The sequence below is a fragment of the Streptomyces sp. HNM0575 genome (assembly GCF_012726265.1).
In the GTDB taxonomy this organism is placed as follows: Bacteria; Actinomycetota; Actinomycetes; order Streptomycetales; family Streptomycetaceae; genus Streptomyces.
Genome location: NZ_JAASAG010000002.1, coordinates 516631 through 747316, shown reverse-complemented (window position 1 = coordinate 747316; position 230686 = coordinate 516631). Strand labels below are relative to the sequence as shown.

Genomic DNA, 230686 nt, shown 5'->3' with positions numbered 1-230686 from the left:
CCGCGGGGCGCCGTTACGTGTTCGACGCTTGGGCGGGGAGCACGTACACTCACACGTCGTCGGTTCCCGGTCCCGTCCTCCGGCACGCACACCGAGCAGTCGTTGCGATGGGGTAAGTTGGGGAATCACAAAGGGTCGTAGCTCAATTGGAAGAGCACTGGTCTCCAAAACCAGCGGTTGGGGGTTCGAGTCCCTCCGGCCCTGCTCCACACACCGTCCAAGCGGCGTGTGAGTGCTTGCGTACGTACTGAAATGCACCGCTGTGCGGCCGGGCCGGACGCCGCATGGCATCGACCCGGATCAGGTGAGGACGAGTGACGGAGATCACGGATACCACCCAGGTCCCAGAGCCCGGCGGATCGTCGGAGGGCAAGCCCCGTCGCGGGGGCAAGCGCGCGAAGAAGGGCCCCCTGGGCCGTCTCGGACTCTTCTACCGGCAGATCATCGCCGAGCTCCGCAAGGTCGTCTGGCCCACCCGGCACCAGCTTTCGACGTACACCTCCGTGGTGATCGTCTTCGTCGTCATCATGATTGGCCTCGTGACCGTGATTGATTACGGGTTCACCCAGGCCATCAAGTACGTTTTCGGCTGAGCCCGCGAAGGCCACGCCCGCGGCGCTTCCCGTATGTTCGAACCCATGAAGCCAGGAAGAAGCAGCCACCGTGTCTGATCCGAACCTGAACGATGCCGTCGAGCCCGGTGAGGGCGACGACACCGCACGCGACATCGTCGAGGCTGCGGACGACGACGCGGACCAGGCGGAGGCGGCGGACACCGCCGCCGGTGAGCCGGCTGAAGAGGCCGCGCTGCACGTCGAGTCGGACGAGATCGCGGAGACCGCCGAGGACGCCGCCGCGCAGGAGGCAGGAGAAGGAGAGGAAGCGGAGGCCGAGGTCGAGGACCCGGTCGCCGCCCTCCGTGACGAGCTGCGCCTCCTCCCCGGCGAGTGGTATGTGATCCACACCTACGCGGGCTACGAGAACCGCGTGAAGACGAACCTCGAGCAGCGCGCCGTCTCCCTGAACGTGGAGGACTTCATCTTCCAGGCCGAGGTGCCCCAGGAAGAGGTCGTCCAGATCAAGAACGGCGACCGCCGCACCGTCCGGCAGAACAAGCTCCCGGGCTACGTCCTCGTACGCATGGATCTGACGAACGAGTCCTGGGGCGTCGTCCGCAACACCCCGGGCGTCACGGGCTTCGTCGGCAATGCCTACGACCCGTACCCGCTGACCCTCGACGAGATCGTCAAGATGCTCGCCCCGGAGGCCGAGGAGAAGGCCGCCAAGGCCGCGGTCGCCGAGGAGGAGGGCAAGCCGGCGGGCGGCCCCGGCCGCAAGGTCGAGGTCCAGGTGCTGGACTTCGAGGTCGGCGACTCCGTCACCGTCACCGACGGCCCGTTCGCCACGCTCCAGGCGACGATCAACGAGATCAACGCCGACTCCAAGAAGGTCAAGGGCCTCGTCGAGATCTTCGGCCGCGAGACCCCGGTCGAGCTGAGCTTCGACCAGATCCAGAAGAACTGACGAAGACCGACCTTCCCTGTCTCGGCTTCCGGCCGCTCGGCGCTTCCTTCGCGGGGCGTCTGAGCTGCCGGTTTCAAGGCGCACCACGGTACGGGCTATCGTGGTGCGGTATGCCTTCATCCGCTCGAAGGGTGGAGGCCGAATCACCTCTCACTAAGGACCCGGAGAGAGCATGCCTCCCAAGAAGAAGAAGGTCGCGGGGCTGATCAAGCTCCAGATCCAGGCCGGCGCCGCCAACCCGGCACCGCCCGTCGGCCCGGCGCTCGGTCAGCACGGCGTCAACATCATGGAGTTCTGCAAGGCCTACAACGCGGCGACCGAGTCGCAGCGCGGCTGGGTCATCCCCGTGGAGATCACGGTCTACGAGGACCGCTCCTTCACCTTCATCACCAAGACGCCCCCGGCGTCGAAGATGATCCTGAAGGCCGCGGGCGTGGACAAGGGCTCCGGCACCCCGCACACCACCAAGGTCGCGAAGATCACGCGTGACCAGGTGCGCGAGATCGCCACGACGAAGATGCCCGACCTGAACGCCAACGACCTGGACCAGGCCGAGAAGATCATCGCCGGCACCGCCCGTTCCATGGGTGTCACCGTCGAGGGCTGACCGCCCCGCCGCCGTGGAAGGGCCCGCGCAGGCCCGTACCACGACTCCGTAACCGCCGTGCGGGGCGACCGCACGACGCCACTGTCAGGAGCAGAAAGTGAAGCGCAGCAAGGCATTCCGCAGCGCGGACTCCAAGATCGACCGGGAGCGTCTGTACGCACCGCTCGAGGCCGTCCGTCTCGCCAAGGAGACCTCCACCAAGAAGTTCGACGCGACCGTCGAGGTCGCCCTGCGGCTGGGCGTCGACCCCCGCAAGGCCGACCAGATGGTCCGCGGCACCGTGAACCTGCCGCACGGCACCGGCAAGACCGCCCGGGTCCTGGTCTTCGCGACCGGTGACCGTGCAGCAGCCGCGGAGGCCGCGGGCGCCGACATCGTCGGCGCCGACGAGCTGATCGAGGAGGTCGCCGGCGGCCGTCTGGACTTCGACGCCGTCGTCGCCACCCCGGACCTGATGGGCAAGGTCGGCCGCCTCGGCCGCGTGCTCGGTCCGCGCGGTCTGATGCCGAACCCGAAGACCGGTACGGTCACGCCCGACGTCACCAAGGCCGTCGGCGACATCAAGGGCGGCAAGATCGAGTTCCGCGTCGACAAGCACTCCAATCTCCACTTCATCATCGGCAAGGCGTCCTTCGACGACACGCAGCTCGTCGAGAACTACGCCGCGGCGCTGGAGGAGGTCCAGCGTCTGAAGCCGTCGGCGGCCAAGGGCCGTTACGTGAAGAAGACGTCCATCACCACCACGATGGGCCCCGGGATCCCTGTCGACCCCAACCGCACCCGCAACCTCCTCGTCGAGGAGGACCCCGCCGCCGTCTGAGCGCTCCGCTCGGGCCCGCGGGCCGCGACATGAAGCCGGGCCCGTCCTCGCGAGGACGGGCCCGGCTTTGCGTTGCATGAGGCGGGCATGTCCGGGATAGGGTCCTCCGCGTACATCTCAACAAATGGAAATTCAGGGGGAATCAGATGCGCCATGCCCGAATCGCCATGACTGCGGCCGGAGTTGTGATCGCCGCGGCCGGGCTCACCGCATGCGGCGGCAACTCCGGGGGCAGCGACTCCGGCGGCGGCTCGAAGGACGAGCAGGGCCTGTCGCCCGCGCAGGTGGCGATCACCGAGCTGGAGCAGGCTTCGAGGACGACGGAGCAGAAGAAGACCGCGAAGGTCGAGGGCGACCAGACGCAGGGCACTCCGCAGGGCAAGGTCTCGACGAAGACCGAGGGCGTCGTCGACTGGTCCGGTGGCGGCACCACCGCGGAGATGACCGTCACGCAGCAGGGTTCCGGCTCCGCCGCCCTGCCGACGAGCGGCAAGCCCATGGACGCGCGCTACACCGAGGACGCGATGTACGTGAACCTCGGTGACCGGTTCGCCTCGACCGCGGGCAAGGGCAAGCACTGGATGAAGTACGACTACGACAAGCTGGCCGAGCAGGCCGGCCCGTCGGGCGCTCTCATCAAGGACCAGATGCAGAACAACAACCCGGCCCGGTCGGTCGATCTGCTGCTGGCGAGCGGCAAGGTGAAGAAGGCCGGCTCCGAGACCGTCAAGGGCAAGAAGACCGACCACTACAGCGGCACCATCGAGGTCGCCGAGCTGGCCCGCATGCAGTCCAAGAAGCTCAGCGAGAAGGACCTCGACCAGCTCTCCGACCAGCTCAAGCAGCAGGGCTTCAAGAACGAGAAGGTCGACGTCTGGATCGACGGCCAGGACCTGCTGGTGAAGAAGCAGGAGCGCGCCAAGGGCAAGAACGGCGATCTGAACTCGACGGTCTTCTACTCGGACTACGGCACCGACGTCTCCGTCGAGGATCCCGCGGCCTCCGACACGGTGGCCTTCGAGGACGCCCTGCCCGGCAAGAGCTGACCGCCGGAGGCGACTGGCCGATCAGCATGCGGAAGGCCCTCCCCGGCACCGGATTTGGTGCGGGGGAGCGCTTTCGCGTAATCTCGTACGAAGCCAAAGACCGCTGGTCGTCGTCGTGCTCAGCCAAGAGGGCATGACGGCCGAAGGATCCGCTAGCAGCGGACGACCCGCGTAGGTGATGAGGAAGCTCCCGTGCGGCGCGATGCGTTGTCCCGGTAGAGCCACGCCCCATGCGCCTGCGCAGGGGCGTTTCGTCGTTCCAGCCCCTTCCGAGCGGTCTCATCACCCGGAAGGAGGCCGAGGCTCATGGCGAGGGAGCAGGTCGCGCCCGACAAGATCGCCGCCGTTGAGGAGATCACGAACAAGTTCCGTGACTCCAACGCCGCAGTGGTCACCGCATACACGGGGCTTTCGGTTGCCCAGCTCAAGAAGCTGCGCCGTTCGCTCGGTGAGGACGCCCAGTACCGCGTGGTGAAGAACACACTGACCAAGATCGCGGCCAACGAGGCCGGGATTAGCGAGCTCGACGAGTTCTTCACGGGCTCGTCGGCCGTCGCCTTCGTCACCGGTGACCCGGTAGCGGCGGCGAAGGGTCTCCGTGACTTCGCCAAGGAGAATCCCGCCCTGGTCATCAAGGGCGGCATCGTCGACGGCGCGCAGTACAGCGCCGCCGACCTCAACAAGCTCGCGGAGCTCGAATCCCGCGAGGTGCTGCTCGCCAAGCTGGCCGGCGGCATGAAGGCGTCCATGGCGAAGGCCGCGGCGACCTTCCAGGCCCCGCTGACGAAGTTCGCCCGTACCGCGGACGCGCTGCGCAGCAAGGTCGAGCAGGGCGGTGCCGAGTAATTCGGCTCCCGTCGAGGCCGGGCAGGCACGCACGCCCGGTCGCAGCGGGCTCGAAGTCTGACGAACCCGTCGATACGCACACACGGCACCAGCCGGACTAGTGGAAGGACCGCCACCATGGCGAAGCTCAGCCAGGACGAACTGCTCGAGCAGTTCAGTGACATGACCCTCATCGAGCTCTCCGAGTTCGTGAAGGCCTTCGAGGAGAAGTTCGACGTCGAGGCCGCCGCCCCGGCCGCCGTCGCCGTCGCCGCGCCCGGCCAGGGTGGCGGCGCCGCCGAGGAGGTCGAGGAGCAGGACGAGTTCGACGTCGTCCTCACCGGCGCCGGCGACAAGAAGATCCAGGTCATCAAGGTCGTGCGCGAGCTGACCTCCCTGGGTCTGAAGGAGGCCAAGGAGCTCGTGGACAGCACCCCGAAGCCGGTCCTCGAGAAGGTCGCGAAGGACGCCGCGGACAAGGCGAAGGAGTCCCTCGAGGGCGCCGGCGCCTCCGTCGAGGTCAAGTGATCACAGGGGTCGCGAAGACCCCTCAGCCAGGGGCGATCACCCAGCCGGGTGGTCGCCCTTCGGCGTCCTCGAAGCCCTCACGGAACCCCTCCGGACAGGCGGGTATGGTGATCTTCGCTGCCGTGGGGCCCTTGACGAACGGCACTTGGCGCGCAATTCTCTGGACGCGCCGTTCGCATCGATCCGGGTTCCGAGGCATGGATCGAGGACGAAGCGGGAAGTGTTGCGGCAAGCACGTTCCGCCCCGACGTATCGAGGCCGTCGGGACGGGCCGCGGCGGAGATGAACAACTAGGGGGGATCCCCTCCCGGAGGACAGATTGCCACCGGCTGGAGGCGGAGACCGGGACCGAGTCGGGTTCCGGAAATCTGCTCTGGACATCAGTGGGCCATGAGGCTACACTGACCCTTTGCGCTGCCTGTTAGCTGCTCCCTGCCCGTCACCAGGGGCCACCGGTATGCGCGCAGAGAGTCCGAGCCCTCGGAAGGACCCCCTCTTGGCCGCCTCGCGCACTGCCTCGACTGCCAATTCGAACAATGGCGCCAGCACCGCCCCGCTGCGTATTTCTTTTGCGAAGATCAAGGAACCTCTCGAGGTTCCCAACCTCCTTGCGCTCCAGACCGAGAGTTTTGACTGGCTGCTCGGCAACGAGGCCTGGAAGTCCCGGGTCGAGGCGGCGCTGGAGAGCGGAAACGACGTTCCGACGAAGTCCGGTCTGGAGGAGATCTTCGAGGAGATCTCCCCGATCGAGGACTTCTCCGGGTCGATGTCGCTGACTTTCCGCGATCACCGTTTCGAGCCTCCGAAGAACTCCATCGACGAGTGCAAGGAGCGCGACTTCACGTACGCGGCTCCGCTCTTCGTCACCGCCGAGTTCACCAACAACGAAACCGGCGAGATCAAGTCCCAGACCGTCTTCATGGGTGACTTCCCGCTGATGACGGACAAGGGCACGTTCGTGATCAACGGCACCGAGCGTGTCGTCGTCTCGCAGCTCGTCCGCTCGCCGGGTGTCTACTTCGACAGCTCCATCGACAAGACCTCCGACAAGGACATCTACTCCGCCAAGATCATTCCGTCCCGGGGTGCCTGGCTGGAGATGGAGATCGACAAGCGCGACATGGTCGGTGTGCGCATCGACCGCAAGCGCAAGCAGTCGGTGACCGTGCTTCTCAAGGCGCTCGGGTGGACGAACGAGCAGATCCTCGAGGAGTTCGGGCAGTACGAGTCGATGCGCGCCACCCTGGAGAAGGACCACACCCAGGGTCAGGACGACGCGCTGCTCGACATCTACCGCAAGCTGCGTCCCGGCGAGCCGCCGACTCGTGAGGCCGCGCAGACGCTGCTGGAGAACCTCTACTTCAACCCGAAGCGGTACGACCTGGCCAAGGTCGGCCGGTACAAGATCAACAAGAAGCTCGGCGGCGACGAGCCGCTGGACTCCGGCGTACTCACCACCGCCGACGTCATCGCGACGATCAAGTACCTGGTCAAGCTGCACGCGGGGGAGACCGAGTCGACCTCGGCCGAGGGCGACCAGATCGTCATCGAGACCGACGACATCGACCACTTCGGCAACCGCCGCCTGCGCAACGTCGGCGAGCTGATCCAGAACCAGGTCCGCACGGGTCTGGCCCGTATGGAGCGCGTCGTACGCGAGCGGATGACGACTCAGGACGTCGAGGCGATCACGCCGCAGACGCTGATCAACATCCGGCCTGTCGTCGCCTCCATCAAGGAGTTCTTCGGCACGAGCCAGCTGTCGCAGTTCATGGACCAGACGAACCCGATCTCGGGTCTCACCCACAAGCGCCGTCTGTCGGCGCTGGGTCCGGGTGGTCTGAGCCGTGAGCGGGCCGGCTTCGAGGTCCGTGACGTGCACCCCTCGCACTACGGCCGCATGTGCCCGATCGAGACGCCGGAAGGGCCGAACATCGGTCTGATCGGTTCGCTCGCCTCGTACGGGCGGGTCAACGCCTTCGGGTTCGTGGAGACGCCGTACCGCAAGGTGGTCGACGGTGTCGTCGGCGACGAGGTGCACTACCTGACGGCCGACGAGGAGGACCGCTTCGTCATCGCGCAGGCGAACGCGCCGCTCACCGAGGAGATGCGCTTCGCCGAGGACCGGGTGCTGATCCGCCGCCGCGGCGGCGAGGTCGACCTGATCCCGGGCGACGACGTGGACTACATGGACGTCTCGCCGCGCCAGATGGTGTCGGTCGCGACGGCGATGATCCCCTTCCTCGAGCACGACGACGCCAACCGCGCGCTCATGGGGTCGAACATGATGCGGCAGGCAGTGCCGCTCATCAAGGCCGAGTCGCCGCTGGTCGGCACCGGTATGGAGTACCGCTGCGCGGTCGACGCCGGTGACGTCATCAAGGCTGAGAAGGACGGTGTCGTCCAGGAGGTCTCCGCCGACTACGTCACGGTGGCCAACGACGACGGCACCTACACCACGTACCGCGTCGCGAAGTTCACCCGCTCCAACCAGGGCACCTCCTTCAACCAGAAGGTGCTCGTGGACGAGGGCTCGCGCGTGATCGAGGGCCAGGTCCTCGCCGACGGCCCGTCCACCGACGAGGGCGAGATGGCGCTCGGCAAGAACCTGCTGGTCGCCTTCATGCCCTGGGAGGGCTACAACTACGAGGACGCGATCATCCTCAGCCAGCGTCTGGTGCAGGACGACGTCCTCTCCTCGATCCACATCGAGGAGCACGAGGTCGACGCCCGTGACACCAAGCTCGGCCCCGAGGAGATCACCCGGGACATCCCGAACGTCTCCGAGGAGGTCCTCGCCGACCTCGACGAGCGCGGCATCATCCGCATCGGCGCCGAGGTCGAGGCGGGCGACATCCTGGTCGGCAAGGTCACGCCGAAGGGCGAGACGGAGCTGACCCCGGAGGAGCGCCTGCTGCGCGCGATCTTCGGTGAGAAGGCCCGCGAGGTCCGTGACACCTCCCTGAAGGTGCCGCACGGCGAGACCGGCAAGGTCATCGGCGTCCGCGTCTTCGACAGGGAAGAGGGCGACGAGCTGCCGCCGGGTGTGAACCAGCTGGTGCGCGTGTACGTGGCGCAGAAGCGGAAGATCACCGACGGCGACAAGCTCGCCGGCCGTCACGGCAACAAGGGCGTCATCTCCAAGATCCTTCCGGTCGAGGACATGCCGTTCCTGGAGGACGGCACCCCGGTCGACGTCATCCTCAACCCGCTCGGCGTCCCGTCCCGTATGAACCCGGGACAGGTGCTGGAGATCCACCTGGGCTGGCTCGCCTCCCAGGGCTGGAACGTCGCGGGCATCGACGAGGAGTGGTCGCGGCGCCTCCAGCAGATCGGCGCGGACGACGTCCCGTCCGGCACCAACGTGGCCACCCCGGTCTTCGACGGTGCGCGCGAGGACGAGATCGCCGGCCTCTTCCAGGCCACCGTGCCCAACAGGGACGGCGACCGGATGGTCCTGCCCTCCGGCAAGGCCCATCTGTTCGACGGGCGTTCCGGGGAGCCGTTCCCGGACCCGATCTCCGTCGGCTACATGTACATCCTCAAGCTGCACCACCTGGTCGACGACAAGCTCCACGCCCGCTCGACCGGCCCGTACAGCATGATCACCCAGCAGCCGCTGGGCGGTAAGGCACAGTTCGGTGGCCAGCGCTTCGGTGAGATGGAGGTGTGGGCCCTGGAGGCGTACGGCGCCGCGTACGCGCTTCAGGAGCTGCTCACCATCAAGTCCGACGACGTCACCGGCCGCGTGAAGGTCTACGAAGCCATCGTCAAGGGCGAGAACATCCCCGAGCCGGGCATCCCCGAGTCGTTCAAGGTGCTCATCAAGGAGATGCAGTCGCTCTGCCTCAACGTGGAGGTGCTGTCCTCGGACGGCATGTCCATCGAGATGCGTGACACGGACGAAGACGTCTTCCGCGCGGCGGAGGAGCTCGGTATCGACCTGTCCCGGCGCGAGCCGAGCAGCGTCGAAGAGGTCTGACGGGTCTGGCCGGGACGCGTTCGCCAGGCGTTCCGGCCTCCCCCTCGGCCCTGGGGGCCTGGAGGCGACCCCTCCAAACCCCGCTCAGACCATTCATCGACACGACCCTGAGAGGGATTGACGAGAGTGCTCGACGTCAACTTCTTCGACGAACTGCGGATCGGCCTTGCCACCGCTGACGACATCCGTCAGTGGTCGCACGGCGAGGTCAAGAAGCCGGAAACCATCAACTACCGCACCCTCAAGCCCGAGAAGGACGGACTCTTCTGCGAGAAGATCTTCGGTCCGACGCGGGACTGGGAGTGCTACTGCGGCAAGTACAAGCGCGTCCGCTTCAAGGGCATCATCTGTGAGCGCTGCGGTGTCGAGGTCACCCGCGCCAAGGTGCGCCGTGAGCGGATGGGCCACATCGAGCTTGCCGCGCCCGTCACGCACATCTGGTACTTCAAGGGCGTTCCGTCGCGCCTGGGCTACCTGCTGGACCTGGCTCCGAAGGACCTGGAGAAGGTCATCTACTTCGCGGCGTACATGATCACGTACGTCGACGAAGAGCGCCGCACGCGCGACCTGCCGTCCCTGGAGGCGCACGTCGGCGTCGAGCGCCAGCAGATCGAGCAGCGCCGCGACTCCGACCTGGAGGCGCGCGCCAAGAAGCAGGAGTCCGACCTGGCCGAGCTCGAGGCCGAGGGCGCCAAGGCGGACGTACGGCGCAAGGTGCGCGAGGGCGCCGAGCGCGAGATGAAGCAGCTCCGCGACCGTGCGCAGCGCGAGATCGACCGCCTCGACGAGGTGTGGTCCCGCTTCAAGAACCTCAAGGTCCAGGACCTGGAGGGCGACGAGCTGCTCTACCGCGAGCTGCGCGACCGCTTCGGGACCTACTTCGACGGCTCCATGGGCGCCGCTGCTCTTCAGAAGCGCCTGGAGACGTTCGACCTCGACGAGGAGGCGGAGCGGCTCCGCGAGATCATCCGTACCGGCAAGGGGCAGAAGAAGACCCGCGCGCTCAAGCGCCTCAAGGTCGTCTCCGCCTTCCTCCAGACCAGCAACAGCCCCAAGGGCATGGTGCTGGACTGCGTGCCGGTGATCCCGCCGGACCTGCGTCCGATGGTGCAGCTCGACGGTGGCCGCTTCGCGACCTCCGACCTGAACGACCTGTACCGCCGCGTCATCAACCGGAACAACCGCCTGAAGCGCCTTCTCGACCTCGGTGCGCCCGAGATCATCGTCAACAACGAGAAGCGGATGCTCCAGGAGGCCGTCGACGCGCTCTTCGACAACGGCCGCCGCGGCCGCCCCGTCACGGGTCCCGGCAACCGTCCGCTGAAGTCGCTGTCCGACATGCTCAAGGGCAAGCAGGGCCGCTTCCGGCAGAACCTGCTGGGCAAGCGCGTCGACTACTCGGCCCGTTCCGTGATCGTCGTCGGCCCGCAGCTGAAGCTGCACCAGTGCGGTCTGCCGAAGGCGATGGCGCTGGAGCTCTTCAAGCCGTTCGTGATGAAGCGCCTGGTGGATCTCAACCACGCGCAGAACATCAAGTCGGCGAAGCGCATGGTCGAGCGCGGCCGCACGGTCGTCTACGACGTGCTGGAGGAGGTCATCGCGGAGCACCCGGTGCTGCTCAACCGCGCACCGACGCTGCACCGCCTCGGCATCCAGGCCTTCGAGCCGCAGCTGGTCGAGGGCAAGGCCATTCAGATCCACCCGCTCGTGTGCACCGCGTTCAACGCGGACTTCGACGGTGACCAGATGGCCGTGCACCTGCCGCTGTCCGCGGAGGCGCAGGCCGAGGCCCGCATCCTGATGCTGTCCTCGAACAACATCCTCAAGCCGGCCGACGGCCGGCCGGTGACCATGCCGACGCAGGACATGGTGCTCGGGCTGTTCTTCCTCACCACCACCGAGGAGCAGCGCGAGACCATCGGCGACGGCCGGTCGTTCAACTCCACCGCCGAAGCGATCATGGCCTTCGACGCCGGGGAGCTCTCGCTCCAGGCGGAGGTCGACATCCGCTTCCCGATCGGCTCCGTGCCGCCGGCGGACTGGACGCCGCCGCTGCCCGAGCAGGGCGAGCCCGAGTGGCAGCCCGGCGACGGCTTCCGGCTGCGTACGACGCTGGGCCGCGCGCTCTTCAACGAGCTGCTGCCCGAGGAGTACCCGTACGTCGAGTACTCGGTCGGCAAGAAGGAGCTCTCCCAGATCGTCAACGACCTGGCCGAGCGCTACCCGAAGGTCACCGTGGCGGCGGCGCTGGACAACCTGAAGTCGGCCGGTTACTTCTGGGCGACCCGCTCCGGCGTCACCATCGCCATCTCGGACGTCGTCGTCCCCGACGCCAAGCCGGAGATCATCGCCGGCTACGAGGCGCAGGACGAGAAGGTCCAGAAGCAGTACGAGCGCGGTCTGATCACCAAGGACGAGCGCACGCAGGAGCTCATCGCGATCTGGACGAAGGCGACCAACGAGGTCTCCGAGGCGATGAGCGACAACTTCCCGAAGACGAACCCGATCTTCATGATGGTCGACTCGGGCGCCCGAGGGAACATGATGCAGATGCGTCAGATCGCCGGCATGCGCGGTCTGGTGTCCAACGCGAAGAACGAGACCATCCCGCGGCCCATCAAGGCGTCGTTCCGTGAGGGTCTCTCCGTGCTGGAGTACTTCATCTCCACGCACGGTGCCCGCAAGGGTCTCGCCGACACCGCTCTGCGTACCGCCGACTCCGGCTACCTGACGCGTCGTCTCGTCGACGTCTCGCAGGACGTGATCATCCGCGAGGAGGACTGCGGCACCGACCGCGGCCTCAAGCTGGAGATCGCGGCCAGGGGAGCGGACGACGTGCTGCGCAAGGCGGCGGACGTCGAGACCAGCGTGTACGCGCGCTGCCTCGCCGAGGACATCGTCGTCGACGGCAAGGTGCTGGCCCCGGCCGGCACCGACCTGGGCGACGTGCTCATCGACGAGCTCGTGCGGCACGGCGTGGAGACGGTCAAGACCCGCTCCGTGCTCACCTGCGAGTCGGCGGTCGGCACCTGCGCCATGTGCTACGGGCGTTCGCTGGCCACCGGCAAGCTGGTCGACATCGGCGAGGCCGTCGGCATCATCGCGGCCCAGTCGATCGGTGAGCCCGGCACCCAGCTGACGATGCGTACCTTCCACACCGGCGGTGTGGCCGGTGACGACATCACGCAGGGTCTGCCGCGTGTGGTCGAGCTCTTCGAGGCCCGTACGCCCAAGGGCGTCGCGCCGATCTCGGAGTCGGCCGGCCGGGTCCGCATCGAGGAGACGGAGAAGACCAAGAAGGTCGTCGTCACCCCGGATGACGGCTCGGACGAGACCTCGTACCCCGTCTCGAAGCGCGCCAGGCTGCTGGTGGGCGAGGGCGATCACGTCACCGTCGGCCAGGCGGTGACCGTGGGCGCCACCAACCCGCACGACGTGCTGCGCATCCTCGGCCAGCGTGCGGTCCAGGTGCACCTGGTCGGCGAGGTCCAGAAGGTCTACAACTCGCAGGGCGTCTCGATCCACGACAAGCACATCGAGATCATCATCCGGCAGATGCTGCGCCGCGTGACGATCATCGAGTCCGGCGACGCGGAGCTGCTGCCGGGCGAGCTCGTGGAGCGTACGAAGTTCGAGGGTGAGAACCGCAGGGTCGTGGCGGAAGGCGGCCACCCGGCCTCCGGCCGTCCGCAGCTGATGGGCATCACCAAGGCTTCGCTGGCGACCGAGTCGTGGCTGTCGGCGGCGTCCTTCCAGGAGACGACCAGGGTCCTCACGGACGCGGCGATCAACGCCAAGTCCGACTCCCTGATCGGCCTCAAGGAGAACGTCATCATCGGCAAGCTCATCCCGGCCGGTACGGGCCTGTCCCGCTACCGCAACATCCGGGTGGAGCCGACCGAGGAGGCCAAGGCGGCGATGTACTCGGCCGTCGGTTACGACGACATCGACTACTCGCCGTTCGGCACCGGCTCCGGCCAGGCGGTCCCGCTGGAGGACTACGACTACGGTCCGTACAACGCCTGACAGGGTCATAGCTCTGCTACAGAGGACGGCCGTCCCTACCGGGGCGGCCGTCCTCTGTGCATGATGTCGTGACAGGGGGTGGTGCGGATGCTCGCCGGGAACGCTGACCGGGACCGGGCGGGGGACGTGCTCAAGGCCGCTTTCGCGGAGGGCCGGCTGACAAAGGACGAGTACGACTACCGCGTGGGGCGTGCCGTGGCCGCCCGTACGGTCGAGGAGCTCCAGCAGCTGACGGGCGACGTGCCCAACGGGCCCAGCGCCGTGCCACCGACCTTCCAACGGCCTTCCGTGCAGGGGCAGTTGGTGCCCTTCCAGCCGCAGCCGCTCGCGCCGTACGCCTTTCCCCGGCGGCCGCACAACAGCACGGCGACGGCGGCGCTCGTCTGCGGCATCGGGGCGCCGGTGCTCTCGATGGTGACGGCCCCGATCGTGTACGGGCTCCACGCGCCGTACTTCTTCTGGCTCGGCGCTGCGCCCGGTGTGATCCTCGGGCACAAGGCGCGGGGCGAGGTCCGGCGTACGGGAGAGCGGGGCGAGGGCTCGGCGATGGCGGGGCTGGTGCTCTCGTATGTGGTGCTGGTGCTCAGTGGGCTCGTGACGATGCTGGTCGCCGTCTCCTCCTCCTGAGACGCTTCGACGACGGATGCGACGCGGATGCGACGCGGTCCCGAGAGGGCCTGCGGCCAGGGGCTTCTGCGGCCCGTGGGCAGCGCGGGGGCTTGTTTTGACCGGGGACGACGCGGTAGGTACGCTCTGACCTTGTGCCTGGGGTGCCCCCTGCGCTCTCGTAAGCGGTCAGACGCTCGGGAAGCGCGGACGGCGGCACCGGATCTGCATGCTTCTCACCTGAGGGGTATTTCGCTTCCGCGGGACTCTGCAGTCTTCGACACACCCGACCTCGTGGGTCGGGAGAGTGGCCCAGGTTAGCTTTACCGAGACGGCACACAGAAACCGGAGAAACGGTGCCTACGATCCAGCAGCTGGTCCGGAAAGGCCGGCAGGACAAGGTCGAGAAGAACAAGACGCCCGCACTCGAGGGTTCTCCTCAGCGCCGGGGCGTCTGCACGCGTGTTTTCACCACCACCCCGAAGAAGCCGAACTCGGCCCTGCGTAAGGTCGCGCGTGTGCGTCTGACCAGCGGGATCGAGGTCACAGCCTACATTCCGGGTGAGGGCCACAACCTCCAGGAGCACTCCATCGTGCTCGTGCGCGGCGGCCGTGTGAAGGACCTGCCGGGTGTTCGCTACAAGATCATCCGCGGCTCCCTCGACACGCAGGGCGTCAAGAACCGCAAGCAGGCTCGCAGCCGCTACGGCGCCAAGAAGGAGAAGTAAGCATGCCTCGTAAGGGCCCCGCCCCGAAGCGCCCGGTCATCATCGACCCGGTCTACGGTTCTCCTCTGGTGACCTCCCTGATCAACAAGGTGCTGCTGAACGGCAAGCGCTCCACCGCCGAGCGCATCGTGTACGGCGCCATGGAAGGCCTGCGGGAGAAGACCGGCAACGACCCGGTCATCACCCTCAAGCGCGCGCTGGAGAACGTGAAGCCGACCCTCGAGGTCCGCTCGCGGCGCGTCGGTGGCGCCACCTACCAGGTTCCGGTCGAGGTCCGCCCCGGCCGTTCCTCCACGCTCGCGCTGCGCTGGATCGTGGGTTACTCCCGCGCCCGCCGCGAGAAGACCATGACCGAGCGTCTGCTGAACGAGCTGCTCGATGCCTCCAACGGGCTCGGTGCCGCCGTGAAGAAGCGCGAGGACACTCACAAGATGGCCGAGTCCAACAAGGCCTTCGCGCACTACCGCTGGTAGTCGCAGACCCCATCGAGACCGAGAGAAGACTGAAGCCTTATGGCTACCACTTCACTTGACCTGGCCAAGGTCCGGAACATCGGGATCATGGCCCACATCGACGCGGGCAAGACGACGACCACCGAGCGGATCCTGTTCTACACCGGTCGGAGCTACAAGATCGGTGAGGTCCACGACGGCGCTGCCACGATGGACTGGATGGCCCAGGAGCAGGAGCGCGGCATCACGATCACGTCTGCCGCGACCACCACTCACTGGCCGCTCAACGACGTCGACTACACCATCAACATCATCGACACCCCCGGCCACGTCGACTTCACCGTCGAGGTGGAGCGTGCGCTGCGTGTGCTCGACGGTGCCGTGACGGTGTTCGACGGTGTGGCCGGCGTCGAGCCGCAGTCCGAGACCGTCTGGCGCCAGGCGGACCGGTACGGCGTTCCGCGCATCTGCTTCGTCAACAAGCTGGACCGCACCGGAGCGGAGTTCCACCGCTGCGTCGACATGATCGTGGACCGCCTCGGTGCGGTGCCGCTGGTCATGCAGATCCCGATCGGGACCGAGGCGGACTTCAAGGGCGTCGTCGACCTCGTCAGCATGAAGGCGATGGTCTGGTCGCCCGAGGCGAAGATGGGCGAGATGTACGACACCGTCGACATCCCGTCCACGCACGCCGAGGCCGCCGACGAGTGGCGCGGCAATCTGCTCGAGGCCGTCGCGGAGAACGACGAGGAGATGATGGAGCTCTACCTCGAGGGCCAGGAGCCCACCGAGGACCAGCTCTACGCGGCGATCCGCCGCATCACCCTCGCCTCCACCGGCGCCGAGGGCACCACCACGGTGACCCCGGTCTTCTGCGGAACGGCGTTCAAGAACAAGGGCGTTCAGCCCCTGCTCGACGCCATCGCCCGCTACCTCCCGTCCCCCCTGGACGTCGAGGCGATCGAGGGTCACTCCGTCAAGGACCCGGAAGAGGTCCTGAAGCGGAGGCCGACCGAGCAGGAGCCCATGTCGGCACTCGCGTTCAAGATCGCGAGCGACCCGCACCTGGGCAAGCTCACCTTCATCCGGGTCTACTCCGGCAGGCTGGTCACCGGCTCGCAGGTGATGAACTCGGTGAAGGGCAAGAAGGAGCGCATCGGCAAGATCTACCGGATGCACGCGAACAAGCGTGAGGAGATCGAGTCGGTGGGTGCCGGCGACATCGTCGCCGTCATGGGTCTCAAGCAGACCACCACCGGCGAGACCCTCTGCGACGCGGGCAACCCGGTGATCCTGGAGTCGATGGAGTTCCCGGCTCCCGTGATCGAGGTCGCGATCGAGCCCAAGTCCAAGGGCGACCAGGAGAAGTTGGGCGTCGCGATCCAGCGGCTGGCCGAGGAGGACCCGTCCTTCCAGGTCAAGACCGACGAGGAGACCGGCCAGACGATCATCGCGGGCATGGGCGAGCTGCACTTGGACGTGCTGGTCGACCGCATGAAGCGCGAGTTCAAGGTCGAGGCCAACGTCGGTAAGCCGCAGGTGGCGTACCGGGAGTCGCTCCGCAAGACGGTCGACAAGGTCGACTACACCCACAAGAAGCAGACCGGTGGTTCCGGTCAGTTCGCGAAGGTGCAGATCGCCGTCGAGCCGCTCGAGGGTGACGGCTACGAGTTCGTCAACCAGGTCACCGGTGGCCGCATCCCGCGGGAGTACATCCCGTCTGTGGACGCGGGCTGCCAGGAGGCCATGGAGTTCGGTGTGCTGGCGGGCTACCCGCTGACCGGCGTCCGCGTGACGCTGCTCGACGGTGCCTTCCACGACGTCGACTCCTCGGAGATGGCGTTCAAGATCGCCGGTTCCATGGCGTTCAAGGACGCTGCACGGAAGGCGAGTCCGGCGCTGCTGGAGCCGATGATGAAGGTCGAGGTCACGACGCCCGAGGAGTACATGGGCGACGTGATCGGCGACATCAACTCCCGTCGTGGCCAGGTTCAGTCCATGGACGACAGGGGCGGCGCCAAGCTCGTCACCGGCCTCGTCCCGCTGTCGGAGATGTTCGGTTACGTCGGAGACCTGCGCAGCAAGACCTCCGGCCGTGCCAACTACTCCATGCAGTTCGACTCCTACGCCGAAGTTCCCAAGAGCGTCGCCGAGGAGATCATCGCGAAGGCCAAGGGCGAGTAACACCGAGTTGCTCAACCCTTAGGCTGGAGCAAAGGCATTCGGGGCACTTCGGCACAGATCGTACGGCTCGTCCGTCGGCTGTGCCGGGTCCCCGGCGCCAGCCCCCCAAGCGAACTGGTCAAGGGCATCCCCCTCGGGGTCCTGACCGGTTCATAACGACCATCTGAACCCCTCCGCAGAATGTGGAGGGTGTACAGCACCAGTCCACAGGAGGACCCCAGTGGCGAAGGCGAAGTTCGAGCGGACTAAGCCGCACGTCAACATCGGCACCATCGGTCACATCGACCACGGTAAGACCACTCTTACCGCGGCGATCACCAAGGTGCTGCACGACAAGTACCCGGAGCTGAACGAGGCTTCCGCGTTCGAGAACATCGACAAGGCGCCCGAAGAGCGCCAGCGCGGAATCACGATTTCCATTGCTCACGTCGAGTACCAGACGGAGAACCGTCACTACGCTCACGTGGACTGCCCGGGTCACGCGGACTACATCAAGAACATGATCACCGGTGCCGCGCAGATGGACGGCGCCATCCTCGTGGTCGCCGCCACCGACGGCCCGATGCCGCAGACCAAGGAGCACGTCCTCCTGGCCCGCCAGGTCGGCGTCCCGTACATCGTGGTCGCCCTCAACAAGGCGGACATGGTGGACGACGAGGAGATCATGGAGCTCGTCGAGCTCGAGGTCCGTGAGCTGCTCTCCGAGTACGAGTTCCCGGGCGACGAGGTTCCGGTCGTCAAGGTCTCGGCGCTCAAGGCCCTTGAGGGCGACGCCGAGTGGGCCGACTCCATCGGCAAGCTCATGGACGCCGTCGACGACGCGATCCCGCAGCCGGAGCGCGACGTCGAGAAGCCGTTCCTGATGCCGATCGAGGACGTCTTCACGATCACCGGCCGCGGCACGGTCGTCACCGGCCGTATCGAGCGCGGTGTGCTGAAGGTCAACGAGAACGTCGACATCATCGGCATCAAGGAGACCAAGACCTCGACGACCGTCACCGGTATCGAGATGTTCCGCAAGCTCCTCGACGAGGGCCAGGCCGGTGAGAACGTCGGTCTGCTCCTCCGCGGCATCAAGCGCGAGGACGTCGAGCGCGGCCAGGTCATCATCAAGCCCGGCTCGGTCACTCCGCACACGGAGTTCGAGGGCCAGGCGTACATCCTGTCGAAGGACGAGGGCGGTCGGCACACCCCGTTCTTCAACAACTACCGCCCGCAGTTCTACTTCCGTACCACCGACGTGACCGGCGTCGTGACCCTCCCCGAGGGCACCGAGATGGTCATGCCGGGCGACAACACCGAGATGAGCGTCCAGCTCATCCAGCCCGTCGCCATGGAAGAGGGCCTGAAGTTCGCCATCCGTGAGGGTGGCCGTACGGTGGGCGCCGGTCAGGTCACGAAGATCATCAAGTGACCTGGACGCCTTGAGCGTTGCCCGGCTGCGAGGCCGGGGGAGAGGGCCCGTGCGACTCCGGTCGTACGGGCCCTCTGTGCTGTGCGGAGCGGCTGTGCGGAGCGGCGAGCACGGGCGAGCGGAGACTGTGACCGGCGAGGAATAGTTCAGCATTCAACGAGGTTGGTGCCGGAGCAAGCACAGCACCGTGACCCTTGGAGGACTGCCATGACGACTGCCGGCGACTACGCCAAGCTGACCGGGGAGTACGCCCTCGACCCCACCCACACCCGCATCGGCTTCGTCGCACGCCACGCGATGGTGACCAAGGTCCGCGGTGCGTTCAACGACTTCACCGGCACCGCCCACATCGACGGCGAGAACCCCGAGCGGTCGTCCGTGGAGCTGGTCATCAAGGCCGAGAGCATCGACACCCGCAACCCGGACCGGGACGCGCACCTGCGCAGCAACGACTTCCTGAAGATGGACGAGTACCCGGAGATCACCTTCCGGTCGACGGGCGTCAAGCAGAGCGGCGAGGGCGCCTTCGACGTCACCGGCGACCTCACGGTCAAGGGGGTCACGCGCTCGGTGACCGTCCCGTTCAGCTACGAGGGCCAGGCCACCGACCCGTTCGGAAACAGCCGGATCGGCCTCGAAGGCAGCACCACGATCAACCGCCAGGACTTCGGCGTCAGTTGGAACGCCGCACTGGAGACGGGCGGCCTCCTGGTGAGCGACAAGGTGACGCTCGAATTCGAGGTCTCGGCCATCAAGGAGGGCTGACCGCGGCGCGCGAGTCACACCGGGCCCATGCCGTGAGCGATCAGGGATCACGGCATGGGCCCGGGTGCGTACGGACCAGGTCGCGGCGGCAACCGTATTCGTCGGTCGGGCCGTCGCGCGGGACCCCATACGATGGACGGGCCGGCGCGCACCCCGCCCTCGGGGGCGCGACCCTCTTCGCCCAGGAGTGACGCATGCAGCGCACCATGCTCAAGTCCAAGATCCACCGGGCCACCGTGACCGAGGCTGATCTGCACTACGTGGGGTCGGTCACCGTGGACGCCGAACTCATGGACGCCGCCGACCTGTTGCCCGGCGAGCTCGTCCACATCGTCGACATCACCAACGGCTCGCGCCTGGAGACGTACGTCATCGAGGGCGAGCGCGGCTCGGGCGTCATCGGCATCAACGGGGCGGCGGCGCATCTCGTGCACCCCGGCGACCTGGTGATCCTGATCGGCTACGCACAGGTCGACGACGCGGAGGCGCGGGCGCTGCGGCCCTCGGTGGTGCACGTCGACGCGGACAACCGGATCGTGGGGCTGGGCGCCGACGCGTCGGAGCCGGTGCCCGGCGGCGGGACGTACGGCGGCACCGGGACGGTACGCGGGCCGCGCGCAGTCGTGGCGCCCCGGCCCCGGGAGTCCGCAGCGTCCGCATCGCCGTCCTCTGCGGTGGGCTGACTCAGCCAGCAGCCAGCAGCCAGCAGCCAGCAGCCAGCAGCCAGCAGCCAGCAGCCGGGCGTCCCGCTCAGCCGAGGTCGAGCACCAGCTTCCCGGCGGTGCGGCCGGTCTCTCCGGCTTCGTGCGCCTTCGCCGCGTCCGCCAGCGGGAATGTGCCCGCGACGACCGCGCTGAGCCGGCCCGTCTGCGCGAGCGCGGCGACGGCGCTCATGCCTGCCTGGTCGGCCTCGACGAGCATCACCTCGCCGCGCAGGCCGAGCCGCGCCGCCTCCTCCGCCAGCGCGTCGGGCTTCTCGAGGAGGATCGAGACCAGCGTGCCGCCGGGGCGGAGCGTACGCAGCGAGCGCGTGCGGTGCTCGGCGCCGCCGATGGTGTCGAACACGACGTCCATGTCGCGTGCCGCCTCGGCGAAGTCGGTCTCGCGGTAGTCGATCAGCTCGTCCGCGCCCAGTCCGCGCAGCATCTCGTGCTTGCCGGAGCTGGCCGTGCCCGTCACGTGCGCGCCCCTTGCCTTGGCGATCTGCACGGCGAGATGTCCGACGCCGCCGGCCGCCGCGTGAATCAGCACCCGCTGCCCGGCACGCAGGTCCGCGGTGTCGACGAGCGCCTGCCAGGCGGTCAGTGCGGCGAGGGGCAGCGCGCCCGCCTGGACGTGGCTGAGCTGCTCGGGCTTACGCACCAGCGCACGCGCCGGTGCGAGGACGTACTCGGCGTGCGACCCCACGCCGTACGGATAGGGCAGCATCCCGAACACCTCGTCGCCGGGCTTGTGCACGGTCACGCCCAGCCCCGTGGCCTCGACGACCCCGGAGACGTCCCAGCCGAGGACGAACGGCGGGGTACCCAGGAAGCCTCCGTGCCGCCGGTGCTTCCAGTCCGTCGGGTTGACGCCCGCGGCGTGCACCTTGACGAGGACCTGGCTGGGGCCCGGCTGCGGCCGTTCCAGTTCCACTTCCTTCAGTACGGCGGGCTCGCCCAGCTCGTCCTGGCTGATGGCGCGCATGACGCTCGTGGCGCCCGATGTGTCGGTTTGTGTCATGAGTCAAGGCTGTCCTGACCCGTCGCACTCGGCAATGGCAGGATTGCCAGCATTCGCTAGGATCGTGCCATGCATCGCGTGGTGGTCCTGGCCCTGGACGGCGTCTACCCCTTCGAACTCGGCATCCCTCACCGGGTGTTCGGGTCGGCCGACGGCCGCTACGAGGTGGTCACGTGCAGCGTGGACGGACGTCCCGTACCGAGCGATTCCGACTTCGCGGTGGAGGTCGGGCACGGCCCGGACGCGCTCACCACCGCGGACACGGTGGTGATCCCTCCCTTCGACCTGCGGCAGGCCACGGCCGAGCTTCCCGAACGGGTCCTCCAAGCCTTCGAGCTGATCCCGCCCGGCGCCCGCACGGTGTCCATCTGCACGGGTGCCTTCGCGCTCGCCGCGACCGGGCGCCTCGACGGCCGCAGGGCCACCACGCACTGGGCGCTGGCCGCGGAATTCCGGCGCCTGTTTCCCGCCGTCGCGCTCGATGCGGACGTGCTGTTCATCGACGACGGGGATGTGCTGACCTCGGCCGGCGCGGCCTCGGGTGTCGACGTCTGCCTTCACGTCGTACGCAAGGACCACGGCGCCGAGCTGGCGAACCGGGTTGCCCGCTTCTGCGTCGTCCCGCCGTGGCGGGAGGGCGGTCAGGCGCAGTACATCGAGCACCCCGTCCCCGAGGGCCCGGCGGAAGGCACGTCCGCGACCCGCCAGTGGGCGCTGGAGCGGCTCCATCTGCCGCTGACGCAGGCCGACTTGGCGGGGCACGCGCAGATGAGCCTGCGCACGTTCGCCCGGCGGTTCCGCGACGAGGTGGGGATGAGCCCCGGCCGGTGGGTCATCCAGCAGCGCGTGGTCAGGGCCCGTCATCTGCTGGAGAGCAGCGAACTGTCCGTCGACCAGGTCGCGTCCCGGTCCGGTTTCGCGACCGCTGCCTCACTGCGCCAGCACCTTCAGGCGGCGATCGGGGTCTCACCGCTCGCGTACCGGCGCACGTTCCGTACAGCCGATCCTGTTCAGACGCCGACGGCATGAGTCATGTCCCGTGCGGTGCGCCGATGCAGGCCGGGGCGGGGGCGAAGAGCCCCGCGGTTACGGTGACCGGGGCCGATTGGCACCAGTCAAACGCCTTGTGGCACACTGTCCAGGTTGCTCGGTTGAGTGCCGATGCTGTGCGCCTCCCGCCGGGAGGACCGGAAGCGAGTCCCAGCGTATTCGTCGCTCCTTATCAGGAGCGGAAGTACGGGAATCTTCCGGGAAGTGCAGGAGGGGCTTCCAGCCAGGCACCCGGTGGGTCCGTACCCCCGACTCCTTTCTCTCGAGAGAAACCTCCGTGGTTCATTGCGAGAAGGGGTACGACACGCCCGACCGCGTGGGTCGGCGGAGTCGAGGAGGACGGCACCCATGGGTTCCAGAGCGTTACGAGAGACAGGACTACGAAGTAGCCATGGCGGGACAGAAGATCCGCATCCGGCTCAAGGCCTATGACCACGAGGTCATCGACAACTCGGCCAAGAAGATCGTCGAGACGGTGACGCGCACTGGCGCGTCGGTCGCAGGCCCGGTGCCGCTGCCCACTGAGAAGAACGTGTACTGCGTCATCAAGTCGCCGCACAAGTACAAGGACGCGCGCGAGCACTTCGAGATGCGCACCCACAAGCGTCTGATCGACATCCTCGACCCGACGCCCAAGACCGTTGACTCGCTGATGCGCCTGGACCTCCCGGCCGGCGTCGACATCGAGATCAAGCTCTGAGGGGTGCGGGAAGAAGATGGCTAAGCAGATCAAGGGCGTCCTGGGCGAGAAGCTCGGCATGACGCAGGTCTGGGACGACAAGAACCGCGTCGTCCCCGTGACCGTCGTCAAGGCCGGGCCCAACGTCGTCACCCAGGTCCGCACCGCAGACAAGGACGGCTACGAAGCCGTTCAGATCGCCTTCGGCGAGATCGACCCGCGCAAGGTGAACAAGCCCCTCAAGGGCCACTTCGCCAAGGCCGACGTCACTCCCCGCCGGCACCTCGTCGAGCTGCGCACCTCCGACGCCGGCGAGTACAGCCCCGGCCAGGAGATCAACGCCGACACCTTCGAGGCCGGCGGCAAGGTGGACGTGACGGGCAAGTCCAAGGGCAAGGGCTTCGCCGGCGGCATGAAGCGCCACGGCTTCCGCGGCGGCAAGGCCTCCCACGGTGCGCACCGCATCCACCGCAAGCCCGGTGCCATCGGCGGCTGTGCCACGCCCGGTCGTGTCTTCAAGGGCACGCGGATGCCCGGCCGCATGGGCAACGAGCGGGTCACCACCCAGAACCTGACCGTCCATGCCGTTGACGCGGAGAAGGGCCTGCTGCTCATCAAGGGCGCTGTCCCGGGTCCGAACGGCGGCCTCGTCCTGGTCCGCACCGCGGCCAAGGGGGCCTGAGGTTAAACCATGACTACCGTTGACATCCTTTCGCCCGCCGGCAAGAAGGACGGCTCCGTCGAGCTCCCCACGGAGATCTTCGACGCGCAGGTCAGCGTTCCGCTGATCCACCAGGTCGTCGTCGCACAGCTGGCCGCTGCCCGCCAGGGCACGCACAAGACCAAGACCCGCGGCGAGGTCCGCGGCGGCGGCAAGAAGCCGTACCGCCAGAAGGGCACCGGCCGCGCCCGTCAGGGCTCGACGCGCGCTCCGCAGTTCGCCGGCGGTGGCATCGTGCACGGTCCCGTGCCGCGCGACTACTCGCAGCGGACGCCGAAGAAGATGAAGGCCGCCGCGCTGCGCGGTGCCCTCTCGGACCGCGCCCGCCACGGCCGTGTGCACGTCGTCTCGGGCGTCGTGGAGAGCGAGGTCTCCACGAAGGCCGCGAAGACGCTGCTGGGCAAGATCAGCGAGCGCAAGCACGTGCTGCTGATCGCCGAGCGCGACGACCAGTCCTCCTGGCTGTCCGCGCGGAACCTGCCCCAGGTCCACATCCTGGAGCCGGGCCAGCTGAACACCTACGACGTGCTCGTCTCGGACGACGTGGTCTTCACCAAGGCCGCCTTCGAGTCCTTCGTGGCCGGCCCGCAGAAGGCCGCCACCGCACAGCTCGAAGGGAGCGAAGCCTGATGAGCGAGGCCACCTCCGCGCAGGCCCCCAGCAAGTCGTTCACGGACCCCCGGGACATCTTGATCAAGCCCGTGGTCTCCGAGAAGAGCTACGCGCTGCTGGACGAGAACAAGTACACCTTCATCGTCGACCCGCGCGCCAACAAGACCCAGATCAAGCAGGCCGTCGAGGCGGTCTTCTCGGTCAAGGTCAGCGGGGTCAACACGATCAACCGGCAGGGCAAGCGCAAGCGCACCCGCACCGGTTACGGCAAGCGCGCCGACACCAAGCGCGCCATCGTGACCCTGGTCGAGGGCGACCGCATCGACATCTTCGGCGGCCCGGTCTCCTGACGGAGACAGGACCGTCCGATATCGGACGAGGACTGAGAAATGGGTATCCGCAAGTACAAGCCGACGACTCCGGGCCGTCGTGGCGCCAGTGTCGCCGACTTCGTCGAGATCACGCGGTCCACGCCGGAGAAGTCACTGGTCCGCCCGCTGCACAGCAAGGGCGGCCGTAACAACGCCGGTCGTGTGACCGCTCGCCACCAGGGCGGCGGCCACAAGCGCGCCTACCGCGTGATCGACTTCCGTCGTCACGACAAGGACGGCGTGCCTGCCAAGGTCGCGCACATCGAGTACGACCCGAACCGCACCGCGCGCATCGCGCTGCTGCACTACGCCGACGGCGAGAAGCGCTACATCCTCGCGCCGGCCGGCCTGTCGCAGGGCAGCCGCGTGGAGAACGGTCCGGGTGCCGACATCAAGCCGGGCAACAACCTCGCGCTGCGCAACATCCCCGTCGGTACGACGATCCACGCCATCGAGCTGCGGCCCGGCGGCGGCGCCAAGTTCGCCCGCTCCGCGGGTGCTTCGGTGCAGCTGCTGGCGAAGGAGGGCCGCATGGCCCACCTCCGCATGCCGTCCGGTGAGATCCGCCTGGTCGACGTCCGCTGCCGCGCCACCGTCGGCGAGGTCGGCAACGCCGAGCAGTCGAACATCAACTGGGGCAAGGCCGGCCGCATGCGCTGGAAGGGCGTTCGCCCGACCGTCCGCGGTGTGGTCATGAACCCGATCGACCACCCGCACGGTGGTGGTGAGGGTCGTACCTCCGGTGGCCGCCACCCGGTTTCGCCGTGGGGTCAGAAGGAGGGGCGTACGCGCTCGCCGAAGAAGGCCAGCAACAAGTACATCGTCCGCCGCCGCAAGACGAACAAGAAGCGCTAGGAGGCGGGTCTTTAGATGCCGCGCAGTCTCAAGAAGGGGCCCTTCGTCGACGACCACCTGACAAAGAAGGTGGACGCGCAGAACGAGGCCGGCTCCAAGAACGTCATCAAGACCTGGTCCCGCCGCTCCATGATCGTCCCGGCCATGCTCGGCCACACGATCGCGGTGCACGACGGCCGCAAGCACGTCCCGGTGTTCGTCACCGAGTCGATGGTCGGCCACAAGCTCGGCGAGTTCGCGCCGACCCGCACCTTCCGCGGCCACGTCAAGGACGACCGCAAGTCGCGTCGTCGCTGATGGCGGGGTGTGAAGACCTATGACTGACACCGAAGGGACAACCATGGAAGCCAGGGCCTCAGCGCGCTATGTGCGCGTCACGCCCATGAAGGCCCGCCGGGTGGTGGACCTCGTCCGTGGCTTGCCTGCCACGGAGGCTCAGGCGGTCCTGCGCTTCGCACCGCAGGCCGCAAGCGTGCCGGTGGGCAAGGTGCTGGACAGCGCCATCGCCAACGCCGCACACAACTATGACCACACGGACGCCGACAGCCTCTTCATCTCCGAGGCGTACGTCGACGAGGGCCCGACCCTGAAGCGTTTCCGTCCGCGCGCCCAGGGCCGCGCCTACCGGATCCGCAAGCGGACGAGCCACATCACCGTGGTCGTGAGCAGCAAGGAAGGAACCCGGTAATGGGCCAGAAGGTAAACCCGCACGGGTTCCGCCTCGGCATCACCACGGACTTCAAGTCGCGCTGGTACGCCGACAAGCTCTACAAGGACTACATCAAGGAAGACGTCGCGATCCGCAAGATGCTCACGCAGGGCATGGAGCGGGCCGGCATCTCCAAGGTGGAGATCGAGCGCACCCGTGACCGCGTACGTGTCGACGTGCACACCGCACGTCCCGGCATCGTCATCGGCCGCCGCGGCGCCGAGGCCGACAGGCTCCGGGGCAACCTGGAGAAGCTGACCGGCAAGCAGATCCAGTTCAACATCCTCGAGGTCAAGAACCCCGAGACGGATGCGCAGCTGGTGGCACAGGCCGTCGCCGAGCAGCTGTCCTCCCGCGTCTCCTTCCGTCGTGCCATGCGCAAGAGCATGCAGACGACGATGAAGGCCGGCGCGAAGGGCATCAAGATCCAGTGCGGTGGCCGCCTCGGCGGCGCCGAGATGTCCCGCTCGGAGTTCTACCGCGAGGGCCGCGTGCCCCTGCACACGCTCCGCGCGAACGTCGACTACGGCTTCTTCGAGGCCAGGACCACCTTCGGCCGTATCGGCGTGAAGGTCTGGATCTACAAGGGTGACGTCAAGAACATCGCTGAGGTCCGCGCCGAGAACGCCGCCGCACGTGCGGGCAACCGCCCGTCCCGCGGTGGCGGCAGCGACCGCCCCCGTCGTGGTGGCGAGCGCGGCGGCCGCGGCCGCAAGCCGCAGCAGCAGAACGCACCCGCCGAGGCCCCCAAGGCCGAGGCGGCGGCGCCCGCCGCTGCGGCCGCAGAGCCCGGCGCTGCCGGGAAGGAGGGCTGACCGCCATGCTTATCCCGCGCAGGGTCAAGCACCGTAAGCAGCACCACCCGAAGCGCACGGGCATGGCCAAGGGTGGCACCGAGGTCTCGTTCGGCGAGTACGGCATCCAGGCCGTCACCGCGGCGTACGTGACGAACCGGCAGATCGAGGCAGCTCGTATCTCCATGACCCGTCACATCAAGCGTGGCGGCAAGGTGTGGATCAACATCTACCCGGACCGCCCGCTGACGAAGAAGCCCGCCGAGACCCGCATGGGCTCCGGCAAGGGCTCTCCGGAGTGGTGGGTCGCGAACGTCAAGCCGGGACGGGTGATGTTCGAGCTGTCCTACCCGAACGAGAAGATTGCCAAGGAGGCGCTCACACGCGCCGCCCACAAGCTTCCGATGAAGTGCCGGATCGTTCGGCGCGAGGCAGGTGAGTCGTGATGGCGGCCGGGACGAAGGCCTCCGAGCTGCGTGAGCTGGGCGACGAGGAGCTTCTCGGCAAGCTTCGCGAGTCCAAGGAAGAGCTGTTCAACCTCCGCTTCCAGGCGGCGACCGGGCAGTTGGAGAACCACGGCCGGCTCAAGGCCGTGCGCAAGGACATCGCCCGGATCTACACCCTGATGCGTGAGCGTGAGCTGGGCATCGAGACGGTGGAGAGCGCCTGATGAGCGAGACGAATGTGACTGAGGCAGCAACCAAGGAGCGCGGTTTCCGCAAGACCCGCGAGGGTCTGGTCGTCAGCGACAAGATGGACAAGACCGTCGTCGTCGCCGTCGAGGACCGCGTCAAGCACGCGCTGTACGGCAAGGTCATCCGCCGTACCAACAAGCTCAAGGCGCACGACGAGCAGAACGCCGCCGGGGTCGGCGACCGCGTACTCCTCATGGAGACCCGGCCGCTGTCCGCGACCAAGCGCTGGCGCATCGTCGAGATTCTTGAGAAGGCGAAGTAGGCAGTTCCGGAACGGAATTGGCTTGGCAATCAGCCTGGGGACCTCCCAGGACAGTTCCGCCAGGCTCGGCAGGGCACGCCCGAGGGTGTGACCCTGCCGGGAACCGGCAGACGATCAGGAGATAGACGTGATCCAGCAGGAGTCCCGGCTGCGCGTCGCCGACAACACGGGTGCGAAAGAGATTCTCACCATCCGTGTGCTCGGCGGCTCGGGCCGGCGCTACGCGGGCGTCGGTGACGTCATTGTCGCTACCGTCAAGGACGCGATCCCGGGTGGGAACGTGAAGAAGGGCGACATCGTCAAGGCCGTCATCGTGCGCACCGTCAAGGAGCGCCGCCGGCCCGACGGCTCGTACATCCGCTTCGACGAGAACGCCGCGGTCATCCTCAAGAACGACGGCGACCCCCGCGGCACCCGCATCTTCGGCCCTGTCGGCCGGGAGCTGCGCGAGAAGAAGTTCATGAAGATCATCTCGCTCGCGCCGGAGGTGCTGTGACGATGAAGATCAAGAAGGGCGACCTGGTCCAGGTCATCACCGGCAAGGACAAGGGCAAGCAGGGCAAGGTCATCGTGGCCTACCCCCGCGAGGACCGCGTCCTGGTCGAGGGCGTGAACCGGGTCAAGAAGCACACCAAGGCCGGCCAGACCGCTCGTGGTTCGAAGACGGGCGGCATCGTGACGACCGAGGCTCCGGTCCACGTGAGCAACGTGCAGCTCGTGGTGGAGAAGGACGGCAAGAAGGTCGTCACCCGCGTCGGGTACCGCTTCGACGACGACGGCAACAAGATCCGCGTTGCCAAGCGGACCGGTGAGGACATCTGATGACGACTGCCACCACTGAAGCACCGCGCCTCAAGCAGCGCTACCGCTCCGAGATCAAGGGCAAGCTGCAGGACGAGTTCAAGTACGAGAACGTCATGCAGGTGCCCGGTCTCACCAAGATCGTGGTCAACATGGGTGTGGGCGACGCCGCCCGCGACTCCAAGCTGATGGACGGTGCCATCCGGGACCTCGCCACGATCACCGGCCAGAAGCCGGCGGTGACCAAGGCCCGCAAGTCCATCGCGCAGTTCAAGCTGCGTGAGGGCATGCCGATCGGCGCGCACGTCACGCTGCGCGGCGACCGCATGTGGGAGTTCCTGGACCGCCTGCTCTCCCTCGCGCTGCCGCGCATCCGCGACTTCCGCGGACTGTCGTCGAAGCAGTTCGACGGGCGGGGCAACTACACCTTCGGTCTCACGGAGCAGGTCATGTTCCACGAGATCGACCAGGACAAGATCGACCGGGTCCGGGGCATGGACATCACCGTGGTCACCACGGCGACCAGCGACGACGAGGGTCGTTCCCTGCTTCGTCACCTCGGCTTCCCGTTCAAGGAGAACTGACCATGGCGAAGAAGGCCCTGATCTCCAAGGCGAGCCGCAAGCCCAAGTTCGCTGTCCGCGCGTACACGCGCTGCCAGCGCTGCGGCCGCCCGCACTCCGTCTACCGCAAGTTCGGCCTGTGCCGCGTGTGCCTTCGCCAGATGGCGCACCGTGGCGAGCTGCCGGGCGTGACCAAGAGCTCCTGGTAACCCGCGTCCCCGCTCGCCCCTCGTGGGCGGGCGGGCCCGGGCCAGCCAGGGCTCTCGGTAAGAGCATCAAGGCCGGACGGGTGTCCGCCGCAGCGCTGTGAAGCAGCTGCGGCCGGCCGCCCGCCGACCGTGACCGTCTTACTACGCCGTAGGTCCCCGCACCCCACCTGTCCCGTCCCTGTACGGGGAGAAGGAGGGCGCATACAGGAAACCCCGGCGAGAGAGGCCGAAGGCCATCACATGACAATGACCGATCCGATCGCGGACATGCTGACGCGTCTGCGCAACGCGAACTCGGCGTACCACGACTCCGTCGTGATGCCGCACAGCAAGATCAAGTCGCACATCGCGGAGATCCTCCAGCAGGAGGGCTACATCACCGGCTGGAGGACCGAGGAGGCCCACGTCGGCAAGAGCCTCGTGCTCGAGCTGAAGTTCGGGCCCAACCGCGAGCGCTCGATCGCCGGCATCAAGCGGATCTCGAAGCCGGGCCTGCGGGTCTACGCGAAGTCCACCAACCTGCCCAAGGTGCTCGGCGGCCTGGGCGTGGCGATCATCTCCACGTCCTACGGACTGCTCACCGGCCAGCAGGCACAGAAGAAGGGCGTGGGCGGGGAAGTCCTCGCCTACGTCTGGTAACGGAAGGGAACGGAGGCACAGCAATGTCGCGTATCGGCAAGCTCCCCATCCAGGTTCCCGCCGGTGTGGACGTCACCATCGATGGCCAGGCGGTCGCCGTGAAGGGACCCAAGGGTTCCCTCTCGCACACCGTTGCCGAGCCCATCGAGATCGTGAGGGGCGAGGACGGCGCAGTGGTCGTCTCGCGTCCCAACGACGAGAGCCGGAACAGGGCCCTGCACGGTCTGTCCCGCACGCTGGTGGCGAACATGATCACTGGCGTGACCACGGGATTCACCAAGGACCTCGAGATCAGCGGCGTGGGTTACCGCGTCCAGGCGAAGGGCTCCAACCTGGAGTTCTCGCTTGGCTACAGCCACCCGATCCTGGTCGAGGCGCCGGAAGGCATCTCGTTCAAGGTCGAGTCGCCGACCAAGTTCTCGGTCGAGGGCATCGACAAGCAGAAGGTCGGCGAGGTCGCGGCCAACATCCGCAAGCTCCGCCGCCCGGACCCGTACAAGGCCAAGGGCGTGAAGTACGCGGGCGAGACCATCCGCCGCAAGGTCGGAAAGGCTGGTAAGTAAGCCATGGCATACGGCGTGAAGATCGCTAAGGGCGACGCCTACAAGCGCGCCGCCGCCAAGCGCCGTCACATCCGCATCCGCAAGAAGGTGTCGGGCACTCCGGCCCGTCCCCGTCTCGTGGTGACGCGTTCGAACCGCCACATGGTGGCTCAGGTCGTGGACGACCTGGCGGGCCACACGGTGGCCTCGGCGTCCTCGCTCGACGCGTCCATCCGCGGTGCTGACGGCGACAAGAGCGCACAGGCCAAGCAGGTGGGCGCACTTGTCGCCGAGCGTGCGAAGGCAGCGGGTGTGGAGACCGTCGTGTTCGACCGCGGCGGCAACAAGTACGCAGGGCGGATTGCCGCTCTGGCTGACGCCGCCCGTGAAGCCGGTCTCAGGTTCTGAGCCGGTTCCCGCGCTGAGCGGATAAAGGAGAGAGGTAATTCCAATGGCTGGACCCCAGCGCCGCGGTGGCGGCGCCGGTGGCGGCGAGCGTCGGGACCGCAAGGGCCGGGACGGCGGCGCCGCCGCCGAGAAGACCGCGTACGTTGAGCGCGTCGTAGCGATCAACCGCGTGGCCAAGGTTGTGAAGGGCGGTCGCCGCTTCAGCTTCACCGCGCTGGTCGTGGTGGGCGACGGCGACGGCACCGTGGGTGTCGGATACGGCAAGGCCAAGGAGGTGCCGGCCGCCATCGCCAAGGGTGTCGAGGAGGCCAAGAAGCACTTCTTCAAGGTCCCCCGCATCCAGGGCACCATTCCGCACCCGATCCAGGGTGAGGAGGCCGCGGGCGTCGTGCTGCTCAAGCCGGCCTCGCCCGGTACCGGTGTGATCGCCGGTGGCCCGGTGCGTGCCGTGCTGGAGTGCGCGGGCATCCACGACGTGCTCAGCAAGTCGCTCGGCTCCGCGAACCCGATCAACATCGTGCACGCCACGCGTGCGGCTCTTCAGGGCCTTCAGCGCCCCGAGGAGATCGCCGCCCGCCGTGGCCTGCCGCTCGAGGACGTGGCGCCCGCCGCTCTGCTGCGGGCCCGTGCCGGGGTGAGCGCGTAATGGCCCGCCTCAAGATCACGCAGACGCGTTCCGTCATCGGTACGAAGCAGAACCACCGGGACACGCTGCGGACGCTCGGTCTGAAGAGGGTCCGCGACGTCTCCGTACGCGAGGACCGTCCCGAGGTGCGCGGCATGGTGCACACCGTGCGGCACCTCATCACGGTCGAGGAGGTCGACTGAGATGGCTGACTCTTCGGCGAACAACCCGCTGAAGGTGCACAACCTCCGGCCGGCCCCGGGCGCCAAGACCGCGAAGACCCGCGTGGGTCGCGGTGAGGCGTCGAAGGGCAAGACGGCCGGTCGCGGCACCAAGGGCACCAAGGCCCGTTACCAGGTTCCGGAGAACTTCGAGGGCGGGCAGATGCCGCTGCACATGCGGCTGCCCAAGCTGAGGGGCTTCCGTAACCCTGCCCACAAGCAGTTCCAGGTGGTGAACCTGGAGAAGCTGGCCGAGCTCTACCCCAAGGGCGGCGAGGTCACGGTGGCCGACCTGGTCGCCAAGGGCGCCGTCCGCAAGAACGAGCTCGTCAAGGTGCTCGGCGCCGGCGAGATCTCCGTGGCTCTGACGGTGACCGTCAACAAGGTCTCCGGCTCCGCCAAGGAGAAGATCACCGCTGCCGGCGGCACCGTCACCGAGCTTGACTGAGTCCGTCCGCTGACAGGCCGGGGACGTCCCAACGGGGCGTCCCCGGTCCGTCGTTCCGTGGCGGGCACCGTCGCCGGTAAGGTGGCGGGCACTGTTGGTATCTGTCGACCCCAAGACCGTCACCTCTCGCGCGAGACGCGGGGGGCGCAGGAGGCACCGTGCTCACCGCGTTCGCCCGGGCGTTCCAGACGCCCGACCTGCGAAAGAAGCTGTTGTTCACGCTCGGCATCATGGTGCTCTTCCGCTTGGGGCAGCACGTTCCGGTGCCGGGTGTCAGCTTTGAGAACGTCAACCAGTGCATGAACGAGGCCAAGGGGAATCAGGGCCTCTTCGGGCTGGTCAATATGTTCAGCGGTGGCGCGCTGCTTCAGTTGACCATTTTCGCGCTCGGCATCATGCCGTACATCACCGCGAGCATCATTCTCCAGCTGCTGGTCGTGGTCATTCCGCGGCTGGAGGCGCTGAAGAAGGAGGGCCAGGCGGGGCAGGCCAAGATCACGCAGTACACGCGTTATCTGACGGTCGCGCTCGCAATCCTCCAGGCGACGGGGCTCGTGGCCACCGCCCGCAGCGGCACCCTCTTCCCGCAGTGCCAGGTCCGCGACCAGATCATCCCGGACCAGTCGGTCTTCACCACCGTGACGATGGTGATCTGCATGACCGCGGGCACCGCGTTCATCATGTGGCTCGGCGAGCTCATCACGGACCGCGGCATCGGCAACGGCATGTCCATCCTGATGTTCATCTCGATCGCCGCGGGCTTCCCCGGCGCGCTGTGGGCGATCAAGAAGCAGGGCAAACTCGCCGACGGCTGGATCGAGTTCGGCGCCGTGATCATCAGCGGTCTCGCGATGGTGGCCCTCGTGGTCCTGGTCGAGCAGGCCCAGCGCCGCATTCCCGTGCAGTACGCGAAGCGCATGATCGGACGCCGCAGTTACGGCGGCACGTCCACCTACATTCCGCTGAAGGTCAATCAGGCGGGTGTGATTCCCGTCATCTTCGCTTCGTCGCTGCTCTACATTCCGGCGCTGATCGTTCAGTTCAGCGGGTCGCAGGCGGGTTGGGCGCAGTGGATCCAGGCCCACTTCGTGAAGGGTGACCACCCGCTTTACATCATCACGTACTTCGTGCTGATCGTCTTCTTCGCGTTCTTCTACGTGGCGATCTCCTTCAACCCCGAAGAAGTCGCTGACAACATGAAGAAGTATGGTGGCTTCATCCCGGGCATCCGGGCAGGTCGGCCCACTGCGGAGTACCTGAGCTATGTGCTGAACCGGATCACATGGCCGGGGTCTCTGTATCTCGGACTGATCGCTCTGGTGCCGACCGTCGCGCTGATCGCGTTCGGTGCCCAGCAGAACTTCCCGTTCGGCGGGACGAGCATCCTGATCATCGTGGGCGTCGGGCTCGAGACCGTGAAGCAGATCGAGAGCCAGCTTCAGCAGCGCAATTACGAAGGGTTCCTCCGCTGATGCGTATCGTCCTCGTCGGACCGCCTGGCGCGGGTAAGGGAACGCAGGCCGCGTTCCTCGCCGAGAACCTGTCGATTCCGCACATCTCCACGGGCGACATCTTCCGCGCGAACATCAGCCAGGGCACTCCGCTCGGGCAGCAGGCCCAGGAGTACATGCGTGCGGGCCAGCTCGTACCCGACGAGGTCACGATCGGCATGGCGACGGACAGGATGGCCGAGCCGGATGCGTCCGGCGGCTTCCTGCTCGACGGCTTCCCGCGCAACATCGCGCAGGCGGAGGCGCTCGACGGTCACCTCGACGAGCAGGGGCAGCGGCTCGACGCCGTGCTGGACCTGGAGGTGCCGGAGGAAGAGGTCGTCAAGCGGATCGCGGGCCGCCGCATCTGTCGCAGCGACAGCAGCCATGTCTTCCACGCCGAGTACAGCCCGCCGAAGAAGGACGGGGTGTGCGACGTGTGCGGCGGCGAGCTGTACCAGCGTGACGACGACCGCGAGGAGACCGTACGGAAGCGGCTGGCCGTCTATCACAGCGAGACCGAGCCGATCATCGACCACTACAAGCGTCAGGACCTGGTGACCACCATCTCCGCACTGGGCGAGGTCGGCGAGGTGACCGAGCGCGCGATGCGGGCTCTCGAAGCCGCGAAGGACTCGGTCGCCGACTGACCGGACGGACGGACCGGCGGAGGAAGCGTTCCGTCGCCGGGGCCCGGCCTCGTGGGGCCGTGGCCGACAGCGGCCGGGAGGGAGGCCGCCTCCGCGCACATACGGCACACTGAGTGAAGCGGGGCGTAAGGCCCGGACCGGCGCACATCTCCGGGTCCCGCAGCCCGGCCCGTACGAGCAAGCACGACCGACCAGCACGACCTGCACCGCACGTCCCGGTCGCGGCCGGCCGACGTCACACCCGCCAGCAGAAGGAAGGCACCGCCGCATGGTGGAGATCAAGACCCCGGAGCAGATCGCGAAGATGCGCGAGGCGGGCCTGGTCGTCGCGGCGATGCACGACGCCTGCCGGGCGGCCGCGGTGCCGGGCGCCACCACCAAGGACCTGGACGAGGTCGCCGCGAAGGTGCTGGCCGACCACGGCGCGAAGCCCAACTTCCTCGGCTACGGCGGCTTTCCGGGCAACATCTGCACCTCCGTGAACGACATCGTCGTGCACGGCATCCCCGACCGGGCCACCGTCCTCAAGGACGGCGACCTCCTCTCCGTCGACGCCGGCGCCATCGTCGACGGCTGGCACGGCGACGCCGCGATCACCGTCTTCGTCGGCGAGGGCCACTCCGCGGAGCTGCACGAGCTGAGCCGGGTCACTGAGAATTCGATGTGGGCCGGGCTCGCGGCCATGCGCAAGGGCAACCGGCTCGTCGACATCTCCCGCTCGGTCGAGGGCTACATCCGGCGCCAGCCGCGCCCGGCCTCCGGTTCGTACGGCATCGTCGAGGACTACGGCGGCCACGGCATCGGGTCCCAGATGCACATGGACCCGCACCTGCTGAACTATGTGGACCGCCGGCGCGGCCGCGGTCCCAAGCTGGTGCCCGGCATGTGCCTGGCCATCGAGCCGATGGTCACCATGGGCACGCCCAAGACGCATGTCCTCTCCGACGACTGGACGGTCAAGACGAACGACGGCACCTGGTCCAGTCACTGGGAGCACTCGGTGGCCCTGACCGAAGAGGGCCCGATCGTGCTGACGTCGCCCGACGGCGGCAAGGCGAAGCTCGCCGAGCTGGGGGTCACGGCGGCGCCCGATCCGCTCGCGTGAGCTGACTCCGGGAGGTGCCGGCCCGGCGCCCGTACCGCTCGATCCCCCGCCCCGCGCATAACGATCTTGGTAGCCGGGGAGGCTACCCGAATTCGTCTTTGCGGGACGCGTACCGTAGACTGGCTCGTCGGTCCCGGGGTATCGGTATGCCCGGGGTCACCCCAGGTAGCCGATCCCGGAAGGTGAAGCGCTAGAGCATGGCCAAAAAACAAGGGGCCATCGAGATCGAGGGCACGGTCGTCGAATCTCTGCCGAATGCGATGTTCAAGGTGGAGCTTCAGAACGGGCACCAGGTTCTCGCGCACATCAGCGGCAAGATGCGGATGCACTACATCCGTATCCTTCCCGACGACCGGGTCGTGGTGGAGCTCTCTCCGTACGACCTCACCCGCGGGCGGATCGTCTACCGCTACAAGTAGCTCGACAGATCGAGCCGTTGTCCCATGCCGTGGGGCGGCGGCCTGACCCGGAGAACCTCATCGAATGAAGGTCAAGCCGAGCGTCAAGAAGATCTGCGACAAGTGCAAGGTGATCCGCCGTCACGGCCGGGTCATGGTCATCTGCGACAACCTGCGCCACAAGCAGCGCCAGGGCTGAAGCACCCCGACCGCAAGCCTTCGCACGGCTCGCATTCTTCGCGCGACGCAAGCGACAAGTACATACGCAGATGCCCGACCCCCCGCCTTGTGATCCTTGTCGGTGGGGACGACACCCCCGGTCGGAGGCCGGGGACCCTGCTCGCCGCCCGTGCCACGGCACAGCCCGTACGGCACTCGCGGACAGGGGACGGTGCTGCGTCAGACCTCCGCTAAAGCAATCAGGAGCCAAGGAATGGCACGCCTCGCAGGCGTCGACCTCCCGCGCGAGAAGCGCGTAGAGGTCGCCCTCACCTACGTCTTCGGCATCGGTCGCACCCTTGCCCAGCGGACTCTTGGTGAGACCGGCATCAACCCCGACACCCGGGTGCGGGATCTGGCCGAGGAAGACCTCGTCAAGATCCGTGAGTACGTGGACAACAATCTCCAGGTCGAGGGCGACCTCCGCCGTGAGATCCAGGCCGACATCCGCCGCAAGGTCGAGATCGGCTGCTACGAGGGCCTGCGGCACCGCCGCGGTCTCCCCGTCCACGGCCAGCGCACCAAGACCAACGCCCGCACCCGCAAGGGCCCGCGTCGCGCGATCGCCGGCAAGAAGAAGCCGGGCAAGAAGTAGTCCGCACCGGACTCGCTGCAAGCGGTCCGTGTTGCAGGACCGACGACCTCCACAGGAGTAAATCCATATGCCTCCGAAGGGCCGTACGGCCGGCGCCAAGAAGGTGCGCCGCAAGGACAAGAAGAACGTCCCCGCCGGGCACGCTCACATCAAGAGCACGTTCAACAACACCATCGTTTCGATCACCGACCCGACCGGCAACGTGATCTCCTGGGCCTCCGCCGGACACGTCGGATTCAAGGGTTCGCGCAAGTCGACGCCGTTCGCGGCGCAGATGGCCGCCGAGAACGCCGCTCGCCGTGCTCAGGAGCACGGCATGCGCAAGGTCGACGTCTTCGTGAAGGGTCCCGGCTCCGGCCGTGAGACCGCGATCCGTTCCCTCCAGGCCACCGGCCTCGAGGTCGGCTCCATCCAGGACGTCACCCCGACCCCGCACAACGGCTGCCGCCCGCCCAAGCGCCGCCGAGTCTGACCAGCCGAAACAGGAGAACTGAGACAAATGGCGCGTTACACCGGGGCCGACTGCAAGCGTTGCCGTCGGGAGAAGCAGAAGCTCTTCCTCAAGGGGAGCAAGTGCGAGAGCGCGAAGTGCCCGATCGAGATCCGTCCTTACCCCCCGGGTGAGCACGGTCGCGGGCGCACCAAGGACTCCGAGTACCTGCTTCAGAAGCGTGAGAAGCAGAAGGCAGCTCGTATCTACGGCGTCCTGGAGAAGCAGTTCCGCGGGTACTACAACGAGGCCAACCGCCTCCAGGGCAAGACGGGTGACAACCTGCTGCGCATCCTGGAGACCCGCCTGGACAACGTGGTCTACCGGGCCGGCTTCGCCAAGTCCCGTGACCACGCCCGTCAGTTGGTCCGGCACGGGCACATCACCGTGAACGGCCGCAAGACCGACATCCCGTCGGCGCGCGTGTCCGTGAGCGACATCGTCGAGGTCCGTGACTCCTCCCGTAACCTGACGCCTTTCCAGGTGGCGGCTGCGGAGGCCGGCGAGAAGACGGTTCCGGCCTGGCTGGAGTCCATCCCGTCGAAGATGCGGATCCTCGTCCACTCGCTGCCCGAGCGCCAGGTGATCGACACCCAGGTGCAGGAGCAGCTGATCGTCGAGCTGTACTCGAAGTAGTCCGGGTACGGCGCGGCTGCTGAACCTCCGGGTCCTGCCCGGAGCAGCAATTCAACCGGGGTGGGCGGTACGGCACTCGAACGTGTCGTGCCGCCCGTACCCTGTCAGTACGGCATCAAATAGCGGTTGCCGAAGACTGGAGGCATCACCACATGCTGATCGCTCAGCGCCCGTCCCTGACCGAAGAGGTCGTCGACGAATTCCGCTCACGGTTCGTGATCGAGCCGCTGGAGCCCGGGTTCGGCTACACCCTCGGTAACTCCCTGCGTCGTACGCTCCTTTCCTCGATTCCCGGAGCGGCTGTCACCAGCATCCGGATCGACGGTGTCCTGCACGAGTTCTCGACCGTGCCGGGCGTCAAGGAGGACGTCACCGACCTCATCCTCAACATCAAGTCCCTCGTGGTCTCCTCCGAGCACGACGAGCCGGTCGTGATGTACCTGCGCAAGCAGGGCCCCGGCCTGGTCACCGCCGCGGACATCGCACCGCCGGCCGGTGTCGAGGTGCACAACCCCGACCTGGTCCTCGCCACGCTCAACGGCAAGGGCAAGCTGGAGATGGAGCTGACGGTCGAGCGCGGCCGCGGCTATGTCTCCGCCGTGCAGAACAAGCAGATGGGCCAGGAGATCGGGCGCGTCCCGGTCGACTCCATCTACTCGCCGGTGCTGAAGGTCACGTACAAGGTCGAGGCGACCCGTGTCGAGCAGCGCACCGACTTCGACAAGCTGATCGTCGACGTCGAGACCAAGCAGGCCATGCGCCCGCGCGACGCCATGGCCTCGGCCGGCAAGACCCTGGTCGAGCTCTTCGGCCTGGCACGCGAGCTGAACGTCGACGCCGAGGGCATCGACATGGGCCCGTCCCCGACGGACGCCGCGCTCGCCGCCGATCTGGCGCTGCCGATCGAGGAGCTGGAGCTCACGGTCCGCTCGTACAACTGCCTGAAGCGTGAGGGCATCCACTCGGTGGGCGAGCTCGTGGCGCGTTCCGAGGCGGACCTGCTCGACATCCGCAACTTCGGTGCGAAGTCGATCGACGAGGTCAAGGCGAAGCTCGCCGGCATGGGCCTGGCCCTGAAGGACAGCCCGCCCGGATTCGACCCGACGGCCGCCGCCGACGCCTTCGGCGCGGACGACGACACGGACGCCGGGTTCGTCGAGACCGAGCAGTACTGATCCGCGTCCTGCGGATCTGATCCACGGGGCGGTCATGCGGCCCCTCCGTCGCCCCGGCCGGGAATCCGCCCGGCCGGGCTTCCCCTCGGCCCCGGCGGGCCTGGGGATCCACCCTCCGGTACCTGATACGGCCGGAACTGCCACCGGTACCTGATACGGCCGGTGCAGGCACACAGAAGGAGAAGCACGATGCCGAAGCCCACCAAGGGCGCCCGTATGGGCGGCAGCGCCTCGCACCAGAAGGCGATGCTGGGGAACCTCGCCACGGATCTCTTCGAGTACGGGCGCATCACCACCACCGAGGCCAGGGCGCGCCGTCTGCGTCCCGTCGCGGAGCGTCTGATCACCAAGGCGAAGAAGGGCGACCTTCACAACCGCCGCCAGGTCATGCGCACGGTCACGGACAAGAGCGTGGTCCACACCCTCTTCACCGAGATCGGCCCCCGCTACGAGAACCGGCCGGGTGGCTACACCCGCATCACCAAGATCGGCAACCGCCGTGGCGACAACGCGCCCATGGCCGTTATCGAGCTGGTGGAGGCCCTGACCGTGCAGCAGCAGGCTGTCGGCGAGGCCGAGGCCGCCACGAAGCGGACGGCCAAGGATGCCGAGAGCGGTAAGGCCGCGGGCGGTGCGAAGAAGAGCGCCAAGAGCAAGGCCAAGGCCGAGGAAGCCAAGGCCGACGAGGCCCAGGCTGAGGAGACCGAGGCCGAGGCCGAGGAGACCGACGCCAAGGCGGAGAACGCCGAGGCCGAGGAGTCCGGGTCCAAGGACGCCTGACGCTCGTAAAGCTCGTGAGCGGGCCCGTTCCCTTCGGGGGGCGGGCCTGTTCGTTCTCGTACGGAGAGGAACGGCTGCGGTGACGGACGTGACCGACGCGGTGAAGCCCGGCAGGGTACGGGTGCGGCTCGACCTGAGCTATGACGGCAAGGACTTCTCCGGCTGGGCCCGGCAGCGGGGGCGGCGGACGGTGCAGCAGGAGCTGGAGGACGCGATCCGCGTGGTGCTGCGCCTCGGGCCCGGGCCGCGCGGCTCAGACGGCGACGGCCGGAACGGATACGGCGACGGCGACGGGGACGGCGGGAAGAACGGGGACGGGGAGGCGGACGGCGAAGGCCGGAACGGAGACGGGGGCGTGCCGGTCGACCTGACCGTCGCCGGACGTACGGATGCCGGCGTGCATGCGCGCGGCCAGGTCGCCCACGTCGACCTGCCCGAGGACGTCTGGGCCGAACACGGCGGTCAGCTGCTGCGGCGCCTCGCGGGACGGCTGCCCATGGACGTACGCGTGTGGCGGGTGGCCGCGGCCCCCGAGCACTTCAACGCCCGCTTCTCGGCTATCTGGCGCCGCTACTCGTACCGCGTGAGCGACCATCCCGGCGGCGTCGATCCGCTGCTGCGTTCCCATGTGCTGTGGCACAACCGGCCGTTGGACGCGGACGCCATGAACGCCGCGGCCGGTCTTCTGCTGGGCGAGCACGACTTCGCCGCGTACTGCAAGAAGCGGGAGGGCGCGACGACCGTCCGCACCTTGCAGGGCCTGCGCTGGGAGCGCCGCGCGGACGGGGTGCTGGAGGCGACGGTGCGGGCGGACGCCTTCTGCCACAACATGGTGCGCGCACTGGTGGGGGCGATGCTCTTCGTCGGCGACGGGCACCGGCCCCCCGAGTGGCCGGGGGAGGTGCTGGCGGGGCGGGTGCGGGACTCGGCGGTACATGTCGTACGGCCGCACGGGCTGACGCTGGAGGAGGTCGGCTATCCGCCGGACGAGGAGCTGGAGGCGCGCAACTCGGCCGCCCGCAACCGGCGTTCACTGCCGTCGGAGAGTGCACCGGCGTCCGCTGCGGCGTCCGCGGGGTGCTGCTGAACGACCTGCGGCGGCTGAACTGCCCGCGGCCGTACGTCCGTTACTCCTCGGGTGAGGCGCCGACGGCTGCCGCCGCCTGGTCCTTGCCGCGCTTGAGGATGCGGGCGTAGGCGTACGTCGAACCGTCGCGGGCCGCCTGCTCCGCCTTCTTGTCCGCGGCGGTGGACGGCTTGCCGTTCGTGCGCCCCGCGATGGTGAAGTAGGCGTAGCGACCGAAGGAGTTGGCGGTCGTACGGCAGGTGACGGTGCGGCAGAAGTCGGGGACTCCGCCGCCCTTGAGCGCGACGAGGTTCGGTTCGTACTTGCTCTTCACCTTCGCCGCCGTTCCGGCTTCGTCGAAGACCGCGATGCCCACCGTGACGGCGAGCCCTGAGTGCGTGTACGTGGCGCGGAAGAGACTCTTGCAGTCGTTCTTGCTGAGCAGCGGGCCGAGGCCGGCGTGCGCGGCGTCCGTGCAGCCCTTGCTCGTGTCCGTCGAAGCACGCTCGTACGGACGGCCGTTGATGCTGACGCTCTTGGACGGGTAGAGCGTGCCCACGTTGAGCGGAGCCTTGTCGCGGCGAGGGTCCGAGATGAAGTCGCGGGGCGGCGGCGGAGGCGGCGGCTCGTCCTTGAACGTCGGGTCGCCGCCGGAGCCGGACGGCAGGTCTTCAGGGGTCGGGAGGGTCTCCGAGGGCTTGTCGGAGGCACGGCCGCTGCCGCCGCCCTCATTGATCACGGCGACCGCGACTATCCCGGCCACGACGACCGTCGCGAGCGCGCCGGCACCGGCGATCATCCAGCGGCGCCGCCGGTGGCGCTCCTGCTCCGTCTCGTCGGCGAGCGCCGCCCAGTCGGGGGTGGAAGAACCGCCTGGACCCTGATCCGGTCCATCCTGCCCAAAGCTCATGGGCGCATCATATTCGGTCGGTTGAGCGTGTACGCCACTGCGAGAGACGCCCGGGAAGCCCGGCACGGTCGGTGTGCTCCGGGCGGGAGGGACACCGCGAAACCGTTCAACTCGGCGCTTCCGCCTGTGAGTTGTGGGGCCCGCCGTCGGACGGGTCGTTCTGCTTGGGTCCGTTTGGGTCCGGGTGGGGGTGCTCGGTCGGGGTGGTCAGTTGCGCATCAAGGGTCCGAACGGGCCGGGGAACGGCCGCTGTCGGGGCTCACCTCGGATGAACCGCCTCTGGACGGCGGCCCGTTGGGGCCGTCTCGGGGCGGGTCGTGATGCCGCAACTCACCGGCGTGAGCTGGACCATGGGGCCGGGACGCCGAGGCCCGCAGGAAGGGCCGTTCGCCGGTCGCCCGCCGGGTCGGGCCCGCTTTGACCCGTACGGGTGCGCCCCGGTAAGCTGCCGGTTCGTTGTGTGTATTGGCTTGCTCATTCTCACGTGGGAGGGCCTTACACCCGGCCCACCGGCCGATGACCAGCGATCAGCACAGGCGGCTCGCGTCACCGCTGTGCGGTCAAGGCTGTCGTGATCTGCCAGGTGGCCTTGTCAGGACCTTTCCCCTGAGCTTCTAGCCCAGGGTGACCCACTCACAGAAGCGAAGGCTACGACCGTGCGTACGTACAGCCCCAAGCCCGGCGATATTCAGCGCCAGTGGCACGTCATCGACGCGCAGGACGTTGTCCTGGGCCGTCTGGCCACCCAGGCCGCCACCCTTCTCCGGGGCAAGCACAAGCCGGTGTACGCGCCTCACGTCGACACCGGTGACTTCGTCATCATCGTCAACGCCGACAAGGTGCACCTGTCCGGCAACAAGCGGACTCAGAAGATGGCCTACCGCCACTCCGGATACCCGGGTGGTCTGCGGTCCGTCCGCTATGACGAGCTGCTGGAGAAGAACCCCGCGAAGGCCGTCGAGAAGGCCGTCAAGGGCATGCTCCCGAAGAACACGCTGGGCCGTCAGATGCTCTCGAAGCTGAAGGTCTACGCGGGTGACCAGCACCCGCACGGCGCCCAGCAGCCCGTGCCGTTCGAGATCAGCCAGGTCGCGCAGTAAGTCCGGCCACCCCCGCCGATACAGAGAGAAGTTGAGGAGAACCGTGGCCGAGACCACTGCTGAGACCCCCGTAGAGGGCGTCGAGGAGTACACGACCGAGACCCCCGAGGCGCCGGAGGAGTTCACCTCCGAGTCGCTCGCGTCCCGATTCGGCGACCCGCAGCCGGCCGCCGGCACCGGGCGCCGCAAGAACGCCGTCGCCCGCGTCCGCATCGTCCCGGGCAGCGGCAAGTGGAAGATCAACGGTCGCACCCTTGAGGGCTACTTCCCGAACAAGGTGCACCAGCAGGAAGTCAACGAGCCCTTCAAGGTGCTCGAGCTGGACGAGCGCTACGACATCGTCGCCCGGATCAGCGGCGGCGGCATCTCGGGACAGGCCGGCGCGCTGCGCCTGGGCGTGGCCCGTGCGCTCAACGAGGCGGACACGGACAACAACCGTGGCCCGCTGAAGAAGGCCGGCTTCCTCACGCGCGACGCTCGCGCGGTCGAGCGGAAGAAGGCCGGTCTGAAGAAGGCCCGTAAGGGCACGCAGTACAGCAAGCGCTGACGCGCCCGGCCGGCTGCACTGCTCGCAGCAGCTGTACGAAAGCCCCGGGGGTACGAAACCGTGCCCCCGGGGCTTTCGTCTATGAGGGAGACGGCGCGCGAGCGGTGGCGGGCGCGGGTCGGCGGAACCGGTTCCGGCCTGTGCGGCGGAGGCAGGCGGGCAGCCTGAGAAACATGGACGGACTGTGCGGATGGGGCGGCTCGCATGCCGCTCGCCGTATGCCGCTTGCGTGCGCTCGGTATACAGCAATGCTGGAGCGGCGTGTGCACTCGGTATACCGCTCGTGTACGCGGCGCACTCGGTATACAACGCGTCGCGCCGGGCACCTTTGGTGAGTGCGGGCGGCGCGTGAGCGTGCCGGACACGGGGGAGCGCGGAAGACGGGGACGCGGCGGATACCTTGCTCGGACGGGGCCGGGCTCCGGCCTCCGCTTGCGGACCGTGTGGTGTGCGGTCCGTACTCGCCGCGTATGCGTCTCATATGCGGTTCGTATACAGCTCGTATCCGGCCGGGAACGGAATCCGCCCTCGGCCCGGTACTCGGATTCGACTCGGACTCGGAGGAACCACAAGTGGCACGACTCTTCGGAACGGACGGTGTGCGCGGTGTCGCCAACGAAGGCCTGACCGCCGAGCTGGCGCTCGGGCTGTCGGTCTCGGCGGCGCATGTGCTCGCTGAAGTGGGCTCGTTCGAGGGGCACCGGCCGGTGGCCGTGGTCGGACGGGATCCGCGAGCGTCCGGGGAGTTCCTGGAGGCGGCCGTCGTCGCGGGCCTTGCCAGCGCCGGAGTCGACGTGCTGCGCGTGGGAGTGCTGCCGACACCCGCCGTCGCGTACCTGACCGGCTCGCTCGGAGCCGACCTGGGCGTGATGCTCTCGGCCAGTCACAACCCCATGCCCGACAACGGCATCAAGTTCTTCGCGCAGGGCGGTCACAAGCTCGCCGACGAGCTGGAGGACCGGATCGAGGCGCTCTACCACGAGCACGGCACGGGCCAGCCGTGGGCGCGTCCCACGGGCGCCGCGGTCGGCCGGATCCGTGAGTACGACGAGGGCTTCGACAACTACGTGGCCCATCTCGTGGGCGTGCTTCCGAACCGTCTCGACGGGCTGAAGATCGTCATCGACGGCGCGCACGGCGCCGCCTCCCGCGTCTCGCCCGAGGCCTTCGCGCGCGCGGGCGCCGAGGTCTTCACCATCGGCGCCGACCCCGACGGCCTCAACATCAACGACGGCTGCGGTTCGACCCACCTGGAAGGGCTGCGCGCGGCCGTCGTGGAGCACGGCGCGGACCTCGGCGTCGCGCACGACGGCGACGCCGACCGCTGCCTTGCCGTCGACGCGCGCGGCGAGACGGTCGACGGCGACCAGATCCTCGCGGTGCTGGCGGTGGCCCTGCGGGACGCCGGCCGGCTGCGCAAGGACACCGTGGTCGCCACGGTCATGTCCAACCTGGGTTTCCGGCTGGCGATGGGCCGCGAGGGCATCGAGGTGCTCCAGACGGCGGTCGGCGACCGCTACGTACTGGAGGAGATGAAGCGCGGCGGATACGCGCTGGGCGGCGAGCAGTCCGGGCACGTGATCGCGCTCGACCACGCCACCACCGGGGACGGCACGCTGACGGGCCTGATGCTCGCAGCACGCGTCGCCGCCACGGGCAAGCCGCTCGCGGAACTGGCGAGCGTAATGGAACGGCTGCCGCAGGTGCTGATCAACGTGCGGGACGTGGACAGGAGCCGGGTGGACACCTCCGGTGAGCTGGCCGCCGCGGTCACCGACGCGGAACGCGAACTCGGTGCCACGGGCCGGGTCCTGCTGCGCTCCTCCGGCACCGAGCCGCTGGTGCGGGTGATGGTGGAGGCCGCCGACAGCGAGCAGGCGGAATCGGTGGCGGGCCGGCTGGCCGACGTGGTGAAGAGCTCCCTCGGCTGACCGTCGACGGGCTGTACACAGCCGATGTACAGCCCCCACACCGCTCGCGTACCAGCTGTATACAACGACCGGCGCCCACCGGGCCGCCCCACGACCGGTGCAGCCCGCACGCGGAGTCGCCGGCCCGTACGGTCAGAGTTTCCGCAGCGACAGCCGGCGGACCTTGTGGTCCGCGCCCTTGTGCAGCTGAAGCGTCGCGCGCCCGCGCGTGGGCGCGATGTTCTGCCGCAGATTGGGTTCGTTGACCGTGTGCCAGGTGCGGCGGGCGTACTCCAGCGCCTCCTCCTCCGGCACCCGCGTGTACCGGTGGAAGTACGAGCGCGGGTCCTGGAACGCGGTCTCGCGCAGTGCGCGGAAGCGGGCCAGGTACCAGGCCTCGATGTCGCTCGTGCGGGCGTCCACGTAGACGGAGAAGTCGAAGTAGTCGGCGAGGGCGAGCCGCGTGCGGCCGTCGCTGCCGGGCTGCGCGGGCTGGAGCACGTTGAGGCCCTCGACGATCAGAATGTCCGGGCGCCGGACGGTCAGCCGCTCTCCGGGGATCCGGTCGTAGCGGAGGTGGGAGTAGACGGGGGCGGTCACCTCCGGCTCGCCGGCTTTGACGTCGGCGACGAACCTGACGAGCGCCCTGCGGTCGTACGACTCGGGGAAGCCCTTGCGCGACATCAGGCCGCGCTCCTCGAGTTCCGCCGTGGGCAGCAGGAAGCCGTCGGTGGTGACGAGTTCGACCCGCGGGTGCTCGGGCCAGCGGGCGAGCAGTGCGCGCAGCAGCCGGGAGACCGTGGACTTGCCGACGGCGACGCTGCCCGCGACACCGATCACGAAGGGGGTGCCGCCGGGCGTTCTGCTCCTGTCGCCCGCGTCGCCCAGGAAGGTGTGGACGGCGGTGCGCAGGCCGTTTGTGGCCGCCACGTAGAGGTTGAGCAGCCGGGAGAGCGGGAGGTAGACCTCGCGGACCTCGTCGAGGTCGACCACGTCGCCGAGGCCGCGCAGTTCCTCGACCTCGGCGGCGGTCAGGGGGAGGGGAGTGCGCTCGCGGAGCGCGCTCCATTCGGTGCGTGAGAGGTCTGTGTACGGCGTTGCCACGGGACCATTCTCCGCCGCGTACCGTCCCACTTCCGTCCGGTTCCCGCCCGGCTTCGGGGGAGGCCGAGGAGCCCGTACGAACCCTCGGTGAAAATAGGATGTGCGGACGGTGTACGACCGGTGGGCTTTGCCGCTACGTTTCGCGTCATGTCCCTCAGCATCAGCCGGTTGACCCTCAAGTACCCCATACGAAGACGACCCGCCCGTCCCCCGGCGGCCCCGGTCGGCGACTTCGCGGCCGCCCGCATACAGAGCGATCTCGCGCTCGACGACCTGCCCGACGAGGACCTGGCGGAAGACCTCTCCGAGAGCCTCGACATGTACGTGCTGGGCAGCAAGCCGCGCTGTGAGGAAGCGGAGTACCTGGAGCTGATGGAGGACGCCATAGAGCGCATAGCCCGGGGCCGCTGAACAAGGCCTTGAACAAGGCGCTGAGCAAGGCGCTGAACAAGGCGTTGAGCAAGGCAGGGCGTCCGCCGGTTCTGTGAACGAGCGTGCAGTCGCTTGTTCCGGGCGGCTCCGATTGCAGCGTGCAGTCCGTACGAGGCGGGGCCGCCGGTGCCCGTGGACGCCCATCGCCCCTGCCGTGGGGGCGGTCCCTGGCGGCGCCCTGCTCCGCGAACACGTTCTAGGGTGCTCGCATGGGCGGAATCGTTGCGTACGCGGGAGGGCGGTCGGCCCTCGGAGTCCTCCTCGACGGGCTGAGCCGTCTGGAGCGCCCGGACCACGACTCCGCCGGGGTCGCCCTGCTCGTGGACGGCGGGCTGGCGGCGGCGAAGAAGACGGGGAGCCTCGACGACGTACGGCAGGAGCTGAAGGCACGTCCGCTGCCCGCCGGGACGACCGGCATCGGGCACGTCCGCCGCGCCACGCACGGCCCGCCCGCGGACGTCAACGCGCACCCGCACCTGGACGACTCGGGACGCGTCGCGGTCGTACAGAACGGCGACATCGCCGACCACACCCGGCTGCGGGACGAACTCGCAGCCCGTGGCCACGAGTTGACCTCGGACACCGACACCGAGGCCGCGGCCCATCTGCTCGCCGAGCACTTCTCCGCGTGCGGCGATCCGGCAGAGGCCATGCGGCAGCTGTGCAGGGGGCTCGCAGGCAGGTTCTCGTTCGTCGCGGTGCACGCCGACGAACCGGACGTGATCGTGGGCGGCTGCCGTGGTCTGCCGCTGACGGTGGGGATCGGCGACGGAGAGACCTTCCTGGGATCCGATGCCGCGGCGTTCGCGCCGTACACGCGTGAGGTGGCCGACGTCGGCGCGGAGGGGCGGGTGGTCACGGTGCGCCCCGACGGTGCATGGGTCACGGACCTGGAGGGGGTGCCGGTGGATCCGCGTACGTACGAGGTGGGGCGGGGCGAGGGCGAGACCGTCGGGGGACCCAGGTGATCGTGGGGGTCGGCATCGACGTGGCCGCCGTGGACCGCTTCGGGCAGGCGCTGGAGCGTACCCCGTCACTGGCCGAACGGCTCTTCGTGGAGGCCGAGTTGTGGCTCCCGACCGGGGAACGCCGGGGCGTGGCCTCCCTGGCGGCCCGTTTCGCCGCGAAGGAGGCGCTGGCGAAGGCGCTCGGCGCACCCGGCGGCATGAACTGGACCGACGCGGAGGTACTCCAGGCCGACTCGGGCCGGCCGTCGCTGTGCGTACGGGGGACGGTGGCGGCGGCGGCCGAGGAGCTGGGCGTGCGGGGGTGGCATCTGTCGCTGTCGCACGACGCGGGGATCGCGTCCGCGGTGGTGATCGCCGAGGGCTGAGCGCCCGGGGGTGGGGTGGGGGCGGGGTTGCTGCGCATGCGGGCTGGGGTGCGTATACGAGCGGTGTACCGAGTGCGTGTGCCGTGCTGCGTGTACGAGCCTTGCGCATACGAGCTGTGTACTGAGTGCGTACGCGGTGCTTCGCGTTCTGTATACCGAGTGCGTGTGCCGTGGTGCGCGCTCCGTATACCGAGTGCATGCACCCGCCCGAACCGCCCGACCGTCGCTCACGGCCCGACCCGGCAAGGGCAACGGCGCCCTGTATACGGAGCGCATACGCCGCTTGGCAGCCTCCTGTATACGGAGTGCACACACCGCTCGCAGCGCCTTGCATACCGAGTGCATGCGCGGTTCCCGCCCCTCAACTGCCTTGCATACCGAGCGTGTACGGCCCCTCGCCGCGCTCGCCCGGCATCCCCGTATACGGAGCGCATACGCTGCTTGGCAGCCTCCTGTATACCGAGTGCACACGCCGTTCCCAGCGCCCTGCATACCGACCGCATACGCCTTCGCCGACCCCCTGGTATACCGACCGCATACGCCTCCGCCGGCCCTCTCGTATACCGAGCGCACACGAGCCGCATACCAGCCCCCCCGCCCAGCTCGCTCCCCCCCGGCTCTCCCCAGGAGCACCCCGCAAAGCCCGCACCCATGCTTCGTACGCCCCGGATCCGGACCGTGCGTGAGGCGTCGTCACCTTCGTGTGGTCCGTGTGGTCCGTGCCGCTCGGGCGCCGTCAGACTGGGGGCATGAGGACTGCCTACAGCGTGGAGACCGTACGGGCCGCCGAGCGTGCGCTGATGGAGCGCCTGCCCGACGGCGTCCTGATGCAGCGCGCCGCGGCCGGGCTCGCGGCGGCGTGCGCGGGGATGCTCGGACGTACATACGGCAGCCGCGTCGTACTGCTCGTCGGCAGCGGTGACAACGGCGGTGACGCCCTCTTCGCGGGGGCGCGCCTCGCACGGCGGGGCGCCGGTGTGAGCGCTGTGCTGCTGTCGCCCGAGAGGGTTCACGAGGGCGGGCTGGCGGCGCTGCGGGCGGCGGGCGGACGGGCCGTGACCGCGCCGGGGGCCGTCGTGGAGGGCAAGGCCGTACCGGTGGAGCCGTTGCTCGCGCGAGCGGATCTCGTCGTGGACGGCATCGTCGGGATCGGCGGCAAGGGCGGACTGCGCCCGGCTGCCGTGCAGTTGGTGGAGGCGGTGCGTTCGCCGGTGGTAAGCGTCGATCTGCCGAGCGGCGTCGACGCGGACACGGGCGAGGTGGCGGGTGTGGCGGTACGGGCCGACGCCACGGTGACGTTCGGGGCGTACAAGCCGGGGCTGCTGCTCGACCCAGCGCGGGAGTACGCGGGGGCGCTGCGTCTCGTCGACATCGGGCTGGGCCCGTTCCTGGAATCCGGAGAGACCGGAGAGACCGGAGAGACCGGAGAGACCGGAGAGACGAGAGAGGCCGGAGAGTCCGGGACGTCAGGCACGGACGGTGCCGCCTCGGAGCCGTCCGTTCCGGCGGCGGAGGCGCTCCAGCACGCGGACGTGAGCGCCCTGCTGCCCCGTCCGGGGGCGGAGAGCGACAAGTACCGGCGGGGCGTGGTGGGTGTCGTCGCCGGGTCGGCGCGCTATCCCGGTGCGGCGGTGCTCGCCGTGTCGGGGGCGCTGCGCGGCGGTGCGGGCGCGGTGCGCTATGTGGGCCCGGCCGCGGACGCCGTGATCGCCCGCCACCCCGAGACGCTCGTGTCGGCCGGGCCGCCGAGCAAGGCGGGCCGCGTGCAGGCGTGGGCCGTGGGTTCGGGGCTGGGCGAGGACCGTGAACGGCTGGAGGACGTGCTGACCGCCCGGGTGCCGGTGCTCATCGACGCCGACGGTCTGCGTCTCGCGGGCGAGGAGGCGCTGCGGGCGCGCACCGCGCCGACGGTGCTGACGCCGCACGCCGGTGAGGCCGCCGCGTTGCTGGGCTGGGAACGTACGGAGGTCGAGGCACGGCGGCTGGCGGCGGTGCGCGAGTTGTCGGAGCGTACGGGGGCGACGGTGCTGCTGAAGGGGTCGACGACGGTCGTGGCCGGGCCCGGCGGCGTACGCGTCAACCCCACGGGCAGCGGCTGGCTGGCCACGGCCGGTACCGGGGACGTGCTTTCGGGGCTGATCGGTTCGCTGCTGGCCGGGGGGCTCGACGCGCTCGACGCGGCCTCCGCCGGGGCGTATGTGCACGGGCTGGCGGGACGGTTCGCGCCGCGCCCGGCCGGGGCTTCGGACGTGGCGGAGGCGTTGACGGCCGCGTGGCGGGACCTGCTGCGGGACGGGTCGCCGGCGGGCGGCTGACAAACCGCCGGGGGACGTCCCGAGGACCGGCGGGCTGCCGAAGAACTGCCGAAGGACGCCCGGCGGCGACGCCCGACGGGAGACGTCCATGGCGGAGGGCCGCTGACGGATGACGGATGACGGCTGACGGAGGCCCGACGCCCGGCGGCCGACGGGTCCTGCGCGGGTCAGCCGAGGCGCTTCTCGAAGAAGTGCTCGGAGTACGGATCGTCCTTGTACGGGGGGATCTCGGCGTATCCGTGACGTGCGTAGAGGCGGCGGGCTTCGACGAGATCGCTGCGGGTGTCCAGCCGTATCGCCTTCGCCCCCAGGCTTGCCGCGGCGTGCTCGGCGGCGGTCAGCAGCCTGGAGCCGAGACCGCCGCGGCGGGCCTCCGGCCGGACCCACACCCTCGTCAGCTCCGCGATCTTCGGCTCCGCGATCTTCAGTTCTGGGGTCGCGAACTCCGCGAACTCCGCGAACTCCGGCTCCGCCAACTTCAGTTCTGGAGCCGCGAACTCCGCGAACTCCGGCTCCGCCAACTTCGGCTCCGGAGCCGCGAGTTCCGCGAACTTCCGCTCTAAGGCCGCGAGTTCCGCGGCGTCCAGTTCCGCGGCCCCCAGTTCACCGATCCCGAGTTCCCCGGCCTGTGGTTCCGCGGTCCGCGGGCCCAGTAGCCGCACTCCCGCGCATCCGGCCGGGGCACCGGCACGCCGCTGCTCCTCCCTGTCCTCCCCGTTCGCCCCGTCCACCCCGCCCCGTGCGACGAGGAACAGGCCGCGTGGCGGCGTCAGTTCGGTGGCGGACGTGCCCGCGAACTCCTCGTCGACCTCCTCGCGCGTCGCGGGCCGCCCGTAGTAGCGGGTGACGACCTCGTCGAGATAGGCGCGTTGCAGCGCGACGGCGTCCTCGCCGCCCACGGCTTCAGGACCGATCGTCCACGTCCGGCTCATACCGGACATCCTCCTCGCCGCCGCAAGCGGTTTTCCGTTCCCCGTACGCCGGGAGCGCGGTGCCCCGTGACCGTCCCCCTGAGCGCCTCGTGACCGTATGAGGAAAGGGCGTGCACCGGCCCGTGAAGGGGCGCCTGAGACACTGAAACCGTGAACGACCGCTCCGGCACCACCGCCCTCACCGCGCCACCCGGCTCGGAGACCCTCCGTGCCCGCGCCGAGATCGACCTCGACGCCGTACGCGCCAACGTACGTGCGCTGCGCGCGCGTGCGCCCCGCGCGGAGCTGATGGCGGTGGTGAAGGCCGACGGTTACGGGCACGGAGCGTTGCCCTGTGCGCGTGCCGCGCGCGAGGCGGGCGCGAGCTGGCTGGGCACGGCCACGCCCCAGGAGGCCCTGGCGCTGCGCGCCGCCGGTGACACGGGACGCCTGATGAGCTGGCTGTGGACCCCGGGCGGCCCGTGGCGGGAGGCGGTCGAGGCGGACATCGACGTCTCGGCGAGTGCGCTGTGGGCGCTGGAGGAGGCGGTGGAGGCGGCCCGCGGCAGCGGACGCACCGCGCGCGTGCAGCTCAAGGCGGACACCGGGCTGGGCCGCGGCGGCTGCCAGCCCGCAGACTGGCCGGCTCTCGTGGCCGCCGCGCGCGCAGCGGAGGCCGAGGGCGCCGTGAAGGTGACGGGTGTCTGGTCGCACTTCGCCTGCGCCGACGAGCCCGGCCACCCCGCGAACGCCGCCCAGCTCGAAGCCTTCCGCGAGGCCGTCGCGCTCGCCGAGCGCGCCGGTCTCGACCCTGAGGTGCGGCACCACGCCAACTCGCCCGCGACGCTGACGCTTCCCGAGTCGCATTTCGATCTCGTACGGCCCGGGGTGTCCGTGTACGGGCTCTCGCCGTCCCCCGAGGTCGGGGTCGCGGCGGAGCTGGGGCTGCGTCCGGCGATGACGCTGAGCGCGTCGTTGGCCCTGGTCAAGCAGGTGCCGGCGGGGCACGGCGTCAGCTATGGGCACACGTACCGGACTCCGGGGGCGACCACTCTCGGGCTGGTGCCGCTCGGCTATGCGGACGGCGTGCCGCGGCACGCCTCCGGCACGGCGCCGGTGCTGGCCGCCGGGAAGCTGCGGACGGTGGCGGGACGCATCGCCATGGACCAGTTCGTCGTGGATCTCGGCGGCGACGATGCCTCGGCGGGCGACGAGGTCGTCCTCTTCGGCCCGGGCGACCGCGGCGAGCCGACCGCGGAGGACTGGGCGCGGGCGGCCGGCACCATCTCGTACGAGATCGTTACGCGTATCGGTGCCCGGGTACCGAGGGTCCATGTGAACGAGCAGGCGGCAGTGGGGGGTTGAGCGGATGACAGCGGGGGCGGAGAAGGGGGCGGCGTCGTTCGCCTCAAAGGGCGGACGTATCGCGGGCGCGGTGGGCGCGGCCGGTGCCGTCGGCGCCTCGGGCGCGACGGGCGCCGCGAACGTCGCGGCCGGAGCCGTGGAGGCCGCGCAGGCCGCCGGGGCAGCCGGCCGGTCCGGCGGAGCGTGGGGCCGCCGGGCGGGGCTGGCCGGTGCGACGCTCGGGCTGGTGGCGGCGGGCGTCGCGGTGGAGCGGCTCACGGTCAACCGTGGGGTGCGCCGCAGGGCCCGCCTCGCTCTGGATGCCGCGGGGCCGTACGGCTCGCTGCGCGGCACGCCGGGTACCGCGTACGCGGAGGACGGCACCGAGCTGTACTTCGAGACGGACGATCCCGGTCAGTACGAGGCCGAGGACGGCGGCGACGGCTCCGGCAGGGGAGGCACGGGCGCGGCGGGTGCGGGTGACGGTGTGGGCGGCCCGACCGTGCGGCCCGTACGCATCGAGTCGGGCGGCTCCGGAGACGGAGCCGGAGCCGCGGAAGGTGACCGGGACGCAGAAGATGATCGGGTCGGAGACGGGGAGCAGGACGCAGACGGTGACCGGGACGGAGACGGTGACCGGGACGAGCGCGGCCGTGGAGGCGCGCGTTCCTCCAGCGCCCGCCCGGCCCCGCCGACCCCGCACCGCAACCGGCTGATGCGGCTGCTCGGACGGCGCCCCGGGACGGCCCGCAGACGGAACGGCGGCGGAACCGGCGGCGAACCCGGAGGCGGAACGAGCGGCGGAACCCGGTCGGGGCGTGCGGCCGAGGCGCAGCCGCCCACCGTCGTCTTCACCCATGGCTACTGCCTCGCCCAGGACGTCTGGCACTTCCAGCGCGCGGCCCTGCGCGGCGCCGCACGCACCGTCTTCTGGGACCAGCGCAGCCACGGACGTTCGGGCCGCTCGACGGGCGGAGAGCCCGTGACCATCGACCAGTTGGGCCGTGATCTCAAGGCCGTGCTCGACGAGGCGGTGCCGGAGGGACCGGTCGTCCTCGTCGGCCACTCCATGGGCGGCATGACGGTGATGGCGCTCGCCGACCAGTACCCGGAGTACGTCGCGGAGCGCGTCACCGGCGTCGCCCTGATCGACACCAGCGCGGGCGGTCTCGGCGAGGTGACGTACGGGCTGCCGCTGCCCGCGCTCGGCGTGAAGGCGCTGCGGAGTGCCGTGCCCGGGGTGCTCAGGGCGATGGTGGCGCAGAGCGCGCTGGTCGAGCGTGGGCGCCGGGCGACCGCGGACCTGCTCGCCGGGCTGGTCAAGCGCTACTCGTTCGGCGACGTACGCAACGTCGACGCCGGAGTCGCGCGCTTCGCGGAGCGGCTGATCGAGGCGGTGCCGATCGACGTGGTCGCGGAGTTCTACCCGGCGTTCGAGGCGCACGAGAAGACTGCGGCGCTGGCGGCGTTCGACGGCCGTCCCGCCCTCGTGCTCGCCGGGGACCGCGACCTGCTCACACCGCACGCGCACAGCGAGGCCATCGCCGCCGCGCTGCCGTCGGCCCGGCTGCTGATCCTCGAGAAGACCGGGCACCTGGCCATGCTGGAGCGCCCGCACGAGGTCAACGAGGCGCTGGCGCAGCTGATCACCCGCTCCCTCACGGGCGCCGGGGCCTGAGCGGGCGGCACGGGCGGCCGTCTCGCGCGCGTACCATCCGGACGCATGGAAGCACCACAGTCGTCGGCGGCGGCCGGACCGCCCGCCGTACAGCACACCGCCCCCGTACCGACCCCCGAGCGGATGCGTGAGGTGGGGAGGCGCATCGCCGCCCTGCTCGGTCCGGGAGACCTCGTACTGCTCACCGGCGAACTCGGCGCGGGCAAGACCACGCTCGCCCGGGGACTGGGTGCGGGCATGGGCGTGCGCGGCTCCGTCACTTCGCCGACCTTCGTCATCGCGCGGGTGCATCCGCCGCTCGGCGACGGGCCGCCGCTGGTGCACGTCGACGCGTACCGGCTGGGCGGGCGCGGCCTGGAGGAGATGGACGACCTGGATCTGGACGTCTCGCTGCCCGAGTCGGTCGTGGTCGTGGAGTGGGGCGAGGGACGGGTCGAGGAACTGTCGGAGGACCGGCTGCACGTGGTGATCGAACGTGAGACGGGCGCGGGCGCTGGCGAGGATACGGACGGCGGCGAGGGTACGGACGGCGGCGGGGCCGGGGACTCCGGCGAGCCGCAGGATGTACGGACCGTCACGGTGACCGGTGTCGGGGAGCGGTGGCGCGGGGTGGACCTCTCCGTACTCGGCTGAACCGGCCTCCGACGCCGGTCGGCGCGGGTGGGACCCGGGACGCGGACGAGGTGGGGCCGGGCCCGGGACGCGCGGACCGCAGCCGCGCGGAAGCGGGGCCGGATCCGGGACGCGGACGGGAGCCGGACCAGATCTGGACGGGACGCGGGCGGGGCCGCGGGCGTGCCGACAGGTTGTCGGCAAGATGTTGCACCGGTGGCGGCGGGCGTGGTCAGATGTCGGGAAGAGCGCGGTTAGGTCTGCCTCACTCGACCCGGCCCGCCAGGAGCCACGGGAGGATCCATGCCCGCCGAAGACCGAGCGCGGAAGCCCGGCGCGCCGCCGTCGGCTCCGGAGACAGACGTTCCGGCAGACGTCGACTCAAGCGGTTCGCCGGACGGTTCGAAGGGCGGATCGGGATCGTCAGGCGTCTCGATGCGCGCGCTGCTCGCGTCGTGCGCGGCGGCGGACGCGGTCTCGACACCGCCTGCGGACGCGGAGACGGACGCGGAGACGGTCGCGGACGGTGCGGATGGTTCGGACACGGTGGACGGTGCGGAAGCCGGGCGGGACGCGGCCTGACCCTCGTCGGAAGGCTCCGGCCGGGCACCCCGAACCGACAGGCCCCCGGTCCACAGACCCCTCGGTCCCGCCACGTCCCTCGGCCGACAGGCCCGTCGGCCGCGACAGCCCCCGGCGTTCCGAAGGGCCCGGGCCCGGGAGATCCGCTGCTAGCGGACCACCACGACCTTCGTGCCGATCGTCGCGAACAGCCACATCGCCTCGCCGTCGGCCCGGTGCTCCCGGATCCCGCCGGTCTGCGAGCCGGGCTCGGCCTCCGGCAGCGAGCCGTCCAGCGCGGCGCTGAACCCTATGGTCGTGCCCTGGCTCGTGGCGAAGCGCACCACGTTCTCCACGGGGACACCGTCCGAGCCCGTCACATGCGGAGCGCGCGATTCGACCTTGTACGTCCCGGGCTTGGGGTCCACTGAGCTGGGAGTCACCCGGAAGGTGCGCTTGACCTCCTGGTCCCGGCCCATCAGCCAGACCCGGTCGCGGTCGAGGTCGTACACCACGCGCTCGCCCGCACCGGAGAACGCGGGCAGGTTGTTCTCCCTCTCCTGCTTCTCGCGCTCGGACGCTGCCGCGCCGCCGCGTTCGTCGGACGAGTCCGCCTTCGCGTGGTCCTGCGCGGCGCTCGCCTGGTAGGTGAAGAAACCGATGACGGCGAGCGCCGCCGCCGTAAGTCCGGCCACGACCGCCCCCGCGCTGCTGCCACGTGCCACCGTGCGCCGCCACCTCTCACAGTCCTCGTTACTCGCGTCGACGGTAGCAGCAGGTGAAGACGGACCGGCCGGGCCGCCGGGCGCTCACGGGCCCGGCACCACGCCCCGCGTTCGGCTTCCGCTCCGAATTCCGGCGACGGCTGCCGCGGGTGAGGCCGCCGGTGAGGCCGCGGCCTTCGCCGCCCCCTTCGTCTGCCTTTCCACCGGCGGAAGTTGGAGATCCTGTCGCCCTTGTGTTCGCATAAGGTGATGAGCGCGCACCGCCCCCCGACAAGTTCCACAGGTTGGACAAGGACGGCACGGAATCCTTACGAGGAGCTGGCCGCCCCGGATGTGCCCCCGGTCGCGCCCTCCAGACCCAGCCCGTACGACGCGCTCGCGGCACGACCCGATCCACGACCCGATCCAGGTGCCGGTCCAGGTACCGATCCCGGTCCGGCCCCCGCCTACGGCCCCGAACTCGGCACGGACGGGCGGCCGTCGGCCGGCTCCGGCCTCTACGGCAGCCCGTACGACGACTTCAGCGGCGACGTGCACGAGGTGTACGGGGAGGGCCCCCTCGGCTTCACTCTCCGTCCGGACGACGACGATCACGACGACGGCAGCGAAGAAGGCCGTTACGACGCCGACCGGATGCCGTATCTGCGCGCCGTGCGCAGGCGCCGTGCCTCGCTCGTGGGCAGGGCCGTCAAGACCGCCGTCGCGGTCGGCGTCCTGCTCGCGTTCCTCTTCGTCGGCGACCGCTGGGCCGCCCTGTACGCGGAGAACAAGGCCGCCGAGAAGGTGCAGAGCGCCCTCAAGCTGCACGCCGAACCCGAGGTGCACATCGGGGGGTTCCCGTTCCTCACCCAGGTCGGGGCCGGGCGGCTCGACCACGTCGACATCGCCGTCCCCGACATGCCCGCCGGGCGGATATCCGTCGCGCAGGTCAGGGGCTCCGTCGACGACGTACGGATCGTGGGCGGCGCCCCGTCCGCCATCAAGGGCGCGGTGCTGGGCCGTATGAAGGGCTACGTGCTGCTCGACTTCGACGACCTCGACCGCGAACTCGGCACCTCCCAGGTGGACTTCACCGACGGCGGCCACGACTCGGTACTGGCGCACGGCGAGTTGCCGGTGGCGGGCAAGCGGGTCGAGGTCGGTGCGCGCGCCCATCTGCGGCGCACCGGCGACCACGGCGTCGGCACGACGGTGGACCGCATGCGGCTGAGGGTCCCCGGGCTCTTCTCGTACACGCCCGGCGACGACGGCGGCCTGCGGCTGGCCCGTCCCGTCGCGGAACGCATCAGGCGGGACGCGGCGGAGGCGAAGGCGCTCTTCAGGGTCGGCGCGGTGGCGAAGAGGTTCGGGCTCACGCCCGAGCGCGCCGCGCTGGTACGCCGCAGCGAGACGGAGCTGCGCCGGACCACGGGCGCCCCGCGCTTCGTCGACAAGCTGATGAAGATCAACATGCTGGACGTGCTCCTCGAGCACCCCTCCCTGCTGAAGCGGATCGGCGTCGACCCCGCCCTCATCCAGAGCCTGAAGAAGATCGAGGAGCCGAAGCTGGCGGAGAAGCTGTCGCTGTCGGTACGGCTTCCCAAGGTCCCGGGGGACGTACGCCTGCGCGAGATCTCCGTCGAGAAGGACGGGATACGGGCGAAGCTGACGGGCTCGGACATGCCCTTCGGCGGCGCGAGCCACATGAAGCAGGGGCCCGCGGGACAGCGCTGACGCCGGCGGCGTACCGGAGCACCGGCGTACCGGAACACCGGGGCACCGGCGTACCGGCGTACCGGCGTTACGGAACACCGGCGGACCGCGCGCGGCGCGCGCCCCTCGTCACATCCCGCCCCCGGCCCCTCCCGGCGCCCTCGCCCCCTCGCGCCCAGTTCCCGTTCCCCTCGCGCCCAGTTCCCGTTCCCCTCGCGCCCAGTTCCCGCCCCCCCGCCCTCACCCGAAAGCGTCGCGCTCCGGCCCCTGGGACCGGCCGCCCGCTTTCGGCCGTAGGCTGGCAACCGTGCTGCTGCTCGCTCTAGACACCGCCACCCCGGCCGTCACCGTCGCGCTCTACGAGACCGACGGCGACCGCCTCCTCGCGGCCTCCGACCAGACCGACGCCCGCCGCCACGGCGAACTGCTGCTGCCGTCGGTCGATCGCGTGCTGCGCGAGGCGGGCCGCCCGCTCCAGGAGGTCGACCGCATCGTCGTGGGCACGGGCCCCGGTCCGTACACCGGGCTGCGGGTCGGGCTGACCACCGCGCAGACCTTCGGCGCCGCCCTCGGCATTCCCGTGCTCGGGCTGTGCACGCTCGACGGCATCGCGTACGCCTCCGGCCTGGAGTCCCCCTTCGTCGTGGCGACGGACGCCCGCCGCAAGGAGGTCTACTGGGCGCGGTTCGCCGACGCCCGCACCCGCGTCGGCGACCCCGCCGTCGACCGCCCCGGCGAGCTGCCCCCCGACGTCACGGCGATGCCCGCCGTCGGCGCCGGCGCACGGCTCTACGAGGAGGTGTTCACCGGGCTGCGTACCGACCTCCCGCTCGACCAGTCGGCCGCCCCGCTGGCCTGCCTCGCCGCGGAGAAGCTGGCGAAGGGCGAGGAGTTCCCGCCCCCGCGGCCGCTCTATCTGCGCCGCCCGGACGCCCGCGTCCCCGCCAACTACAAGGTGGTCACGCCGAGGTGACCCGTACCGCCGCGGAGGGAAGCCACCGCATGGGCGCGGACGTGGTGCTGCGCGAGATGCGCTGGTGGGACATCGAGGGCGTGCTCGGTCTCGAACGGGTCCTCTTCCCCGAGGACGCCTGGTCCGCCGGGCTCTTCTGGTCCGAGCTGGCGCACGCCCGCGGCCCCGGTGCCACCCGGCGCTACCTGGTGGCCGAGGTCCCCGACGGCGACGGCGGCCGCACCCTCGTCGGTTACGGCGGCCTCGCGGCCGTCGGCGGCACCGGCGACATCCAGACCATCGGCGTGCTCCCGTCCCACCGGGGCGCCGGCCTCGGCGCCCGGCTGCTCGGCGAACTCCTCGCCGCAGCCGACGAGTTCGGGTGCCACGAGGTGATGCTCGAGGTGCGTGTCGACAACGCACCCGCACAGCGCCTCTACGAGCGCTTCGGCTTCACCAGGATCGGACTGCGGCGCGGCTACTACCAGCCGGGCAACGTCGACGCCCTCGTGATGCGCCTGGAGAACCCGGCCGGCGGCCGGTCCGGCGGCCCCGCCGCCTCTCCGGCCGCATCCGATCCGTCCGATCCGTCCACCCGGTCCACCCCGTCCGGCCCTCCCACTCCCTCGACGAGCCCTCCCCAAGGAACGAAGACCCATGGCTGACGAACCCCTCGTCCTCGGCATCGAGACCTCCTGCGACGAGACCGGCGTCGGCATCGTCCGCGGCCACACGCTGCTCGCCGACGCCATCGCCTCCAGCGTCGACGAGCACGCGCGCTTCGGCGGCGTCGTCCCGGAGGTCGCCAGCCGCGCCCACCTCGAGGCCATGGTCCCCACCATCGAACGGGCACTTCGCGAGGCCCGCGTCTCGGCCACCGACCTCGACGCCGTCGCCGTCACCGCCGGACCCGGCCTCGCGGGCGCCCTGCTGGTCGGCGTGAGCGCGGCGAAGGCGTACGCGTACGCACTCGGCAAGCCGCTCTACGGCGTCAACCACCTCGCGTCCCACATCTGCGTCGACCAGCTCGAACACGGCGCCCTGCCCGAGCCGACGATGGCCCTCCTGGTCTCCGGCGGGCACTCCTCCCTCCTGCTCGCGCCCGACATCACCTCCGACGTGCGCCCGCTGGGCTCGACCATCGACGACGCGGCGGGCGAGGCCTTCGACAAGGTGGCGCGCGTGCTCGACCTCGGCTTCCCCGGCGGACCCGTCATCGACCGGTACGCGCGCGAGGGCGACCCGGGGGCGATCGCCTTCCCGCGGGGTCTCACGGGCCCGCGGGACGCCCCGTACGACTTCTCCTTCTCCGGCCTGAAGACCGCCGTCGCGCGCTGGATCGAGGCGAAGCGCAACGCGGGCGAGGAGGTGCCCGTACGGGACGTCAGCGCGTCCTTCCAGGAGGCGGTCACCGACGTGCTGACGCGCAAGGCCGTCCGCGCCTGCAAGGACGAGGGCGTCGACCACCTGATGATCGGCGGAGGAGTCGCCGCCAACTCACGGCTGCGCGCCATGGCCGAGGAGCGCTGCACGGCCGCGGGCATCCGACTGCGCGTGCCCCGACCGAAGTTGTGCACGGACAACGGGGCGATGGTCGCGGCACTCGGTGCGGAGATGGTCGCCCGCCGCCGCCCCGTATCGCACTGGGACCTGCCCGCCGACTCCTCGCTCCCGGTCACCGAGCCGCATCTGCCGGGCAAGCCGCACGAAGGCTCGGACGGCCACGGCCACTCCCACGACGGCGGCCACTCCCACGACCACGTGCACGAGTTGAGCCGGGAGAACCTCTACTCATGACCGTCGCCCTGATGTGGGAGGCCAAGGCACCCGAGGGCCGCGGCGGCGAACTGCTCTCGTGGGCCCGCGAACAGGGCCTGGACGCCTCCCCGCAACGCCGGGAGACCTTCAGGGCCGCCGGCGACCGCGTGCTGGTGATCACCTGGTGGTCCGCCGAGATCTCCGCGGAGCTGCCCGAACTCCCGGACCCTCCCCGCCGGTTGGCCGCCCGCCCGGTGCACCGCTGGCGGTTCGAGCAGGTCTGACGCCCGGCCCCTCGGGCAGTAACTCCTCGGGCAGTAACTCCTCGGGCAGTAACTCCTCGGGCAGTAACTCCTCGGGCCGTAACTCCTCACGGCGCGACTCCTCGGGCCGCGTGCGCGGCTGGAGCCGGACCGGTCTAGGCGTCCGCCCGAGCCCCGAGCGGCTGCCCCAGCAGCACCGTCGGCGCCCCCGCGACCCTCGTGAGGAACACCGTGCACTCGTGCGGCCCTTCGAGCCTGAGCTTCTTGCGCAGCTCCGCCGGATCCACGGCCGAGCCGCGCTTCTTGACGGCGGCCACGCCGACCCCGCGCTCGCGCAGCAGCGCCCGCAGCCGCTTGAGCTGGAACGGCATCACGTCGGTGATCTCGTAACCCGTCGCATACGGGCTGAAGTGCGCCTCGTCGCACGTGACATAGGCGATCGTCGGGTCGACGAGCCTCCCTCCCAGCTCCTCGGCCACCTCGGCGACCAGGTGCGCCCGTACGACCGCACCGTCCGGCTCGTACAGATAGCGGCCCACCGGACCGACGGGCGGATCGGGCAGCCCGCGTGACGAGAGTGAATGCCGGCCCGGCAGCAGCGTCGCTCGTACGAGGGAACTCCCCGCCGTATCCGCTGCCGTGCCCACCGCGGTTCTCGTGACCGCGTCCTCCGCCGGGCCGCTCCCCGTCCCGAACCAGAGCACGGCCTCCTTCACATCTCCCGAGTCCGAGATCCACTCCGCCTCGGCGTCCACGGGAACGGCCTCGTGCGGAATGCCCGGCGCCACCTTCAGCGCCGAGTACGAGACCCGCCGGGCGGCCTCCACCGCCCACGAAAGCGGCGGCGAATACGCCTCGGGATCGAAGATCCGCCCCCTGCCGCCCCGGCGCGCGGGGTCCACGAACAGGGCGTCGCAGCCGGAGACGTCGGCGTCGCGCACCTCGCCGCAGCGGACCTCGATACGGTCGCCGAGCCCGAGGGCCGCCGCGTTCGCCCGTACGACGTCGCACGTCAACGGGTCGCTGTCGACGGCCAGTACGCGGATTCCGGCGCGCGCCAGCGCCATCGCGTCGCCGCCGACTCCGCAGCACAGATCGGCCAGGCGCGGCACACCGAGCGCGGAGAAGCGCTCCGCCCGGTACGCGGCGACGCCCGCCCTCGTCGACTGCTCCAGCCCGTCCGGCGTGAAGTACATCCGCGCGGCGTCCGCTTCGCCGAACTTCGCCGCCGCGCGCTGCCGCAGCCGGGCCTGGGCCATGGCGGCAGAGACCAGTTCCGGTGCGTGGGTACGGCGCAGCCGCGTCGCCACGGCCAGTTCGCGCTCCGGCTCGTACCCCTCCAACGACCCCAGCAGCGCCTGTCCTTCATCGCCGAGCAGCGCGGCGAACGACTCACGGTCCACCCGCGCATTCTCCCGCCACCGTCCGCAACGACGGCCCCCGGGGAGGGACGCGGCTCGCACGACTGGCACTCTGGTTGACGGAGTGCTAACCGCGGCATAATGTCGACCCTGGCACTCTCCCAGGGCGAGTGCCAGACGAAAGCGACGGGAAGATCCGGCACCCGCGACGACGGATCTGCCAGGTCGCCACCCCAGACATAAGACCCCGTTATGAGATCTCCGAAGGGGGAGGTCGGATCGTGACGACCGCCAGCAAGGTTGCCATCAAGCCGCTCGAGGACCGCATCGTGGTCCAGCCGCTCGACGCCGAGGAGACCACGGCCTCGGGCCTGGTCATTCCTGACACCGCCAAGGAGAAGCCCCAGGAGGGCACCGTCCTGGCTGTGGGCCCGGGCCGCTTCGAGAACGGCGACCGTCTGCCGCTCGACGTGAACGTCGGCGACATCGTGCTGTACAGCAAGTACGGCGGCACCGAGGTGAAGTACAGCGGCGAGGAGTACCTCGTCCTCTCGGCTCGCGACGTTCTCGCGATCGTCGAGAAGTAAGTCACCGCAGCCGGAAGACACTTGATCCGCGCCCCGGTCCCTCCCGCATCGCATACGAGATGTACCGGGGCCGGGGCGCGGTTCGTTTGAGAGGACTCGAAAGCTCCCATGGCGAAGATCCTGAAGTTCGACGAGGACGCCCGCCGCGCCCTCGAGCGCGGTGTGGACAAGCTCGCCGACACCGTGAAGGTGACGATCGGCCCCAAGGGCCGGAACGTCGTCATCGACAAGAAGTTCGGCGCACCCACCATCACCAACGACGGCGTGACCATCGCCCGTGAGGTCGAGGTCGAGGACGCGTACGAGAACCTCGGCGCGCAGCTGGTGAAGGAGGTGGCGACCAAGACCAACGACATCGCGGGTGACGGCACCACCACCGCCACCGTGCTCGCCCAGGCGCTGGTCCGCGAGGGCCTGCGCAATGTGGCCGCGGGCGCCTCCCCGGCCGCCCTGAAGAAGGGCATCGACGCCGCGGTCATGGCCGTCTCCGACGACCTGATCGCCAACGCCCGGCCGATCGACTCCAAGGAGGACATCGCCTCCGTCGCCGGTCTGTCCGCACAGGACAAGCAGGTCGGCGAGCTGATCGCCGAGGCGATGGACAAGGTCGGCAAGGACGGCGTCATCACCGTCGAGGAGTCCCAGACCTTCGGCCTGGAGCTCGACTTCACCGAGGGCATGGCCTTCGACAAGGGCTACCTGTCGCCGTACATGGTCAGCGACCAGGAGCGCATGGAGGCGGTGCTCGACGACCCGTACATCCTGATCCACCAGGGCAAGATCAGCTCCATCCAGGACCTGCTGCCGCTGCTGGAGAAGATCATGCAGGCCGGCAGCTCCAAGCCGCTGCTGATCATCGCCGAGGACGTCGAGGGCGAGGCGCTCTCCACCCTCGTGGTGAACAAGATCCGCGGCACGTTCAACGCCGTCGCGGTCAAGGCCCCCGGCTTCGGCGACCGCCGCAAGGCGATGCTCGGCGACATGGCGACGCTCACGGGCGCCACCGTCATCGCCGAGGAGGTCGGCCTCAAGCTCGACCAGGCCGGTCTGGACGTGCTCGGCACGGCCCGCCGCGTCACCGTCACCAAGGACGACACGACGATCGTCGACGGCGCCGGCAAGCGTGAGGATGTCGAGGGACGCGTCGCCCAGATCAAGGGCGAGATCGAGGCCACCGACTCCGACTGGGACCGCGAGAAGCTCCAGGAGCGCCTGGCCAAGCTGGCCGGCGGCGTCTGCGTCATCCGCGTCGGCGCCGCGACCGAGGTCGAGCTCAAGGAGAAGAAGCACCGCCTTGAGGACGCCATCTCCGCGACCCGTGCGGCTGTCGAGGAGGGCATCGTCGCGGGCGGCGGCGCCAGCCTCGTGCACTCCGCGAAGGTCCTGGAGGACTCGCTCGGCAAGAAGGACGACGAGGCCACCGGCGTCGCCGTCGTGCGCCGCGCCGTCGTCGAGCCGCTGCGCTGGATCGCCGAGAACGCGGGCCTGGAGGGTTACGTCATCACCTCCAAGGTCTCCGAGCTCGACCGTAACCAGGGCTTCAACGCGGCCACCGGCGACTACGGCGACCTGATCAAGGCCGGCGTCATCGACCCGGTCAAGGTCACGCGCTCCGCGCTGGAGAACGCCGCGTCGATCGCGTCGCTGATGCTCACGACCGAGACGCTGGTCGTCGAGAAGCCGGAGGAGGAAGAGCCGGCGGCAGCGGGACACGGCCACGGCCACTCCCACTGACACAGGCTCACCGAGCCGACCGGACCGAGGCCCGGCACCCGCGGGGTGCCGGGCCTCGGCGTTCGCTTCTCTCGCGCCCCGGCGTGCAGCCGGCGTCCAATGAGACTCGTTCAACGGGGCCCGTAGCGCCGCCCCGTGGTCGTGGAAGCCTTCGACAGCAGCTCACGGGGCAGCAGCCGCACCGCCCCCATCAGCACCTTGTAGCGCACGTCGGGAATCGACAGCGTCTTCGCGCGCGCCAGGTCCTTCACCGCCGCGGCGGTGACCGCGTCTGCGTCGAGCCACATCCACCGCGGCACGCTCCCCGCGTCCATCCCGGCCCGCTCATGGAACTCCGTACGTACGAATCCGGGGCACAGCGCCATCAGCCGCACCCCCGACCCCGCCAGGTCCTTCGCGACGCCCTGCGTGAACTGGACGACCCACGCCTTGCTCGCCCCGTACGTACCGCGCGGCACGAACGCCGCCACCGACGCCACATTGACGACGCCTCCGCGCCCCCGCTCCAGCATGCCCTCCACCGCCGCCGAGGTGAGCCGCAGCACCGCCTCGCAGTGCACCTTGAGCATCGTCAGCTCGTCCTCGACCGGGACGTTCAGGAACGTGCCCTTGTTGCCGAACCCCGCGTTGTTGATCAGCAGGTCCACGGGCCGGTCCCGGTCCCGGAGCCGTTGCTCCACCGCGGAGAGGCCTTCGTCGGAGGCGAGGTCTGCGGCCAGTACGGAGACGTCGACACCGTGCTGCTCGTGGAGCCGGGCGGCCTCCTCCCGCAGACGTTCCTCGTTGCGGGCCACCAGCACCACGTGGAGCCCGTCCCGTGCCAGCCGTCGGGCGAAGGCGGCCCCGAGGCCGGCGGTCGCTCCCGTGATCAGCGCAGTCGTCATGGGGGCACGCTATCCACGCCTCAACCCGCGGTACGCCGCAGGGCTTTGCTCCGCGCCTCCGGGTGGAGTGCGTCGCCGGCGGCCAGGACGCGCGGCAGCAGCTCCGGCTCCCGGGTCAGCGCCCGGAAGAGGAAGCTCACCGTCACTTCGTGCTCCGGGCGGTGCACCACGCGGATCTCGTCGCCGCGCTGCACCGTTCCCGGCTCGACGACCCGCAGGTACGCACCGGGCAGCGCCCTGTCCGTGAAGCGCTTCACCCAGCCCCGCTCGTCGAGCCAGCCCGCGAACGTACGGCAGGGAATCCGTGCCGAGGCCACCTCCAGCACCACCCGCCCCCCGACGAGCCAGCGCTCGCCGACGCGGGCACCGTTCACATCCAGCCCTCGGGTGGTGAAGTTCTCGCCGAAGGAGCCGTCGGCCAGCTCCCGCCCGAGCTCGGCGCCCCAGCCGTCGAGGTCTTCCCGGGCGTAGGCGTAGACGGCCTGGTCGTCACCGCCGTGGTGGCGCATGTCGCCGATGGTGTCGTCGGCGAGCGCGCTTCCGCCGGTGCCCTTCGGTCCGGGCGCGGCCACCTCGACGGGCCCGTACGCCGGGCGCTTGTCGATGCCGGTCAGACGGCCCGGTGAGTCGGTGATCCCGGGGTCGTGCAGCGGCTTGGCGAGATTCACGGACAGAAGGTTCATGGCCGTCAGGCTAAACGGGTGGACCAGGGTGCTCGACCGGTTTCCCGGCCGCCCGGAGCGGGCCGGGCAAGAAGGGGCGGGGGAGAAGGAGAGGCAGGCACATAACCCTGCGTGAACGTTTCTGCTCAGCTCTGCCCGTCGGGCACGGCGACCAGTCTGCTGCGTGCCCGCCCCATCAGCTCCTCGCGCTCGTCCTCGGTCAACCCGCCCCAGACTCCGTACGGTTCACGCACCGCCAGCGCATGCGCCGCGCACTCCGAGCGGACGGGGCAGCGCATGCAGACTTCCTTGGCCGACGCCTCGCGCGCGCTGCGGGCCGCCCCGCGCTCGCCCTCGGGGTGGAAGAAGAGCGAGCTGTCGACTCCCCGGCAGGCGGCGAGGAGCTGCCAGTCCCACAGGTCTGCGTTCGGGCCCGGGAGGCGGGAGAAGTCTGCCATTGCGTGTCCTCTCGTCGGCGTACGTCGGCGTACTTGAGGCTCGCTCTTGCTCCACCCATTCATAGACAAATATGACTCATTGCGAACCTAGCCGAAAGAAAGCGAGAAGCAGAACTAAGTCTGCTAAATAGGGCAAAAGGTAAAAGACGCCACTCGGGGAAACCCGTCAGTGCGATGCGGGCTGATCCGTGTACGGGCGATCACGTAGAGTGCTGATGGCGGTGGCTGGAACCCGTAACTCTTTCGGGTGACCGTCGTTGAGTGTGCGGAGGCGGTTGGCGGAATGATCTCGGGCACTGTTGTCCGAGGCTGTCAATCGCACAGGTGACGATTCGTAACAGCCTGGAGGCTCAAGGTGACGCGCATCAGCTGCGGAGGGCGGTCATGACATCCGTCCTCGTCTGTGACGATTCCCCGCTTGCCCGGGAGGCGCTCCGCCGCGCGGTCGCGACCGTGCCCGGTGTCGAGCGTGTGACGACGGCGGCCAACGGCGAGGAAGTCCTCCGCCGCTGGGGCGCCGACCGGTCCGACCTCATCCTCATGGATGTCCGCATGCCCGGTCTCGGTGGTGTGGAGACCGTGCGGCGGCTGCTGTCGGCCGACCCCGGCGCCCGCATCATCATGCTGACGGTGGCCGAGGACCTCGACGGAGTGGCACTGGCCGTGGCCGCGGGCGCCCGCGGTTATCTGCACAAGGACGCCTCGCGCGCGGAGCTGCGGGCCACGGTGACCCAGGCGCTCGCGGACCCGACCTGGCGGCTAGCGCCGCGCAGGCTGCGTTCGGCCGAGATGGGGGCGGCGCCCACGCTCACCGCGCGGGAGATCCAGGTGCTGGAGGGCATGAGCCACGGCCGGTCGAACGCCGAGATCGGCCGCGAGCTGTTCCTCTCCGAGGACACCGTGAAGACGCACGCACGGCGGCTGTTCAAGAAGCTCGGTGCCTCGGACCGCGCGCACGCCGTCGCCCTCGGATTCCGCTGGGGTCTCGTCCGATAGATAGCTCACGTTCGCCATATGCCCGCCCGTCCCCGCCTGCGAAGTTCCGCCGCCCCCGAAGCGCGGGGCCGGCCCGGGGGGAAGGGCGGGGCGGCGTATGAGGCCCAGGAATCCCGCGAGTGCCGCATGCTTGTTGTATGGAGTTCCTCGGGGACCGTTCGGTCAGGCGTGAGGGGAGGGCGCGGGAGATGAGGGCCACTGCCCCTGCTCATAACGCTTCGGTGCACAACCAGGGACGCGGTGCGACGGAACACTCGGCTCAGGTGCACCATGGACCGATGCGCAACGACGGGCCTGACGACACAGCGGTCGTGAGCGCACTCGTACGACGCGCAAGGGAGGGCGACGAGCAGGCCACGCACGACCTCCTCGCCCACGTCCAGGCCCTCGCCCTGCGGTACTGCCGTCGGCGGCTGACCCGACTCCCGGGCGACGCACGGCACTTCGTGGACGACCTCGCGCAGGAGGTCTGCATCGCGGTGCTCTGCGCGCTGCCGCGCTACCGCGACACCGGAAAGCCCTTCGAGGCCTTCGTCGTGGCCATCGCCCAGCACAAGGTCGCCGATCTTCAGCGGGCGGCGATGCGCGGGCCCGGCAGTACGGCGGTGCCGTCCGACGAGATGCCGGAGCAGCCCGACGACTCGCTCGGTCCCGAGGAGCGTGCGCTGCTCAGCAGCGACGCGGCGTGGGCGAAGAAGCTGCTCGCCAACCTTCCGCAGCACCAGCGCGAACTGGTGCTGCTGCGGGTCGCGGTGGGGCTCACCGCGGAGGAGACCGGCGAGATGCTCGGGATGTCGCCGGGCGCGGTCCGCGTCGCCCAGCACAGGGCGCTGAGCAGGCTGAGGGCACTGGCGGAGCAGTAGGTCCGGGGCGTTTAGCATGGACTTTCACCCCGGGCAAGCATTGGAAAGGTGTCATGACAGCCAACGACGCAGTCGGAGCCGAAGCCGGGGCGGGAGTGCCCCCGAAGTTCGCCATGCTCGGGCTGACCTTCGACGACGTCCTGCTGCTGCCCGGTGAGTCGGACATGGCTCCCGGTGACATCGACACCGGCTCGCTGATCTCGCGCAACGTACGTGTGAACGTGCCGCTGCTGTCGGCGGCGATGGACAAGGTCACCGAGTCCCGGATGGCCATCGCGATGGCCCGTCAGGGCGGCGTCGGGGTCCTGCACCGCAATCTCTCGATCGAGGACCAGGCCGCCCAGGTCGACCGGGTCAAGCGCTCCGAGTCCGGCATGGTCACCGACCCGATCACGATCCGTCCGGACGCGACGCTCGGCGACGCCGACGTGCTGTGCGGGCGCTTCCGGATCAGCGGGGTGCCCGTCACCGACGAGTCCGGCAAGCTGCTCGGCATCGTCACCAACCGCGACATGGCCTTCGAGTCCGACCGCGAGCGTCCCGTGCGCGAGTTGATGACGCCGATGCCGCTGGTCACGGGCAAGGTCGGGATCACGCGGAGCGACGCGATGGAGCTGCTGCGCCGGCACAAGATCGAGAAGCTGCCGCTGGTCGACGACGCGGGCGTGATCAAGGGGCTCATCACCGTCAAGGACTTCGTGAAGGCGGAGCAGTATCCGCTGGCCGCCAAGGACTCCGAGGGCCGGCTGGTCGTGGGCGCGGCCGTGGGCGTCGCGGGCGACGCGTACGAGCGGGCGCAGGCGCTGATCGAGGCCGGCGTCGACTTCGTCGTGGTGGACACGGCCCACGGTCATTCGCGGCTCGTCGGCGACATGGTCGCCAAGATCAAGTCGAACTCGCCGGTCGACGTCGTCGGCGGGAACATCGCCACCCGCGAGGGCGCCCAGACGCTGATCGACTCGGGTGCCGACGGCATCAAGGTCGGTGTCGGGCCGGGCTCCATCTGTACGACGCGGGTGGTCGCCGGCATCGGCGTCCCGCAGGTCACGGCGATCCACGAGGCTTCGCTCGCCGCGCAGGAGGCGGGAGTGCCGGTCATCGGCGACGGCGGCCTCCAGTACAGCGGCGACATCGCCAAGGCCATCGTCGCGGGCGCCGACACGGTGATGCTCGGCTCGCTGCTCGCCGGCTGCGAGGAGTCGCCGGGGGAGCTGCTGTTCATCAACGGCAAGCAGTTCAAGTCGTACCGCGGCATGGGCTCGCTGGGCGCGATGCAGTCGCGGGGCGAGCAGCAGTCGTACTCCAAGGACCGCTACTTCCAGGAGGACGTCGGCGGCGACGACAAGCTCATCCCGGAAGGCGTCGAGGGACAGGTGCCCTACCGGGGGCCGTTGAGCGCCGTCGTGCACCAACTCGTGGGCGGGCTCAAGCAGTCGATGTTCTACGTCGGCGGGCGCAGCGTGCCGGAGATGAAGGAGCGCGGCCGGTTCGTACGGATCACCTCGGCGGGGCTGAAGGAGAGCCACCCGCACGACGTGCAGATGACGACCGAGGCGCCGAACTACTCACGCCGCTGAGCTCGACGGGTCGGCGGCCCGAGCGGTCCGCCACCCGCCCGGCCTCAGGGTGCCGCGGTTCGGTGATACTGGAGCGGCAGAGCACAGCGCACGGCGAGAAGGGCTTCACAGGTGACTGAGATCGAGATCGGACGCGGCAAGCGCGGACGCCGGGCGTACGCCTTCGACGACATCGCTGTGGTGCCAAGCCGCCGCACGCGCGACCCCAAAGAGGTCTCGATCGCCTGGCAGATCGACGCCTACCGTTTCGAACTGCCCTTCATGGCCGCCCCGATGGACTCGGTCGTCTCACCCGCCACCGCCATCCGCATCGGCGAGCTCGGCGGCCTCGGCGTCCTCAACCTCGAAGGCCTGTGGACGCGTTACGAGGATCCGGAGCCGCTGCTCGCGGAGATCGCGGAGCTGGACGAGCGCACCGCCAACCGCCGCATGCAGGAGATCTACGCGGAGCCGGTCAAGGAGGAGCTGATCGGCGAGCGGATCAAGGAGGTGCGCGACGCGGGCGTGGTGACGGCCGCCGCGCTCTCGCCGCAGCGAACAGCCCAGTTCTCCAAGGCAGTTGTGGACGCGGGCGTCGACCTCTTCGTCATCCGCGGCACGACCGTCTCGGCGGAGCATGTCTCGTCGGCGGCCGAGCCGCTCAACCTCAAGCAGTTCATCTACGAGCTGGACGTGCCGGTCATCGTGGGCGGCTGCGCGACGTACACGGCGGCGCTGCATCTGATGCGTACGGGCGCGGCCGGTGTCCTCGTCGGCTTCGGCGGGGGCGCAGCGCACACCACGCGGAACGTACTGGGCATCCAGGTGCCGATGGCGACCGCCGTGGCCGATGTCGCAGCCGCGCGCCGGGACTACCTGGACGAGTCGGGCGGACGCTACGTCCATGTCATCGCCGACGGCGGCGTGGGCTGGTCGGGAGACCTCCCGAAGGCCGTGGCCTGCGGCTCCGACGCCGTGATGATGGGATCGCCGCTGGCCCGCGCCACGGACGCGCCCGGACGCGGCCACCACTGGGGCATGGAGGCGGTGCACGAGGACGTGCCGCGCGGCAAGCGGATGGACCTCGGCGCGGTCGGCACGACGGAGGAGATCCTGCTCGGTCCCTCGCACACGCCGGACGGTTCGATGAACTTCTTCGGCGCGCTGCGGCGGGCGATGGCGACGACCGGCTACTCGGAGCTCAAGGAGTTCCAGCGGGTCGAGGTCACGGTCACGTGCTGACCTCGCGGGGCGGGCCCGTACGGCGCACGGCCGGCGGCCCGGAAGCTGCCGGCGTCACAGCCGGTGGGCCGCGCCCGTCGGGCTCGCGCCTCTCGTGTCGAAGAACAGCCGCGCCTTCGCGGCGAGGCCTTGCAGGTCGTACCGGCGGTGGTGCTGGAGCAGCACCGTGAGGTCGGCGGCGGCCGCGGCCTCGTAGAGCGAGTCGGCGCGCGGCACCGGCTGGTCGGCGACCTGCCACTGCATGACGTACGGGTCGTGGAAGCTGAGCTGTGCGCCGAGTTCCTTCAGCCGCAGCGCCACCTCCCTCGCGGGTGCGCCTTCCTGGTCGGCCAGGTCCGGCTTGTACGTGACGCCGAGCAGCAGTACGCGGGCGCCGCGCGCCGACTTGCCGTTCTCGTTGAGGAGTTCGGCGGCACGTCGGCACACGTAGCGCGGCATGCGCCCGTTGACCTCCTGGGCGAGTTCGACCATGCGCAGCGGATAGCCGAGCGAACGGCTGCGGTACGCAAGGTAGTTGGGGTCGATGGACACGCCGTGTCCCCCGACGCCCGGGCCCGGCCGGAAGGCCTGGAAGCCGAACGGCTTGGTCTCCGCGCAGCGGATCACGTCCCACAGGTCGACGCCGATGTCGTGGCAGAAGACCGCCATCTCGTTCACGAGCGCGATGTTGACCTGGCGGAAGTTGGTCTCAAGCAGCTTCGCCGTCTCCGCCTCGCGCGGGCCGCGTGCCCTGACGACCTTGACGGCCAGACGTCCGTAGAAGGCGGCGGCCCGTTCCGTGCAGGCGGGGGTGAGGCCGCCGACGACCTTGGGGGTTCCGGCGAATCCGTAGCGACGGCTGCCGGGGTCGAACCGGGTGGGGGAGCAGGCGAGATGGAAGTCACGGCCGGCTTGCAGCCCCGAGCCCTCTTCGAGCAGCGGGCGGAGGAATTCCTCGGTGGCGCCCGGGTACACCGCGGATTCGAGTACGACGGTCGTACGCGGCCGGAGCCGGGAGGCGAGGGTATGAGCGGCGGTGCGCACCGCGTCGAGGTTCAGTTCGCGGTCGGGGCCGAGGAAGGTCGGAGAGCAGATCAGTGCCGTACGGACGTCGCCGAGGGCGTCGGGGTCGGTGGTCGCGCGGAAGCCGCGGGAGATCATGCGGCGTACCGCGGCTGCGGTGAGGATGCCGTCGGCCGGAGGCCTTCCGGCGTTGAGATCCGCGACGGTCTTCTCGTCCGCGTCGTAGCCGATGGTCTCGATCCCGGCGGCGACCGCGGCCTGTGCGGCGGGGAGACCCGAATGGCCCAGTCCGAGGACGGCGAGATCTGCGGGCATTGCGGCGGACATCCTTCCCCTCTGCTTTCTCGCCTGTTCCCTCGTGGGGATGGCGAGATCCCGTGCGTGCCGTTCCGGGGGACGGCCCCCGAAGATCGCGTCGAGCTGCGCGGAGCGGTGCTGCGCGGCGCTATAGCAAGTTAATCGGCAATATGACGGATATCTGGGATGACCCGCTTCACGGCGCCCGCAGCGCGGCCGAAGTCAGGGAATTGGAGGACCATCGGCAGGGGAACACTGCCTACGTTCTTTCAACAACAACCACAATCACCACCGGCGAACGCACGACCACACGGGAGGCAGCGGTGAGGACGGCGACACTGGGACCGGAGCAGCGCGTGAGGGCGCTGGCGCAGATGTCCGAGCGCGAACTCGACGTGCTGGTCGTGGGCGGCGGAATCGTCGGCGCGGGCACCGCGCTCGACGCCGTCACGCGCGGGCTCTCCACCGGCCTCGTCGAGGCGAACGACTGGGCGTCGGGCACCTCCAGCCGGTCCAGCAAGCTGATCCACGGCGGGCTGCGCTACCTGGAGATGCTGGACTTCGCGCTCGTGAGGGAGGCGCTGAAGGAGAGAGGGCTGCTGCTCCAGCGGATCGCGCCGCACCTGGTGAAGCCGGTGCCGTTCCTCTATCCCTTGCAGCACAAGGGATGGGAGCGGCTGTACGCGGGTTCGGGCGTCGCGATGTACGACATCATGTCGCTCTCCTCGGGGCACGGGCGAGGGCTTCCCACGCACCGGCACCTGAGCAGGCGTCATGCGCTGCGCGTGGCACCGGCGTTGCGGAAGGACGCGCTCGTCGGCGCGCTTCAGTACTACGACGCGCAGATGGACGACGCGCGTTACGTGGCCACAGTGGTCCGCACCGCCGCGGCATACGGCGCGCACACGGCCAACCGCGCCCGCATCGTGGGCTTTCTGCGCGAGGGCGAGCGGGTCGTCGGCGCGCGCGTGCGGGATCTGGAGCAGGGCGGCGAGTACGAGGTGCGCGCGCGGCAGGTCGTCAACTCCACGGGCGTGTGGACGGACGACACACAGGGACTCATCGCGGAGCGCGGGCAGTTCCATGTGAAGGCCTCGAAGGGCATCCACCTCGTCGTGCCGAAGGACCGGATCCACTCGACGACCGGGCTGATCCTCCGTACGGAGAAGAGCGTTCTGTTCGTCATCCCGTGGGGGCGGCACTGGATCATCGGCACCACCGACACCGGCTGGGACCTCGACAAGCGGCATCCGGCGGCCTCCAGCGCGGACATCGACTACCTGCTGGACCACGTCAACTCGGTGCTGGCGGTGCCGCTGACGCGCAACGACGTGGAGGGCGTGTACGCCGGGCTGCGGCCGCTGCTGGCGGGCGAGTCGGAGGCGACGAGCAAGCTGTCGCGGGAGCACACGGTGGCGCACCCGGTGCCGGGCATGGTCGTCGTGGCGGGCGGCAAGTACACGACGTACCGGGTGATGGCGAAGGACGCCGTGGACGAGGCGGTGCACGGCCTGGACCGCCGCGTCGCGGATTGCGTCACCGAGGAGGTGCCGCTGGTCGGCGCCGAGGGCTACCACGCGCTGTGGAACGCGCGGGCGAGCATCGCGGCCCGTACGGGACTGCACGTGGCCCGGGTGGAGCATCTGCTCAACCGCTACGGGACGTTGACCGAGGAGCTGCTCGAACTCGTCACCGACGACCCGAAGTTGGGCGAGCCGCTGCCCGCGGCCGACGACTATCTGAAGGCCGAGATCGTCTACGCCTGCACGAACGAGGGCGCGCGGCACATCGACGACGTGCTCACGCGGCGTACGCGCATCTCGATCGAGACCTTCGACCGGGGCACGCGCAGCGCGCGCGAGGTGGCCGAGCTGATGGCGACCGTCCTGGGCTGGGACGCCGACCAGATCGACCGGGAGGTCGAGCACTACGAGAAGCGGATCGAGGCCGAGCGCGAATCGCAGCTACAGCCGGACGACTTGACGGCGGACGCGGCACGGCTGGGGGCGCCGGACATCGCGCCGGTGTGACCGGACATGGCGCCGATGTGAGGGGGCATCGCGCCGATGTGAGGGGACTCACCATGAGGCCGGCCCCGGCCCGGTCCTGGATCCGTCCGGGACCCGGGGCGGCCGGTGTCCGTGACGATGTGTGAGGCGGAGTGTGTGAAGGAGTGTGCGAAGGGGCCGGGATGTGCCCGCACTGCGCCGCCCCCGTACGTCTTGTGACGGCGCGATGGTTCACAATGGTGCAGGGCTGGGGTGGTCCATCGCTGAGGTGACACAAGGGGATTCATGAGCGAGGACGAGGGTCGGCTGGTAGGAGGTCGCTATCGGCTCGGGGGAGTCCTCGGCCGGGGCGGCATGGGCACCGTGTGGCGCGGCGAGGACGAGGTTCTGGGCCGGTCGGTCGCGGTGAAGGAACTCCGGTTCCCCTCCAGCGTCGAGGAGGACGAGAAGCAGCGGCTGATCACCCGTACGTTGCGCGAGGCGAAGGCGATCGCCCGTATCCGCAGCGGCAGCGCGGTGACGGTCTTCGACGTGGTCGACGAGGACGACCGCCCGTGGATCGTGATGGAGCTCGTGGAGGGCGCATCGCTCGCCGACCACATCCGGCACGAGGGCCCGCTGACGCCCCGACGGGCCGCGGAGGTCGGGCTCGCGGTGCTCGACGTGCTGCGCGCCGCGCACCGCGAAGGGGTCCTGCATCGCGATGTGAAGCCGTCCAACGTGCTGTTGGAGGACGTGACGGGCCGCGTCGTGCTCACCGACTTCGGCATCGCGAAGGTCGAGGGCGACCCGTCGGTGACGTCGACGGGGATGCTCGTCGGCGCGCCCTCGTACATCTCGCCGGAGCGTGCACGCGGCAAGCCGCCCGGTCCGCCCGCCGATCTGTGGTCGCTGGGCGCTCTGCTGTACGCGGCGGTGGAGGGCCGTCCGCCGTACGACAAGGGGTCGGCGATATCGACGCTTACGGCGGTGATGACCGAGCCGGTGCCGCCGCCGCAGCAGGCGGGCGAACTCGACGAAGTGATCTTCGGGCTGCTGACCAAGGACCCCGACAAGCGGCTCGATGTGGCGGGCGCACGCGCGCTGTTGGAGCCGGTGGCCTCCGGCGAGGGCGGCGCGGGAGCGGCTGCCGCTCCCGTACAGGACGGCGGGACGACGGCCGTGCTGCCGCCGAAGCCCGACGGTGCCCAGGGCGGCGAGAAGGCCGTCGAGGCGCCGGAGCCGGGGCAGTCCGGCGATGGAGAGGCAGGGCGAGGACGCGGGAGCGGCGAGGCGGGCGGCTCCTCGGGTTCCTCCGGCTCCTCGGGTGGCAGGCAGCGGCGCACCAAGGAGAAGCGGGGGAAGGGCAAGTCAGCCGCGGCTGCGAAGTCTGCGTCTGTGCGCGGGAGTTCGAAGGCTGCGGCGGCCGGAGCGGCGGCGGGAGCCGGTGTCGCGGGTGCACCGTCCGCGACGGGCGCGGGCGGCAGCGGCGGCGGCCAGGACGGCCCGGATGCCCGCGACGGCGGCAGTGACGGTACGGAGGCCAAGGGCGGTAAGGACGGTAAGGGCGGCAAGGGCCGTAAGGACGAGGCCGAGGGGCGGCAGCACGGCGACGGTCCCGGTGACGGGCGCAAGACCTCCGCTTCCGCCGCTTCCTCCGGTCCCGCCGCTTCCGCGGCCTCCGGGGCGGCGGAAGGCGGCGAGGGAGAGCCGGCCGCGGGCGGCGCGCCCTCGTCCCGTTCCCGGTCCGCTTCCGCGGCGTCCGCCTCTCCCTCCGGCGGCGGCGCCGGCTCGGGCGGTCTCGCGGCGGCCACGACGGCGGTCGCGGAGTTCGCCGCGCGGTTCTCGCGCCGCACGCTGACCGTCGCGGCGGTGGCCGTGGCGGCCGTACTGGCGCTGCTCGCGGTCCTCTCGCTCGGCGACGGCGGCGGCTCCGGCGGTTCCGGTGACGACGGCAAGTCCGGTAAGGGCGCGGCCAGTTCGGACAAGGGCCGCGGCGACGGTGCGCGCAAGGAGAAGCAGGGTCCCGGCGCCGGGAAGCAGAAGGACGACGGCGGCGAGGGCAAGAAGAGCCCCTCGCCCGGGCCGGACACCTCCGAAGGCGGCGACGAGGAGGAGGAGCCCGGCGACGGCCCCTCGTTGCCCGACGACTACACCCAAGTCACGGACAAGCGCTTCCATTTCAGCATGGCGATGCCCGAGGACTTCAAGCGTTCCGGAGTGGCCGGGAGCAACTCCGGCGCCAAGTACTCCGGCGGCGGACTGCCCAAGCTCCAGGTGGACTTCAGCCCCAAGCCGCTGAAGGACGCGGCGGCGGGCTGGCGCGATCTGGAGCCCGCGGTGAAGGGCAACAGCAGCGGGTACCGGCGCATCAGCATCAAGAGCGTCCAGTGGCGGGGCTATCCGACCGTCGGGGACTGGCAGTTCGAGCGGGACGAGGGCGGCGACCGGGTACGGGTGCTCAACCGCGGTTTCCGGGCGGACGATTCACACGGCTACGCGATCATGATCACCTGCAAGGCCGGCAAGTGGGACGACGACGAGTGCCGGACCCTCCGCGAGACCGCGTTCAAGACCTTCAAGCCGCTCGACTGAGCCCGCGGCACGGGGTTCCCGGCCGTTGTTCCGGGGGACGTTGGGGATGAGGCGGAATCGGGCAAGCGTTTTAAGTGGATGAAGCCGGCGGCTGCCCGCGTACGACCGGGGAGTCCCCGAGTCCGCCCGCGCCGGACAGCTCAGACACGTATCGTGAATGGCCGCAGACCGGCATCCGTCCGTAAACATACGGATGCGGTGTGGAATTGACGGTCTCGCGCGCTGTGGGGAGGCGTCGTGGACGACTACGCGGAAGAGGCGGGGCGGCTGCTCGCCGACCGCTATCGCCTGCCCCGGCCGCTCGCCGCCTCGTACCAGCTGACGGAGTCGGTGGCCTATGACACGGCCAGCGGCCAGGAAGTGCTCGTGCGTCAGGTGCCGTTGCCCGAGGTCGTCGAGGCCGAGGTGCTGGGCGCCGGCGGCGGGGCGTACGGCGCGGGCGGTGCCGGTGGCGCCGCGGACCACGAACCGGGCGGCGCACCCGGTGGCCAGGGCGGCACCTTCCGCGGCTCGATAGGGCGCGCGACGCGAATGCCCGCGGATCCCGTCGTGCGGCGGGCCGTCGAGGCGGCGATCGCCGCGGCACGCGTGCCCGACCATCCCAGGCTGGACCAGGTCTTCGACGTCTTCGTCGAGGGCGACGGGCTGTGGATCGTCAGCGAGTTGCTGCCCGCGACGCCGCTCGCCACGCTGCTCTCGCACCAGACGCTGACCGCGCACCGGGCGGCGGAGATCGCCGCCGATCTGCTGACGGCGCTGCGCGTGGTGCACGCACACGGCTGGACGCACCGGAATGTCACTCCCCGTACCGTCCTGATCTGCGACGACGGGCGTGCCCTGCTGACGGGGCTCGCGGTCGGCGCGGCGCAGGAGGCGCTGTGCGGCTACAACCCGCTGCCGGACTCCGGGCGGGTGGCGCTGCCGCCGAGGGGCGACATCCCGGGGGAGCCGCGACCGGGCGGCGGAGGTGCCGGAGGTGCGGGAGGTGCCGGAGGTGCCGACGACGCGGGCGGAGCGAGCGGCGCGGGTGACGGCGGTGGCGCGGGCGCTCTGGGTGAGGAGGCGAGCGAGGCGCCCGGGGCCGCGCCCCTGCCGGGCATCTCGCTGCCCGAGGGCTTCGACGTACGGCAGGAGAACGGGCAGGCGGGCGAGGCGTATGGACGTGACGGCGGGGCCGGGTCGGGCCACGCGCCCGAGTCCGGCCACGCGCCCGAGTCCGGCCACGGGTACGGCTCCGACGCCGGGCAAGGATCCGGCTCCGGGGACTCCGGGGGCGGGCCGCGCGGCATCTTCGGCATCCGGGGGCTCGCCCATGAGGGCGGGGCGGCGGAGCAGCAGCCGCCGGTACGCCATGGCTACGAGAGCCACGAAGGCCGCGAGCGGCGCGGCACAGGCGGGCGCGGCCCGCGGGCGAGCGCCGTCGCGGCCTACCAGGAGAGTGCGCGGCGAGGTGCCGCCGTCCGTGCGTACGGCCCGGACCGTGAGCGGGACGCCCGTGACGCCCGGGAAGGCGAGCGCTCGCCGGAACAGCGGCGGGATGAGCGGCAGTTCGCACAGGACGAGCAGACGCAACAGGACCGGCAGCCCCAACAGGACCGGCGGGACCGGGCGGACGCCCGCGAGGACTGGTGGAACCGTGCCTCCTCGCCCCCTCCGGCGGCCGATCCGCACGCCGCGCCGGACGACTTCGTACGGTGGCTGCCGTCCGGCGAGGACGAGGTCACCCCGAGCGACCTGCCGGGCTCGCGACCGCCCAACAGCCTCCCGGTGAAGGCCACTTGGCGTCCGGCGAAGCCCGAGCGCGAGCGCGGGAGTGAGCCCGGGCGCGAGTCCGGGACGGGGCACGGTGCCGATGCCGGGGCCGGGGTTCCGGCCGGGGACGCGTCGTACGGGAGGGATCGGGGTCCCGAGGACGCGTACGCCCAAGTCCCGTACGCAGAGGGCCCGTACGCCGAGGAGCCGTACACGGAAGACCCGTATGCCGAGGACCCGTACGCCGACGAGCCGGAGAGCCGTCCCTGGGGCGGCGAGGGCGCCGAGGACTCCGGCGACGCCGAGGGCTTCCAGGGTCCGACCACCGCGCTCGCCGCGGAGCGTGCCCGCCAGGCGCGGATGACCGTCGTCGGGGCGGTCGCGGAGCGCTGGGCCCCCGAGCAGGCGGGACCGGTCCACCGGAACTGGCGGCTCGCGCCTCCCGTCGGCCCGTCCGCAGACCTGTGGGCGCTGGGCGTGCTGCTCTTCCGCGCGGTGCAGGGCCACGGCCCCTACCCCGAGGACGACGTCGCCGAGCTGGTGCAGATGGTGTGCGGTGAGCCGCCCGCGTTCGCGGAGGAGTGCGGTCCGCTGCGTCCGGTCGTCGAGTCGCTGCTGCGCCAGGACCCCATGGAGCGCCCGGACTTCGAGGAGTTGCGGGGCTGGCTGCGGTCGCTGGTGCGATCGGCGCCGGAGCCCGAGGTGGGCTGGCACACGGTGTACGCGCCGTCGCTGGACCCGGGCGGTACGTCGGACCCGCGACGGCTGCCGATACTGCGCCGCCGTGGCGAACTCGTACGCAGAAGACGGGCGGCCAGACGTGCCGCGCGCGCGGAGCAGCGCCAGTACAAGCAGCCGAAGCAGCCCAAGCAGCAGAGACAACCGAAGCAGCAGAGACAACCGAAGCAGCCGAAGCAAGGGAGACGGCAGCGACCGCAACAGCCGCCGCCACCGCAGGAACCGCTGTACCAGCAACAGCCGCATCAGCCGCCGCATCAGGCGCCGCCGTACGAGCAGCCACGGCAACAGCCGTCGCAGGCGCAGGAGTTGCAGGCCCAGGAGTTGCAGACCCGGCAGTCGCAGCAGTCGCAGCAGGAACAGCGGCCGCCACAGCAGCCCACGCCCACTCCGCAGTACGCGCCGTACGAGCAGGCCGCCCCCCGCCCCGCGAGTGCCGTGGCGCCGCCGAAGCCGAAGCGCGCGCCGAAGCAGCCCCGGGCCGTTCGGGAGAAGCGTCCGCGAGAGGGCGCAGCGGGCCCGCGCCGGCTGGGCGGCCTCCTCGTCGGGCTGGTCCTCGCGGGGCTGGTCGCCGCGCTGATGTACGCGGTGTGGTTCATGCCGAAGGGCGATTCGGACGGTGCCGCGAACCAGCAGCGCGGCGCGGTGGGCGGCGAGAACCGTCCCGGCGAGCCCGGAGCAGACGGCAAGACGGACGGCAAGACGGACGGTAAGCCGGGGGGCAGCGGCGGCGGTACGGGCGAAGGCAGCGGCGGCGGCGCGGACGAGCAGCGGCCGCCCGCGCCCGCGGGCAAGGCCCCGGCGGGCTACAAGCTCAGCCGGGATCCCGCCGGCTTCCAGGTGGCCGTACCGAAGGAGTGGAACCGGCGCTCGACGCCCGGCCACGGCCAGGTCCGCTACAACGGCGGCGCGGTGGAGATGGTCGTCGTCAACGGCCGCGACTCCGTGGCGAAGTACGGCAAGGACCCGATGGCCTACCAGAGCGACGACGAACTGGAGCTGAAGTCCTACCGCGCCTCCGAGTGGGCGTCCACCTCCGGGCTCCGGCGCATCGACGTGGGTGAAGCGGCCATGGCGGAGGGCACGTTCAGCTGGAAGGACGGCGGCCGCGACGTGTACGCGCGGAACAGGGCGATGATCCTCGACGGGCGCTACCACGTGCTGATGGTGATGGGCTCCAAGAGCCGGCAGCGGGAGATCGACCGGCACTTCGAGGCCGTGGCCGACACCTATCGCTCGACGAAGCGCTGACTGCCGCGTGCCGTCACGCCAGCGTTCACTGGCGGATTCGGTGAAAGTGTTACCGCCGGGTATGCAGCCCGTTTCCGTGGTCGTACTCTCTCTCACATGACGGACACGCAGCACACTCCAGGCCCCCGGGGCACCGACAGCGGCGACAGCACTGCCGAGGGCAACCCGGTGGCTTCAGCGCCCGCCGGGGTGCGCACCGCCGGAGACGTCGTCACCGACGAGCTGGTCGCGCAGCTTACCGAGGGAGTGCTCGGCAGCGGCCGTACGTCAAGTCACACGCCCTTCACAGGGAAGAAGCTGGCCGAGCTGCCGGAGTCGACGCTTGAGGACGTCGCCTTCGCCTTCCACCGCGCACGCGAGGCGCAGCGCGAGTGGGCGGCCGTACCCGTACGGGAGCGTGCGGCCGTGCTGCTCCGCTTCCACGACCTGGTGCTGCGCCGCCAGGACGAGGTGCTGGACCTGATCCAGCTGGAGACCGGCAAGACCCGGCTGCACGCGCACGAGGAGGTGCAGGCGGTCGCCGTCGCCGCGCGCCACTACGGGCTGAAGGCGCCGGCCTATCTGCGTCCCAAGCGGCACACGGGAGCGATCCCCGTACTGACGAAGGTGTCCGAGCACCGGCATCCGCGCGGGGTCGTCGCCCAGATCGCGCCCTGGAACTATCCCTTCGAACTCTCCGTCGGCGACGCCCTTCCCGCCTTCGCCGCGGGCAACGCCGTGGTGATGAAGCCGGACACCGAGACGGCGCTGACCGCGCTGTGGGCGCGGCGGCTGCTGATCGAGGCGGGCCTGCCGGAGAACGTGTGGCAGGTCGTCCTCGGCGAGGGCCACATCGTCGGTCCCGCGGTCGTCGAACGCGGCGACTACGTCTCCTTCACGGGCTCCACGAGGACCGGACGCGGCGTGGCGCAGAAGGCCGCCGAGCGGCTGGTCGGCGCCTCGCTGGAGCTGGGCGGCAAGAACGCCATGATCGTGCTGCGCGACGCGGACCTGAACAAGGCCGCCGCCGGGGCCGTGCGCGGCTCGTTCTCCTCGGCCGGTCAGCTGTGCATCTCGATAGAGCGGCTGTACGTGCACGAGTCGGTGGCGGACGAGTTCGTGCGGCGCTTCGTCGAGCGTACGAAGCGGCTGAAGCTGGGCTCGGCGCTCGCCTACGGCGCCGACATGGGGTCGCTCGTGTCGCAGAAGCAGCTCGACAACGTCACGCGGCACATCGAGGAGGCCGTCGCCAAGGGCGCGAAGGTGCTCGCGGGCGGGCGCGCGCGGCCCGACGTCGGTCCGCTCTTCCACGAGCCGACGATCCTCGACGGGGTCGAGTCGCCGATGGCCGTGTGCAGCGAGGAGACCTTCGGGCCCGTCGTCTCCGTCTACCGTTTCGCCGACGAGGACGAGGCCGTCGAGCTCGCCAACTCCACGGCGTACGGCCTCAATGCGAGCGTCTGGGGCCGCAACGGGCGGCACGCCCGCGAGGTCGCGGCACGGCTGCGCAGCGGAACCGTCAACGTCAACGAGGGCTATGCCGCGGCCTACGGCAGCGTGCAGTCGCCGATGGGCGGCATGGGCGACTCCGGCCTGGGGCGGCGGCACGGCAGCGAGGGCATCCTCAAGTACACCGAGGCGCAGACCGTCGCGCACCAGCGGGTGATGCCCATGGCGCCGTCCTTCGGCATGAACGACTCGAAGTACGCCAAGTTCATGAGCCTCAGCCTCAAGGCGCTGAAGGCGCTCCGCTTCCGCTGACGGGCGGTGCGCCCGTCCGGCCGTCCTGCCGCGGGCCCCGCCCCCGTCCCCGCCCCGTCTCCTGTTCCCCCCTTCCCCCTTCCTGTCCCCGTCCCCGTTCCCATCCAGGTTTCCCGTACGACCGAACCCGAGCCGCACGCACCACTCGCACCGGAGGCCCACCGTGTCCGAGGAGAACTCCGCCCAGAGCAAGGGCGGTTCGTACGACTACGACGTGATTGTCATCGGTTCCGGCTTCGGCGGTTCCGTCTCGGCGCTTCGCCTCACCGAGAAGGGGTACAGCGTCTGCGTGCTGGAGGCGGGCCGCCGCTTCACGCGCGAGACGCTGCCCAAGAACTCGTGGGACACGAAGAAGTACATCTGGGCGCCCTCTCTCGGCCTCTACGGCATCCAGCGCATCCACATCCTCAGCAACGTCATGATCCTGGCGGGCGCGGGCGTCGGCGGCGGTTCGCTGAACTACGCCAACACCCTGTACGTGCCGCCGCCCGCCTTCTTCCAGGACCGGCAGTGGGGCCACATCACCGACTGGCAGGAGGAGTTGAAGCCGTTCTACGACCAGGCACAGCGGATGCTCGGCGTACGGCTCAACCCGACCACGACCCCGTCGGACGAGCATCTGAAGACGACGGCCGAGCGGATGGGCGTCGGCGACAGCTTCCACATGGCACCCGTGGGGGTCTTCTTCGGCGACGGGAAGGACTCCGACGGCACGGCCCTGGTGGACCCCGGCGGCGAGGTGGCCGACCCGTACTTCGGCGGGGCCGGCCCGTCGCGCAGGGCCTGTTCGGAGTGCGGCGAGTGCATGACCGGCTGCCGCCACGGTGCGAAGAACACGCTCAACGAGAACTACCTCCACCTCGCGCAGCAGGCGGGCGCCGAGGTCCGTGCGATGACGACCGTGCGGGAGATCGAGGAACTCCCGGGCGGCGAAGGGGAGTCGGGCGGGAGCGGCTTCGCCGTCACCTGCGTCGCCACGGACAAGCGCAAGGGCCCGCGTACGGTGCTGCGCGCCCGGAAGGTGGTCGTCGCCGCCGGTACGTACGGGACGCAGACTCTGCTGCACCGCATGCGCGACACCGGCACGCTGCCCCGGCTCTCCGAGCGCCTCGGCGAGCTGACGCGCACCAACTCCGAGGCGCTGGTGGGCGCGCAGACCGTCGAACGGCGCTACCGCAAGAAGTGGAAGGACGGCCGGAAGCTCGACTTCACCAGGGGCGTGGCCATCACCTCCTCCATCCACCCCGACGAGCACACGCACATCGAGCCCGTCCGCTACGGCAAGGGCTCCAATGCGATGAGCGCCCTGACCACCCTCCAGGTCGACCACGAGACGAAACTGCCCAAGCTGCTGGGGCACCTGCTGACCTGCCTGCGCCACCCCAACCTCTTCCTGCGGTCGCTCTCGGCCCGCAAGTGGTCCGAGCGGATCATCATCGGCCTGGTGATGCAGACCCACGACAACTCCCTGACCACGTACCGGAAGGAGAAGGGCCTCGGGAAGGGACTGCTCACCGCCCGCCAGGGGCACGGGGCGCCCAACCCGGCCTACATCCCCGAGGGCGCGGAGGCCGCACGGCTTCTCGCGGACGAGATCAACGGCTTCGCCGGCACCAACCTCGGCGAGCTGACGGGCATGCCGCTCACGGCGCACTTCCTCGGCGGTTGCCCGATCGGCGCGGACGCGGACAGCGGTGTGATCGACCCGTACCACCGGCTGTACGGGCACCCGGGCATATCGGTCGTCGACGGCTCCGCGGTCTCCGCGAACCTGGGGGTCAACCCGGCGCTGACGATCACGGCGCAGGCGGAGCGTGCGATGGCGCTGTGGCCGAACAAGGGCGAGGAGGACGCGCGTCCCGAGCAGAGCGCGTCGTACGTACGGATGGCGCCCGTGCCGCCGCGTGAACCGGCCGTGCCGGAGAGCGCGTTCGGGGCGCTGCGGCTGACGGTGCTGCCCGTGCCGGAGGTGCCGGCGCGGAAGGGTGCCGCCGCGGAGTAGACCGCCGGTGCCGGCGGGCGCTGCCGGGGCGGTATGGCCCCGGCGGCGGGCGCAGAGTCCGCGAAGCGTGCGGGAAGAGTGCGAAGCGCGCCTGGACCCGTGCGGAGCCGCGTGGACCCGTGCGGACCCGCACGGTCCGGTGCCGGCCGGTGTGGACATGCGAAGGGCCCCGTGGCGCCGGCCGGGTGGAGACGGCGCCACGGAGCCCTTCGCGTTCAGCTCGGACGTCAGGGCAGCGCCCGGGCTGAGGGAGCGGCACCGGGGGGTTGTGCCGCTTGGCCGCCGGGGCTCGCAAGGGCGCTGGGGGCAGCACACTGCTGAGCCGGTCAACGGCTGGGCCTTCAACGGGAGTTCGTGTGCATCGTGCTGGACGGGCACCAGGTGCGCAAGGTGTCGGACCCACTCGCTCACGGCATTCGTACCGGCTGGCCGGAACTTTTACCGGGGGCTGGAAATCTCCCGAGAATCTTCCCGGACGGCGGCGCTTGTTCCGCGGTGCGGCCGGTCCAGGGCGTCCCCGGGACCGGCCGCTGTCTCCCCGGGCGGGGAGGGTCGGTGACCGGGCTGCTGTCCCCTGCTGACCGGTCACTCGCGCCGGAGCGAGGTCCCACGACACTTCCGTCTCCGCCCACGGGAGGAACGGGCGTCTCATCGCTGCGATGGCGCGGCCCCGAACTGCCGTATGCGCGGCGTCCGTCGGGGTCACCGGGACCAACGAACCGTCTCGTCGGGCGGTCACGCACCGTACGAGTGACCGCTGCGCGCCAGGAGCCGGAGGGTTGACGCCCGCCAGGAGCCGGAGGGTTGACGCCCGCCAGGAGCCGGAGGGTTGAGGCCTCGTGCGTGCCACCTCATCTGTCTCCGGGGCGCCGGTTCGGAGCCGCCGGTTCCCGGCTCTGGGTTCGCGGCTCCCGGTTCGCGGCTCCCGGCCGCGGGTTCACAACTGCCCGCGGCACAGCGCGAGCAGCGTCATGGCGAGCTGTGTGCCGGGACGACCCAGCTCCTTCCGGTACCGGTCGAGGACCTCCATCTCGCGGGCCAGACCCCCGTGGCCCCCGGCCTCGACGCGGGTCTGCCGGATGCCCGCCAAGACCGTTCGGCGCTCCTGTACGAGGGTGATGATGCGGGCGTCCAAGTCGTCGACGCGGGCGAGGGTGCCGGTCGCGGCGCCGGTTGCGGCGCCGGTCTCGGTGGCGGACTCGGTGGCGTCAGCGGGGTTCGCGGTGGCGTGCGCGGTCCTCGTGGTTTCCGCGGTCGTCGACGTCGCAGCGGCGTGCGCGGCATCCGCGGCTTCGACGTCGTTCACGTTGTTCACGGTGTTCATGGCTCCGTCCTCGGGGCTCGTACGTCTGTGAGCCGAGGCCCCGGACCGCGTGGCCCGGTGGGAGCGGAAACGGCAGGCGCCCCGGGCCTTGATCGGCCCGGGGCGCCCGGCAAGTCGCTTGTCAGTGGATCAAGCAGCTCGACCATGGCAGCCGGACGGGCCGGTGCCATAGGTAAACCAGAAGCTGGTCGCGGTGTGCTGCTCGAACATGCTGGACAGTATGCACAGCCCCGCCCCTGGATCCAAGCGGAAAGCCGGGAGGAGGGGGCGCCCGCGGCCCGTCCGGGGCGGTCGTGAGCGCTGACCGGGGCGGCCGTCGTGCCGTCGCCGCCGTTAGAATCGGCCGTACGAAGTGAGCATGCGCTCCGCGTTCCGGCCCGGCGTCCGCCCGGCGTTCGCACGCGTCCGCGGCGCCCATGCCGTCCCACACTCCCGTACCACCGCCGCAAGGCCGAAAGGCAGCCGCTCCGTGGCATCAGCGCCCGACCCCCGGGTCACAGGCTCGCAGGACTCCGCTTCTCCCGAGGCGGCGGACGCGTCCGTCGCGCCGGAGACCGTCCTCGTGGTCGACTTCGGCGCCCAGTACGCGCAGCTGATCGCGCGCCGCGTGCGTGAGGCGCGGATCTACAGCGAGGTCGTCCCGTCCACCATGCCGGTGGAGGAGATGCTGGCCAGGAAGCCGAAGGCGGTCATCCTCTCCGGCGGCCCCTCTTCCGTGTACGCCGCCGACGCCCCGTCGCTGGACGCCTCGCTCTTCGAGGCCGGCGTCCCCGTCCTCGGCCTGTGCTACGGCTTCCAGCTGATGGCGCAGTCGCTCGGCGGCACCGTGGACAACACCGGCGGCCGTGAGTACGGGCGTACGGACCTGTCCGTCACCAAGGGCTCGTCGACCCTCTTCGAGGGGACACCGGGGCAGCAGCAGGTGTGGATGTCGCACGGCGACGCGTGCTCGGCCGCCCCCGAGGGCTTCACCGTCACGGCGTCCACGGACCTGGTCCCGGTCGCGGCCTTCGAGGACGACGAGCGCAGGCTCTACGGCGTCCAGTACCACCCCGAGGTGATGCACTCCACGCACGGCCAGCAGGTGCTGGAGCACTTCCTCTACCGCGGCGCGGGACTCTCCCCGACGTGGACGACCGCGAGCATCGTCGACGAGCAGGTGGCCGCGATCCGCCGGCAGGTCGGCGGCAAGCGGGCCATCTGCGGGCTGTCCGGCGGCGTGGACTCCGCCGTCGCCGCCGCCCTCGTCCACAAGGCCGTCGGCACACAGCTGACCTGCGTGTACGTCGACCACGGGCTGATGCGCAAGGGCGAGACCGAGCAGGTCGAGAAGGACTTCGTGGCGGCCACGGGCGTGCAGCTGAAGGTCGTCGACGCCGCGGACCGCTTCATCTCCGCGCTGGCCGGCGCCTCCGACCCGGAGCAGAAGCGGAAGATCATCGGCCGGGAGTTCATCCGGGTCTTCGAGCAGGCCCAGGCGGAGCTGGTCGCCGAGGCCGGCGCGGCGGGCGAGGACGTCGCGTTCCTCGTGCAGGGCACCCTCTACCCGGACGTCGTCGAGTCCGGTGGCGGCACCGGCGCGGCCAACATCAAGTCCCACCACAATGTGGGCGGGCTCCCCGAGGACCTCGAATTCCAGCTGGTCGAGCCGCTGCGGAAGCTCTTCAAGGACGAGGTCCGCATGGTCGGCCAGGAGCTGGGGCTGCCCGACGAGATCGTCCAGCGGCAGCCGTTCCCCGGCCCCGGCCTGGGCATCCGCATCATCGGCGAGGTCACGCGCGAGCGCCTCGACCTGCTGCGCGAGGCCGACGCCATCGCCCGCGAGGAGCTGACCGCCGCGGGCCTCGACCGCGACATCTGGCAGTGCCCCGTGGTGCTGCTCGCCGACATCCGCTCGGTGGGCGTGCAGGGCGACGGCCGTACGTACGGGCATCCCGTGGTGCTGCGCCCCGTCTCCTCCGAGGACGCGATGACGGCGGACTGGTCGCGGCTCCCTTACGACGTGCTGGCCCGCATCTCCACCCGCATCACCAACGAGGTCTCCGGCGTCAACCGCGTAGCCCTCGACATCACGAGCAAGCCGCCGGGCACGATCGAGTGGGAGTGAGCGGGGCGCGGGGCGGTCTCCGGTCTCCGTCAACGTGACGTGCTCCGTCATTCCTCTGAGTGGCCACGGGCCGCTTCCGCCCGCCACGGTGGACGCGGGGCAGAGAATCCCGTCCATGGGAGGAACCATGACCGCCGAGCCCGTGTCCACCAGCGGCGATCCCCAGGACGCCACGCCGCGGTGGCCAGTGCCACCGCGGCAGGGCTACACCGTGGACGACCTGTTCAATCTGCCTGACCTCCCGCCGCACACTGAGCTGATCGACGGGAGCCTGGTCTTCGCGAGCCCGCAAAGGGACTTTCATTCGCTCGCGATGTATTTGCTGGAGAGCGGCCTGCGCCGCACGGCACCTGATCACTTGAGGGTGCGGCGGGAGATGGCGGTGGTGCTCAGCCCGGGCACCGTGCCCGAGCCCGACATCTGCGTGGTGAAGGCCGAAGCGGAGGGGGACAGGCGCCAGACCCGGTACGAGGCCGCGGACGCCGTGCTCGCCGTCGAGGTCGTCTCGCCCGACTCCGAGGAGCGGGACCGGGACACCAAGCCGCACAAGTACGCCCGGGCGGGCATCCCGCACTTCTGGCGCGTGGAGATGTCGGGCGACGGTGAGCGTCCGGTGGTCTACGTCTACGAACTGGACCCGACGACGATGGTCTACGCCGTCACCGGCATCCACCACGACCATCTGAAGGTGTCCGTGCCCTTCGAGGTCGACATCGACCTCACGGAGATCGACCACCTGTAGCGGTCCCGGATCGCCTTCGGCGGAGGCCCATGCGGCGATGCCAAGTGCCAAGTGCCGTGTCCCCGGCCCGGGTTGCGGGCGGGGACACGGCTTTCATCTGTGACCGGGCCGCTGCCGGATCAGCGGCCCGGCCGGCCGGCGGGCCGGTACGTCAGCAGGGCTTGATCTTCCACACCGGGGTCCAGGAGGCCGTGCCGGTGTCCTTGGCCCGGTTCGTCCAGCGCAGGCTGCCGTTGCGGTTGTAGAAGCGCGCGACGGTGCCCGACGTCTGGTTGTTGTTGAAGGTGCCGTTGCCGATTCCGTAGAAGTTGTACGTACCGCAGCGGTAGTAGTCGTACCGCTTGCCGCTGCCGTCGACGATGCACAGGTGACCGTGGCGGCACGAAGGCGCCCTGCTCGCCCGGGAGTTCTCCTGGCCGCGGCCGGTGAAGGTGACGGTGCCCCCCTTGAACGCGACCTTGTCCGCGGAGACCTGGCGTGCCCCCGAGTCCTTGGCCAGGTAGCCGTCAACCTGCTGCTGGAGCTGCTGCGCCTGGCTGCCGGACGCGTGCTGCGGCGCCGCGTGAGCGGTGCCGGCCAGTGCCGTACCGCCGACAAGTGCCGCCGCGGCGGTCATCACGGCGAGGGTCCTGCGCGGTGACTTGTTCACTCTGTTCCCCCTTCTTTCGGGCTCTCCGGCGGACCGCTCTCGGTGGCGTTCCGTCGCGGAGACGTCACCCATCGTGCTCGGCCGGGCGGGATCGATGAAAGGGATAACTGAGGCGCATACAACGCAAATTGATACAGTATTCGGCATGGGGGCATACGGGGTGGAAGGGTCGTGCGGCGGTGGTGACCGTAAGACGGCGACCAGGGGGAGCGATCCGAGCGTTCATCAACTGCGCCTGTTCCTGGCGCTTGCCGAGGAGTTGCACTTCGGGCAGGCGGCGAGGCGGATGTTCATCAGCCAGCCCGCGTTCAGCAGACAGATCACGGCGCTCGAACGGCGCATGGGCATCGGCCTGTTGGAGCGCTCCACGCGCCGTGTGGAGCTGACGCCCGAGGGCCGTGCGCTGCTGCCGGCGGCACGGGCGGCCGTCGAGGCGGCGGACCGGCTCCGCAAGGCCGTCGAGCATCAGGCGAGGCGCGTGAGCGGGCGGTTGCGGGTGGGGTTCGTGGGCGCGGAGGCGGCCATGCCGTACCCGCAGCAGATCCTCGCCGAGTTCCGCGGCCGCAATCCGGAGTGCGTCGTCGAGATGTGCGGACTGGATCTGGCCGGTCAGGTCGAGGCGCTCACGGGCGGCGAGGTGGACGCGGCCTTTCTGCGGCTGCCGCTGCCCGCGGGGATCCGCACGCTCCAACTGGCCGCCGAGCCGCGGGTGGTGTGCCTGCCCGTGGGGGACCCGCTCCTGGAGCGCGAACGGCCGCTCGCCCTGTGCGATCTCGACGAGCGGGTCTTCGTCGACGTGGCGGGGGAGTCGGTGCGTGCGTGGTGGGACCACTGGACGGTCAATCCGCGTCCGGACGGCACGCCCGTGCGGTTCGGGCCTGTCGTGACGGGCCTGGAGTCGCTGCTGCTGGCGGTGGCGCAGCGCGAGGGCATCGCCCTGCTGCCCGCCGCCGCCCGCGAGCTGTATCCGCGTCCGGGTCTCGCGTACGCCGACATCACGGGGCTGCCGCCGGTCACGGCCGTGCTCGCGTGGCTGCCCGCACGCAGCGAGAGCCGGGGCGTGGCGGAGCTGCGGCAGGCGGCGCGTGCGGTGCTGCGCGCGGGCGGACGCCCGGGGGCCGGTCCCGGTGGTGCCGCACTCGGTCGCGGAGGCGGCGGGGCCGCTCCCGCGGCGCGGCGGGTGCGGCTGGCGGGGCAGCGGCGGCCCCGGCCGTGATCGTGTGTGCCGGGTGCCCGTGCGCCCGGCACACACTTCCGTCCGCCGGTGGTGTCCGGTGCGCCGGGCGCGCGCGTGTCCGTGGCCGCGCCCGTGCCGGTGGGCGTTCCCGTGGAGGTGCGCCGGGGGCGCGCGCCGGGGCGTCAGGTGCCGGAGGTGCCGTCGATGCGTTCGCGGAGCAGGTCGGCGTGGCCGTTGTGCCGTGCGTACTCCTCGATCATGTGGACCAGGATCCAGCGCAGCGACACCGTCTTGTCGCCCAAGATCTCCGCGGCCCTACCCGACAGCGGCCCGGAGTCGTCGAGGGACGCGGTGGCGGTCAGCTCCCTGCCGCGTTCCACTTCGCGGTGCCAGACCGCCATCGCCTCCTTTATGCCGCGCTCGGGGCTGAGCGCGAAGCCGTCCTGGTCGCCCTCCTCGTACAGCGGCGGCACGTCGTGGTCGGCGAAGATCCGCTGGAACCAGTTCCGTTCGATCTCCGCCATGTGCTGCACGAGGCCCAGCAGGGTCATCGCCGACGGCTCCACGGACCGCTCGCGAAGCCGCTCGTCGTCGAGTTCCGCGCACTTGAGGGTGAGCGTGGCGCGGTGGAAGTCCAACCACCCCTCCAGCATGGTGCGTTCGTCGGCGTGCGGGTGCGGGAACGGGCGTCCGTCCGGTCTCGTCCTGGTCATGGGCACAGCCTTGCACGTACGGGGAGGCCCGTGGCCGGTACGGGCGCTTCCGGTCCGAGGACTTCCGGGGCCGGTGCCTCCGGTTCGATGGCCTCCGGCGCCGATGAATTCAGTGGACCCCGCCGGTCCTCTCTCCCGTCGTGACATCCGCGTACGGAAGGAGACGCCGCATGACCGGCTCCACGGGATCCACCGGCTCCACGGCATCCACCGGCTCCGCAGGGACCGATGTCGTACGGGCCTGCATGGAGAGCTACATCGCGCAGGACCGGGAACGCGCGGAGCAGCTGATCGCCGACGACTACCGCTTCACCAGCCCGCAGGACGACCACATCGGCAAGGCCGACTTCTTCGCCCGCTGCTTCCCCACGGCGGACCGCCTGCGCCGGCAGGAGATCCTCTCGGTGGCGCCGGCGGGAGGCGACGACGTCTTCCTCCTCTACGAGTACGAGTTGAAGACCGGCGAGGTGCACCGCAACGTCGAGGTCGCAACCGTCCGCGACGGCCGTCTCACCGAGACGCAGGTCTTCTTCGGCGGCCGCGTCAGCTAGGCGGACTTCCCCCGTACGCAAGGTTGTTGGCCGGGCGTGCCGCGGCGGCCCACACCCACAGGGCGAAGCCGAGCGCGAAACCCAGCATCGTCACCACGCCACGCGGATGGAAGATGTGGCTGTCGAAGAAGGACCAGCAGCACACCAGCAGCACCGCCGTGCCCGGCAGCACGCGTGCCGTCCCGTACCGCAGGCACAGTGCGACCGACGCCGCGAGGACCGCGACGACCAGGCACCACACGCCCGCCTGCCCGAGCGCGTCCCCGGTGGCGAACATCGGGTTGACGACCTTGCGCCGCTGACCGCCCCCGTGCTGCTCGGCGATGCCCGCGCCGATGCCGGCGACGGCGTCGAGCCCGGTATAGAAGACGGCGTAGCCGAAGGCGCCCGCCAGCGCGACGACGGTGGCCGCGCCCGTGGCGTCCCGCCGCGGCCGTCCCCACAGCGGAAGCACCACGCCCAGCGCCAGCAGGGGCCAGACCGGCAGCAGCCAGATGTGCATCTCCGCCCAGTGCACGGCGTTGTGCGGCCGCAGCCCGCCCGGGTGCCCGAGGCCGAAACCCGCCAGCACGAGGGGCGCGGCGACGACGAGCACGACGTCGCGAACGAGGCGCCGACCGGGGACGGAGCGGACGGAGCGCCCGGTGCGGCCGGTGCGGGCGTGGTCGCCGGTGTCTTCGGAGTCGTGGCCGGAGCCGTGGTGAGAGCCGTGGCCGGAGCCGGTGGGGGACATGTCCGCGATGGTAGGCCCGAACGCACCGGCTGGCGGGGCCTCGTAGGGAGGCGTCACAGAAGCGAAAGATCCCGCCGGCGGGCGCCGGGCCCAACTGCCCTGCCGCCCCGCTGTTTTCGGGCGTACTTTCGTGTGCTCCTCGATGGAGCCGATTCGGAATCCGGTACGTCCTATCCTCGTACTGTCATCGGCCATGCACTCTGAGCATCCGTCTCTTGATCGAGACGCCGTCGAGTCTGGGGATAAGCGAACGGATGGAATGTGCGCGACTGTCAGATGCTGAACTCCTCCCGCTGGTAAGGGAGGAGGGCGAGTCGTATCGCGACGCGCTCCATGAGCTCGAGCGGCGCCACCTTCATGCGGTGCGGGAGTTCGCGGCGGTGTGCACGGTCGGCGCGGAGGCGGCGGAGGAGCTGGCCGGCAACGCGTGGCGCCGGGCGACGACGCTGCGGGAGGGCGTGCGCGTCGGCGCCGTGCGGCCGCACGCGCTGTGCTCCGTGCTGCGTACGACCGCCGACTGGGCCGGCACGGCCAAACGCAGCGAGCTGCACGGCGAGTTGGTCACCTGGATCCAGGCCTATGTGTCGGAGGGCAGGGGCGACTCCTCGGCCGACGACTTCCCCCGTACGTCCATGGCGGCCCGCGCCTTCGGCTCGCTCCCGGACGCCGGGCAGACCGTGCTGTGGCACTACACGGTCGAGTACGACGGCGTGGCGCGGATCGACCAGCTGCTCGGCGGCGGGACCGACGAGGTCTCGGTCCTCGAAAGGCGGGCGCGCAGAGAGCTGTACAACGCGTATGTACGCATCCACGAGCAGGAGATCGAGCACGACGAGTGCCGCAGCCTCCGCCGCACGGTGCTCGCGTACGCGGACCAGAAGTCCATCGAGACCGCACCGGAGCTGATGCCGCACCTGGAGTGGTGCGCGCACTGCTCGCAGGCCGTCGAGGACCTCGGGCTGATGCACGTCCACTGCGGGGCGCTGCTGGCGGAGGCGCTGCTGCCGTGGGGTGGCCCGGAGTACGCGGCCGCCGGTCTGCCTTCGTCCTCCGCGGCCGGGGTGCGCGGCGGGCGCGGGGCGGAGGCGGACGACGGCGGCGGGTCGGCGCAGGCCGGGCGCGGGGCCGGGGCCGGGGTCCGCTTCGGGGCGGGTGCCGGGCGGCGCGGGGAGCGTTCGTACGAGAGCCGGCTGACGGGCAGGCTGCGGGAGTTGCTGTCCGCGTGGACGCGGCGTCCGGTGAGCCTGCCGGCCGGTGTGTTACGCGGCATCGGCGGCTCCGGGGGCGAGGGAGGCACCGGCGGTTCGGGCGGTTCGGGCGGTCCGGGCGGTCCGGGCGGTTCGGGCGGTTCGGCGAACGCGGGCGGCGCGGAGGCCCGGCCGGGGGACGGCAGGCGCCGTCACCGTACGAAGCGCGTGATGCAGAGCGCGGCGGTCGTGGCCCTGTCCTCGCTGGTCGTCGCCGTCGCCTACACCGGGGCGTTCCGTCCGGAACCGGCGCAGAACAGCGAGTCGCCGCCGGCGCGCGGGCCTTCGCAGGCTCCCGTACCGCCGCCCGGAGGGTCGCCGACCACGGCGACCGCCACCGCCACCTCGACGGTCACGACGACGGCGACCGCGCCGCCGCCGCGGGGCGACGGGCGGACCGGCGGCAACGGGGAAGCGCGCCCGGTCGCGCCGCCCGTCGACGCGGCGCTGGAGTGGCTCTTCGACACGGTCAACGGCTCGACCACGGCGGACACTTCGGCCAGTGGGATCGTCGGGACGCTCTTCGGCGACCCGCTGCCCGGTGCGGTCGCGGGAGCGCTGGAGTTCAACGGCACGCAGGACGTCTCCTCGGAGGGCTCCGTGCTCGACACCGAGCGCAGCTTCTCCGTATCGGTGCGTGTGAAGCTCCTGGACAAGGGCGGCACCCAGACCGTCGTCGGCCAGGACGGCTACGAGGTCAGCGGCTTCGCCATCGAGTACGACGCGGACGAGGACCGCTGGTCGATGGGCCTCGCCGTCGACGACTCCCCGGACGCCGGCAAGGATGTCGCGCTCTCCGGCTCCCCGCCCCGAGCGGGCGTCTGGACCCGGCTGACCGGCGTCTACGACGACCCGGGCAACGAGATACGGCTGTACGTCGACGGAAGGCTCCAGGACACCGCCGTCCACGACGGGGACTGGCCGGCGAACGGCGACTTCACGGCCGGGCGCGGGCTGGTGGACGGCGAGCCCTCCCAGGGGCTCAGGGGCACGATCGACGATGTGCGGGCATTCGACCGGGAGTTGTCGGCCCGCGAGGTGCGCGGACTTGGCGGGGCGTGACGGCGGGGAGCGCGACGAGGAGAGCCTGACGGCGGGGGCGTGACGGCGGGCGCGGCGGCGAGGCCGGACCCGTGGCCGGGGGACCCGGCGGCCCGTCGCGGGTGCGTCAACCGTCCCCGCTCTGCCGCCCGTTCTGCTCGTTCTGCTCGCGCTGCTCGTTCCGCCGGCTCTGTCCGCTCTGTTCTTTCTGTCCGCTCTTCTCTCCCTGCTTGGCGAAGGCGTCGCTGCTGCCGCCGTCCCACTCGACGGTGAGCTTGCCGCCGGAACGGACCGCGTCGCCTCCGAGTTCGCTCTTGACGCTCCCGTTGACGCACTTGAGCGCCAGCCGGAACGACGCGCCGGACTTGCGCACCTCGCCGACGCCGGGGCATGTGCTGAGGCGGCCGGGACGGTCGTACGAGACGGCCTGCTTGCCGGCGGACTTGCCGGAGCGCAGCTGCTTGCCGATCGTCAGCGCCTCGCCGCCGCCCGAACGCCACTTCCCCGTGAAGCGGCCCTGGCCGGCGCCGTTCCCCGAACCTCCCGCGCCGTCCCGGTCGTTACCGCTGCCCTTCCCGCCGTCACCGTCCTGGGCGCCGCCCGACTTCCCGCCCGCGGGGCGCTCGCCCGCGGGGTCCGGCTGGGACGGTGCGTTCTGCGCGCTTCCGCCGGCGTCCCCGCTCTCGCTCTTGACCATGTAGTACACGCCGCCGGCCGCGAGCAGCAGCGCGATGAGGGTGCCGACGATGAGCACCGTCAGCCTCGTCTTCGAACGCGCCGTCTCCTGCGGCCCCATCCGCGCGTAGTCGTACGGGGACGGTCCCGGGCCGCCCGGTCCGAAGCCGTACCTGTACTCGTACCCGTACGGATCGTCATAGCCGTACGGCGGAGACGGCTCCGACTCCGACCGGTCCCACGGCTCCCACGGCGGCTGCTCCCACGTCGCCCACGGAGGCTGCTGCTGGGGGGATTGGGGCGGAGGCTGCGGCGGCTCGGGCGGACGCGGGGGCAGTTGCTGCGCGTCGGCCTCCCAGTAGCCGAAGCCGGCGGTCGGCGGCTGCGGCGGAGGCTGCCTCGACGGCATGGGCTTCGGCGGCGGCTGTCGCGGCACCGGCGGGGGAGGAGGCCGCTGCCCCCTGGACCGCGGACTGCCGTAACGGTCCTGCGGTGGCTCAGTCATAGCGAACACCTCTGCGCACGTGCCCGCAGCCGCCCGAAGCCCCAGCTGACCAGATGGCCCGAAATCCCCCCTGGCCGGCGTCGGTCGATCACGAGCCCGCCGCTTCCAACACGACAAGTGAGCGGGCCACGCGACTTATCCTCCGTCATTGTGACGATGGCCCGCAGCCGAAACCAGAGCAAGTGTGCGGTACACCAGCCCCGGCCAGGTCACGGGGCCTCCGGCCGACGGCCCGGTCCCCGGCGAACCGGACCACCTCGCCACCCGGGGCCCGGGCCCGGTCAGACGAGGCGGCGAGCGGCCGCCCAGCGGGTGAGTTCGTGGCGGTTGGAGAGCTGGAGCTTGCGGAGGACCGCGGAGACATGGGACTCGACGGTCTTCACCGAGATGAAGAGCTGCTTGGCCACTTCCTTGTACGCGTAGCCGCGCGCGATCAGGCGCAGCACCTCGCGCTCGCGCTGGGTGAGGCGGTCGAGGTCCTCGTCGACGGGCGGGGCGTCGGTGGAGGCGAAGGCGTCCAGGACGAAGCCCGCGAGGCGGGGCGAGAAGACGGCGTCGCCGTCGGAGACGCGGAAGATCGCGTCGACCAGGTCGGTGCCGGTGATGGTCTTCGTGACGTAGCCGCGCGCGCCACCGCGGATGACGCCGATGACGTCCTCGGCGGCGTCGGACACGGACAGGGCGAGGAAGCGCACGGGGGAGTCCGCGGCACCCGTCAACGAGGCGCTGCGCCGCAGCACTTCGACCCCGCCTCCGCCCGGCAGGTGCACGTCGAGCAGTACGACCTCGGGGCGGGTCGCGGCGATGACGGAGACGGCCTGCTCCACGTCTCCGGCCTCGCCGACGACGTCGACGCCCGTCTCGTCGGTACGGCCGATCTCCGCCTGGACGCCCGCGCGGAACATCCGGTGGTCGTCGACGAGGACCACGCGGACGTGGCGTGACCCGGGCTGGGCGGGGCCGCTCGGGCCGGCCGTTCCGCCCGTGCCTGCCGTATCGCGGGTGTCCGGCGTCCCTTGCGGGCCTCCCGCCGGGTCCGGGCCGCCGTCTCCGGTGGTGCCTGCTGTCTCGTCCGTCACGACTGGGCCGCCCTCTCCATTTCGAGCTCCACCTCTGTCCCCTCGCCGGGCGTCGACCGCAGCCTGGCCGTACCCCCGTGGCGCCGCATGCGTCCGACGATCGACTCGCGCACGCCCATCCGGTCCTCCGGCACCGAGTCCGGGTCGAAGCCGGGCCCCCGGTCGCGTACGGAGACGAAGACCGTGCGGCCCTCAACCTCCGCGAAGACCTGGACCGCTCCTCCCACGAGGCCTCCGGGACGGGCGGCGCCTCCCCCCTGACCTCCGGCGGCGGCGTCCCCACCGTACTTCGCGGCGTTCACCATCGCCTCGCGCGCGGCCTGGATCTGGGCGTCCAGGCCCTCGTCGAGCGGGCAGTCGCCGACGCAGACGACCTCGATCGGCACGCCGTGATGGTCCTCGACGTCCGCCGCCGTCGCCTTGACCGCTTCGGAGAGGGTCCGCGGCTTCTGGTCCTCCTCCTTGCCGTATCCGTGCGGCTTGTAGAGCCAGTTGCGCAGCTCGCGCTCCTGGGCACGGGCGAGGCGGGCGACTTCGCGGGGATCGTCGGCGCTGCGCTGGATGAGCGTGAGGGTGTGCAGCACGGAGTCGTGTACGTGGGCGGCGACTTCGGCCCTTTCCTGTGCGCGGATGCGCATCAGCCGTTCCTCGGAGAGGTCCTGCATCATCCGTACGAGATACGGACCGGCCAGCAGCGCGACACCGACGAGCACGGCCATCGCGGCCTGAAGCACGGGCCCGAGGCTGCTCGCCGAGCCCTGCACAACGACGATTCCGCTGACGCCGACCGCCACCAGCACCACGCCGGCCGCGCTGCGCGCGATCGGCACGAGACCGCGGCGGCGGGTGACCTCGGCCCAGTGCGCACGGCGGGCGTCGTCGGCCTGGCGCCAGACCAGTACGACCCCGAGACCTATCAACAGCACCGGCCACACATAGGTGTTGACCCGTCCCAGCTGGAGGTTGTCGGCGATCACGCCCGCGCCGACGAGCAGGGCCAGTACGGCGAAGAGCTGACCCTTGTCGGGCTTGCGCACGCGGAGGCGGGACCAGACGTCCCCCTCCTCGTCCTCGTGCCCGTTCCCGTCCCCGTCTTTCGGTCTACCGGCGGTGCCGGGGGAGGCCGGGCCGGTGGACTTGCGGTTGCGGCCGGTGCCCCGGGTGCCGGGGCGGGTGGCGTCCGCGGTTCCCGTGGCGGTTCCGGTGCCGGGGCCGCCGACGCCGCCGGTGGCGACGCCGCTGGTGCCCAGCGGCACGACGAACCAGAACGCCGCGTACAGCAGCACCCCCAGCCCGTTCGTCACGGTGAGCGCGATGAAGACGATGCGCACCCAGGAGACGGGCAGCCCCAAGTGCCCTGCCAGGCCCCGCGCGACGCCCCCGAGCATGCGGCCCTCGGCACTGCGGTAGAGCTTGCGCAGCGGGGGCGGAGAGGCATCGTCGTCGGCGGGGGGCGGGCCTCCTCCTGGATGCTGCCCGCCCGGCTGGTCCCCGTGGCCTGTCCCTCCAGGGGGGACACCGGTTCCTCCAGGGGAGACGCCGGTTCCGCCTGGGGGGACGCTGGTTCCTCCCGGAGGGAAGCCGGTTCCGCCTGGGGGGAAGCCCGCGGCCGCGTGCGCGGCGCCGGAGCCCGTGCCGGAGCCGGAAGCGGTCGGGGAGGCGGGGGTCATGGACCGATCGTCACACGTTCGTGGGGGGTGAGACATCAGGGTGGACCCTGATCCTCCCCCTTGCCTGCGCAGGGATCCCCGTCCCGTACGCGGCGGCATATGGCCGCATACGGCTGTGGACGGCCGAGGCGGGACCGGTCGCGGGACCGGTCGCGGAAAAGGGCCGCTATTCAGGGTCCTGTAGGGGACGGGCCCCGATGTGGCGTACGGGAGCGGCGCGACACCATAGGCGCATGACCGAGGACGACGAGCGGGCACCGGAGGGCGGCGACAGCCGGGGTGCGCGCGGCGGTGGGGGCGGCGACGGTGATCGCGGCACCGGAAGCGGCAGCGGAAGTGGTGATCGCAGCGGCGACGGTGATCGCGGCAGCGGTGACGGCGACCGTGACCGTGACCGTGATGAGGGTGCTGCCGCCGACGCCGGTACGGATGCCGGTGCCGGTACGGGTGCTGCCGCCGACGCCCGTGCCGGCGGGGGCACTTGGGCCGCGGCGGGCCCCGGCACCGGATCGGGCCCCGGCACCGGATCGGGGACCGGTGCAGGCTCGGGTGCGGGCACCAACGCAGGCCCGGACTGGGGAGCCGGGGCGGATTCCGGCACCGATGGGCGCACACCGCCGCCCGCCGCGCCCCGCCTCACGCGCAGCCGCCGTCCCAAGGTCGTCGCGGGCGTGTGCTCGGGACTCGGCCGCCAATTCGGCCTCGACCCCGTCATCTTCCGAGTGCCGCTGGTCGTTCTCTCCGTCGTCGGCGGGCTCGGACTGGTCTTCTACGGCGCCGCCTGGCTGCTGATCCCCGCCGAGGGCGAGCGGCAGAACGAGGCACGGTGGCTGCTGTCGGGCCGCGTCGAGGGCACGACGCTCTCCGCGATCCTCGTGGCCCTCGTGGGCTGCGGTCTCTTCCTCGCCTCGCTCGGCAGCCGCAGTACGCCCTTCTCCCTGCTGCTCGTGGCGGCGGTCGGCGGCGCCGCGTACTGGTCGCACCATCGCCGCGAGGCGGAGGCCGCCGAGGCCGTCGGCGCTCCGGTCGACCCCACCACGGCGCACGCGGTCGCAGATGCGCCCCCGGAGACGCAGGCACCGCCCGTACCGGCGACGCCGTCGTGGTGGCGCGAGCCCCTGACGAAGGACGGCGCCGGCGCCCCTCACGACACCGGATACCTGTGGGGCCCGGAGGACGCGGAGACCCCCGCGGACGTACGCGGGGCGGCGCCCGGCCGGTTCCGCAGGCGTGGCGGCGGCGCGGTCCGTGTGGGACGGCGGCGCGAGCGTTCCTTCGGCGGGCTCGTGGCGCTGCTGGCCTCGGCGGCGGCGCTGGCGGGAGCCGCTCCCGGCTGGGAGTCGCGGCCGCTCGGCACGAGCCTCACCGTGGGACTTGCCTGTGCGCTCGCGGTGTACGGGCTGGGTTTCGTCGTCGGCGCGTTCGCGGGGCGGATCGGTTTCGGCACCGTGTTCCTGGCCGTGGTCACCGCCGTGATGCTCGCGGGCGCCTCCCTGATCCCGAAGAGCATCGGCACCGACTGGCGCGAGGTGGCATGGGCACCGGTCTCCGCCGGGGACGTGGCCCGCACGTACGAACTCGACGGCGGCGCCGCCGAACTCGACCTGAGCGAGATGCGCTTCGGCGACGGCCGCAAGACCGTGCGCACCGAGGCGCGCGTCGGCATCGGCGCGCTCAAGGTGATCGTCCCGAGCGACACCCGCGTCGAACTGGCCGCGGACCTCACCGCAGGCGAACTCCGGCTCCCCACACCGACCGACCCCGAGGGGGAGCACTTCGTGGTGGAGCGGTCCGGCGGCTTCCACAGGCATGAGCACTGGTCGCTGCCGGCCGCCGGTACGGGGGCCGGTGCGGAGGACGGCAAGGAGGACGGCAAGGACAAGGAGGAGGGAACGCTGAAGCTGTCCGTGGACATGACGTTCGGGCAGGTGGAGATCGTGCGGCTGCTCCCCACCGGCGTACGGACCGACCACCTGCCCGCGATCACCGGCCCCCACGGCGAGGGTGCACGGATCCACGAGGGCGGTAAGGCCGCTGAGAGCGGCAGGAGCGGCGGGGTCCGCAACAGTCGAGAGGCCCCCGAGAGTCATGAGGTGCGCCCGTGAACCGGCACCGTTTCGAACCGTCCCGACTGCTCCTCGGCCTGCTGCTGGTGGGCACGGCGCTGACGTACGCGATGGACGCGCTGGGCGAGTGGCGCGTACCGGTATGGGCCCTGCTCGCCCTGGTGCCGCTGTCGCTGGTGGCGGCGGCCTTCGTGGCCTTGCTGACCTTCGCCGTGCGGCGCGCGGTGCGGCGGCGGCAGCGAGCGTCGGCGCGACGCGAGCCGCTGCCGGTTGGGGCGCCCGTGGGGACGCCGGTGGACGAACCACGCGACGGATACGAGCAGCCGGGCGGAGGCGGTGGCCGGACGGCCGGTGAGGGGCCCGGAGAAGGGGAGCCCGGCGGTGGGCGTTCCGACGTCAACGGCGGGACCACGTAGACGAGTTGAGGACGAAGCGAGGGCGGGGCCCCGCCTGGGGGTGCTGTGCACCTCCGGGCCGGGCCCCGCCTCGTAACAGAATCTGTTATCTGTCAGCTGTTATCTGTCATCCGGTATCTGTCAGCCGTCAGCCGTCAGCCGTCAGCCGTCAGCCGTCAGCCGAAGATGTGCCTGCCTTTTCGCCTGCGCCGTTTCGAGAAGGCCATGTCCAGTGAGAACACCGAAGCGCCCGCGAAGATCAGCGGGACCCAGGCCATCATGTACGGCAGGTCGTTGCCGTAGTAGTAGGGGTCGCTCTGCCAGCTGACCGTCAGCCACAGGCTGAGCGAGATCAGCATGCCGCCGAGAGCGGCGAGGCGTGTCCACAGACCCACCAACGCCCCGAGCCCCGCGGCGATTTCACCGGCGGCGATGGCTATGCCGAACGCCTTCGGATTGTTCTGCGCCAGGTCGATCATGGCCGGTATCGCCGCGGCGTCGTGCGACGACTCCAGCACGGTGGCCAGCGAGTCGCCGCCCTTGCCGGACAGGAACTCCTTGTTCAGGACGAGTTTGTCGAGACCTGCGTAGATGAAGGTGATGCCGAGGAAGAGGCGGAGCGGAAGCAACGCGTACTTCGACGCTCGCGCCCGAAGGCTGCCCGGGGGACCGCTGACCGGCACGTCGCCGCCGACCGCCCTGGTTTGATCCGCCAGAGACATGACACGTCCCACCTTCCGTAGTTGCCGCCTCTGCCGCATGTACGTTCGGCTTGGCTGGAGTCGGGTCGCTACGGTACGCGGCCAGGGCCGCACGTACACCCCGTCTGAACGATCCAAGTCACCAACCGCGTGACCAGGACGCCCACGACGAGGGCACATTCGTCACAGAAGGGGCGAACGAGGCGTCGAGGCGGGCGTTGAAGCGGGTGCCCCACCCGCACCACCGACGCCCCCGGTCACTCGTCGGTCACCGCCCCCGTCACTCACCGGCCCCCGTCACCCGCCGGTCACCGGCCGCCAGGCCGCAGCCCGCGCCTCAGTCGGCGACGTCGATGGGATAGCGGTTGGTCTCCACGCCCGCCGCGGTGACGACCTGGACGTCGACGCGTCCCGGCTCGACCTCGACGGGGACCGGCACGGTGAGCGTGGCGTCCGCGGGGTTCGCGAAGCCGCCGGGCGCCGGGATCAGCGGCACCGGCACGTGCACCGCCCCGACGCGGACGACCATCCGGGAGAGCCGGTCCGGATCGGCCGCGCCCGCCGGCACGAAGCCCGCGCCGCGGATCTCGATGTCGTCGCCGGTACGGATGGGGGCGTGCAGGTCGCCGATCTCCCTGGCCCGTACGACGGACAGCACCACGGGTCGCCCGCCCTCGGCGTACTTGCCCGTCAGATACGTGGCCGCGGAGATCACGACGAGCAGGGCGAGTCCCCAGGGCAGATCGGGCAGTTGGTCGGGCTGCCGTGCGAGCCGTACGGCCGCGAACACCACGGCGACCCCGCTGACCAGCACGTACTGCACGTCGCAGAAGGAGCCGCGTCCCGCGTCGTCGGTGAGCAGGTCGGAGGCGCGGGGCCGGTCGGCGCGCACCTTCTGGAGGCGCTGGTGCTGCACGCGCACGGTGACGGTGCGGCTGACGAAGACCGCGATGGCGCAGCTCAGCGCGAGCACGGTCAACAGCCCGGCGCCCCTGGAGAGTTCGAGCCCCTCGATGAGGGCACGGCGCTCGTCCTGGCCGGAGCGGCCCGCGAGTTCGAGGGCGAGGACGAGCACGTCGTAGACGGCGAGCACCACCCAACTCCCTGCGACCGTACGCGAGGTGGAGAGCCTGTTGTCCTCGCCGATGAGGGGGGCGAGGGCGCCGCCGCGCGTCCTGTGCAGATGTGCGGCGAGCGTGAAGACGCCGGCCGAGGCCACGGCGGCGATCAGCGACGCGGTGCGCGCGGCCGTCCAGCCGACGAACAGCGCCGTGAGCAACTGGCCGACGAGCAGCGCCCCCACGGCACACCACACGGCGGTGACGGTGTGCCGCCACAGCGACTCCAGGCGCATCGTGCCCTCTTCGCGGGCGCGTTCGGAGACCGTGCGGGCTGCTCGCGTCAGCTCGTCGGAGACCCACTGGCGCGTGGCGCCCGGCGAGTGGGCGAGGGCGGCGGGCAGGCCCTCGCCGGCGGCGAGTTCCTCGCGTCGGCGGCGGAAGTCGTCCAGGGCGCGCCGGTGGCCCTCGCGTGCGCCGTACGGGCAGTCGCCGCAGGTGCAGCTGGTGGGGTGGGCGTCGGAGGCGCTCTTCTTCGAGGTGCCGCCCGGGTATGTGCGCGAGCGGGAGCCCTGCCCGTCGCCCGAGCGGGCGCCGGCGCCTGAACGTGCGTCCGTGGCGGCGGACTTCTGCGACGGAACGGCCTCTTCGCTCGTGCCGTTTCCGCCGTCGTCCTTGCCGCCGTCGCCGCTCGCGCCGTCCCGTGCCGTGTCCACGGCCACTGTGCAACCCCGCCTTTCAAACACCGTTCGTGAAAGGCGCATTGTGCCCTACTGGCGCGGTGCCGGCGGCGGCAGGGGCCCCCGGTCACCCGGCTGTGTGAGAAGCGGGAACGCCGAGTGGACAAAGGGTGTTCGCAGGGCCCGCCGTCCTCTCCGGCCGCCCCCGCGGGGCCTGTTCTCAGCCTCCCGTGCAGCGGTCCGCGCGGTCCGTGGGACCCGGCAGCGCAACGGCCGTACGGCACCGCGGAGTTGCAGACATTCGTCCGAAATCGAGGTTCTTCCGCCGTGGCCCCGGAGGTTAGCGTGCACGGGACTTCGACTGGGGGGACCACCATGGCGGCCGACGGCATCGTCGAACTGACCGAGCTCAGCAAGGACTTCGTACGCGACCCCTACCCCGCCTACGCCGCGCTCCGCGCCGAGGCGCCCGTACACCACGTGCGGACCCCCAACGGCGACGAGCTGTGGCTGGTCGTGGGACACGAGGCGTCGCGCAGGGCCTTCACCGATCCGCGGATCAGCCGGGCCTGGCTCAGGTACGGGAACGAGGAGCAGATCGCCCGTACGAGCGCGTCGCGGCTCGTGCACCGGCACATGCTGATGTCCGATCCGCCCGACCACACCCGGCTGCGGCGGTTGGTGGCCGGGGAGTTCACACCGCGTCGCGTCGCCCGGCTCGCCCCGCGGATCCAGCAGATCACCGACGAGCTGCTGGACGACATGACGGCCGGAGAGGAGCGCAGGGCCGACCTCGTCGACTCCCTGGCCTTCCCGCTGCCGATGACGGTCATCTGCGAACTGCTCGGCGTGCCCGAGCTGGACCGCACCGTCTTCCGCGGCTGGTCCAACGCGATCGTGGCGCGCAGCGATCCCGAGGAGATGCAGCGCGCGTACGAGGAGATGCCCGTCTATCTCGCCGAACTGATCGAGGCCAGGCGGGCCGATCCGGGTGAGGACATGTTCAGCAAGCTGATCCACACCGTGGACGAGGGCGGCGACCGGCTCTCCGCCGACGAACTCGTCAGCATGTCCGTGCTGTTGCTCGTCGCCGGCCACGAGACGACGGTGAACCTCATCGGCAACGGCATGCGGGCGCTCTTCGCCCACCCGGATCAACTGGCCGACCTGCGCGCCGACTTCGGGCTGCTGGACGGCGCCGTCGAGGAGATGCTGCGCTACGACGGGCCCGTGGAGACGTGCACCGAGCGGCTCGCCGTCGAGGACGTGGAGCTGGGCGGGGTGACCGTTCCGGCGGGTTCGACCGTGCTCATCGCCATGGCCGACGCCGACCGCGACCCGGAGCGCTTCAAGGACCCGGACCGCTTCGACATCCGCCGCGACGCACGCGGACACATCGCCTTCGGGCACGGGCTGCACTACTGCCTGGGCGCGCCGCTGGCCCGGCTGGAGGGCCGGATCGCGGTCCGTTCGCTGCTGGAGCGCTGCCCCGATATCGCGACGGACGCCGACGAGGCCGAGCTCCCGTGGATGCCGGGCATGCTCATCAGGGGAGTCAAGCGCCTGCCGGTCCACTGGTGACGTGACGCCCGGCGCCCGCGGTGCGAGTGCCCGGCGGACCGGCCCGCCCCGCCCCGGTCCGCCCGGGGGCCCGTCGCTAGGCTCCCGGTCCATGGACGTACTCATACATGTCTTCGTCGGGCTCCACGTCGTCGGCATCGCGGCCCTGCTGGGCGGCTTCTTCTTCCAGATGAAGGCGATGCGTGCGGACGAGGCGCGATTCGTGCCCGGCATGCTGCACGGCGCGCTCACGATGCTGCTCACGGGCATGGTCCTCGTCGGCCTCGACCACGCCGCCGGCGACCCGGCGAACAACGTCAAGATCGGCATCAAGCTCGCGCTGCTCGTGGTGATCCTCGGGCTGGTGTACGTGAAGAGGGACGAGGAGAAGGTCCCCTCGTCCCTCTTCGGCACGGTCGGCGCGCTGACGACGGCGAACATCTTCATCGCCGTCCTGTGGACGTGACGACGAAGCCCTGAAGACGCCTTCGCCCGCGGAGGGTTGAGCCGCCGTGCCCGCCCTGCCCCCGGGCCCGGCTCCGCCCGGCCGGACGCGTGACCGCCGCGCCCGCCGTCCCCGCTGCCGTCAGCCGGGCCGAACCGCCGAGTGGTAGGGCATGTAGCTGACGTTCTCGTATGTCACGTCCGCGCCAGGCTTCGGTGCGTGGATCATCTGGCCGCCGCCGACGTAGATGCCGACGTGGCTGATGTCGTCGTAGAAGAAGACCAGATCGCCCGGCTTCATCTCGGACTTGGCGACCTTCGTGCCGACCTTGACCTGGTCCCATGTCGTGCGCGGCAGCGAGATGCCCGCGGCCTTCCACGCGCCCTGGGTGAGACCCGAGCAGTCGAAGGAGCTCGGGCCGGTCGCGCCCCAGACGTACGGCTTGCCGAGCTGTGACTTGGCGTACGCGAGCACCTTGTCCACCTGCGTGGAATGCGAACCGCCGCCCGGCCGGGAGTGGGAGCCGCCCTTGCCCTTCTCGGCGTCGTGGCGGGCCTTCTCGGCGCGCTCGGCGGCCTTGCGCGCCGCTTCCTGCTTCTGCTTCTCGATCTTCGCGAGGCGGGCCTTCTCCTCGGCCGTCAGCTTCGACAGCAGCTTGCGCGCCTCGGCGAGCTTGTCCTGGACTTCCTGCTTGTTCTTCTTCAGCGCCTTCTGGGAGGCGGTGAGCGAGGCCAGTTCGTCGGTGGCCGCCTCGCGCTTCTCCTTGGCCGCCTTCTGCTGCTTCTCGAACTCGGTGACGGCTTCCTTCTGACGGCCGCTCACCCGGTCCAGCATGTGCGACTGCTGGAAGAACTGCTGCGGGTCCTCGGTCAGCAGGAGGGTCGCGGTCTCGGACATGCTGCCGGTGCGGTACTGCGCCGTGGCGTAGTTGCCGAGGGTGCGCCGGGCGTCGTTGAGCTTCGCCGTGCGCTTCGCGGCCTCGTCGAGGGATCTGTCCGCCTTCTCCCGCTGGGCGTCCGTCTTCTCCTTGGCCTCGTTGTACTTCTGCGTCGAGGTCTCGGCCTGCTGGTAGAGCTTGTCGACCTTCTTCTTGACCTCGGAGATCGACGGCTTGTCGTCGTTCGGCGCGGCCTGGGCGCTCTGGGAGAGCAGGGAGACGGAGGCGAGTGCGGCGGTGGTGACGCCGAGTACGCCGCGCTTCGTCGAGGCGGACTTCAGTATCCGGGTGCGCGGCTTGCGGTGGGACGCCAAGACCGGCAACTCCTTCCGTGAACCGCCTACCGGGTTAGCTGACGGGTTCGGGCTCTCGGAAGGCGGCCCTACGGGTCGTGCGCGGTGCCATCCGCGGTGCGACTTCCCGATTCACCCCGGGTGCGTACTGCGGTCTCACGTGCTCCGCTGTACGCGGTGGGTCCCCGGTTCCGGCGGCGGCGCTTCCGGGAAGACCCGTGGCGCACCCGTCGGATTCGGCGGAGGCGGCCCGTGCCGACGCTTTCGCCGGACATTGGTGCGGACCGCCTGGCACGGCACCGTAGCGAGATGTGGGGCGTCTGTGAAGGCCGTTGAGTGATACGTCCGATATCTCTTCGTTATCCCCTGCCGGATCCTTGCGGGACGTGGCCGTGCGGTGTCGGAGCGGCAATCTAGACTTCTACGACGATGAGCAGCCTCTTCGACGACAGCTTTCTGGCGGACCTCGCGCCCGTGCGCGCGCAGGACGGCGTCTCTCCCGCACCGGACGGCCCGACGGGCCCAACAGGCCCCGCGGGGCCCGGAGATGGGCATACGGACGGGCTCCCGGACGACTCCGGTGGCGGCGGCTCTGGCGCCGGGGGCCGGGGCGGCCCGTCCTCCTATCACAGGGGCGGCTCGCCGCGTACGGTCGTCGACCCCGACGCGCTCCTGGATTCGATGAACGAGGCGCAGCGCGCCGCCGTCGTGCACACGGGCTCGCCGCTGCTCATCGTCGCGGGCGCCGGCTCCGGCAAGACCCGTGTGCTCACCCACCGGATCGCCTATCTCCTCGCCGCGCGCCGTGTGCATCCCGGGCAGATCCTCGCCATCACCTTCACCAACAAGGCAGCGGGCGAGATGAGGGAGCGCGTCGAGGAGCTGATCGGGCCGCGGGCGCAGTCGATGTGGGTGTCGACCTTCCACAGCGCGTGCGTGCGGATCCTGCGCCGCGAGAGCAAGAAGCTCGGCTTCACCTCGTCCTTCTCGATCTACGACGCGGCCGACTCGAAGCGGCTGATGGCACTGGTCTGCCGGGACCTGGACCTCGATCCGAAGAGGCACCCGCCGAAGGCGTTCAGCGCGAAGATCTCGAACCTGAAGAACGAGCTGATCGACGAAGAGGACTTCGCGGCCGCGGCGTCCGGGGCGTATGAGAAGACTCTCGCCGAGGCGTACACGATGTACCAGGCGCGGCTGCGCGAGGCCAACGCCCTGGACTTCGACGACATCATCATGACGACCGTCCATCTGCTCCAGGCGTTCCCGGACGTCGCGGAGCACTACAGGCGGCGCTTCCGGCACGTGCTCGTCGACGAGTACCAGGACACCAACCACGCCCAGTACATGCTGGTGCGCGAGCTGGTGGGCACGGGCGGGACCGCCGGCGGGGACGGCGGCGGGACCGGCACCGCGGACGAGGGCGACGGCCGGGGCGAGACCGGCGCTCGCGAGGACGCCGACGGCCGTGGCGAGAGCGACGATGAGACCGACGGTGAGGGCGAGGAGGTACGTCCGGCGCCGGAGCGCGCCGAGCTGTGCGTGGTGGGCGACGCGGACCAGTCCATCTACGCGTTCCGCGGCGCCACCATCCGCAACATCCTCCAGTTCGAGGAGGACTATCCGGACGCCACGACGATCCTCCTCGAGCAGAACTACCGCTCCACGCAGACGATCCTCAGCGCGGCCAACGCCGTCATCGAGCGCAACGAGAACCGCCGCCCGAAGAACCTGTGGACCCAGTCCGGCGCCGGCGCCCCCGTCACCGGATACGTGGCGGACACGGAGCACGACGAGGCGCAGTACGTCGCCGACGAGATCGACCGCCTCACCGACGCCGGCGAGTCCAGGGCGGGCGACGTCGCGGTCTTCTACCGCACCAACGCCCAGTCCCGTGTGTTCGAAGAGGTCTTCATCCGCGTCGGCCTGCCGTACAAGGTCGTCGGCGGCGTCCGCTTCTACGAGCGCCGCGAGGTGCGTGACGTACTGGCCTATCTGCGGGTGCTCGCCAACCCGGAGGACGCGGTGCCGCTGCGCCGCATCCTCAACGTGCCCAAGCGCGGCATCGGCGACCGCGCCGAGGCGATGATCGAGGCGCTCGCGCTCCGCGAGAAGATCACCTTCCCGCAGGCGCTGGCACGGGTGGACGAGGCGTACGGAATGGCCGCGCGCTCGGCCAACGCCGTGCGCCGCTTCAACGTGCTGATGGAGGAGCTGCGCACGATCGTCGAGTCGGGTGCCGGGCCCGCGACGGTGCTGGAGGCGGTGCTGGAGCAGACCGGCTATCTCGCGGAGTTGCAGTCCTCCACGGACCCCCAGGACGAGACGCGCATCGAGAACCTTCAGGAACTGGCCGCCGTGGCCCTGGAGTTCGAGCAGGAGCGCGGTGAGGACGAGCCGGGCACGCTCGCCGACTTCCTGGAGCAGGTCGCCCTCGTCGCGGACTCCGACCAGATCCCGGACGAAGAGGCGGGCGAGGAGAGCGGCGTCATCACGCTCATGACGCTGCACACGGCCAAGGGCCTCGAATTCCCCGTCGTCTTCCTCACGGGCATGGAGGACGGCGTCTTCCCGCACATGCGGGCCCTGGGGCAGACGAAGGAGCTGGAGGAGGAGCGGCGGCTCGCGTACGTGGGCATCACGCGTGCGCGCAAGCGGCTCTATCTGACGCGTTCGGTGCTGCGGAGCGTGTGGGGACAGCCCTCGTACAACCCGCCGTCGCGTTTCCTGGAGGAGATCCCGGACCAGTACGTGGACTGGAAGCGTACGGGGGCGGCCGCGGGCGGCGGTGCGAGCGGCGGCGGAGGCATCGGCTCGGGCCTCGGCGCCGGGGCGGCCATGGCCGCGCGAGGGGGCGCGGCGGGCGGCGCCGGGGGCGTGCAGCGGCGCGGCGGGCCCAGCGGCTTCGCCACGCGGCGCACATCGGACCGCCCCGTCGTCTCGCTGTCCCCCGGCGACCGGGTCACGCACGACAGCTTCGGGCTCGGCACGGTCGTCGCGGTGAAGGGCAGCGGGGACAACGCGGAGGCGACCATCGACTTCGGCGGTGAGAAGCCCAAGCGGCTGCTGCTGCGGTACGCGCCGGTGCAGAAGCTGTAAGGGCGCCGCGCGGGCCTGGCGGGCGTGAGCGCTCGCCGGTGGCCGAGCAGGGCAGCGCGCGGTGGCTGATCAGGGCAGGAAGCGTGACGTGGCCGGAACTACTCGGGGTTTACTCGGGGTTGAGGCCCTTGCCGCGCAGCCAGGGCAGCGGGTCGACCGCGTCGCCGCCGCCGGGATGCACCTCGAAGTGCAGATGCGGACCCGTGGCGTTGCCGGTGCTGCCGGAGTAGCCGATCACGTCGCCGGCCTTGAGCTGCCCGGAGCGGACCTTGATGCTGCTGAGGTGGCAGTACCAGGTCTCGGTGCCGTCCGGGCCGGTCACCTTGGCCATGTTGCCGAACGACAGGTCGTACTTGGTGGTGATGGTGCCGTCGCTCGCGGCCATCACAGGGGTGCCCTCGCTCACGGGGAAGTCGATTCCCGTGTGCACGGACATCCAGTTGAGCCCCGACTGCCCGAAAGTGGCGCTGAGGCCGTGCTGCTTGACCGGAAGCGCGAACTTGGGGCGCAGCGCCTCCTTGCGGGCCGCCTCCTTCGCCTTCCGCTTGCGCTCGGCCTCCTGCCGCGCCTGGAGGTCGAGGCGTTCCTGGGTGCGGCTGGCGCGGTCGGCGAAGTCGTCGGCGTCGGCCGAGAGTCCGGCGAGCTGCGTGTCGAGCTTCTTGTTGACCGGCTTCGCGGGGACGTCCGCGGAGGCCTGAGTCGTCGTGTCCTCCTGCGGCGCGCTGCCCGCGACGGTCGCCGCAGCGGCGGCGGCCACACCCATCACGGCGACGGACGGTACGGCGACCGAGAGGAGAGCCGAACGCCTCGGTCTCGGGGAGCGGCGCCTGCCGGGCAGATTCGCGACCCGGAGGTCCTGCTCGGGCCGCGCGTCCGGGGCGTCGGCGAGGTCGCCGTCCTCGTACCCGTCGCCGTATCCGTCTCCGTACCCGTGGTCCTCCGCGCCGTAGCCGCCGTCCTGGACGTCGTCGTAAGCGGAGTAGGACCCGGGGGCGTCGTATTCGTCGTAACCGCTGCCGCCGTCGTATCCGCTGTCGTAGCCGTCGGCGGCGGCGTACGTCTCGTATTCGTCGAACGCGGGGAGAGCGGTCGTGGCGTCGGCCATCGCGCCGGGACCGCCGTCGTGGCCGAACGCCTCGTCGCCGTACGGCTGTTGGGGCTGCTCATGGACGGCGTGGCCGTAGCCGTGGTCCTCGGCGGGCGCGGCCGCGGGATGGTAGCTGTCGTACGACTCGTACGAGTCGTACGCCTCGAAGGACTCCGCGTCCGTGTAGGCGGCGGCGCCGTCATGGCCCTGGGCCTGGGTCTGGGCCGCCTGGGCGGCGTGGCCGTAGCCGTCGTATCCGTAGGCGTCCCAGCCGCCGTCGGGGCCGGGCGCGTCCCACTGACCGCCCGTCTCCCACTGGCCGTTGTCCCACTGCGAGGCGTCCCACTGGCCGCTGCTCCAGCCGAAGTCCCCCTGACCGCCGAAGTCCCCCTGACCCGCGCCGGGTTGGGCGGAGGGGGCGGTGGTGTGGGTGAAACCGGCCTGCGTCCAGGCGCCGTTGGTGTCGTAGCCGCCGGTGCCGTACGTGCCGGTGTCGTAGCCGCCCGTTCCGTACGAGCCGTCCTCATACGTGCCGTGGCCGTGGCCGGAGTACGCGTCGTAGGTGCCGGACGCCCAGCCCGAGCTGTCCGCGCCCGGCATGGAACCGAAGAGCGGGTCCTGGTCGTAGGAGAAGTCCTGGCCGGCGAAGGCGCCCGTGGAATAGCCGTCGTACGCGGCGGGTTGACCCTGCTGCGCGTAGAAGCCGTGCGTCGACTGCTCGTACTGCCCGGCGCCGGAGGCCGCGTACGAGAAACCAGGAGAGGCGTCGACCGGGAACGAGGTTCCCGACGGGTGACTTTCGTTCACCACCAACTTCTCTTTCGCCTCGACAGCAAGGGGCGGAGCAGTGCCGTGACTGTACCCGGGGGTACGTGACGGCGACAATCTTCAACAGGTTTTAGAGCCCGGAGAAACGGGCATTCGGTGGCCTTTCGGGGCTCGGTGAACGACGATTTGGTCTTGCGTTCGATGAATGTTCGACGAACTCCCGCGAACTCCCGCGAATTCGGGGGCTCCGGACGGGGGTCTGTCGCGGCCTCCGGGGCGTATCACAGTGGTCAACTCCGGTGCGATACAAGCGTGAACGCCAAGATCCGTCCGTGGACGGACATTACTGCCGTATCGGCGCGTAACAGCCGTGCCCGGCCGGAGTGTTGAGGACTGCCGGAGCAGCGTGCGGCGGGCGGGTGCTCGCGGGGGCGCGTGGAAGCTTTCAGCCGGTGCGGGGCGAGATCAGGTTCAGTCCGGTGCGGGTCGAGCGGGAGCAACGGGAGCAATGGGAGCAAGGTGCGCGGCGTACACGGTTCCGCGGGTGCCGGTTGTTGGACGGCCGGGTGCCGGGTGGGCGGGAGCCGGACTGCCGGGTGGGCGGGGTGTGTGGTGTGCGCGGCTCGGCCGGTGACCGATGGGCGCGGCGCGCAGCGGGGGAGGACGGGGTGCGGCCGGTACTCCGCGGGCGTGTGATTTCCCCCTCCCTTCCCGGTCGGGAGCGCTTCGGTGCACGATGCTGGGGATAACGTTCGTTCACTCCGGCTTTCTTGGACGCCCTCCGCGGTGACGAAGGGCCGTCGCAGAAGCAACCCCCGAAGCGAGGGGGACCGTCGAGATGGAGGCAGTGATGAGTGTGCCGGGTCCGATCCGCGTGGTGGTCGCCAAGCCTGGGCTCGACGGTCACGATCGCGGGGCGAAGGTCATCGCACGCGCGCTGCGCGACGCGGGCATGGAGGTCATCTACACGGGCCTGCACCAGACTCCGGAGCAGATCGTGGACACCGCCATCCAGGAGGACGCGGAGGCGATCGGCCTGTCCATCCTCTCCGGCGCGCACAACACGCTCTTCGCCAAGGTGCTGGAGCTGCTGCGCGAACGGGACGCCCAGGACATCAAGGTCTTCGGCGGCGGCATCATCCCCGAGGACGACATCCCCCCGCTCAAGGAGAGCGGAGTGGCGGAGATCTTCACGCCGGGCGCGACGACCAACGAGGTCGTCGAATGGATCCGCGCGAACGTCGGACGGCTCGCCGCCTGACCCTCCCCGCGGCCTGATTCTCCCCGCGTCCCGGCCGTCCGGCCGTCCGGCCGCCCCGGGAGTGTGACCGTCGGGGGCCGTCCGGCGCCTCTCCGGCTCCTACGGTCCCGGCCCGCCCTTGCGCCGCTGCCCTCCTTGCGCACCTACACGCTCACGCGCGGCGGGGTACGCCGCCTCGCTTCGCCTCGCCCCTCGTGCTACTCACCGCACCCGGACGGGACCCGCACGGGCTCACCGTCCTCACCGTCTTCACTCTTCACTGCCCTCGCCGAACTCGTCGTGCTCGCCCCGCAGTTCGGCGAGCATCGCACCCCGCAGACGCAGCGTCGCCACGAGCCGCTGGAAGGCCTCCGCCCAGTAGGCGCCCGCTCCGGGCGAACCCCCTTCGGGCTCGTCCGGCACCGCCGCCAGCGGTTCGAGCCGTCCCGCGTCGGTGGGCGGGAGGCAGCGCTCGGCCAGGCCGAGCACCCCGCTGAAGCTCCACGGGTAACTTCCCGCGTCGCGTGCGATCTCCAGGGCGTCCACCACGGCCCGTCCGAGCGGCTCGCCCCAGGGCACCGCGCACATGCCGAGCAGCCTGAACGCGTCCGACAGGCCGTGCGCCTCGATGAAGCGCGCCGCCCATTCGGAGCGCTCCGGCCCGGGGAGCACTCCGAGCAGCCTCGCCGCGTCGCCGGCGCCCTCCTCGGGAGGGTCCGTGGGCGGCCCGATCAGCGCGCGTGACCACTCCACGTCGCGCTGGCGCACCGTGGCACGGCACCAGGCCGCGTGCAGATCCCGCTGCCACTCGTCCGCGACGGGAAGAGCGACGATCTCCCGCGGGCCACGCCCCCCGAACTGCCCCGGCCAGACGGACAACGGAGCCGCCTCCACCAACTGCCCCAGCCACCAGGCCCGTTCGCCCCGGCCCGGGGGCGGCTTCGGCACCACGCCGTCGCGCTGCATCGCCGCGTCGCACTCGTGGGGAGCCTCCACCGATATCCGCGGCGACGTGGACAGCGGGTCCGGTGCGACGTACGCACGGGCACGCGCCGCCATGCGGGCGGCGAACGCGGAACGCGGCAGCGAGCCGAGCAGCTCGGCGGCGGTCGCCCGGACCGTACGGGACCGGTCGCTGAGCGCCTGCTCCAGGAACTCCTCGTCGCCGTCGCCGAGGCTCTCGCGCAGCGAGTCGAGGAACATCAGCCGGTCCTCGGCGCGCTCGGAGGTCCATGTGCCCGCCAGCAGCGCGAGCCCGGCCGCCGGGTCCCGGCGGCGGACCGAGGCGAGCAGCGCGACCCGCTCGGCGAACAGGCCCTCGTCCCAGAGCCGCCGGACCTCCCCGCCGAGCTCCTCCGTATCGCCAAGGCCCTCCGTATCACTGGGACTCTCTGTATCACCGGGACCTTCCGTATCGGAGGTGCCGGGCTCCTGCTGTCCTGCGGGCGCGGCGGCGGGCGGTGTCGCCTGCCTCTGCCGCGGCCTTCCGTGGGGTGGTGTCCTGTGCCGCAGCGCGAACTTCCACTCGGGGTTCAGACGGGCCAGCCACATCGCGCGGGGGCCCGCGAACTCCAGCGCACCGGCACGGAGATCGGAACGGGCGCGGGCCGCGTCCAGCAGGGCGGGCAGCTGTGCTTCCGGTGCGCGGTATCCGTGCTCGTTGGCGGCGGCCAGCCACTGCGGCAGCAGCTCGGCCAGGTCCGGAGCCGTACCGCGCCGTCCTCCGCCCGCACCCGGACCTCCCGGACGGTCCGCGAGCAGCAGCGTCAGCCGTCGCGAGGCGGCGGCGGGCGGTGCGGGCCGCGGGTCCTCGGGTGCCGGATCGGGACGGGGCCCGGCGGTTGCGGGCAGCAGCCCCGCGCGGTGGCGGACGGTCTCCACTGCCGCCGCGTCCAGAAGAGCCGACGGGCTGCCGCCCGGCGGTGTGCGCCGCTCGCTCCCGAGCAGCGCGGCCGTCACCAGCTCGCCCCAGGTGACACCGCTGGTGCCCGCACCGGCCGCGGTGCCCGCGGAGTCCGAAGTGGCCACGGTGCCCGCGGAGTCCGCCGACTCCGGCGCAGACGAAGGGGAGTTCACCGGGGTCACAACGGCACCGCCTCTCGCTCGCTCCACACCGTGTACGGGGCGAAGCCCCTGTGCCCGCATTCACCGAAGACCGTGACGGGCCGCCCCCCGGAGACCGCCGCGAGTCTCCACAGGGACGCGGGCGCAGCGCCGGGGACAATGGGAAGGGCGAACTCGCCGTCGGCGTCGGCCAGTTGGCGCACGCCCGCGCTGCCACCGCCCGCGCTGCCACCGGCCGCGCCGCCACCACCGTCCGGCTCCCCGTGACCGTGACCGTGCCCGTACTCGTACGCGTCCTCGCCGAGCGTCGGCACCACGCCGCTCAGCACCGCCGGCCAGGCGTCCAGCCACGGGTCGTCGCCGAGCGCCTGCCCGTAGGAGGCCAACGCGTCGGCGACCGTGCCCCCTTCCGGCACGGGCCCGGCCGCCGGAGTCCCATGCCGCTCGCCGAGCGCGGCACGCAGCGGACGCGCCCCCGGGTAGTACGCCAGCTCCGCATCGACCGTCGAGCCGACTGTGAGGGCGTGGCCGTGCGCACGGCCACCCGCCGCGTAGGAAAGCAGCAGTGCCGGACGCCCCGACTCCAGGCCCCGGAGCCATGTGCGCCGGGCCGTCAGCCGGCCCTCCTCGGTGTCGCGCTGCGCCAGCACCAGCCATACGTCCCTGACCTGCTCCGCACCGCCCGCCAGGAGCTCCGCGGAGTCGACCGTGAGACCCACCCTGGTCCGTACGGTCGCGGCCAACGGCTCGGGGAGGCTGTCCAGCGCGAGCACGCCGCGGTCGAGCAGATGGAGCAGGGCGCACTCCGACAGCAGCCTGGCGGGCCAGCCCCCCGACTCGTACCCGGCCTGCGCGGACGACGGGCCCGAGAGCGGCAGCGCCCCCAACTCCCGTATGCGCGCGGCCAGTCCGGGCGCCTGGGCGTCGACCATGCGGGAGGCAGTCTCCTCCCACTGCGCCTGGCCGCCCTGCTCGGCGCCCGCCAGGCCCCCGCGCAGCATGTCGGCGAGGCGCTCCTCCAGCTCGGTGGCGCCGGCCGCGATGCGCCGCATACGGCGCTCGGCACGGCGCCGAGCGGCCTCCGGATCCGCCGGGCGGCGCCGCCCTCCGACTCCGGCGCCCCCGCCCGTGCCCGTGTCTCCGCCCCCGCCCGTGCCCGCGTCCGCCGCCGTACGCCCCTGCCCCGCTGCGGCCTTGCGGGCGGCACGCTCGCGACGTCCGCTGAGCCACTCACCGGCCCAGTCCGGCGGACGGTCCTCGGACTCCGCGCCCCACGCATGCGGCCAATCCTGCTCACCGGCCCACAGCAGCAGCAGTCCCAGCGCGTGCTTGCACGGGAACTTCCGGCTGGGGCAGCTGCACTGATACCCCGGCCCGGCGCCCGCTCCGCCCGCCGGGCCGCCGCCCGATGCGCCGGAATCCCCGCCGAGATCGACCACCGTGCGATACGGCCTGCTGCCGCTCCCCTCGCACAGACCCCACACGGCGCCCGCCCCGCACCCCGCCTCCGACCACGGGCCGGGCGAGGAGAGCCTGCTCCCCGCCCTGCGTGACGCGTCGTCAGGAGCGAGCGCCAGCACCTCTTCCGCCGTCCAGCGGACCCCCACACCACTCATGGTCACGACCGTACGAGCCGCCACTGACAATCGGCCGCCGCTGCGCCGGCCGTCAGGCATCACCGCAGCTCAGAGGCGGTTCCAGGGTCATTGTCAGTGGCGGGGTGCACGCTGGCAGCACATCGACCGCCATGTGTGGAGGGGGACCTGTGACCACCGATTCCCGCGCCGGGGGCACCGCGCAGCAGTCCGCGCTTCGGCCCCACGCCGAGGACGCCTTCGCCGACGAGCTGCGCGCGCTGGCCGCGGCGGACGACAGGCCGCGTCCGGAGCGCTGGCGCCTCTCGCCGTGGGCGGTCTCCATGTATCTGCTCGGCGGCGAGCTGCCGGCGGGCGGCCCGGGCGGGGGCACGGTGATCACGCCCAAGTACGTGGGCCCGCGCCGTCTCGTGGAGGTCGCCGTCAGCACGCTCGCGACGGACCGCGCGCTGCTGCTCCTCGGCGTCCCCGGCACCGCCAAGACCTGGGTCTCCGAGCACCTCGCGGCGGCGGTCAGCGGCGATTCGACGCTGCTGGTGCAGGGCACGGCGGGCACCGCGGAGGAGGCGGTGCGCTACGGCTGGAACTACGCGCAGCTGCTCGCCGAGGGGCCGAGCCGCGCCGCCCTCGTGCCGAGTCCCGTGATGCGCGCGATGGCGGAGGGCAGGACGGCGCGCGTCGAGGAGCTGACGCGTATCCCGGCCGATGTGCAGGACAGCCTGATCACCGTGCTGTCGGAGAAGACGCTGCCGATCCCGGAGTTGGGCGAGGAGATCCAGGCGGTGCGCGGCTTCAACCTCATCGCGACGGCCAACGACCGCGACCGGGGGGTGAACGAGCTGTCCAGCGCGCTGCGCCGCCGGTTCAACACCGTGGTCCTGCCGCTGCCGGAGACGGCGGAGGCGGAGGTCGACATCGTCGCGCGCCGTGTCGACCAGCTCGGACGCTCCCTCGACCTGCCCGCGTCGGCCGACGGCGCGGCGGAGATACGTCGGGTGGTCACGGTCTTCAGGGAGCTGCGCGACGGCGTCACGGCCGACGGGCGTACGAGGATCAAGTCCCCCTCGGGGACGCTCTCCACGGCGGAGGCGATCTCCGTCGTCACCGGCGGCATGGCGCTCGCTGCCCACTTCGGCGACGGGGTGCTGCGGGCCGGCGACGTGGCGGCGGGCGTGCTGGGCGCCGTGGTCCGCGATCCGTCGTCGGACCGTGTGGTGTGGCAGGAGTATCTGGAGGCGGTCGTGCGCGAGCGCGACGGCTGGAAGGACTTCTACCGCGCCTGCCGAGAGGTCTCGGCGTGACCGTGACGGCCGTGCGGGCGCGCGCCCCCGGAGCCGCCGGCGCTGAACTCCTCGGCGCACCGCTGCTGTTGGGGGTGCGGCATCACGGGCCGGGTTCGGCCCGTGCCGTACGTGCCGCGCTGGAGGCGCACCGGCCGCGGGTGCTGCTCGTCGAGGGGCCGCCCGAGGCGGACGCGGTCGTGGCGCTCGCCGGTGATGAGGCGATGCGACCGCCGGTGGCGCTCGTCGCGCATGCACCGGACGAGCCGGGCCGGGCGGCGTTCTGGCCGTTCGCGGCCTTCTCCCCCGAGTGGGTCGCGATCGGATGGGCGCTGGAGCACGGAGTGCCGGTCCGCTTCATCGACCTTCCGGCGGCGCATTCGCTCGCCGGGCGCGGAGAGGACGAGGACCTGGACGGGGAGCACGGGGGCAAGGAGCACGAGGGCAAGGAGCACGGGGGCAAGGAGCACGAGGGCAAGAAGGACAGAGAGAAGGGCAGGGAGCGGGACAAGGAGCACGAAGACGGGGGCCAAGGCGAAGGCGAGGGCGCCGGAGGCGGAGGTTCCGGAGACGGGGGTCCCGGAAGCGGGGGTCCCGGAAGCGGGGGCGGGACCGCCGCCGCCGAGGCCGTGCGCGTCGATCCGCTCGCGGTGCTGGCCGGGACGGCCGGTTACGACGACGCCGAAAGGTGGTGGGAGGACGTCGTCGAGCACCGCGGGACGCACGCCGGTTCCGATCCGTACGCGCCCTTCGCCGTGCTCGGCGAGGCCATGGCCGCCCTGCGCGAACAGCACGGAGAAGCGGCGGGCACCGCGTCGCCGCCGGGCGCGGGCGGGGACCGTCGCGACGAGGTGCGCGAGGCCCACATGCGGCTGCGACTGCGCGACGCGGTGCGGGAGTTCGGTGCGGACGGAGTCGCCGTCGTCTGCGGTGCGTGGCATGTCCCGGCGCTCGCGGCGAAGGCGAGGGTCGCCGACGACCGGCTGCTGCTGAAGGGCCTGCCGAAGGTGAAGGCGGAGATCACCTGGGTGCCCTGGACGCATCGCAGGCTCGCCCGCCGCAGCGGTTACGGAGCGGGCATCACCTCGCCGGGGTGGTACGGGCACCTCTTCGGTGCGCCCGACCGCGTCCTCGAGCGCTGGATGACGAAGGTGGCCCGGCTGCTGCGCGAAGAGGACCACGGGGTCTCGTCGGCGCACGTCATCGAGGCCGTACGGCTGGCCGAGTCGCTCGCCGCGATGCGCGGCAGACCGCTGGCGGGACTGACCGAGACCCTCGACGCCGTACGGGCGGTGATGTGCGAAGGCTCCGACGTGCCGCTCGCGCTCGTACGGGACCGGCTCGTCGTCGGTGACGTGCTGGGCGAGGTGCCGGAGGCGGCGCCCGCCGTACCGCTCCAGCGCGATCTGGCCCGGCAGCAGCGCACGCTGAGGCTCAAACCGCAGGCCGGTGAGCGGGAGTTGGACCTCGACCTGCGCAAGGACACCGACTCGGCGCGCAGCCGTCTGCTGCACCGGCTGCGCCTGCTGGAGGTCGACTGGGGTCTGCCCGTGCGCTCACGCACCGTCAGTACCGGCACGTTCCGCGAGAGCTGGCGGCTCTGCTGGGAGCCGGAGCTGTCGGTGCGTACGGCGGAGGCGGGGGTGTGGGGCACGACCGTCGAGGCGGCGGCGACGGCCAAGGCGGTGTGGCAGGCGGGCGAGGCCACGGAGCTGGCCGAGGTCACCGCGCTCGCCGAGCGGTGTCTGCTGGCGGAGCTGCCGGAGGCGCTGACGGTCGTCATGCGGGCCCTGGCGGACCGCGCCGCCCTGGACTCCGACGTCGGCCGGCTCGCCGAGGCCCTTCCGGCGCTGGTGCGTTCGGTGCGGTACGGCACTGTGCGCGGCACCGACTCGGCGGTGCTGACCGAGGTCGCGCACGGCCTGGCGGAACGGGTGTGCGTCGGGCTTCCACCGGCGTGCGCGGGCCTCGACGCGGACGGTGCGGAGCGGATGCGCCGCCATGTCGACGCCGTGCACCGCAGCGTGGCGCTGCTGTCGCAGGCGGCGGAACCGGTGGAACCGGCGCAGGCGGCGGCCGTGCCGGACCCGGACCCGGATCCGGACTCGGGGGCGGCGGCGACGGACGGGGCGCCCTACGCGACGGACGGCGTGCAGGCCCGGTGGCGCGCCGTGCTGCGCAAGCTGGCCTCGCGCGAACGGATACCGGGTCTGATCCGCGGCCGCTGCGTACGACTGCTGCTGGACGACGCCCAGTTGACCCCCGCACGGGCGGCACGGCTGATGGGTCTGGCGCTCTCGCCGGGCACGGCTCCGCCCGAGGCGGCGGCGTGGATCGAAGGGTTCCTCGCCGGTGGCGGCATGCTGCTCGTGCACGACGAGCGGCTGCTCGGCCTCGTGGACGGCTGGCTCTCGTCGGTTCCGGGGGAGGCCTTCACGGACGTACTGCCCCTGCTGCGCAGGACGTTCGCCGAGTTCGAGCCCGGAGTGCGGCGCACTGTCGGCGAACTCGTCCGGCGCGGCGGCCGGTTCACGACGGCCGACGTGGACGCGGGCGGCGGGAGCGGCCCGGCGGCAGGCGCGGGCGGTCCGGTGCCACAGGCTCCGCCGGTCCGGCCCGTATATGCGGGCTTCGGGCACGGGCTGGATGCGCCCCGCGCGGACGCGGTGCTGCCGACGCTGAGACTGCTGCTGGGGGACGCGGAGCCGGAAGCCGAAGCCGAGGCCGGTCCCGGACCCGGTCCCGGAGTTCCACCCGAACCCGAAGTTCCGCTCGGACCCGGACCCGGACCCGGACCCGGAGCTCCAGCCGGACCCGGACCTGAAGCCGGACCCGAAGCCGGACGTGGTCCCGGTTCCGGTTCCGGTCCCGGACCCGGTCCCGGTCCCAGATCCGAAGCTGGACCCGAAGCCGGAGCCGAGGTCGAACCTGGACCCGAAGCCGAAGCTGAACCTGTGGAGGCCGGACCGGGCGGACCGGCCGGATCCTCCGAGCCCGGACCCGTCGAGTCCGGATCCTCCGAACCCGGACCCGAAGTTCCGCTCGGACCCGGATCCGAAGCCGGACCTGCGGAGGTCGGCCCATCGGGACTGGCCGAACCCTCCGAGCCCGGATCCTCCGAGCCCGGATCCTCCGAGCCGGGACCCACCGAGCCCGGACCCGCCCCGCCCGTTGCCGAGGAGGACCAGGAGGAGTCGCCCACATGACCGGCACACCCGACGCCCCGGCCATGCCGGGCACCTCGGACACCCCCGACGGCGCGGCCGCGACCGGCACCTCGGACACCCCCGACGGCGCGGCCGCGACCGGCACCTCGGACACCCCCGACGTCGCGGCCGCGACCGGCGGCCCCGGCACGCATGCCGCGGAGCGGCTGCGCCGCTGGCGGCTGGTGCTCGGCGCCGGAAGCGGTTCGGACGGGACCGGCTGCGAGCTGAGCGGTACGGACGCCGACATGGACCGTACGCTCCAGGCGCTCTACGGCAGCGGCCCGCCCGATGGCAGCGGCACCGGACCGGGCTCAGGGCAAGGCCAGGGCTCCGGACAAGCCCGGGCAGGCGGGCGGCGGGCCGGCGGCCTCGGCGCCTCCGCGCCCCAAGTGGCGCGCTGGCTGGGCGACATCAGGACGTACTTCCCCAGCTCCGTGGTGCAGGTGATGCAGCGTGACGCCATCGAGCGGCTCGACCTGTCCGCCCTGATGCTGGAGCCGGAGATGCTGGAGGCGGTCGAGCCGGACGTGCATCTCGTCGGCACGCTCCTCTCCCTGAAGGCCGCCATGCCGGAGACCAGCAAGGAGACCGCTCGCACGGTGGTGCGCAAGGTCGTCGCGGATCTGGAGAAGAGGCTCGCCGCCCGCACCCGCTCCACGCTCACGGGAGCGCTCGACCGTTCCGCGAAGGTGCGCCGCCCGCGCCACCGCGACATCGACTGGGACCGTACGATCCGGGCCAACCTCAAGAACTATCTGCCCGAGCACGGCACCGTCGTCCCCGAGCGCCTCATCGGCCACGGCCGCGCCGCACGAGGTGTGAAGAAGGACGTGGTGCTCTGCGTCGACCAGTCCGGCTCGATGGCCGCGTCCGTCGTGCACGCGTCGGTCTTCGGGGCGGTGCTCGCGTCGATGCGTTCGCTGAACACGCGGCTCGTCGTCTTCGACACCAGCGTCGTCGACCTCACCGACGAACTCGACGATCCGGTGGACGTCCTCTTCGGCGCCCGGCTGGGCGGCGGTACGGACATCAACAGGGCGCTGGCGTACTGCCAGTCGCGGATAAGCCGCCCCGCGGAGACGATCGTCGTCCTCATCAGCGACCTCTACGAGGGCGGCATACGTGACGAGATGCTCAAGCGGGTCGCGCAGATGAAGGCGGCGGGCGTGCAGTTCGTGGCCCTGCTCGCGCTGTCGGACGAGGGAGCGCCCGCGTACGACCGCTCCCATGCGAGCGCGCTCGCCGCCCTTGGCGTGCCCGCCTTCGCCTGTACGCCCGACCACTTCCCCGAGGTGATGGCGGCGGCCGTCGAGAAGCGGCCGCTTCCGGTCCCCGACGAGGTGTGACGAGGGGGAATGTGAAACCCCGGAGGAGACGGGGGAGATGGGCGAGCGGGGACGGACGGCGGGGCATGGATGCCCAACTGCCGTTTCGCTCACGGGACTTGATCCCTGCGGCGCCATAACCGGCGGAGTCGCGTGATCTCGAAGTGAACAAGTTGTGACGGCAGTTGCGGTGGGGACCTGCCGCCGTGCAAGGATCTCCGTGTCCGGAGCGCACGGCCCCACGCACGGCCTCCGGCGGGCATCCCTACCCGCCTCCGCCGCCTGTGCAGGCCGCGTCCGGCACCCGTGCATCCACCTGTCCACCCTGGAAGGTCCTGCCTTGTCAGTAGCCTCAGCCGTGCCTGCCGCCGTGCGCCTGCCGCGTACGGCCGCTGCGCGGAGGGCCCTGCTGACGATGCTCTTCCTCGGCGGTTTCCTCGCGCTTGCCGTCGTCTTCGGCGGCAGCGCGAACGCGGTCTCCGGTACGGATCACGACGGCCGCCAGTCCGGCGGCGCGGCGTCCGGGCTGCTGAAGTCCCCTGATTCCGCCGGGTCTTCGGGGATCTCCGACAAGGCCGGAAAGGCGGCCCGGGTCGGCAAGGCAGGCCACATCGGCAGGGCCGCAGCCGCAGCCGCAGCGAAGGCGAAGGCGAAGCCGGGAGAGTCCCTTACCGGGGCCGAACTCGCGGAGCAGCAGCGGCGCGAGACCCGCCGGGCGGCCGAGCGCACCACATCGCGTGTGACGGGACCGTTCGCGGACGGCGCGGACAGCGCCGGACAGGTCACGCGCCCGGTGGGCGACGCGGTCGAGGACGTCGCGGGACGTTCCGGACTGCACGAACTGCCCGGCCGCCTCGGACTCGAAGGACTCGGCGCCGTCGACGGCCGTACGCCGGGCGACGGCGGCGGCCAGGCAGGCGACGAGGCCACGCACGGCGGCCCGTGCGACGCGTCCGACGGCGTCGCGGGCGACCGTGCCGAAGGCCGGGGCGCGCACGGGGTTCGGGGTGCGGCACCGGCCGCGTTCCCTTCCGGCAGCGCGTCCCAGGCGACCGACGGCGACGGCATCGCCGGCGGGGGAGCCCCCGCGGACGGGCTTCCGTTCCAGCAGTCGCCCGCCGTGCCCGCGCTCAGCGCGTCGCAGTACATCGGCGACGGGCAGGGGCAGCGCGGAGGCCCGCACGACCCGCACGCCGTGCTCGGCGGCGGTGAGCACGGCGTGCCGCTCCGGTACGGAGCCGTACGCGCCACGGACGGTACGCCGACGCGTGAACTCGCCGGTGACGTCCTCGAATTCCCCGGCTAGGGCGGACTTCCACCCACCCGCGCGCCTGCGCGACGCGTAACGCACCGCGTCACGTCCGCGCGCGCGACCTGCCACGCGGGGGTGGACAGGTCCGCCCGAGCCCGGGTCCCCGGAATCCCATGCGGCGTCCGGGGCCAGGGGGCTCCAGATCTCCGCGGTCGACGTGATCTCCGTGATCTCCGTGATCGACGGGATCTCCAAGACCTCAGACCTCTCAAGGATCTTCAGGATCCCCTGAATTGAAGGACTTCCGCATCATGCGCAAGAACATCCGACGCTCACTCATGGTCGCCGCCGCCGCATCCGGCATCTGGGCACTGGGCACCGCCGGTGCCTCAGCCGCCGAGCTGCCCGTGCCGTCCCACGCGGGCGGCACAGTCGACAGCACCGCCGACCGCACGGCCGGGGAGGCACAGAAGGCCGGCGACGGTGCCGGGCACACCGTGGCGGGCACCGTCCGCGGGGTGAAGAAGACAGTGAAGAGGGCGACCGGAACCGTCGAGGACACCGCACGCGGTGTGGCCGCCAAGCTGCCGAGCAAGGGCATCCCCGAGAACGGCCTGCCCACCAACACCCTGCCGACCGGCTCTCTTCCGAACGCCCCCCTCTCGAAGGACTCCGCTTCCGGCGATGCGGCGGACGGCGTGACCGGCCGGCTGCACGGTACGGACGCGTCCACCGCCGTCGAGGGCGCCAAGGGTGTTGCGGGCCGGGCGTTCGACCGCACCGGTCACGCGAGCAAGGCGGTCAAGGAGGCCCTGAAGGACGTCCGTTCGGCAACGGACCGCCTGCCCGCGGCTCCCGGGACCCCGGAGGTCCCGCCGGTGCCCGCCGTACCGCCCGTGCTTGCCGTTCCGCCGGTGCCCGCCGTTCCGCCCGTGCCCGCGGTTCCCGCCGTCCCCGGTGGCGTGACCCGTCATCTGCCCGTCCACACGCTGCCCGCACCGGCCGTCCCCACCGTCCCCACCGTTCCCGCCGCCCCCGTACCCGCGGCGGCCTCGGTCCCCGGGCAGCTCGCCCCCGTACTCGAAGGCGACCACGCGCAGGACGCGGTCCACCAGGTCCGGCTGACCCTGTTGCCCGTGCAGCCCGTCCTCGACGGTGTGAGCGGCACGGTGCTGCCGCCCGCGGCCCGCGGCATCGCCGTCCACGTGCGTCCCGTCGCCTACCAGGTCGCCACCGACGCCGCCGTGACCGCCGACTCCGCCTCCGCCACCACCGCTCCGTTCGCGGAGAGCACGTACGTCCGCACGCACGCGCTGGCCGGTGACGTCGCCGGCGGTCTCGGCGGATTCGCCGGCGGCGTCGCCTCCGACGCCGTTCCGTACGCGCACGCCCTGGGCGGAGGCCTGCACGCCGGCACGGAGGAGACGGTCTCCCACGTCGTCACCGACGTCACGGTCATCCTGACGTCCCCGTCCCGCCGTGACCTGACCGACGCCGCCAACATCCCCGGCCTGCCCGCGACTTCGCCGCGGCCGGTCGTCCCCGCGGTCTGAGCCCCGGGTCACACGCGCACTGAAACGGAACGGCTGAGCAGGAGCTGCGGGGTGGCCCGCGAAGGGGGTCGGGCCACCCCGCATCTCCACCCATCGCTCATCGCTTCACCACCACCGGACTCAGGAATGAGGCAACCATGCACATGAGCAGGAGCGTTCGCCGCGGTGTCGTCCTCGCGGCGGCGGTTTCCGGGCTGCTGGCGCTGGGCGCCGGCGCCGCATCGGCGGATCAGCAGCCGGCGGGTACGGCGGCCGCATGGGCCGTCGGCAACGTCACGGACACCGGGGACGCCACGGCCGCGACCGCGGCGACCGGCGTGCAGAAGGCAGCGACCGGCGTGCCGAAGACAGCGGCCGACGGTCCGAAGGCGATGCACCGCGCGCCCGTGCCCCTCCTCGACCAGGCCGCAACTGCCGCTCCCCGCTCCACGGAGCGCCGGCCGGCGCGGCTCCTCGACGAGGCCACGCGGCAGGCGCGGAAGACGGGAGCCGGCGTACGAGAAGGTGCAGGGAAGGCGAGCAGCAATGTCACACAAGAGGCCGGTGAGGCCGTGTCCGAGGCGTCTTCGGCTCCCGCGGATACGGACCTGGGCGCTGTGTCCCGCATCCCGGCTCAGGCCGCCCCATCGTCCGCGCCGGGGCTGCCGGAAGACCTCGTGATCGAGGTTCCCGAGGTCGTGCCCGGCGTCCCGAGCATCGGCGTCATCCCCTTCTCCCTTCCGGCGCTGCCGGTCACTCCGGGCGTTCCCTCCCTCTGACGGGAGACCGGGCCCCGGCCGTGCCCATGCGCGCACCCGCGCTCGCGCTCGCGTCCGTGCCCGTGCCCGTGCCCGTACACGCGGTGAGTCCTCGTCGGCGGTGCGCACTGCGCCGCGCGACGGGGACTCACGCGTGACGAGGACCCACGCGTGAGCGCACCGGGCCGTCGGGGCCGTCGGGCCGGAGCAGTCGGTCGCGCAACCGCTCCAACTCGCCCCGCACAAAGGGAATTCGGCGCTCGCGCGCACACATCGAAGCCGCATCGCAGCTTCGCCGTACCGCCCGCCGCCGGGTGCCCGCGGGGCCTCCCGGGCCCCGCCCCCGCGGCGTCCACGCCCGCGCCGGGAGCGTAGATTCCGTCCGCACAACGTGTGCTTGGCGCTGTGACCGTTGTCACCGCCGAGGTGTGAGCTGGAATTTAGGCACCGCTGACGCACAGGGCTAACCTGCAAGGCGGACATGCCGCGCCTCGTCGTGACGCCGCGGCCACGCGGCACGCCCACGATCACGCTGACACGCTGACAACCGCGAACCACTGATTAAGGGGACGTACGCGCGTGGACCTGTTCGAGTACCAGGCGAGGGACCTCTTCGCCAAGCATGACGTACCGGTGCTGGCCGGCGAAGTCATCGATACGCCCGAGGCGGCGCGCGAGGTGACCGAGCGACTCGGTGGTCGCGCGGTCGTCAAGGCGCAGGTGAAGACCGGAGGCCGCGGCAAGGCCGGCGGCGTGAAGCTCGCCGCAGACCCCGCGGAGGCCGTCGAGAAGGCCGGCGCCATCCTGGGCATGGACATCAAGGGCCACACGGTCCAGAAGGTCATGCTGGCCGAGACCGCGGACATCGCGGAGGAGTACTACGTCTCCTTCCTGCTTGACCGCACGAACCGCACCTTCCTCGCCATGGCCTCCGTCGAGGGCGGCGTCGAGATCGAGGAGGTCGCCGCGACGAAGCCCGAGGCTCTCGCGAAGATCCCCGTCGACGCCATCGAGGGCGTGACCGACGCCAAGGCCCGCGAGATCGCCGAGGCCGCGAAGTTCCCGGCCGAACTCGTCGACCAGGTCGCCGAGGTGCTGAAGAAGCTGTGGGACGTCTTCGTACGCGAGGACGCGCTGCTCGTCGAGGTCAACCCGCTCGTGCTCGCTCGTTCCAGTGATGGGGCCGGCGAGGGCAAGGTCATCGCGCTCGACGGCAAGGTCTCGCTGGACGCCAACGCCGAGTTCCGTCAGCCGGATCACGCCGCGCTGGAGGACAAGGCCGCGGCCGACCCGCTGGAGGCCGCCGCCAAGGCGAAGGACCTCAACTACGTGAAGCTCGACGGCCAGGTCGGGATCATCGGCAACGGCGCGGGCCTGGTCATGTCGACCCTCGACGTCGTCGCGTACGCGGGCGAGGCGCACGCCAACGTCAAGCCGGCCAACTTCCTCGACATCGGCGGCGGCGCGTCCGCCGAAGTCATGGCGAACGGCCTGGAGATCATCCTCGGCGACCCCGCCGTGAAGTCGGTCTTCGTCAACGTCTTCGGCGGCATCACCGCGTGCGACGCGGTCGCCAACGGCATCGTCCAGGCGCTCGAACTGCTCAAGAGCAAGGGCGAGGACGTGAACAAGCCGCTGGTCGTGCGCCTCGACGGCAACAACGCCGAGCTGGGCCGCAAGATCCTCACGGATGCGGACCACCCGCTCGTGCAGCAGGTGGACACCATGGACGGTGCGGCCGACCGCGCTGCCGAGCTGGCCGCGAAGTAAGCGGACGAGACCGAGATCTGCGAGGACATCGACACACCATGGCTATCTTCCTCAACAAGGAGAGCAAGGTCATCGTCCAGGGGATGACCGGCTCGGAGGGCCAGAAGCACACCAAGCGCATGCTGGCCTCCGGCACCAACATCGTCGGCGGCGTCAACCCCCGCAAGGCGGGCACGACTGTCGACTTCGACGGCGCACAGGTGCCGGTCTTCGGCGGCGTGAAGGAGGCCGTCGAGGCCACCGGCGCCGACACCACCGTCATCTTCGTACCGCCGAAGTTCGCCAAGGACGCGGTCGTCGAGGCCGTCGACGCGGGCATCGGTCTGGCCGTCGTCATCACCGAGGGCATCGCGGTGCACGACACCGCCTACTTCTGGGACTACGCCTCCCAGAAGGGGAACGTCACCCGCATCGTCGGCCCCAACTGCCCCGGCCTGATCACGCCCGGCCAGTCCAACGCGGGCATCATCCCGGCGGACATCACCAAGCCGGGCCGCATCGGTCTGGTCTCCAAGTCGGGCACGCTGACGTACCAGATGATGTACGAGCTGCGCGACATCGGCTTCTCCACCTGCGTCGGCATCGGCGGCGACCCCGTCATCGGCACCACGCACATCGACGCCCTCAGGGCGTTCGAGGCCGACCCCGACACCGATCTGATCGTGATGATCGGCGAGATCGGCGGCGACGCCGAGGAGCGTGCCGCGGACTTCATCAAGGCGAACGTCTCCAAGCCGGTCGTCGGCTACGTCGCGGGCTTCACCGCCCCCGAGGGCAAGACCATGGGTCACGCGGGCGCCATCGTCTCCGGTTCGTCGGGCACCGCCCAGGCGAAGAAGGAGGCGCTGGAGGCCGCGAACGTCAAGGTCGGCAAGACTCCTTCGGAGACCGCGCGGCTGGCACGCGAGCTGCTGGTCGGCTGAACGCGGCCGGTTCCCTGCGGGGTTGAGGCGCGGCCTCTCACGCCCGCGCCGCCCGCACCAGCACCGTGAACGGGCCCGTTCCCAGGCGCCGAGCGCCGGGAGCGGGCCCGTCGGTCTTCCCGTGCCGGGCAGCGGGCCCGGGGTGTACGGCGAGGACCGGTGTCCTGGAGGCCGAGCCGGGGCCGGAGCCGGGAGCCGAGCCCGGGCGGCCGGGCCGCCGGTCCGGGGCGAGCGTCGCCGAAGGCCGTACGGAATCGGGCCGTGGACCGGGCCGGTGCGCGGAACCCGGCCGGTAGGCGGACCCCGGTGCAGGCGCGCGCGGCGGCGGTGCGTCGCTCTCCTCGTGCGGCGTGCACAGAGCGAAGCCCGCAGCGAACAGGGCGGTCACGAGCCCGAGTGCCGCGGCCGTCGCACACCAGGCGCGGGCCTCGCCGCTCCGGCGCACCCGGCGAGGCGGCGGTAGCACCGCGGGCTGCGGCGCCGCCAACTCCCGTAGCCACGGGGCGATTTCGCGCGCCGCCGGTACGTCGTGCGCACGTACGTCGTGTGGTGCGGGCACCTGCGCGGCGAGCGCCTCGCGTGCGTGACGGATCCGTCCCGAGGCCGCCGCGGTACCCGCCTCCACCTCGGCGGCGGTGTCGTCGAGCGCGAGGCCCAGCCCGTCGTGGAGCAGCAGCGCCGCACGGTAGGCCGGCGGCAGCCGCAGCAGCGCGTCGAGCAACGGCCGGTCACGCGGCGGCACATGACGCATGGCCCGCTCCCGACGCAGGAGTCCGGGGAGCCGGAAGTGGCGCCAGGGCGCGAGCGCGTGGCGATACGCGACCGCACGCACCCACCCCGCCGGATCCGGATCGACGGCGACCCGCGGCCAGCGGCGCCACGCGAGCCGGAAGGCGTGGGCGACCGAGCGACGGGCGAGCCGGGGGCTGCCGCACAGCAGAAAGGCCTGACGCACGAGGGCGGGCGCGTGCCGCTCGTGGAGCATGTCGAAGGCGGCGCAGGCGTCCGGAGCCTGACTGAGAGGCGCGACCTGGTCAGCGGCGCCTCCCCGGGATCCGGCCGCCCAGCCTCCCGCTCCCGCTCCTGCTCCTGCGTCTCCTCCTGCTCGTGCCCCGGCTGGAGTTTCCGCCCGCTCGTGGCCGTCGCCGCTCATGCGGGGCGCCGCCCGCCACGTGCGGTTCGTCGTACAACGTGCATGCGGACATACTGGGCGACACATCGACAACAAGCGCGTTACCGGTACAGAACGTGTGTTGTTGACAGCATGTCGCCGTGAGTCAAGTGACGCATCGCAGCGCGACGTTGTCCCCGTACGGCCGGAGCACGTCACCGGAACTGCCGCCGAGAGCCGCCTGGTTCCTCGAAGGCGTGCTCGCCGCGGGCCTCGGACTGGGGGTGCTCACCGTCCTGGTTCTGCTGCTGTGGATCATCTCGCCCTACCCCGACAACGGGGCGGGCGGAGCCCTGCGCATCGCCGCCGATCTGTGGCTGCTCGGGCACGGCAGCGGCCTCGTACGAACGGAGACGCTCTCCGGCGTGCCCGCTCCGGTCGCGCTGACGCCGCTGCTGCTGGTGATCCCGCCGGTGTGGCTGCTGTACCGGGCATGCGTGCAGGCCCTGGCGTACGGGGGAGAGACGGACGGCGGCGGGTCCGGGGACGGGACCGTTCCCGGGACGGGCCCCGGGAACGGCGGGCACGGGGCCGACGGATACGGGGGCGGGGAGCACGGGCGGCCCGGCCCACTGACGCCGCTCGCCTGCGTCGCCGGCGGCTATCTGCTGACCGCCGCCGTCACTGTGCTCTTCGCCTCGGCCGGTCCGGTGCGCGCGGACGCGCTCAGCGCGCTCGTACGGCTGCCGCTCTTCGTCGCGTGCGTAGCGGTGGCGGCGATGTGGCCCGGCGGAGCGGGCGCGCCCGCCGAGACGCAGGCCGACGGGACGGAACCGGACGGTACGCAAGGGGCGCCGGGGCGCGGGCAGGGACGCGAGCCAGGGCACGAGCCAGGGCACGAACCACCGCACGTGGCGGCCCACGAACCGGCCCACGAACCGGGGCGCGGGCCGCTCGACTGGCCTGCCGCGCCTGCCGGTTCGGCCGGGCGGACGACCGGGCGACGGCGCCTCCGCGCATCCGTACTGCACGACGCCCGCACGCTCGCCCGGCGGCTCTCCCGGCTTCGTACCGTGCTCACGGCGACGGCCGTGCTCTGCGGCGGCGGTCTGCTCATCACGCTCTGCGCGCTGCTGTGGCACGCCGACGATGTGCGGGCGGCCTTCCCGCGGCTGGCGGGGGACTCCTGGACGGGCCAGTTCGCGGTGCTGCTCCTCGTCGTGGCGCTGCTGCCGAACGCCGCCGTGTGGGCAGCCGCGTACGGGCTCGGCCCCGGCTTCGCACTCGGTGCGGGCTCCTCCGTCGGGCTGCTGGCGGAGGGAGGCACCGCGCGCCTGCCGTCGTTCCCGCTGCTGGAGGCGCTGCCCACGGCGGACGGCGGTCACGGACTCCTCGCCTTCGCGGCGGCCGCGGTGCCGCTCGCGGCCGGGAGCACGGTGGGCTGGTACGTGGCGCGTGCCGCCGTACCGGAGCCGGGACAGGCGCGGGGCTCGGTGAGCCGGGAGGCCACGGTCTGCGTCGTGGCGCTGGTGGCGTGCGAGTGCGGTGCGGGCACCGCGGCGCTCGCGGCGATGTCGGGCGGTCCGCTCGGCACGGGCGCCATGGCCTTCCTCGGGCCCGACTGGTGGCTGACCGGTGCGGCCGCCGCCGCGTGGACGCTGCTCGTCGGGCTTCCCGTCGCACTGGCGGTACGGGCCTGGCGGCTGAGGGAGCCCGGCCCCGACGACGACTGGCACGAGACGGCCGCGCGGCGCACCCGGTGGGCCGAGCTGAAGACGGCGTCGGGCGGCCTGATGCCGGACTTCGAGCCCCGCCGCGACTGACGTACGGACGCGACCGACGCACGGGCGGCCACGCGCAAGGTCCCACGGGGGGCGGCGGCACGGCGGGCCGCCGTGACCGTCCGACCTCCGGGCCTCCCGGGCCTCGGGTCCTCCCGGCCCTCCGGGATCTCGGGTCCTCCGGGATCTCGGGTCCTTCCGGATCTCGGGGCCTCCGGGATCTCGGGGCCTCCGGGATCTCGGGGCCTCCGGGATCTCGGGTCCTTCCGGATCTCGGGTCCTTCCGGATCTCGGGGCCTCCGGGATCTCGGGTCCTTCCGGATCTCGGGTCCTTCCGGATCTCGGGTCCTTCCGGATCTCGGGTCCTCCCGGATCTCGGGTCCTCCTGGCCCTCGGGGCCTCGGGGCCTCGGGACCTCCCGGATCTCGGGATCTCGGGGCCTCTCTGCCCTCCGGCCCTCCGGCCCTCCGGCCCTCCGGCCCTCCGGCCCTCCGGCCCTCGGGGCCTCGGGGCCTCGGGACCTCCGGCTCTCCGGACCACCGGGATACGCGCAGACGCCGCCGCGGAAGCGGCTACCGCATCCGGAGCCCCTGGAGACCGCCCGCCGACGACGAGCGGTTCTCCAGCAGCGGCCGCAGCTCGCTCGGCAGCAGGTCCTTGCAGTCCTCACGCGAGGACTGGGTCAGCGCGTCCTGCGTACATGTGAAGTACTCGCTGTAGACCTGCTGGAAGGTGAAGGTCGCCGCGACGACCGCGAGCGCGAGCGTCGCCGTGATCAGGCCGCTGATCGCCGCCGTCGTACGGGACTTGGCCGCCTGGGCCGGAGTGACCGCGACGGGGATCTGCGACACCGTCTTCGGCGGCTCGCTCGCGCCCGTACGGCCCGGAGCCGTACGGTCCGTGCCCGCCACGTCCTCCGCCGTCGCCCTCGCCCCGGACGCACCGCGCCTGCCGGAAGGCTTGCCCGACGGCTTGCCCGAAGTCCCGTTGCCGGACGGGGACTTGCCGCTGCGCAGCGCGCTGATGCCCCAGTACAGGGACAGGGCGCCGAGGAGCAGGCCGACCTCGGGAAGGCTGAAGAGGGAGAAGAACAGCGCCCAGACTCCGGTGTGCAGGGAGTAGCGCGCGTGCCGCTGCGGCGGGTCCGTCGGGTCCCAGCGCATGCCGCGGGCCAGGCCGCCGCCCGGTCCGGTGCCGGGACCGCCGGAGCCCTCGCCGTCGCCCTCGCCGTTGCCGCCTTCGGGGCTTCCGCCCTGGGCGCTGCCGCCGAAGCCGCCGCTCTGCCGGCCCGGCTGCCTGCTGCTCCACTGGCTGCCCCACGCGGAGCGGTCACGTGACCTGCCCCCGTCGCGGTCTCCGTCCCGGTCGCGGTCTCCGTTGCGGTCCCCGTCCCGGTCGCCGTTTCTGCCGGAGGCCCGGCCGGAGTCCCGCCCGTCGCCTCCGGATCCCGGACCGGATCCGGTCCCGTGCCCCTCGCCCGAGCCGTCGTCGCCGTTCGTACCGCCCTGGGCCGCCGTGCCGCCGCGCGGCTGCCAAGGCCTGTCCGGCCGCCCCTCCGGTGGTGCCGCGAAGGGGTTCTCCTCGCGCGAGGCGTCGTCCGATGGGGCCGCACGGCGGCGGCGTCGGTCGGTCATGTGGAGTGTGTCTTCCCCTTGCCCTGTCGTCCTCGTGCCGTACGGGCGTGGTGCCGTACGGCGGCCGTACCGTCGTGGCCCTTGCGGTGCCGGATGCGCCCGTGGCGTGACGGGCACGTGCCTCTGACGCTACCTGGCACATGCGCCCCCGTCCCGAGGGGGCCGTGTGAGGGGCCGGTATCGTTGCCGACGGTCGGACGCTTCGTAGAGTTCCCCGGAAATCGCCGCTCCATGAGTTCGTACGACCACACAATCCGCTGCTCCCCGCATCCGGCACCCACCGTGCCGGGGGGGATCCCGTGAGAGAGAGCTTCGCCGTGGCTGCGCACCAGAGCCCGAGCCGCACCGGACGCGATCCCGCCACCGGCACGAACCCCGGCCGTCCCGCACGCCCCCTCCGCCTCGTCGTCCTCGTCTCCGGCTCCGGTACGAATCTTCAGGCCCTGCTGGACGCCGTCGACGCCGAGGGCCCGGAGGCGTACGGGGCGCGCGTGGTGGCGGTGGGCGCGGACCGGTACGGCACAGAGGGGCTGGAGCGTGCCGAGCGCGCGGGCATCCCGGCGTTCGTCTGCCGGGTCGGGGACCACGCGACGCGTGAGGAGTGGGACGAGGCGCTGACCGAGGCGACCGCGGCCCACGAGCCGGACCTCGTGATCTCCGCGGGCTTCATGAAGATCGTGGGCAAGGAGTTCCTCGCCCGCTTCGGAGGGCGGGTGGTCAACACCCACCCCGCGCTCCTTCCCAGTTTCCCGGGCACTCACGGCGTGCGCGACGCGCTCGCGTACGGCGCGAAGGTGACCGGGTGCACCGTCCACTTCGTCGACGACGGCGTCGACACGGGGCCGATCATCGCGCAGGGCGTGGTGGAGGTCCTGGACGAGGACGACGCCGACGGGGGCGCCGCTCTGCACGAGCGGATCAAAGAGGTCGAGCGACGGCTGCTCGTCGATGTCGTGGGCCGGCTTGCCCGCGACGGCTACCGCATCGAAGGACGAAAGGTACGGCTGCGAGATGGGTGAGGGCGGCATGAGCCAGGGCATGAGCCAGGGCCAGAGTCAGAGCCAGGGCACGGGCACGGGCCAGGACGACGGGACGAAGCGGCCGGTTCGCAGGGCGCTGATCAGCGTCTACGACAAGACGGGACTGGACGAGCTGGCCAAGGGCCTGCACGAGGCGGGCGTCCGGCTCGTCTCCACGGGCTCGACCGCCGCGCGCATCGCGGCGGCCGGAGTCCCCGTGACCGCCGTCGAGGAGCTGACGGGCTTCCCCGAATGTCTCGACGGACGGGTCAAGACCCTGCATCCGCGCGTGCACGCCGGCGTCCTCGCCGACCGCCGTCTCGCCTCGCACCGCGAGCAGCTGGACGAGCTGGACATCGAGCCGTTCGACCTCGTGGTCGTGAACCTCTATCCCTTCCGCGAGACCGTCGCCTCGGGTGCGACCCCGGACGAGTGCGTCGAGCAGATCGACATCGGTGGCCCGGCGATGGTGCGCGCCGCGGCCAAGAACCACGCCTCGGTCGCGGTCGTCGTCGACCCGGCGCGCTACGCGGACGTGCTCGAAGCCGCCCGCGGCGACGGCTTCCCGACGGCCGAGCGCAAGCGGCTCGCGGGGGAGGCGTTCCAGCACACGGCGGCGTACGACGTGGCGGTCGCCGCCTGGTTCGCCGACGGCTACGCGCCCGACGAGACCGGCGAGGCGTCCGGTACCCAGCCCGGCTCCGGTACCCAGCCCGGCTCCGGTACCGAGTCCGGCTCCGGTACCCGGCTGCCCGCCTTCACCGGTGCGGCCCTCACCCGTGCCGGCGTGCTGCGCTACGGCGAGAACCCGCACCAGCCCGCGGCCCTCTACACCGACGGCAGCGGCACGGGCCTGCCCGGAGCCGAGCAGCTGCACGGCAAGGAGATGTCGTACAACAACTACGTCGACACCGAGGCCGCGCGCCGCGCCGCGTACGAGCACGGGGACATGCCCTGTGTCGCGGTCATCAAGCACGCCAACCCCTGTGGCATCGCCGTCGGTTCGGACGTGGCGGACGCCCACCGCAAGGCGCACGCCTGCGACCCGCTCTCCGCGTTCGGCGGCGTGATCGCCGTCAACAGGCCGGTGTCCGTCGCCATGGCCGAGCAGGTCGCGGAGATCTTCACCGAGGTGATCGTGGCTCCCGCGTACCAGGAGGGCGCCGTCGAGGTGCTCGCCCGCAAGAAGAACATCCGGTTGCTGCGCTGTCCCGAACCGCCGTCCGCGGACGTGGAGTTCAGGCCCATCGAGGGCGGCGCGCTGCTCCAGGCCAAGGACCGGCTTCAGGCGCCGGGCGACGACCCCGGCGAGTGGACTCTCGCCACGGGCGAGCCGCTCTCGCCGTCCGGTCTCGACGAGCTGGTCTTCGCCTGGCGTGCCTGCCGCGCGGTGAAGTCCAACGCGATCCTGCTGGCCAGGCACGGAGCCACGGTCGGCGTGGGCATGGGCCAGGTCAACCGCGTGGACGCGGCGAAGCTCGCGGTGCAGCGCGCGGGCGAGGAGCGTGCCGACGGCTCCTACGCTGCCTCCGACGCCTTCTTCCCCTTCCCCGACGGGCTGGAGGTGCTGGCCCGCGCGGGCGTCAAGGCCGTTGTGCAGCCCGGCGGTTCGGTACGCGACGACGCGGTGACCGAGGCGGCGAAGGCGGCGGGCGTGACGATGTACCTCACGGGGACGCGGCACTTCTTTCACTGAGCGCAGCTTTCACTGAGCGCAGTTTTCACTGAGCGCAGCTTGCAATCGGCAAGGCTTTCGCCGAACACGGGTTCCTGAGGCGGCGGTTCCGCCGGGCACGGCTTTCGCCGAGCACCGCTTCCGCTGAGGCGCCGCTTCCCTCGGTACGTCATACTCGGATGTCATGAAAGACGGATCAACGCCGGAGCAGGGCGGATTCGGGCCGGCCGAGCCGCCGCCCGGTCAGGGCGGTGGAGCCGCGTACGGATATCCCGGTCCTCCGGGGGGATACGCCCAGCCGCCCGGCGCGGGCCCCGCGGGGGCCGGGGGCCTGGACGGGGGCTTCGGCGGGGGTTACGCACAACCCCTGGTCGTCATCGGGGACATCACGGTGACGGCCGACGGCATCGTCACGCCCGCGGGCAAGATGCCGCTGAGCGGCGCCACTTGGACGATCACGGACATGTCGCGCACGGAGGAGCGGATACCCACGCACGCGATCGTGCTCGCGGTGGTCTTCGTGTTCTTCTGCTTCCTCGGGCTGCTCTTCTTGCTGATGAAGGAGCGCACCACGGCCGGTCACGTCCAGGTGACCGTGAACAGCGGCGGGAAGTTCCACTCGACGATGATCCCGGTGCACGACCCGATGGCGGTGCACCACATCATGCAGCAGGTCAACTACGCCCGCAGCGTGAGCGTTTGAGCGTTCGGGGCTTCGAGCCCGGGCCGACGCCCCGGGGGCCGTGCGCCGCGGCGGGCCGTGCCGCGGGCCGCACGGCCCCTCGTCGCCGGATGCGGCGTGCGCGTCAGTAGCGCGGGCGGTTGAACCACTGCGAGCCGTCTTCCTTCGCCATGAAGACGATGATCAGGATGCCGAGCGCGAGCGGGATGATGCCGACGATGACGATGAGGGTGAGCAGCCCGAACACGGCCATCAGCGAGCCGTAGACGATGGTCCATATGCGGACGGTGTTGCCGCCGCTGTTGAACTGCGTGCCCAGGAAGATCGCCCCGGCGCTGATGATCAGCCCGACCACCCCGAGGGCGACGATCAGTCCGGCGCCGAGGTTGGCGAACTCCGTGCTGTTGGCGCTGAACATCGCCGCCTGGATGAAGTTGCCGATGGCGCCCAGGAGTCCGAGGCCGCCCAGGATGAACAGGATGATCCGCACCGCGTTCACCGAACCCGGCATCGTCGCCGGGGCGTTGGGGTAGTTGAAGCCGGGCTGCTGCGGATAGCCGCCCTGCACCGGCTGCTGGAAGCCGCCCTGCTGCGGGTAGCCGTATCCGGGCTGGCCCGGCTGCTGCGGATAGCCGTACCCCTGCTGCGGCGGGGGCTGCTGCGGCGGACGCTGATAAGGGTTGCCGCCCTCATAGGGGTTCTGCGGCGGTGGGTAACTCATCGCTGTGACCCTTCAGTCGGGGAGATGGCCTGGCTGTCGGAGCCGGTCCGTGCGAGCCGGTCCGTGCGAGCCGGTCCGTGCGAGCCGGTCCGTGCGAGCCGACGTGTGCGGGCCGGCGTATGCGAGCCGGCGTGTGTGAGAGAGCGTACGAAGGGCCGCGCCCCCGGTGTCCCGCGGCACGGCCCCCGTACGTGACGCTGCGACGGGACAAACGATACGGTCCGCCCTGCCCGGCACACCGTCCTGGTGGGTGCACCGGGGGTTCGCAGCACGGTCACTCCGCCGTGACCACTGCTTCCGTGAGGCCGTCCGCCTCGCGTGAACGGCTGGTCTGCGAACGGCTGGTCTGCGAACGGCTACTTCTTGATGACCACGGTGCCGGCGGCACGGTCGTGCCAGCCCTGGAGCTTCCCGCTGTTGTCGAAGAAGGGTGAGAGGACGACGAGCAGCGCACCGACGTAGCAGACCAGCGCACCCGCGACGGGGATGATGTAGCGGATGAACCCGGGGCCCACGCCCGGGACTTGACCGTCCGCCTCGCGGATCACGCGGAGGCCCATGGCCATCTTGCCGAAGGTCGCGCCCCTGAAGGCGATCATCAGCCACTCGTAGAGCGCCATCATCACGGCGATGATCAGGAACATCACGAGGAAGATCCCCAGGGCGCCCATGCCCGCCTCCTGGGCGTCCTGTACGCACTCGCTGTACCCGGGGGTGGTGTAGGTGCCGCAGTCCTCGACCGACGAGTTGGTGATGCCGACAGCGCTGCCGACGCCCGCGACCATGATGATCGTGTAGACCGTGCCCAGGATCAGACCGTCGATGAGGCGTGCCAGGAACCGCTGTCCCATCGTGGCCAGTTGCACCGTGCCGAGGTAATTGATGTTTATGTAGCCGTTGTTGGCCTGCACGGTGCCGGGCGCCTGCGGATATCCGTACGCGGGCTGCCCGGGGACGCCCTGCATCGGCTGCTGGTAGGCGCCCTGCTGGTAACCACCCTGCTGCTGATAACCGCCCTGTTGGTAACCGCCCTGCTGCTGGTAGCCGCCCTGCTGCGGGTATCCGTACCCGGGCTGACCGGGCTGCTGCGGCACGCCCCCCGGCTGCTGCGGGTAGCCGTACGCCTGCTGCTGGGGCTGCTGCGGCGGCTGTTGCGCGTAGGGGTTGTTCGGGTCCTGGCCGGGCGGTGGTGGATAGCTCACGAGTACGTGCCTCCGGGCGTTCTACAGGGGACGGAATGGGCCGAAGTCCTCGAGGGAACGACAGTTCCGCCCCCGCAGTCGCCGTGATTGGGCTGCGTGAGCCGCGTGCTCTGCACGATGTGCCTCCCCCGATTTGCGACGCCGGCCGTCGGCCCCTCGTGGTGCGGGCGCGGCGTCGGCGAATCATGTTGGTAGCCGGAAGCGCATGCTGTCCAGCTAGATCTCGGAATGTGGCGAATCCGCAACTCGACGCTCACGCCGCCCGGATTTCGGCCGGGCCCCCGCATCCGGGAGTATGGGATGCATGACGGCCCAGATTCTCGATGGCAAGGCCACGGCAGCAGCGATCAAGTCCGGTCTCAAGGAGCGCGTAGACGCCCTGCGCGCCCGCGGTGTCACGCCCGGCCTCGGCACCCTGCTCGTGGGTGACGACGTCGGCAGCCAGAAGTACGTCGCGGGCAAGCACCGGGACAGCGAGCAGATCGGCGTGCGGTCGATCCGGCGCGAGCTGCCCGCCACCGCCACCCAGGAGGAGATCGAGGCGGTCGTGCGGGAGCTGAACGAGGATCCGGACTGCACCGGTTACATCGTGCAGCTGCCGCTGCCCAAGGGCATCGACACCAACCGCGTGCTCGCGCTGATGGACCCGGACAAGGACGCGGACGGGCTGCACCCCACGAGTCTTGGCCGTCTCGTGCTGAACGAGCCGGGTCCGCTGCCCTGCACCCCGCGCGGCATCATCGAGCTGCTGCGCGAGCACGGCGTCGAGCTGAACGGCGCCCATGTGGTCGTCGTCGGCCGTGGCATCACCGTCGGCCGCTCCATCCCGCTGCTGCTGACGCGGCGCAGCGAGAACGCCACGGTGACCCAGTGCCACACCGGCACCCGCGATCTGCCCGCGCTGCTGAGGCAGGCGGACGTGATCGTGGCCGCGGCCGGTGTGCCGCATCTGGTCAAGCCGGAGGACGTGCGTCCGGGGGCCGCCGTGCTGGACGTGGGCGTCAGCCGCGACGAGCAGGGCAAGATCGTCGGAGACGTGCACCCGGGCGTGGCCGATGTCGCGGCGTGGATCTCGCCGAACCCGGGAGGCGTGGGCCCGATGACCCGCGCACAGCTGCTCGTCAACGTCGTGGAGGCGGCCGAGCGGGCCGCGGGGGAGTGACTTCGGTGCCAGTTGGAGGGACTTCGCGTACGTCGCGCCGTTTCCCGTCGGTGACGCGCGACACGGCGCGGCCGGAGGGCGGCCGGCGTGCGATGGGCGCCGGGCACGCGGCGCCGTACCGGCAGTGGCCGCTGCTGGCGGTCTGCTGCGGGGTGCTGATCGGTCTGCTGGTGACCGTCGCCGAGTTCCGCGCGGGGACGCTGATCATCGGGCTGTCGCTGCTGGGCGGTGCGGTGATGCGCTGGCTGATGCCGTCCGTCGGGATGCTGGCCGTGCGGTCGCCGTACACGGACATGGTCACGTACGGCGTGCTGGGGCTGTCGATAATTCTGCTGGCGATGATGGCGCAGCCCGAGCCGTGGCTGAAGATCCCGGTGCTGGAGAAGATCCTGCACTTCGTGGTCGGCCGGTAGCGGCCGGACAGCCGGACAGCCGTCCGGCGGGGCGGAGGCCGTAAGGGCGCAGCGGCGGACAGCACCGGCGAACAGGTAGGGGCGCACCGGCGAACAGGGCGCGTGCGGCGCCCGGTTCAGGAGGCTCCGCCGTCTCTGCCCCGTCCCGTCGTGCTCCGTCCCGCGCCCCAGGGCGCATACGCCGACACGTGCTGTGACGTGTGAGGAAACCCGTTGCCGCGGCCCGTACTTCCTTGTGGAAGTGCGGGCCGCAGCCGTGGATGCACTCCCCGGACGGGGTGGCAGACTAGGTGACGATCTGGCGCGGGAATTGTCGACGAACTCGGGGGACGAGGGGGAGGACCATGCCTCGGTGGAGGCCGCTACCGGAGGAACTGGACCCGCAGATCCGGGAGTTCACCAGCCAGCTGCGACGGCTGGTCGACCGCAGCGGAATGAGCGTCGCGACCATCGCGGACCGTACGGGCTACAGCAAGTCCTCCTGGGAGAGATATCTCGGCGGACGGCTGCTGCCGCCGCGCGGCGCCACGCACGCGCTGGGGGACGTCACGGGGACCGACATCCGTCACCTGGAGACGATGTGGGAGCTGGCCGAACGGGCGTGGAGCCGGGACGAGATGCGGCACGACCAGACGATGGAGGCCATCCGCGTCGCGCAGGCGCGGGAGGCGCTCGGCGAGTTCTGGGACGAGGATCCGGCCAAGGGCCGCAAGTGGGGCCGTAACAAGGACAAGAGCAAGGGCCGGGGCAAGGACAGGGACAAGAACAAGAACCGCGAGCAGGGCCGGGACGAGGACGGCGCCGCCGGGCGTTCGGCGGAAGCCGGCGGCCCTGACGCCGCCGTGAAGGAAGAGGAGTGGAAGGAGAAGACGGGGGAGATCCCCCTGGTCGCCGCCGAGAACTCGCAGAGCCGCGCGGCCTTTTCGGGCTTCTTCTCCCCGCCCTCGACCTCCGACGTGCCGGGTGCGCGCAGCGGGGCCGCGGCCCCCACCGCCTCCCGTACCGCTTCCGCTTCCGCCGCCGCGCCCGCCGCTCCCTCGGAGACCGGCCGCCCGCCGATGGACGACGAGACGGCCGTGCTGCGGCCCCGGCCGCTTCCCGGCCGGGGCGGTCATGAAGCCGCGGGCGGCCGGGGGACGAGGACCGGTAGAGATGGCGGCGCCGGCTCCTCTGCCGGTGCGGGTGCCGGTGCCGGTGCGGGTGCCGGTGCTCCGGGAGGCTTTCCCGCGCAGCGGGTCGACGTGGCCTCCTGGGGCGCGGCGGGAGAGGGCCGCCCGGGCCCGCGGGACGGCGCCGGTACGGGCTCGGGCCCGCCGGCGTATCGGCCCGGCGCAGACGACTTCCGTGCGGAACGCGCCGGGAGTACGGGAGTTGACGGCGCGGGCGGTCCCGACGCGCAGGACGCAACGCCGGGCGCGGCGGCGGGCGGACCGGATGTGGACTTCCGGCCCGGACACGGCCGTTCCTCCCGGGGCCGCCAGGTCGCGGCGCTGCTCGGGGGAGCACTGGGGGTGTTCGCGGTGCTGGGCGTCGGCGTGCTGGTCTTCGGCCTGCCGGGCGGCACGCAGAACTCCTCCGCCTCGCCTTCTCCTTCGGCGAAGTCCCCGCAACGCGACCTGCCCGCCGGTGTGAAGTGCCGCGGCCGCAGCTGCTCGGGCAAGGACCCGGAGAAGATGGGCTGCGGCGGCCAGAACGTGAAGAGCAGCAACTCGTCGTTCGTCGGACCGAGCATGGTCGAGGTGCGCTACAGCGAGGTCTGCCGGGCCGCTTGGGGCCGCATCACGGGCGCCGCGCAGGGCGACAGCCTGAAGATCAGCGCGGGCGGGCAGGCCGAGAGCGACAAGGTCGGCTCGACGAACGACGCCTATACGGAGATGGTCTCCGTCCGTTCGGCGACCGAAGCGCGCGCGTGCGCCACGCTCGTGGCCGGTACGACGGGCTGTACGAAGGCCGGTTCGGCCGGTCAGGCGGGCACCGACGCGGGCGCGGGTGACACGGAGGCCACGGCCGGTACGGGCTCGGCGGCACCCGCGGAGACGGCGGGCACGGCGGCCACCGCGGGCACGTCGGGTTCGCGCAACGGCAACGGTAACGGCAACGGCAACGGCGGCAACAGCAACGGCGGAAACGGCGGCTAGGACGGCAGCGGCGGCAGCGGCGGCAACGGCGGCAACGGCGGCAACAGCGGCGGCTAGGACGGCAGCGGCAGCGACGGCGGCACGGCCGGTACAGGCGGCGCCCGCCGCCCGCCGACCGGCCCGGTCGGCGCGTCACCGCGTGAGGACCCAACCGGCCTCAACCGCCCGCAATCGGCCTCAACTCACCGCCGTACAGGCCGTGTTGAAGCTGGCCGAAAGTCGTTGGTGTTCGGATCAATGCACATGCATGCATCGTTCGATCCCGGGAATGCGCTCATTCAGCACCCCCCCACGGGCTGGCCCGCACCGGCAGCCGCCCCCGCCATCCCTCCTTGCGCGGGCGGCTGCCGGCGCATATCGGGCGTCGGATAGCCTGGCGCGGGGTCTCTTGATGTAGAGACATCCGGAGACACCCAGAGAGATGTCCGCACAGGGCAGGGCGCGTTCCCTCCGGCTCTTCCCCCTGGCTTTCTCCCCCCTTGCCCGGGGAGGGGCCCCAGGGGGAGACGCCCCCGGAAGGCCTCCACCCTCGACATGCCATCGCCAGGTACTACGGAGACCGCCATGACCCGCACCCCCGTCAACGTCACCGTCACCGGAGCGGCCGGCCAGATCGGCTACGCGCTGCTCTTCCGTATCGCCTCCGGCCAGCTGCTGGGCGCCGACGTGCCCGTGAAGCTGCGGCTGCTGGAGATCACGCCGGCGCTGAAGGCGGCCGAGGGCACCGCCATGGAGCTGGACGACTGCGCCTTCCCGCTGCTGCACGGAATCGACATCACCGACGACCCGAACGTCGCCTTCGACGGCACGAACGTCGGTCTCCTCGTCGGCGCCCGGCCCCGTACGAAGGGCATGGAGCGCGGCGACCTGCTGGAGGCGAACGGCGGCATCTTCAAGCCGCAGGGCAAGGCGATCAACGACCACGCGGCCGACGACGTGAGGGTCCTCGTCGTCGGCAACCCCGCGAACACCAACGCCCTGATCGCCCAGGCCGCCGCTCCCGACGTGCCCGGCGAGCGCTTCACCGCCATGACGCGTCTCGACCACAACCGCGCCCTCACGCAGCTCGCGAAGAAGACCGGCACCCAGGTCTCCGACATCAAGAAGCTGACGATCTGGGGCAACCACTCGGCGACGCAGTACCCGGACGTCTTCAACGCCGAGGTCGCCGGCAAGAACGCCGCGGAGACCGTGAACGACGAGAAGTGGCTGGCCGAGGAGTTCATCCCGACCGTCGCCAAGCGCGGTGCGGCCATCATCGAGGCGCGCGGCGCCTCCTCGGCCGCGTCCGCGGCCAACGCCGCCATCGACCACGTGCACACGTGGGTCAACGGCACGCCCGCGGGCGACTGGACGTCGATGGGCATCCCCTCCGACGGTTCGTACGGCGTTCCGGAGGGCCTGATCTCCTCCTTCCCGGTCACCTGCGAGGGCGGCGCGTACAGGATCGTTCAGGGGCTGGACGTCAACGACTTCTCCCGTAAGCGCATCGACGCGTCCGTGCAGGAGCTGTCGGACGAGCGCGAGGCCGTGCGCGGTCTCGGCCTGCTCTGACGCGGAGTCCGTTGGCCGGAGTCCGGAGTGCGGAGTGCGGAGTGCGGTGGCCGCGGCCGCCGCACGCTGAACGCCCGTGCGCACGCCGGGCGTTGACACCCCCGCGCGGTACGCACGCGCACCACACCCAGGCGGGCCCGTACGGCCCGGGAGTACGGCTCCCGGCGCCGCGCGGGCCCGTTCCGCGTTGCCCGTACGGGTGGCGGTCCACGCGAAGGCGCCAAGGTGCGGACGCGAGGCGTGCGCGGAGCGGCCGCCGGCCGCCGGCCGCGATCGCGGGACGCCGTCACGGGACGCGTGTGCCCGCCGCGTCCGCGTCGTTCCCTTTCCGCGGCAGAAGCCGGCGTCGCCGGGGGAAGTCGCCTTCTCCAAGGGGAAGTCGGCGCATTCCCCGCACTCGGGACGGCCAACTCCGGGGCGTTCCCGAAGCGTTATCCACAGGCAATTCAGTGCCGTGGTGGCAGCGCGGCCCCTCCGGTATGTTCAAGGTCAATCCCTGGACGAACCGTGGGGAAATCGGGGCTACTCATGAGTTACTCAATGCGCACGCATGCTCACAGTGAGGCGACGCGTCTGCTGTGCGCAGGTGCGCGCCTGCACGCCGGATTCCGCCAGCGGGTCATCGACGAGCTGGTCGGGCACGCGGAGCGTCCCGTCGCGCCGTCGCTGGGTGTGGACGTGCGGCCCGTGCTCGCCCATGCGCTTCAGGCGCGGCGGCAGGAGGTGCAGGCCGCTCTCGCGCTGCTTGCGGTGTGGATCGGTTTCTTCTCGGCCTCCCTGCTTCTGACTTGGGATTTGCTCGACGACCGTTTCGGCGGGGATTCCGGCCTTCCGCTCGGCGAAGTCGTCTCGTCGGCCGTTCTCCCCGGCGGTGACGGGATTTCGCCCCTGTCCCAGCAGCCGATCAGCTGGGTCTTCTTCTACGCCGGTGTCGCTCTCGCGCTGTGGGCCGGCCGCGCCGTCTCGGGCCGCGAGTCGCTGCTGTACGCGGGGACGAGGGCGCCGCGCAGGTCGCTGCGTTCGGCGATCCGGCGCAGGCTGGGCCAGTTCGTGACCTTCGCGGCCCGCGTGCTCGCCGTCGTCTACTGGGTCAAGGCCCTCGGCGCCGTCGCGGACAATCCCTATCCGGTGATCTTTCCGCTGCTGATGGTCGCCGTGGTCTGGCTGCACCGGATCAGGGTCACCGCCGCACTGCGGGAGCAGCTCAGCCGCGAGAACTTCGCCACGGCGCAGCAGCCGGGACTTCCGTACGCCGAGCGTTACCGGCGCATCGGTGACGCGATCGACCAGGAGCAGCACGCCCCGGCCACGCTGTACGACGCGAACCGCCCGTTCGTCGGCGCCGGAGTCCCGCACAAGCCGTGGTCCTTCGCGCTGGAGCTGCGCCGCAAGAAGGAGTCGCCCGTCGCCGAGCCTGCTACGGGCGTGCCGCCGCAGGCCGTGCACGGCACGGTGGCGCCCGGCCTGGGCGCCGCCTCGGGCACGCACCAAGCGGAGGCGGAGCAGGCGGAGTTGGCGCAGCGGTATCCGGTCCAGCCGCCGCATCCGGGCGCCATGCCGCACGCGCAGCCGCCGGAAGGTCGGTTTCCGGACGGGCAGTTCGCGGACGGCCGGCTTACGGACGCACCGTTCCCCGACGGGCAGTTCGGCCCCGGCGGGCAGCCGGAGCAGGTGCAGCCGCAGCAGCCCCCGCCGTACCACCTCTCCAGTCGCCACATCATCGACATGATCACGCCGCGGCTCGTCGCGCTGCGGGAGTCCACGGCGCGCACCAGCCGCGACAGCCTCCGCGGTCTGGAGATCGAGGAGTTCGTCTATCTGCCGTCCGGGGTCCGCCGGGACAGCGGTGTCTACAAGACGGAGAGCGTCCAGCAGCATCTCGCCGAGGCGGCCGACGACGGCGGGGAGACCCGCAGGCACTTCCTCCGCATCCGCGTGGGCTCGTGGCACGAGCAGGTCGTCGTCTCCCTGCTCGTGCGGATACACACCCAGGGCGGGATGCTCGTCCTGGAGGTCGTTCCCCATGTACTGGGGCCGGTCGCCGAGGAGTTCAGGGAGATCGACGCGATCGTCGAGCGCCGCGCGGCCGGACCGCTGCGCGAGGGACTGCTCGCCTTCCTCACGGCCCCGGCGGCCACCGCCGCTGCGGGCATCGCCACGGCGCGCACCCTGCTGTCGGTCGTCCGCGTCTGGCTCAGCTCCCCGGAGTACGCGGCGCCGGACGCCCCCCTTGTCTCCGTGCGGGAGCTGGCGAGCACGAACGAGCTGTCGCTGTTCCAGGAGATGGACGTCAGCCGGTACATCAAGACGGTGCAGGACAGGATCGCCCACGGTGTACGGGACGCTCTGGAGCAGCGCGGCTTCCGCACCGACCGCTTCGAGCAGCAGATCGTGAACGTACGCGACGGCGGGGTCTACATCGAGGACATGAGCGGCGGTGCCGTCGCCACCGGCGAGCACGGCACGGCACAGCACCTCGAGAGGAGCCCGGCGTGAGACCGCCCGGCGCAGCGGCCCCCGGAGGCGAAGGGACCGGCGGCGCCGAGGAGTCCGGGCACGCGGCGGACCGCGATCCGGCAGCCGGCCGTGACCGTTTCCGGGACGGCGAGGGCCGTCCGGGCGGCGGTGCGGACGGCGGGCGCCCGCGCGGCGGCGGTGGCGGAGCCGTGCACATCGGCACCATGACGGGCGGCGCGATCGCCACCGGAGCGCAGGGGCAGGCCACTTCGTACAGCGGTGCGGTGCCGCCGGGCGCCGACGAGGCGACGCTGGCGCTCCTGGAGGCGGTGCGGGCGCTGCGCGCGGACATGCGCGTGCTCGCCGCCACCGAGGAGACCGCGGCGGTCGACGGTGAACTGGGCGAGATCGAGGGCGAGATCACGCGTACGGGCCGTGCCGGAGAGGGCCGTCTCGCCCGGCTCCGCGACCGGCTGGAGGCGGGTGCGAGCGCCGTCGGCCTGCTCGCGTCGTCGGCAGCGGTCGTGCAGGCCGTCGCGCAGGTGCTGGGGTGAGCGAGATGAGAGGTGAGGGCCGGTGATCCGTTTCGACGCCGACCAGCAGCGGTGGGTCGACCACGACGCGGAGACGCTGCTGGCGGAGCAGCACAAGGATTCCGCGCGGCAGCAACGGCAGGCGGCCAAGGGCGCGTTGGCGGTGCTGGCCGTCTGCGGGCTGGTCTTCGGGGCGTGGGCCCTCGGCTGGAAGGACGAGCCTGTGCCGCCCGGCGGCGGATCGCAGTCGCCGGCGGTCGCCCCGGACGACCCGGACGCCACGTCGCGGCCGGGCAGGAGCGCGCCGGGGGAGTCCGACGAGTCCGCCGGGAGCACCGACCCCGCCGGTCCGACCGATTCCGGCCCGCCCGAGGGCTATGAGATCCAGGAGGACTCCGAGGGCTTCAGCCTGGCCGTCCCGAAGGGCTGGGACCGCCGTACGGAAGAGCGGGACGGCCCGCAGGCGGTGTTCTATGAGAACTCCAGCGGCTCCAAGCAGCTTCAGATCTTCTGGGTGGAGGACTCCGATCCGTACGAGTCGCTGAAGCTCGCGGAGAAGAACGCCGAGAAGAACGAGCACTACGAGCGAAAGTCCCTGGACCGGCTCGACGGCGGCGACGGTTCCGCGGCCCGCCTCGAATACACCTATGACTCCGACGAGCACGGCGGAGCGCGCCGAGTCGTGGACCACCGCTTCGAGGCGGCGGACGGCGAGCTGTACGCGGTCATCGCCTACGCCCCGGACAAGGACGGCGCCTCCAAGGAGGAGAAGGAGCGGCTGGACACGGCGCTGGCCTTCTTCTGCCCGACGGGGGTGGACTGCCAGGCGGACAGCGGCGGAGGCGGAAGCGGCGGCGCGGACGGAGACGACGGCCTGGGCAACCCGGCCACCCCGTGACCGCGGGTCCGACCCGGCCGACCGGGCCGACCCGGCCGCCCCGAGCGGCCTGTCAGAAGGCGACGCCGGGTTCGCTCCGGCATTCCGTCCCTCTCCGGCTGCGATCACCGGTCGCGTAAGGACCGCCGCGTAAAGACCCGCTGTGTAAAGGCCGCTGCGTAAAGGCCCCTCAAGGTAAAGCCGTGGGGCACGCACCGTCGTACGGATCGGCGGCGAGGAAGACGGATGCCTCGGCGGCGTCAATGGCCTCCCGTTCAGAAGGCGAAAGATCAAGCCAAGCCGATGCGCACAAATCGTTATGAACGTTCATGCACGGCTCCTATCGGCCTCTTTACCGTGCTCCGCCGCACTTCGGCCGTGAGGAAACCCACTTATCTGAGCCGGACGGACATGCAACCGCCGAGACGGGGCAGGGTTCGCTCTTGTCATGTGACCAGCGCATGGCCTTATTTCAGCGTGATCGCGATGTGATTTTTTCGTGACACGATGCGTCGTGACAGCTCGGAAGGCAGTTCAGAAGGTGTCCGAAATCGAAAGCATTCATATCGACGGCGACTGGCGCGCGGCGCAGGCCGGCGGGACGCGGGAGATCCTCGACCCTGCCGACGCCACCACGCTCGCAGTGGTCGCAGACGGCGGCGTCCCGGACGCCGACGCCGCTGTCGCCGCTGCCCGCCGCGCATTCGACGAGGGCGAGTGGCCCCGTACACCGGTCGCCGAGCGCGCCGCACTGCTGCGCAGAGTCGCGGACCTCCTCCAGCGCGACCGCGAGGAGATAGGCCTCACCGAGTCCCGGGACGCGGGCAAGACGTGGGAAGAGGGCCGGGTCGACGTCGACGACGTCACCGCGGCCTTCCGCTACTTCGCGGACCTCGTCGCGGGCGAGTCCGGCGGCCGGGTCGTCGACGCCGGCGACCCGGACGTGCACAGCGTCGTCGTGCACGAGCCCGTCGGCGTCTGCGCCATGATCACGCCGTGGAACTATCCGCTGCTCCAGGCCAGCTGGAAGGTCGCACCCGCGCTGGCCGCGGGCAACACCTTCGTGATCAAGCCCAGTGAGATCACGCCGATGACCACCGTCCACCTGGTGAAGCTGCTCGCCGAGGCCGGGCTTCCCCCGGGGGTCGCGAACCTCGTGACCGGTGCGGGCGACCCCGTCGGCGCCCGCCTCTCCGAGCACCCCGACGTGGACCTGGTCTCCTTCACCGGCGGACTCCTCTCCGGTACGAAGGTCGCCCAGGCCGCGGCGCCCGGCGTGAAGAAGGTCGCCCTGGAACTGGGCGGCAAGAACCCCAACGTCGTCTTCGCCGACGCCTGCGACACCGAAGAGGGCTTCGACACCGCCGTCGACCAGGCGCTGAACGCCGCCTTCATCCACAGCGGCCAGGTCTGCTCGGCCGGTGCCCGCCTCATCGTCGAGGAGTCCGTCCGCGAGCGGTTCGTCGCCGAAGTCGCCGCCCGAGCCCAGCGCATCCGGCTCGGCCGCGGCACCGAGAAGGGCGTCGAGTGCGGACCGCTGGTCTCCGCGCAGCAGCTGGCGAAGACCGAGGCGTACGTCGCGTCCGCGCTGGACGAGGGCGCTGTGCTGCGCTGCGGCGGCGAGCGGCCCGTGCCGTCCGACGTGCGCCCGGCCGACGGCTACTTCTACTCGCCGACGGTCCTCGACAACTGTCACCGGCGTATGAAGGTGATCCGGGAGGAGACCTTCGGGCCTATCCTCACCGTCGAGACCTTCCGCACGGAGGACGAAGCGGTGGCGCTGGCGAACGACACCGAGTACGGCCTCGCCGGCGGCGTCTTCTCCGCGGATACGGCCCGCGCCCGCCGGGTCGCGTCCCGGCTGCGGCACGGCACCGTGTGGATCAACGACTTCCACCCCTATCTGCCGCAGGCCGAGTGGGGTGGTTTCGGCAAGTCGGGAGTGGGCCGCGAGCTGGGCCCGCACGGGCTTGCCGAGTACCGCGAGACCAAGCACGTGTACGAGAACCTGCGCCCCGCACCGGTCCGCTGGTTCTCCGGCTGACGGAGGAAGCGCATCATGCCCTCGTCGCCCTCTCCGCTCGAACACGTGAACCCCAAGGAGCACAGCACGGAAATGTCCAGCCACGACATATCCACGTACGACTACGTCATCGTCGGCGGCGGCACGGCCGGGTCGGTGATCGCCTCGCGCCTCACCGAGGACCCGGACGTCACCGTCGCCCTCATCGAGGGCGGCCCGTCGGACATGGACCGGCCCGAGGTGCTCACGCTGCGCAGGTGGCTGGGCCTGCTCGGCGGCGAACTCGACTACGACTACCCCACGACCGAGCAGCCCCGCGGCAATTCCCACATCCGGCACAGCCGCGCGAAGGTGCTCGGCGGCTGCTCCTCCCACAACACGCTGATCTCCTTCAAGCCGCTTCCGTCCGACTGGGACGAGTGGGAGGCCCGGGGCGCCGAGGGCTGGGGCGCGGCGGACATGGACCCGTACTTCGGGAAGCTGCGCAACAACGTGGTGCCCGTAGGCGAGCAGGACCGCAACGACATCGCACGCGACTTCATCGCGGCGGCCAAGGACGCGCTGGACGTCCCGGAGATCGACGGCTTCAACAAGAAGCCGTTCCACGAGGGCGTCGGCTTCTTCGACCTCTCCTACCACCCGGAGACGAACAAGCGCTCCTCCGCCTCCGTCGCCTACCTCCACCCGCACATCGAGGCCGGCGACCGCCCCAACCTCGACATCCTGCTGGAGACCTGGGCGTACCGGCTCCAGCTGGAGGGCAGCAGGGCGACCGGCGTGCACGTACGCCACAAGGACGGCTCGGAGCGGCTGATACGGGCGGGGCGCGAAGTCCTCGTCTGCGCGGGCGCCGTCGACACCCCGAGGCTGCTGATGCATTCGGGCATCGGGCCGAAGGCCGACCTGGAGGCGCTGGGCCTTCCCGTCGCGCACGATCTGCCGGGCGTCGGCGAGAACCTGCTCGACCACCCCGAGTCGGTGATCGTCTGGGAGACGGACGGGCCCATACCCGACAACTCCGCGATGGACTCCGACGCGGGCCTCTTCCTGCGCCGCGAGGCGGACTCGGCCGGGCCCGACCTGATGTTCCACTTCTACCAGATCCCGTTCACCGACAATCCGGAGCGCCTCGGCTACGAACGGCCGCCGCACGGAGTGTCGTTGACGCCGAACATCCCCAAGCCCCGCAGCCGCGGGCGTCTTTACCTCACCTCGGCCGACCCCGAGGCCAAACCGGCCCTGGACTTCCGGTACTTCACCGACGAGGACGACTACGACGGCCGCACCCTCGTCGACGGCATCAAGGCGGCCCGGCGGGTCGCGCGGACCGAGCCGTTCGCCGGCTGGCTCAAGCGCGAGGTGTGCCCCGGGCCGGAGGTGACGTCCGATGAGGACATCAGCGAGTACGCCCGCAAGGTCGCCCACACCGTCTACCACCCCGCCGGCACCTGCCGGATGGGCGCCGCCGACGACGCCCTCGCCGTCGTCGATCCCGAGCTGAGGATCCGCGGGCTGGAGGGCGTCCGCGTCGTGGACGCGTCGGTCTTCCCCACGATGCCCTCCGTCAACCCGATGATCGGCGTGCTGATGGTCGGGGAACGGGCCGCCGACCTCATCCGCTCCGAGGGATCCCGCGGTCCCGGACGCTCCGGCACCACCACGGACAAGAGCAGCTCATGACCCCGACCCCGACGACCGTTCCGACCCCGACCCCGACCCCGACGACCGTTCCGAACCCGGCCGTCCCGAACCCCACCCCCACTTCGACCATGACCATCCCCACCCCCGTACCCACCCAGACCCTGACCAAGACCCGGACCCAGACCACGATGCCCATGACCACTACGACAACGGCACCGGGAGGTGTTGCGTGATGTCCGAGACCCACGAGTCCGCCCCGGCCACCCCGGTGTTCTCCGTACGCAATCTGTGGAAGGTGTTCGGCCCCAAAGCACATCGGGTGCCCGGCGACCAGGAACTCGCCGGGCTCTCCGCCGCCGAACTCACCCAGCGCACCGGGTGCACCGCCGCCGTCCGCGACGTCTCCTTCGACGTACGCAAGGGCGAGGTCTTCGTCGTCATGGGCCTCTCCGGCTCCGGCAAGTCCACGCTCGTACGCTGCCTGACCCGCCTCATCGAACCCACCGCGGGCGACCTGGAGATGGACGGCGAGGACGTCCGGGCCATGGACAAGCACCGGCTCCGCGCGCTGCGCCGCCACCGCACCGCCATGGTCTTCCAGAACTTCGGCCTGCTGCCGCACCGCACCGTCACCGACAACGTCGCCTACGGCCTGGAGATCCAGGGCGTCTCCAAGCAGGAGCGCCGCGCCAAGGGCAACGAGATGGTCGAGAAGGTCGGCCTCACGGGCCTCGGCGACCGGCGTCCCGTGCAGCTCTCCGGCGGTCAGCAGCAGCGCGTCGGGCTGGCCCGCGCGCTCGCCGTGGACCCCGAAGTCCTCCTGTTCGACGAGCCGTTCAGCGCCCTCGACCCGCTGATCCGCCGCGACATGCAGGAGGAGGTCATCCGGCTGCACCGCGAGGAGGGCCGGACGATGATCTTCATCACCCACGACCTGTCCGAGGCGCTGCGCCTCGGCGACCGCATCGCCCTGATGCGGGACGGCGAGATCGTGCAGCTCGGCTCTCCCGAGGAGATCGTCGCCAACCCCGCGGACGACTACGTACGCGACTTCGTCCGCGACGTCCCCCGCGAGCAGGTCATATCCGTACGCCGCGCCATGCGCCCCGCCGAGAAGGCCGAGGCCGACAGCGGCGCGGACGTCTCGCCGGACACGCTGGTCTCCGACGCGATCGAGGCCGTCGCCCGCAGCGGCGAGAACCTCCGAGTCGTCGACCACGGCCGGACCATAGGCGTCGTCGACCACGCCTGCCTGCTCAATGTCGTCGCGGGTCTCGACGACGGCGGCGAGGACGGCGAGGGTGACGCGGGCAAGGACAAGGAGGTGGCCGCCGTATGAGCACCCGCTTCGTGGCGCCCGCCGTACGGCAGGGCCGCTCCGGGCACATGACCGGGAGGCCGGTGAGGGCCGTATGAGCACCCCGACCATCCCGGAGCAGGGCGAGAAGACCGCGGACGCCGCACCGCCGCAGCAGCCCGGCAAGCGGACCGAGCAGGCCGGCGCCCCCGGCGGCCTCGCGCTGCTCCTCCGCGACCCGAAGGTGCTGGCGGTGCTCTTCGCGCTGCTGGTCGTCTTCGTCAGCGCGGCGGTGACGGGTTCCGGCGTCTGGCCCTCCGGCTGGACCGTCGACATCAAGTCGCCGCTGAACGACCTGGACAACTGGCTCGTCGACAACCGCGAGAAGAGCCCGATCTTCCTCTACTTCCTGCTGCACATCAGCAACAGCGCCGAGTCGTCGGTGGACGCCATCGTCAGCCTCTTCGACGCGATGGGCTGGGTCGGCGTCACCGTCGTCGGCACCCTCGTGGGGTGGGCGGCCGGAGGCTCCGACCTCTCCCGCCGCGCCCTGCGCACGGGCGCCACCACGCTCGGCGTCTTCGTCGCCTGCGGCGTGCTGAACATGTGGCAGGCCACGATGGAGACGCTGTCCCTCATGACGGTGGCCGTCTTCGCCTCCGCCGTGCTGGGCATGCTGCTCGGACTGGGCGCCGGACTCTCGGACCGCTTCGAGCGGATGCTCCGCCCCGTCTTCGACACCATGCAGGTCATGCCGGCCTTCGCCTATCTGCTGCCGCTGCTGCTGATGTTCGGCGTCGGCGTGCCGTCCGCGCTGATCGCGACCGTGATCTACGCGGCTCCGCCGATGGCCCGCCTGACCTCGCTGGGGCTGCGCAGCGCCGACCCGGCCGCGCTGGAAGCCTCCGCCTCGCTGGGGGCAAGCTCCTGGCAGCGGCTGTGGACGGCACGGCTGCCGCTGGCCCGCAAGCAGATGATGCTGGGCCTCAACCAGGCGATCATGATGTGCCTGTCGATGGTCGTGCTCGCCTCGCTCATCGGCTCCGAGGGCCTGGGCGACGAGATCTACCAGGCGCTCGGCAGCCTCGACGTCGGCACCGCGCTCACCGCGGGCATCGCCGTCGTGCTGATCGCCGTGCTGCTGGACCGTACGACCGCGGCGGCGGGCGAGCGCCTGGACGCCACCGTCAACGTCGGCGCGACGCGGCTGTTGACGCGGGTGCGGCGGTCCGTGTGGGGGCTGATCGTCGTCCTGATCGGTCTGTTCTCCGCGATCGGCTCGTCCATCGCCGAGCGTGAGTGGCCGGACGCGTGGACGGTGGACCTCACGCGGCCGCTCCAGGACGCCGTCGACTGGCTCACGGCCACGATCGGACACGGCGTCCCGGTGCTGGGCGGTACGGAGATCTGGGCGAAGGGCTTCACGATCTACGTGCTCAACCCCCTGCGCTCCGGGCTGGAGGCCACCCCCTGGTGGGCGCTGGCGCTCCTGGTCGGCGTCGTCGGCTGGGTCGTCGGTACATGGCGGGCCGCGGTGACCGCGGTCATCTGCCTCGGACTGATCGGCGTGATGGGCCTGTGGGAGCTGTCGATGGACACGTTCTCGCAGGTGATCGCGGGTCTCGTGGTGACCGTGGCGATAGGCATCGTGCTGGGCGTCCTCGCCGCGCGCATCGAGCGCGTGGAACGGATGCTGCGCCCGGTGCTGGACACCATGCAGACGATGCCGCAGTTCGTGTACCTGATCCCGGTCATCGCCCTCGTCGGCCTCAGCCGCAGCGCCGGCATCATCGCGGCCGTCATCTACGCCTGCCCGGCGGTCATCCGCATCACCGCGCAGGGACTGCGTTACGTCGACCCGGCGGCGATGGAGGCGTCCCGTTCGCTCGGCGCCACCAGCAAGCAGCAACTACTCGGCGTACAGCTGCCGTTGGCGCGTAAGTCGCTGCTCGTCGGCGTCAACCAGGGTGTCGTCCTGGTGCTGTCCATGGTCGTCATCGCCGGCCTCATCGGCGGCGGTGCGCTCGGCTACGACGTCGTCCGGGGCCTGTCCAAGGGCGACCTCTCGCTGGGCCTGCCCGCGGGCATCGCCATCGTCTGCCTCGGCATCATGCTCGACCGCATCTCCCAGCCGGCCGGAGGGCGCCCACGTGAGTAGGCGCGCACACGACGCACCCCCCACCCACCGAGGAACCCCATACCCGAGAAGAGAAAACAGGTCACATTCATGAAGAACAAGCAGATACGCAACGCTCTCGTCGTCGGCGTCGGCATCGTGAGCGCCCTCTCCCTCACCGCGTGCGGCAAGGCCGACACCAGCAGCGGAGGCAGCGGCGACAAAGTCGTCCTCGCCGAACCCTCATGGGTCGGCGCCCAGGCCAACGCCGCGGTCGTCAAGAAGCTCCTGGAGGACGAGCTCGACGTCAAGGTCGAGGCCAAGCAGATGGACGAGCCCGTCGCCTTCGACGCGCTCAACAGCGGCAAGGCCACCGCCATCCTCGAGGACTGGCACGGCGTACCGAAGAAGCAGAAGAAGTACGTCGACGAGAAGAAGACCGTGGTCTCCGCCGGCGACCTCGGTGTCGTGGGGCACATCGGCTGGTTCGTGCCGAAGTACTACGCGGACAAGCACCCCGACATCAAGGACTGGAAGAACCTCAACAAGCACGCCAAGGACTTCCGCACGTCCGAGAGCGGCAACAAGGGCCACTTCATCGGTGCCGCCCCGTCGTACTCGCAGCACGACAAGGAACTGATCAAGAACCTCAAGCTGGACTACAAGCACATCCCCAGCGGTGCCGAAGCGGCGCAGCTGAAGGAGATCCAGCGGCTCTACGACGCCAAGAAGCCGTTCCTCACCTACTGGTGGGAGCCGCAGTGGATGAACAACAAGATCGACATGACCGAGATCAAGCTGCCGAAGTACACCCCGGGCTGTGAGGAGCCCGCTTCGAAGGCCAAGTGCGGTTACGAGACCAACCAGCTCGAGAAGTTCATGAACGCGGACTTCGCGAAGGGCAACAGCAAGGCCGCCCAGTTCATCAAGAAGTTCAAGTGGACCACCAAGGACCAGAACGATGTCGCGGGCGACATCGCCGGCAAGAAGATGAAGCCGGAGGACGCCGCCGCGAAGTGGATCAAGGCGAACAAGTCCACGTGGCAGAAGTGGATTCCGAAGAAGTGACCCCGCCGCGCCTCGGCTGAGGCGCGCCCCGGCCTCACGAGCGACGGGCCGGGACACCGCCAGCGGTGTCCCGGCCCGTCGCGTAGCGATCCTCGCGCGGTACGCGCGCCCCGGCCGGAGCCCCACGCGTTCAGCGGGAGCCCGGTGCGAATCAGCCGGGGTCCGCCGTCTTTACGCCTGCTTCGAGGCCAGCTGTACGACCGTGACGTCGGGGTCCGCTCCCACCCGCACGGGAGGGCCCCAGGCGCCCGCGCCGCGCGTGACGTACAGCTGGGTGTCGCCGTAGCGGTCGAGCCCGGCGACCGTCGGGTTGGCGAGCGCCACGACGGCTTGGAAGGGGAAGATCTGGCCGCCGTGGGTGTGGCCGGACAGCTGGAGGTCCACGCCGTGCTTCACGGACTCGTGGATCTGCACCGGCTGGTGCGCGAGCAGCACCGAAGCGCGCGAGGTGTCGCGGTCGCCGAGCGCCTTGCCGAAGTCCGGGCCCTCGCCGCTGTCTTCGCCCCGTACGTCGTTGACTCCCGCCAGGTCGAAGCCGGGCAGCTCCACGCGGGCGTTCTGTAGGGGGTGCACGTCGAGTCGGGGCAGAAAGCCGACCCATTCGTCGGCGTCACCGAAGTACTCGTGGTTGCCGGTCACGAAGAACGAGCCGTGGCGCGACCGCAGTTCGCGCAGTGGCTCGGCCGACGTGCCGAGGTCCGCCACCGTGCCGTCGACGAGATCGCCCACGATCGCGACCAGATCCGGCTGGGCGCTGTTGATCGTGCGGACGATCCGCTCGGTGTGCGACCGGCCCAGCACCGCACCGAGATGGATGTCGCTGACCACGGCGATGCGGTAACCGTGCGCGGAACGGGGCAACTTGGCGAGCGGCACGGTGATGCGCTTGAGCGTGGGCCCGTTGAGCAGGTTGTACGTGCCGGCGCCGACGGTTCCCACGGCCGCGACGGTGGCCCCGGCCGCGACGGTACGGGCCACGAACAGCCGCCGCGAGGTGAGTTGGGAACCGAGTCGGGACTCCTCGCCGCCCTCCTCGCCTTCGCCGCCGTCCTCGGACGGGGCCCCGGCCTGTGTCCCGGACTGTGCCTCGGACCGCGCCCCGGCCTGTGCCTCGGACCGTGCCCCGGCCTGTGCCTCGGACCGTGCCCCGGATCCGGCCGCCGCCGCCCGCCGCGCCGACACCCGCCGCAGCAGCGGCCGTACGGCCTCTCCCACCGCCAGCGCCATCAGCAGATACAGCATCAGCGCCATCCACATGTACCCGGGCCACGCCAGCACCCGTTGCAGGATGAACGGCGCGGAACTGCGCCCCACCGCGACGTTGACGACCACGAGCACCGGCAGCGCGAAGGCCAGCACCGTCCCCGTACGGCGCCAGACGCCGCCGCGCGCGGAGACGTCACGTACGAGACGCCGCCACAGATACCAGTGGGCGCATCCCAGCAGCACGAGGACCGTGAGCCCGATGACCACGAAGACCCAGGCCATGGCAGCCCCCTCAGTTGCCGGGTCTGTGCCGCAGGGCCCGCAGACCCCGTAGCCCGATGACGCCGATCGCCGTGCCCAGCAGGAACGAGACGACCGCGAGCAGCAGGTGGACCCAGAAGTAGCCCGTGGGATCGCCGTGTTCGTCGAAGGCGAGCCCGCTGCCGTCGTTCCACAGGTTCTTGACGAACGTGATCCAGATGAACCACGACCAGATCCCGAAGGCGAACAGGAACCAGGAGACGCGGCGGCTGAGATGGAGGGGCCGCCCGGAGGCCGGCGGGCCCGAAGACTGACTCATGGGTCAAGTATGGCTATCGGCCCAATCGCGTAGCCCGGGAGGGGCCGAATGAGCGGCCCCATGGGGGAATGCGATGTCCACAAGTGTTCGACGGACATGTAATTTCGCTCTGTGCCGACTTCCTCACTTCGCGCCGTACGCATGACCGCGTCAGCCGCAGCCGCCGTGTCCCTCGCACTCCTCGCCCCCGTAACGTTCAGCGGCACCGCGCACGCCGCGTCGCCCGGTGAGGATCCGAAGCCGCCCTCCCGCATGTCGGCGGTCGGCGGCAAGCTGCTCGGATCTCCCGGTACGCAGATGAAGGCGAAGCACGGTCAGCAGCCGCCGGAACTCCCGCAGGACCTCACCGCACGCTCCTGGATCGTCTCCGACGCCGAGTCGGGCGAGGTGCTGGCCTCGCACAACGCCCACTGGAGGCTCCCGCCGGCCAGCACCATGAAGATGCTCTTCGCCGACACCGTGCTGCCGAAGTTCCCCAAGACCAAGACGCACAAGGCCAAGTCGTCGGACATGGAGGGGATGGGCGAGGGCAGCAGCCTCGTCGGCGTGAAGGAGGGGCAGACCTACAGCGTGCGCGACCTGTGGCGCGGCGTCTTCCTCCGCTCCGGCAACGACGCGGTGCACGTGCTCGCCGCCATGAACGGCGGCAAGGACAAGACCGTACGGGAGATGAACCGGCACGCGGACAAGCTGCGGGCCGACGACACCAACGTCGTCAGCCCCGACGGCTACGACAAGAAGGGCCAGGTCTCCTCCGCATACGACCTGACGCTCTTCGCCCGCTCCGGCATGCAGAAGGCCGACTTCCGCGAGTACGCCTCCACGGCCCGCGCCCAGTTCCCGGGCGAGAAGAAGAAGGGCAAGAAGCGTGAGACGTACGAGATCCAGAACACCAACCGCCTGCTGACCGGCGACTTCGGGCTCAATCCCTACCCGGGCATCGCCGGCGTGAAGAACGGCTCCACGACGAACGCCGGCTCCACCTTCACCGGTGTCGCGCAGCACGGCGACCGCGTGCTGCTGGTGACCTGCATGCACCCCGACGGCGGGCAGGGCGGCCTGGAGGTCTACAAGGAGACCGCCAAGCTCTTCGACTGGGGCTTCAAGGCGGCGGACAAGGTCGAGCCGGTCGGCGAGCTCGTCGCACCCGCGGGCACGGGCGAATCCGGGAAGTCCGGCGACAGCTCGGACCGGAAGAAGGCGGCCGGGCACGCCACGTCGGGACGCGGCGGCGAGGGCTCGGGCGGCGTCGGCGTCGCCCTCGGCATCACCGCCGGCTGCCTGGTGCTGGTGGCGCTGGTGGCCTACGCGGTTCACCGCCGGTGGCCGATCCCGGATCTGGCGCGGCTGCGGCGGCTCCCGTTCGGACACGGCTCCGGGCCCGCCGGCACCGCCGCTAGCTCCCGCTCCGATTCCGGCTCCGACTCCGCTTCCGGCTCTGGTTCTGCTCCTGACTCTGATCCGGCTCCGAAGGAGTCCGCTGGGAGCGAGGCTTCCGGTTCGGGTCCGGCTCGGGTCGGGGATCCGGACTGACGGCCGGCTCATCCTCCTCGTCGAGTACGGGAGCGGCGCGTTCGGTCTCCACGGTCTCGGGCGCGCCGCTTCCCAGCGCGTCGATCTCCTCGATCGGCTTGAGGGTGCGCTCCGTCACCGTCCACGAGGTGCAGAAGAGCATCAGCTTCGCCATGAAGCTGATCCACAGCAGCAGCGCGATGGGCGTACCGAACGCCCCGTAGACGCTCTTCGTCGCGACGCCCTGGAGATACCCGCCCAGCAGCAGCTTCAGCAGCTCGAAGCCGAAGGCGCCCATCGTGCAGGCGAGCACCGTCGCGCGGCGGGGCGGACGGACGCGGGGCAGGACCGTCAGCGCGTACCACAGCAGCGCGAAGTCCGCGGTGACGGCGGCCGCGTACCCGGCGGCGGTCAGCAGGACCGAGCCGATCCCGTGCTCGCGGATGCCGACCTGCCCCGCGGCCCAGCTCACGGCGGAGACGGCGAAGGCGGAACCGCCCAGCGAGACGAGCCCGACCACTCCGAGCCCCGCCAGCGTCCCGAGATCCTTGAGCTTCAGCAGCACCGGATTGCCCGGGTCCTCCTCCAGGTCCCACAGGGCGCGCAGGCTCTCGCGGAGCGTGCCGACCCAGTTGACGCCCGTGACGACCAGCAGCGAACCGGCGATGAGCCCGATCGTCCCCGCGTTCTCCGCGAACGACTCCAGATTCAACTCCGCCGAGATCCCCGGGACTTGGCGGTCGATCGTCTCCTGCACGGTCCGCATCCGCTCCGGCGTCAGCAGCGAGGCGCCGACCGCGGCGAAGACCGCGAGCATGGGGAAGAGGGAGATGAAGCTGGTGAACGTGATGGACGCGGCGTGCCTCGCCCACTTGTGCTCGTCCAGGTGCCGGTAGACCCGCCAGACGCGGGTACGGAAGAACCACGCCGCCAGGGGGCCGATCACCGGCAGCTTCGTCAGCCAGTCCATGATCGTCGGTTACCCGCTGGGCGGCCGATCATCCGGCGTCCCGCGGCGGCGGCGCCTCGGTACGCACGCGCCTCGGCGCTTCCGCGCCCCGGAGCTTCGCGACTCGGCGCTTGCGCTCTCAGTGCAGCGGGGCGAAGGAGTCCGCGCCGTCCTCGCGTACGGGGAAGGGCTGCGGAACCTGACGGGGCAGCCCGGAGACCGACAACGGTGTCTCCTCGCCGGACCCGAAGGTGAACTTGCGCTGGAGCCGCCACACCAGGTCGGACCCCTGCTCGTACAGCGCGAAGCCCGTGGCCGTCCAGGACGCCTCGAACCCGGCCAGCTCCTCCTGCGCCCGGTCCATCGACTCCTCGGAGATCCCGTGCGCCACCGTGACGTGCGGGTGGTACGGGAAGGCCAGCTCACGCGCGACCGGACCCTCCGGGGCACGCACCTGCTCCTGAAGCCACGAGCACGCCGCCGCGCCCTCGACGAGCTTTACGAAGACCACGGGGGACATCGGCCGGAAGGTGTCCGTGCCCGACAGGCGCAGGCCGAAGGCGCGTCCTGCCGCGGCCACCCGCGCCAGGTGCGCCTCGATGTGCGGACGGTCGGCCGGGTCGGCCTCCGTCGGCGGGAGGAGCGTGATGTGGGTGGGGATGCCGTGGGCCGCCGGGTCGCCGAAGCTCGCACGCCGCTGCTGAAGCAGGCTGCCGTGCGGCTCGGGGACGGCGATCGATACGCCGAGCGTGACGGTCCCCACCTCGTGCTCCTTCCTGCTCGATGGCCGGTCCGCGGCCCGCTGTCTGGGGTTGTGTGCTGTGAGCTGCATCTGCTTCCGGGCTCGTGATCCGCTGTGCCCTGCGGTGTCCTTTGCAGGTGCCCTGCGGGTGTCCTGTGGAGGTGTCCGCGACGCCGTCCTGCGGTGACGTCCCGGACGGTCTCCCGCGTCCGTCGTCTCAGTGCTTGCCGGGCAGCAGGCCCACCTTGTCGTACGCCTGCGTCAGCGTCTCCGTCGCGACGGCCCTCGCCTTCTCCGCGCCCTTGGCCAGGATCGAGTCCAGCGTCTCCGGGTCGTCCAGGAATTCCCGCGTACGGTCCCGGAACGGGGCGGCCCACTCGCTCACGATCTCGGCGAGGTCCGTCTTCAGCGCACCGTAACCCTTGCCCGCGTACTTCTGCTCCACTTCCGCGATTGTCGAATCCGTCAGCGTGGCGTGGATCGTGAGCAGATTGCTGACGCCCGGCTTGTTCTCGCGGTCGAAGCGGATCTCGCTGCCCGTGTCGGTCACCGCGCTCTTGATCTTCTTCGCGGAGGCCTTGGGGTCGTCCAGCAGGTCGATGATGCCCTTCGGCGAGGAGGCCGACTTGCTCATCTTGACCGTCGGCTCCTGGAGATCGAAGATCTTCGCCGTCTCGCGCAGGATGTACGGCTCGGGGACCGTGAAGGTCTTGCCGTAACGCCCGTTGAACCGCTCCGCCAGATTCCGCGCGAGCTCGATGTGCTGCCGCTGGTCCTCGCCGACGGGGACCTGGTCGGCCTGGTAGATCAGGATGTCCGAGACCATCAGCATCGGGTACGTGAAGAGCCCCACCGACGTGTGCTCGTTGCCCTGCCGTGCCGCCTTGTCCTTGAACTGCGTCATGCGGGACGCCTCGCCGAAGCCCGTGAGGCACTCCATCAGCCAGGTCAGCTGCGTGTGCTCCGGCACGTGGCTCTGCACGAAGATCGTGCAGTGCTCCGGGTCGAGACCCGCTGCCAGCAGCTGTGCGGCGGCGAGGCGGGTGTTCTCCCGCAGCTCCTTCGGGTCCTGCGGAAGGGTCAGCGCGTGCAGGTCGACGACCATGTAGAAGGCGTCGTGGGTCTCCTGAAGCGCGACCCACTGACGCACGGCACCCAGGTAGTTGCCGATGTGGAACGAGCCCGAGGTGGGCTGGATGCCGGAGAGTACACGCGGACGGTCATTGGCCATGCGCCCATTGTCTCAGGTCCCTGTGGCCCGGCGTGCACAGTTGTGCAGTGAGCTGAGGCACCGTGTCGGCCCCGCGCGCAGCCTCCGCGCGGTGCCCGCGTACGCGTGCGCCGGATCGGCGCCCCGCCCGCGTCCGTGCCGGCCGTCGGCGTGCCGGGGCCCACGGGACGTGCTCCCGTCGCAGCCCCGCATCGGCAGCAAAGTTTCTTCCCGGGTCGCCGGGTGGACGATAGAAAGAGGCAGCCTTCCGCTCCGCCACGGGACGACGTGAACGCGCGGGGACGTGCGGGACGCAGCGGGAGGCGCCGCGGACCAGACGAGACGAACGGAGACCCCGGATGTCCACCTCGGAAAGGCTGATCGCCGCCTCCGAAGCGCGCAGCGCCCACAATTACCACCCCTTGCCCGTCGTGGTCGCCTCCGCCGAGGGCGCCTGGATCACGGACGCCGACGGCAGGCACTACCTCGACATGCTCGCCGGCTACTCGGCGCTCAACTTCGGGCACCGCAACCAGCGGCTGATCGACGCGGCCAAGGCCCAGCTGGACCGGGTGACGCTCACCTCCCGCGCCTTCTACCACGACCGCTTCGGCGACTTCTGCGAGCAGCTGGCCGAGCTGTGCGGCATGGAGATGGTGCTGCCCATGAACACCGGCGCGGAGGCGGTCGAGACGGCCGTGAAGACGGCCCGCAAGTGGGGCTACCGCGTCAAGGGCGTACCGGACGGGCGGGCGAAGATCATCGTCGCGGACAACAACTTCCACGGGCGTACGACGACGATCGTCTCCTTCTCCACCGACCCCGAGGCGCGTGCCGACTTCGGCCCGTACACCCCGGGATTCGTCGTCGTCCCCTACGGAGACTCCGCCGCGCTCGAAGCGGCCCTAGACGAGCACGGTGACGACGTCGTCGCCGTCCTCATCGAGCCGATCCAGGGCGAGGCGGGCGTGCTGATGCCGCCCACCGGCTATCTGCCGGGCCTGCGGGAGCTGACGCGCGCCCGCAACGTGCTGTTGATCGCGGACGAGATCCAGTCCGGGCTGGGCCGTACCGGGGCGAACTTCGCGTGCGAGCACGAGGGCGTGCACCCCGACATGTACGTGCTGGGCAAGGCGCTGGGCGGCGGCGTCGTGCCCGTCTCCGCGGTGGTCTCCTCGCGGGAGGTACTCGGCGTCTACCGGCCGGGCGAGCACGGGTCCACCTTCGGCGGCAATCCGCTCGCGTGCGCCGTCGCGCTGGAGGTCATCGCGATGCTGCGCACCGGCGAGTACCAGCAGCGCGCGAAGGAGCTGGGCGAGCACCTGCACCACGAGCTGGGTGTCCTGGCGGGCGGCGACGCCGTACGGGAGGTGCGGGGCCGCGGCCTGTGGGCGGGCGTCGACATCGACCCGGCGCACGGTACGGGCCGGGAGCTGTCGGAGAAGCTGATGGCCCGCGGCGTGCTGGTGAAGGACACCCACGGCTCGACGATCCGCATCGCGCCGCCGCTGGTGGTGACGAAGGAGGACCTGGACTGGGGCCTGGAGCAGCTGGAGGCGGTGCTGAAGGCCTGACGGAAGCCCCGTCCCGGGACGGGGCTTCCGGGCGGGGACTTCCGGGCGGGGGCGCGCTCCGTGGGACCGCGCGCTCGCCCGGCCCGTGCCGTGGCGCGGCGTGCGGCCGCATCGCGAGCCGCTGCGCGCCACGCGGCCGCCGCTAGCGGAGGAGCTTCAGTACGCGGGCCCAGCCGTCCTCGCGGGCCTGCTGGTCGGAGACGGACGTGCTGACGATCCGGCCGTTGGCGCCGCCCTCCTGGCCCGGCTGGCCGTAGGGGAACCAGTTCACGTGGTGGCCGGCGTTCTCGTAGGTGACCTGGTGGTGGTGCGCGCCGGAGGCGTTCCGCTGGGCGGCGATGGTCCGGGCCGCCGCAGCCGAGCCCCACATCTTGTCGTTGCCGCCGGCCACCGCCAGCACCGTGCCGCGTACGTGGTTCAGCCGGATCGGGCCCGCGGGGATGGGTGTGCCGTGCTCGGCCCACGCCGCGCGGCCCGAAGCGCCCGCCAGATAGGGCCCGTTGACCTTGTCGGAGGGGGCGTAGGCGATGACGTCGCGGACGACGGACGGATGGCGCTGGCCGAGCAGCTGCGCGATCTCGCTGCCACGCGAATTGCCCATCACCGCAAGGCGGTCGGGGTCCGCGCCAGGCTCGTGCGCGAGCAGCCGGGCGGCCCGCAGGAAGTACCCCGTGTCGATCATGTTGATGGCGTTCGGGCGCCCGGAGCCCTCGCCGCAGCGGAAGTAGCAGAGCGACAGGGCGGGATGGCCGTGCGAGGCCAGCAACGCGGCAGCGTACTCACCGGAGTTGCCGCCCTCGGAGCCGCCGAAGACGAGGACGGGTGCCTGGCGCCGCGATCCGGCGCGCGGTGTGTACATCTCGCCGTCGATGCGGTTCTTCGCGACGGTCAGCTTGCGGTGGCGCACCTTGTCCGTGAGCCACTGCCGGGTGATCGTGCGGTCGGCGAGCTGCTTGCCGTTCTTCTCGACGGTCAGCCGCAGCTTGTACGTGGGCTTCTCGGCGGGAGAGGGCGGGTGGTACGAGAAGGCGTCGCCGCTGCCGATCTTCTTCACGCCCGTACCGGCCTCGGGCAGCATCGTCGCGAGCAGCCCGCTGCTGTCGGCCTTCGCGTACGGGCGTCCGCCGCGCGGCGCCTGCTCGCCGAGGTCGATGCGCCCGCGGCCGTCGGCGGTGAACTCGCCCTGGGAGCGCCACGGTTGCCCGCGCTGGTCCACGGCGTGCGCGGCGACCATGACGCGGTCGTGCGCGCCGAGGCCGCCGATCCGCAGGCCGACGTCACGGTCGGCGAGGGCGGCCGTGCGGTCGACGTGGATCGCCGCGTGGTCCCGGTCGTGACCGGTGTCGTGACCGGTGCCGTGACCGGTGCCGTGGCCGGCGACGGGCTTACGGGCGTCGTCCTGGCCGCCACCGCCGGAGCATGCCGCCGTCGCGGCCGGCACCGCCAGCATCACAAGTGCGGCGAGGCCGGCGCGTGCTTTCGGATTGCGTCCCACCCTCGGATTGCGTCCCACCCGGGGCACCATACGCACCCCGTCGCGGATCCGGAGCACCGGTCGTTTCCACCGGGTGGAAATCCGGGATGAGATCCGCCACCCTGTCGCGCATGCTGCCCGCAGAGCGTGACTTCTATTTAGCGCAGAGCGTCCACAGCGATCCCGGCCGGGCGGAAAGGCTCGCGGGACTCCCCGAAGGTCCCGATGAACTGGCCCTTCTCGTACGGCACTTGCTCATCCACCGTGAGGAGACCGGCCGGTTCGGCTGCGCCCTCCCCGAATCCCGCTACCGCTCCGAGGCCGAGACCCGGTACGTGGGCGACATTCTGGACATCGTCCTCCGGCTCGACGACGAACCGCTGACCGCACCCCGCCGCCCCCTCGACCGTTTCGCGGGCACCTGCCGCGACTTCGCCCTGCTGCACTGTGCGCTGCTGCGCCACTCGGGGACCCCCGCCCGCATCCGCTGCGGATACGCCACCTACTTCGCCGAGGGCTTCCACGACGACCACTGGGTCACCGAGTACGCGCACCCCGAGCGCGGCTGGGTCCTGAGCGACCCGCAGCTCGTGCCGGACGTGCGCATCGAGTCCCCGTACGAGCTGGACTTCGACCCGCTCGACGTGCCGCGCGACCGCTTCATCGTCGCCGGGGAGGGCTGGCGCCGCTGCCGCAGCGGCGAGACCGACCCGAAGACCTTCGGCGTCAGCGTGCTCGGGCTGATGGGCATGTGGATGGTGCGCGCCAACGTCGTACGCGATCTCGCCGCCCTCAACAGGGCCGAGGTGCTGCCCTGGGACGCCTGGGGCGTCGGGGACGCCGGCCGGGAGGGCGAGAAGGAGGCGGGCCGGGAGGCGCTGGCCGTGATCGACGAGGCGGCGCGCGTCACCGTCGCCGCGGACTTCGACGAGGTGCGCGCGCTGTACCGGGACACCCCCGGCCTGCGGGTGCCGGAGACGGTGACCTCGTACCAGTCCTACGACGGCGAGTGCGAGGTACGTCTGCGCGGCGAGCCGCAGGACGGGGAGTCCGGGACGTGACCGTGCGGGAGCGGTGACCGTGCCGGTGCCGGTGCGGGCGGCCGTGAAGGGGCGCCCGCCCGGGACCGTGCCGCCGGCCCTGCCCTTTACGCCGGCGGCGGACGGTCCGGGTCAGCCCGCCTGCGCGGTCTCGTACAGCTTCTTCGCGTCCTCCCCGAAGTACGGCCCGAACATCGTGTCCGGCAGGAAGGTGTAGCCGAAGCTGTTCACCGAGGACTGGAGGCCCTTGCCGGTCCCCTCGTCGAACTCCGTGAACCACGGGCCGCCGCTGGAGCCGCCCGTCATGTTGCACGAGAGGCCGTGGTCCTTGGTGAGCAGCACGTCCTGGAAGGTCGTGCCGCTGCAATAGATCAGCTTCTCGCCGTCGTACGGGTCGGCGGCGGGGAAGCCGAAGGAGTACATCTCGGTGTTGTAGTCGGCGTTGAAGGACAGGCCCTGGCCGCCGACGACGTCCGTCAGCTTCTTGCCGTCGAGGGGGTTCACCACGGCGGCGCCGACGTCGAAGTTCATGTCCTCGCTCGACTCCCACTGCGGGGTGGTCAGCGTCTTCGACGCCGTCCACTTCCCGTGCGGGGCCTGGCCGTCGTGGTAGCCGGGCACGAAGACCCAGTCGGTGTGCCAGGCGCCCTGGTACTTCACGCAGTGGCCCGCGGTGATGACCGTGCTGCCGTTGTCGCTGGTGACCGCGTCGCCGGAGCAGGAGGCGTCACGGCCGCCCATCTTGAAGAACACGCGGCCCGTGGTGTTCACCACGTCGCCGCCGCCGGACCAGGCCCCGCCGGGCTCGGGCAGCGCCTTCGTGACGGCGTCGGTGTCGAGCGGCGGGATCTTCAACTCCTTGCCGCGGGGCACCGCTTGACCGGCACGGTCGAGCGCTCGGGCGCCGATGCCGGTGAGTTCGTCGAGAGGCGTGGCCTCGCGCATCCGCTCGGCGGTCCACTGGCCGGCGGCACGCTCCTGCGCGGCCTTCGGTATCGCCGAACCGGCCGCCGCGCCACCGGAGTCGGCACTCGCGGGCGTGGTCTGAAGCGCGAGGCCGAGGAGGGCGCCTACGGCCAGCAGGGCTCCGGCGCCCCTGCGCATACGTCGTGTGCGTCTCACGCTTACTCCTTCTGCTGGGATGGGCAGATGAGTGGTGCGGACAGACGTGCAAGTAGTGCGGTGGTGCGTAGCGGTGCGGTGCTGCGTAGCGGTGCGGTGGTGCGTGCTGATGCGAATGGTGCGCCCTGTTGCGGCGCGCGTCGATAGCGTGCCCCGAAATCGCCCCCGGCGAACGGGAGTCGGGTGACGAGCACGACAAAGCGCCCGGGGCGGTGCCCCGGGCGCTGCCGTGTGCGCGAACGAGCGGGCGTGCGGGCGTGCGCGGTGTCCCGCGTGCCTGTCCGGCGGGTGCGCCGGCTGCGTACGCCGCTCGCAGACCGCCGCTCGGAGAGACGCTTTCGAAGTCGGCGCTCCGAAGTCGGCGCTCAGAAGCCGCCGTTCGAAGCCGAAGCTCAGAAGCGGCGGGTGATCAGCGCGCGCTTGACCTCCTGGATCGCCTTCGTCACCTCGATACCGCGCGGGCAGGCGTCCGTGCAGTTGAACGTGGTGCGGCAACGCCACACGCCGTCCTTGTCGTTGAGGATCTCCAGACGCTGCTCGCCCGCCTCGTCGCGGCTGTCGAAGATGAAGCGGTGCGCGTTGACGATGGCCGCCGGGCCGAAGTACTGCCCGTCGTTCCAGAAGACCGGGCACGAACTCGTGCACGCGGCGCACAGGATGCACTTCGTCGTGTCGTCGAAGCGCTCGCGGTCCTCGGCGGACTGGAGCCGCTCGCGCGTCGGCTCGTTCCCGCTGGTGACCAGGAACGGCATCACGTCCCGGTACGCCTGGAAGAACGGATCCATGTCGACGACGAGGTCCTTGAGGACCGTGAGGCCCTTTATCGCCTCGACGAGGATCGGCTTGGTGGTCCTGCCGTCCTTGATCCCGGTTATGTCCTTGATCAGCGTCTTGCACGCCAGCCGGTTGCGCCCGTTGATGCGCATCGCGTCCGAGCCGCAGATGCCGTGCGCGCAGGAGCGCCGGAAGGTCAGCGTCCCGTCCTGCTCCCACTTGATCCGGTGGAGCGCGTCCAGGACACGGTCCTTGGGGTCGATGTCGAGGGTGAAGTCCTCCCAGGCGGAGTCCGCCGAGACCTCCGGGTTGAAGCGGCGGATCCGGAAGGTGACGGTGACCGGATGCGACGCCGTGGGGTCCGAACCGGCCTCGGTCCGGCCCGACTCGTCCATGACTGCGGTGCTCATCAGTACTTACGCTCCATCGGCTGGTAGCGGGTCTGCACGACCGGCTTGTAGTCCAGCCGGATCGACTCTGTGCCGTCGTCGCCCACTTCGCGGTACGCCATGGTGTGACGCATGAAGTTGACGTCGTCTCGGTTCGGGTAGTCCTCGCGGTAGTGGCCGCCGCGCGACTCCTTGCGGGCCAGCGCGGAGACCGCCGTCACCTCGGCCAGGTCGAGCAGGTTGCCCAGCTCGATGGCCTCCAGCAGATCGGTGTTGAAGCGCCTGCCCTTGTCCTGGACGCTGATGTTCCGGTAGCGCTTGCGGAGTTCGCCGATCTCCTCGACGGCCTCCTTCAGCGTCTGCTCGGTGCGGAAGACCATCACGTTCTTGTCCATGCAGTCCTGGAGCGCCTTGCGGATCTCCACGACACGCTCGTTGCCGGTCGCGTCGCGCAGGTTCTCCACCTCGCCCTCCACGAACGCGGCCGGATTCTCCGGCAGTTCGGTGAACCCGGCGGTCGACGCGTACTCGGCGGCGGCGATGCCCGCGCGCCGTCCGAAGACGTTGATGTCGAGCAGCGAGTTGGTGCCGAGCCGGTTCGCGCCGTGCACGGAGACGCAGGCGACCTCGCCCGCCGCGTAGAGCCCGGGCACCGGTGTGCTGTTGTCGGCGAGCACCTGGCCCTGCACGTTGGTCGGCATGCCGCCCATCGCGTAGTGCGCCGTCGGCTGGATCGGCACCGGGTCGGTGTACGGCTCGATGCCCAGGTACGTACGGGCGAACTCGGTGATGTCCGGCAGCTTCGCGTCCAGCTGCTCCGGCGGCAGGTGCGTCAGGTCGAGATAGACGTGGTCCGCCTCGGCGCCGCAGCCACGGCCCTCGCGGATCTCGGTGTAGATGGCGCGGGAGACGACGTCACGCGAGGCGAGGTCCTTCATCACCGGCGCGTACTTCTCCATGAAGCGCTCGCCGTCCTTGTTGCGCAGGATGCCGCCCTCGCCGCGCGCGCCCTCGGTGAGCAGGATGCCCATCTTCCAGATGCCCGTCGGGTGGAACTGGAAGAACTCCATGTCCTCCAGCGGCAGTCCGCGCCGGAAGGCCGCCGCCTGGCCGTCGCCGGTGAGGGTGTGCGCGTTCGAAGTGACCTTGAAGAACTTGCCGTTGCCGCCCGAGGCGAAGACCACGGCCTTGGCCTGGAAGACGTGGATCTCGCCGGTCGCCAGCTCGTACGCGACGACGCCCGCGGTCTTGCGCACGCCGCCGGACTCGCCCATCAGCAGGTCCAGGACGTAGAACTCGTTGAAGAACTCCACGCCCTCCTTCACGCAGTTCTGGTACAGCGTCTGAAGGATCATGTGGCCCGTGCGGTCCGCCGCGTAGCAGGACCGGCGCACCGGCGCCTCACCGTGGTTGCGGCTGTGACCGCCGAAGCGGCGCTGGTCGATGGTGCCGTTCGGGGTGCGGTTGAACGGCAGGCCCATCTTCTCCAGGTCGAGAACGGAGTCGATGGCCTCCTTCGCGAGGATCTCGGCGGCGTCCTGGTCGACCAGGTAGTCGCCGCCCTTGATCGTGTCGAAGGTGTGCCACTCCCAGTTGTCCTCCTCGACGTTGGCGAGGGCCGCGGCCATGCCGCCCTGGGCGGCTCCGGTGTGGGAGCGGGTCGGGTAGAGCTTCGTCAGCACTGCGGTGCGGCTGCGCTTCGTGGACTCGATGGCCGCGCGCATGCCCGCGCCGCCGGCGCCGACGATGACCGTGTCGTACTTGTGGATCTTCATCTGGGTTACCTCAGCCCCGTACGTGCGTCAGCGGATGTTCGGGTCGAAGGTGAAGATCACCAGCGTGCCCAGCAGGACGGTGAAGACGGTGGCCGTGTACAGCAGCGCCTTCAGCCACAGGCGGGTCGCGTCCCGCTCCGCGTAGTCGTTGATGACGGTCCGCAGACCGTTCGCGCCGTGGAGCATCGCGAGCCACAGCATCATCAGGTCCCAGACCTGCCAGAACGGGGAGGCCCAGCGGCCCGCGACGAAGGCGAAGCTGATCTTGCTGACGCCGCCTTCGAGCACGAGCTGGATCAGCAGGTGCCCGATGACCAGCACGACCAGGACGATTCCGGACAGCCGCATGAACAGCCAGCCGTACAGCTCGAAGTTGGTGCGAGTCGTCTTCGGCGTCCTCGTGGTACGGGAGCGGGCCGGCACGATCACCGGTGCCGGATTCTCCGCGCTGTAGCCGCCGCCCTCGGAAGAGGAGGACGAGGAGGACGAGGATGCGTTCGCGGTCTCGGTCGACATGTTCATCAGCTCCCGAACAGCGTGTGCAGGGTGTGCCGCAGGACGGGGTAGAAGGCGCCGATCATCAGGACGCCCCAGACGGCCGTCACGGTCCACAGCATCTGCTTCTGGTACCTCGGCCCCTTCGACCAGAAGTCCACGGCGATGACCCGCAGGCCGTTGAGCGCGTGGAAGAGGACCGCGGCCACGAGGCCGTATTCCATGAGGTTGACGATCGGCGTCTTGTAGATCGCCACCGTCTGGTCGTACGTCTCTGGCGAGACGCGGACCAGTGCGGTGTCCAGCACGTGCACGAACAGGAAGAAGAAGATGAGGACACCGGTGACTCGATGAGCCACCCAGGACCACATGCCTTCCCGGCCGCGGTACAGCGTTCCAGCCGGCACGGAAAAAAACCCTCCGGGTGCGTGTTCAGAGCCGGCCGCCATCTTCGGCTGAGAGTGCAGCGGTGTCGGTCGGGCTCGGCCGGGTACGGACCACCGGCCTGGGCCATCGTAGCGACGCTTTGTCGGCACATCGGTCCCGGGAGGGGCGGATGTGATCAATCAGGCAGCCACGGGTGATCGGGAAGAGTCGCTGGCGAGAGCTTCGGACCGCTCACCGGTCCCGCTTCAGCGCAGGGCTCGCAGCAGCCTGCCGCGGGCGAGGCGGCGCAGTTCCTCGGCGACGATCGGACGTTCCTCTTCCGGGTCGTTCCCGAGGCGGTCGCGCACGTCCGCGAGGGCCTGGCCGAGCCGTTCGCCCTCGTCCCATTCGTCGAGGCAGACGAGGAACACGTGGCCGAAGCGGTGCTCGTACGCGGCGTGTGCGGCCCGAAGGGCGGTGTGCGCGGCGAGGATCCCGCGCCGGTCGCGGTCGGGTTCGCGGACGCGGCGGCCGGGGTGGTCGTGACTGTCGCGGTCGGGTTCGCGGCGGTCGTGCTCGGGGCGGTCGGCGGCGCGAACCGGCCGGACGTCCGTGTGCCCGTCCGCGCCGTCGTCCCAGGGGGAGGGCGGCTGCGGCCACTCGGAGGCCAGCGCCTCGTCCACGTCCTCGGGCGTCATGTCGTAACTCGCCTCGTCGAGGGCGGCCAGCAGCGACTCGGCGTCCGGATACGGGCGGAACGCGGCGATGCGGGCGGCCCAGCCGGCGCAGCCGCAGCAGCGCAGCAGCAGTGCGGTGGCGGCCTCGTGGGACGCGGAGTTGAACCGGGACAGCGACCAGGGCCCGGACGACGAGGGCTCGGGGAAGGAGGGCCCGGACGACGACGGCTCCGGTGACGACGGCTCCGGTGACGAGGGCTCCGGTGACGAGGGCTCGGGGGACGAGGGCTCCGACGCCGACGGAGCCGAGGGCGCCTGCACCGGCGGTGACGAGTCCGGCGACGGCCGGGCCGGGGGCGCCGGCTCCGGCCGCCGGGCCGGTTGCGGTACGGCGGCAGCGGGCATGTCCCCTCCCGGACCCCGCCCGGGGGAGCACCCTCCGGGCACACCGTGGGCGGGCAGGGCCGTGGGCGGGACCGCGTCCTTCTCGTCGCTTCGCGGGCTGGGGGGCGGCATGGGCTCCTCGGAGGACCGGCTGGCATAGGGGACCGGATCCCGCGTACGGGCGAAGTGACCCGACGGCGGGCCGGGGAAGGGAGAGCGGCCGCATGGGCCGGACCCACCCCGTGGCCGGCTCCGACTGCCGTGATGTGGCGTCCTGTTGGCGGCGCGGGCGGACCTCGGTCACCGTAACGACAACGAGCGCCAACGACACGACGAGCATGGGGATTTCACCCGGACGGGGACTTTCCCGGTCGGAGACCCGACGAGTGCGAGCCGAAAAGGGGCAATAACGTATCCATATGGGACCCAAGAGGCCAAAGACACTGGCGGTTTCGGCATCGGTGGCCGTCGCGTGCACGGTGAGTCTTCTCACCCTCGGCGGCTGCTCCAGCGAGGACGCCGGAGGGGAGGCGGCCAGCGGCGGCAGCAGCGGGCACACCTCCCACACCACCGCCGGCTCCGGTGCGCCGAGGCCGACTGAGCCCGCGCGTACCGGTCCGGCACCCGCGGCCGTTCCCTCCGTACGGGACTGGAAGCCGGTGCGCGGCCCGGCCTGGAAGCCGTCGAAGTTCACCCGCGTCGTCGCCGATCCCGACGGGCCGCTCGCCGACGAGGGGAAGCTGCTCGCCCGTGAGTTGAAGGTCCCCTTCTCCGACGGCCCCGCCCGTACCGGCGACATCCGGCTGAGCCTGGACCAGAGCCTGGAGACCGGGCGCGAGGGCTATGTGATGGAGAGCCGCGAGGGCCAGGTGAAGATCGCCGGGGCCGCCGACGCGGGCGTCTTCTACGGCACCCGCACCCTGCTCCAGTCGGTGCGCGCGACCGGCAAGGTCGCCGACGGCGTCGTGCACGACAAGCCGGACCGTTCGCAGCGCGGTCTGATGCTCGACATCGCGCGCAAGCACTTCAGCGCCGGGTGGATCGAGGACCGCATCCGTGAGATGGGCGATCTCAAGCTCAACCAGCTCCAGTTGCACCTCTCGGACGACCAGGCGTTCCGGATCGAGAGCAGCACGCACCCCGAGGTCGTGTCGAACCCGCGGCTCACCAAGGCGCAGGTGCGGCGGATCGTACGGCTCGCGGAGTCGCGGCACATCGACGTCATCCCGGAGATCGACTCGCCTGGGCATCTCGGCGCCGTTATCAAGGCCCACCCGGAGATCCAGCTGAGGAACGCACAGGGCCGGCCGACGGAGGGCGCGGTCGACATCTCCGATCCGCGGGCGGCGAAGATCGTCGACGATCTGCTGCGCGAGTACGCCGGCCTGTTCCCCGGGAAGCGCTGGCACCTCGGGGGCGACGAGTACCTCGCCCTCGCGCAGCGGGACCCCGAGGCCTCTTATCCGGGGCTGGCGGCGAAGGCCCGCGAGGAGTTCGGCCGCGACGCCCGCGTGCAGGACCTGGCGACCGACTGGCTCAACGACCGCTCCGCCGTCGTACGGGAGAAGGGGAAGACCCCGCAGGCGTGGAACGACGGCATCCACGAGGACGGCGCCGTCCGTGCCCACCGCGACCGCGAAGTCGCCTACTGGACGGGCAAGGAGCCGGGGGAGCGGAGTCCGGTCTCCTATCTGAAGGAGGGCTGGAAGCTGATCAACGCCAACGACGAGTACCTCTATTACGTGCTCGGCGAGCCCAACAAGTTCACATATCCGACAGGCCGCCGCATCTACGACGAATGGACTCCGGCGGTGCTGCGCGGCACGAAACCGGTGCCGAAATCTCTCTCGGGTCCGGAGCACATCCCCGGCGGACGCTTCGCCGTGTGGTGCGACCGGGCCGGCGCGCAGACCCAGGAGCAGGTCGCCGCGGGCATCAGGGCACCGCTGCGGGCGATGGCGCAGAAGCTGTGGGATCCCAAGAAACCGGCCATGAGCTGGGAAGACTTCAAGCGGCTCGGTGAGCGCGCGAGCTGAGAACCGGCCGGCGGGCCCGCCGGAAAATGCGAAGGCGACCGGGGTCGCCACCCCCCACAGGAGAGACCCCGATCGCCCTCGAGAACGGGCGCACCACGCCAGGGGCAGGCCCGTACTCCTTACAGCGTTCCCGATCCCCATTCTGTTACCTGGTCAACTTGCGTGGACTATGACGCACACTTGGCCTTAGCGTGCTCTCGAATCGATGCTGGTCTGTGCGTGAGGCATACGCAGGCATCAGCGAGACGACGACAGACGTCCGACCAGGGGCGTGACCAGATCCGTTGGGACATCGCGGAGTGGGGCGAGAGACGGCCGTGCAGGGGGACGACGCGGAGTTGACCGCCGCGGTGCGTGCGGCACAGGGCGGGGACGAAGGTGCGTTCCGCGTCGTGTACCGCACTGTGCATCCGCGGCTGCTCGGCTATGTCCGCACCCTGGTCAGTGACGCCGACGCCGAGGACGTCACCTCGGAGGCCTGGCTCCAGATAGCCCGCGACATCAGCCGGTTCAGCGGCGACGCCGACCGTTTCCGCGGCTGGGCCGCCCGCATCGCCCGCAACAGGGCGCTCGACCATCTCCGTACGAGGGGACGCCGCCCCGCCGTCGGCGGCGACGAGAGCGACCTCGCCGTACTCCCGGCAGGTGCCGACACCGCCGACGAGGCCCTCGAAGCGCTCGGCACCGGACGCACGATGGCGCTGATATCCCTGCTGCCGCAGGACCAGGCCGAGGCGGTCGTGCTGCGCGTGGTGGTCGGGCTGGACGCCAAGAGCGCGGCGGAGGTGCTCGGCAAGCGCGCAGGTGCGGTACGCACGGCAGCGCACCGTGGGCTGCGCAAGCTCGCACAGATTCTTGAGGAGTCCGGATCCGCTGAATCGGTCGCCGATCCGGGAGAACCGCCAGGGGGTCCCGATGCGTTTCCTACGGCGCGCGGTGTGACGCATAAGGCCACGCGAACGCTGAGGGAAACGTGATGGCGGACGACGACCGGTACAGGTGGCTGGACGACGAAGCTGCGGAGCGCTTGCTCCGCGGCTCGGTGGTCAATGCGCGTAGCGCGCGGTACGGCGGTCGTCACGGGGCTGGACACGACAACGTTGAAGGCGCTCCGACCAGCCGGTATGCCGATTCTTACGACGGGACGGTTGCCTACGGCGCCTACGAGAGCGCTTACGGTGCCGGTCACGGTGAGGCCCAGCGCCCGCCGGTTCACGGCTCCCCGGTTCACGGCTCCCCGGTTCAGGGCGGCGGGTACGGACGGCCGGTGCCGCCCACGCCGTCCTGGGCGCGCGACAGCGGCCCCGCCGATTCCGGAGCGCCTCTGCCTGCGCAGCGCAGCGGCGAGGATCTCGCCGAGGACCGGCTCGCGCACTTCCTCGACACGCTCGTGTCCGAGCAGACGGCGACGCTGCACGCGCTCGGCGCGGCCCGCACCGGGACGGTGTCGGGTGACGCGGGCGCCGAACTCCCCGGCGAGGCGGCCGCGATGGCGGCCTTCCGCGCGGCCCACCCGCGCGCGGGCGCCGAACACAGCGGCACCGTCGACATCAGCGCGGGACCGACCGAGGCATCGACCGTCGTCGGCAGGCGCGCCGCCGCGCGTGAGAACCGCCGGCGGTCGCGCGGCCGTCCCGGAGGCGCCCGGCGCAGCTCGCTGGTCGGACGTCCGCTGCGCGCGGGCTTCGCCATGGCCGTCGCGGGTTGCGCGCTGGGCGGCGCGGCCGTCGCAGCCGGCACGGGCGTGCTGCCCACGCCGTTCGGCGGCGGCGACTCTCCCGCGGCGAGCGTGTCCCCGCTGGCCAGTCCCGGTACGTCGCGCGACGAGGCGGCCGGCGGTGGCGGCGGCAGTCCGTACGACGGCGGTCCAAGACGCGGCACCCGCGAGGGAGGTTCCCCGTCCGACTCGCCGACCGGCGAGGACCTCGCGGGCACGGAACGAGGACGGGAGGGGAAGCCCCCCGGCGGTCCGAAGGACTGGTGGCACGGCGGCGGGAAGCACCTGTCGGAGGCCGACAAGAAGGCCATGGCCCGGGCGCTGTGCAGTGCGTACGAGAACGGCGGTCTCTCTCTCAGGGACCGGGTCCTTCTGGAGACCGCGGCCGGCGGCTCCGCCAACGTGAAGAAGTTCTGCGACAAGCACGACGGCGGGCGCGAGAACGAGAACGGCTCGGACGGCGCGAACGGCGCCGGCGGTGTCGGCACCCCCGGTGTCCCCGGCAGTACGGGCGGCTCCCAGGGTTCGTCGTCGGGAAACGCCGGCGGTGACGAGGGCGGCGACGGCGGCAACGACGGCGGAGATCAGGGCGGTAACGAGTCCGGCGGCGACTCGGAGGGCTCGGGCGGCAGCCGGCCCGACAGCGGCGGGCAGAGCACCGACGGCGGCACCGGCGAATCGGGCACGGCCTCGGCGGCACCCTCGGACGACCCGTCGGCGAGCGCGGATGCGGACGCGAGCAGCAGCCCGTCGGCGGACGCCACGGCAGGTTCGTAAGCGGCAGGTTCGTAGGCCTCGGCCGATTCCTGGGCCACGGCTCGGCCCGCTGCCCGGTGGTCGGCGCCCGGTGCCCGGCCCACTGTGTCTCCGGCTCGCGACCCGGCCACGGTCGCCCCGGCACATGGTCGGTCTCCGGTCCGATGTCCCTGTCCCTGTCTCCTGTCCCATGTCCCTTGGGCCCGGCGGCCGTTCACCGGTCCGCTCCCGGCGGGCGCCCTCCCGTGGTGCGGTGATCCGCGGCGGCGGAAGCGCGGCGATGCGGCTGCCGCGCCCATACGACCGGCCTGGTTCCGCCGCGCTCGGGCCCGGTCGCGAGCTGTGTGATGCAGGTCACATAATTTAGTTGAATCCTGGTGTGACACTTTCGGACCAGACAGCGCAGTAACAAGTGAGCCGACTGGTCATCGGCTGCGCGACAAGTCCGAGGTTCCCCCCGTACCTTCGGGCTCGCGCGAATGGCGCGGGCGGGACACGTTCCCCCGGTCCCGCCCGCGCCCCATCGGGGATTCCGAGCCTCAAGTCCCGCGCGTTCTCCGGGCGTTGACGCCCCGCCGGGCTCCGCTCACTTGTAGACGACGACCTTGTCGCCCTTCCGCACCTGTGCGAAGAGCGCCGCGATCTTCTTCTTGTCCCGTACGTTGACGCAGCCGTGCGAAGCGCCGCTGTAGCCGCGGGCCGCGAAGTCCTTGGAGTAGTGGATGGCCTGGCCGCCGCTGAAGAAGAGCGCGTACGGCATCGGCGTGTGGTAGATCGTCGAGACGTGGTGCCGGCTCTTGAACGTGACGCCGAACTCCCCTTCCCGCGTGGGCGTGTAGGCCGAGCCGAAGCGCACGTCCATCGCCGAGACCATCCGCCCGCCCACGTACCAGGCCAGCGTGCGGCTCTTCTTGCTGACGCACAGCGCGCGCCCCGTGAGGCAGCGCGGGTCGGGGTCGTCGAGCGGCAGCGTCGTCGGCGGATACAGCTCGTCCTGCGAGGGCGGGGAGGTGCGGGCCCGCAGCGCCGCCCAAGTGCCCGATGTGACCGTGCCGTTGGCGGTCCTGCCCTGCTGCCGCTGGAAGGCGCGGACCGAGGCGGTCGTCACGGGCCCGTAGTAGCCCGTCGGGTTGCGGTCGAAGAGCTTCAACTTGCGCAGGCGTGCCTGGAGTTCGCGGATCTGCGCGCCCTGCGCCCCCGTCGCGTACAGCACCGGGTCGGCGGGCGCGGCCGGCTTCGCGCGCCGGGCCGGACTCGGCGCACCGCCGCCGTCGCTGCCGTCGTCGCCCTCGTCCCGTGTGCCGTTGCTCACGGAGGAGCGCTGCTGCTTCTCCTGCGGAGCCGGCGAGAGGGAGGTCTTCGTCACGTGGACGGGCGCACCGTTCGTCGCCTGCGCCTTGCAGCCCGCCGCCGCGCCCCCGCCGACGACCAGCGCCGCCGTCACGGCCCATACGCTGCTGCGCCTTGCCCGTACGGACCTGCCGGTCCCTGTAGCCCCCGCCATCCCAACCCCCGGAACCTGAGCGGACATCACGGAAATTCTCCCCCTTCCGGTCGCCCCTTCTCTTCCCGCGTGGCCGCCGCGCGAACCCCGCCGCGCGGCGGCATCCTGTGAGTGCGGCGCGGCACGCTGTGAGCAAGGTCCCAGCCTGCGGACCTGCAACGGACGAACGCGGGTCGCTACAGTCCGTGGCAATCGGCAGCAACAGTACGAGCGGCGACCGGCTCACCCGAGCGGGACGCGGCACGCGAAGCAGAGCACAGCGAAGCAGAGCACAGCAACGCAGCGCGGAGCCGGAGCACTTCCGGCGCGACCCCAGACCGTACGGAGGCACAGTCCATGGCACGCCAGTCGGGCAACCAGCGGTTCAGCGAGAGCGGTCTGCCCATCGAGCCGGTCTACGGCCCGGACGCGCTGCGTGAGTGGGACTCCGCCGAGAGGCTGGGCGAGCCCGGCTCGTACCCGTACACGCGCGGCGTCTACCCGACGATGTACACCGGGCGGCCCTGGACGATGCGCCAGTACGCCGGCTTCGGCACGGCCACCGAGTCCAACGCCCGCTACAAGCAGCTCATCGAGAACGGCACGATGGGGCTGTCCGTCGCCTTCGACCTGCCGACCCAGATGGGCCACGACTCCGACGCGCCCCTCGCGAGCGGCGAGGTCGGCAAGGTCGGCGTCGCCATCGACTCCATCGACGACATGCGCGTCCTCTTCGGCGGCATCCCGCTGGAGGAGGTCTCCACGTCGATGACCATCAACGCCCCTGCCGCGCTGCTGCTGTTGCTCTACCAGCTCGTCGCCGAGGAGCAGGGCGCCGACCCCGCGAAGCTGACGGGCACGATCCAGAACGACGTGCTCAAGGAGTACATCGCCCGCGGCACGTACATCTTCCCGCCCAAGCCGTCGCTGCGGCTGATCGCGGACATCTTCAAGTACTGCCGCGCCGAGATCCCCAAGTGGAACACCATCTCCATCTCTGGCTACCACATGGCGGAGGCCGGTGCGACGCCCGCGCAGGAGATCGCCTTCACCCTCGCCGACGGCATCGAGTACGTGCGCACGGCCGTCGCGTCCGGCATGAGCGTCGACGACTTCGCGCCGCGGCTGTCGTTCTTCTTCGTCGCCCGTACGACGCTGCTGGAGGAGGTCGCCAAGTTCCGTGCGGCCAGGCGCATCTGGGCACGCGTGATGCGCGAGGAGTTCGGGGCGCAGAACCCCAAGTCGCTGATGCTGCGCTTCCACACGCAGACGGCAGGCGTGCAGCTCACGGCGCAGCAGCCCGAGGTCAACCTGGCACGGGTGACGGTGCAGGCACTGGGCGCGGTGCTCGGCGGCACGCAGTCGCTGCACACCAACTCCTACGACGAGGCCATCGCGCTGCCCACGGACAAGTCCGCGCGGCTGGCGCTGCGCACGCAGCAGGTCCTCGCATACGAGACGGACGTCACCGCGACCGTCGATCCGTTCGCGGGCTCGTACGTCGTGGAGTCGATGACGGACGAGGTCGAAGCGGCGGCCGTCGCGCTGATGGAACAGGTCGAGGACCGCGGCGGCGCGGTCGACGCGATCGAACAGGGCTTCCAGAAGGACGAGATCGAGCGCAGCGCGTACGCGATCGCGCGGGAGACCGACAGCGGCGAACGCGTCGTGGTCGGCGTCAACCGCTTCCAGCGTGACGAGGAGGACCCGTACGAGCCGCTGCGCGTCGACCCCGCGATCGAGCAGCAGCAGTGCGAACGGCTTGCCCGGCTGCGGGCGGAGCGCGACCAGGCGGCGGTGGACGGCGCGCTGGCGGAGCTGCGCAAGGCGGCGGAGGGGACGGACAACGTCCTCTACCCGATGAAGGAGGCCCTGCGGGCGCGGGCCACGGTCGGCGAGGTGTGCAACACGCTCCGGGAGATCTGGGGGGCGTACGTGCCGAGGGAGACGTTCTGACGGGGTTGTGCGCGGTCTGTTCGTGGTGGGTGCCGGGGGCGTGCCGCTCCGGCGTACATGTCCGGACGGCATGATTTACGCCCGCTTCACGGGACCAGAGTGCTGAGCTTTGTTGCGGGCACAAATCACTTCCCCTCGCCAGCGGGGGAGACCCCAATGAGTGTCCGGCCACGCACGCCTCCACGTCCCACCCCCTCCCGTACGTCGGCGGCTCTCCCTCCGGTGGCACACATTGCACGGCGATCGCCTCGTTCCCGAACGGGCCCAATTACGGCCGTAGTTGACCGAGGCACGAGAAGGGCGGTCTCAAGCCGCCGACGCACGGCGGGAGTTGACCGCGGTGGGCGTGCCCGGACGAAAGCGGCGTACGCGCGACGGCAGGACGGGGCGGGACGCGCAGGCGGTGGTTCCGGGACACTCAAGCGTGATTTGTGGCCTGCGAACCTAGCGGTACGAATCTGGCTCCGGGGGGCGAAGGCCGTAAATCATGCCGTCCCGGGGCCGCCGCCGGAGCGGCACGCCCCCGTAACCCAAACGCACCCCCAGGCGAACCGCACCGCTCACAGCAACTGCAGCACCGCGTCCAGCCCGCGCTCGGAGCCCGGTGACGCACCCGCCGGGAGTACGTAGGCGCGGAGGCCCGCGCCCGTCGCGCCGCCGTCTCTTGCGGGGTGGTCGCCGACCATCAGCGTCTCCTCGGGGGCGACCCCCAACTCCCCGCACGCGTGCCGGAAGAGGTGGGGATCCGGCTTCTCCGAGTCGTGTTCGTACGAGTGCACCCAGCTGCCGAAGCGTTCCGCGAGCCCGTGGTGGGCGAAGGTGGCCCGCAGGTCCCAGCCGACGTCGCTGACCACGCCCAGCGCGATGCCGCGGGCGGCCAGCCGCGCGAGGACCGGCCCGGCGTCCGCGTACGGATGCCAGTGCTCCGGGGTCCGCAGCTGCTCGTACAACGCGTGGGCGTACGGGGCGAGTTGGGGCGCGGAGGCGTACCAGGTGGTGAAGGCGTGCCGGTGCGCCTGCGACGAGACGTCGCGTCCGGCCTGGGCGGTGATCACGGCCGGGTCGTGCAGGCCCGCCTCCAGGGCGCCGAGGATCCCCTCCATCTCCGGCTCCCCGACGGGCCGGGGGAGGACGTCGCGGATGCGCTCCGCATAGCTGCTGATCTGGAAGAGGGTCCCGGAGAAGTCGAAGAGGACGGCACGTACGGGTGCCGGTGGGGCGGACGGGCGGGCACGTATGGGGCCCTCGGGGCCGTGGACGACGGTCATGTGACCTTCCTAGCTCATCCGCGGCGTTGCCGAGCGGGCGGTGGGGGCGGAGGATGAGGGCTGGATTACCGGCGAGTATCGGGAGGGCTGGTGACGGCTGAAGCCGGAGAGAGAGTCGGGCCGCGGGAGTCGCGGGGGCTGGCGGAGCTGGCAGCCGCGCTGGCGGGCGGTGAGGTGACGGCGCGCGCGCTGACCGAGCGCGCGCTGGCCCGTATCGCCGCCACGCAGCCGACGCTCAACGCGTTCCGCCGCGTACGCGGGGAGGCCGCGCTCGCGGAAGCCGATGCCGCGGACCGGCGGCTGGCCCGCGGCGAGCGGCTGCCGCTGCTCGGGGTGCCGGTCGCCGTGAAGGACGACGTGGACGTGGCGGGGGAGCCGACGGCGTTCGGATGCCCGGGCGACTTCCCGTCGAAGGAGGCGGACAGCGAGGCCGTACGGCGGCTGCGCGCGGCCGGTGCCGTGATCGTGGGGAAGACCAACGCCCCCGAGCTGGGCCAGTGGCCCTTCACCGAGGGTCCGGCCTTCGGCGACACCCGCAATCCGTGGAGCCTTGAGCACACGCCGGGCGGGTCGTCGGGCGGTTCGGCCGCGGCGGTCGCCGCGGGCCTGGTGCCGGCGGCGCTCGGTTCGGACGGGGCGGGCTCGATCCGCATCCCGGCCGCCTGGAGCCATCTCGTCGGCATCAAGCCGCAGCGCGGCAGGATCTCGACGATGCCGGAGCCGGAGGCGTTCAAGGGGATCACGGTCTTCGGGCCGCTGGCGCGCACCGTGCGGGACGCGGCGCTGCTGCTCGACGTGGCCTCCGGCAGCGCGGACGGGGATCTGCACCGTCCGTCGCCGGTCGAGGTGCTGCCGGCGGCCGGGCAGGACCCGGGGCGGCTGCGGATCGCGCTGTCGCTGCGGCCGCCGTGGACGGCGACGCGGAAGTCGCTCGATCCGGTGGTACGGGAAGCGGTCACGGGCCTCGCCGACCGGCTCGCCGCGCTGGGGCACGAGGTCGAGGAGGCCGATCCGCGCTACGGGGCGATCGGCCTGACGTTCGTGCCGCGCGCGACCGCCGGAATCCGTGAATGGACGGGCCGCGTCCCGGACTTCGCGCTGCTGGACGCCCGTACCCGTGGTGCCGCGGGCACGGGACGGCTGCTGGGCGGGCGGGCGCTGCGGGCCGCGCGGGCCGCCGAGGCGCCGCTGCACCGGCGGGTGGGACGGATCTTCCGCCGCTACGACGTCGTACTCGCCCCGACGACGGCGACGCCTCCGCTGCGGATCGGCGATCTCGCGCATCTCTCCGGCTTGCAGACCGACCGGACGATGATCGCGCACTGTCCGTACGCCTGGCCTTGGAACGTGCTCGGCTGGCCCGGCGTCAATGTGCCCGCGGGCTTCACGCCTTCGGGGCTGCCGCTGGGCGCGCAGCTGCTCGGCCCGGAGAGCAGCGAGCCACTGCTCGTACGGCTCGCGGCCCAACTGGAGGCGGACCGGCGGTGGTTCGAGCGGTGGCCGCAGGAGGGCGGGCCGCCGGCGGCCGGTGACCAGGAACGGAGCGGGTCCGGCGATCCCCGCGGCGCCGCCGGACGTACGGAACCGGAAGCGCGGCCATGACCGCCGGTGCGGAGCGCGCGCAGGGCCCCGGCGCGGGCCCCGGGCCGGACTGGAGCGTCGACTTCTGGCTCGACCCCGCCTGCCCGCTGACCCGCCACACCGCACGCTGGATCGCAGGGCTCGCCGAAGGCTCGGGCCTCCGGGTGTGCCGTCGCGTGATGAGCCTGGCGGTGCTCAACGAGCACCGTGACGACGACCCCGAGGGCGACCCCGACGGCTACCTGTGGATTCCCGCGCGCGTCGCCGCGGCCGTACAGACGGAGCACGGCCATGACGCGCTCGGCGCCTTCTACGACGCGTTGTGGACCGAGCCCGACGGCCAGGGCGGCCAGGGCGGTCGGGGAGGCGCCGAACGGGAGTGGATCGGCGACATAGCCGAAGCTCTGGGCCGCGCCGGTCTGCCCGCGGCGCTCGCCGGGGCCGGCACCTCCGCGGACTACGACCGTGCGCTGCGCGCCTCCCACCACGCAGGCGTCGACCGCATCGACGCCGAGATCGGCACCCCCGTACTGGCCGTCACCGCCCCCGGCGGCGAGCAGTGTTCGTTCTTCGGACCGGTGCTCGAAACAGTCCCCGGCGAGCGGGAGTCGCTCCGCCTCTGGAGCGCCCTCGCCCACCTCGTCCACGTACCGGGCTTCCACCAGCTGCGGGCCTAGCCGGCCGACCGGCGTCACTCAGCGCAGGCCGAGGCGCGGCAGGAGGCCGGTGAGCCGGGGGGTCCAGGCGTCGGCGACGGCACCGAGATAGCCGTCGGGGCGCACGAGGAACAGGCCGCTGCCGTACGCCTTTTCGGCATGCTCCTCGGCGCCGTGCAGCTCGTAGGCGTGCACGCCGTCCGGTACGGAGTCCGGCAGCCGCGTGCCGCCGAAGGCGAGCAGCGTCCAGTGCGGGCCCCGGAACGCGTCGAAGAGACGGATCCGCTCGCCTCCCGCCGTGACGGCTTCCGCATCGGGCGCACGGTCGCCCGCGCGGAGTTCGCCGTCCGGCGCGGAGCGCAGTTCGTGGGCGAGTGAGCTGTCGCGGTAGCCGATGTCGAGCTGGCGGGTCTCGCGTCCGCGCTGCTGCTGTCCGCGGTGGATGCGGGTGCTCAGGCCGAGCACGTCGGCGGCGAGGGGCAGCCGTTCCTCCTCGTACGTGTCGAGGAGCGCGTCCCCGGCACCGTGCCGCAGCACCCCGCCCAGCTTCCAGCCGAGGTTGAACGCGTCCTGGATGCCGGTGTTGAGGCCCTGACCGCCTGCCGGTGAGTGCACGTGCGCCGCGTCGCCGGCGAGGAGGACACGGCCCTGCCGGAAGCGGTCCGCGAGCGCCGCTCTCGGGCGGAAGACCGAGGCCCAGCGCACCTCGCGCACGTCGTCCGCTGTCAGGTGGCTGCGCTCGGCGACGAGGGCCCGTACTTCGTCCGGCGAGGTCCCCGGCTCTGCCTTTCCCCGGGGCCCTCGGCCCTGGTCGGGGTCCCCCTGGCCCGGAGAGGGGGAGTGGTCCCGGTCGTCGAAGATCGCGGCCAGCTGGAAGAGTTCGCTGCCGTGCAGCGGGCACAGCGCCAGCGCGCCGCCCCTCGCGTGCGGCCATACGTGCCAGTGCCCGCGGTCGAGTCCGGTGAGCCGTACGTCGGCGACGAGCGCCGGATGCGGATCGACGTCCTCACCGGTCATGGCGATGCCGAGCGACGTGCGTACGGTGCTGCGGCCGCCGTCGGCGGCGACGAGGAACGCCGTGCGGGCCGTGGTGCTTGCGCCGTCGGGCCCGGTGAGGTGTGCGGTCACGCCGTCGCCGTCCTGCTCCAGTCCGGTCAGCCGGGTGCCGAACTCCACCTCGCCACCCAGTTCGCGCAGCCGCTCGTACAGCAGCTCCTGCGTACGCCACTGCGGAAGCATCCGGCCCTCGTCGTAGGGCTCGCCGGGCCGGGCCTCGGAGGGTTCCACGAAGTCGAAGGGCTCACCGGGTCTGTCGCCCTCCCAGGGGAGCATCCGCGGATACGGGCCGCTCTCGCGCCGTACGGCTTCGCCGAGACCCAGGTCGTCCAGCACCTCCAGGGTGCGTGGCTGTAGGCCCTTGCCGCGCGATCCGGGGAAGAGCTTCCCGCCCTGCTCGATCAGCCGGGTCCGCACGCCCCTGCGGGCCAGGTCGCACGCGAGGGTCAGCCCGACGGGACCGGCTCCGGCGACCAGCACCGCCGCGGCCCCGTCGAGGTTCTCGACGCCCCGGCTCTCGACTTCCGTGTCCTTAACGCTGTTAAGTGATGCCATGGCGCGAGCATGCGCTTAACGCTGTTAAGTTGTCAACATGGCCAAGGTGAAAGGGCAGTCGGGACTGGACCGCGCACAGGTTGTGGACGCGGCGCTGCGGCTGCTGAACGAGGTGGGCCTCGACGGGCTCACCCTGCGCCGCGTCGCCCAGGCGCTGAACGTCCAGGCGCCCGCCCTGTACTGGCACGTCCGGAACAAGCAGGAACTGCTCGACGAGATGGCCACCGCGATGCTGCGCGAGATGGACGCGGAGGGCGGGAGCGACGCGGGCTCCACGGGCTCCACGGGCTCCGCGGGCTCGGGCTCTGCGAACTCTGAGGATCCAGAGGGCGGTTCGGGCTCCGCGGGCTCCGCGGGCTCCCCGGGCTCTGCGGGCGGCGACGGTGCGGACGGCTCGTCCCCGGGGGAGAGCTGGCAGGAGCTGCTGGCGGGGGTCGGCCGGGGCCTGCGCCGGTCGCTGCTGCGCTACCGGGACGGCGCCAAGGTCTTCGCGGGCACCCGGCTCACCGACACCGGCCACGCGGCGCAGCAGGAGGCGCACCTGCGGCGGCTGGTGGCTGCGGGCTTCTCACCGGGTGGCGCCGCGCGTGCCGCGTTCATCGTGTTCGTCTTCACCGAGGGCTTCGTGATCGAGCAGCAGGCGGTGCAGCCCGTGCCGGGCGAGCGCGCCCCCGGGTACGACACGGCCGCGCGGGCCGACTCGTTCGGCTCGGAGTTCCCGCTGGCCGCGCAGGCGGGCGCCGACCTCTTCGAGGACTACGACTCCCGGTTCGAGGAGGGTCTGGCCGCCGTCGTCGCCGGCATCGGCGCGACTCTCGGGCCCCGCCCGTCGCGCTGACCCTGGCGCCCGTACGGCCCGCCCATGGGCCGTACGGGCGGGCCGTACGGGCCGAAAACCTGTTGCTCTGCGTGGCCTTGCTCTGCTGTGCTCCATCGCGACGTCCGGCACCGGCCGGACCCGGGTCGAGCAGGGAGAAGCAGATGCGGCGAGCGCTCATGTCCAACCAGAAGGGAACGATCATTCGCTCAAAGGACATGACGCTCTGTGAAAACGCTCAATCTGGGAATCCTGGCCCATGTAGACGCCGGTAAGACGAGCCTGACCGAGCGGCTGCTGCATGCCGCCGGTGTCATCGACGAGCTCGGCAGCGTCGACGACGGAAGCACCCTGACCGACTCCCTCGCCCTGGAACGGCAGCGGGGGATCACCATCAAGTCCGCCGTCGTCTCGTTCACCGTCGGCGACGTCGTCGTCAACCTGATCGACACTCCCGGCCACCCCGACTTCATCGCCGAGGTGGAACGGGTCCTCAGCGTGCTCGACGGAGCCGTGCTCGTGATCTCCGCCGTCGAGGGCGTGCAGGCGCAGACCCGGGTGCTGATGCGTACGCTGCAACGCCTGCACATCCCCACTCTCCTTTTCGTCAACAAGATCGACCGGGCCGGTGCGCGGTACGGGCACGTGCTGCGGAGGATCGCCGAGAAGCTGACCCCCGCCGCCGTGGCGATGGGGCGGGTGAGCGAACTGGGCACGCGTGCCGCGGAGTTCAGGCCCTACGCCGACGGCGTCGCCGCACTGACCGCCGTCGCCGCCGATACCGCCGTCCCCGCCGATACCGCCGTCCCCGCCGATACCGCCCCTACCGCCGAAGTCGCCGGTGCGCCCGGCACCGGCTTCGTGCCGCGCCTCGCCGAGGTGCTCGCCGAACACGACGACGAACTGCTCACGGCGTACGTCGAGGACGAGACGGTCCTGACGCCCGCCCGGCTGCGCGACGAGCTGCGCGCCCAGTCCCGGCGGGGCCTCGTACACCCCGTCTTCTTCGGCTCGGCCATCACCGGCGCGGGCGTGGAGGCGCTCACCGCGGCGCTCACCGAGCTGCTGCCCGCCGGGGAGGGCGACCCCGAAGGGCCCGTGCACGGCACCGTCTTCAAGGTCGAGCGAGCGCCGGACGGGCAGAAGACGGCGTATGTGCGGATGTTCTCGGGGACCGTCCGCGTACGGGACAAGCTGCTCCACGGGACCGACGGCGAGGGCAAGGTCACGGGCATCGACGTCTTCGAGCAGGGCACCGACGCACCGGGCCCGCATGTCCCGGCCGGCCGGATCGGCAAGCTGCGCGGCCTCGCGGGCGTGCGGATCGGCGACGCGCTCGCCGCCGAGGGCGCGGACCGGCAAGTGGCGCGGCAGCAGCACCACTTCGCCCCGCCGACGCTGGAGACCGTCGTCACGGCGTGCCGGCCACGGGAGCGCGGAGCGCTGCACACTGCGCTCACCCGGCTCGCCGAGCAGGACCCGCTGATCGGCCTGCGGCAGGACGAACTCCGCGGCGAGCTGCACGTGTCGCTCTACGGCGAGGTGCAGAAGGAGGTCGTACAGGCCACGCTCGCCGACGAGTTCGGCCTCGACGTCGCCTTCCGCGAGTCCACCGTCATCTGCGTCGAACGTCTCGACGGGCCGGGCGCCGCGGCGGAGCTCATGGGCAAGGGGTCCAATCCGTTCCTGGCGACCGTGGGGCTGCGCGTCGAACCGGCCCCGCCGGGCAGCGGAGTCTCCTACGGCCTGGACGTCGAACTCGGCTCCATGCCCTACGCGTTCATGCGCGCCGTGGAGGACACCGTGCGCGAGACGCTGCGCGAGGGCGTGTACGGATGGGAGATCCCCGACTGCACCGTCACCATGACCCACTCCGGTTACGCGCCGCGCCAGAGCCACGCGCACGCGATCTTCGACAAGAGCATGTCCAGCACGGGCGCCGACTTCCGGCAGCTGACGCCGCTGGTGCTGATGGACGCGCTGAAGCAGGCCGGTACGACGGTGCACGAGCCGATGCAGCGCTTCCGGTTGGAGATCCCGGCGGAGACCTTCGGCACCGTGCTGCCGGTGCTCTCGCGGCTGCGCGCGGTGCCGCAGGCGCCGGAGACGCGTGGCGACGCGTATGTGCTGGAAGGGGAGATCCCGGCGGCCCGCGTACACGCCCTGGAGCAGCAACTGCCCACGCTCACAAGCGGGGAGGGCGTGCTGGAGTGCGCGTTCGCCCGCTACCGGCCGGTGGTGGGGGAGGTCCCGTCGCGGCCGCGCACCGACCACGACCCGCTCAACAGGAAGGAGTACCTGCTGCGCGTCGTGCGGCGGGTGGCCGGGGCCTGACCCCGGATCACGGTGCGAGGACGTCCAGTTCGGCGAGGGCGTCCTCGGTGATCGTGCGCATCACACGCTCCGCCGCCTCGCCGTCCCCCTCCCGTACGGCCTCGGCGACCTGTACGTGCATGGTCACCGCCTCCGGGCGGGGGTCGCTGAACATCACCTCGTGCTCGGTGCGCCCCCTGAGGACCGCGGCGACGACGTCGCCGAGGCGGGCGAACATCTCGTTCCGCGAGGCCCGCAGTATCACGCGGTGGAACGCGACGTCGTGCACGAGGTAGTTCGCCAGCTGCTGCCCGCGTGAGGTGCGCACGAGCCCCAGCGCGTGCTCGGTCAGCTCCGCGCACTCCTCGGGCGTGGCCAGCTCCGCGGCTAGGCGTGCGGCAGTGGGCTCGACGGCCGAGCGCAGCCGGGTCAGCGAACGCAGCTGCCGCGAACGGTCCGCGCCCGCGAGCCGCCACGTGATCACCTGCGGGTCGAAGACGTTCCACTCCTCGGTGGGCAGCACGGTCACGCCCACCCGGCGCCGCGACTCCACGAGGTGCATGGACTCCAGCACGCGCACCGCCTCGCGCACGACGGTGCGCGAGACCTCGTACCGCCCGGCCAGCTCGTCCGTGAGCAGGACCGTGCCCGGTGGGTAGTCACCCGCGGTGATGGCGGGACCGAGCCTGGCCAGCAGCCGCGCGTGCAGTCCGCGGCCCCGGCGCGGCTCGTCCGCAGCCTGGCTGGTCATGAGTCTCCTGTGTCTCCGCCCCGTTACGCCCCCGGCCGCCTCAGCGTACGTGGTGCCCGTCACGGATATTAAGTACGACCATTCAATAACTGCCTATTGAATAAGTGTGACGTAATGGGGTTGAGTGTGCGGCGCCCTGAGACGAGAACAGCGAGGTGCGTATGGGGTCTCCACACCGGAGCCGCCGGAGGCAGTTGGGGCCTCCCCGCCGGAGGCAGGGGAAGGACGACGGTGGCCGTGGCCCCCGTGGCGTGGTGATCGTCATGGGCGTGGCCGGCACCGGCAAGACCACCGTGGGCGCACTGCTCGCCGACGCGCTGGGCGTGCCCTACGCGGAGGCGGACGCCTTCCACCCGCCGGCGAACGTCGCGAAGATGACGGCGGGCGAACCCCTCGACGACGCCGACCGCGAGCCCTGGCTCGACGCCATCGGCGAATGGGCCGCCGAGCGCGCGGAGACGGGCGGCGTGGTCAGCTGCTCCGCGCTCAAGCGCGCCTACCGCGACCGGCTGCGCGCCGCGGCTCCCGGCGTCTTCTTCGTGCACCTCACCGGCGACCGCTCGCTGATCGCCCGCCGCATGGAAGAGCGCCGGGACCACTTCATGCCGCTCACGCTGCTCGATTCGCAGTTCGCGACGCTGGAGCCGCTCCAGCCGGACGAGGCGGGCGCCGCCGTCCCGGTCGGCGCGGAACCGGACGCGGTCACGCGGCTGGCGCTCGGCGCGGTCCGTGACGGGGCCGCGTTCCGTGACGAGACCGCGTTCCGTGACGAGACCGCGGTGCCGCAAGAGCCGTCCCCGGTACGCCCGTAGGCCCCGACTCCCGGACCCCACACCCCCCGCAGACCCCCGTACACACGTCGACAAGGAAGAGCCGTGCGCCAACTCAGTGCCGAGATACTGGCGGCCGGACCGGAGCCCGTGGACCCCATCAGCTCCGCCGGCCATCTTCAGCTGGGGCTCGCCGCCCTGGCCGGTATCGCAGTCATCGTCGTTCTCATCACCCGCTTCAAGGTCCACGCCTTCCTGGCGCTCACCCTCGGCACCCTCGCCCTGGGCGCCGTGGCCGCGGCACCGCTGGACAAGACCATCGAGAGCTTCTCCACGGGGCTGGGCGACACGGTCTCCGGGGTCGGCGTCCTGATCGCGCTGGGCGCCATGCTCGGCAAGCTGCTGGCCGACTCCGGCGGCGCCGACGAGATCGTCGACACGATCCTCGCGAGGACCGGTACGCGGGCCATGCCGTGGGCGATGGCGCTGATCGCGGGCATCATCGGGCTGCCGCTCTTCTTCGAGGTCGGCCTCGTGCTGATGATCCCGGTGCTGCTGCTGGTCGCCCGGCGCGGCAACCTCTCGCTGATACGCATCGGCATCCCCGCCCTCGCGGGCCTGTCCGTGATGCACGGCCTCGTGCCCCCGCACCCCGGGCCGCTCGCCGCGATCGACTCCGTGCACGCGAACCTCGGCGTGACCCTCGCCTTCGGCGTGCTGGTCGGCGTCCCCACGCTCGTCATATCCGGGCCGCTCTTCGCGCGCTTCGCCGCGAGGTGGGTGGACGTACAGCCGCCGGAGGGGATCGTTCCGCAGCGTCCGTCCGAAGATCTGGAGCGGCGGCCGAAGTTCGCGGTGACGGTCGCGACGGTGCTGCTGCCCGTGGTGCTGATGCTGGCCAAGGCGCTCACGGACATCGTGATCGACGATCCTGAGAACACCGTGCAGCGCGTCATGGACGTGGCCGGCTCGCCGCTGATCGCGCTGCTCGCGGCGGTGGTCGTGGCGATGTTCACGCTGGGCAGGGCCGCGGGGTTCACCAAGGGGCGCATCACCTCGACCGTCGAGAACTCCCTGATGCCGATCGCCGGGATCCTGCTGATCGTCGCCGCGGGCGGCGGGTTCAAGCAGACGCTGGTCGACGTCGGCATCGGCGAGATGATCCTGGACTTCTCCAAGAGCTGGTCCGTGCCCGCGCTGCTGCTGGGCTGGCTGATCGCCGTCTGCATCCGGCTGGCGACGGGTTCCGCGACGGTGGCCACCATCTCGGCCGCCGGACTCGTAGCGCCGCTGGCGAACGACATGAACACCGCTCAGGCGGCGCTGCTCGTGCTGGCGGTCGGTGCGGGCTCCCTCTTCTTCAGCCACGTCAACGACGCGGGCTTCTGGATGGTGAAGGAGTACTTCGGGATGAGCGTCGGCCAGACGATCAAGACGTGGTCGGTGATGGAGACGCTGATCTCCGTGGTCGCGCTGATCTTCCTGCTGCTGCTCTGGCTGGTCGTCTAGCGGGCGCGATTCGGCCTGGTCGGCCCAACACGTGGCGAACGGGCCGGACTTGTGCGCAACGGGCCGGTCCGGGACCCGAATCGGGGTCCCGGACCGGGAGGTTCTCCGTGTCGTGCGGCCTGTCGCGCGGCCCCTTGCGCGTCGTGTCGCGCGCCCGGCCGTCGCGTCCGTCAGCCCAGCGCCGCGCGCTTCGCCGCCCGCACCCGGCGGACGGCCCTGCGCACCATGGGCCTGCGCCGTAGGAACGCGAACTGCTTGGTCCAGCCGCCCGGCAGGGCGAGCGCCGTGAGGCGGCGCCGCTTGAAGTAGCGGCGCGTACGGGAGTCGAGCCGCTCGGAGAGATAGCGCTCCGCGTCGGAGCGCAGCCACGGGAGTATCTCGGGCTGCATGCAGTAGCCGACCGAGCGGAGCAGCGCGGCCGGCCGCCGCCCGGTCTCCTCCGCGCCGGGCATGCGCCAGATGGCGGCGTCCGCACGCGCCGGCTGCCCCGAACCGGAGCCCGCCGCCGCGGAGTTCTGCGTTCCGGACCCTGTCGTCCCGGGTTCCTGGGTCCCGGGCTCCTGCGTCCCGGATTCCGCCGCCCCGGAGCCCGTTTCCGTTCCGGAGCCCGTTTCCGTTCCGGACCCCGTTTCCGTTCCGGACCCCGCTTCCGCCCCGGACCCCGCTTCCGTCCCGGAAGTCGAGGCCGCGTCGGCCTCCGCGCCCGCCGCCGCCTCCTCGACGTCCGGCAGCAGCGCGTCGACGAGCGTGACCGGCACCCGGTTGCTGTTCTGGTACGGCGCGATCCGTTCCAGCAGCAGCCCCGTGCCCGTACGTGCCGCGGGCAGCCCGTAGAAGGAGGCCGCCGTCAGCAGGGCCGTGGAGAAGCAGCCCACGACCAGCTCGGGGCGCATCTGCTCGTAGAGCACCTCCGCCAGTACCGGGGTGTTCAGCACCCGCAGTTCGACGCCGAGTTCACCGGCCTCCTTCTCCAGCGCGCGCGAGAAGCGCGGCGGTGCCACGGGATGCGGCTTGAAGACCACGCTGCGGTGGCCCATACGTGCCGCGCCGCGCAGCATCCGCAGATGGAGCCGCTCCTCCTCCTCGGCGGTGAGGATCTCCAGCGCCGACATGTACTGGCCCAGCAGCAGCGCGGCGCCGCGCGGCGCCGACGCGACGCTCGGGGGCACGTCCCGCGCCAGCTCCGCGAGCACGGACTTGAAGGCGGCGGTGGGCACGACCTCGCTCGGCACGTCGAACTCCGTGAGCAGCAGCGGCTCCAGGCCCGGCAGCAGATCGAGGTGGAGCAGCCGCCGCACCCGCGAACCCACCAGCGGATCCAGCTTGTTGCGGGTCGGCCCGTAGCTCATCAGCCCGTCCGCGTACACCTCGATCGGGGTGTCGGAGAACGACTTGGCGACGGCGAGGGCCGGTTCGACCTGGATGGACTCGACGATCAGCTCGACGTGGTCGTCGCCGAGTCCCCACAGCAGCCGCAGGTACCGCTCCCACATCGGGGCGTCGTCCGTACGGGGCGACCAGCCGCCGGGGTGGAAGGGGTGGATGGCCTCGTTCCACGACAGCACGCGGTCGAAGCGGTCACGCAGCCGCTCGAATCCGGGCATGGTGTCCAGCGCCGGGGTGGTCTCCGGATTGCCGGCGTTGTTGCTGACGAGCAGCAGCCGGTGGTCGGCCCCCCGGAAGCTCCCGGCGTCGATCGCGGCGGCGAGCGTCGCGGCGCCGTAGAGGGTCGAGGCGAAGAAGATCTGCGTACGCATGCGGTCGGTCCGTCCTGAAAGGTCTGTGTCGCTCACGCTGCCTGTCCCGCTGCCCTGCTGAAGACGGCGGGACGGCGGCGCAGCCTGCGCAGCCGTCCCGCGCGTTCGAAGTCCATCGAGTCCAGTGCGCCCGCGAGGACGTCCGAGGGAAGGCGCCGCAGCGCCGCCGCGCTGCGCCGGCGCAACTCCCGCTCCACACGGGGCTGGAACCGGCCGCTGGTCAGATGGTGGGAGATGATCGCGCAGTAGGTGCGCACGGCCTTCGGCAGCAGCTCCTGCGCCTGCTCGTCCCGCGAGGTCTCGTCGATGACCTGGTCGAAGGCGCGGATGAAGTCCAGCTGCCGCACGTCCCCGATCTGCGTCAGCGAGGAGGCGACGCCGCGCCGGTAGTAGACGCCCGTCATGCCCAGCACGGCGAAGGACTTCGCCTCGCGGTGCAGCCGCCAGATCCACGGGCGGTCCTCGGCGGTGCGCAGCCCGTGCGTGAAGTGCAGCAGGCCGTCGTCCAGCAGTCGGCGGTGGTAGATGCCCGCCCAGGCGTAGGCGTAGTCGACGGACGTGGTGCGGGTCGCGGGCAGGATCGCGTCGCGCGGGTTCATGACGACGCCGCGGCGGCCGTGCGGTACGCGGGCGATCGTACGGGCGCGTGCGGTGCAGCTGACGTGGTCGGTGCGTACGAAGTCGCAGCCCAACTCCTCGATGGCGGCGAGCAGTCGCGGGTAGTGACCCGGCGCGAGCCAGTCGTCGCCGTCGAGGAAGGTGAGATATCTGCCGCGGGACGCGTCCAGGCCGGTGTTGCGTGCCGTCGCCAGACCGCCGTTGCTTTCGTGACGTACGAGGACGGCCCCGCTCAGTTCCCGCTCGGCTTCCGCGAGAATCTCCGGGGTGTCATCCGTCGAACAGTCGTCGACGAGAATGAATTCGATGTCCTCGCGGGCATTCGCGCGTAGGCTTCTGATCGCTTCGGGGGCATAGGACTGCACGTTGTAGAACGGCACGATGACGGAGAGATTGACCACCCGGCCGACCATAAGGGCGGCCCCCGCTCCGTTTGTGGCCTGCGCGGCAACCGGCGGTGAACGGCGCGTGGCGGGATGGTGAATCCGTTGCCCGGCGGGCTTGTTGGCCGGTGCGCGGTGCGCTGTTAACCAGCTGTTGTATTTGCGTTGGGCCGGGCTCCGGAATTGCTTTCTAGCGTCGGGGACGTGCCATCACCCATCCCTCCTCCCGCATCCGGTGAGCATTCCGTTTCCGTGGATTCCGGCTCGCCGGCGACTCCGCTGCGTACAGCCGTGCTCGCGGATTCCGACACCCGCTGGAAATGGGGAGCGCTCACCGCGCGCCGCATCGCGCCGGGCGCCTCCGTCGACGGTCTGCTGCTGCGCGGGCGTGCCACGCCGACGCCGCGGCAGCTCGCCGAGGTCGGCGTGGACGTGGACTCGGTACGGGAGACGAGCGGCGCGGCCTTCGTACGGGAGGCCGCGGACCGCGGGACCTACGACGTGGTGGTGCTCGCCTGCGTGGGCGGCGCCGTGCAGGCGATGCTGCACGGCATGGCGCACGCGGCGCGGGCCGCGGCGTCCGGCGACGGGGCCGTGGCATCCCGCGTCGGGGCCGGGAGCGCCGGCGCGGGCGCCGACCGGGCCGAGGGCGCTGAGCGCACCGCGAGCGCCGACCGGGCCGAGGGCGCGGAAGGGAACGAGGGCGCCCGCGAAGGCGGCGTGCGCCGCCCCGTGACCGTCACCGGCTATGTCGGCGTCGTCTACGAGAAGCTCTCCGACGGCCTGCTGCTGCGCCACGGCGCGGACGTCGTACTCGCCAACTCCCGTTACGACGCGGAGCGTTTCCGCGCCGTCTACGAGGGCGCCGGCGCCGACGCGTCCGCCGTGACGGAGGGCGCGCTGCCCTTCCTCGGCGGCTCGCCCTACGAAGGCCCGTCCGCGCGGCGCCCGTTCACCGTCGTCTTCGCGGCCCAGCCGTCCGTGCCCGCGAGCCGCGACGACCGCGCGTACCTGCTGCGCCGCGCCGCCGGGCACGCCCGCGCGCATCCCGGGCGCGAGGTCCTCATCAAGCTACGCAGCAAGCCGGGCGAGCACACCACGCACATCGAGGAGCAGCCCTACCAGCGGCTCGCGGACCGGCTCGACGGCGGCCTGCCGCCCAACTGCCGCCTCGTGTACGGGCACATGAGCGAGGTCCTGGACCGTACCGACCTGCTGGTGACCGTCAGCTCCACCGCCGCGCTGGAGTCCCTGCACCGCGCCATCCCCACCGCCGTGCTGACCGACCTCGGCGTGCGGGAAGTGCTCGGCAACCACCACTTCCTCGGGTCCGGCTGCCTCGCCTCCTGGGACGAACTCGACGCCGGGCACCTGCCCTCGGCGGACCCCGGCTGGACGGCGCGGCAGGGCGTGCTGCCGGGCGGCCCCTACGAGCGCGCCTTCGACGAGGCACGCGACCGGGTCGCGCGGCTCGCCGCCCGCGACCTGCTGCCCGTCGCGGCGCCCTACTACACGCCGACGACGGCGCCCGGCTATCTGCCCGGTGTGCTGGCCCGCTACGGCTTCGGCGCCGACGGCGCCGTGCTGCCCGGAGCCGCGAAGGCCGCCGACGGTGCTTCCTCCGGGGTGCGCGCCGCGGTGCGCGGTGCCGTGCGGGACGCGGCGCGCGGGGCGTACCGGCACGGCGTGCAGCGCGTGGCCCCCGTGATCCGCCGCATGGGGGAGCTGTGACGGGCGCCGGGGCCCCGCGCCCCCACGGGACCGCCCGCAGCCGCCCGCGCCGCACCCCCTCACTCACAGCCGAGGAGCCGACATGACCGAGTCGTACGGAACAGCTGCCGGCGGCCGCCGCCGCGTGCTCGCCGTGATCCCCGCCCGCGGCGGCTCGAAGGGCGTGCCCGCCAAGAACCTCGCCACGGTCGGCGGCGAGCCCCTGGTCGTCAGGGCCGTACGGGCCTGTCTCGGCGCGGAGTTGGTGACCGACGTGGCCGTCTCGACGGACGACTCCGGCATCGCCGACGCCGCTCGCACCGCGGGCGCCGAGGTCGTGGAGCGTCCGGGCGAGATAGCCGGGGACACCGCGACCAGCGAAGCGGCCGTGCTGCACGCCGTCGACGCCTGCGAGTCCCGGTCGGGATCGCCCGTGGACGCGGTGCTGCTGGTGCAGTGCACCAGCCCCTTCATCACCCGCGAGGACATCGACGCGGTCGCGTCGGCGGTCGTCGAGGGCGGCGCGGACAGCGCGCTGACCGTTGCCCCCTTCCACGGCTTCGTCTGGCGGGACGGCGCCGAGGCGGCTTCCCCCGCCGAGGGCGGCGGCTTCGGCGTCAACCACGACAAGGCCTTCCGCCCCCGCCGCCAGGATCGCCCGCAGGACCTGCTGGAGACGGGCGCCGCCTACGCCATGGACGCCGCCGGCTTCCGCAAGTCCGGCCACCGCTTCTTCGGGCGCACCGAGCCCGTGCGTACGGACCCGGCCCGCGTGCTGGAGGTCGACGACCCGCACGACCTCGCCCGCGCCCGCGCGCTCGCGCCGCTGCTGGACGAGCCGCGGCCCCGGGCGCTTCCCTCCCGCGCCGACGTCGACGCGGTCGTACTCGACTTCGACGGCACCCAGACCGACGACAGGGTGCTGATCGACTCCGAAGGACGGGAGCTGGTCGCCGTGCACCGCGGCGACGGCCTGGGCGTCGCGGCCCTCCGCCGCGACGGCCTGGAACTGCTGGTCCTGTCCACGGAAGAGAACCCGGTCGTCGCCGCGCGGGCCCGCAAGCTGCGGATCCCCGTGCTCCACGGCATCGACCGCAAGGACCTCGCGCTCAAGCAGTGGTGCGAGGAGAAGGGCATCGGTCCCGAGCGCGTGCTCTACGCGGGCAACGACGTCAACGACCTGCCCTGCTTCAACCTCGTCGGCTGGCCCGTGGCAGTCGCGGGCGCCCACGAGGTCGTACGAGAGGCGGCACGCGCCATCACCCGGACACCCGGAGGCGAGGGCGCGATCCGCGAGATCGCCTCCTGGCTCCTCGGACCGTCCCTGTAACTCACTTCGACAGCAAGAAAGATGGAGGAGAACCGTCCTCATGAGCACCAACCCCCGTCTGCGCAGCCTCGGTGAGAAGACCGTCGGCCCCGGCCACCCCGTGTACGTCACCGGTGAGATCGGCATCAACCACAACGGCGAGCTGGAGAACGCCTTCGCGCTCATCGACGCCGCCGCCGAAGCCGGCTGCGACGCAGTGAAGTTCCAGAAGCGCACCCCCGAGGTGTGCACGCCGCGCGACCAGTGGGACGTCGAGCGCGACACCCCCTGGGGCCGCATGACGTACATCGACTACCGGCACCGCGTCGAGTTCGACGAGGACGGCTACCGCGCCATCGACGAGCACTGCCGGAAGCGGGGCATTGACTGGTTCGCCTCGCCGTGGGACGTCGAATCGGTCACGTTCCTCGAGAAGTTCGGCGTGCCCTGCTACAAGGTCGCCTCCGCGTCGCTCACCGACGACGAGCTGCTGCGCGCGATACGTGCCACCGGCCGCACCGCGATCCTCTCCACGGGCATGTCCACCCCGGAGCAGATCCGCCACGCGGTCGAGGTGCTCGGCAGCGCCAACATCGTGCTGTGCCACGCCACTTCGACGTACCCGGCACAGGCGGCCGAGCTGAACCTGCGCATGATCCACACGCTGGAGCGCGAGTTCCCGAACGTGCCCATCGGCTACAGCGGCCACGAGACCGGCCTTCAGACCAGCCTCGCCGCCGTCGCCCTCGGCGCCTGCTTCGTGGAGCGGCACATCACGCTCGACCGCGCGATGTGGGGCTCCGACCAGGCCGCTTCCGTCGAGCCGCAGGGCCTGGCGCGGCTCGTGCGCGACATCCGCATCATCGAGGAGTCGCTGGGCGACGGTGTGAAGAAGGTCTACGACAGCGAGTTGAAGCCCATGGAGAAGCTGCGCCGCGTCAAGGGCGTCGTCGCCGAGGCGGAGTCGGCGGCCGAAGGTGCCGGAACCGACGGGGCCGAGCGCGAGCCGGCCGTGGTCTGACGGAGGCGCAGTGAGCCGAAGCGCACGGGAGGGGGCGCGTGCCCGGGGCAGAAGGGCAGGCGGCACGCTCGCCTTCGTGGAGAGTCCCGTACAGCTCCTCAACGTCCTGGAGTGGGCGCACTCCGCGGCGGTGATCTCCGGTGCGCCCGGCCCGGAGGCGGGCGCCGCGGGACAGGTCGCCGTGGACCGGGTGCCCCTGGACGAGGCGCCTTCGGACCGGGCGGCGGGGCAGGACGCGGCGGGGCAGGACGCGGGGGACCGGGCCGCCGGTGATCAGAGTTCGGCGGTTCAGGATTCGGCGGTTCGGGATTCGGAGGGTCAGGGGCCGGAGGGTCGGGTCGGCGTGGAGCGCGCCGTCGCGCCCGGGCGCCGGGCCCTGACCGTGGTGGTCCTCTCGCCCCACGACCCCATGACGCGCGGGCAGTTGCGCAGGGTCGCCGAACTGGCCAGGGACGAGGGCGTCGAAGTGCGCTGGGAGGAGGCGCGCGGCGGTCCCACCGCGCCGCTGAAGACCATCGGCTCGCTCGTCGGCCGACTGCGCCGCGCACGGCGGGTCGTGATCGGCGACCCGTTCTCCCGCTACGTGCAGCTGCTGCTCACGCTCACCTCCGCCCGCAGCGTCGTCGTGGTCGACGACGGCACCGCCACCATGGAGTTCGTCTCCCAACTCGCGGGCGGGGAGCGGCTGGTGCGCTGGCACCGCAAGGGCTCGGCACCGGCCGGTCCGCAGGCGGCGGCACAGGCCGTGCTCTTCGCACCGTTCGCACGCCGGGCCCGCGCACGGCTCACCCCGGGCGGCACGGGCGGGCCCGGGGAAGCGGACGGCGAAGGCGGCGAAGGCGGCGAGCGCGTCCGCCGCGTCGAGATCTTCAGCTCGATGCCCGTCGACGCCTCCGAAAGCAGGCTGCGCGAGATGGGCGTCGCGGTCACCGCCAACGACTTCGCGTGGACGCGCTCCCGCTTCGGCCCGCCCCGGCTGACTCGCGGCACCGATCTCGTGGGCACCTCGCTGGTGGAGACCGGGGTCGTCGATCTGGAGCGCTATCTGGAGGGCGTCGCGGACCTGGCACGTACGCACGGCGCCACCCGCTACTTCGCCCACCGCCGCGAGAGCAGCGACAAACTTCACCGGGTGAAGTCGGCCACAGGGCTGGAGATCGTCCGCCCGGACCTGCCGCTGGAGCTGGTCGCCCGGCGCGGCCCCATCGGCCGCACGGTCGTGAGCTTCCCCTCCACGGTCGTGCACACCCTGCCGCTCGCCCTCGCGGGTACGCCGGTGTCGGTGGCGGTCTGCGAAGTGGACCGCACATGGTTCACACCCGCCGCCTCCCCGCGGGCGGAGGGCTTCCTCTCCGGCGTGACGGACAGCGCGCGGCGAGTGCGCAGGCTCGGCGGTACGGAGGTGCCGGGCGCGGCACAGGCCGTGAGCGCAACGGGCACGGGAACGAGCACGAGTACGGAAGCCGGGACCGACGCCGGTGCCGGGGCCGGGACGGACGCCGGAACCGGGACGGGCACCGGAGGCAGCGGAACCGGAACGGAGACCCGGAGCGAGCCCGGCACCGGGACCGCTCCCGCGGCGCCGCCCGGTGACGTACGGCCCCCGCGCTCCTCGCGCAGCTCACGGCCTACGGGAGCCGACCGGGCAAGCGCCTAGCTATACCCACCGGCATCCGGACATAATCGCCATCCCCAAAATTTTTTGTCGCCTTACGGGCTGAACTTTCCGAGATCGGCTGCATGCGATGGCCTGAATACGCCTACCCTTCGGATATGAACAGAGTCCTGTCCCCTGAGCCTGAGGTGGACCCGACGGGCGAAGCAGCGGTCGAAGCAGCCCTCCTGGGCGTCGTTCCCGAGCTGCCCGGCAGACTTCCCGACGAGCTTCGCGAGGAACTGGTCGCTTTCAGACGCGACCTGCACATGCATCCGGAGCTGGGCAACCAGGAGTTCCGTACGACCGCCGCGATCAAGACGCGTCTGGAGCAGGCCGGGCTGCGGCCCCGCACCCTGCCGATGGGCACCGGCCTGCTGTGCGACATCCACCCGGGCTTCGCCGAGCGCTGGGACGGCGTACGGCCGATGCTGGCGCTGCGCGCGGACATCGACGCGCTGCCGATCCCGGACACCAAGTCGGTGCCGTACCGCTCGACCGTTCCCGACCGCGCGCACGCCTGCGGCCACGACGTGCACACCACCGTGGTGCTCGGCGCGGGGCTCGTCCTCGCCGGCCTGGCCCGTGCGGGGCACCTGACGCGTTCCGTGCGGCTGCTCTTCCAGCCTGCGGAGGAGGTGCTGCCCGGCGGCGCCACCGACGCCATCGACGGCGGCGCGCTCGACGGAGTCGGCCGCATCATCGCCGTCCACTGCGACCCCCGCGTCGACGCCGGACGGATCGGCCTGCGCATCGGCCCGATCACCTCCGCGTGCGACCGCGTCGAGGTGAACCTCAGCGGCCCCGGCGGGCACACCGCACGCCCGCACCTGACGACCGACCTGGTCACGGCCGCGGCCAAGCTCGTCACCGAGGTCCCCGCCCTGCTCTCCCGCCGCGTCGACGCCCGCGCCGGAATGGCCCTCACCTGGGGACGCATCGAATCCGGCCACGCGTGCAACGTCGTCCCGCAGCGCGCCGAACTCTCCGGCACCCTGCGCTGCCTCGACATCGTGGCCTGGCGTGACGCGCCCGACCTGGTGCACGCCGCGATCGACGAGACCGCGACGCTGCACCGTGCCAAGTCGGAGATCACGTATGTGCGGGGCGTTCCGCCGGTGGTCAACGAGGCGGGCACGACCGAGCTGTTGCGCACGGCGATGACGGCACGGCGCGGCACGCCCACCGTCGAGGACACCGAACAGAGCCTGGGCGGCGAGGACTTCTCCTGGTATCTGGAGCACGTGCCCGGCGCGATGGCCCGGCTCGGCGTGCGCAGGCCCGGCGAGCGCCACGCGCGCGACCTGCACCAGGGCGACTTCGACGTGGACGAGACGGCGATCACGACAGGGGTCGAGCTCTTCACGGCGGCGGCGCTGCTGGACACCCCGGCGCCGTCGGAGGGAGCGCCCTAGCGGCGACGGAGGCGGAGGCGCGGGCGCAGCGGTTGCCGGGTGCGTCCGGGCCTTCGTACCGTCATGACCATGGCACGCGTTGCCGCCGGTGCGGCCGTTCCCCGCAGGGCTCTGTGCCTGCTCGGGGCGGTCCTGCTGGCTGCCGCCGTGGGCTGCTCCGAGGAGCCGCACAAGGCGGGCGGACCGTGGGCAGGCCCGTACGAGGTCGTCACCCAGCAGGTCTCGGCGGACGACGCGGACGGCGGCTTCGGCGACGGCACGGTCCGTTACCCGGACGACGGCAGCCGCGACTACGGCGTGATCGCCGCCTCCCCGGGGCTGGGCGCGGACGAGTCGACGGTCGCCCCGTACGGCGAACTGCTCGCCTCACACGGCTTCGTGGTGATCACCATCGACACGAAGACCCCCGAGGACTCGCCCGCCCAGCGCGGCCGCCAGCTGCTGCGCGCCCTGGACTACGCGACGGAGCGCAGCGACGCCGCGGACCGCGCCGATCCGCGACGCCTCGGGGTGCTCGGCCACTCGATGGGCGGCGGCGGAGCGCTGTACGCCGCCGCCCGCAACCCGCACATCAGGGCGGCGGTGCCCCTGACCCCGTACGCCACCCGCCGCGACTGGCACCGGGTCGAGGCGCCCACGCTCGTCGTCGGCGGCAGCGACGACGAGGTGGCCCCGGTCTCCGAATACGCCGACGCGTTCTACGAGGGCCTGAGCGGCGCCCGGGAGAAGGCGTACCTGGAACTGAAGGGCGACCACTTCGTCGCCACGCCGCCGGACGGCCTGGTCTCGCGCCAAGTGGTCGCCTGGTTCGGGCACTTCCTCGCCGGCGCGCCCGGCTCCCCGTGCCCGCTGCCGAGCGGCGACGGCGTCACGGAGTCCCGCGACACCTGCCCCTTCGGCACGCGCGGCCGGTGAGGGTTCAATGGCCCGCATGACGACAACGCATGCGGCACGCGCCCGGCTGCTGGGCGCCTGGCGCCTGGTGAGCTGGAAGGCGTTCGACGCGGCCGGCGACGCGTTCCATCCCCTGGGCGCCGACGCCGTCGGACAGCTCCTCTACGACGACAGCGGCCGCATGTCGGCCCAGTTGGCGCGCGCGAACCGCCCTCCCTTCGCCGACGAGGACTGGCTGAAGGCCCACCCGGACGAGGTCGTCGCCGCCTGGCCGGACTACTTCGGCTACTTCGGCACCTTCACCGTCGACGGCGACGCGGGCACGGTGACCCACCACATCGAGTCCGGCTCCTTCCCCAACCTCACCGGCACCGACCCGGTCCGCACGTACCACTTCGACACCGCCCGAGACCTGACCCTCGCGGCGGACAGCGTCTGGGGAGCGGTCCGCATCGTCTGGACCCGCGGATGAGCAGCGGCCCGCCCCCGGAACCCCGACCCACCGGTGCCACGTCCGGTCACCCCCTCCCAACGGGACGTCGCCCAGGCCTGGTTGGGGTCACCGGCGGAGGATCGCCGGGACGTCCGGAGGGGGTGGGGACGTGCTGTGGTCACCGGCGGAGGGTCGGCTGGACGTCCGGAGGGGGTGGGACGTGCAGGCTGCGCGTCCGGACACTCAAGCATGATTTGTGGCCGACGCAGACCTGACTGCCTGGTCCCGTGAAGTCGGCCGTAAATCATGCCGTCCGGACACGCATGCCGGAACGGCCCGCCCCCGGAACCCCGAACGGCCGGTGCCGCGTCCGGTCACCCCCTCCCAACGGGACGTCGCCCAGGCGCGGTTGGGGTCACCGGCGGACAGTGGCCGGGCTCTGCCCGCCGAGGGCGCCCCGATGGCGGCCCGCGCCCGCCGCGCCCCCGCGCGAAGCGCCGGGGGCCGCGGCCCTTGAATCCGGGGGCCGCAGGCCCCCTCGGCACCGATCCGATAACAGCTTTCCAACCCCTCTTTACGTGAAATCTACGCGCGTTAATCTGTCCCGAAGCCAGCGCCGGAAGAGGCGCTTCCATAAGCCGAAGGGGACGTCCTCTTGCGTCGGGTAACCAAGCTTGCAGCCGCGGTCACCGCCACCGCGGCCCTCGCCCTGACCGCCACCGCGTGCGGTGAGAGCTCCACAGAGTCCGCGGCCAAGAAGGACAAGGGCGTCGGCCTGGCCTTTGACGTCGGCGGCCGTGACGACCACTCCTTCAACCAGGCGGCGGCACGTGGCGTCGACAAGGCGGAGAAGGAATTGTCCGTCAAGTCCAAGGAGATGACGGCCAGCAACGACGAGACGGAGGCCGACCGCGAGCAGCGGATAACCTCGCTCGCCGAGGCAGGGTTCAACCCCGTCATAGGCGTCGGCTTCGACTACGGCAAGTCCGTCAACAAGGTCGCGAAGAAGTTCCCGAAGACCACGTTCGGCGTCGTCGACTCCCCGTCGAAGGTGAAGAACGTGGCCGGTCTGGTCTTCGCCGAGCACGAGGCGTCCTACCTCGCAGGTGTCGCCGCCGCGAAGAAGACCAAGTCCAAGGAGGTCGGCTTCATCGGCGGCGTCAACAACGCGCTGATCCAGAAGTTCCAGGCGGGCTTCGAGCAGGGCGTGAAGGAGACCGACCCGAAGGTCAAGGTCACTTCGCAGTACCTGTACCCGACCAACACCAAGGGCTTCAACGACCCGGCCGCCGCCAAGGACAAGGCCAAGGGCATGCTCGACTCGGGCAACGACGTGATCTACTCGGCCGCCGGCCAGTCCGGCGTCGGCTCGATCGAGGAGATCAGCAAGAAGAAGGGCGCCTGGGCGATCGGGGTCGACTCCGACCAGTACACCCAGCCGGGCCTCGGCAAGTACAAGGACGCGATCCTCACCTCCGCCGTGAAGAACGTGGACGTCGCCGTCTACGACCTGATCAAGAGCGTGGAGGACAAGAAGCCGATGAAGGGCACCACGTCCTTCGACCTCAAGGAGGACGGCGTCTCGCTCGCCACCTCCGGCGGCTTCATCGACGACATCCAGAAGGACATCGACAAGGCCAAGAAGGAGATCGTCGAGGGCAAGATCAAGGTCAAGGACACCCCCGACAAGTGACCGTTCCGCCGCCCGCGGTCCCAGGACCACGGGCGGCGGCCGCGGTTCCGTCCGCGGCGCGGACGGTGCACCCGGAGTCCCGGCTCGGGCGTATTCACAGGCGGTGACCTGGGGATACGCCCATGAGCGTCCGGCATGCCGGAGACCGGGGCCACGGGTCGCGGGCGCGTACCGGCCACGCGCGTACCAGACGTACCGGTGGACGCCCACCGGTGGACGCCCACCGGTGGACGCGCACCGGCGGACGCGCACACGGCCGTAAGGGGTCCGAAGGGGGCCTCCGGAGAGCCGAACCCCCCACCGAGCAGCGGCGTTTCAGGAGAGTGCGTCATTACAACGTCCAGCAGCAGCCCCCCGGCCGCGGCCGGCGCGGCGGACCCGGAGAGCGGAGCGGCCGCACGGCCGGCCGTCGAACTGCGCGGCATCACCAAGCGGTTCCCGGGTGTCGTGGCCAACCACGACATCGACTTCGCCGTACGCCGCGGCACCGTGCACGCCCTCGTCGGTGAGAACGGCGCGGGCAAGTCGACCCTGATGAAGATCCTCTACGGCATGCAGAAGCCGGACGAGGGCACCATCGCCGTCGACGGCGAGCAGGTCTCCTTCACCACCCCCGCCGACGCCATCGCGCGCGGAATCGGCATGGTGCACCAGCACTTCATGCTCGCCGACAACCTCACCGTGCTCGAGAACACCGTGCTGGGCGCCGAGGGTCTGTACGGCATCGCCGCCCGCGCCCGTAAGAAGATCAAGGAGCTGTCAGACGCGTACCGGCTGGGCATCCGTCCCGACGTGCTCGTCGAGGACCTGGGCGTCGCCGACCGCCAGCGCGTCGAGATCCTCAAGGTCCTCTACCGGGGCGCCCGCACGCTGATCCTCGACGAGCCCACCGCGGTGCTCGTGCCGCAGGAGGTCGACGCGCTCTTCGAGAACCTGCGGGAGCTGAAGGCCGAGGGCCTCACGGTGCTGTTCATCTCGCACAAGCTGGGCGAGGTGCTCTCCGTCGCCGACGACATCACGGTCGTACGCCGCGGCACGACCGTCGCCTCGGTGAGGCCGGGGGAGACGACGCCGAAGCAGTTGGCCGAGCTGATGGTCGGCAGCGAACTGCCGTCCCCGGAGACCCGCGAGTCGACGGTGACGACCACGCCGATGCTGACCGTCGACGGGCTGCACCTGTCGGCGACGGACACCGACGGGCAGTCGCGCTCGGTGCTCGACGGCATCGGATTCACCATCCACAAGGGCGAAGTCCTCGGCGTCGCGGGCGTCGAGGGCAACGGGCAGGCCGAACTCGTCGAGGCCGTCATGGGGATGCGCGAGCCCGACTCGGGCACGGTCACCCTCGACGGCGACGACGTCACCGCACGCTCCACGCGCGAGCGCCGCGAGGGCGGCATCGGCTACATCCCCGAGGACCGCCACCGGCACGGGCTGCTGCTGGAGGGCACCCTCTGGGAGAACCGCATGCTCGGGCACGTCACCGAACGGCCCAACAGCAAGGGCCAGTTGCTGGACATCACGGCGGCCCGCGCGGACACGGAGCGCATCGTCGCCGGCTACGACGTCCGTACGCCCGGCATCGAGGTCACCGCGGCCTCGCTCTCCGGCGGCAACCAGCAGAAGCTGATCGTCGGACGGGAGATGAGCCACCGTCCCAAGCTGCTGATCGCCGCACATCCGACCCGCGGCGTCGACGTCGGCGCGCAGGCGCAGATCTGGGACCAGATACGTGAGGCCCGGCGCGAGGGCCTGGCCGTGCTGCTGATCTCCGCGGACCTGGACGAGCTGATCGGGCTGTCGGACACGCTGCGCGTGATGTACCGCGGGCGGCTCGTCGCCGACGCGGACCCCGCCACCATCACCCCGGAGGAGCTGGGCTCCGCCATGACCGGTGCCGCGAGCGGCCATCTCGAACACGACGAGGGCGGCGGCGGAAGCGGCGGCGGGGACGTTCAGGACTCGGCGCGGGACTCCGTGCGGGATTCGGCGCGGGACTCCGTGCCCGGCCCGCGGGAAGGGGGCGAGGACCGGTGAGGAAGTTCGACAAGGACCGGCTGATACTGGCGCTCGGCGCGCCCCTGCTCGCGATCGTCGCCGCGCTCGTGATCACGTCGGGCGTCATCATGACGACCGGCAAGGACCCGTTCCACGCCTTCTACGTGATGATCGACTTCGGCTCGAAGAGCGACAGCCAGGTCTGGATCATCAACAAGGCCATCCCGTACTACCTTTCGGCGGTGGCCGTCGCCATCGGCTTCCGGATGAACCTCTTCAACATCGGCGTCGACGGCCAGTACCGCATCGCGGCCTTCTTCGCCGCCGTCGTCGGCGGAGCGCTGACGCTGCCGGGCATCATCCAGATCCCGCTGGTCATCCTCGTGGCGATGCTGGTGGGCGCGGTCTGGTCCGGAATCGCCGGTCTGCTGAAGACCACGCGCGGCGTCAGCGAGGTCGTCACCACGATCATGCTGAACTTCATCGCGGCGTCCACGGTGGGCTTCTTCCTCCAGGACGGCCGGCTGGCGGTGAAGGACGGCAACCTCTTCCACACGCCCGACATCCCCTCCTCCAGCCACTTCTTCCTCGTACCGACCCAGCCGGACCCCGTCTACGGGACGATCGTCATCGGGGTGCTCGTCGGCGCCGCCTACTGGTTCGTGCTCGGCCGCACCCGCTTCGGCTTCGACCTGCGGGCCGTCGGCCGCTCCGAGTCCGCGGCCTCGGCGAGCGGCGTCAGCGTGAAGCGGATGGTCGTCACGTCGATGGTGCTCTCGGGCGTCGTCGCCGGGCTGGTTGGCATGCCGACGCTGCTGAACGCCTCGTTCAACTACGGCACGGACTTCCCCGCCGGCATCGGCTTCACGGGCATCGCGATCGCCCTGCTCGGCCGCAACCACCCGGTGGGCATGGCGCTCGGCGCGCTGCTGTGGGGCTTCCTCGAACGTACGGGCACACAGCTGGAGTTCGAGGGGTACGCGCAGGAGATCGTCGGCGTGATGCAGGGCGTCATCGTGCTGTGCGTCGTCATCGCATACGAGGTCGTACGCCGTTACGGGCTCCGCATGCAGCAGCGTCAGGTCGGCGAGGAGCTGGCCGCCCAGGCCCGTACGAGCGAGAAGAAGGCGGAGGTGTCCGCATGAGCACGAACATCACTGCCGAGACGGGCGGGAAAGGCGCCGGCACCCGGGGCGAGGGCGGCGCGCACGGCGACGGCGGCCCCGGCAAGGGCAGCGGCAGGGGCAACGGCAACGGCAACGGGAAGAAGACCGGGAACGGCACCGGCGCCGGACGTAAGCCGGGCGGGGAGCGGCGCAAGCTGTCCTACCCGGTCGTGCTGCTGATCGTCGCCGGCGGTCTCGTCGCGCTGTCGCTGCTGCGCATCGTCACCGGCTCGGACCAGGTGACCTCCAGCGGCCAGTACTCCAGCGCGCTCGCCGCGGCCGTGCCCATCGGCCTCGCCGGGCTCGGCGGCCTGTGGTCTGAGCGCGCGGGCGTCATCAACATCGGCCTCGAAGGCATGATGATGCTCGGCACCTTCGCCGCGGGCTGGATGGGCTGGCAGTACGGGCCGTGGGCCGCGGCGCTCGCGGGAATCGTGGGCGGTGCGCTCGGCGGGCTGATCCACGCCGTCGCCACCGTCACCTTCGGCGTCGACCACATCGTCTCCGGTGTCGCCGTGAACATCCTGGCGCTGGGCGTCGTGCAGTTCCTCGCCAAGCTGTGGTTCGGGGCGGAGGGCAGCGCCGCGTCCCAGGCCGGCGGGAACGACAAGCAGTCGCCGCCGATGGAGGACATGCCGACGTTCACGGTGCCGGGGCTCGCCGACGGGCTCCAGGCGGTGGAGAAGCACCACTGGTTCCTCGTCTCCGACCTGGCGGGCATCCTCGGCGCCCTCGTCAGCAACGTCTCGTGGCTGACGGTGCTCGCCGTCGTGCTCTTCGCGGGCAGCTTCTTCGCGCTGTGGCGGTCCTCGTTCGGGCTGCGCCTGCGCTCGTGCGGGGAGAGCCCGGTCGCCGCGGAGACCCTCGGCGTCAACGTACTGAAGTACAAGTACGCGGCGGTCACCGTCTCCGGTGCGCTCGCCGGACTCGGCGGCGCCTTCCTCGCCATCGGCGTGCACATCTACCAGGACCAGCAGACCGGCGGACGCGGCTACATCGGCCTCGCCACGATGATCTTCGGCAACTGGCGCCCGGGAGGCGTCGCCATGGGCGCCGGCCTCTTCGGCTTCATGGACGCGCTCCAACTGCGCGCCGGCGGACCGACGGTGCACGCGCTGCTGCTGCTCGTCGCCGTGCTGCTGGCGGGCCTCGCGCTGTGGAAGCTGCGCAAGGGCGGCATGGTGCAGGCGGCGATCAGCGGCGTCACGGCCGTGGGGCTGCTGGTGTGGTATCTGATGACGGACACCGTCCCCCTGGAGTTCGTCGAGATGAGCCCGTACATCACCACCCTGCTGGTGCTCTCGCTCGCCGCGCAGCGGCTGCGTCCGCCCAAGGCCATCGGCAAGTCCTACCGCCGGGGGCAGGGCACATGACGACCGCCCCGGGCGGCTCCCGGGACGGCACCGCGCGCGGCTCCGCGGACGGCACCGCCGACGCCACCGCCGACGCCGGCGCGGAGGTCGACTGGGCGTCGCTGCGGGCCGAGGCCCGGGACATGATGTCCCGGGCCTACGTCCCCTACTCCGGGTTCCCGGTGGGAGCGGCGGCGCTGGCCGACGACGGGCGCACGGTCTCCGGCTGCAACGTGGAGAACGCCGCGTTCGGCGTCGCGCTGTGCGCGGAGTGCGGCCTCGTCTCCTCGCTCGTCGCGTCGGGCGGCGGCCGTCTGACGGCCTTCACCTGCGTCGACCGGCACGGCGACGTGCTGATGCCGTGCGGCCGCTGCCGCCAGCTGCTGTGGGAGCACGGCGGCCCGGAGATGCTGATGGAGACCCGGAACGGAATCCGGACGCTGGCCGAGCTGCTGCCGGACGCGTTCGGAACGGACGACCTGAAACGCTGATCCGTCTCCGCCCTCCGCCCGTCGCCCCCGGTCTCGGACCTCCGGGTGTCGCCCCCGCACCCCACCGGCGTCCGACCTCGGACCTCACCGCCCGCTCTCCCCGCCCACACCTGAATCTTCGGCCTGTCCTACCCGGCACGGCCCCCTGCGTGAAGGAGACTTCCGCTCTATGTCCATGGACGTCATCTCCGTCATCCGTACCAAGCGCGACCGCGGCGCGCTCAGCGACGAGCAGATCGACTGGGTCGTCGACGCCTACACGCGCGGCGAGGTCGCCGACGAGCAGATGTCCGCGCTGGCGATGGCGATCCTGCTGAACGGCATGTCACGGGCGGAGATCGCCCGTTGGACCGGAGCGATGATCGAGTCCGGCGAGCGGATGGACTTCTCCGGGCTCGACCGCCACACGGTCGACAAGCACTCCACGGGCGGCGTCGGCGACAAGATCACCCTGCCGCTGGCCCCGCTGGTCGCGGCCTGCGGCGCGGCGGTGCCGCAGCTGTCGGGCCGTGGACTCGGCCACACCGGCGGCACGCTGGACAAGCTGGAGTCCGTGCCGGGCTGGCGCGCGTCGCTCGCCAACGACGAGATGCTGCGCGTCCTCGCGGACGTGGGCGCCGTCGTCTGCGCCGCGGGCGGCGGCCTCGCGCCCGCGGACCGCAAGCTCTACGCGCTGCGCGACGTCACCGGCACCGTCGAGTCCGTACCGCTGATCGCCAGCTCCATCATGAGCAAGAAGATCGCCGAGGGCACCGGCTCGCTGGTGCTCGATGTGAAGACCGGCTCCGGCGCCTTCATGAAGTCGCTGGACGACGCCCGCGAACTGGCCGCCACCATGGTCGAGTTGGGCAACGACCACGGGGTGCGCACGCGGGCCCTCATCACCGACATGGACACCCCGCTGGGCGCCACCGTCGGCCACGCCCTCGAAGTACGAGAGTCCGTCGAGGTGCTGGAGGGCGGCGGCCCCGCCGACGTCGTGGAACTCACCCTCGCGCTCGCCCGCGAGATGCTCGCCGCCGCCGGACTGCCCGACGCCGACCCGGCCAAGGCCCTCGCCGACGGCAGCGCCATGGACCACTGGCGCCGCATGATCTCCGCCCAGGGCGGCGACCCGGACGCGGCCCTTCCGGTGGCGCTGGAGCAGCAGCCCCTGATGGTTCCGGCGTCCGGCACCCTCACCCGGCTCGACGCCTACGCCGTGGGGCTCGCCGCCTGGCGCCTCGGCGCGGGCCGCGCCCGCAAGGAGGACCCCGTACAGGCGGGCGCGGGCATCGAACTCCACGCGAAGCCGGGCGACCCCGTGACGGCGGGACGGCCGCTGATGACGCTGCACTCGGACACTCCGGAGAAGTTCCAGTACGCGCTGGAGGCGCTGCGGGACTCGTTCGACATCGCCCCGCAGGGCACGGAGTTCGCGATCACGCCGATCGTCCTGGAACGCGTCACGGGCTGACCCGGGTCCCCGACGCGTCAACCCTTCTCGTGCGGCTCTCACTTTCGGGTGATGACGATCAGTGGCGCCCTGCTCGTCCCTTTCAGCGTGCTGGAGTCGGTGACGTACTGATGAAGGAGACCGCCATGAGCGCACTCACCGTCGACGACGGCCCGGCCGGAGGCCAGGACTGGAACGGCCTCGTCCAGGTCTGGGAGCAGACCGACGGGCCCGAGGGCAGCAAGGTGGAGATCATCGAGGGGATCGTCACCGTCTCACCGCTGCCCGCGAACAGCCACAACAGCATCGCGAATCTGGTGCAGCGTCGCCTGTACACCGTCATCCCCGAGGACTGGGGCATCTACCAGACCCTGGGAGTAGCGGTCCCCTCCCGCAGCGGCCTGTTCATCCCCGACCTCGTCGTCGTTCCGGAAGCCGTGCTGAACGGGCCCGGCAACTACATCCCCGCCGCCGCGGCCGAGCTCGTCGTCGAGATCACCTCGCCCTCCAACGCCGGGCACGACCGCCTCAGCAAGCCGTCCGCCTACGCCCAGGCGGGAGTTCCGCTCTATCTGCTCGTCGACGGCCACGCCCCCGGAGGGCCCACCGTCACCCTGTACGGCGAGCCTGTCGGCGATGTCTACCGCGTGCACACGGCCGTCAAGACGGGCGAGGTGATCCGCCTGCCCGGGCCCTTCCAACTCACCCTGGACACCGCGGGATTCCCCACCGACTGATCGTCCTCCGCCGGCCGCCGGCCGCCGGCCGCGCCCCGTCAGGCCCGTGCCTCGCGCAGGCGGTGGCGGTGGAGGGCGGCTGCGCTGCGGGTGCCGTAGAGGGTCACGCCCGCGGCGAGGACCATCGCCCCGAGCGTCAGCGAGACCGTCGCCTGCCAGCCGCCCGCCGCGAACGCCGCCGCGCCCAGCGCGCCGCCGAGCGAACTGCCCGTGTAGTACGTCATCTGGTAGAGCGCCGAGGCCTGCGCGCGCCCGTGTGTGGCCGTACGGCTGACCGAGCCCGAGGCCACCGCGTGCCCCGCGAAGAAGCCCGCCGTGATCAGCACCAGCCCGGCGGCGACCGCCACCAGGCTGTCGACGAGGCTCAGCAGCAGCCCGGAGGAGGCCGTGACGATGCCCGCGTAGATCATGCCGCGCCGTCCCAGCCTGGCGTTGAGCCTGCCCGCCGCGGCCGAAGTCCCCGTGCCCACAAGGTAGATGACGAAGACGGAACCGATCAGGCCCTGTGAGAGCCCGAACGGCTCGGCCACCAGCCGGTAGCCGATCACGGTGTAGACACCGCCGAAGACGACCATGAACAGCATGCCGATGGCGTAGAGCCGTACCAGCAGCGGATTGTGCAGGTGCGCCGAGACGGTACGGGCCACGGCCCGTGCGTTCAGCGGGCTCGGGCGGAAGTGACGGGCGCGCGGCGCCAGCAGCCGGAACGCCACCACGCACAGCAGCGACGCCACGGCGACCGCCGCGAGCCCGGCCCGCCAGCCCCAGGCCTCGGTGACCCAGCCGGTGAGGACGCGTCCGCTCATGCCGCCGACGCTGTTTCCGGCGACGAACAGGCCCGTCGCGCCCACCAGATGCCTGCTGCGCACCTCGTCGGCGAGATAGGCCATCGCCGACGCGGGCACGCCCGCGATGGCCGCGCCCTGGAGCGTGCGCAGCGCGATCAGCGTGCCCATGTCCGGTGCGAAGGGCGCCGCCAGGGCCAGCACCACGGCCGCCGACATCGACACCGTCAGCATCCGATGCCGCCCGAAGCGCTCGGAGAGCGCCGCCAGCGGCAGCACGGCCAGCGCCAGGCCGATGGTCGCGCCGGAGACGGTCCAGCTCGCCAGGCCCGGATCGGCGTGCAGATCGCGGGAGATCTCCGGGAGCAGCGCCTGTGTCGAGTACAGCAGCGCGAAGGTCGCGAGGCCCGCGGCGAAGAGGGCGAGCCGCATCCTGCCGTGCCCGGGGTCGCCCGGGCTCAGCTTGGTCGCGTCGCTCGCCTCGCTCGCCTCGCTGTCGTCGCCCGAGTCGGGCCCGGAGCCGTGTGCGGCAGGCGAGCCGTGATCCGCAGGGGAGCCGTGTTCCGTACGGGAGCCGTGATCCGCGGGTGAGGCCGGGCCGTCGTGGTCCGTACGGGACCTGTCGTCCGCGGGGGAGCGGGGAGGGGAGCAGGGACCGTGCTCCGTAAGGGAGTCGGTCACGGGGGCGGAGACATTGGCGGCGGCAGCGGCGCCCGCACGGGCGGACGCCCCGGTATCGGCGGATGGCATGCTTCGACGCTACGATCCCCCCACTGATGCGTCCAATGCACAGAACTCAGCCAACCGTTCCTCTCACGCATCACACCAGCTGAGGAAGGTATGTCACCGGCACGCAATGAAAAAGACATCTCTGTCACATCGGACTGGGGTGCCTCGCTCACCCCGCGCCTCGCGCAGTTCGCCGCCGTCGCCCGCCACGAGCACGTCACCCGCGCCGCGGCCGAACTCGGCGTTCCCCAGTCCACGTTGAGCCGAGCCGTCACCCGCCTCGAAGACGACCTCGGCGTCGCCCTCTTCGCCCGCCACGGCCGCACCGTCTCCCTCACACCCGCCGGACGCACCTTTCTGGCCTCCGCCCAGCGCGCACTGTCCGCCGTGGAGCAGGCCGCCGAGTCCGTACGAGCCGACGCCGACCCCGGAAAGGGCAAGGTCGCCTTCGGCTTCCTGCACACCCTCGGCTGGGAGACCGTCCCCGTGCTCATCCGGGCCTTCCGCGCCGAGCACCCCCGGGTCCGCTTCGCCCTCGTGCAGAACTACGGCGAGGCCATGCTGGAACGGCTGCGCGCCGGCGAGCTCGACCTGTGCCTCACCTCGCCCGTCCCCGACGAGCCCGACCTCGAAGGGCGCCGCCTCGACGAACAGCGCCTGCGGCTCGTCGTACCCGACGACCACCCCCTCGCCTCCCGCCGCCGCGTCCGCCTCGCCGAGGCCGCCGACGAGCACTTCGTCACCCTGGAGCGGGGCTACGGCATGCGCCGCCTCCTCGAATCGCTCTGCGCGCAGGCCGGGTTCACCCCGCGGATCGCCTTCGAGGGCGAGGAGGCCGAGACCATCCGCGGCCTCGTCGCCGCGGGCCTCGGCGTCGCGCTGCTGCCTCCGCCGACGGTGCCGCGTCCCGGCGTACGCGAACTGACGGTCACCGCGCCGCGCGCCGTTCGCGAGATCGGCGTCGCCTGGCTCGCCGGCCGGCCCGACACGCCGCCGGTCGCCGCGTTCAAGAGCTTTCTGCTCAGCCGTCGCGGCAGGCTGCTTCCGGGGTGAGGATTCCCGTAGGCACGAGGAGGAGAACGTGAGCACACACACCGGCCACGACCACGGCGACATCGACTGGGAGGCCATGGCCGTCCACCTCGAACGCGAAGCCGAACTGCGCGTCCCCTTCGTCGAGGAGGCGCTCGCCTGGCTTCGCGGCCTGCTCCTCGAAGGCGGCTGCGGACCCGACACGGCCGAGCGTGCGCTGGACGTCGGCAGCGGCCCCGGCGTCTTCACGGCGCTGCTCGCGCGCTCCTTCCCGCAGGCCGCAGTCGTCGCCGTCGACGGCGAACCCGGCCTCCTCCAGCGCGTCCGCGACCGGGCCGCCCGCGAGGGCGTCTCCTCGAACGTGACGACGCACGAGGCCCGACTGCCCGAAGAGCTCGGCACCTTGGGCAGCGCCGACCTCATCTGGACCAGCAACGTGGTCCACCACATCGGCGACCAGCAGGCCGCGCTGGACGCCCTCGCGGCGTCCGTGCGGCCCGGCGGGCTGCTCGCCGTCGTCGAACGCGGCCTCTCGCCCCGCTACCTGCCCCGCGACATCGGCCTCGGCCGGCCCGGCCTGCTGGCCCGCCTGGAGGCGGCGAACGAGGAGCGCTACACCGCCATGCGGGAGGCCCTGCCGGGCCACACGGCCGTCGTCGAGGACTGGCCCGCGATGCTGGCCCGCGCGGGTCTCGTCCCCGCCGGCACCCGCACCTTCCTCACGGACCTGCCGGCGCCGCTGGGCCCGGAGGGGCGCGCGCACCTGCGCGACAGGCTCGCGCGTGCCCGCGAGACCCTGGACGAGTGGCTCTCCCCCGAGGACCTCCCGGTCCTCGACGCCCTCCTCTCGGACGACTCCCCGACGGGCATCCTCCACCGCCCGGACGTCTTCTACCTGACGGCGACGACGGTCCACGCAGGGCGTCGCTGACGCGACGGGGCAGCCGACGGTGGTGCGGGTCGGAGCGTGCCGCTCCGTCCACGGCCCGGCCCGGCCCGGCCACTGTTCCCGGCAGGGCGACTCACCGAGGGCGCATCGGTTGCGTACGCGACTCCGCACAGCGGGGAGCGCGACGGAAGCGCGACGGAAGCGAGAACGGCAACGCGGCCGGACGCGGACACAGCGCCAACCGGTAGGACGGGCTTGGGACTTGAGGACCATGAACGTGGGCTGCCGACGACCCAACGGGCCTGCCGCAGGCAGGGGACGGGAACGGGACGGGGTCGCGAGCCCCGGCCCCGCCACCGAAGCGCCCCGCCCCGGCCTCGGGCATCCGCGCGGAGCCGCGGCACGTCGGCCTGCTCGTCGGGTTGAGGGCGGAAGGCGCTACGCGCGGACGCGCACGTCGGCTGCCCCGTCGCGCGGGCGCCGCTGGGCGCGGTCGCTCAGCGGCGTCGGTCACCCCGCCGCGTGGGTGCCGCAAGGCGTCGTCGCGCGGTGCGTCGGCCACCCGCCGCCTGGGTGGCGGTATGTGCGGAGGCGCAATACGTCCGACAGCCTGCCGCGTTGAGGGCGCCAGGCGCGGTCCCGCAGCAACATCGGTCACCCCGCCCCGGCGGCGCCGCTGCGCGCGGACGCGCACGTCGGCCGCACCGCCGCGTCGGCCCGCCGCTGGGCGCGGTCGCGCAGCGTGTTGGCCACTGTGCCGCGCGGGTGGCGCTATGTGCGGTGGCGCATCACGTCGGCTGGCCCGTCGTGTTGAGGGGCTGGGCGCGGTCGCGTAAAACGGCTGCTCCGCTTCGCGGGCGCCGCAACGCGCGGACGCGCAGGACGGCCGCCCCCGCGTGGCGAGGGGAGCCGTGAACGAAGGGGCCCGCCGCTTGGCGCAGTCGCGCAGTCGCGCAGTCGCGTGGTCGCGTGGTCGCGTGGTCGCGTGGCGACGTTGGCCACTTGGCCGTGGGCGTCGGGGCGGGGGCGCAATACGTCGGCCAGCCGTTCGTGTTGAGGGCGCTGGGCGCGCCGCGCGATACGGCTGCCTCGCCGCGCGGGCGCCGCCGGGCGCGGACGCGCAGGACGGCCGCCCCCCCCGCGGCGAGGGGAGCCGTGAACGAAGGGGCCCGCCGCCAGGCGCGGTCGCGTGGGCGCGCAGCGACGTCGGCCACCCCGCCGCGGGAGCGGCGCTAGCGGCGCAGGCTTTGGCCGAAGCCCGTTGCCAGCGGCATGCGCAGGCCCAGCGGCGGCGGAGCCGCCATCGCGTCGACAAGCGGACGCGCGAAATCGCGTCCGCACAGCGTGCCGAGGACGAAGTTCTCGGCCAGCGCCGCGACTTCCGCGCTGTGCTGGTGCAGCCGGTGCCCGTCCGTGTGGACCTCGAAGCGGCAGACGTCCGCGTTGGTCTTCTTCGCACGTTCCGCGAGCCGGTAGGAGAGTTCGGGGGCGGTGTGCTCGTCGTCGGTGCCGTGTACGAACATCACCTGGCGGCCGAGGAGTTGGCGTACCGGTTCCCGATCCGGCGCGTCCGGGTCCGTGCCGGGGAGCCAGAGCGACAGCGCGAGCACCGAGGCGACCATCGGGTGTCCCGCCGCCCGCAGCGCGGCGCGCGCGCCGACGTCGATGCCGACGAGGCAGACCGGGACGTCGCCGTAGCGCCGCACCACCTCGGCCACCGCCCACTCGGCGTCGTACGCGGGGTGGGCCGAGTCGCCGTTCCAGCCGCGGTAGCGGTAGTGGACGACGTGCGCCACGAGCGAGGTGTCCGGCTCGCCGTGGTGCGCGCCACGTACCAGCCGCCGCGCCAGCGGCCGCACCACCGCCGCGGCCAGCGCGGAGCGGCGACGTGCGCTGTGTTCGGCGCCGCCGCCCGGCAGCAGCAGGGCCACCGCGTGCGGAGCAGCCCCGGAGGGGTCCGCCCCCATCGCCCGTCCCAGTCGGGCCTCCCGCTCCGGCAAAGCTTGCTGAGCCATAGGGAAGACGATGGCAGAAGCCGGGATGCACGTACGGTGCCGCGGGATCACCATTGCGTATCGAAGCGCAAGGCCTCGCTCAACTCCCGTACGCGAAACGGAAGTTAAGGCGCAGATGCCATCTACGCGCGTAGGAGCTACAGTACGTGGATGACGAGCCAGACCCTCAACACGATTCCCACCCCGCAGCAGATCCGCCGCGCGCCGAAGGCGCTGCTCCACGACCACCTCGACGGCGGCCTGCGGCCGGCCACCGTCGCCGAACTGGCCGCCGAGACGGGTTACGACGCACTGCCCGCGGCCGACGCGGAGAGCCTGGAGCGCTGGTTCCGGGAGTCCGCGGACTCCGGTTCGCTGGAGCGCTACCTGGAGACGTTCTCGCACACCGTGGGCGTGATGCAGACCCGTGAGGCGCTGACCCGGGTCGCCGCGGAGTGCGCCGAGGACCTCGCGGCGGACGGCGTGGTCTATGCCGAGGTCCGCTTCGCCCCGGAGCAGCACCTGGAGAAGGGCCTCACCCTCGAAGAGGTCGTGGAGGCGGTCAACGAGGGCTTCCGCGAGGGCGAGCGCCGGGCGCGCGCCGCGGGCGGCCGTATCCGGGTGGGCGCTCTGCTCACCGCGATGCGGCACGCGGCCCGCGCCCTGGAGATCGCCGAACTCGCCAACCGCTACCGCGAGTTGGGTGTCGTCGGCTTCGACATCGCGGGTGCGGAGGCGGGCCACCCGCCCACGCGCCACCTCGACGCCTTCGAATACCTCAAGCGGGAGAACAACCACTTCACGATCCACGCCGGCGAGGCCTTCGGACTGCCCTCCATCTGGCAGGCGTTGCAGTGGTGCGGCGCGGACCGGCTGGGCCACGGGGTGCGCATCATCGACGACATCCAGGACGACGGGACGGGTTCGGTCAAGCTGGGCCGCCTCGCCGCGTACGTACGGGACAAGCGCATCCCGCTGGAGCTGTGCCCGTCCTCCAACCTCCAGACGGGCGCGGCCCCTTCGTACGAGGAGCACCCCATCGGGCTGCTGCGGCGGCTGCACTTCCGGGCGACGGTGAACACGGACAACAGACTCATGAGCGGTACGACCATGAGCAAGGAGTTCGAGCACCTGGTCCGGACGTTCCGCTACACGCTCGACGACATGCAGTGGTTCACGGTCAACGCGATGAAGTCGTCGTTCATCCCGTTCGACGAACGGCTGGCGATGATCAACGAGGTGATCAAGCCGGGCTATGCCGAGCTGAAGTCGGAGTGGCTCTTCACCGAGTGATCCTCACCGGATGACTCTCACCGAGCGGCCCTCACCGGATGATCCTCACCGGGCGGCCCTCTTCACCGGGCGGCTCCGTTCACCGACCGGGCGGCTCCGTTCACCGACCGGCCGCTCGCACCGGCCTCTTCGCCCCGGCCCGGTGCGGCGGCGGGCCGGGGCGAGAGCCGTCCGCGAAGCGGGGCCGCCCCGTCGTCCGGTGCGGCCCCGCGAGCGGCATCGGCCCCCGTGGGCCGGCGCGCGGCTACCAGGCCGTGCGCTCGTCGCCGTTCGGCAGCAGAATCCACAGCGCCAGGTAGAGCAGGAACTGCGGTCCGGGCAGCAGGCAGGACACCACGAAGATCAGGCGCATCGTGTTGGGCCTCATCCCGAAACGGCGTGCCAGACCGGCGCAGACACCGCCGAGCATGCGGTCATCACGCGGGCGTGCAAGTGCGGGCATGACGCGACTCCTTCACTGGACGTCGTTTCCTGACGTCGTTCCTCGACGTCCGGTTTCCACGCTAGGCGGCACGCACACCCGCGGCGTCGGCCTACGGTGCGATCCCGACCCTGGCCGCTCTCGGGGGCACGCCCCCGGCGGTCTCGTCCCGCAGGTGGAGCACGTCGTGCGCACCACTACCGTGGGCGGATCCGTCCCACCGGGGCCCGCCCCACCGGGTGCCGTCCCCGGGCCCGCGCCGCAGCAGCGCCCGTACGACGGGGAAGACCAGCAGACAGGCCAGCGCCACGCCGGCGGAGTCGAGCAGCACGGTGTCCACGTTCACGGAGCGGCCCGGCACGCCCGACTGCAAGAGCAGGATCGCGGACGAGATCAGCGCGCCGGCGCCGACCGTACGGGCGCAGACCGCCGCGAGCGTGCGCTCGGGGCGCCACGAGGCCAGGGGCAGCAGCACGCCCAGCGCGGCCAGCCGGGCCAGTCCGCGTGCCAGCCCGTAGAGCGCGTCCAGGGTGCCCGTGTCGAGCTCGGAGCGGATGGTGGCGAGGGGCTGGAGGTTCGTGGGCTCGACCCACGGCACCGGGAGCGGACGTAGCGCCAGCCATCCGACGACGGCCAGATACGCGGTCAGCAGGACGAGTCCTGCTACGCGGATTCGGGGAGCGGAAGCGGCGGTACCTCCGCCACGGCCATGACGCTGCACACGAGCAAAGACGCCGCGGCCCCGCGCACGGTTCCGGACACGGTTCGGGACGAGGCCCCGGGCGCGGTTCGGGACGAGGTCCCGGGCGCGGGTCGGGACGAGGCCCCGGGCGCGGTCCCGGACGCGGGTCCGGGGGCCGGTCACGGAGGGGTTCCGCGTACGGCTCCGCGTACGGCTCCGCGCACCGTCCTGGGCGCGGTCCCGGGGGCCGGTCACAGCGGCGTACCCGCGTTGTCGGACGCGCCGGGACGGGTCCGCAGGTCCGTGTCGCACCTGAAGCGGCGCAGCGGCTCCACCGCTCCGGAGCCCGTGGAGTCCCCGCCGTCCTCGGCGTCCGCCGGGCCGCCGAGGATCACCGAGCGGTCGGAGCCCGCGGCGGCCGTGTCCGCGTACGTGCAGACGATCTGCGCCAGCGCGAACGCGGGCAGATCCCCCAGCGGCTCGCTCAGTCGCAGCGCCGCCGCGGGGTCGCCCTCGGCCGGCCCGGAGACCCGCAGTCCCCGTGGCACGGCGGTCTTGAACCCGGCCGACTCCTCCTCGGAGTCGGGCTCCGCCCGCAGCGCGTCGAGCAGTCCGCGGGCGACGGGCAGCCGCTCCGAGTCGTCGCCGTCGGGCAGCGCCACGCGCCGGTCGACGGGGGAGACGCGCGAGCCGCACGAGAGATAGACCCGCACGGGCAGGTTGCCGCCGTCGCCGCCGTCGGCCGACTCCCGGTCGCCCGGGAGGACACAGCTCACGCGGGAGGGCGCCGCGCCCGCGTCGACGGGCACGGAGGTGGAGCGGATGCCGCAGCCCGCGGCGAGCGCGCCGAGCAGCGCCAGCCCGCAGAGCGCGAGCGGCAGACGGCGCGGACCGGTGCGGATGGGCAGGCCACTGCGGATGCGCGGGCCGGTGCGGATGGGCGGGCCGCCGCGGGCGCCCCGGTACGTACGGACGGGCGGGCCGGTGCGGAGCGCGGAACCGGCGCGTGGTGCGGTACTCGTCAACGGTGCTGTGCTCGTCAACGGTCTCCCCTCCTGCCGTCGCCCCTGCTGCCCTTGCCGCCCCCGCCGCCACCGATGCCCCCGCCGCCACCGATGCCACCGGCGCCCCCGCCGTCCGGTCCGCCCGGCTCGGCCTCCTGCGGCCCCTGCTCCCCGGACTCCCGCGGCAGCCGGAGGGTGAAGACGGCGCCGCCGCCGTGCTCCGTGTCGTTGCGCACGGAGATGGAGCCGCCGTGGATCTGCGCGTTCTCCTGGGCGATGGACAGCCCGAGGCCGCTGCCCTCGGATCTGGGTCTGGACGCGCTGGCCTTGAAGAAGCGGTCGAAGACGTGCGGAAGCATCTCCTCGGGAATGCCCGGCCCGCGGTCCGCGACCTCGATCAGCAGCTCGTCCGGGCCGCCGCCGGGCGCCCTCACCGTGCGCACGGAGACGCGCACCGGCGAACCGCCGTGCTTGAGCGCATTGCCGATGAGGTTCGCAAGGATCACGTCGAGCCGCCGAGGGTCGAGCCGCGCCATCAGGCCGCGGTCGGCGTCGAGTTCGACGGCGTCGAGCCAGGCGCGGGCGTCGATGCAGGCGGTGACCTGGTCGGCCACGTCGACGTCGTCGAGGACGAGATTCGCCGTGCCGGCGTCGAAGCGCGTGACCTCCATCAGGTTCTCCACCAGGTCGTTCAGGCGCCGGGTCTCGCTGACCACCAGCTGCACGGCGGGCGCGATCATCGGGTCGAGGTTCTCCTGCTCCTCCTCCAGCACCTCGGTGACCGCGGAGATCGCCGTCATCGGCGTACGCAGCTCGTGCGACATGTCCGCCACGAACCGCCGCGAGGACTCCTCCCGTGCGCTGAGATCGGCGACGCGGTGCTCCAGCGACTCGGCGGTCCGGTTGAACGTGCGGGAGAGCTCGGCCAGTTCGTCGGTGCCCGACACCTTCAGACGCGTGTCGAGCTTCCCCTCGCCCAGCCGCCGTGCGGCGTCGCCGAGCCGCCGCACGGGGCGCAGCACTGTCGTGGCCGCGGCCTGCGCGAGGAGCATGGCGCCCACCAGGGCCAGGCCGGTGGCGATGCCCAGGGACCAGGCGAGGGAGTCGAGATCGTCCCGTTCCTGCGCGAGCGACTTTCGCATGTACCCGGAGGGCGTACGGCCGTCGCCGATCATCTTGGCGCCGCCCACCAGGAAGGGCTCGTTGCCGCCGTTCTCGGCGGTCCGCTGCCAGTACAGGTGGTACGGGTAGGAGTTGTCCTCGTCGACCGTGCGGTGCTTGGCGACCGCCGTGCGCAGCCGCTTCGGCACGTCCTGCATGGTGAAGCTGCCGGGGTCGGAGGCGACGGCGCAGCGGGTGCCGTCGGCGTTCTGGCCGGTGAGCAGCACCTCGTAGTTCTGCGATGTGCCGCTCATCTTCTCGGCGGCGTCGCGCAGTTGGCGGCAGTCGTAGCGGTGGGGCAGGCTTCCGGCGCTGTCCTCCATGGACTTGCGGAAGTCGTTGAGCGCGGCGTTCTGCGTGCGGGTGAGCACGGCGTCCCTGTTGAGCCAGTACGCGATCCCGGAGGCGGAGACCGCGGCGGTCAGCGCCACGAGCGCGAAGACGACGACGAGCCGCAGCCGCAGCGTCGGCAGCATTCCCGCCATCCAGCCGCGTATCCGCTCCTCCCGCTCGTGCGCGGGCCCGCGGTCCGCTTCCCGTTCCGGATCCTGTCCCTGTCCCTGTCCCTGCCCTGGCTCTCCGCCGCCTCGTCCGCTTCCGTTCCCGCCCCGCCCCCGGTCCGGCGTCGGCCGCGCCGGCTCGGTCACTGCGGGGCGTCCAGCCTGTACCCGACGCCCCGGACCGTGCGGATCAGCGTCGGCGACGACGGCACGTCCTCGACCTTCGCGCGCAGCCGCTGCACACACGCGTCGACGAGGCGCGAATCGCCGAGGTAGTCGTGCTCCCACACGAGCCTCAGCAGCTGCTGCCGCGACAGCGCCTGCCCGGGCCTGCGGCTCAGCTCCAGCAGCAACCGCAGTTCGGTGGGCGTCAGTTGGAGGTCGTCGCCGTTCTTCGTCACCGTCATCGCGGAACGGTCGATGACGAGACTGCCGAACGTCGCCGCGTCGTTGGACTCGCGCTCCCCGCGCCGCATCACCGCACGGATCCGCGCGTCCAGCACCCTGCCCTGCACGGGCTTGACGACATAGTCGTCGGCGCCCGACTCCAGCCCCACGACGACGTCGATGTCGTCGCTGCGGGCCGTCAGCAGGATGATCGGCAGCTGGTCGGTACGGCGGATGCGGCGGCACACCTCGAAGCCGTCGATCCCCGGCAGCATCACGTCCAGCACGATCAGGTCCGGCCGTTGCTCGCGCAGCAGCTTGAGGCCGTCCTCGCCGGACGCGGCGGTCACCACGCGGTGACCCTGCCGGGTCAGACCCATCTCAAGGGCCGTACGGACAGCGTCGTCGTCCTCGATCAGCAACAGGAAAGACACGCGGGCCATTCTGTCCCATGCCCCCTCACACTTCGACCGTGCGGTGCAGCTCAACCCGCGGTTGCGGCGCCTCGCCCACGCTCTGTCAACGCCCGTACACCGCAGCTCACACGGCAGGACACGGCCTCCCGAGCCCTTGTGACACCGCTGTGACAGTCGGGGGACCTGGCGATGAAATCGGCCGTGCAGTGTGTACGTCATCAGCGAGCGACCAGGTTTGCCCGAGGGGGGCGCAAGATGAACACACTGCACAGCGAGAACCTCAGCGCAGTCATTCACACGCGCCTGCACACCCCGTCGGTTCCGGCAGGCCACGCCGCCGAGAAGTCCGGAACGATCGGGCGAGGGTGCGTCCATTCGTCCGGGCGTGCACGGCCGCCGCACATCACAGCGGTGGAGGGCCTTCGAGGGGAGGCCCGAAGCGCGGGGGACGGTGAGTACAGGGAGGAGCCGGGAGCACGGCAAGAGGCCGCGTCGGAGGCGGAGTTCACAGCCTACGTACGCGAGCGCCGCGCCTCCCTGTACGCCACCGCCTACCACCTCACGGGCGACCGCTTCGAGGCCGAGGACCTGCTCCAGAGCGCGCTGTTCTCCACGTACCGCGCATGGCACCGGATCAGCGACAAGGCGGCCCTCGGCGGCTATCTGCGCCGCACCATGACGAACCTGCACATCAGCGCGTGGCGCCGCCGCAAGCTCAACGAGTACCCGACGGAGGAGCTGCCGGAGACCGCCGGCGACCAGGACGCGATGCGCGGCACCGAGCTGCGCACCGTGCTCTGGCAGGCGCTCGCCCGGCTGCCCGAACTCCAGCGCACGATGCTGGTGCTGCGCTACTACGAGGGCCGTACGGACCCGGAGATCGCGGACATACTCAACATCAGCGTCGGCACGGTGAAGAGCAGCATCTGGCGTTCGCTGCGCCGCCTGCGCGACGACGAAGTGCTCAGCTTCGGCAGGGACCAGGAGGAGAGCTTCGGCGAACTGGTCGCCTGACGCACGGAGTTCCGGGGATCCGAAGCCCCGGGCATTTGAGACACCGAGGAACGAGGGCCGGGGGATGGGCCCTTGACGTCCTCGGGATGAGGGGCGGGGGAGCCCCTCGGGGGCGGGGGATCACGGGGGAACAGAGGGGAAACACGGGGACCCGTCCGGGGGGACGGGAACGAGAGAGCGGGGACGGGCAACCGGGGGGTCTGCCCGAACCCGCTCTCTCCCTTTCTCCGTTCCTCACATCGCCGTACGTGCCGTACGTGCCTCGCGCAGCCGTCTGATCCGCTCCGCCGCCTCGTCCCGTGCGCACGGGTACGCGCCCAGCTCCCGGTGCCGCGCGACGATCGCCTCCTCGGCCCGCATCAGCCGCCAGCCCCGCCGCAGCAGGAACCGCGCCGACTTGCGCCCCTCGCGCAGATCCCGCAGCAGCCGGCGCCGGAACGTCGTCGACGGCCGCCCGCGCAGGCAGATCGCGTCGGCGAGCAGGCCGAGTTCACGGCAGCGGTCCGCTACGTCCGCGGCGAAGATGCCCTCCGCGATGAACAGCCCCGCTCCGTCGAGCGTGAGCGTCTCCCGGCCGACGCGGGCGCTCAGCGCGATGTCGTACAGCGGCACGGTCGTACGCCCCGTCGCGCACAGCTCCCGCACCGCGCTGACGGCGGCGTCCGCGTCCCAGGACGCGGGCGAGTCCCAGTCCACGCCGATGCCGTGCGGGAGTTGGGGCAGCGTCGGATCGCCGCCCTCCTTGTAGAAGTCGTCGAGACGCATCACGGGCAGCCCGCTGCGCGCGGAGAGCCGGGACTTCCCGGACCCCGAGGGCCCGGTGAGCAGAATGACGCGGGGCGAGCGCGGTATGTCGGCGGGTTCGGTCACGAGAGACCATTGTCGGCCATTCCCGCGCCCGCGTGACCCGGTGTACGGGTCATTGCCTCAGCGGCTGTCGCCTCAGCCCTCAACCGCCGTTGCCCCGGCGCCCGTTGCCTCGGCCCCCGTTGCACCGGCCCCCGTTGCCTCGGCTCCCGTTTTCCTCAGCCGCCGCCGCGGCTCCCGCCGCCTCGGCCCGGCCACGGCCCGCGCCGTCACACCCCGATCGGGTGCCAGACCGTCTTCGTCTCCAGGAAGGCGAGCAGCCGGTGCGTACCGGGGTCGGCGGACCAGCCGGCGCCCTCGCCGCCGTCCTCGCCGCCGTCCTCGTCCGGGCGCAGCACCCGCTTCAGGTTCTCCGCCGCGGCCGTCTCCAGCTCCTTCGCCAGCTCCGGGTAGCCCGAAGTGCCCGCCAGATCCAGGGCGTTGACGTCCTGGTGCGCGGCGAGCGTCGCCCCGACCTCCCTCGTACGGCCCGACAGCACGTTGACCACACCGCCGGGGAGGTCCGAGGTCGCCAGGACCTCCGACAGCGACAGGGCGGGCAGCGGCGCGCGCTCCGAGGGGACCAGCACCGCCGTGTTGCCCGTGACGATCACCGGGGCGAGCACCGAGGCCAGCCCCAGGAAGGAGGACTCCTGCGGCGCCAGCACGGCGACGACGCCCGTCGGCTCAGGAGTTGAGAGGTTGAAGAACGGCCCGGCGACGGGGTTGGCGCCGCCCGCGACCTGGGCGATCTTGTCGGACCAGCCCGCGTACCAGACCCAGCGGTCGACGGCCGCGTCCACCTGCGCGGCCGCCGCCGGCGCCGACAGCCCTTCCGCCGCGGCCACTTCGGCGGCGAACTGCTCCCGCCGTCCCTCCAGCATCTCCGCGACCCGGTACAGGATCTGCCCGCGGTTGTAGGCCGTGGCGCCCGACCAGCCGCCGAACGCCTTGCGCGCGGCGGCGACCGCGTCGCGCGCGTCCTTGCGGGACGACTGGGGTGCGTTGGCTAGCCAGTTGCCCTCGGAGTCGGTCACCTCGTACACCCGTCCGCTCTCGCTGCGCGGGAACTTGCCGCCGATGAAGAGCTTGTAGGTCTTCAGCACGTCGACCCGGCCGCGCGCCGCACCGACCGGCGTACGGCCCGAAGTCCGCGCGGTCGCCGGTGACTTGGGGGCCGGTGACTTGGGGGCCGGTGACTTGGCGGCCGAGGACTTCGCGGCCCGCGCGCCCGTCCCGGACGTAGCCGCCTTCCCGGGCTCTCCGGACTGCGCTGCCTTCGCCGTCTTCCGCTTCGCTTCATCGGACATCGAGGTAGGCCTCCAGACCGTGCCGCCCGCCTTCGCGGCCGAAACCCGACTCCTTGTAACCGCCGAAGGGCGACGTCGGATCGAACTTGTTGAACGTATTGGCCCAGACGACCCCCGCCCGCAGCCTGTTCGCCATCGACAGGATGCGCGAGCCCTTCTCGGTCCAGATGCCCGCCGAGAGCCCGTACGGAGTGTTGTTGGCCTTCGCCACGGCCTCGTCCGGCGTACGGAACGTAAGCACCGACAGCACCGGCCCGAAGATCTCCTCGCGGGCGATCCGGTGCGCCTGGCTGACGCCGGTGAAGAGCGTCGGCGCGAACCAGTAGCCGTTGCCGGGCAGTTCGCAGGGCGCGGACCAGCGTTCGGCGCCCTCGGCCTCGCCGGAGTCGGCCAGCTCCTGGATGCGGGCCAGCTGCTCGGCCGAGTTGATGGCGCCGACGTCGGTGTTCTTGTCCATCGGGTCGCCGACGCGCAGGGTGCTCAGCCGCCGCTTCAGGGCGTCCAGCAACTCCTCCTGCACCGACTCCTGTACGAGCAGCCGGGAGCCCGCGCAGCACACCTGGCCCTGGTTGAAGTAGATGCCGTTGACGATGCCCTCGACCGCCTGGTCGACGGGCGCGTCGTCGAAGACGATGTTGGCGCCCTTGCCGCCCAGTTCGAGGGTGAGCTTCTTGCGCGTACCGGCGACCGTGCGGGCGATCTCCTTGCCCACTGCCGTCGAACCCGTGAAGGCGACCTTGTCGATGTCCGGGTGCGCGACGAGCGCGGCGCCCGTCGCGCCGTCCCCGGTGACGATGTTGACGACGCCGTCCGGCAGCCCCGCCTGGCGGCACACGTCCGCGAAGAACAGCGCGGAGAGCGGAGTCGTCTCGGCGGGCTTGAGCACCACGGTGTTGCCGGTGGCCAGCGCCGGGGCGATCTTCCAGGCGAGCATCAGCAGCGGGAAGTTCCACGGGATGACCTGCCCGGCGACGCCGAGCGGCCGCGGGTCGGTGCCGAACCCGGCGTGCGCGAGCTTGTCGGCCCAGCCCGCGTAGTAGAAGAAGTGCGCCGCGACGAGCGGAAGATCGGCGTCGCGGGTCTCGCGGATCGGCTTGCCGTTGTCCAGCGTCTCCAGGACGGCCAGTTCGCGTGAACGCTCCTGAATGACGCGCGCGATACGGAAGATGTACTTCGCGCGCTCGGCGCCGGGCAGCGCCGACCAGCCGGGGAAGGCCGCACGCGCGGCCCGCACCGCGGCGTCGACGTCCTCCCCGTCTGCCTGCGCGACCTCGGAGAGCACCTCCTCCGTGGCGGGCGAGACCGTCTTGAACACCTTGCCGCCGGCCGCCTCGCGGAACTCTCCGTCGATGAACAGCCCGTAGGACGGGGCGATGTCGACGATCGCGCGTGACTCGGGCGCGGGCGCGTACTCGAAGATCTGCTCTGTCATCCGTCTCAGTCCCCTCGTCCCCTCAGTCCACCGTCACGTAGTCGGGACCGGAATAGCGGCCGGTGCTCAGCTTCTGGCGCTGCATCAGCAGGTCGTTGAGCAGGCTGGAGGCGCCGAAGCGGAACCAGTCCGGGCTCAGCCAGTCCGGCCCGGCCGTCTCGTTGACGACGACCAGGTAGCGCACGGCGTCCTTGGCCGTGCGGATGCCGCCCGCGGGCTTCACGCCGATCTGCGTGCCGGTGGCGGCGCGGAAGTCGCGCACGGCCTCCAGCATCAGCAGCGTGCCGGGCAGCGTGGCGTTCACGGCGACCTTGCCGGTCGAGGTCTTGATGAAGTCGGCGCCCGCGAGCATCGCGAGCCAGGAGGCGCGGCGGATGTTGTCGTACGTCGACAGCTCGCCGTTCTCGAAGATCACCTTCAGATGCGCCGATCCTCCCCCAGAGCCTGCGGCCTGGGTGGGGCCCCCAGCGGGCCGCCTGCACGCGTCCTTCACCGCCTGGATCTCATCGAAGACCTTGCCGTAGCCGCCCGCGAGGAACGCGCCGCGGTCGATCACCATGTCGATCTCGTCGGCGCCCGCGGCCACGGCCTCACGGGTGTCGGCGAGCTTCACGGAGAGCGCGGCGCGGCCGGAGGGGAACGCGGTCGCGACCGAGGCGACCTTGATCCGCTCGCCGCCGCCCGCGGCGAGGGCCCGCTTGGCGACGGCCGCCATGTCGGAGTAGACGCAGATCGCGGCGACTTGGGGCGTGGTGCGGTCGCTGGGATCGGGGTTGGCGCCCTTGGCGCACAGGGACCGCACCTTGCCCGGGGTGTCCGCCCCTTCGAGGGTGGTCAGATCGATCATCGAGATCGCGAGGTCGAGGGCGTACGCCTTGGCCGTCGTCTTGATGGAACGCGTGCCGAGGGTCGCCGCGCGCGCTTCGAGGCCGACCGCGTCGACGCCGGGCAGGCCGTGGAGCCAGCGGCGCAGGGCGGATTCGGAAGCGGTCACGTCCGCGAAGGCGGAGGCTGCGGCGGTCGACGCCGTGGCGGGTGACGCCGGGGCTGTGGACGCTGAAGACATGGTCACCAGAGGAGCATATCTACACGCGTAGCGCCGTCGGTAGGGGCCATCGCATACGGGATGCGGGGGATCACGGGGCCGGGCCACGGGCCCGGGGGCATCGCGGGACGGAGTCCCGCGGCTGGCCCGGAGGTCCGGGACTCGGGGGCGGACGGCCCCGCACGCAGCGCCCCGCACGCAGAGGCCCCGAGCCGCGGAGTACCCGCGGCGGGCCCGGGAGTCCGGGACTCGGAGCGGACGGGCTGGGCCACGGGCCCGGGAGGCGGCGCGTGTGAGGGCCGCGCGGGACGCGGAGTTGCGCGGCGGGCCCGGGACTCGGGGGCGGAGCCTCCGGCGCGAGACCTCGGCGGCGCGAGACCCCGCCGGGGAGAGACCCCGGCAGGCAGAGGCCTCTGCGCAAGGACTTCCGCAGGCGGACGCCCCGGCGGGGAGAGATCCCCGCAGGCAGAGCCCTGGCGCGGGACCCCCGCACGCAGCCCCCCGCAGGGAGACCCCCGACCCGCGGATCGATGGCGACCCGTGGCTCGACCCCGACCCGTGGCTCGACCGCGACTCGTGGATCGATGCCGAGCCGCAACGTCCGGCGTGGGGGCCGTCCGGCAGAATCGGGCCCCATGAGTAGCGAGCCCCGATCCGAGCGCGAGCGCGAGTCACGGCATGGCCAGGACGACGGGTCCGCGTCCGCACCCGGCGGCGACGCACGCCCCCCGGCCACTCCCGAGCCCGCCCCCGCGCCCGAGGCGGCGGCCGAGCCCGCGGCCGGGCCCCCGCCGCCCGAGCCGCCCGCGTACGCCGACCGCTGCTACCGCTCGCCCGGCTCCCTCGCCGCCGGGGTCCTGCTGCTGCTCCTCGCCGCATGGCTCGGCACGGACGCCGTGGTCAGCGGCGACGGCCACACCCGCCTGACCGCGCTCGCGGGCCTCGTGTTCGCGGTCCCGCTCGTGGTGGCCTTCACGCTGCGTCCCGCGGTCTACGCGAGCGCGCAGCGGCTCCGCGTACGCAACCCCTTCCGCACCGTCGACGTCCCGTGGGGCACCGTCGAGGGCGTGCGTTCCGGATACTCCAGCGAGGTCCTCGTCGCCGGCGGCGGCAAGTACCAGTTGTGGTCGATCCCGGTCTCCCTGCGCGCCCGCAACCGCGCCTTCCGCCGCACCGAGCGCGCGGCCCGCGCCGCCGCCGACGGCACCACCGCCGCCGCCCCGGCCCGTCCCGTGGGCCTGTTCGGACTGGGCGGCGTGCCCGGTGACGACGGTGGCGAGCACCGGGCCCCGTCGGACCAGGCGATAGACGAACTGCGCGCCCTCGCCGCGGACCACGGCGACAGCCCCTCCGCCCAGGGCGGGGTCACCGTCCGCTGGGCGTACGAGATCGCGGCCCCGGCCCTCCTCGGCGCCATCGCCCTGGCCGTCCTCCTCGCCGCTCGCTGACGCGGCGGCACACGCGTCCGGTTCGCGGCCAGCGCGAGCGCGGTGGCTCGTGCGAGTGAAATCAGCGCTGGGGGCCGTCAGTTGGCGAATCGGTTCTGCAACTGGGCACAAAGCCCCGCGGCCGTCGTGGAATTCAAATGCATATCGTCAGCAGAATCGAGTTCTCTTGTTTCGTTGCCGTTCGGTGGTGAATCTGAGCGCAGCCCTTCACGGGGCTTTCGGCCAAGCCGGCCGAGCAACGAGAAAGCGAGAGACAGAAGTGAAGATCAAAAAATCTCTGGCAGTGCTGGGAGCGAGTGCCGCGCTGGCGCTCGGGTTCGGCGGAGTGATGGCGCCTTCTGCCCAAGCACACTCCCCATACTGGGGCGACGGCACGTACACGCAGACCGACCTGCGCACCGGTGCCAGGAGCAGCGGGATCGCTTTCCAGTCGCCGGGCGGCTCCTACGTGGATCCGCCGGTCTCGGCCGCGTCCCTGCGCTGCTGGGGCGCC

At 71.3% G+C, this 230686-nt stretch carries 198 protein-coding genes, 1 tRNA gene, 2 pseudogenes and 1 riboswitch (1 of these 202 cut by a window edge); of the genes and pseudogenes, 145 read left to right on the top strand and 56 right to left on the bottom strand.

The features are described from left to right. Positions 1–131 precede the first annotated feature (131 nt). The 17 genes from HCC61_RS07170 to panD all read left to right on the top strand — a co-directional run bounded on the left by HCC61_RS07170 (position 132) and on the right by panD (position 20190). Positions 132–204, top strand: a tRNA-Trp gene (locus tag HCC61_RS07170). A 119-nt stretch (positions 205–323) separates the two neighbouring features. After that, complete coding sequence (gene secE, locus HCC61_RS07165) at positions 324–593, top strand: preprotein translocase subunit SecE (RefSeq protein ID WP_346777081.1); 270 nt, start codon at positions 324–326, stop codon at positions 591–593. A gap of 70 nt (positions 594–663) precedes the next feature. Next, positions 664–1524: a transcription termination/antitermination protein NusG gene (gene nusG, locus HCC61_RS07160; RefSeq protein WP_169134364.1), complete on the top strand. Its 861-nt coding sequence runs from the start codon at positions 664–666 to the stop codon at positions 1522–1524. Positions 1525–1696: 172 nt separating this feature from the next. Continuing rightward, positions 1697–2131, top strand: a complete 435-nt coding sequence (rplK, locus tag HCC61_RS07155; protein WP_028433846.1) for a 50S ribosomal protein L11 — start codon at positions 1697–1699, stop codon at positions 2129–2131. Between the two features lie 97 nt (positions 2132–2228). Next, positions 2229–2951 carry a 50S ribosomal protein L1 gene (gene rplA, locus HCC61_RS07150; protein ID WP_169134363.1) on the top strand — a complete coding sequence of 241 codons (723 nt, stop codon included), beginning with the start codon at positions 2229–2231 and terminating at the stop codon, positions 2949–2951. Between the two features lie 146 nt (positions 2952–3097). Then, the gene (locus HCC61_RS07145; protein ID WP_169134362.1) at positions 3098–3997 is read left to right on the top strand and encodes a hypothetical protein; all 900 of its coding nucleotides are present in this window, start codon (positions 3098–3100) and stop codon (positions 3995–3997) included. A 306-nt stretch (positions 3998–4303) separates the two neighbouring features. After that, entirely contained in the window at positions 4304–4843 is a 540-nt protein-coding gene (rplJ, locus tag HCC61_RS07140; protein WP_169134361.1) for a 50S ribosomal protein L10, read from the top strand. Between the two features lie 117 nt (positions 4844–4960). Beyond that, complete coding sequence (gene rplL / locus HCC61_RS07135) at positions 4961–5350, top strand: 50S ribosomal protein L7/L12 (protein ID WP_169134360.1); 390 nt, start codon at positions 4961–4963, stop codon at positions 5348–5350. A gap of 496 nt (positions 5351–5846) precedes the next feature. Next, a complete protein-coding gene (rpoB, locus tag HCC61_RS07130; protein ID WP_169134359.1) occupies positions 5847–9332 on the top strand; it encodes a DNA-directed RNA polymerase subunit beta in 3486 nt (1161 codons plus the stop codon). 126 nt (positions 9333–9458) lie between these two features. Further along, positions 9459–13358, top strand: coding sequence for a DNA-directed RNA polymerase subunit beta' (locus HCC61_RS07125; RefSeq protein WP_169134577.1), 3900 nt, complete (start codon positions 9459–9461; stop codon positions 13356–13358). A gap of 87 nt (positions 13359–13445) precedes the next feature. Beyond that, positions 13446–13985, top strand: a complete 540-nt coding sequence (locus HCC61_RS07120) for a DUF1707 and DUF4190 domain-containing protein (RefSeq protein ID WP_169134358.1) — start codon at positions 13446–13448, stop codon at positions 13983–13985. 335 nt (positions 13986–14320) lie between these two features. Then, positions 14321–14692 (top strand): 30S ribosomal protein S12, encoded by a 372-nt coding sequence (gene rpsL, locus HCC61_RS07115; RefSeq protein ID WP_003948652.1) that lies wholly within the window; start codon positions 14321–14323, stop codon positions 14690–14692. Positions 14693–14694: 2 nt separating this feature from the next. Beyond that, entirely contained in the window at positions 14695–15165 is a 471-nt protein-coding gene (rpsG, locus tag HCC61_RS07110) for a 30S ribosomal protein S7 (protein ID WP_028433241.1), read from the top strand. A 39-nt stretch (positions 15166–15204) separates the two neighbouring features. Next, positions 15205–17328 (top strand): elongation factor G, encoded by a 2124-nt coding sequence (gene fusA, locus HCC61_RS07105; protein ID WP_169134357.1) that lies wholly within the window; start codon positions 15205–15207, stop codon positions 17326–17328. Between the two features lie 220 nt (positions 17329–17548). Continuing rightward, positions 17549–18742, top strand: coding sequence for an elongation factor Tu (gene tuf, locus HCC61_RS07100; protein WP_169134356.1), 1194 nt, complete (start codon positions 17549–17551; stop codon positions 18740–18742). 207 nt (positions 18743–18949) lie between these two features. Then, positions 18950–19507, top strand: coding sequence for a YceI family protein (locus tag HCC61_RS07095; RefSeq protein ID WP_169134355.1), 558 nt, complete (start codon positions 18950–18952; stop codon positions 19505–19507). Positions 19508–19701: 194 nt separating this feature from the next. After that, positions 19702–20190 (top strand): aspartate 1-decarboxylase, encoded by a 489-nt coding sequence (panD, locus tag HCC61_RS07090; RefSeq protein ID WP_169134354.1) that lies wholly within the window; start codon positions 19702–19704, stop codon positions 20188–20190. Between the two features lie 67 nt (positions 20191–20257). On the opposite strand, the gene HCC61_RS07085 is transcribed toward panD, so the two are convergent. Next, positions 20258–21229: an NADP-dependent oxidoreductase gene (locus HCC61_RS07085; RefSeq protein ID WP_206322153.1), complete on the bottom strand. Its 972-nt coding sequence runs from the start codon at positions 21227–21229 to the stop codon at positions 20258–20260. A gap of 69 nt (positions 21230–21298) precedes the next feature. Between HCC61_RS07085 and HCC61_RS07080 the strand changes: the two genes are divergently transcribed. The 33 genes from HCC61_RS07080 to truA all read left to right on the top strand — a co-directional run bounded on the left by HCC61_RS07080 (position 21299) and on the right by truA (position 41058). Beyond that, on the top strand, positions 21299–22258 hold the full coding sequence (locus tag HCC61_RS07080; RefSeq protein ID WP_169134353.1) for a helix-turn-helix domain-containing protein: 960 nt from the start codon (positions 21299–21301) through the stop codon (positions 22256–22258). Between the two features lie 412 nt (positions 22259–22670). Then, positions 22671–22979 carry a 30S ribosomal protein S10 gene (rpsJ, locus tag HCC61_RS07075; protein ID WP_016909683.1) on the top strand — a complete coding sequence of 103 codons (309 nt, stop codon included), beginning with the start codon at positions 22671–22673 and terminating at the stop codon, positions 22977–22979. 16 nt (positions 22980–22995) lie between these two features. Beyond that, entirely contained in the window at positions 22996–23640 is a 645-nt protein-coding gene (rplC, locus tag HCC61_RS07070; protein WP_070008915.1) for a 50S ribosomal protein L3, read from the top strand. Between the two features lie 9 nt (positions 23641–23649). Next, positions 23650–24309 (top strand): 50S ribosomal protein L4, encoded by a 660-nt coding sequence (gene rplD, locus HCC61_RS07065; RefSeq protein ID WP_169134352.1) that lies wholly within the window; start codon positions 23650–23652, stop codon positions 24307–24309. Beyond that, positions 24309–24641 (top strand): 50S ribosomal protein L23, encoded by a 333-nt coding sequence (gene rplW / locus HCC61_RS07060; protein WP_169134351.1) that lies wholly within the window; start codon positions 24309–24311, stop codon positions 24639–24641. Before rplD ends, rplW begins: the two co-directional genes overlap by 1 nt. 39 nt (positions 24642–24680) lie before the next feature. Further along, positions 24681–25517 carry a 50S ribosomal protein L2 gene (gene rplB / locus HCC61_RS07055; RefSeq protein ID WP_055485904.1) on the top strand — a complete coding sequence of 279 codons (837 nt, stop codon included), beginning with the start codon at positions 24681–24683 and terminating at the stop codon, positions 25515–25517. A gap of 15 nt (positions 25518–25532) precedes the next feature. After that, positions 25533–25814 (top strand): 30S ribosomal protein S19, encoded by a 282-nt coding sequence (gene rpsS / locus HCC61_RS07050; RefSeq protein WP_028433864.1) that lies wholly within the window; start codon positions 25533–25535, stop codon positions 25812–25814. 43 nt (positions 25815–25857) lie between these two features. Further along, positions 25858–26205, top strand: a complete 348-nt coding sequence (gene rplV / locus HCC61_RS07045; protein WP_055485902.1) for a 50S ribosomal protein L22 — start codon at positions 25858–25860, stop codon at positions 26203–26205. Further along, complete coding sequence (gene rpsC / locus HCC61_RS07040; RefSeq protein ID WP_070017417.1) at positions 26205–27041, top strand: 30S ribosomal protein S3; 837 nt, start codon at positions 26205–26207, stop codon at positions 27039–27041. The genes rplV and rpsC overlap by 1 nt, the downstream gene beginning before the upstream one ends. 5 nt (positions 27042–27046) lie before the next feature. After that, complete coding sequence (rplP, locus tag HCC61_RS07035; protein ID WP_028433867.1) at positions 27047–27466, top strand: 50S ribosomal protein L16; 420 nt, start codon at positions 27047–27049, stop codon at positions 27464–27466. Then, positions 27466–27690 (top strand): 50S ribosomal protein L29, encoded by a 225-nt coding sequence (gene rpmC, locus HCC61_RS07030; protein ID WP_028433254.1) that lies wholly within the window; start codon positions 27466–27468, stop codon positions 27688–27690. Before rplP ends, rpmC begins: the two co-directional genes overlap by 1 nt. After that, positions 27690–27977, top strand: coding sequence for a 30S ribosomal protein S17 (gene rpsQ, locus HCC61_RS07025; protein ID WP_169134350.1), 288 nt, complete (start codon positions 27690–27692; stop codon positions 27975–27977). The genes rpmC and rpsQ overlap by 1 nt, the downstream gene beginning before the upstream one ends. Before the next feature lie 127 nt (positions 27978–28104). Then, on the top strand, positions 28105–28473 hold the full coding sequence (gene rplN, locus HCC61_RS07020; protein ID WP_027738919.1) for a 50S ribosomal protein L14: 369 nt from the start codon (positions 28105–28107) through the stop codon (positions 28471–28473). Positions 28474–28475: 2 nt separating this feature from the next. After that, positions 28476–28799: a 50S ribosomal protein L24 gene (gene rplX / locus HCC61_RS07015; protein WP_028433869.1), complete on the top strand. Its 324-nt coding sequence runs from the start codon at positions 28476–28478 to the stop codon at positions 28797–28799. Beyond that, complete coding sequence (rplE, locus tag HCC61_RS07010; protein ID WP_169134349.1) at positions 28799–29362, top strand: 50S ribosomal protein L5; 564 nt, start codon at positions 28799–28801, stop codon at positions 29360–29362. Before rplX ends, rplE begins: the two co-directional genes overlap by 1 nt. 2 nt (positions 29363–29364) lie before the next feature. Then, complete coding sequence (locus tag HCC61_RS07005; protein WP_028433259.1) at positions 29365–29550, top strand: type Z 30S ribosomal protein S14; 186 nt, start codon at positions 29365–29367, stop codon at positions 29548–29550. A gap of 240 nt (positions 29551–29790) precedes the next feature. Beyond that, positions 29791–30189, top strand: coding sequence for a 30S ribosomal protein S8 (gene rpsH / locus HCC61_RS06995; protein ID WP_169134347.1), 399 nt, complete (start codon positions 29791–29793; stop codon positions 30187–30189). A gap of 23 nt (positions 30190–30212) precedes the next feature. After that, positions 30213–30752 carry a 50S ribosomal protein L6 gene (rplF, locus tag HCC61_RS06990; RefSeq protein WP_169134346.1) on the top strand — a complete coding sequence of 180 codons (540 nt, stop codon included), beginning with the start codon at positions 30213–30215 and terminating at the stop codon, positions 30750–30752. A gap of 3 nt (positions 30753–30755) precedes the next feature. Further along, positions 30756–31139: a 50S ribosomal protein L18 gene (gene rplR / locus HCC61_RS06985; RefSeq protein WP_169134345.1), complete on the top strand. Its 384-nt coding sequence runs from the start codon at positions 30756–30758 to the stop codon at positions 31137–31139. A 43-nt stretch (positions 31140–31182) separates the two neighbouring features. Continuing rightward, positions 31183–31785 carry a 30S ribosomal protein S5 gene (gene rpsE, locus HCC61_RS06980; RefSeq protein WP_028433263.1) on the top strand — a complete coding sequence of 201 codons (603 nt, stop codon included), beginning with the start codon at positions 31183–31185 and terminating at the stop codon, positions 31783–31785. Continuing rightward, positions 31785–31967, top strand: coding sequence for a 50S ribosomal protein L30 (gene rpmD, locus HCC61_RS06975; protein WP_055485892.1), 183 nt, complete (start codon positions 31785–31787; stop codon positions 31965–31967). The genes rpsE and rpmD overlap by 1 nt, the downstream gene beginning before the upstream one ends. Position 31968: 1 nt before the next feature. Further along, complete coding sequence (gene rplO / locus HCC61_RS06970; protein ID WP_169134344.1) at positions 31969–32433, top strand: 50S ribosomal protein L15; 465 nt, start codon at positions 31969–31971, stop codon at positions 32431–32433. Between the two features lie 158 nt (positions 32434–32591). Beyond that, complete coding sequence (secY, locus tag HCC61_RS06965; protein WP_169134343.1) at positions 32592–33905, top strand: preprotein translocase subunit SecY; 1314 nt, start codon at positions 32592–32594, stop codon at positions 33903–33905. After that, entirely contained in the window at positions 33905–34573 is a 669-nt protein-coding gene (locus HCC61_RS06960) for an adenylate kinase (RefSeq protein WP_169134342.1), read from the top strand. The genes secY and HCC61_RS06960 overlap by 1 nt, the downstream gene beginning before the upstream one ends. Before the next feature lie 268 nt (positions 34574–34841). After that, on the top strand, positions 34842–35678 hold the full coding sequence (gene map, locus HCC61_RS06955) for a type I methionyl aminopeptidase (RefSeq protein WP_169134341.1): 837 nt from the start codon (positions 34842–34844) through the stop codon (positions 35676–35678). Positions 35679–35875: 197 nt separating this feature from the next. Then, positions 35876–36097, top strand: coding sequence for a translation initiation factor IF-1 (infA, locus tag HCC61_RS06950; RefSeq protein ID WP_003948620.1), 222 nt, complete (start codon positions 35876–35878; stop codon positions 36095–36097). Positions 36098–36161: 64 nt separating this feature from the next. Then, positions 36162–36275 carry a 50S ribosomal protein L36 gene (gene rpmJ, locus HCC61_RS06945; RefSeq protein ID WP_003956441.1) on the top strand — a complete coding sequence of 38 codons (114 nt, stop codon included), beginning with the start codon at positions 36162–36164 and terminating at the stop codon, positions 36273–36275. Between the two features lie 234 nt (positions 36276–36509). Beyond that, positions 36510–36890: a 30S ribosomal protein S13 gene (gene rpsM, locus HCC61_RS06940; RefSeq protein WP_028433879.1), complete on the top strand. Its 381-nt coding sequence runs from the start codon at positions 36510–36512 to the stop codon at positions 36888–36890. 67 nt (positions 36891–36957) lie between these two features. Beyond that, the gene (rpsK, locus tag HCC61_RS06935) at positions 36958–37362 is read left to right on the top strand and encodes a 30S ribosomal protein S11 (protein WP_028433270.1); all 405 of its coding nucleotides are present in this window, start codon (positions 36958–36960) and stop codon (positions 37360–37362) included. Positions 37363–37389: 27 nt separating this feature from the next. Next, the gene (gene rpsD / locus HCC61_RS06930) at positions 37390–38016 is read left to right on the top strand and encodes a 30S ribosomal protein S4 (protein WP_169134340.1); all 627 of its coding nucleotides are present in this window, start codon (positions 37390–37392) and stop codon (positions 38014–38016) included. A 152-nt stretch (positions 38017–38168) separates the two neighbouring features. After that, complete coding sequence (locus tag HCC61_RS06925) at positions 38169–39191, top strand: DNA-directed RNA polymerase subunit alpha (RefSeq protein ID WP_169134339.1); 1023 nt, start codon at positions 38169–38171, stop codon at positions 39189–39191. A 189-nt stretch (positions 39192–39380) separates the two neighbouring features. Further along, entirely contained in the window at positions 39381–39971 is a 591-nt protein-coding gene (rplQ, locus tag HCC61_RS06920; RefSeq protein ID WP_169134338.1) for a 50S ribosomal protein L17, read from the top strand. A gap of 88 nt (positions 39972–40059) precedes the next feature. Beyond that, the gene (gene truA, locus HCC61_RS06915) at positions 40060–41058 is read left to right on the top strand and encodes a tRNA pseudouridine(38-40) synthase TruA (protein WP_169134575.1); all 999 of its coding nucleotides are present in this window, start codon (positions 40060–40062) and stop codon (positions 41056–41058) included. 40 nt (positions 41059–41098) lie between these two features. Here truA and HCC61_RS06910 read toward each other — a convergent pair whose 3' ends face one another. Continuing rightward, positions 41099–41947, bottom strand: coding sequence for a hypothetical protein (locus HCC61_RS06910; RefSeq protein WP_240968523.1), 849 nt, complete (start codon positions 41945–41947; stop codon positions 41099–41101). A gap of 656 nt (positions 41948–42603) precedes the next feature. On the opposite strand from HCC61_RS06910, the gene rplM reads away from it, so the two are divergent. The 3 genes from rplM to glmM all read left to right on the top strand — a co-directional run bounded on the left by rplM (position 42604) and on the right by glmM (position 45525). Beyond that, positions 42604–43047 (top strand): 50S ribosomal protein L13, encoded by a 444-nt coding sequence (gene rplM / locus HCC61_RS06905; RefSeq protein WP_169134337.1) that lies wholly within the window; start codon positions 42604–42606, stop codon positions 43045–43047. Between the two features lie 43 nt (positions 43048–43090). Continuing rightward, positions 43091–43594: a 30S ribosomal protein S9 gene (rpsI, locus tag HCC61_RS06900; protein ID WP_169134336.1), complete on the top strand. Its 504-nt coding sequence runs from the start codon at positions 43091–43093 to the stop codon at positions 43592–43594. A 572-nt stretch (positions 43595–44166) separates the two neighbouring features. Next, on the top strand, positions 44167–45525 hold the full coding sequence (gene glmM / locus HCC61_RS06895) for a phosphoglucosamine mutase (RefSeq protein ID WP_169134335.1): 1359 nt from the start codon (positions 44167–44169) through the stop codon (positions 45523–45525). A 132-nt stretch (positions 45526–45657) separates the two neighbouring features. Here the strand turns inward: glmM and coaA are convergent, their stop codons facing one another. Further along, the gene (coaA, locus tag HCC61_RS06890) at positions 45658–46638 is read right to left on the bottom strand and encodes a type I pantothenate kinase (protein ID WP_169134334.1); all 981 of its coding nucleotides are present in this window, start codon (positions 46636–46638) and stop codon (positions 45658–45660) included. Between the two features lie 117 nt (positions 46639–46755). Here coaA and HCC61_RS06885 point away from each other — a divergent pair, with 117 nt between their 5' ends. From HCC61_RS06885 to HCC61_RS06870, 4 genes and pseudogenes are all read left to right on the top strand, one after another. Further along, positions 46756–47019 carry a hypothetical protein gene (locus tag HCC61_RS06885; protein WP_169133886.1) on the top strand — a complete coding sequence of 88 codons (264 nt, stop codon included), beginning with the start codon at positions 46756–46758 and terminating at the stop codon, positions 47017–47019. Positions 47020–47249: 230 nt separating this feature from the next. Then, positions 47250–47969, top strand: a pseudogene (locus tag HCC61_RS06880) (glutamine--fructose-6-phosphate aminotransferase); the annotation flags it as partial. 35 nt (positions 47970–48004) lie between these two features. Further along, the gene (locus tag HCC61_RS06875) at positions 48005–48373 is read left to right on the top strand and encodes a holo-ACP synthase (protein WP_346777062.1); all 369 of its coding nucleotides are present in this window, start codon (positions 48005–48007) and stop codon (positions 48371–48373) included. Between the two features lie 749 nt (positions 48374–49122). Continuing rightward, entirely contained in the window at positions 49123–50688 is a 1566-nt protein-coding gene (locus tag HCC61_RS06870; RefSeq protein ID WP_169134331.1) for an NAD(P)H-hydrate dehydratase, read from the top strand. A gap of 167 nt (positions 50689–50855) precedes the next feature. Here HCC61_RS06870 and HCC61_RS06865 read toward each other — a convergent pair whose 3' ends face one another. Next, positions 50856–51620 (bottom strand): GNAT family N-acetyltransferase, encoded by a 765-nt coding sequence (locus HCC61_RS06865; RefSeq protein ID WP_169134330.1) that lies wholly within the window; start codon positions 51618–51620, stop codon positions 50856–50858. 150 nt (positions 51621–51770) lie between these two features. Here HCC61_RS06865 and alr point away from each other — a divergent pair, with 150 nt between their 5' ends. The 4 genes from alr (at position 51771) to HCC61_RS06845 (ending at position 55815) form a co-directional block, all read left to right on the top strand. Continuing rightward, entirely contained in the window at positions 51771–52964 is a 1194-nt protein-coding gene (gene alr / locus HCC61_RS06860; RefSeq protein WP_169134329.1) for an alanine racemase, read from the top strand. A 4-nt stretch (positions 52965–52968) separates the two neighbouring features. Further along, a complete protein-coding gene (locus tag HCC61_RS06855) occupies positions 52969–54621 on the top strand; it encodes an alpha/beta hydrolase (RefSeq protein ID WP_169134328.1) in 1653 nt (550 codons plus the stop codon). 45 nt (positions 54622–54666) lie between these two features. Further along, the gene (tsaE, locus tag HCC61_RS06850) at positions 54667–55254 is read left to right on the top strand and encodes a tRNA (adenosine(37)-N6)-threonylcarbamoyltransferase complex ATPase subunit type 1 TsaE (RefSeq protein WP_169134327.1); all 588 of its coding nucleotides are present in this window, start codon (positions 54667–54669) and stop codon (positions 55252–55254) included. 282 nt (positions 55255–55536) lie between these two features. Continuing rightward, on the top strand, positions 55537–55815 hold the full coding sequence (locus HCC61_RS06845; protein WP_240968521.1) for a hypothetical protein: 279 nt from the start codon (positions 55537–55539) through the stop codon (positions 55813–55815). A gap of 149 nt (positions 55816–55964) precedes the next feature. On the opposite strand, the gene HCC61_RS06840 is transcribed toward HCC61_RS06845, so the two are convergent. Continuing rightward, complete coding sequence (locus HCC61_RS06840; protein WP_169134326.1) at positions 55965–56519, bottom strand: L,D-transpeptidase; 555 nt, start codon at positions 56517–56519, stop codon at positions 55965–55967. Between the two features lie 333 nt (positions 56520–56852). Here HCC61_RS06840 and HCC61_RS06835 point away from each other — a divergent pair, with 333 nt between their 5' ends. From HCC61_RS06835 to HCC61_RS06815, 5 genes are all read left to right on the top strand, one after another. After that, on the top strand, positions 56853–58232 hold the full coding sequence (locus HCC61_RS06835; RefSeq protein WP_346777061.1) for an LmeA family phospholipid-binding protein: 1380 nt from the start codon (positions 56853–56855) through the stop codon (positions 58230–58232). Between the two features lie 286 nt (positions 58233–58518). Further along, positions 58519–59184 carry a tRNA (adenosine(37)-N6)-threonylcarbamoyltransferase complex dimerization subunit type 1 TsaB gene (tsaB, locus tag HCC61_RS06830; RefSeq protein ID WP_169134324.1) on the top strand — a complete coding sequence of 222 codons (666 nt, stop codon included), beginning with the start codon at positions 58519–58521 and terminating at the stop codon, positions 59182–59184. Positions 59185–59213: 29 nt separating this feature from the next. Continuing rightward, positions 59214–59828, top strand: a complete 615-nt coding sequence (gene rimI, locus HCC61_RS06825) for a ribosomal protein S18-alanine N-acetyltransferase (protein ID WP_240968676.1) — start codon at positions 59214–59216, stop codon at positions 59826–59828. Then, complete coding sequence (tsaD, locus tag HCC61_RS06820; protein WP_169134323.1) at positions 59821–60960, top strand: tRNA (adenosine(37)-N6)-threonylcarbamoyltransferase complex transferase subunit TsaD; 1140 nt, start codon at positions 59821–59823, stop codon at positions 60958–60960. Before rimI ends, tsaD begins: the two co-directional genes overlap by 8 nt. Beyond that, positions 60957–61205: a hypothetical protein gene (locus HCC61_RS06815; protein ID WP_169134322.1), complete on the top strand. Its 249-nt coding sequence runs from the start codon at positions 60957–60959 to the stop codon at positions 61203–61205. The genes tsaD and HCC61_RS06815 overlap by 4 nt, the downstream gene beginning before the upstream one ends. A 134-nt stretch (positions 61206–61339) precedes the next feature. Here the strand turns inward: HCC61_RS06815 and HCC61_RS06810 are convergent, their stop codons facing one another. Next, on the bottom strand, positions 61340–62587 hold the full coding sequence (locus tag HCC61_RS06810) for a class I SAM-dependent methyltransferase (RefSeq protein ID WP_169134321.1): 1248 nt from the start codon (positions 62585–62587) through the stop codon (positions 61340–61342). A 236-nt stretch (positions 62588–62823) separates the two neighbouring features. On the opposite strand from HCC61_RS06810, the gene groES reads away from it, so the two are divergent. After that, entirely contained in the window at positions 62824–63132 is a 309-nt protein-coding gene (groES, locus tag HCC61_RS06805) for a co-chaperone GroES (protein WP_028431119.1), read from the top strand. Between the two features lie 108 nt (positions 63133–63240). Beyond that, the gene (gene groL, locus HCC61_RS06800) at positions 63241–64866 is read left to right on the top strand and encodes a chaperonin GroEL (protein ID WP_169134320.1); all 1626 of its coding nucleotides are present in this window, start codon (positions 63241–63243) and stop codon (positions 64864–64866) included. A 110-nt stretch (positions 64867–64976) separates the two neighbouring features. Here groL and HCC61_RS06795 read toward each other — a convergent pair whose 3' ends face one another. The 3 genes from HCC61_RS06795 to HCC61_RS06785 all read right to left on the bottom strand — a co-directional run bounded on the left by HCC61_RS06795 (position 64977) and on the right by HCC61_RS06785 (position 66870). After that, entirely contained in the window at positions 64977–65750 is a 774-nt protein-coding gene (locus HCC61_RS06795; RefSeq protein ID WP_169134319.1) for an SDR family oxidoreductase, read from the bottom strand. 20 nt (positions 65751–65770) lie between these two features. Continuing rightward, the gene (locus HCC61_RS06790; protein WP_169134318.1) at positions 65771–66433 is read right to left on the bottom strand and encodes an MOSC domain-containing protein; all 663 of its coding nucleotides are present in this window, start codon (positions 66431–66433) and stop codon (positions 65771–65773) included. A gap of 125 nt (positions 66434–66558) precedes the next feature. Beyond that, entirely contained in the window at positions 66559–66870 is a 312-nt protein-coding gene (locus HCC61_RS06785; RefSeq protein WP_070016534.1) for a WhiB family transcriptional regulator, read from the bottom strand. Positions 66871–67254: 384 nt separating this feature from the next. Here HCC61_RS06785 and HCC61_RS06780 point away from each other — a divergent pair, with 384 nt between their 5' ends. From HCC61_RS06780 to HCC61_RS06765, 4 genes are all read left to right on the top strand, one after another. Next, positions 67255–67866, top strand: coding sequence for a response regulator transcription factor (locus tag HCC61_RS06780; RefSeq protein ID WP_003948568.1), 612 nt, complete (start codon positions 67255–67257; stop codon positions 67864–67866). 278 nt (positions 67867–68144) lie between these two features. Beyond that, positions 68145–68729, top strand: coding sequence for an RNA polymerase sigma factor ShbA (gene shbA / locus HCC61_RS06775; protein WP_277349022.1), 585 nt, complete (start codon positions 68145–68147; stop codon positions 68727–68729). 53 nt (positions 68730–68782) lie between these two features. Beyond that, positions 68783–70306: an IMP dehydrogenase gene (gene guaB, locus HCC61_RS06770; RefSeq protein WP_169134316.1), complete on the top strand. Its 1524-nt coding sequence runs from the start codon at positions 68783–68785 to the stop codon at positions 70304–70306. A 111-nt stretch (positions 70307–70417) separates the two neighbouring features. Then, positions 70418–71527 carry a GuaB3 family IMP dehydrogenase-related protein gene (locus HCC61_RS06765; RefSeq protein ID WP_169134315.1) on the top strand — a complete coding sequence of 370 codons (1110 nt, stop codon included), beginning with the start codon at positions 70418–70420 and terminating at the stop codon, positions 71525–71527. Positions 71528–71581: 54 nt separating this feature from the next. Here HCC61_RS06765 and HCC61_RS06760 read toward each other — a convergent pair whose 3' ends face one another. After that, on the bottom strand, positions 71582–72844 hold the full coding sequence (locus HCC61_RS06760; RefSeq protein ID WP_169134314.1) for a nucleotide sugar dehydrogenase: 1263 nt from the start codon (positions 72842–72844) through the stop codon (positions 71582–71584). Positions 72845–73149: 305 nt separating this feature from the next. Between HCC61_RS06760 and HCC61_RS06755 the strand changes: the two genes are divergently transcribed. From HCC61_RS06755 to HCC61_RS06735, 5 genes are all read left to right on the top strand, one after another. After that, the gene (locus HCC61_RS06755; protein WP_169134313.1) at positions 73150–74856 is read left to right on the top strand and encodes a glycerol-3-phosphate dehydrogenase/oxidase; all 1707 of its coding nucleotides are present in this window, start codon (positions 73150–73152) and stop codon (positions 74854–74856) included. Positions 74857–75120: 264 nt separating this feature from the next. After that, positions 75121–77409 (top strand): serine/threonine-protein kinase, encoded by a 2289-nt coding sequence (locus HCC61_RS06750; protein WP_169134312.1) that lies wholly within the window; start codon positions 75121–75123, stop codon positions 77407–77409. A gap of 237 nt (positions 77410–77646) precedes the next feature. Continuing rightward, complete coding sequence (locus tag HCC61_RS30570) at positions 77647–81150, top strand: serine/threonine protein kinase (protein ID WP_346777060.1); 3504 nt, start codon at positions 77647–77649, stop codon at positions 81148–81150. Positions 81151–81246: 96 nt separating this feature from the next. Further along, positions 81247–82890: a succinic semialdehyde dehydrogenase gene (locus tag HCC61_RS06740; protein ID WP_169134311.1), complete on the top strand. Its 1644-nt coding sequence runs from the start codon at positions 81247–81249 to the stop codon at positions 82888–82890. Positions 82891–83053: 163 nt separating this feature from the next. Next, positions 83054–84892, top strand: a complete 1839-nt coding sequence (locus tag HCC61_RS06735) for a GMC family oxidoreductase (protein ID WP_169134310.1) — start codon at positions 83054–83056, stop codon at positions 84890–84892. Positions 84893–85829: 937 nt separating this feature from the next. Here HCC61_RS06735 and HCC61_RS06730 read toward each other — a convergent pair. Next, positions 85830–86216, bottom strand: coding sequence for a chorismate mutase (locus HCC61_RS06730; RefSeq protein WP_169134309.1), 387 nt, complete (start codon positions 86214–86216; stop codon positions 85830–85832). Positions 86217–86778: 562 nt separating this feature from the next. Between HCC61_RS06730 and guaA the strand changes: the two genes are divergently transcribed. Both guaA and HCC61_RS06720 read left to right on the top strand, forming a co-directional pair. After that, positions 86779–88323: a glutamine-hydrolyzing GMP synthase gene (gene guaA, locus HCC61_RS06725; RefSeq protein WP_346777080.1), complete on the top strand. Its 1545-nt coding sequence runs from the start codon at positions 86779–86781 to the stop codon at positions 88321–88323. Between the two features lie 127 nt (positions 88324–88450). After that, complete coding sequence (locus tag HCC61_RS06720) at positions 88451–89065, top strand: Uma2 family endonuclease (protein ID WP_240968516.1); 615 nt, start codon at positions 88451–88453, stop codon at positions 89063–89065. Between the two features lie 151 nt (positions 89066–89216). Here HCC61_RS06720 and HCC61_RS06715 read toward each other — a convergent pair whose 3' ends face one another. Beyond that, complete coding sequence (locus HCC61_RS06715; protein WP_169134306.1) at positions 89217–89714, bottom strand: hypothetical protein; 498 nt, start codon at positions 89712–89714, stop codon at positions 89217–89219. Between the two features lie 145 nt (positions 89715–89859). On the opposite strand from HCC61_RS06715, the gene HCC61_RS06710 reads away from it, so the two are divergent. After that, positions 89860–90930 carry a LysR family transcriptional regulator gene (locus HCC61_RS06710; protein WP_169134305.1) on the top strand — a complete coding sequence of 357 codons (1071 nt, stop codon included), beginning with the start codon at positions 89860–89862 and terminating at the stop codon, positions 90928–90930. Between the two features lie 143 nt (positions 90931–91073). Here HCC61_RS06710 and HCC61_RS06705 read toward each other — a convergent pair whose 3' ends face one another. Then, a complete protein-coding gene (locus tag HCC61_RS06705) occupies positions 91074–91604 on the bottom strand; it encodes a DinB family protein (RefSeq protein ID WP_206322150.1) in 531 nt (176 codons plus the stop codon). A 170-nt stretch (positions 91605–91774) separates the two neighbouring features. Between HCC61_RS06705 and HCC61_RS06700 the strand changes: the two genes are divergently transcribed. Continuing rightward, on the top strand, positions 91775–92155 hold the full coding sequence (locus tag HCC61_RS06700; protein WP_169134304.1) for a nuclear transport factor 2 family protein: 381 nt from the start codon (positions 91775–91777) through the stop codon (positions 92153–92155). Here the strand turns inward: HCC61_RS06700 and HCC61_RS06695 are convergent. Beyond that, positions 92148–92888 (bottom strand): hypothetical protein, encoded by a 741-nt coding sequence (locus tag HCC61_RS06695; protein ID WP_240968514.1) that lies wholly within the window; start codon positions 92886–92888, stop codon positions 92148–92150. The genes HCC61_RS06700 and HCC61_RS06695 overlap by 8 nt on opposite strands. 362 nt (positions 92889–93250) lie before the next feature. Between HCC61_RS06695 and HCC61_RS31460 the strand changes: the two genes are divergently transcribed. Continuing rightward, positions 93251–95197: a LamG domain-containing protein gene (locus tag HCC61_RS31460; protein WP_169134303.1), complete on the top strand. Its 1947-nt coding sequence runs from the start codon at positions 93251–93253 to the stop codon at positions 95195–95197. Positions 95198–95303: 106 nt separating this feature from the next. On the opposite strand, the gene HCC61_RS06685 is transcribed toward HCC61_RS31460, so the two are convergent. The 3 genes from HCC61_RS06685 to HCC61_RS06675 all read right to left on the bottom strand — a co-directional run bounded on the left by HCC61_RS06685 (position 95304) and on the right by HCC61_RS06675 (position 98856). After that, a complete protein-coding gene (locus HCC61_RS06685; RefSeq protein WP_169134302.1) occupies positions 95304–96356 on the bottom strand; it encodes a hypothetical protein in 1053 nt (350 codons plus the stop codon). 281 nt (positions 96357–96637) lie between these two features. Next, positions 96638–97285, bottom strand: a complete 648-nt coding sequence (locus tag HCC61_RS06680) for a response regulator transcription factor (RefSeq protein ID WP_169134570.1) — start codon at positions 97283–97285, stop codon at positions 96638–96640. A 146-nt stretch (positions 97286–97431) separates the two neighbouring features. Further along, positions 97432–98856: an ATP-binding protein gene (locus HCC61_RS06675; protein WP_240968664.1), complete on the bottom strand. Its 1425-nt coding sequence runs from the start codon at positions 98854–98856 to the stop codon at positions 97432–97434. Positions 98857–99338: 482 nt separating this feature from the next. On the opposite strand from HCC61_RS06675, the gene HCC61_RS06670 reads away from it, so the two are divergent. Both HCC61_RS06670 and HCC61_RS30095 read left to right on the top strand, forming a co-directional pair. Further along, positions 99339–101210, top strand: coding sequence for a PspC domain-containing protein (locus HCC61_RS06670; RefSeq protein WP_169134301.1), 1872 nt, complete (start codon positions 99339–99341; stop codon positions 101208–101210). After that, positions 101207–101587, top strand: coding sequence for a hypothetical protein (locus HCC61_RS30095; RefSeq protein WP_206322149.1), 381 nt, complete (start codon positions 101207–101209; stop codon positions 101585–101587). The genes HCC61_RS06670 and HCC61_RS30095 overlap by 4 nt, the downstream gene beginning before the upstream one ends. 155 nt (positions 101588–101742) lie before the next feature. Here HCC61_RS30095 and HCC61_RS06660 read toward each other — a convergent pair whose 3' ends face one another. Continuing rightward, positions 101743–102288 carry a TQO small subunit DoxD gene (locus tag HCC61_RS06660; RefSeq protein WP_169134300.1) on the bottom strand — a complete coding sequence of 182 codons (546 nt, stop codon included), beginning with the start codon at positions 102286–102288 and terminating at the stop codon, positions 101743–101745. Positions 102289–102604: 316 nt separating this feature from the next. Then, positions 102605–104047, bottom strand: a complete 1443-nt coding sequence (locus tag HCC61_RS06655; protein ID WP_169134299.1) for a hypothetical protein — start codon at positions 104045–104047, stop codon at positions 102605–102607. Positions 104048–104380: 333 nt separating this feature from the next. On the opposite strand from HCC61_RS06655, the gene HCC61_RS06650 reads away from it, so the two are divergent. Further along, the gene (locus HCC61_RS06650) at positions 104381–105586 is read left to right on the top strand and encodes a cytochrome P450 (protein WP_169134298.1); all 1206 of its coding nucleotides are present in this window, start codon (positions 104381–104383) and stop codon (positions 105584–105586) included. 91 nt (positions 105587–105677) lie between these two features. Next, a complete protein-coding gene (locus tag HCC61_RS06645; protein ID WP_169134297.1) occupies positions 105678–106031 on the top strand; it encodes a hypothetical protein in 354 nt (117 codons plus the stop codon). A 120-nt stretch (positions 106032–106151) separates the two neighbouring features. Here HCC61_RS06645 and HCC61_RS06640 read toward each other — a convergent pair whose 3' ends face one another. Further along, positions 106152–107261 carry an NlpC/P60 family protein gene (locus HCC61_RS06640; RefSeq protein WP_169134296.1) on the bottom strand — a complete coding sequence of 370 codons (1110 nt, stop codon included), beginning with the start codon at positions 107259–107261 and terminating at the stop codon, positions 106152–106154. 7 nt (positions 107262–107268) lie between these two features. Next, positions 107269–107453, bottom strand: a riboswitch (cyclic di-AMP (ydaO/yuaA leader). A gap of 216 nt (positions 107454–107669) precedes the next feature. Here HCC61_RS06640 and pcrA point away from each other — a divergent pair. Continuing rightward, positions 107670–110339 (top strand): DNA helicase PcrA, encoded by a 2670-nt coding sequence (gene pcrA, locus HCC61_RS06635; protein ID WP_169134295.1) that lies wholly within the window; start codon positions 107670–107672, stop codon positions 110337–110339. Between the two features lie 109 nt (positions 110340–110448). On the opposite strand, the gene HCC61_RS06630 is transcribed toward pcrA, so the two are convergent. Further along, entirely contained in the window at positions 110449–112233 is a 1785-nt protein-coding gene (locus HCC61_RS06630) for a M23 family metallopeptidase (protein ID WP_346777059.1), read from the bottom strand. A gap of 811 nt (positions 112234–113044) precedes the next feature. On the opposite strand from HCC61_RS06630, the gene HCC61_RS06625 reads away from it, so the two are divergent. Beyond that, complete coding sequence (locus HCC61_RS06625; protein ID WP_169134294.1) at positions 113045–113455, top strand: cobalamin B12-binding domain-containing protein; 411 nt, start codon at positions 113045–113047, stop codon at positions 113453–113455. A 249-nt stretch (positions 113456–113704) separates the two neighbouring features. On the opposite strand, the gene HCC61_RS06620 is transcribed toward HCC61_RS06625, so the two are convergent. After that, positions 113705–115579, bottom strand: a complete 1875-nt coding sequence (locus tag HCC61_RS06620; RefSeq protein WP_240968513.1) for a DUF5691 domain-containing protein — start codon at positions 115577–115579, stop codon at positions 113705–113707. Continuing rightward, positions 115516–117114: an SWIM zinc finger family protein gene (locus HCC61_RS06615; RefSeq protein WP_169134292.1), complete on the bottom strand. Its 1599-nt coding sequence runs from the start codon at positions 117112–117114 to the stop codon at positions 115516–115518. The genes HCC61_RS06620 and HCC61_RS06615 overlap by 64 nt, the downstream gene beginning before the upstream one ends. A gap of 131 nt (positions 117115–117245) precedes the next feature. Here HCC61_RS06615 and HCC61_RS06610 point away from each other — a divergent pair, with 131 nt between their 5' ends. From HCC61_RS06610 to sucD, 8 genes are all read left to right on the top strand, one after another. After that, a complete protein-coding gene (locus HCC61_RS06610) occupies positions 117246–118394 on the top strand; it encodes an AAA family ATPase (protein WP_169134291.1) in 1149 nt (382 codons plus the stop codon). Between the two features lie 2 nt (positions 118395–118396). Continuing rightward, positions 118397–121579: a DUF5682 family protein gene (locus HCC61_RS06605; RefSeq protein WP_346777079.1), complete on the top strand. Its 3183-nt coding sequence runs from the start codon at positions 118397–118399 to the stop codon at positions 121577–121579. Continuing rightward, entirely contained in the window at positions 121576–122928 is a 1353-nt protein-coding gene (locus HCC61_RS06600) for a VWA domain-containing protein (RefSeq protein WP_240968509.1), read from the top strand. Before HCC61_RS06605 ends, HCC61_RS06600 begins: the two co-directional genes overlap by 4 nt. Positions 122929–123247: 319 nt before the next feature. Beyond that, a complete protein-coding gene (locus HCC61_RS06595; protein ID WP_169134290.1) occupies positions 123248–124213 on the top strand; it encodes a hypothetical protein in 966 nt (321 codons plus the stop codon). 257 nt (positions 124214–124470) lie between these two features. Continuing rightward, positions 124471–125712 carry a hypothetical protein gene (locus HCC61_RS06590; RefSeq protein ID WP_169134289.1) on the top strand — a complete coding sequence of 414 codons (1242 nt, stop codon included), beginning with the start codon at positions 124471–124473 and terminating at the stop codon, positions 125710–125712. Positions 125713–125855: 143 nt separating this feature from the next. Then, on the top strand, positions 125856–126470 hold the full coding sequence (locus HCC61_RS06585) for a hypothetical protein (protein ID WP_169134288.1): 615 nt from the start codon (positions 125856–125858) through the stop codon (positions 126468–126470). Between the two features lie 558 nt (positions 126471–127028). After that, positions 127029–128219 carry an ADP-forming succinate--CoA ligase subunit beta gene (gene sucC, locus HCC61_RS06580; RefSeq protein WP_169134287.1) on the top strand — a complete coding sequence of 397 codons (1191 nt, stop codon included), beginning with the start codon at positions 127029–127031 and terminating at the stop codon, positions 128217–128219. A 38-nt stretch (positions 128220–128257) separates the two neighbouring features. Further along, a complete protein-coding gene (sucD, locus tag HCC61_RS06575; RefSeq protein ID WP_169134286.1) occupies positions 128258–129142 on the top strand; it encodes a succinate--CoA ligase subunit alpha in 885 nt (294 codons plus the stop codon). Positions 129143–129179: 37 nt separating this feature from the next. Here sucD and HCC61_RS06570 read toward each other — a convergent pair whose 3' ends face one another. Continuing rightward, a complete protein-coding gene (locus HCC61_RS06570; protein ID WP_169134285.1) occupies positions 129180–130127 on the bottom strand; it encodes a hypothetical protein in 948 nt (315 codons plus the stop codon). A 287-nt stretch (positions 130128–130414) separates the two neighbouring features. Between HCC61_RS06570 and HCC61_RS06565 the strand changes: the two genes are divergently transcribed. Beyond that, positions 130415–132076 (top strand): DUF6350 family protein, encoded by a 1662-nt coding sequence (locus HCC61_RS06565; protein WP_169134284.1) that lies wholly within the window; start codon positions 130415–130417, stop codon positions 132074–132076. A 530-nt stretch (positions 132077–132606) separates the two neighbouring features. Here HCC61_RS06565 and HCC61_RS06560 read toward each other — a convergent pair. Then, positions 132607–133668, bottom strand: a complete 1062-nt coding sequence (locus HCC61_RS06560) for a hypothetical protein (protein ID WP_169134283.1) — start codon at positions 133666–133668, stop codon at positions 132607–132609. A 443-nt stretch (positions 133669–134111) separates the two neighbouring features. Between HCC61_RS06560 and purN the strand changes: the two genes are divergently transcribed. The 3 genes from purN (at position 134112) to HCC61_RS30090 (ending at position 137065) form a co-directional block, all read left to right on the top strand. After that, on the top strand, positions 134112–134687 hold the full coding sequence (purN, locus tag HCC61_RS06555) for a phosphoribosylglycinamide formyltransferase (RefSeq protein WP_240968657.1): 576 nt from the start codon (positions 134112–134114) through the stop codon (positions 134685–134687). Between the two features lie 19 nt (positions 134688–134706). Then, positions 134707–136383: a bifunctional phosphoribosylaminoimidazolecarboxamide formyltransferase/IMP cyclohydrolase gene (gene purH, locus HCC61_RS06550; protein ID WP_169134567.1), complete on the top strand. Its 1677-nt coding sequence runs from the start codon at positions 134707–134709 to the stop codon at positions 136381–136383. Positions 136384–136546: 163 nt separating this feature from the next. Further along, the gene (locus HCC61_RS30090; RefSeq protein WP_206322147.1) at positions 136547–137065 is read left to right on the top strand and encodes a hypothetical protein; all 519 of its coding nucleotides are present in this window, start codon (positions 136547–136549) and stop codon (positions 137063–137065) included. A 103-nt stretch (positions 137066–137168) separates the two neighbouring features. Here HCC61_RS30090 and HCC61_RS06535 read toward each other — a convergent pair whose 3' ends face one another. Together HCC61_RS06535 and HCC61_RS06530 are read right to left on the bottom strand one after the other, a co-directional pair. Further along, a complete protein-coding gene (locus HCC61_RS06535; RefSeq protein WP_169134280.1) occupies positions 137169–137765 on the bottom strand; it encodes a hypothetical protein in 597 nt (198 codons plus the stop codon). A gap of 356 nt (positions 137766–138121) precedes the next feature. Next, complete coding sequence (locus tag HCC61_RS06530) at positions 138122–138967, bottom strand: RDD family protein (protein ID WP_169134279.1); 846 nt, start codon at positions 138965–138967, stop codon at positions 138122–138124. Between the two features lie 304 nt (positions 138968–139271). On the opposite strand from HCC61_RS06530, the gene HCC61_RS06525 reads away from it, so the two are divergent. The 12 genes from HCC61_RS06525 to HCC61_RS06470 all read left to right on the top strand — a co-directional run bounded on the left by HCC61_RS06525 (position 139272) and on the right by HCC61_RS06470 (position 156246). Continuing rightward, the gene (locus tag HCC61_RS06525; RefSeq protein ID WP_169134278.1) at positions 139272–140129 is read left to right on the top strand and encodes a bifunctional methylenetetrahydrofolate dehydrogenase/methenyltetrahydrofolate cyclohydrolase; all 858 of its coding nucleotides are present in this window, start codon (positions 139272–139274) and stop codon (positions 140127–140129) included. 50 nt (positions 140130–140179) lie between these two features. Next, entirely contained in the window at positions 140180–140542 is a 363-nt protein-coding gene (locus HCC61_RS06520; RefSeq protein ID WP_346777058.1) for a DUF3017 domain-containing protein, read from the top strand. Between the two features lie 344 nt (positions 140543–140886). Next, positions 140887–142680: an XRE family transcriptional regulator gene (locus HCC61_RS06515; RefSeq protein ID WP_169134277.1), complete on the top strand. Its 1794-nt coding sequence runs from the start codon at positions 140887–140889 to the stop codon at positions 142678–142680. A gap of 564 nt (positions 142681–143244) precedes the next feature. Continuing rightward, complete coding sequence (locus HCC61_RS06510) at positions 143245–144234, top strand: malate dehydrogenase (protein WP_169134276.1); 990 nt, start codon at positions 143245–143247, stop codon at positions 144232–144234. Between the two features lie 540 nt (positions 144235–144774). Beyond that, positions 144775–146730 carry a hypothetical protein gene (locus HCC61_RS06505; RefSeq protein WP_169134275.1) on the top strand — a complete coding sequence of 652 codons (1956 nt, stop codon included), beginning with the start codon at positions 144775–144777 and terminating at the stop codon, positions 146728–146730. Then, positions 146727–147245, top strand: a complete 519-nt coding sequence (locus HCC61_RS06500; RefSeq protein WP_169134274.1) for a hypothetical protein — start codon at positions 146727–146729, stop codon at positions 147243–147245. The genes HCC61_RS06505 and HCC61_RS06500 overlap by 4 nt, the downstream gene beginning before the upstream one ends. Before the next feature lie 22 nt (positions 147246–147267). After that, positions 147268–148122 (top strand): hypothetical protein, encoded by an 855-nt coding sequence (locus tag HCC61_RS06495; protein WP_169134273.1) that lies wholly within the window; start codon positions 147268–147270, stop codon positions 148120–148122. A 520-nt stretch (positions 148123–148642) separates the two neighbouring features. After that, positions 148643–150145 (top strand): aldehyde dehydrogenase family protein, encoded by a 1503-nt coding sequence (locus HCC61_RS06490; protein ID WP_169134272.1) that lies wholly within the window; start codon positions 148643–148645, stop codon positions 150143–150145. Positions 150146–150217: 72 nt separating this feature from the next. Next, on the top strand, positions 150218–151804 hold the full coding sequence (locus tag HCC61_RS06485; RefSeq protein WP_169134271.1) for a GMC oxidoreductase: 1587 nt from the start codon (positions 150218–150220) through the stop codon (positions 151802–151804). Between the two features lie 193 nt (positions 151805–151997). Then, positions 151998–153104: a glycine betaine/L-proline ABC transporter ATP-binding protein gene (locus tag HCC61_RS06480; RefSeq protein WP_169134270.1), complete on the top strand. Its 1107-nt coding sequence runs from the start codon at positions 151998–152000 to the stop codon at positions 153102–153104. A gap of 73 nt (positions 153105–153177) precedes the next feature. Then, positions 153178–155220 carry an ABC transporter permease subunit gene (locus tag HCC61_RS06475; protein WP_169134269.1) on the top strand — a complete coding sequence of 681 codons (2043 nt, stop codon included), beginning with the start codon at positions 153178–153180 and terminating at the stop codon, positions 155218–155220. Between the two features lie 69 nt (positions 155221–155289). Then, positions 155290–156246, top strand: a complete 957-nt coding sequence (locus tag HCC61_RS06470; RefSeq protein ID WP_169134268.1) for an ABC transporter substrate-binding protein — start codon at positions 155290–155292, stop codon at positions 156244–156246. Between the two features lie 171 nt (positions 156247–156417). Here the strand turns inward: HCC61_RS06470 and HCC61_RS06465 are convergent, their stop codons facing one another. Together HCC61_RS06465 and HCC61_RS06460 are read right to left on the bottom strand one after the other, a co-directional pair. Beyond that, entirely contained in the window at positions 156418–157734 is a 1317-nt protein-coding gene (locus HCC61_RS06465) for a metallophosphoesterase (protein WP_169134267.1), read from the bottom strand. 10 nt (positions 157735–157744) lie between these two features. Further along, positions 157745–158032 carry a hypothetical protein gene (locus HCC61_RS06460; RefSeq protein WP_169134266.1) on the bottom strand — a complete coding sequence of 96 codons (288 nt, stop codon included), beginning with the start codon at positions 158030–158032 and terminating at the stop codon, positions 157745–157747. 141 nt (positions 158033–158173) lie between these two features. On the opposite strand from HCC61_RS06460, the gene HCC61_RS06455 reads away from it, so the two are divergent. Beyond that, entirely contained in the window at positions 158174–159565 is a 1392-nt protein-coding gene (locus HCC61_RS06455; protein ID WP_169134565.1) for a D-alanyl-D-alanine carboxypeptidase, read from the top strand. 124 nt (positions 159566–159689) lie between these two features. On the opposite strand, the pseudogene HCC61_RS06450 reads toward HCC61_RS06455, so the two are convergent. The 3 genes and pseudogenes from HCC61_RS06450 to trpS form a co-directional block, all read right to left on the bottom strand. Next, positions 159690–160514: pseudogene (locus tag HCC61_RS06450) on the bottom strand (YihY/virulence factor BrkB family protein); the annotation flags it as partial. A 118-nt stretch (positions 160515–160632) separates the two neighbouring features. Further along, entirely contained in the window at positions 160633–161256 is a 624-nt protein-coding gene (locus HCC61_RS06445) for a 2'-5' RNA ligase family protein (RefSeq protein WP_169134265.1), read from the bottom strand. 196 nt (positions 161257–161452) lie between these two features. Next, positions 161453–162466: a tryptophan--tRNA ligase gene (gene trpS / locus HCC61_RS06440; RefSeq protein WP_169134264.1), complete on the bottom strand. Its 1014-nt coding sequence runs from the start codon at positions 162464–162466 to the stop codon at positions 161453–161455. A 338-nt stretch (positions 162467–162804) separates the two neighbouring features. Between trpS and rocD the strand changes: the two genes are divergently transcribed. After that, a complete protein-coding gene (rocD, locus tag HCC61_RS06435; RefSeq protein ID WP_169134263.1) occupies positions 162805–164019 on the top strand; it encodes an ornithine--oxo-acid transaminase in 1215 nt (404 codons plus the stop codon). A gap of 142 nt (positions 164020–164161) precedes the next feature. Here rocD and HCC61_RS06430 read toward each other — a convergent pair whose 3' ends face one another. Further along, on the bottom strand, positions 164162–165532 hold the full coding sequence (locus tag HCC61_RS06430; protein WP_346777057.1) for an acyl-CoA thioesterase/bile acid-CoA:amino acid N-acyltransferase family protein: 1371 nt from the start codon (positions 165530–165532) through the stop codon (positions 164162–164164). A 68-nt stretch (positions 165533–165600) separates the two neighbouring features. Here HCC61_RS06430 and HCC61_RS06425 point away from each other — a divergent pair, with 68 nt between their 5' ends. Next, entirely contained in the window at positions 165601–166554 is a 954-nt protein-coding gene (locus HCC61_RS06425; protein WP_240968507.1) for a transglutaminase-like domain-containing protein, read from the top strand. 111 nt (positions 166555–166665) lie between these two features. On the opposite strand, the gene HCC61_RS06420 is transcribed toward HCC61_RS06425, so the two are convergent. The 6 genes from HCC61_RS06420 to HCC61_RS30085 all read right to left on the bottom strand — a co-directional run bounded on the left by HCC61_RS06420 (position 166666) and on the right by HCC61_RS30085 (position 172305). Then, positions 166666–167637 (bottom strand): peptidase, encoded by a 972-nt coding sequence (locus HCC61_RS06420; protein WP_169134562.1) that lies wholly within the window; start codon positions 167635–167637, stop codon positions 166666–166668. Positions 167638–168047: 410 nt separating this feature from the next. Next, a complete protein-coding gene (locus tag HCC61_RS06415) occupies positions 168048–168839 on the bottom strand; it encodes a succinate dehydrogenase iron-sulfur subunit (RefSeq protein WP_169134262.1) in 792 nt (263 codons plus the stop codon). Continuing rightward, positions 168839–170593 (bottom strand): succinate dehydrogenase flavoprotein subunit, encoded by a 1755-nt coding sequence (sdhA, locus tag HCC61_RS06410; protein WP_169134261.1) that lies wholly within the window; start codon positions 170591–170593, stop codon positions 168839–168841. Before sdhA ends, HCC61_RS06415 begins: the two co-directional genes overlap by 1 nt. A gap of 27 nt (positions 170594–170620) precedes the next feature. Further along, positions 170621–171109 (bottom strand): succinate dehydrogenase hydrophobic membrane anchor subunit, encoded by a 489-nt coding sequence (locus HCC61_RS06405; RefSeq protein WP_169134260.1) that lies wholly within the window; start codon positions 171107–171109, stop codon positions 170621–170623. Positions 171110–171114: 5 nt separating this feature from the next. After that, positions 171115–171495, bottom strand: coding sequence for a succinate dehydrogenase, cytochrome b556 subunit (gene sdhC, locus HCC61_RS06400; protein WP_169134259.1), 381 nt, complete (start codon positions 171493–171495; stop codon positions 171115–171117). 225 nt (positions 171496–171720) lie between these two features. After that, positions 171721–172305, bottom strand: a complete 585-nt coding sequence (locus tag HCC61_RS30085; protein ID WP_346777078.1) for a 2-oxo-4-hydroxy-4-carboxy-5-ureidoimidazoline decarboxylase — start codon at positions 172303–172305, stop codon at positions 171721–171723. 629 nt (positions 172306–172934) lie between these two features. Between HCC61_RS30085 and HCC61_RS06390 the strand changes: the two genes are divergently transcribed. From HCC61_RS06390 to HCC61_RS06380, 3 genes are all read left to right on the top strand, one after another. Next, positions 172935–174551, top strand: a complete 1617-nt coding sequence (locus HCC61_RS06390; protein ID WP_169134257.1) for a glycoside hydrolase family 20 protein — start codon at positions 172935–172937, stop codon at positions 174549–174551. A 317-nt stretch (positions 174552–174868) separates the two neighbouring features. Continuing rightward, positions 174869–175528 carry an RNA polymerase sigma factor gene (locus HCC61_RS06385; protein ID WP_169134561.1) on the top strand — a complete coding sequence of 220 codons (660 nt, stop codon included), beginning with the start codon at positions 174869–174871 and terminating at the stop codon, positions 175526–175528. 290 nt (positions 175529–175818) lie between these two features. Continuing rightward, a complete protein-coding gene (locus HCC61_RS06380) occupies positions 175819–177045 on the top strand; it encodes a hypothetical protein (RefSeq protein WP_169134256.1) in 1227 nt (408 codons plus the stop codon). 565 nt (positions 177046–177610) lie between these two features. On the opposite strand, the gene HCC61_RS06375 is transcribed toward HCC61_RS06380, so the two are convergent. Then, positions 177611–178468 (bottom strand): L,D-transpeptidase family protein, encoded by an 858-nt coding sequence (locus HCC61_RS06375; protein WP_346777056.1) that lies wholly within the window; start codon positions 178466–178468, stop codon positions 177611–177613. A 396-nt stretch (positions 178469–178864) separates the two neighbouring features. Here HCC61_RS06375 and HCC61_RS06370 point away from each other — a divergent pair, with 396 nt between their 5' ends. Beyond that, a complete protein-coding gene (locus tag HCC61_RS06370; RefSeq protein WP_169134255.1) occupies positions 178865–180463 on the top strand; it encodes a methylmalonyl-CoA mutase family protein in 1599 nt (532 codons plus the stop codon). A 560-nt stretch (positions 180464–181023) separates the two neighbouring features. On the opposite strand, the gene HCC61_RS06365 is transcribed toward HCC61_RS06370, so the two are convergent. Continuing rightward, positions 181024–181731 (bottom strand): HAD-IA family hydrolase, encoded by a 708-nt coding sequence (locus HCC61_RS06365; RefSeq protein ID WP_169134254.1) that lies wholly within the window; start codon positions 181729–181731, stop codon positions 181024–181026. Positions 181732–181821: 90 nt separating this feature from the next. Between HCC61_RS06365 and HCC61_RS06360 the strand changes: the two genes are divergently transcribed. Both HCC61_RS06360 and HCC61_RS06355 read left to right on the top strand, forming a co-directional pair. Next, on the top strand, positions 181822–183333 hold the full coding sequence (locus HCC61_RS06360) for an amidase (protein WP_346777055.1): 1512 nt from the start codon (positions 181822–181824) through the stop codon (positions 183331–183333). Beyond that, on the top strand, positions 183330–183989 hold the full coding sequence (locus HCC61_RS06355; RefSeq protein ID WP_169134253.1) for a disulfide bond formation protein DsbA: 660 nt from the start codon (positions 183330–183332) through the stop codon (positions 183987–183989). The genes HCC61_RS06360 and HCC61_RS06355 overlap by 4 nt, the downstream gene beginning before the upstream one ends. Positions 183990–184007: 18 nt before the next feature. Here the strand turns inward: HCC61_RS06355 and HCC61_RS06350 are convergent, their stop codons facing one another. Then, a complete protein-coding gene (locus HCC61_RS06350; protein ID WP_169134252.1) occupies positions 184008–185579 on the bottom strand; it encodes an FAD-dependent monooxygenase in 1572 nt (523 codons plus the stop codon). A gap of 37 nt (positions 185580–185616) precedes the next feature. On the opposite strand from HCC61_RS06350, the gene HCC61_RS30555 reads away from it, so the two are divergent. Then, entirely contained in the window at positions 185617–186417 is an 801-nt protein-coding gene (locus tag HCC61_RS30555) for a TetR/AcrR family transcriptional regulator C-terminal domain-containing protein (RefSeq protein ID WP_240968505.1), read from the top strand. Between the two features lie 207 nt (positions 186418–186624). Beyond that, positions 186625–188730: a TetM/TetW/TetO/TetS family tetracycline resistance ribosomal protection protein gene (locus HCC61_RS06335; RefSeq protein WP_169134251.1), complete on the top strand. Its 2106-nt coding sequence runs from the start codon at positions 186625–186627 to the stop codon at positions 188728–188730. 7 nt (positions 188731–188737) lie between these two features. Here HCC61_RS06335 and HCC61_RS06330 read toward each other — a convergent pair whose 3' ends face one another. Further along, positions 188738–189460 (bottom strand): FCD domain-containing protein, encoded by a 723-nt coding sequence (locus HCC61_RS06330; protein ID WP_169134250.1) that lies wholly within the window; start codon positions 189458–189460, stop codon positions 188738–188740. A gap of 263 nt (positions 189461–189723) precedes the next feature. Here HCC61_RS06330 and HCC61_RS06325 point away from each other — a divergent pair, with 263 nt between their 5' ends. After that, the gene (locus HCC61_RS06325; RefSeq protein WP_169134249.1) at positions 189724–190272 is read left to right on the top strand and encodes a gluconokinase; all 549 of its coding nucleotides are present in this window, start codon (positions 189724–189726) and stop codon (positions 190270–190272) included. A gap of 63 nt (positions 190273–190335) precedes the next feature. Further along, positions 190336–191739 carry a gluconate:H+ symporter gene (locus HCC61_RS06320; RefSeq protein ID WP_169134248.1) on the top strand — a complete coding sequence of 468 codons (1404 nt, stop codon included), beginning with the start codon at positions 190336–190338 and terminating at the stop codon, positions 191737–191739. Positions 191740–191909: 170 nt separating this feature from the next. On the opposite strand, the gene HCC61_RS06315 is transcribed toward HCC61_RS06320, so the two are convergent. Next, positions 191910–193496, bottom strand: a complete 1587-nt coding sequence (locus HCC61_RS06315; RefSeq protein WP_240968647.1) for a polysialyltransferase family glycosyltransferase — start codon at positions 193494–193496, stop codon at positions 191910–191912. A 32-nt stretch (positions 193497–193528) separates the two neighbouring features. After that, positions 193529–194515 carry a glycosyltransferase family 2 protein gene (locus tag HCC61_RS06310; protein WP_169134247.1) on the bottom strand — a complete coding sequence of 329 codons (987 nt, stop codon included), beginning with the start codon at positions 194513–194515 and terminating at the stop codon, positions 193529–193531. Between the two features lie 234 nt (positions 194516–194749). On the opposite strand from HCC61_RS06310, the gene HCC61_RS06305 reads away from it, so the two are divergent. The 14 genes from HCC61_RS06305 to HCC61_RS06240 all read left to right on the top strand — a co-directional run bounded on the left by HCC61_RS06305 (position 194750) and on the right by HCC61_RS06240 (position 211805). Beyond that, positions 194750–196228, top strand: a complete 1479-nt coding sequence (locus HCC61_RS06305; protein WP_346777054.1) for a DUF6716 putative glycosyltransferase — start codon at positions 194750–194752, stop codon at positions 196226–196228. 82 nt (positions 196229–196310) lie between these two features. Continuing rightward, positions 196311–197537: an acylneuraminate cytidylyltransferase gene (locus tag HCC61_RS06300; protein ID WP_169134246.1), complete on the top strand. Its 1227-nt coding sequence runs from the start codon at positions 196311–196313 to the stop codon at positions 197535–197537. A gap of 40 nt (positions 197538–197577) precedes the next feature. Further along, positions 197578–198537, top strand: coding sequence for an N-acetylneuraminate synthase family protein (locus HCC61_RS06295; protein WP_169134245.1), 960 nt, complete (start codon positions 197578–197580; stop codon positions 198535–198537). A gap of 10 nt (positions 198538–198547) precedes the next feature. Continuing rightward, entirely contained in the window at positions 198548–200194 is a 1647-nt protein-coding gene (locus tag HCC61_RS06290) for a hypothetical protein (protein WP_346777053.1), read from the top strand. Between the two features lie 116 nt (positions 200195–200310). Next, positions 200311–201606, top strand: coding sequence for an amidohydrolase (locus HCC61_RS06285; protein ID WP_169134244.1), 1296 nt, complete (start codon positions 200311–200313; stop codon positions 201604–201606). A 69-nt stretch (positions 201607–201675) separates the two neighbouring features. Continuing rightward, a complete protein-coding gene (locus HCC61_RS06280) occupies positions 201676–202521 on the top strand; it encodes an alpha/beta fold hydrolase (protein WP_169134243.1) in 846 nt (281 codons plus the stop codon). A 16-nt stretch (positions 202522–202537) separates the two neighbouring features. Continuing rightward, complete coding sequence (locus tag HCC61_RS06275) at positions 202538–202972, top strand: lipocalin-like domain-containing protein (protein ID WP_169134242.1); 435 nt, start codon at positions 202538–202540, stop codon at positions 202970–202972. A gap of 616 nt (positions 202973–203588) precedes the next feature. Beyond that, positions 203589–204626, top strand: a complete 1038-nt coding sequence (locus tag HCC61_RS06270) for a BMP family ABC transporter substrate-binding protein (protein ID WP_169134241.1) — start codon at positions 203589–203591, stop codon at positions 204624–204626. 447 nt (positions 204627–205073) lie between these two features. Beyond that, on the top strand, positions 205074–206663 hold the full coding sequence (locus tag HCC61_RS06265) for an ABC transporter ATP-binding protein (RefSeq protein WP_346777052.1): 1590 nt from the start codon (positions 205074–205076) through the stop codon (positions 206661–206663). Further along, entirely contained in the window at positions 206660–207769 is a 1110-nt protein-coding gene (locus tag HCC61_RS06260) for an ABC transporter permease (protein ID WP_169134240.1), read from the top strand. The genes HCC61_RS06265 and HCC61_RS06260 overlap by 4 nt, the downstream gene beginning before the upstream one ends. Further along, positions 207766–209163, top strand: a complete 1398-nt coding sequence (locus HCC61_RS06255; RefSeq protein WP_206322141.1) for an ABC transporter permease — start codon at positions 207766–207768, stop codon at positions 209161–209163. Before HCC61_RS06260 ends, HCC61_RS06255 begins: the two co-directional genes overlap by 4 nt. Beyond that, positions 209160–209633 carry a cytidine deaminase gene (locus HCC61_RS06250; RefSeq protein WP_169134239.1) on the top strand — a complete coding sequence of 158 codons (474 nt, stop codon included), beginning with the start codon at positions 209160–209162 and terminating at the stop codon, positions 209631–209633. Before HCC61_RS06255 ends, HCC61_RS06250 begins: the two co-directional genes overlap by 4 nt. A gap of 175 nt (positions 209634–209808) precedes the next feature. After that, on the top strand, positions 209809–211089 hold the full coding sequence (locus HCC61_RS06245; RefSeq protein ID WP_169134554.1) for a thymidine phosphorylase: 1281 nt from the start codon (positions 209809–209811) through the stop codon (positions 211087–211089). Positions 211090–211214: 125 nt separating this feature from the next. After that, positions 211215–211805: a Uma2 family endonuclease gene (locus HCC61_RS06240; RefSeq protein WP_169134238.1), complete on the top strand. Its 591-nt coding sequence runs from the start codon at positions 211215–211217 to the stop codon at positions 211803–211805. Positions 211806–211843: 38 nt separating this feature from the next. Here HCC61_RS06240 and HCC61_RS06235 read toward each other — a convergent pair whose 3' ends face one another. Continuing rightward, complete coding sequence (locus HCC61_RS06235; protein ID WP_240968503.1) at positions 211844–213340, bottom strand: MFS transporter; 1497 nt, start codon at positions 213338–213340, stop codon at positions 211844–211846. A 90-nt stretch (positions 213341–213430) separates the two neighbouring features. Here HCC61_RS06235 and HCC61_RS06230 point away from each other — a divergent pair, with 90 nt between their 5' ends. Both HCC61_RS06230 and HCC61_RS06225 read left to right on the top strand, forming a co-directional pair. Further along, positions 213431–214372, top strand: coding sequence for a LysR family transcriptional regulator (locus HCC61_RS06230; RefSeq protein WP_169134237.1), 942 nt, complete (start codon positions 213431–213433; stop codon positions 214370–214372). Positions 214373–214400: 28 nt separating this feature from the next. After that, positions 214401–215282, top strand: coding sequence for a class I SAM-dependent methyltransferase (locus HCC61_RS06225; protein WP_346777051.1), 882 nt, complete (start codon positions 214401–214403; stop codon positions 215280–215282). A 1190-nt stretch (positions 215283–216472) separates the two neighbouring features. On the opposite strand, the gene HCC61_RS06220 is transcribed toward HCC61_RS06225, so the two are convergent. Continuing rightward, on the bottom strand, positions 216473–217255 hold the full coding sequence (locus HCC61_RS06220; protein WP_169134236.1) for an alpha/beta hydrolase: 783 nt from the start codon (positions 217253–217255) through the stop codon (positions 216473–216475). 150 nt (positions 217256–217405) lie between these two features. On the opposite strand from HCC61_RS06220, the gene HCC61_RS06215 reads away from it, so the two are divergent. Beyond that, positions 217406–218527 carry an adenosine deaminase gene (locus HCC61_RS06215; RefSeq protein WP_169134235.1) on the top strand — a complete coding sequence of 374 codons (1122 nt, stop codon included), beginning with the start codon at positions 217406–217408 and terminating at the stop codon, positions 218525–218527. Positions 218528–218771: 244 nt separating this feature from the next. Here the strand turns inward: HCC61_RS06215 and HCC61_RS06210 are convergent, their stop codons facing one another. The 5 genes from HCC61_RS06210 to afsQ1 form a co-directional block, all read right to left on the bottom strand. Next, positions 218772–218969: a PspC domain-containing protein gene (locus HCC61_RS06210; RefSeq protein WP_169134234.1), complete on the bottom strand. Its 198-nt coding sequence runs from the start codon at positions 218967–218969 to the stop codon at positions 218772–218774. A gap of 91 nt (positions 218970–219060) precedes the next feature. Then, complete coding sequence (locus HCC61_RS06205; protein WP_169134233.1) at positions 219061–219669, bottom strand: VanZ family protein; 609 nt, start codon at positions 219667–219669, stop codon at positions 219061–219063. Between the two features lie 212 nt (positions 219670–219881). Beyond that, entirely contained in the window at positions 219882–220673 is a 792-nt protein-coding gene (locus tag HCC61_RS06200) for a hypothetical protein (RefSeq protein WP_240968502.1), read from the bottom strand. Beyond that, positions 220670–222280 (bottom strand): HAMP domain-containing sensor histidine kinase, encoded by a 1611-nt coding sequence (locus tag HCC61_RS06195; RefSeq protein WP_169134232.1) that lies wholly within the window; start codon positions 222278–222280, stop codon positions 220670–220672. The genes HCC61_RS06200 and HCC61_RS06195 overlap by 4 nt, the downstream gene beginning before the upstream one ends. 158 nt (positions 222281–222438) lie before the next feature. Further along, positions 222439–223116 carry a two-component system response regulator AfsQ1 gene (afsQ1, locus tag HCC61_RS06190; protein ID WP_169134231.1) on the bottom strand — a complete coding sequence of 226 codons (678 nt, stop codon included), beginning with the start codon at positions 223114–223116 and terminating at the stop codon, positions 222439–222441. 237 nt (positions 223117–223353) lie between these two features. Between afsQ1 and HCC61_RS06185 the strand changes: the two genes are divergently transcribed. After that, entirely contained in the window at positions 223354–224112 is a 759-nt protein-coding gene (locus HCC61_RS06185) for a SigE family RNA polymerase sigma factor (RefSeq protein ID WP_169134230.1), read from the top strand. A gap of 234 nt (positions 224113–224346) precedes the next feature. Here HCC61_RS06185 and HCC61_RS06180 read toward each other — a convergent pair whose 3' ends face one another. The 4 genes from HCC61_RS06180 to deoC all read right to left on the bottom strand — a co-directional run bounded on the left by HCC61_RS06180 (position 224347) and on the right by deoC (position 228766). Further along, entirely contained in the window at positions 224347–224982 is a 636-nt protein-coding gene (locus HCC61_RS06180) for a hypothetical protein (protein WP_346777050.1), read from the bottom strand. A gap of 206 nt (positions 224983–225188) precedes the next feature. Further along, positions 225189–226064, bottom strand: coding sequence for an aldehyde dehydrogenase family protein (locus HCC61_RS06175; RefSeq protein WP_169134549.1), 876 nt, complete (start codon positions 226062–226064; stop codon positions 225189–225191). A 193-nt stretch (positions 226065–226257) separates the two neighbouring features. After that, positions 226258–227700: an aldehyde dehydrogenase family protein gene (locus HCC61_RS06170; RefSeq protein ID WP_169134229.1), complete on the bottom strand. Its 1443-nt coding sequence runs from the start codon at positions 227698–227700 to the stop codon at positions 226258–226260. A 22-nt stretch (positions 227701–227722) separates the two neighbouring features. Next, on the bottom strand, positions 227723–228766 hold the full coding sequence (deoC, locus tag HCC61_RS06165) for a deoxyribose-phosphate aldolase (protein ID WP_169134548.1): 1044 nt from the start codon (positions 228764–228766) through the stop codon (positions 227723–227725). 614 nt (positions 228767–229380) lie between these two features. Between deoC and HCC61_RS06160 the strand changes: the two genes are divergently transcribed. Both HCC61_RS06160 and HCC61_RS06155 read left to right on the top strand, forming a co-directional pair. Continuing rightward, positions 229381–230193, top strand: coding sequence for a PH domain-containing protein (locus HCC61_RS06160; protein ID WP_169134228.1), 813 nt, complete (start codon positions 229381–229383; stop codon positions 230191–230193). Between the two features lie 283 nt (positions 230194–230476). Continuing rightward, a protein-coding gene (locus tag HCC61_RS06155; RefSeq protein ID WP_346777049.1) for a hypothetical protein crosses the window boundary here: on the top strand, positions 230477–230686 show its 5' portion. The gene runs 174 nt beyond the window's last position; only the first 210 of its 384 coding nucleotides appear in the window; it begins with the start codon at positions 230477–230479; its stop codon lies beyond the right edge, outside the window.

What these genes read in the sequence shown, in the direction of transcription:
- rplK (WP_028433846.1), top strand. Translation starts at nt 1,697, where the DNA reads ATGCCTCCCAAGAAGAAGAAGGTCGCGGGGCTGATCAAGCTCCAGATC.
- HCC61_RS07145 (WP_169134362.1), top strand. Translation starts at nt 3,098, where the DNA reads ATGCGCCATGCCCGAATCGCCATGACTGCGGCCGGAGTTGTGATCGCC.
- rplJ (WP_169134361.1), top strand. Translation starts at nt 4,304, where the DNA reads ATGGCGAGGGAGCAGGTCGCGCCCGACAAGATCGCCGCCGTTGAGGAG.
- rplL (WP_169134360.1), top strand. Translation starts at nt 4,961, where the DNA reads ATGGCGAAGCTCAGCCAGGACGAACTGCTCGAGCAGTTCAGTGACATG.
- HCC61_RS07120 (WP_169134358.1), top strand. Translation starts at nt 13,446, where the DNA reads ATGCTCGCCGGGAACGCTGACCGGGACCGGGCGGGGGACGTGCTCAAG.
- rpsG (WP_028433241.1), top strand. Translation starts at nt 14,695, where the DNA reads ATGCCTCGTAAGGGCCCCGCCCCGAAGCGCCCGGTCATCATCGACCCG.
- fusA (WP_169134357.1), top strand. Translation starts at nt 15,205, where the DNA reads ATGGCTACCACTTCACTTGACCTGGCCAAGGTCCGGAACATCGGGATC.
- HCC61_RS07095 (WP_169134355.1), top strand. Translation starts at nt 18,950, where the DNA reads ATGACGACTGCCGGCGACTACGCCAAGCTGACCGGGGAGTACGCCCTC.
- panD (WP_169134354.1), top strand. Translation starts at nt 19,702, where the DNA reads ATGCAGCGCACCATGCTCAAGTCCAAGATCCACCGGGCCACCGTGACC.
- HCC61_RS07085 (WP_206322153.1), bottom strand. Translation starts at nt 21,229, where the DNA reads ATGACACAAACCGACACATCGGGCGCCACGAGCGTCATGCGCGCCATC.
- HCC61_RS07080 (WP_169134353.1), top strand. Translation starts at nt 21,299, where the DNA reads ATGCATCGCGTGGTGGTCCTGGCCCTGGACGGCGTCTACCCCTTCGAA.
- rpsJ (WP_016909683.1), top strand. Translation starts at nt 22,671, where the DNA reads ATGGCGGGACAGAAGATCCGCATCCGGCTCAAGGCCTATGACCACGAG.
- rplC (WP_070008915.1), top strand. Translation starts at nt 22,996, where the DNA reads ATGGCTAAGCAGATCAAGGGCGTCCTGGGCGAGAAGCTCGGCATGACG.
- rplD (WP_169134352.1), top strand. Translation starts at nt 23,650, where the DNA reads ATGACTACCGTTGACATCCTTTCGCCCGCCGGCAAGAAGGACGGCTCC.
- rplW (WP_169134351.1), top strand. Translation starts at nt 24,309, where the DNA reads ATGAGCGAGGCCACCTCCGCGCAGGCCCCCAGCAAGTCGTTCACGGAC.
- rplB (WP_055485904.1), top strand. Translation starts at nt 24,681, where the DNA reads ATGGGTATCCGCAAGTACAAGCCGACGACTCCGGGCCGTCGTGGCGCC.
- rpsS (WP_028433864.1), top strand. Translation starts at nt 25,533, where the DNA reads ATGCCGCGCAGTCTCAAGAAGGGGCCCTTCGTCGACGACCACCTGACA.
- rplV (WP_055485902.1), top strand. Translation starts at nt 25,858, where the DNA reads ATGGAAGCCAGGGCCTCAGCGCGCTATGTGCGCGTCACGCCCATGAAG.
- rpsC (WP_070017417.1), top strand. Translation starts at nt 26,205, where the DNA reads ATGGGCCAGAAGGTAAACCCGCACGGGTTCCGCCTCGGCATCACCACG.
- rplP (WP_028433867.1), top strand. Translation starts at nt 27,047, where the DNA reads ATGCTTATCCCGCGCAGGGTCAAGCACCGTAAGCAGCACCACCCGAAG.
- rpmC (WP_028433254.1), top strand. Translation starts at nt 27,466, where the DNA reads ATGGCGGCCGGGACGAAGGCCTCCGAGCTGCGTGAGCTGGGCGACGAG.
- rpsQ (WP_169134350.1), top strand. Translation starts at nt 27,690, where the DNA reads ATGAGCGAGACGAATGTGACTGAGGCAGCAACCAAGGAGCGCGGTTTC.
- rplX (WP_028433869.1), top strand. Translation starts at nt 28,476, where the DNA reads ATGAAGATCAAGAAGGGCGACCTGGTCCAGGTCATCACCGGCAAGGAC.
- rplE (WP_169134349.1), top strand. Translation starts at nt 28,799, where the DNA reads ATGACGACTGCCACCACTGAAGCACCGCGCCTCAAGCAGCGCTACCGC.
- HCC61_RS07005 (WP_028433259.1), top strand. Translation starts at nt 29,365, where the DNA reads ATGGCGAAGAAGGCCCTGATCTCCAAGGCGAGCCGCAAGCCCAAGTTC.
- rpsH (WP_169134347.1), top strand. Translation starts at nt 29,791, where the DNA reads ATGACAATGACCGATCCGATCGCGGACATGCTGACGCGTCTGCGCAAC.
- rplF (WP_169134346.1), top strand. Translation starts at nt 30,213, where the DNA reads ATGTCGCGTATCGGCAAGCTCCCCATCCAGGTTCCCGCCGGTGTGGAC.
- rplR (WP_169134345.1), top strand. Translation starts at nt 30,756, where the DNA reads ATGGCATACGGCGTGAAGATCGCTAAGGGCGACGCCTACAAGCGCGCC.
- rpsE (WP_028433263.1), top strand. Translation starts at nt 31,183, where the DNA reads ATGGCTGGACCCCAGCGCCGCGGTGGCGGCGCCGGTGGCGGCGAGCGT.
- rpmD (WP_055485892.1), top strand. Translation starts at nt 31,785, where the DNA reads ATGGCCCGCCTCAAGATCACGCAGACGCGTTCCGTCATCGGTACGAAG.
- rplO (WP_169134344.1), top strand. Translation starts at nt 31,969, where the DNA reads ATGGCTGACTCTTCGGCGAACAACCCGCTGAAGGTGCACAACCTCCGG.
- HCC61_RS06960 (WP_169134342.1), top strand. Translation starts at nt 33,905, where the DNA reads ATGCGTATCGTCCTCGTCGGACCGCCTGGCGCGGGTAAGGGAACGCAG.
- map (WP_169134341.1), top strand. Translation starts at nt 34,842, where the DNA reads ATGGTGGAGATCAAGACCCCGGAGCAGATCGCGAAGATGCGCGAGGCG.
- infA (WP_003948620.1), top strand. Translation starts at nt 35,876, where the DNA reads ATGGCCAAAAAACAAGGGGCCATCGAGATCGAGGGCACGGTCGTCGAA.
- rpmJ (WP_003956441.1), top strand. Translation starts at nt 36,162, where the DNA reads ATGAAGGTCAAGCCGAGCGTCAAGAAGATCTGCGACAAGTGCAAGGTG.
- rpsM (WP_028433879.1), top strand. Translation starts at nt 36,510, where the DNA reads ATGGCACGCCTCGCAGGCGTCGACCTCCCGCGCGAGAAGCGCGTAGAG.
- rpsK (WP_028433270.1), top strand. Translation starts at nt 36,958, where the DNA reads ATGCCTCCGAAGGGCCGTACGGCCGGCGCCAAGAAGGTGCGCCGCAAG.
- rpsD (WP_169134340.1), top strand. Translation starts at nt 37,390, where the DNA reads ATGGCGCGTTACACCGGGGCCGACTGCAAGCGTTGCCGTCGGGAGAAG.
- HCC61_RS06925 (WP_169134339.1), top strand. Translation starts at nt 38,169, where the DNA reads ATGCTGATCGCTCAGCGCCCGTCCCTGACCGAAGAGGTCGTCGACGAA.
- rplQ (WP_169134338.1), top strand. Translation starts at nt 39,381, where the DNA reads ATGCCGAAGCCCACCAAGGGCGCCCGTATGGGCGGCAGCGCCTCGCAC.
- HCC61_RS06910 (WP_240968523.1), bottom strand. Translation starts at nt 41,947, where the DNA reads ATGAGCTTTGGGCAGGATGGACCGGATCAGGGTCCAGGCGGTTCTTCC.
- HCC61_RS06885 (WP_169133886.1), top strand. Translation starts at nt 46,756, where the DNA reads ATGTCCCTCAGCATCAGCCGGTTGACCCTCAAGTACCCCATACGAAGA.
- HCC61_RS06870 (WP_169134331.1), top strand. Translation starts at nt 49,123, where the DNA reads ATGAGGACTGCCTACAGCGTGGAGACCGTACGGGCCGCCGAGCGTGCG.
- HCC61_RS06865 (WP_169134330.1), bottom strand. Translation starts at nt 51,620, where the DNA reads ATGAGCCGGACGTGGACGATCGGTCCTGAAGCCGTGGGCGGCGAGGAC.
- HCC61_RS06855 (WP_169134328.1), top strand. Translation starts at nt 52,969, where the DNA reads ATGACAGCGGGGGCGGAGAAGGGGGCGGCGTCGTTCGCCTCAAAGGGC.
- tsaE (WP_169134327.1), top strand. Translation starts at nt 54,667, where the DNA reads ATGGAAGCACCACAGTCGTCGGCGGCGGCCGGACCGCCCGCCGTACAG.
- HCC61_RS06845 (WP_240968521.1), top strand. Translation starts at nt 55,537, where the DNA reads ATGCCCGCCGAAGACCGAGCGCGGAAGCCCGGCGCGCCGCCGTCGGCT.
- rimI (WP_240968676.1), top strand. Translation starts at nt 59,214, where the DNA reads ATGGGCGCGGACGTGGTGCTGCGCGAGATGCGCTGGTGGGACATCGAG.
- tsaD (WP_169134323.1), top strand. Translation starts at nt 59,821, where the DNA reads ATGGCTGACGAACCCCTCGTCCTCGGCATCGAGACCTCCTGCGACGAG.
- HCC61_RS06815 (WP_169134322.1), top strand. Translation starts at nt 60,957, where the DNA reads ATGACCGTCGCCCTGATGTGGGAGGCCAAGGCACCCGAGGGCCGCGGC.
- groL (WP_169134320.1), top strand. Translation starts at nt 63,241, where the DNA reads ATGGCGAAGATCCTGAAGTTCGACGAGGACGCCCGCCGCGCCCTCGAG.
- HCC61_RS06795 (WP_169134319.1), bottom strand. Translation starts at nt 65,750, where the DNA reads ATGACGACTGCGCTGATCACGGGAGCGACCGCCGGCCTCGGGGCCGCC.
- HCC61_RS06790 (WP_169134318.1), bottom strand. Translation starts at nt 66,433, where the DNA reads ATGAACCTTCTGTCCGTGAATCTCGCCAAGCCGCTGCACGACCCCGGG.
- HCC61_RS06785 (WP_070016534.1), bottom strand. Translation starts at nt 66,870, where the DNA reads ATGGCAGACTTCTCCCGCCTCCCGGGCCCGAACGCAGACCTGTGGGAC.
- HCC61_RS06780 (WP_003948568.1), top strand. Translation starts at nt 67,255, where the DNA reads ATGACATCCGTCCTCGTCTGTGACGATTCCCCGCTTGCCCGGGAGGCG.
- shbA (WP_277349022.1), top strand. Translation starts at nt 68,145, where the DNA reads ATGCGCAACGACGGGCCTGACGACACAGCGGTCGTGAGCGCACTCGTA.
- guaB (WP_169134316.1), top strand. Translation starts at nt 68,783, where the DNA reads ATGACAGCCAACGACGCAGTCGGAGCCGAAGCCGGGGCGGGAGTGCCC.
- HCC61_RS06760 (WP_169134314.1), bottom strand. Translation starts at nt 72,844, where the DNA reads ATGCCCGCAGATCTCGCCGTCCTCGGACTGGGCCATTCGGGTCTCCCC.
- HCC61_RS06750 (WP_169134312.1), top strand. Translation starts at nt 75,121, where the DNA reads ATGAGCGAGGACGAGGGTCGGCTGGTAGGAGGTCGCTATCGGCTCGGG.
- HCC61_RS06740 (WP_169134311.1), top strand. Translation starts at nt 81,247, where the DNA reads ATGACGGACACGCAGCACACTCCAGGCCCCCGGGGCACCGACAGCGGC.
- HCC61_RS06730 (WP_169134309.1), bottom strand. Translation starts at nt 86,216, where the DNA reads ATGAACACCGTGAACAACGTGAACGACGTCGAAGCCGCGGATGCCGCG.
- HCC61_RS06720 (WP_240968516.1), top strand. Translation starts at nt 88,451, where the DNA reads ATGACCGCCGAGCCCGTGTCCACCAGCGGCGATCCCCAGGACGCCACG.
- HCC61_RS06710 (WP_169134305.1), top strand. Translation starts at nt 89,860, where the DNA reads ATGGGGGCATACGGGGTGGAAGGGTCGTGCGGCGGTGGTGACCGTAAG.
- HCC61_RS06705 (WP_206322150.1), bottom strand. Translation starts at nt 91,604, where the DNA reads ATGACCAGGACGAGACCGGACGGACGCCCGTTCCCGCACCCGCACGCC.
- HCC61_RS06700 (WP_169134304.1), top strand. Translation starts at nt 91,775, where the DNA reads ATGACCGGCTCCACGGGATCCACCGGCTCCACGGCATCCACCGGCTCC.
- HCC61_RS06695 (WP_240968514.1), bottom strand. Translation starts at nt 92,888, where the DNA reads ATGTCCCCCACCGGCTCCGGCCACGGCTCTCACCACGGCTCCGGCCAC.
- HCC61_RS06685 (WP_169134302.1), bottom strand. Translation starts at nt 96,356, where the DNA reads ATGACTGAGCCACCGCAGGACCGTTACGGCAGTCCGCGGTCCAGGGGG.
- HCC61_RS06670 (WP_169134301.1), top strand. Translation starts at nt 99,339, where the DNA reads ATGACCGAGGACGACGAGCGGGCACCGGAGGGCGGCGACAGCCGGGGT.
- HCC61_RS06660 (WP_169134300.1), bottom strand. Translation starts at nt 102,288, where the DNA reads ATGTCTCTGGCGGATCAAACCAGGGCGGTCGGCGGCGACGTGCCGGTC.
- HCC61_RS06650 (WP_169134298.1), top strand. Translation starts at nt 104,381, where the DNA reads ATGGCGGCCGACGGCATCGTCGAACTGACCGAGCTCAGCAAGGACTTC.
- HCC61_RS06645 (WP_169134297.1), top strand. Translation starts at nt 105,678, where the DNA reads ATGGACGTACTCATACATGTCTTCGTCGGGCTCCACGTCGTCGGCATC.
- pcrA (WP_169134295.1), top strand. Translation starts at nt 107,670, where the DNA reads ATGAGCAGCCTCTTCGACGACAGCTTTCTGGCGGACCTCGCGCCCGTG.
- HCC61_RS06625 (WP_169134294.1), top strand. Translation starts at nt 113,045, where the DNA reads ATGAGTGTGCCGGGTCCGATCCGCGTGGTGGTCGCCAAGCCTGGGCTC.
- HCC61_RS06620 (WP_240968513.1), bottom strand. Translation starts at nt 115,579, where the DNA reads ATGCGGGCACAGGGGCTTCGCCCCGTACACGGTGTGGAGCGAGCGAGA.
- HCC61_RS06615 (WP_169134292.1), bottom strand. Translation starts at nt 117,114, where the DNA reads ATGAGTGGTGTGGGGGTCCGCTGGACGGCGGAAGAGGTGCTGGCGCTC.
- HCC61_RS06610 (WP_169134291.1), top strand. Translation starts at nt 117,246, where the DNA reads ATGTGTGGAGGGGGACCTGTGACCACCGATTCCCGCGCCGGGGGCACC.
- HCC61_RS06600 (WP_240968509.1), top strand. Translation starts at nt 121,576, where the DNA reads ATGACCGGCACACCCGACGCCCCGGCCATGCCGGGCACCTCGGACACC.
- HCC61_RS06590 (WP_169134289.1), top strand. Translation starts at nt 124,471, where the DNA reads ATGCGCAAGAACATCCGACGCTCACTCATGGTCGCCGCCGCCGCATCC.
- HCC61_RS06585 (WP_169134288.1), top strand. Translation starts at nt 125,856, where the DNA reads ATGAGCAGGAGCGTTCGCCGCGGTGTCGTCCTCGCGGCGGCGGTTTCC.
- sucD (WP_169134286.1), top strand. Translation starts at nt 128,258, where the DNA reads ATGGCTATCTTCCTCAACAAGGAGAGCAAGGTCATCGTCCAGGGGATG.
- HCC61_RS06570 (WP_169134285.1), bottom strand. Translation starts at nt 130,127, where the DNA reads ATGCTCCACGAGCGGCACGCGCCCGCCCTCGTGCGTCAGGCCTTTCTG.
- HCC61_RS06560 (WP_169134283.1), bottom strand. Translation starts at nt 133,668, where the DNA reads ATGACCGACCGACGCCGCCGCCGTGCGGCCCCATCGGACGACGCCTCG.
- purH (WP_169134567.1), top strand. Translation starts at nt 134,707, where the DNA reads ATGAGCCAGGGCCAGAGTCAGAGCCAGGGCACGGGCACGGGCCAGGAC.
- HCC61_RS30090 (WP_206322147.1), top strand. Translation starts at nt 136,547, where the DNA reads ATGAAAGACGGATCAACGCCGGAGCAGGGCGGATTCGGGCCGGCCGAG.
- HCC61_RS06535 (WP_169134280.1), bottom strand. Translation starts at nt 137,765, where the DNA reads ATGAGTTACCCACCGCCGCAGAACCCCTATGAGGGCGGCAACCCTTAT.
- HCC61_RS06525 (WP_169134278.1), top strand. Translation starts at nt 139,272, where the DNA reads ATGACGGCCCAGATTCTCGATGGCAAGGCCACGGCAGCAGCGATCAAG.
- HCC61_RS06515 (WP_169134277.1), top strand. Translation starts at nt 140,887, where the DNA reads ATGCCTCGGTGGAGGCCGCTACCGGAGGAACTGGACCCGCAGATCCGG.
- HCC61_RS06510 (WP_169134276.1), top strand. Translation starts at nt 143,245, where the DNA reads ATGACCCGCACCCCCGTCAACGTCACCGTCACCGGAGCGGCCGGCCAG.
- HCC61_RS06505 (WP_169134275.1), top strand. Translation starts at nt 144,775, where the DNA reads ATGCGCACGCATGCTCACAGTGAGGCGACGCGTCTGCTGTGCGCAGGT.
- HCC61_RS06485 (WP_169134271.1), top strand. Translation starts at nt 150,218, where the DNA reads ATGTCCAGCCACGACATATCCACGTACGACTACGTCATCGTCGGCGGC.
- HCC61_RS06480 (WP_169134270.1), top strand. Translation starts at nt 151,998, where the DNA reads ATGTCCGAGACCCACGAGTCCGCCCCGGCCACCCCGGTGTTCTCCGTA.
- HCC61_RS06475 (WP_169134269.1), top strand. Translation starts at nt 153,178, where the DNA reads ATGAGCACCCCGACCATCCCGGAGCAGGGCGAGAAGACCGCGGACGCC.
- HCC61_RS06470 (WP_169134268.1), top strand. Translation starts at nt 155,290, where the DNA reads ATGAAGAACAAGCAGATACGCAACGCTCTCGTCGTCGGCGTCGGCATC.
- HCC61_RS06465 (WP_169134267.1), bottom strand. Translation starts at nt 157,734, where the DNA reads ATGGCCTGGGTCTTCGTGGTCATCGGGCTCACGGTCCTCGTGCTGCTG.
- HCC61_RS06460 (WP_169134266.1), bottom strand. Translation starts at nt 158,032, where the DNA reads ATGAGTCAGTCTTCGGGCCCGCCGGCCTCCGGGCGGCCCCTCCATCTC.
- HCC61_RS06455 (WP_169134565.1), top strand. Translation starts at nt 158,174, where the DNA reads ATGACCGCGTCAGCCGCAGCCGCCGTGTCCCTCGCACTCCTCGCCCCC.
- trpS (WP_169134264.1), bottom strand. Translation starts at nt 162,466, where the DNA reads ATGGCCAATGACCGTCCGCGTGTACTCTCCGGCATCCAGCCCACCTCG.
- rocD (WP_169134263.1), top strand. Translation starts at nt 162,805, where the DNA reads ATGTCCACCTCGGAAAGGCTGATCGCCGCCTCCGAAGCGCGCAGCGCC.
- HCC61_RS06425 (WP_240968507.1), top strand. Translation starts at nt 165,601, where the DNA reads ATGAGATCCGCCACCCTGTCGCGCATGCTGCCCGCAGAGCGTGACTTC.
- HCC61_RS06420 (WP_169134562.1), bottom strand. Translation starts at nt 167,637, where the DNA reads ATGCGCAGGGGCGCCGGAGCCCTGCTGGCCGTAGGCGCCCTCCTCGGC.
- HCC61_RS06415 (WP_169134262.1), bottom strand. Translation starts at nt 168,839, where the DNA reads ATGAGCACCGCAGTCATGGACGAGTCGGGCCGGACCGAGGCCGGTTCG.
- sdhA (WP_169134261.1), bottom strand. Translation starts at nt 170,593, where the DNA reads ATGAAGATCCACAAGTACGACACGGTCATCGTCGGCGCCGGCGGCGCG.
- HCC61_RS06405 (WP_169134260.1), bottom strand. Translation starts at nt 171,109, where the DNA reads ATGTCGACCGAGACCGCGAACGCATCCTCGTCCTCCTCGTCCTCCTCT.
- HCC61_RS06390 (WP_169134257.1), top strand. Translation starts at nt 172,935, where the DNA reads ATGGGACCCAAGAGGCCAAAGACACTGGCGGTTTCGGCATCGGTGGCC.
- HCC61_RS06370 (WP_169134255.1), top strand. Translation starts at nt 178,865, where the DNA reads ATGGCACGCCAGTCGGGCAACCAGCGGTTCAGCGAGAGCGGTCTGCCC.
- HCC61_RS06365 (WP_169134254.1), bottom strand. Translation starts at nt 181,731, where the DNA reads ATGACCGTCGTCCACGGCCCCGAGGGCCCCATACGTGCCCGCCCGTCC.
- HCC61_RS06355 (WP_169134253.1), top strand. Translation starts at nt 183,330, where the DNA reads ATGACCGCCGGTGCGGAGCGCGCGCAGGGCCCCGGCGCGGGCCCCGGG.
- HCC61_RS06350 (WP_169134252.1), bottom strand. Translation starts at nt 185,579, where the DNA reads ATGGCATCACTTAACAGCGTTAAGGACACGGAAGTCGAGAGCCGGGGC.
- HCC61_RS30555 (WP_240968505.1), top strand. Translation starts at nt 185,617, where the DNA reads ATGGCCAAGGTGAAAGGGCAGTCGGGACTGGACCGCGCACAGGTTGTG.
- HCC61_RS06330 (WP_169134250.1), bottom strand. Translation starts at nt 189,460, where the DNA reads ATGACCAGCCAGGCTGCGGACGAGCCGCGCCGGGGCCGCGGACTGCAC.
- HCC61_RS06325 (WP_169134249.1), top strand. Translation starts at nt 189,724, where the DNA reads ATGGGCGTGGCCGGCACCGGCAAGACCACCGTGGGCGCACTGCTCGCC.
- HCC61_RS06315 (WP_240968647.1), bottom strand. Translation starts at nt 193,496, where the DNA reads ATGCGTACGCAGATCTTCTTCGCCTCGACCCTCTACGGCGCCGCGACG.
- HCC61_RS06300 (WP_169134246.1), top strand. Translation starts at nt 196,311, where the DNA reads ATGACCGAGTCGTACGGAACAGCTGCCGGCGGCCGCCGCCGCGTGCTC.
- HCC61_RS06295 (WP_169134245.1), top strand. Translation starts at nt 197,578, where the DNA reads ATGAGCACCAACCCCCGTCTGCGCAGCCTCGGTGAGAAGACCGTCGGC.
- HCC61_RS06285 (WP_169134244.1), top strand. Translation starts at nt 200,311, where the DNA reads ATGAACAGAGTCCTGTCCCCTGAGCCTGAGGTGGACCCGACGGGCGAA.
- HCC61_RS06280 (WP_169134243.1), top strand. Translation starts at nt 201,676, where the DNA reads ATGGCACGCGTTGCCGCCGGTGCGGCCGTTCCCCGCAGGGCTCTGTGC.
- HCC61_RS06275 (WP_169134242.1), top strand. Translation starts at nt 202,538, where the DNA reads ATGACGACAACGCATGCGGCACGCGCCCGGCTGCTGGGCGCCTGGCGC.
- HCC61_RS06255 (WP_206322141.1), top strand. Translation starts at nt 207,766, where the DNA reads ATGAGCACGAACATCACTGCCGAGACGGGCGGGAAAGGCGCCGGCACC.
- HCC61_RS06250 (WP_169134239.1), top strand. Translation starts at nt 209,160, where the DNA reads ATGACGACCGCCCCGGGCGGCTCCCGGGACGGCACCGCGCGCGGCTCC.
- HCC61_RS06245 (WP_169134554.1), top strand. Translation starts at nt 209,809, where the DNA reads ATGGACGTCATCTCCGTCATCCGTACCAAGCGCGACCGCGGCGCGCTC.
- HCC61_RS06240 (WP_169134238.1), top strand. Translation starts at nt 211,215, where the DNA reads ATGAGCGCACTCACCGTCGACGACGGCCCGGCCGGAGGCCAGGACTGG.
- HCC61_RS06235 (WP_240968503.1), bottom strand. Translation starts at nt 213,340, where the DNA reads ATGCCATCCGCCGATACCGGGGCGTCCGCCCGTGCGGGCGCCGCTGCC.
- HCC61_RS06230 (WP_169134237.1), top strand. Translation starts at nt 213,431, where the DNA reads ATGTCACCGGCACGCAATGAAAAAGACATCTCTGTCACATCGGACTGG.
- HCC61_RS06220 (WP_169134236.1), bottom strand. Translation starts at nt 217,255, where the DNA reads ATGGCTCAGCAAGCTTTGCCGGAGCGGGAGGCCCGACTGGGACGGGCG.
- HCC61_RS06215 (WP_169134235.1), top strand. Translation starts at nt 217,406, where the DNA reads ATGACGAGCCAGACCCTCAACACGATTCCCACCCCGCAGCAGATCCGC.
- HCC61_RS06210 (WP_169134234.1), bottom strand. Translation starts at nt 218,969, where the DNA reads ATGCCCGCACTTGCACGCCCGCGTGATGACCGCATGCTCGGCGGTGTC.
- HCC61_RS06195 (WP_169134232.1), bottom strand. Translation starts at nt 222,280, where the DNA reads ATGGCGGGAATGCTGCCGACGCTGCGGCTGCGGCTCGTCGTCGTCTTC.
- HCC61_RS06185 (WP_169134230.1), top strand. Translation starts at nt 223,354, where the DNA reads ATGAACACACTGCACAGCGAGAACCTCAGCGCAGTCATTCACACGCGC.
- HCC61_RS06170 (WP_169134229.1), bottom strand. Translation starts at nt 227,700, where the DNA reads ATGACAGAGCAGATCTTCGAGTACGCGCCCGCGCCCGAGTCACGCGCG.
- deoC (WP_169134548.1), bottom strand. Translation starts at nt 228,766, where the DNA reads ATGTCTTCAGCGTCCACAGCCCCGGCGTCACCCGCCACGGCGTCGACC.
- HCC61_RS06160 (WP_169134228.1), top strand. Translation starts at nt 229,381, where the DNA reads ATGAGTAGCGAGCCCCGATCCGAGCGCGAGCGCGAGTCACGGCATGGC.